Raw genomic sequence first — 230686 nt, 5'->3', positions numbered from 1 at the left:
CGCGCCCGGTCCCGGAGCGCCCGTTCCCGAGCCCCCAACACCCGCAGCGCCACCCGCCGGCCGATCAGGACGTCGACGAGCCGGCCCAGCGGCCCGAACCGCGTCGTCCACGACACCTCGTCGGTGACGAGGACCCCGGCCCCGGTGGGAGCGAGGGTGACCTGGTGCTCGAGCCGCTCGAAGAACGGCCCGGGCCGCGAGCGGGAGCGGAAGCCGCTCGCACCCACCTCGGTGAGGACCGTGCGCAGCGGGATCCACACCCCGGGCAGCACCCGGACGTGGAAGGAGATCGACTCGTCCGCTCCCAGCAGCCCGGGGCCGTCGACGGCCCGCATCCGCACCCCGGCGGCCGGGTCGTCCACGAACTGCCGGCGGTCGCGGAGGGCGGCGGCCACGGTCTCGGGTTCGGCGTCCACCAACGCGGTGGTTCTCAACACGGGCATCCGTCGATGGTGCCGGTGCCTGGGAGGACGCGGACGGCGGGTCGGGCTCTCCGGGTGGTCGCGGACGCTGGGACGCGGCCTCACGGCGCCCGCTCCGGCCTGGCCGGCCGGGCTACCGGTTCCGAGTCGAAGCGGTAGGAGCCGGAACGGCCTTCATGCTCGTGGGCCCCGCGCCTCCGCAGGTGCGGACGACGCGGATGCGGCGGTCCTCCTCCCACCGGCGCTCCCCCACCGGCACCCCAGGTCGGTCACTTCTCGGTCGGGTGCGCCGGCCACACCACCTCGAACCGCGCACCGCCCTCCGGGGACACCCCGGCCCGCACCCAGCCGCCCCGTCTGGCCACCAGCTCCGCGACCAGGGCGAGACCGAGCCCGGTGCCGCCCTCCTGCCTGGCCCGGCCGGTGTCGACCCGGTAGAAGCGGTCGAACACCCGGGCCCGGTGCTCCTCGGGGATGCCGGGGCCGTCGTCGTCGACGACCAACCTGACGTGCCGCCCGGCTGGCAGCACCGTGACCCGGACCAGGACACGGGTGTGCCGCACGGCGTTCGACACCAGGTTCGTGAGCACCCGGTCCACCTCGACCGGGTCGGCGGCCGCCAGCGCTGGCACCGGCGCGTAGCAGAGCACCACCCGGGGTGGGCGGGGACGTGCCGCCCCCCGTCCCCCGCCCCGGTCCGGCTGTCCCGCGACGACCGCCTCGCCGGTACCGTCGTCGACCCCGCCGGCGGCGGATCGCTCGTCCACTCCAGCAGCGGGCCACTCGTCGAGTTCGGCGAGGAGCCGGAACGACTCCTCGGCCTCGTGCGGAGCGGCTGGAGGTCCCCCCGCGAGCTCGACGGCACCGGCGGCCGGGCCGTCGCCGGCGTGGTGGGACGCGGCGCCCGAGTCGGTCCGAGGGGGAGCCGGCGATCCGGGGGCGGGGACATGCGGTTCGCCGCCGGGCCGGGACGCGGAGGCGTCGGCGGGCCCGCCCGCACCGGGCTCGGGCCGGGCCGCCGGCCCCTGCTGGTCGAGCCGGTGCCGCCGCGCCACCTGCCGGGCGAGTTCGGCGACGTCGACGGGCACCGGCTCCCGGTACTCGCCAGCGTCGGACCTCGCCAACGACAGCATGTCCTCCAACAGGGCGGTGAGCCGGTTGGACTCCGTGACGACCTCGGCCAACACCTCCTGAGCGTCGTCGGGGTCGGGGTAGGCGAGCGCGACCTCCGCCTGCGCGCGGATCGAGGTCACCGGGGACCGCAGCTCGTGGGCGGCGTCGCCGGTGAACCGGCGCAACCGCGCCACCGCCTCGTCGCGGCGGGCCAGCAGCCCGTTGAACTCCTCGGCGAGGGTCCGCAGTTCGTCCCTGGCCTCGGGCACCGGGAGGCGACCGCCCGGTGCCAACCCGAGCGCGGCACGGCGGACCCGGTCGACCGAGCGGAGGGAGCCGCGCACGGCGCCCCAGGTCACCAGCCCCACCACCAGCACCCCGACCCCGGAGCACAGCAGCAGCACGAGCAGGCCGACCCGGCGCATCTCGCCGTAGCCGGCGAGTTCGACCTCCGCCACCACCAGCCGTTGGGACCCGTCCGGCTGGCTGGTGACCATGCCGACGGCCCGGGACACCGTGCCGTACCCGCCCCGGGTGACGAACCGCCCGGTGCGCAGCGCCTCCAGTTCCGGCTCGGACAACCCCAGCACGGGTTGACCGTCCCGGGGGGCGCCCGCCGTGTCGAGCACGCGCACGGCGGGTCGGTTCAGGGCCGGCGGCACCGGAGGGGGCGGTTGCCCCTCGGAGACGGCGCTGACCGCGCTCACCAGGGAGCGGCGCAACTCGTCGTCGGCGGAACCCGTCACCATCCGGTCGGCCAGGGCGATGACCACGGTGGACAACGCCGCCATCAACACCAGGGTGGCGGCCGCGGTGACCAGGGAGATCCTCGCCCACAGGGACCGGCGCGACCACCAGCCACCGACCGGCCCCCTCACCGGCGGCCCGGCTCCCCGCCCGGCGCCGCCGGGGCCAGCGAGGTGTCGGCCAGCTCGGGGCCGCTGATCAGGTAACCGTGCCCGCGCACCGTGCGCAGCAGGTGCCCGGCGCCGACCGCCCGCAACTTCCGGCGCACGTAGCCCAGGTACACCTCGACGACGTTGCGGGTGGCGGCGGCCTCGTCGCCCCACACCTCGGCCAGCAGCTCGTCCTTCCCGACGACCGCCCCGGCCCGGCCCATCAGGACCCGCAGCACCGCGTACTCCCGTGGGCTGAGCCCCACCTCGGCGCCCCGCCACGTGACGCCGCGCGCGGCGGTGTCCAACACAAGTTCGTCGAGCCGGTACACCACGCCCTCCCGCGCGCCCAGCGACTCGGCCCGCCGCAGCACGGCACGCAGCTGGGCCAGCAACACCACGAACGAGAACGGCTTGACCAGGTATCCGTCGGCCCCCAGGTCGAGCCCGTCCGCCTGGTCCACCTCCCCGTCCTTCGCGGACACCAGCAGCACCGGGGTGGTGATCCCCCTGCGCCGCAGCTCGGCGAGCACCCGGTAACCGGAGAGGCCGGGCATCATGATGTCGAGCAGGATCGCGTCGAACGCCCCCGTCAGCGCCAGGCGCAACGCGTCCGGTCCCGCCTGGGCGAGCACCACGTCCATGCCCTCCGCGCTGAGGCCCCGGTTCAGGGCCCGCCGCACTCCGGCCTCGTCATCGGCCACCAACACCCTGGGTTTCACGCGTCCAGCATGCCGGTTCCCCCCAGCGGCACCGCCCCTGCTCTCAGCGGGCTCTCAGCAAGGCCGGTGACCAGCGCCGACGGCGGGCTCAGGCGCCGGTGCCCGCCGCCACCGGCCGCGGTTCTCAGCGGGGTCTCAGCCAGCGTCGCCCATCGTGGGAGCAGCGGAACCCGAGGCTGGTTCCCTGGGAGGAGACTGAACGACATGGAGAAGCGGAAGCTGACGGTGGCCGGCGCGGTCGCCGGCACCGTCCTGGGCGCCGGCGGGCTGGTGTGGCTGGGCGTCCCGGCGGGCGCGAGCCAGTCGCCGGCGCTGCCGGAGGTGAGCGCGGAGGACCTGATCGAGTCCGTCCTGACGGTCCAGCCGCAGGCGCTCGGGGGAACGGTCCAGGTCGAGAACGACCTGGGGCTCCCGTCCATCCCCGGGCTCGAACTCCCGGCCGGGGTCGGCGCGGGGACGAGCAGGGCGCAGGTGTGGTCGGACGGCGGGGAACGCTTCCGGCTGGCGGTGCGCCACAGGGGTGGTGAGGACGTCCTCGTCGGCGACGGGCGGAACATCTGGTCCTGGAACTCGGAGGAACGCACCGCCACCCGAGACGACATCGGCGGCGCCGACCGCGCCACCGAGGGCCACCCGGAGCTGGCGGAGAGCGACCCGGCGTCGGTGGCGGCCGAACTCACCGCCCTGCTGCGGGAGGACAGCGGCGTCGCGGTGGACGGTACCGCCGAGGTCGCCGGTCGCGCCGCGTACGAACTGGTCCTCGCCCCGTCCCCGGAACAACGCAGCCTGGTGCGGGAGGTGCGGATCGCCGTCGACGGCGACACCCGCATGCCGCTGCGGGTGTCGGTGCTGGCCAACGGCACGGAGACCCCCGCGTTCCAGGTGGGGTTCACCGAACTCGACCTGGGTGAGCAGGACGAGTCCCTGTTCGAGTTCGACCCGCCGGCCGGCTCGCTCGTCGAGGAGCGGGACGCGGAGGCGCCGGCGGAGGACGCCCCGCACGCGCTGCCGGAGGGTGTGGACCCGGCGGAGGTGACGCCCACCCTGCACGGCGCCGGCTGGGAGAGCGTCGTCATCGCCCAGTCCCCGGTCGGGCTGTCCCCCGATGACCTCCGGGACACCCTCGACGGGATCGACACCGACGAGTGGGACGAGGACGAGCTGGCGGGGATGGACCCCGCCGACCTGCTGGACCAGGTCGGTGAGCGGGTGACCGGCGAGTGGGGCGAGGGCTACCTCGTCGAGACCAGCCTGCTGACCGTGCTGCTCGTCGAGGACGGACGGGTCGCCGCCGGCGCGGTGCCCGCCCAGGTCCTGACCGAGGCGTTGGCGGCCCAGCGGTGAGGACGCGTGACGCGGTGGTGGCGGAGGGATCCGCCACCACCCCCTCCCAGGACGCGCCCGGTGCGCCGGTCGAGTACGCGGCCCGCACCCGGGGACTGCGCAAGGTCTACGGCGGAACGGTGGCGGTGGACGGTGTCGACCTCGACGTGCCCGCCGGATCGGTGCTCGGCATGTTGGGCCCGAACGGTTCGGGCAAGACCACCACCATCCGCATGCTGCTCGGGTTGACGACACCCACCTCGGGTTCCGTCGAGCTCCTCGGCCGGCCGCTGCCCGAACGGGCTGGTGACGTGTTGCCCGCCGTGGGGGCGATGGTCGAGGGCCCGGGCTTCTACCCGTTCCTGTCCGGTCGGGACAACCTGCTGCGCTTCGCCGCGATGGAACCGCTGCTCCCGAGCGGCTCCGTGCGGGTCGCCGTCACCGACGCCCTGGAGCGGGTGGGGCTGGCCGACGCCGCCCGGCGGCGGTACCGCGGCTACTCGCTGGGCATGAAGCAACGGTTGGGGCTGGCCGCCGCGCTCCTCGTGCCCCGCAGGCTGGTGGTGCTGGACGAGCCCACCAACGGCCTGGACCCGGCCGGGACCCGGGAGATCCGCCGGATGATCGGTGAGCTGCGGGGGTCGGGGACCACGGTCATCGTCTCCTCCCACCTGCTCGCCGAGATCGAGGCGGTGTGCACCCACGTGGCGGTGCTCAGCCGGGGGAGCCTGCTGGCCCAGGGTGACCTGGCCACGTTGCTGGAGGCGGGCGGGCCGTCCCTGCTCGTCACCACCCCGGACCGCGACGCCGCCGTGACGGCCCTGCTCGCCGAGGGCGTGTCGGCACGGCGCTCGTCCGAAGGGGTCCGCGTCGAACTCACCGGCACCTCCGCGCCGCGCGTGGTCGCCGCGCTCGTCAGGTCCGACGTCGAGGTGCACGAGGTCCGCCGCGAACGTGCCGGCCTGGAGGACTTCTTCACCCAGCTCACCGAGGGCGTGAGCGCGACAACCGAGGGAGAGGGCCCGTGACCGCGCTGGACACCGACCCGGAACGCACCACCACCGGCTTCGCCCCCGACCCGGCTCTGGGAGGCGCATCGTCCGGGCGGACCGCCGCCCCCCTGCTCCGGGTGCTGTGGTCGGAGATCACCTGGGTGCTGCGCCGCCCCCGCACCCTGGTCGTGATCGGGTTGATCGCCCTCATCCCGGTGCTGGTCGGGGTGGGCATCGCGTTGTCGGGCGACGGCATGAGCGGCGGCATCACCGCCCTGCTGTCCGGCAACGGCCTCCTCCTCCCGGTGGCGTCGATGGGGATGCTGCTGATGATGGCGCTACCCGTCGCCGCCTCCTTCACCGCCGCGGACGCCTTCGCCGGGGAGTCCGCGCACGGCACCCTGCGGGCGCTGCTGCTCGCCCCGATCAGCCGGCCCCGGCTGATCCTGGTGAAGTCCCTCGGCGTCCTGTCCGCGATCACCGCCACGATCGTGGTGACGACGCTGGTGGCGATCGTCGCCGGGCTGCTGCTGCTCGGCGGGAGCGGTTTCCTGACGGTGTCCGGTACGACGCTGCCGTTCGGCGTCGGCCTGGGCAGGGTGGCGCTCATCGCCGGGTACGTGGTGCTCCAGCTGGCCGCGTTCGCCTCCCTGGCGCTGGCGCTGTCGGCGTGCACGGAACACCCGTTGCTGTCCCTGGTGGGCGCGATGGGGGCGCTGATCACCTTCCAGATCGTCGGCCTGATCCCCGCGCTGGACTTCCTCACCCCCTACCTGCTCACCACCGGGTGGCAGGAGGCGCTCATCGAACCGCTGCGGGACCCGATGGCACTGGACGTGATGGCCGAGTCGTCGGCGCGGGCCCTGTGCTACCTGCTGATCGGCCTCTCGCTGACCACGCTGCGGGTGGTCACGAAGGACTCGTGACCACCGGACCGGACCAGGGGCCGCCCTGGCACGCCGGGGCGGGGGGAGGACGCGATCGGTCCAGCCGCGCGGGCGGGGAGGGCGCCCCGGCCCGCCCCTCGGCACCGGTTCCGCGCGCGACGGCGCCTCAACCGGCCAGCACGGCCACCGCGTCCGGGTCGAGGGTGAGCCGGACCCGCTCCCCCACCTCCGGCACCCCGGCGAAGGGCGTGCTGGCCTGCACCTCTCCCACGTCGGCGACCCGCACCAGGAGGCGGACGTGGTCACGCTGGTGCACCCGCCGCAGGACCTCGCCGCTGGCCTCCACGTCGGTCCCGCCGCCCCGGTCGGCTCGGGTGACCCGCACCGCCGAGGCCCGCAGTCCCAGCCGGACCGCGCCGTCGGGCACGTCACCGGGCACCCTGACCCGACCGAGGACCGACTCGGCCCAGCCGTCGCGCACCGTGGCCGACACCAGTCGGGAACAGCCGAGGAACCGGGCCACCCGCTCGTCCGCCGGGCGCCGCCACACCCGCTCCGGACCGTCGACCTGGCGGATCTGGCCCTCGGACATCACCGCCACCTGGTCGGCGAGGGTGAACGCCTCGTCGTGGTCGTGCGTCACGACCAGCGCGGTGGTCCCGGTCTCGGTGAGCACCCTGGCCAGGTCGACCGCCAGCTGGTCCCGCAGCTCGCGGTCCAGCGCGGACAGCGGTTCGTCCAGCAGCAACAAGCGGGGGCGGGGCGCGAGCGCCCTGGCCAGGGCCACCCGCTGCTGCTCACCCCCGGACAACTGGGTCACCCGCCGCCGCTCGTAGCCGGCCAGGCCCACCAGCTCCAGCAGCTCGGCGACCCGCGCGTCCCGGACCGCCCGGTCGGCGCCGGCCATCCGGAGACCGAACGCGACGTTGCCGGCGACGGTCCGGTGGGGGAAGAGCTGGCCGTCCTGGAACACCAACCCGAAGGCACGGCGGTGCACCGGCGTCCCGGCCAGGTCCACGCCGTCCCAGCACACCCGCCCCCGCGCCACCGCCTCCAACCCGGCCACCGCGCGGAGCAGGGTCGACTTGCCGCAGCCGGACGGCCCCAGCAACGCCAGGACCCCGCCGTCCGGCACCGACAGGTCGACCGACCGGACCGCCAGCACCTCGCCGTAGCGGACCGTGAGACCGCGAACCGTGAGCGTCACGACACCCCACCTTCCTCCCGTCCACGGGACCCAGCCCCCGCCAGCGGCGACGACGCGGCCCCACCGGCCCCGCCCACCACCAGGGGTCCCATCAGAACTCCCCGACCGTGTCGGAGCGGACCCTGATGCGTTCCACCACCGCCACCACCAGCGCGGTCACCACCAGCAGCATCGTGCAGGCCGCGTAGGCGGCGACCGCGTTCAGCTCGCCGGGCCGCGAGATCAGGCGGCTGATCGCCACCGGAAGCGTCATGGTCTCCGGCCGCACCAGGAAACTCGTCGCCCCGAACTCGCCAAGGGCGATGACGAAACCGAAGCCCGCCGCCGTGACCAGCGAACGAGCCGACATGGGCAGGTCCACCGCCAACCAGACCCGCACCGGACCGGCCCCGAGCGTCGCCGCCGCCTGCCGGAGCCGGTCGTCCACCGACCGCAACACCGGCAGCACGATCCTGATCACCAACGGGGTGATCACCAGCGCCTGGACGAACGGGACCAGGACCGGCGAGTCCCGCAACCCGCTGGGCAGGGCCGACAGGGTCACCAGGTACCCGAAGCCGACGGTGACGGCCGACACGCCCAGGGGCAGCATCATCAGCGTGTCCAGCAACTGGGTGGCCCCGGCCCGCCTCGTCCTGGCCAGCACCACCGCCGCCAAGCCGCCCAGGACCATCGCCAGCACCGTCGCGTCGGCCGCCGCGCGCACCGAGTTCAGGGCGGCCTCGACGACGGAGATCCGGAGCACCCCGCCCCCGCCGCCTCCCGTGAGCGCGCGGTAGCCGTCCAACCCGAAGCCGGACGAGGTGGTCAGCGACCGCAGGGCCACGGCGACCAGCGGGACGAGCAGCCCCACCAGCACGGCACCGGCGGCGGCCAACACCACCCAGTCCCCGCCGGTGGGGGGCCGGGTCGTCTCCGCGCTCGACCGCAACGCCAACGCGCCCTCCCGACGGCGACGCGCCGCCGCCCCCACCGCGAGGGCCGCGACGACGGCCGCCAGCTGGAGCAGGGACAGCGCGGCGGCCCCGGGGAGGTCCAGCAGGTTCACGGTGCGCAGGTAGATCTCGGTTTCCAGGGTGCGGTACCTGGCCCCACCGATGACGAGGACCACTCCGAAGCTGGTGGCGCAGAACAGGAACACGACGGCGGCGGCCGAACCCAGGGCCGGGCGCAACGCCGGCAGGGTCACCGAGGTGAACGCGCGCCACCGGGAGGCGCCCAACGCCCTGGCCGCGTCCTCGGCCCGGCGGTCCAGGTGTGACCACAGCCCACCCACCGTGCGGACCACCACGGCCACGTTGAAGAACGCGTTCGCCAACACGATCGCGGCCAGGCTGCCGTCCCCGAACAACGCGCGGAACGCCAACCCCACCACCACGGTGGGGAGGACGAAGGGCACCGTCACCAGGACACGCAGCAGGCCCCTGCCCGGCACCGCCAGTCGAGCCGTGACGTAGGCCAGGGGCAGGCCGGCGAGGACCGCCAACGCGGTGGCCGCGGCGGCCTGCCCCAGGGTGAACCCGACGAGCTGCCAGGTCCGCGCCCTGGCGAGCATGTCGGACACACCGCCCTCGCCGAACCCCCGGGCGATGATCGCGAGCACCGGCCACGCGAAGAAGAGGACCAGGAACGCCAGCGGCACGACCGCCAGCACCACCAACCCGACCCGCCGCCGGGTCGACGCCGACACGCTCGTGCCCGTCGGGCGGCGCTCCCGGGAGACGCGGCTCATCCCAGGACCAGGTCCCGCCACTCCGAGACCCACTCGTCCCGGTTGCCCTCGACCTCGTCCGCCGGGAGGGTCACCGACTCCTCGGGCAGCGGCGCGGCCTCCCGCCAGGCCTCGGGCAGCTCGACGTCCGCGCGCACCGGGTAGACGTACATGTACTCGGCCAGCTGCGCCTGGAACGGCTCGGACAGCAGGAAGTCCACGACCGCGCGGGCGTCCTCCGGCCTGTCGGTCCCCGCGAGCACGCCCGCGTACTCGACCTGCTGGTAGCAGGTGTCCAGCAGCGCCTCCGTCCTCGGCGTCCCGTCCGCACCGATCTCGGCGGCCGGCGAGGACGCGTAGGACACCACGATCGGCCTGGGGCCGTTCCCGGACGATCCGGAGAAGTCCTGGGTGTAGGCCTCGGTCCACCCCCCGGTGACCCGCACCCCGTTGTCCCGGAGGCCGGTCCAGTAGTCCCGCCAGCCGTCCTCCCCGGCGTGGGCGATGGTGGCCAGCAGGAACGCCAGCCCCGGCGAGGACGTCGCCGGGTCCTGCACGACCAGGAGGTCGCGGTAGGCGGGGTCCAGCAGGTCGTCGAGACCGGTGGGAGCCGGTACGTCGGACTCGGCGAACCACTCCCGGTCGATGTTCAGGCACACGTCGCCGACGTCGATCGCGGTCAACGCGTCCGAGTCGGCCACCCGGTAGTCGTCGGCGCCACGCTCGGCGCGCGGGCTCCGGTAGTCCTCGAACACGCCCTCGGCCAGTGCCCGCCCGGCGAAGGTGGAGTCCACGCCGAAGGCGACGTCGCCGATCGGGTTGTCCCTGCTCAGCACCAGCGAGTTCGTCAGTTCACCGGCGTCGCCGCTCTGCCGGATGTCGAGGTCGATGCCGGACTCGCGTTCGAAGGCGGCGACGACCTCCTCGTCGTAGGAGAAGGAGTCGTGGGTCACCAGCACGACCGACCGGGAGTCGTCGGACCCGTCGTCGGAGCCGCCCCCCACGACGCTGCACCCGGCGGTGAGGCCCACGGCGGTCACCAGACCGACCGCCAGGCCGCGCTGGCGGAACCGATCGGCGCGCGTGGAGAACGCACCCGCTGGACTGGTGACTCCGGACATTCGACCCTCCCGTGACGTGGGCCGGGCGTGGGCCGCCGTCCACCCGTCACGCGGGGCCTCCCTGCGCCGGCATGATCCGGATCAGGTGGCGGGGGAACCGGGTCCTCCCGCTGGACGGTCGAGGGCTTCGTCGTGGTCCGCTGGCGGACCACGCCCTCCTCTCAGCCCGGCGCACCGGACTCCCGTGGCGGCATTCACCCTACGCCGACGCCGGAGGGGACCCGGGCACCCGGTCCGGGTAACGGCCCTTCGTCCGGTGGGCGGCCGGCCGCCGCGTCCGTTCGGCGCGGCCGGGGGCGTGGCCGCGCCGTCCCACCAGGAGATGCCCCACCTCGTTCCCGGTCCCCGGTGTCCGGCTCCCAGTCGCACGGCGGTGCACCCGGCCGAGCCAGCCCTCCGGGCCCCGTTCCGATCGACCGCCGATGCCGGTCGCCCCGACCTGGTCCCCGGGTCAGCACACGCCGCCGCACACCGACGCGTGCCACGCCGAGGGCGATGCCCGATCCGGGTCCGGCCGCACCGAGTCCGCCGGCGCACCCCGCCCGATCCCACCATGTTGGACGGGCACCCGCGCCCCTGCCCGCGACGCCACCGACGAACTAGCCTGACCGCCGGATCGGGCCCCGAACCGGGAGGACGTCGTCGTCCGGCCCGAGACCCCGCGCCCCGCCGGGGTGGGCACCGGCCCGCCCCGGCCGACGACGAGGCGGGCGTCCCGGCACGCCGCCCACACCGACACCCGTCGCCGTGGCCCGACGAACCCGCACCTCCGCGATGGAGACACCGACATGAGCGCGACACCAGCCGACACCGGGGAACCCGAGACCGGCGCCGGGCACCCGCCAGCCCACCGCCTCGGGGGTCCGCTCGTCGCCCCGACCTCGCACATCCGACCGGCGCCCCCCGAAGCTCCCCCGGTCCGCACCGCTCCCCTGGTGGTCGCCGGCCTCCTCGCGCTCGCCCTGAGCTGGCGCGTCTGGCTCGCGCACGGCGCCCAGCAGGCCACGCTCCTCGTCATCGGCCTGGGGCTCGGCGTCACCCTGTTCCACTCCCGGTTCGGTTTCACCTCCGCGTGGCGGCAGCTCGTCTCGGTCGGCAACGGTTCCGGCCTCCGGGCGCACGCCCTGCTCATCGGCACCACCGCGACCCTGGTGACCCTGCTCATCGGCACCGGGACCGGCCTGTTCGGCACCACCCCCTCCGCCGCCGCCGGGGACATCGGTCTGCCCCTGTTCCTCGGGGCGTTCCTGTTCGGGCTGGGCATGCAGCTGGGTGGCGCCTGCGCCTCCGGCACCCTCTTCGCCGTCGGCTCCGGGCAGTCGACCATCGTCCTCACCCTGGGCGGGTTCGTGGCCGGCTCGGTCCTCTACACCTGGCAGTACGGCTGGTTCGACTCGCTGCCCACCGTGCCCGGCGTGCTGCTGTCCGACCACGTCGGCTGGTTCGGTTCCTGGCTGGTCACCCTGACCGCGCTCGGGCTGGTCGTCCTCGTCAGCGTCGCGGTGCAACGCCGCCGCGACCCGCCCCCGGTAGGTGCCGTTCCCACCGCGCGCGGCGCCGCCCGCGTCCTGCGCGGCTCCTGGCCGATGCTCGTCGGAGCCGTCGTCCTCGCGGTCCTCGCGGCGGCGGTCCTGCTCGTCTCCGGCGGCACCTGGGGCGTGACCAACGCCTTCGGGTTGTGGGGCGCGAAGCTGCTCCAGGTGCTGGGCGCGCAGCCCGAGCAGTGGGCGTTCTGGCAGGAGCCCGGCAACGCGGAGATGCTGGCCGCCCCCGTCCTGGCCCACAAGAACAGCCTGACCAACATCGGCATCATGGTCGGCGCGGCCATCGCCGCCGGCGCCGCCGGGGCGTGGCGCCTCCACCGCCACATCCCGTGGCGCACGGCGCTGGCGGCGGTGCTGGGCGGTGTGATCATGGGTGTCGGGGCCCGCCTCGCGAGTGGCTGCAACATCGGCGCCTACCTCGGTGGGATCTCCACCGGGAGCGTCTCCGGCTGGCTGTGGGCGGTCGCCGCGCTCGTGGGCACCTGGGTGGGGCTGCGACTGCGGCCCCTGTTCGGCCTGGCCAACCCCCGGCCGAGCGACGGGGCGTGCTGAGCAGCGGCGACCGGGCACGACCCGACCCCGCGCCCCGGGACGGCCTCCCCGCTCGGACGCCTCCCGCCTCCGAGCGGGCAGCGCGGGGGGAACGGCCGGGTGCGCCCGACGCCGAGAACCCCCACCATGGACGCATGACCGATCTGCTGACCTCGGACCAGATCGCCACCGCCCTTGGCACGCTCCCCGACTGGCGCCGGGAGGGCAGCGCACTGGTCCGCACCGTCGAACTGGCCGGCTTCCCCTCGGCGATCGCCGTCGTGAACCGGGTCGCGGAGATCGCGGAGAACGACAACCACCACCCGGACATCGACATCCGGTACGCCACGCTCACCTTCCGGTTGTCCACCCACGTGGCCGGCGGGATCACCGCCTCGGACGTCACCCTCGCCGAGGAGATCGACGAGGTGCTGAGGGTGATGGCCGGCTGACCGCCCGAGCACGACCCCGGGCGCCGGGCGCGGCCCGTCAGCCCTCCGCGTTCTCCACGCTCGCGGACTCGGCCCGCCCACTCCGCCGGCCCAGCCGGTTCTGCGGCTTCAGCACCGAACTCACCCGGCCCCGCAGCACCCGGGTCCGCAACCAGATGTCGTTGGCCTGCCCGGACCCGGGCGGGAGGGGCGGGACGGGTGGCACCTTGGGGGCCGCCCGGGCCCCGGCCGCCACCGCCAGCAGGGTGAGCAGCGCCGCCACCGGGTAGGCCCAGCCGAGAGCGGCCAGCGGCCACGGCCGGGAGAAGTCGACCTTCCCGGGTTCCAGGGCCTGCAACTGGTGGACGAGGTAGGACGTCATCAGCAAGGTCCACAACACCGTCGTCGAGGCCAGGAGCGGGCGGGCGCGCATCGGGTGGCACACCAGCCACACCAACGCCGGCACCACCCACACCCATTCGTGGCTCCACGCCGCCGGGGCGATCAACAGCCCGAGGAGCTGGACCGTCACCACCGCGCCCAGCACGTCACCCTTGCGGATCGTCGCGTACAACGCCCGACCGGCCAGGACCGCGGTCACCACGGCCGCGAGCAGCCAGGGCCAGGAAGTCCCGACGTCGTAGCCGAGCGTCCGCGACAAGGCACCCCGCAGCGACTGGTTGTCGACCGAAGCGACCGGGTCGATCCGCTCCCCCCTGCCGGCGATCGTCGTCCAGAACTGGCTGGACTGCTGCGCCGACACGAAGAACCCGATACCGATGGTGGCGAGGAAGGCGCCGAACGCCCACGCCGCCGCCGTGAACCGCCGCGTCGCCAGGAAGTACATCCCCGCGACGGCGGCCCCGAGCTTGATACCGGCGGCCAACCCGACGCCGACCCCCCCGAGCACCCGGCGCCCCGTGGTGACCGCCGTGACGAGCACCGCGGCCAACGGCAGGCTGAGGTGTCCCTCCACCAGGCTCGTCCGCACCGGTTCCAACCACAGCACGAGCGCGGTGGCGACCAGGGCCCGTCGACGCCACGTCAGCCACGCCGACGCCCCGATCACGCCACCGGGAGCGCGGGACATCGCGAAGACACGCATGGCCCGCGACACGATCCACCACAGGCAGACGAGGGACACGCCCTGCCAGACGAGCCGGAGCACCCCCCACGGGACGACCGCGAGCGGCAACAGGAGCACGGCGGCGAACGGGGGCGCCGTGAACGGGGTGGTGAACGCGGCGATGTCCGGGTTCCACGAGGTGAACTCGTAGAGATCCCCACTGATCAACTGCGGAGCGTTGCCCCGCAGGCTTTGCAGGCTCGGCAACTGGGTCTGGTCGAGCAGCAGGCTGGCGGCGACGTGCAGGACCAGGGAGACCAGGAGGAACAGGGGCGCGTACCGCAGCAACCTGGACTCAACCGCGCGAAGATCCACCGTTCCCTCTCCACCACGACCGCTGCGCGCGGTCACGTCACCGGCTCAACCTGTCGTCGCCGCGCGACACAGTGTAAGAGCCGGGAGCAAGGCCCGTTGCCACCACGGGCACCCGTTGTCAGCCACTGCACAGGGAAGCAACCCGGGGCGCCCCACCACGTCGCCCCGCCCGCACGAGGACGTCCGAGACGGAGCGCGCCGGCCCGGCTCCGGCCCCCACCCGGTCACCGCGAGGACCATCCGGTCCAGCGCCGCGCGAGACACCCGCCAGGACGCCGTCCGTGGTGTCCCCACGAGAACCCGCCCCAGGCGTCGGCCCCTCCTACGATCCACGGGTGCGGATCGGACTGAGCGACGAGCAACTCACCCTGGTGTCCACCTGGTTCCCCGGCTTCGAGGTGGTCACCGACCACAGCTGGGGTCTCGTCGACACCACCGTCCTCCACCTGCGCGCCGACTCCGGCGACGTCGTGGTCAAGGCCGCCGGCCCGGCCAACCACCACATCGCCAGGGAGATCGTCGCGCACCGGCGCTGGACCGGCCCGTGGCTGGCCACCGCCAGCGTCAACCGCCTCCTGCACGCGGACGCGGAGCTGAACGTGCTGGCCCTGAGCCACCTGCCGGGTGGGCTCGTCCTCGACGACCCCCATGCCGTCGCCGACCCCGACACCTACCGGCAGGCTGGCGCGCTGCTCGCCGCGTTCCACCACCAACACCGCGTCGTCTCCGAGACCCACGAGGCGGAAGCGGACGCCAAGGCGCTGGCCTGGCTGGACCGCGAACACCGCGTCGACCCGGCGACCGTCGTGGCACTCCGCGCCGCCATCGCCACCCACGAGCACCAGCCGGTCGAACTGGTCCCGACGCACGGCGACTGGCACCCCCGCAACTGGCTGCTGCACGAAGGAGTGGTCCGCGTCATCGACCTCGGTCGCGCCGCGCCGCGACCCGCGTGGACCGACCTCGCCCGGCTGGCCCGCCAGGAGTGGCAGGGCGCCGAGCACCTCGAACGCGCCTTCCTGGCCGGGTACGGCGACGACCCGCGCGAGCCCGCGCCGTGGCGGGCGACCCTGTTGCGGGAGGCGGTCGGTACGGCCGTCTGGGCCTACCAGGTGGGGGACGAGCAGTTCGAACGGCAGGGGCACCGGATGATCCGCCAGGCACTCGACCTGTACTGATCTTCCCCGGCGAGCAGCGTTCCGGGCACCGCCGGAACCCACGGGCGGCGGGGGCCGTGCGCGGCAGCAACCGGTGAGGCACGCGAGTCGGAGTTCGCGAAGCTCGCGACGGAGAACCCCACGCTCCTGGACCTGACGAATACGAGGAAGCACCAGCCGGAGAACCCAACGTCACGCACTCGGCTGGGAAAGCCTTCGAACCCCTTGGTTGATCTGATTCACGAGGGCCAGGACAGGCGCGTGCTCCGGACAAACCCCCGGAGTGGAGATCGGGATCACCCCCCACGCCACGTCAACGGGCGCGCCACCCCCGGTCGCCACCGGGCTGCCGGACACCGATCGCCCGGGCGAGCTGACCGACGCGGCGGTGTACCAGTTCCTCAGGGGGAACCGCGCCAGAGGACCATGGCGTGCGGCGCGGTGCCCGGATCACGGGCCAGGAGAGCCCGCCCCGGCTCGCGTCCTCCCTGGGATCGCCGCCCCAGGTGTCACACCTCGACGACGCCGCCCAAGGCTGCCTGGACACATCTCCCCCAGTCACGCAGCGCGGTCCCCACCATCCGTGGCTGTTCGAGATGAACGTTGTGGCCGGCGCCATCGAGCGCGAGGTACGTCGCACGCGGGTAGTGGGTGAGAAGCGCGAACTGGTCCTCATACCCGACTACGTGGTCCTGGCGACCTGTGAGGATCAAGGTCGGTCCCTGGAACGTGCCCGCGGTGTCCGGCGACGCCCTGAGGAAGTAGCGCTGCGAGAGCCTGCCCATCGCATCAGGGTCAGCGGCGCGGATGCCGGGGAGTGCGTGGACGCGGAACGCGTCCCAGGACTCCTGCGTCTGCCGGGCCGCGACGCTCGTGAACTCCTCGGCGTCGGCGGGCGGCAACGACCGCAGAAGGTCCTGATCGCGGATGACGAGGGACCGCTCCGGTCGAACGCGCCGCGATGGGGCTGGGTCGACCACTGGAGCGATGAGCGCGAGACCCAGGACCTGGTCGGGGAACCCGGTGACGACATGACGAGCGAGAAGGCCGCCCAGCGAACTGCCCAGCAGGGCGAACGGCTCGTCGCCGACGAGTTCGTGGACCGTCTCCACCAGCCAGTCCGCGAGTTCTGGGAGACCGCCCGCCGCATCCAGCGGCGGTGTCAGACCGAACCCCGGAAGATCGAGGTAGATGCGCTCCCAGGAGCCCGAGGCGGCCAGGTCGTCGTCGAGCGGGAGCAGCAGCCGGTGGTCGACGCCGTTGCCGTGAACGGCAACGAGGGGGAGTCCCTGCCCCTTGCGTACGACGTTCGGCTGGACCCTCACTTCTTGCCGCCGCCGGAGGTGTTCCCGTGACGGAACTCGACGACGTCGCCGTCGGCCATCACGTAGTCCTTGCCCTCCATCCGGACCTTGCCGGCGGAACGGGCGGTGGCCATCGAGCCGGCCTCGACGAGGTCGTCGAAGGAGACGACCTCGGCCTTGATGAAGCTGCGCTCGAAGTCGGTGTGGATGACGCCGGCCGCCTGGGGAGCGGTCGCTCCCCGTCGGATGGTCCAGGCCCTGGCCTCCTTCGGGCCGGCGGTCAGGTAGGTCTGGAGTCCGAGCGTGTGGAACCCGGCACGGGCCAGGGCGTGCAGGCCCGGCTCGTGCTGGCCGATGGTCTCCAGCAGCTCCCGCGCCGACTCCTCGTCCAGCTCGATCAGTTCGGACTCGACCTTGGCGTCGAGGAACACCGCGTCGGCGGGCGCGACCAGCTCCCGCAGCTCGGCCATCCGGTCCTCGCTGGTCAGCACGCCCTCGTCGGCGTTGAAGACGTAGAGGAACGGCTTCAACGTGAGCAGGTTCAGCTCACGCAGCTCGTCGGTGTCCAGCTCGGCCCGCGCGGAGAACAACGTCCGCCCGGAGTCGAGGATCTCCTTGGCCGCCTCGGCGGCGGCCAGGGCCGGGCGACGGTCCTTGTGGGTCCGCGCCTCCTTCTCCAGCCGGGGCAGCGCGCGCTCCATCGTCTGGAGGTCCGCGAGGATCAGTTCCGTGTTGATCGTCTCGATGTCGCTGCCTGGGTCGACGCGGTCGTCGACGTGCACCACGTCCGGGTCGTCGAACACGCGGATGACCTGGCAGATCGCGTTGGCCTCCCGGATGTTGGCGAGGAACTGGTTTCCCAGGCCCGCCCCTTCGGAGGCGCCCTTGACGATGCCGGCGATGTCGACGAACGACACCGTGGCCGGCACGGTGCGCTGCGAGGAGAAGATCTCCGCGAGCTTGTCCAACCTGGTGTCGGGCAACGGCACCACACCCACGTTCGGCTCGATGGTGGCGAACGGGTAGTTCGCCGCGAGCACCTCGTTGCGGGTCAGCGCGTTGAACAGGGTGGATTTACCGACGTTCGGCAGGCCGACGATGCCAAGGGTGAGACTCACGACGGGCCAGTGTACGGACCACGGGTGGCGTGGCCGCGCGGGGCGGCGGGAGGGGCCGTTCCCCCCGGTGAGCGCCCACGCCGGCCTGCCTCCTGACCCCGGTTGGACCGGCGATGTCGTGGGCACCGGGGCGAGCGGCGCGTTCGACGCGGGCCGCACCGCGACCGGGCGTCGGACGGGTCGCGGGTCAGCAGCCCTCCGGTTCGAGCGACGAACCCTCCCTGCCCCGGCGCACCCGGATCCGGCTGGGGATGCGCTGCCGGAGTTCCTCGACGTGGGAGACGAGGCCGACGACCCGGCCGTCGGCGCGGAGGTCGTCGAGGGTGTTCATCACGAGGTCCAGCGTCTCGGCGTCGAGGGTGCCGAAGCCCTCGTCGATGAACAGCGTGTCGAGCAGCGCTCCGCCCGTCTCGGCGGCCACCACGTCAGCGAGCCCGAGCGCCAGGGCCAGCGAGGCCAGGAAGGACTCGCCGCCGGACAGCGTCTTCGCCGAGCGCACCTGCCCCGAGTAGTCGTCCAGCACGTCGAGCCACAGACCGCCTCGGGTCCCCCTGCTGCCACCCGCGTCGGAGTGGACGAAGGAGAACCGGCCCTGGCTCATCCGGGAGAGCCGTCCGGTGGCCGCGATCGCCACCTCCTCCAGGCGAGCGGCGAGCACGTAGGACCGCAGGGACATGCGGCGGCTGTTCTGCCCCTGCCCGTTCACCACGTCGGTCAGGGCGTCGAGTTCGTCGAAGGCCGCCCGGACGGGGGCGAGAGCGGCGTCCGCCCTCGCCCACTCCGCGCCCAGCTCGGCCAGTTCCCGACCGATACGGGCGGCGTCCCTGGTGCCGGCGACCGCGTCGTCGGCGGCGCGCTGGTGGTGTTCCGCCTCCTCGCGGGCGGCGGTGAGGTCGGGAGCCTCGTCGGGGAGCTCGGCGGCCTGGACGTCCGCCAACCCAGCCCGGACACCCGCCTCCCGCCGGTCGAAGTCCTCGATCGCCGACTCGAGGGCGGCGAACTCCGCGTCGTCGAGGGCCGCGTCCAGCGCGGCCGGCACCGAGGGGAAACCAGCCCCGGCGGCGGCCAGCTCCACCGCGGAGGTGGCCTCGGATGCCCGGTCCGTCGCGCTGGCCCGTTCGGCGGCGGCGTCGGCGAGCGTGGAGAGGGAGCCCGCGAGCCCGAGCAGGTGAGCCCGGCGTTCGTCAACGCCGGCGAACCCGGCCCGGGCGGCGAGCAGGCGCTCGTCGCGGTCACGCACCACCTCGCGCAGGGCGTCGTGCTCGGCTCTCGTGGCGGCCAGCGCCGCCTCCAGGAGGGTGCGGCGGCCGTGCAGCGCGGCCTGTTCCGCCTCCAACCGGTCCGCCAGGCGTTCCCGGTCCGCCTGTTCCGAGACGACGGACTCCGCCTTGTTCTCCTCGGACTCCACCCCCGCCAGCGCCTCGGCGAGGGCGGGCTCCGTCCACTCCCCGAGGCGCTCCCGCAACCGCCGCACCTCGGCGTCGGCGTCCCGGACGGCGGCGATGGCGACCTGCCGCGCGGCGCCGGTGCGCTCCTCCTGGCTGGTGGCCCGTAGCTCCTCGTCCTCGGTGACCGGATCGGCCCGCGCCTCGGCGGGGGCGGGGTGGTCGGTGCTGCCGCAGACGGCGCACGGCTCACCTCCGACGAGGCCGGTGGCGAGTTCCGCCGCCATCCCCGCGAGCCGGCGGTGGCGGACGTCCAGCAGGTCCTGACGGGCCGCCTGGTGGGCGTCGACCCGCTGCCGGAGGAGGTCCTCGGCGGCACGGAGCGCGTCGTCCGCCCCGGGGAGCCCCCGGGCGTCGGCGAGGAGCCCGGCGAGTTCCCGTCGGCGCAGGCGGAGGCCGTCGAGCCGGGCCGAGGCCGATCGTGCTTCCTCGACGCCGACGCGGGCCTCGGCGAGTTCCGCCGGGAGGAGCGCGGACCGGTCGGCGAGCTCGGCCAGCTGGTCCTCCTCGACCCTGACCTTTCCCGCGAGCTCGGCCAGGCGCCGGGTGTCGGAGAGCTGCCTCGCCTCCTCGGACACGAGGGGGGCGAGTGTGCCGGCCTCCTCCCTGGCCCGGTCGGCGGCGGTGCGCGGATCGTCGCCACCCTCGGGCGACCACCCGTGGGGCACCGCCTCGGCCAGTGCGGCCGCCTCGTCCCGCCTCGCCAGGTCCAGGGCCGCTTCGAGCCGAACCCGGTGTTGTTCGACGGAGGACACGGGGGCCGCCGCGCGGGCGGCGGCACGGCGGCGGTGCCAGTCGTCGCGGTCGCCCCGACCCTCCTCCAGGGACCGCCAGCTCGCCTGGAGCTCGTCCCGCCGCTGGCAGGCCTCCGCGAGGGCACGTGCCCGCGCGAGGGCCTCGGTCGCCTCGTCCCGCAGGACGACCGCCCGCCGCTCGGACTCCCGCGCCTCGCTCTCGCGGGCGCGCGCATCCCTCCGGAGCGCGGCGAGCCACTCGGACACCGGCCGTTCTCCGGGCGGGTCGGCGGCCGCGGTCTGGCGGATCCTGGTGACCACCTCGTGCACCTGGCCGGCGGCCTCGTCCAGGTGCTGGCGGGCGACCCTGCGGCGTTCCCGGAACCAGCGCTCGACGTCCGCGAACCGTTCGGTGCCGAACAGCCTTTCCAGCAGCTTCTCCCGGTCGGCGGTGTCGGCTCTGAGGAACCGGGCGAACTCGCCCTGCGGCAGGAGGACGACCTGGAAGAACTGCTGGTGGGTCATGCCGAGCAGCCGCTGGACGGTCCGCCCGACCTCGTCCGCCCGGGTCAACCCCTCGGGAACCCCCTGGCCTCCGGGGTGGTCGAGCCAGGTCAGGGACACCGATCCCCGCTGGAGCGTCGTGCCCGCGCCGCGTCGTTTGCGGCGGGTGTACTCCGGGGTGCGCACGAGCCGGAGGCGGTGGCCCTGCACGGTGAGTTCCAGCCGGACCTCGGTCGTGGTGGTGGCCGGGCTGGTGTCGCAGCGGAGGCGTTTCGCCTCGCCCCGCGCCCCGGGCACCGTGCCGAAGAGCGCGAAGGCCACCGCGTCGAGCAACGTGGTCTTGCCCGCGCCGGTGTCGCCGTAGAGCAGGAACAGACCGTCGGCCCCGACGGCGTCGAAGTCGACGTCGACCCGACCCGGATAGGGGCCGAAGGCGGTGATGGCCAGTCGGTGCAGCCTCATGCGGACTCCCGTGCTCCCGCCGTCTCGGTCAGGGCCTCGTCGATCAGCGCCGCCTCGGAGGCGGATGGCGCGGAGCCCCGGCAGTGCTCGACGAACGACGCGGTGATCTCGCGGTCGTCACGGCCCCGGACGGCCGAGGAGTAGTTCAGCCGGCTCCGTGCCAGGCCGCCCTCCGGCCGCCACTCGAGGTGCACGGCGTGGGGGAAGCGGCGCTGGAGGCGGCGCATCGCGTCGAGCGGCCGGACCCGGTCGGTGAGCGTGACGGAGAGGTAGTGCTCCTCCAGGTCGTGGAGCCCCGGGTCGGCGAGCAGGTCCTCGATCCCCCCGGAGATCGTGGCCAAGGCTCGGGGCACCGGCAGCGCGTACGACCGCACCCCGGCCAGCCCGTCGGCGTCGAGGTCGACGATCCAGACGGACTTGCGGTGCGCGGTCTCGGAGAAGGAGTAGGCGAGCGGGCTGCCCGAGTAGCGCAGGTGGTCGGCGAGGACCTGAGGCCCGTGGAGGTGGCCCAGCGCGACGTAGTCGACGCCGTCGAAGACGGAGCCGGGGACCTGTTCGACGCCGCCGACGCTGATCGGCCGCTCGGACTCGCTGGCCTGCCCGCCCGTGACGAAGGCGTGGGCGAGGACCACCGTCCGGGTGCTCGGTGGCAGCCGCGCGACAGCGCCCCGGACGCGGTCCATCGCCTCGCTCAGCACGGCGGTGTGTCCTCGGTGGCCGGTGCCGGCCAGGCCGAGGTGGTGCCGAGCCGGGTCCGGGTCGAGGTAGGGGATGCCGAAGCAGGCGACGGGACCGTGGGCGTCGGTGAGCACCACGGGCTCGTGGAGCCGCGAGATCCTCGCGAGGACGTGCAGCCCGCCGACCGCCGCGAAGTCGGCGAATGCGCCGAGCCGTGACGCGGAGTCGTGGTTGCCGGGGATCACCACGAGGGTCGCGCCGGCGGCCCGCAGGGCGGCGAGGACCCGGTGGCACACCTCGACTGCCTCCCCGGAGGGAACGGCGCGGTCGTAGAGGTCACCGGCGACGACCACCACGTCGACGCCCTCGTCGGCCACCAGCTCGGCGAGACCCGTGAGCACGCGCTCCTGCTCGGGCAGCCTGTCCCGGCCGTGGAAGGTACGGCCAATGTGCCAGTCCGAGGTGTGCAGGAGGCGCATGGCACCACGCTAGGACCTCGGGGGCCATCGGTGTCACGCGACCACCCGAAAGCACTCGAACGTGTGTTCGAGTGCGGAATGGGAGGACTCCGGGCAGGAGCTGCGCCATGATCGGAGTCGGGGCACGGCCGTCCACGGGGGACACGGCGAGCGGACGCCCACCCGTCCGAGGTGGACGCACGGCCCCACCGAGCACGAACACCCGCGACCCCCGGTACACGCACTCAGGACGGGAGCACCCGTGACATCGGTCGTCATCACCACCGCCGCGGTCGTGGTCGCCGCCCTCCTGGTCGGCGCGCTCATCCTCGGCTGGCGGCTCTACGCGGACGCCGTGCGCAGGACGGACGCCGCGCTGGCCATGGTGGAGGCCGAGCGCGACCGGGCAGCCGAACACCAGGCCGCGCTGCGCCGCTATGAGGTGACCTTCGCCTCCACCAGCGGGCGAGGCGAACTGGGCGAGAGCGTCCTCATCGAGACGGCGAGATCGCTCGGCCTCCGGGAGGGTCCGCACTTCTCACTGCAGACCGACCTCGCGGGGGGTGGGGCGGCACGCCCCGACATGGTGCTGGCGGTGGGTGACGACCGCCGCGTCCCGGTCGACTCCAAGGCCAGCCTCGCGAGCTGGATCGAGGCCGTCGAGGCGGACGACCCCACCCGGCGGGCGGACGCCCTGCGGGTGCACGCGCGCAACATCCGAGCGAGGGCACTGGAGCTCGCGGGGAAGGAGTACCAGCGGTGGGCGGACGCCATCTACGGCGTGGTGATGTTCGTCCCCTCCGACGCGGCGGTGGTCGCGGCACTCGACACCGACCCCCACCTGCTCAGGTGGTTGCTGGAACGGCGGGTCTTCCTGTGCGGGCCGACCGGGTTCGGGGTGGTGGCCTCGGCGGCCCTGTTCGCCTCCACCCAACGCACGCTGGCGGCCGACATGGAACAGGTCCGCCGCCAGTCGGCCGCCGCGTACCGGGCGGCCAGCGGTGCCGTCGACGCCGTCAACCTCTCCAGCACGCACCTCCAGCGCTTCCTGTCGGCGCGGCGGCGTGAACTCGACGCGTTGGAGGGATTCCGGAACGCCGTGGAACCACTGCGGGAAACGGCGGCCAGCCCGAGTTCGATCGCGGAGGTCAGGAGGGACGAGAACGGCGTCGCGATGCCGGGTTCGACGGACCAACCTGCCCTGGCCGAGGCGCACGACGCGCGGACGGACCGCTATTCGACGGTGGTCAACCCGGACTCATCGACCATTGCGGGCAGCGAGGCCAGGTGAGCGGGATGTGAGTTCACGATGGCTGACTAACAAGCAGCCGGTGACCGATTACGGTGGACGGGTGACAGCCGCCCGTGACCGCGAACGCGCGCGCGACTCAGAGCCCGAAGTCGCTGCCGTGCCATGGGATGAACGCGCCGCCTTCGGAACCACTCGCGGGCTTCCGTGGTGGGCGGCCCTGCTGCTCGCAGCGGGCCTGACCGGTATCGGGCTCTTCCTCGACATCGAAGTGATGTCGGGAGGTCCCGGTGTCCTGCTGTGGGCCGGATACATCCTCGGCTGCCTACTGGCGGTCGCTCTGGTGCGTCGCAGAAACCTGTTCGGTCCCACCGTGCAGCCGCCGCTCATCCTGGCGGTGGTCATGCCCCTGGTGATTTGGCTCACGGGTGGGACGGGCGGCGCCGGCCTCGCCGCGATGGCCTTCTCGCTGGGGTGGCCCCTCATCAACGGCTTCCCACTGATGGCGGTGACCTCGGCCCTGACGGTGGGAGCGGGATTCGCCCGGTACTTCCTGCTCCAGCGGCGGCCGCCGAAGACGGACCCGGACGCGGAGGCGCCGGGGACCACGAAGAAGGCACGGCCCGATTCCACGGCCCGCAAGTCCACGAAGGACGAGGCCACGAGCTCCGAACGACCCGCACGCGCCGCTCGGGGCAAGGCGGGTAGGCCCGCGGGCCGGGAGGGCACGTCCGCCGGCCGGGGCCGCGAGAAGGGCGGAACGCCCAGGAGCGGAGGAGGACGGTCCGGGGCGGCGGGGAAGACCGCCGGCTCGTCCCGCCGGTCCGGACGCGACGCCGACTCGGCCGATCGACCCCGCCCCCGGCCGAGGAAGGGGGCGGAGGGGCGGAGCTCGGAGGGGCGACGCCGGCCGCCCCGGCCCCGGGACGAGGACCTGGACTGAGCGTGCGCGGCCGCCGCGCCTGAGCACGAGCGTCCCACCGTCGCGAACGGTCGGTGGGGTCGGAAGTGCCCCTCCCGCGAGCAGGGCTGCGCGGCTCCACGCCTTCCCCCGTCGGGGTCGGTGACCCGGCTCCGCGCCGCGTGCGCGGGAGCCGTGGAGCCGCCGCCACCCCACGAGGCGGCGCCAGCGGCGGCGATGCGGCGGGTGACCCAGCGCGGAGGAGAACCCTGTCCAGGGCGGACCACGACGGGCTCGGACGACGGGCACGGCCCCGGACAACCGCGGCCGCGGAGGGCGCTCCGATGGCAGTGGATTCGGCAACGGCGGCGGGGACTCCGTTCGGGGAGAGCGGCCGCGCCAACGCCACGGGCTGGGGAGTCCGGACGTGAACGAGGACGCCGCTTGGTCGGGTCGTCACCGCCACCCAGTCCGGTTCAGGGCCGTCCCCATCGCTCCTCCTGGCAGGATCCGGAGGGTGCGCCTCCGCGTTCCAGGTGGCGTCCCGAGCTGGTGCTCCCTTCCCGGCGTCGCTGCCCTCCTGGGCCTGGGCCGGCCCCCGGGACTGCCGGTTCGACGGGGCCGGGCGACGGGGCCGGGCGGGTGGCCGGGCGGCGGGGTGGGTCCGCTTCCGGTGTGATCCGGGTGTTCGTCGTGGGTATCGGGCGAGTCCGGTACCACACACCCGTCGCGACGCGTCCGAGGTCGAGGCGTCCTCTCGGGTGTGAGGCGTCCTCTCGGGTGTGAGGCGTCCTCTCGGGTGTGAGGCGTCCTCTCGGGGGTGAGGCGTCCGTGCCGGCCAAGTGGTGGCGACGAGCGTCGCGCGTGTACGACGAGGTCTGGGGTGCGGCTCTCCCGGTTCCGGCTGGCGGGCGTGGAGCGGGCGTCCCCACGCGGCGAACGGGTCCGGTGCCGGCGCTCAGGAGTCGCGCGGGGGGCTCGCGGACCGGGTCGGGGCGTCCACGTCCGCCGCCGGCGGCACGCCCGTGCTGCCGCCCGCGAGGTGAGCGGCACGCGCGCGGCCGCATCCGGCCGGGCCGGCGCGGTCCGGCACCGGGCTCGAGCCGCGCCCCCGGGTGACGGTCCCGGACCACCTCGGCCCACCGTCCTCCGGCCTGCCCCTGGCGCGCGGCGAGCCCCAGGCGGCGCGGTCCGCGCCGTCCCGGCGAGGCGGCACCGGCAGCCGCTCAGCTCCCCGCGAGGCCGCGACCCCCTGTCCGCCGCCCCGGTCGAGCTGGAACGGAGTTCACCACGGTGCTGAGGGTGTGGTCAGCGGACGTCGGACATCGCCTTTCGCAGCTCCCGGGGCAGCGCGAACGCGACCTTCTCGTTCGCGGTGGTGACCTCGTCGACCTGCTCCCAGCCCCGGTCCGCCAGGTACCGCAGGACCTCCATGACGAGGATGTCCGGCACGGAGGCGCCACTGGTGACGCCGACGGTCTCGACTCCCTCCAACCAGGACGGGTCGATCTCGTCGGCGAAGTCGATCAGGTGGGAGTCCTTCGCCCCGGCTCCGAGGGCGACCTCGACCAACCGCTTGGAGTTCGAGGAGTTCTGGGATCCGACGACGAGCACCAGGTCGCACTCGGGAGCCATCGCCTTGACCGCGACCTGCCGGTTCTGGGTGGCGTAGCAGATGTCGTCGGAAGGCGGGTCCTGGAGCTGCGGGAACCGGTCCTTGAGCTGCTCGACGCGTTCCATCGTCTCGTCGACGCTGAGCGTCGTCTGCGAGAGCCAGATCACCTTGTTCGGGTCCCGTACCTCGACCTTGTCGACGTCCTCGGCCCGGTCGACCAGCTGCACGTGCTCGGGCGCCTCACCCGCCGTGCCCTCGACCTCCTCGTGCCCCTCGTGCCCGATCAGCAGGATGTCGTAGTCGTCCCGGGCGAACCGGCGGGCCTCCTGGTGGACCTTGGTCACCAGTGGGCAGGTGGCGTCGATGGTGCGGAGCTGGCGTTCCCGGGCGCTCTCGTGCACGGCGGGCGACACACCGTGCGCGGAGAACACCACGAGGGCACCCTCGGGCACCTCGTCGGTCTCGTCGACGAAGATGGCTCCCCGCTTCTCCAGCGTCCGCACCACGTACTTGTTGTGCACGATCTCCTTGCGGACGTAGACGGGGGCGCCATAGGTTTCCAGCGCCTTCTCCACCGTGACCACCGCCCGGTCCACTCCCGCGCAGTATCCGCGCGGGTTGGCGAGCAGCACACGCTTGCGGGGGGCGTCGCTGGCCGGGGTCGCCTCGTCCTGGGGGGCGGCGTTCTCGTCGGCCGGGAGCTGGGCACTCATGCCTCCCACCCTACGGCCGTCGGGCGGCGGGTGTTCCGCCCTGGGGGCACCACCCCACTCCCGGCCGGCCGCCGCGGGGGTCGTGCCGCCGCGCTCGGCTCCCCACCGACCCGGCACCTGCCGTGGAACCACCCGCGTTCGGCCGACCGACGCCGGGGGCCCGCCGCCGTGTTCCTGGGCGGGGACCGGCACTGGCGGAGAGGGGTGGGCGCTCCCCGGATCCGGGGCGCGACCGGTCCCGAAACGGCTGGTCCCCGCGAGGAGAAGTGCGGGCCGGCGGTGCCCTCCGGCAGGCTAGGGGTATGAAACCGCTGCCGTTGCCCCTGCGGATCGCCGCCGGAGTGGCCGTCACCGCCGCCGAACAGGCCCGCAAACTCCCCGAGCACCTCGTCGGTCTGCCCATCACCGTCGCGAGCCAGGCGCTCCAGCTCTCGATGCGGGTCCAGCAGGGCATCACCGAGCTGGCGGTCAGGGGCGACCAGGCCCTGGCCGGGCTGCGCGACAGTCCGGCGCAGGCCGAGTGGGCCACGTTCGACGAGGACGAGGTCGGTAGCGCGGACGGCCCGGGTGACGAGCGCGGGACCGGCGAACGGGGCGACGCGGCCGTCCCCTCGACCGGCCGAGCCGGGGCCGCCGGGGCCGCCACTACCGGGGGAACGATGGCCGACCGGACGAGTGAGGCGCGGACCGGGGGCGAGGGGGCGCGAACCGGGACCGGACGGCGGCGGCCGTCGCGGTCCGGTGGTGCGGGGGACGAGGAGCGTCACACCCGCTCGTCCCGCCCGGCCGACGACGGTCCGACCGCGCACCGCCCGCCACGTTCGCGACGCCAGGAGGCCGGCACCGGCCGTTCCGCGACAGGCGGTCGAGGATCGGCCGGCTCCGCTGGCGGCGGGTCCGGCACCCACGCCGAGGCCCCGAAGGCGTTGCCCGAGTACCCGGACCTCAGCCTGCCGCAGCTGCGCGGCCACCTGCGCGGCCTCTCCGCCGCCGATCTGAGCGCGCTGCTGGAGTACGAGCAGGGCCAGTCCGCCCGACCGGAGTACGTCCGGATGCTGGCCAACCGCCTCAGGACGGTGACCGGCGAGTGAGTTCCGCAGCCCGCCCGGTCGGCCGGCGGCCGACCTCCCGGCCCGGCCCCAGCCACCGCACTGGCCCCCGACCACTCACCCCCACCTCGTGCCCCGTCGACGATCGGGGCGGTTCCCGGACTGGGGGCGCGACGTGAGCGGCGCCACCACTCCGGAGGAGCCGTGGCCGGTGCGCACCGTCGCCCGGAAGATCGCCGAGTGGATCAACCGCCTCGGTTCGGTGTGGGTGGAGGGCCAGGTGACCCAGCTGTCGGCCCGGCCCGGCACCGGGACCGCGTTCATCACCCTCCGGGATCCCTCGGCCGAGGTGTCGCTGAGCCTGACCTGCCCGATGGGTGTCCTCCGGTCCGTCGACCCGCCGCTGACCGACGGTGCCCGGGTGGTGGTGCACGGCAAACCGTCCGTCTACCTGGCTCGTGGGTCGTTGAGCCTGCGGGTGGACGAGATCCGGGCGGTGGGGATCGGGGAGCTGCTGGCGAGGATCGAGCGGCTGCGCCGCCTGCTGGCCGCGGAGGGGTTGTTCTCCTCCGCGCGCAAGCGGAGGCCGCCGTTCCTGCCGAACCGGGTCGGGCTGATCACCGGCCGCGGTTCGGCCGCCGAGCACGACGTGCTGACCAACGCCTCGGCCCGCTGGCCGGCGGTGCGCTTCCGGGTGGAGAACGTCGCGGTGCAGGGAGCGCAGGCGGTGCCGGGCATCCTCGGCGCCCTGCGCGCCCTGGACGCCGACCCGGAGGTGGACGTGATCGTGCTGGCGCGGGGTGGCGGCAGCGTCGAGGACCTGCTGCCGTTCTCCGACGAGGCGCTGTGCCGGGCGGTGGCCGCCTGCGGCACGCCGGTGGTGAGCGCGATCGGTCACGAGCCCGACACACCGCTGGTCGACCACGTGGCGGACGTCCGGTGCTCCACGCCCACGGCCGCCGGGCGGCACCTGGTGCCGGATGTCACGGAGGAGACGCGGAAGGTCCTCGTATTGCGGGACCGGGCGCGGCGTGCCCTGCACGGCTGGGTCGACCGGGAACGGCGCCTGTTGGACTCGGTCCGGACCCGTCCGGCGCTGGCTGACCCGCACCAGTGGCTGGCATATCGAGGCCAGGAAGTGGCAACATTACGCGAGCGTGGCCTGCGTGCGGTTGTCACGGAGTTGAACACGGAGGAAACCGGTCTGCGATCGGTACGGTCCCGGTTGACGACTCTCGGACCCGCCGCGACGCTGGCCCGTGGGTACGCGGTTGTGCAGCACGTCGACGAGGACGGGACCCCACGGGTGCTCACCTCCGTCACCGACGCCCAGCCGGGCACGCGACTCCGCGTCCGGGTGGCCGACGGTGCGGTGCGCGCTGTCGTATCCGACCAGACCCCTCGTGGTGACCGGAGGTAGTGGTGCCCTTCCCGGCGCGCGAACCCACCTTTCTCCCGCTCACCGTAGCCGCGGCGAGAACGGCTGCGGACAGTCTGAACGAACCTCCGACCAGGTCGAGCGCCAGGGTGGTGTGGCGGCGGGCCGAGGAGGCGAACCTGGCCGCGGCGGACTGCTGGGCGAGCCTGCTCGCGGGATGCCACTCGCCGGCGCGGCGCGGTCTGGCGCCGAGGTTGCTGGCGTTGTCCGAGGCCACCTCGACCTACGCGGGTCGCCAGTGGTGGATGTCCACGGGCTCGGTCCACCGCCGGCGGGTGACCGACGCCGAGCTCCGCATCGTCGACGCCGTCCGCGAGGGAGACGGAGCGGAGTTCGCCGAGGCGTTCGTCGGCTACGACCAGGCGGTGGCGACGGTCGTCGTCGCCGTCAAGACACGACTGGGAAGTCCGACCGGGTGAGTGACGAACTGAGCGCGGCACGCGAACCGCTGCACCGACCGTCCGGAGAGCCGGGGAGCCCCCCGGAGGGCGACCCGAGCCTGGAACCGGGCGAGGACCTGGCCGTTCTCGGCTACGAGGAGGCGCGGGACGAGCTCACGACGGTGGTCCGCGCCCTGGAGGCCGGTGGGCTGTCGCTGGAGCGGTCGCTGGAGTTGTGGGAGCGCGGGGAGGCGCTGGCCAGGGTCTGCGAACGTCATCTGGAGGGCGCGCGGGAGCGGGTCGACCGGGCGCTCGCCTCGGTCGAGGACACCGACCCGCCACGCTGACCGGTGCGGCGGGTCGGGGCAGGTGCGTCCCGGCCTGGTTCGGCTGGTCGTTGCGAGTCCCCCGCCGCGCGGGGGTCCGCCAGCCGTGGCCCCGTGGCTCGCCGTGGCTCCCGACCAGGACCCCGGGTCGCCGGGCTGGGGACGGCTGGGGCGACCGGTGGAACCGTGGCTCGGGCCCCGAGCCGCTGACGTGACGATCTCCCGAGGTGGGGGTGTCGCGGCGGGAGCGGGCCTGGGATGTCCGCGCGCCTCGCACCTGGGTCGTCGGTGCGGTTCTCCGGCTGGTGACCCAGGCCGGTGCTCCTTCCGGGGGTGGGGCCGAGGAGGAAGCCGGCCGGTGCCGGTCGATGGTGGCACCGCTCGTCCCCGCTGCCCGAGGGGCGCCCGCTCCGCGACCACCCGTCGGCTGGCCGGAGGTCCACCTGGGGCACGGGTCGCGTTCTGGTGGCCGCGTGCCCGGCCCCCCGGTGGGAGGCCTGACCCGCCGGTCTCCCTCCCCGTGTGCCCACGGGCGGTTCCCGCGATCCGGCGGGCCGTCCTGGCCCCGATCGGCGGGGAGTCGCGGTGGTTCCGGCGCGCGGCGAGGTACGGCCGTGGCGGGAACGGTCGGCCGCCGGTGGTGGTGCCGCTCAGCCGCCGTCGGTGGCGGTTCCGGCGCCCGGTTCCACCAGGTCACCCGCCACGGTCGCCTCGGCGAGTTCCCGGAACTCCGGTTCGTCGGCACTGCCGGTGAGCAGCACGCGCTGGCCGTCGAGTTCGGTGGTCCAGGCCTCCTCGTCGCGCTGGGCGGCGTAGCGGACCCAGGTGAGTCCCGCGGCCTCCACGGTGCCGAGCCCCGCCGGGTCCACCCCGGTCTCGAAGGCGACGAGCTCCGCCTCCTCGGCGTCGGACTGTGACAGCCGGAGGTAGCGGCCGTCCGGGGTCAGGTAGCCGACGCGGAGGGCGGTGGCCACCGTTCCCCGGTCGCCCAGCTGGCTGACCCGCACGTTGTTCACCCGCCAGTCCTCGCTCAGGTCGGGTTCGCGCACGGCGAGGTCGACCGAGCCGACCGCCCGCCGGAGGTCGCCGTCCGGGTCCGACCGGGCACCGACGTCCGGGTCGACGCTCGGCCCACCGGGGCTGAAGCTGCACATGCCGACCAGGCCCGTCAGGGCCAACAGGACCAGCAGCAGGGGCAGCATCGAGAGCAGCAGGTCACGGGTGGACTGCTGTGCCCTGCTCTTGGGGGCCGGCGGGCCCGTTCTGGGGTCGGTGGAGTTCTCGGCCACCCGGCCATCCTCGCAAGCCGTGCCGGAGTGGCGGACAGCCCGGGGGCCGAGCGGCGGCGGTGGGCCCTGGTCACCGCAGGTGACCGGGACCGGACACGGCCCCACCACGGCACGACCTGGCGGAGGGCCGTCCACCGCGCGACCACCCACACCCTGTGGAGTTCCATCATCAGAGTGAGGTTTCGGGCCTCTGCGTGGAAGCCCGCTTTCGCGGTCCACTCGTCAAGCAGCTACTTTCACTCAATAGAGTCGAATAGCGAGACAGGGTTCCTCACTATTCGTGGCAGGCGCGTGGGACGTACCGAACGCGCTCTTCGCCGTCATCAGCCTGAGATCGGGAAGGACTCTTCGTTGAGTGCAACCACGCCCTCGGAGGCAGCCCCCTTAGCCAAGCCGGCGGCTCCGACCGGCAAGGACGGGCGTCGGCGGAACTACAGCATCGACTTCATGCGGGTCGTTCTGTTCTCCTGCGTCGTCATGGTGCACGCGGTGGGCACCATCAACTACGGCCCAGACATCGACCGGCAGATGGCCGGGCTCTCGATGCTGATGCACTACACCCGCTACGGGTTCGTGTTCATCACCGTCTTCGTCCTGTTCCTCGGCTACTACCACCGGGACACGAAGGCCACCACCTTCTGGCGGCGCCGCTTCGGACTCGTGGTGCTGCCCTACCTGCTGTGGTCGATCATCTACTCCGTCTGGGAACCCCTCGTCCGCAGCGCGGACCCCTGGCCGGGCTGGCAGGCGGTCGCCTACGACACCGTCCTGCAGATCGTCAAGGGCGACGCGAAGTACCACCTGTACTTCCTGTTGATCTCCATGCAGATCTACCTGCTGTTCCCCGCGCTCCGCTGGCTGGTGAGGAAGACCACCGGCCACCACGGCAAGCTGCTGTGCGGGGCGATCGCCATCCAGCTCGCCGCGATGTTGTGGGTCACGGTGCTCCCCGGCCCGCAGCACCCGGCGCTGGTGCTGCTGCACCAGCACGTGTGGAAGCTGTTCCCGATGTACGTGCTGTTCGCGGCGATGGGGGCGCTGGCCGCCGTGCACTTCGACCGGGCGCACTCCTGGGTGACGCGGAACTGGGTGCTGATGCTGCCGGTGATCCTGCTCGGGTTCGGGATCAGCACCGGCGTGTACCTCTACCGGAGCGGGCAGGGCGTCGCCCCGCACCTCGCCGCGTCCGCGCAGCACCCCTCCATGCTGGCCTGGGCGGTCGTCTCCATCATCGCGCTCTACCTGGTGGCCTCCGCCTGGAACGAGCGCAGGGGAGACGGGCGCGGGCTGGTCGGACGGGCCGTCGACCTGGGGGCGATCCGGGCGTTCGGCGTGTACGCCGCGCACCCGATCCTCATCGACGTGCTGCACCGCGTCGGGTTCGGCAGCTGGCTGTTCGAGACGTTCCCGAACTCCACGCTGGTCCGGAGTTCCCTGCTGGTGCTGGCCACCTTCGCCATCACCCTCGTGGTGGTCGAGGTCCTGCTGCGGAGCCCGCTGAGCAAGCTGCTGGTCGCCCGTCCTCGGCAGCCGATCAGGAAACGCCAGGAACCCGAGCCCGCGCGGGGCTGATCCGGCGGTCGGCGTGCCCGGCGGCGACCACCGGACCATCCTGGTTGTGGTCGCCGCCACCTTGTTCGATCAACCGCCGACTCGTCGATGCCGGGCCCGGCTGGTTCTGCCACCATCGACCACGCTGGGTATGCGCGCCTACCGGCGCCGATCGTCAGGAGACGCCATGAGCACACCGCCAGCCGCCACACCGGGCACGGAGAGTGCCAAGGACCAGACCCGGTCCGGAGAAACACCCGATCGCAACCTCGCGATGGAACTCGTTCGTGTGACGGAGGCGGCGGCGATGGCCAGCGGTCGCTGGGTCGGCCGAGGCGACAAGAACGGCGGCGACCAGGCGGCCGTGGACGCCATGCGCACCCTGATCGGCACCGTCTCGATGCGGGGCGTCGTCGTGATCGGGGAGGGCGAGAAGGACGAGGCCCCGATGCTCTACAACGGGGAGCACGTCGGGAACGGGGACGGCCCGCACTGCGACGTGGCCGTCGACCCGATCGACGGCACCACCCTGATGAGCAAGGGAATGCCCAACGCCCTGGCCGTTCTCGCGGTCGCCGAGCGCGGCGCGATGTTCGACCCGTCCGCCGTCTTCTACATGGAGAAGCTCGCGGTCGGCCCCGAGGCCGCCGCCGTGGTGGACATCACCGCCCCCGTGGCGGAGAACATCCGCCGGGTGGCCCGCGCGAAGCAGATCCATGTCTCGGATGTGACGGTCTGCGTGCTCGACCGCCCACGGCACCAGAAGATCGTGGAGGAGGTCCGCGCGGCGGGCGCCCGGGTCTACTTCATCTCCGACGGTGACGTGGCCGGCGCCATCGCCGCCGCCCGTCCCGACACCGGCATCGACATGCTGCTCGGCATCGGGGGAACCCCGGAGGGCATCATCGCCGCCTGCGCGCTCAAGTGCCTGGGCGGGGCGATCCAGGGCAGGTTGTGGCCCAGGGACGACGCCGAACGGGAACGGGCCACCGGCGCCGGGCACGACCTCTCCCGTGTCCTGGAGACCGAGGACCTGGTGGCGGGCGACAACGCCTTCTTCTGCGCCACCGGCGTCACCGACGGCGATCTGCTGCGCGGCGTCCGGTACCGGGCGGGCGGGTGCACCACCCAGTCGATCGTGATGCGTTCCAAGTCGGGCACGGTGCGGATGATCGAGGGTTACCACCGGCTCGCGAAGCTGCGCGCGTTCTCCTCGGTCGACTTCGACAGCGGCGTCGCCGAACTGCTCCCCCCGCCCCCGTTGCCCTGAGCACCCCCGTCACCCACGTCACCCCGGTGACGCAGCCGGACGGCGCCGGCCGTACCGACGTCGGAACGGCGCAGTCCGGTTGCGGGGTTCGGCCCCTTACCGCGTGCCGGCGCCCTGCCTAGCGTCAGGTTGTTCCCTCCTTCCCTGCCGGAAAGGACTTAGAAGATAAGGACAACGCATGACGCTGCGCGGAGCGCTCGCCGCGGTGATCGCCGCCGCCGCGGCCTTCCTCGGGTCGACCGCCGTCGCCACGGCGAGCACCGAGCCCGAGGACTCGACCGTGCGCCCGCTGATCGTCGGCGGTGAGGACGCCACCCAGACCTACCCGTTCATGGTCTCCCTCCAGCGCGCGAACGGAAGCCACTTCTGCGGTGGCTCGCTGATCCGCGAGGACTGGGTGGTGACCGCCGCCCACTGCGTGACGGGCAGCGCGCCCTCGGGTGTGCGCGCCCGGGTCGGCAGCGTCGACCGGACCTCCGGGGGCACCCTGGTCGGCACGAGCCAGATCGTCATCCACCCGAGTTACGGCCAGCGGCTCGGCTACGACATCGCGCTCGTACGGCTCGCCAGCCCGGTGGGCCAGGAACCGATCCCGATCGCGACGAGCGACGGCGGCCCCGGGACCCCGACCAGGCTGCTCGGCTGGGGCGACGCGTGCCCGGCCGGGCAGTGCGGGCCACCGGTCACCCTGCAACAGCTGGACACCCGGATCGTGCCGGCGACCTCCTGCTGGGGCATCAACGCGGCCACCGAACTGTGCACCGACAACCCAGGTGGGAACGCCGGCGCCTGCTACGGCGACTCCGGCGGGCCGCAGCTCAGGTCCACCGGCTCCGACTGGGAGCTGGTCGGCGCCACCAGCCGCTCCGGTAACAACAGCCCGGTGTGCGCGACCGGGCCGTCCATCTACGGGAACGTGACCGCCCTCGCCGGGTGGATCGACGGCCACGTCGGCTGACCGACGACGACCGGCGCTCCGCGCGCCGGCGTCCCCCTCCGACGGCGGCTGGCGACGTCAGCCGCCGTCGCTGGAGTGCCCGGGGAAGAGGTGCGCCTCGGGGTCCAGCAGCACCGCGATGTTGTTCACCGCCGTGGCCGCCTCACCGAAGCCGGTGGCGATCAACTTGACCTTCCCCCGGTAGCCGGCGATGTCCCCGGCCGCGTACACCCGGTCCCGACTGGTCCGCATGGTGCTGTCCACCCCGATCATCCGCTTGTCCAGCCGCAGCCCCCACTCGGCGACGGGCCCGAGGTCGGCGAGGAAACCCAACGCGGCGACCACCGTGTCGACGGGCAGCTCCCGCGTGGAGCCGTCGGAGGAGCGGAGCTCGGCGGCGCGGAGCTCCCCGCCGTCACCCTCGACGAGCCCGGCCACCTCCACCTCGGTGAGCACCGGGATTCCCAGGTCACGCACCCGGGTCACGCTCGCCGGGTGCGCCCGGAACCGCGATCGCCGGTGGGCCAGGGTGACCTCGGCGGCGAAGGGGTGCAGGGCGGCGGCCCAGTCGAAGGCCGAGTCGCCGCCGCCCACCACCAGCACCCGTTCACCGGTGTGCGCCGCGAGGCGCGGGACGAAGTGCACCACCCCGCGTCCGAGCCAGCCCTCGCCCGCCGGCAACGGGCGGGGACGGAACTCCCCCATCCCGGCCGTGACGAGCACCGCCGACGCCCGGACCACGGCGCCGTCGCCGAGGCCGACGTCGACCCGGCCGTCCTCCCGGTCGGTCACCGTCCTGGCCTGCCGACCCAGCAGGTAGGTCGGGTTCCACCGGTTGGCCTGCGCGACCAGTGCCTCCACCAGGTCGCGCCCCCGGACCTCGGGGAAGCCGGCCACGTCGTAGATGAGCTTCTCGGGGTACATGGCGGTGACCTGCCCGCCTGGCTCCGGGAGGGAGTCGACCACCGCGACCGTCAGCTCCCGGAAACCGGCGTAGTAGGCGGCGTACAGGCCGACCGGCCCCGCGCCCACCACCACCAGATCGACGTCCTCAGTGGTGTCAGGCGCCATGTCGGGCGCCGGCTCGTGAGTCCACGCGGTTCGCCTCCGTCACGGGTTGGGTCCGGGCACGGGGTTCTCCACCCGATCTTACCCCCCGTCAGGTGATCCTCGCCGTCCGTGATCGCGCGCGGCGGCGTCGCCCCCGGCGGCGAGGGCATGTGGCGAAGGGCACCGGTGATGTGTTCGAGGTCGCGGTGCCCCCGCCCCTGGCGAACCGGTACAAACAGGAGCCATGACAGAGCAGCAGAGTGGCGCTCCGGCAGCGGACGGCGAATACCGCATCGAACACGACACCATGGGCGAGGTCCGGGTGCCGGCGAACGCGCTGTGGCGCGCGCAGACCCAGCGCGCCGTGGAGAACTTCCCCATCTCCGGGCGTGGGCTGGAGCGGTCGCAGATCCGGGCTCTCGGGCTGCTCAAGGCCGCCACCGCCCGGGTGAACGCCCGGCTCGGTGTGCTGGACGCCGACCTCGCCGCGGCGATCGCCTCGGCCGCCGACGAGGTCGCGGAGGGACGTCACGACGACCACTTCCCCATCGACGTCTTCCAGACCGGCTCCGGCACCTCGTCGAACATGAACGCCAACGAGGTGATCGCGACCCTGGCCACCCGTTCCCTCGGGCGGGACGTGCACCCCAACGACCACGTCAACGCCTCCCAGTCCTCCAACGACACCTTCCCGACCACCATCCGGGTGGCCGCCACCGAGGCCGTGGTGACCGACGTCATCCCGGCGCTGGAGCACCTCGCCGCCGTGCTCGGCAAGCGCGCCGAGGAGTGGGCCGAGGTCGTCAAGTCCGGCCGCACGCACCTGATGGACGCCGTACCGGTGACCCTGGGGCAGGAGGCCGCGGCCTGGGCCAGCCAGGTCAACTACGGCGTGGAGCGGCTGCGCGCCAGCCTGCCCCGGCTGGGCGAGCTCCCCATCGGCGGCACCGCCGTGGGCAGCGGGCTGAACGCTCCCACCGGGTTCGGCGCGGCGGTCTCCTCGGAGCTGGCGAAGGTGACCGGCCTGCCGCTGGTGGAGGCGCGGGACCACTTCGAGGCGCAGGCGACGCAGGACGGCGTGGTGGAGACCTCCGGGCAGCTGCGGACCGTCGCGGTGTCGCTGTTCAAGATCGCCAACGACCTGCGGTGGCTCGGTTCCGGACCCCGTACCGGGTTGGCCGAACTCCAGTTGCCCGACCTCCAGCCGGGCTCCTCGATCATGCCGGGCAAGGTCAACCCGGTGATCTCCGAGGCCACGATGATGGTGGTGGCCCAGGTGATCGGCAACGACGCGGCGGTGGCCTTCGCCGGCTCGCAGGGCAACTTCCAGCTCAACGTGATGCTGCCGGTGATCGCGCGCAACGTGCTGGAGTCCTCGCGGCTGCTGGCGGCCGTCGCCCGGCTGCTCGCCGACAAGGTCGTCGCCGGCGCCGTGGCCGACGGCGAGCGGGCGCGGGAGTACGCGGAGTCCTCGCCCTCGGTGGTGACCCCGTTGAACCGCTACATCGGCTACGAGGAGGCCGCCTCGATCGCGAAGCAGTCGCTGAAGGAGCGCAGGACGATCAAGGACGTGGTGCTGGAACGCGGTCACGTGGCCTCGGGCAAGCTGACCGCCGAGCAGCTGGACGACGCGCTGGACGTGCTGCGGATGGCGCGCGGCGGCGAACGCTGAGGAGTGGGCGGGGGCGGGCGGTGACCGGGAGGGCCGGACCGCCGCCCACCCCCGCCTGACGGGTGTTCGGGGTCAGTCCCGGCAGACCAGTCCCTCGGGCGGCGGCTCGAGGTCGATCAGGTAGCGGGCCTCGTGCTCCCTGGCGCAACCGGAGTTCAGCGCGGCGGTGTGGCCATCGCCGTCGAAGGTGAGCAGCCGGGCGTCCTCGAACTGGGCCGCGAGGGCCTCGGCCCAGTGGGCCGGCGTGGCCGGGTCGTGGGCACTGGTCGCGACCAGCACGGTGGGCGTCCCGCTCACCTGGTGCTCCCTCGGCGGGTTCGCCGGCTCCACCGGCCAGCCCGCGCACCCACTGGCGAAGTCCGAGAACTCGGTGTACCGCCACATGACGGGGGCGAGCTCGCGGAGCGCCCGCCGCTGTTCCCGCATCGCGGCGTAGGTCGGGGTGCCGGCGGTGAAGTCGTGACAGCCGACGATGCGGTAGGCGGGGTATCCGGGGCTGACGAACATGGTGGCCGAGACCAGGGACGCGGCGTCGGGTCCTCCGGGGTCCAGGGCCTCGGCCACCGCCTCGGCGAGCGCCGGCCACATGTCGCGCAGGTTCAGGTAGCCGTAGATCCCCGCTGTCACCTCCGTCGCGGTGGCGGACCGGCCGGCGTCGGAGTTCCACACCCCGGACTCCTCCGCGGTGTCGAGGAGTCGCCGGACCTCCTCCACGACCTCGCGGTCCCGGAGCACGCAGTCCGAGGAGCCCGCGCACCAGTCCGCGAAGCGGCCCAGCGCGGCCTCGGTGGCCACCGCCTCGTCCCTGGCGGCGGTGAACGGGTCGAGGCTGTGGTCGACGGCCCCGTCCAGCACCATCGCGCGCACCCGCTCGGGGTACAGCTCCGCGTACAGCAGCCCGATCTCCGTTCCGTAGGAGAGACCGAGCCAGGAGATCTGCTCCTCACCCAGTGCCGCCCGGATCGCGTCGACGTCCCTGGCGACGCTGCCGGTGTCCATGTGGTCGACGAGACGCCCGGACTCGGCGCGGCAGCCCAGGCCGACCTCCCTGTTGTGCCGGAGCAGCTGGACGTACTCGGGGAGACTGGCGGGCTGGTGGCTGACGGTGTGGTCGTGCGGCGAGCGGGCGCAGGTGGCGGGTGTGCTCTCGCCGACCCCCCTCGGGTCGAAACCGACGAGGTCGAAGTGCTCGCGCAGCGGCAGGAACTCCGGCATTCCCAGCCCCATGCCGCCGTACTGGACGGTCTGCACGCCGGAGCCACCGGGACCGCCGGGGTTCACCAGGAGCGCCCCGACCCGCTCGTCCTCCTCCCTCGCGGGCAGTCGGTTGAGCGCGAGGTCGATGGTCCCGGCGTCCGGGGCCGCCCAGTCGAGGGGGACGGAGAGGGTCGCACACTCCAGGTCCGGCGGGGTGTGCTCGGTCGCGCAGGAGGACCACGCGACGGGTTCGGGGTCGGGACCGGTGGTCGGGTCGGCGGCCGCCGCGGCGGGCAGGAGCGCCGTGAAGAGTGCGGCGAGGGCCAGTGCCGGCGGAGTCGCGTGTCGGCGCAGGCCTCGGGACGGTGCGCCGTCACGCCGTTCGTGGTGCGGATGTCGTGTCACGCGGAGACCCTCCCGCCCCACTCGCCCCACCGCATCCGGACCCTCCCGGGTCTCCTCCCTGACCGCGACCCCGGCGCGCTCGGGGCAGGCCCACCCCCGGGGCGGCGTGGTGGCCGCCCGCTCGACCTCGGCCCGGGCGAACGGGTCCGGTCCGCGAGCACCTGCTTTTTCCCGCGTCGTCCCCGTACGCTTCGACAGTGCGGTTTCTCGACGGACAACACCCCAGTCACGACCTGACCTACGACGACGTCTTCCTGGTGCCCAACCGGTCCGACGTGGAGTCCCGGTTCGACGTGGACCTGTCCACCGGCGACGGCACCGGCACCACACTGCCCCTCGTCGTGGCCAACATGACGGCCGTGGCCGGTCGGCGGATGGCGGAGACCGTCGCCCGCCGCGGCGGCCTCGTGGTCCTGCCCCAGGACGTGGCCCCGGAGGCGGTCAGCGAGATCGTCAGCTGGGTCAAGCGGCGGGACCCGGTGTGGGACACCCCGCTGGTGCTCCGGGCCGGGGACGCCGTCGCGGACGCGATCAACCTGCTCCCCAAGCGGGCCCACGGCCTGGTGGTCGTCGTGGACGAGGAGAACCGCCCCATCGGGACGGTGGACGAGGCGGCCTGCGCCGAGGTCGACCGGTTCACCCGGGTGGGCCAGGTGGCCGACGACGAGATCGTGGTCGTCCCGATCGACACCCCTCCTCGGGAGGTCTTCCACCGACTGCACGGCAGGACCGCCGAGGCCGCGTTGGCCGTGGACGCCGACGGGAGGCTCGCCGGGGTCCTGACGGCGAAGGCCGCGCTGCGCTCGGAGATCTACCGGCCGGCGCTGGACGGCCAGGGCCGGTTGCGGGTCGCGGCGGCCGTGGGTGTGAACGGGGACGTCGCCGCGAAGGCCTCCGCGCTGGTGGAGTCGGGGGTGGACGCGCTCGTCGTGGACACCGCCCACGGTCACCAGGAGAAGATGATCAACGCCCTGCGCGCGGTTCGCTCGCTGGACCCGCCGGTGCCGGTGGTCGGCGGGAACGTGGTGACGGCCGCTGGCGTCCGTGATCTCGCCGAGGCTGGCGCGGACATCATCAAGGTCGGGGTCGGCCCTGGGGCGATGTGCACGACCCGGATGATGACCGGCGTCGGCCGGCCGCAGTTCTCCGCCGTGGCGGAGTGCGTGGCGGCGGCGACCGAACTCGGCCGGCACGTCTGGGCCGACGGGGGCGTGCGCCACCCCCGGGACGTCGCCCTCGCCTTGGCCGCCGGGGCGTCCTCGGTGATGGTGGGCTCCTGGTTCGCAGGGACCTACGAGTCGCCGGGTGACCTGCGCTACGACGAGACAGGACGTGCCTACAAGGAGTCGTTCGGCATGGCCTCCAAGCGGGCCGTCACCGCTCGCACCCGGAGCGACGACGCCTTCGAACGTGCCAGGAAGGGTCTGTTCGAGGAGGGCATCTCCAGCTCGCGGATGCTGCTGCAACCCCGCCGGGAGAGCGTCGAGGACCTGCTCGACGCCATCAGTTCCGGGGTCCGCTCCGCCTGCACCTACGCGGGCGCGCGCACGCTGCCCGAGTTCCACGAACGAGCCCTGCTGGGGGTGCAGTCGGCCGCCGGTTTCGCGGAGGGACGCCCGCTGCCCGCCGGCTGGTGAGCGGACGCGGCCGCCCGGTGCGCTCCTCCCCTCCTCGATACGGCGATCACCGAGGAGGGGAGGGCGCCGTGCCCTGGCGGGATGGGCAGCGGGGTCGAAGGCGCTTGACCGGGGAATGCGGTACTCGAGACTCGGCGACAACCCAGTCCCGGGCGCGGCGGAACGACTTCGCCGTCGGCCTCAGCTGGCGGAGGCGTGTTACTCACCGCGCGTGAGAGCGAGCCGCCAGCTGGCATAGTCGCGTGCGAGGCGCGCTCGACCGTGTGCTCCCGAGATGTCCCCGGTCACCGCCCAGTAGCCCCACAGCCCGGCGATGTGCGTGGCGAACGCGGTCAGGCGCTCGTCGTCGACGAAATGCGACAGATGGGTGCGTGCCCACGTCTCGGCCTCGTGCGGGGTGTGCCCGGCCTCGACGAGCCGGAGCACCAGGAACGCGGGATCCACCCAGGCCGCACCGCACCCCGGATAACCCCAGTCCACCACTCGCACGACACTCGCCTCGATCAGGAACTGTTCACCGTGTAGGTCGGTGTGCGCGAGGCGATCCCCCTCCGCTCCCCCGGGGAACCGGGAGGCCCATCGCACAGCCTCGTCCGTGTCCCACCCGACCACCGCATCGGGTGCTTCCGCTGCCAGTCGGTACCACCAGTCCGTGACACCCCACCGAACGCGCAGCGGCTTCAGCCCCGAACCCGGCCGCTGGCCGATGCGGTTGACCACCTCAGCCACCAAAGGCAGGTCCGGGGACCCGGGGAGAGATTCGCGGCACGTCCGGGCACATGCTCGAACACCACCACCAACCACTCCCCAACGTCCTCGGCCACCAGCACGGCGGGGGCCAGACCGCCCGTCAGAGGCGCGGCCGTGATCTCATTGCGAAGCCACCGCATCCGCTTCGACACCCCGCGCACGGCCTTGAGGAACACGTCGGGCCCGGCCGCCGTGCCAAGTACGCTGGCGACGTCGGCGGACTGCCCCGCACGAACCGGGTGTGCGGCCACCACGGGCCCGAGGTGCGTTCGCACCACGTCCCGCACGTGCTCCGGTAGGTGATGCCAGCTCACGTAGCTCCCTCCTCCTGCTATCGGTTGCCCTGGTTCTCGTTGCTCCTGCCCACATCGACGACGCGCGTGACCGCGTGCGCCGGTCCATCGCCCGCTGTTCGCCAACCCAGGCCCGCGCACGCGCGTTCTCCCTGGGGAAGCTCGCCATCCTCGAACTCAACGTTGGCGACGCGAGTCAAGGACTCATCCACGGTGAGCGAGCGCTGAGCGCGGAGGCACCCCTGAAATCGCGGCGGGCGAAGGACGACCTGGCCGAAATCCGCAGGGCGTTGGGCAGGCGCGCGGACGTCACCGGTGCCGCCGAGTCGCGCTCGCGCCTTACCCAGGTGTTGAAGTCCGCGTGACCCGCCTCCCCTGCCGAAGCACCCGGCGGGGCCGTCAACCGGGCGCGTGGCGGGCCACCGCAACCGCGTTCGTAACGGATCTCCGTAGGTCAACGTCCGTCCCGTCCTCGAACTCCCCCAGCCGGTTTCGCGGAGGGTCGCCCGCTGCCCGCCGGCTGGTGAACAGGGCCGGCCGCAGCGGTCGCCGAGCACCGGGCACCGTCCTACCCTGGCGGGATGGGCAACGCTGTCGAGGTCGTTGACCTGGTCAAACAGTACCGTCGACGGCCCACCAGGGCCGTGGACGGACTGGGGTTCACCGTCGAACACGGTGAGGTGTTCGGCCTGCTCGGCCCCAACGGAGCGGGCAAGACCACCACCGTCGGCGTCCTGACCACCCGGGTGCTACCGACCTCCGGCCGCGCCGAGGTCGAGGGGGTGGACGTGGTCCGCTCCCCCGAACGAGCGAGACAACTGTTCGCGGTGGTCCCCCAGCGGATCAACCTCGACCGTTCCCTCAACGTCCGGCAGAACCTGCTGTTCCACGCCACCTACCACGGGGTCCCCCGCGCCAGGAGGAACCGACTGGCCGACGAGCTGCTGGAACGGATGGGCCTGGCCGACCACCGCCGAGGTCTGGTCGACAAGCTCTCCGGCGGGCAGTCCCAGCGGCTGATGATCGCCCGCGCCCTGATGCACGAGCCACGGGTGATGTTCCTCGACGAACCGTCCACCGGGCTGGACCCCCAGGCGCGCCTGTTCGTGCACGACAGGGTGCTGAGCCTGCGGGGGCAGGGCGTGACGGTCGTGCTCACCACCCACGACATGGCCGAGGCCGCCAAGCTGTGCGACCGGGTGGGGATCGTGGACCACGGCCGCCTGCTGGCCCTGGACACACCGGCCGGCCTGACCTCCTCGCTGCCCGGCAGCAACACCCTGACCTTGGTGGTGGAACCGGGGCGAGCCGACCCCCGTGGCCTGGTGGACGCGGTGTCCAGGGTGCCGTCGGTGCTGCGGGTCGAGCACGTCGACCGGGCGCGGGACGAGGCGGGGGATGCGGCGGGGCTGGGGGACGCCCCCGAGTCGCCCGGGCGGGAGGCGCCCGAGGCTGGGCCGGGCGAGGGCATCGCGCCGGCGGCCCCCGGTCGGGCGGGGGACCGGACGTGCGCGCTGCGCGTCTACCTCGACGCCAACCCGACGGGCGTGCTCCCCACCGTGCTGGGCGCGGTGGCCGCGACCGGGGGCACGGTGTCGGACGTGTCGATCGGTCGGGGCACGTTGGAGGACGTGTTCATCCAGCTCACCGGTCGGGAGCTGCGGTGAGCGGCTCGGCGGGCGGGGCGGTGGCGGCGCCTGGGCCAGCGGGTCGGCACCGGGTCGCGGCGCGGACCTTCCTGGCAGTGCTCTGGCGGGACGTCTTCGTCACGGGACGTGAGCTGCCCTCCTTCCTCGCCCAGGTGCTCATCCAGCCCTTCTTCCTGCTGTTCATCTTCGGCAAGGTGCTCGCCGACCTCGGTTACGTGCAGGGTGACTACGTCCAGGTCCTGTTGCCCGGCATCGTCGCGCTCAACGGTTTCCTCGGCGCGTTCCAGAACACGGCGCTGCCACTGGTGCTCGACTTCAGCTTCTCCAAGGAGATCGAGGACAGGTTGCTCGCGCCGATGCCCGTCGCGCTCGTCGCCGTGGAGAAGATCGTGTTCGGGGCGCTGCGCGGTCTGGTGGCGGCCCTGCTGATGATCCCGGTCGGGGCGCTGGTGCTGGGCGGGATCTCGTGGCGGACGAGCGGGCTGCCGGTGGCGGTCGTCGTGCTGGTGCTCGGCGCGCTCGCCGGTGCCTCACTCGGTCTCGTCATGGGCACCGCGGTGCCGCCGAGGCGGATCAACGTGCTGTTCGCGGTGGTGTTGACCCCGCTGATCTTCACCGGTGCGACGCAGTTCCCGTGGCCCTCCCTGGAGCGGCTGCCGTGGTTCCAGTGGATCTGCGTGCTGAACCCCCTGACCTACGCGAGCGAGGGGATGCGGGCGGAGCTGGCCCCGGAGGTCCCGCACATGCCGCTCGCCGTCTGCCTTCCGGTGCTCGTGCTGTCCTGCCTGCTCTTCGGGGCGTTGGGCGTCGCCGGGTTCCGGCGGCGGGCGCTGGACTGAGCGCCCGCCGCCGTCCCGTCAGGCGACATCGACCTCCAGCATCTCGGTCACCAGCGCCGCGATGGGCGACCGCTCGGAACGGGTGAGGGTGATGTGCGCGAAGAGCGGGTGCCCCTTCAGCTTCTCGATGACGGCGGCGACCCCGTCGTGGCGGCCCACCCGGAGGTTGTCCCGTTGGGCGACGTCGTGGGTCAGCACGACACGGGAACCGCTGCCCAACCGGGACAGGACCGTGAGCAGGACGTTCCGCTCCAGCGACTGCGCCTCGTCCACGATCACGAAGCAGTCGTGGAGTGAGCGCCCTCGGATGTGGGTGAGCGGCAGGACCTCCAGCATCCCCCGGTCGGTGACCTCGTCGATCACGTCGCGGCTCACCAGGGCGCCGAGGGTGTCGTACACCGCCTGCCCCCAGGGGGACATCTTCTCGTTCTCGGTGCCGGGCAGGTAGCCGAGGTCCTGACCGCCCACGGCGTACACCGGCCGGAACACCACGACCTTGCGGTGCCGTCGGCGCTCCATCACCGACTCCAGCCCCGCGCAGAGCGCGAGCGCGGACTTGCCGGTTCCGGCCCGGCCCCCGAGGGAGACGATCCCGATGTCGGGGTCGAGCAGCAGGTCGAGGGCGATGCGCTGCTCGGAGGAACGCCCGTGCAGTCCGAACGCCTCCCGGTCACCTCTGACCAGTCTCACCTGCTTGTCCGGGGTGACCCGGCCCAGCGCGCTCGCCGTGCCGGCGAGCAGCCGGAGCCCGGTGTTGCAGGGCAGCTCGCGTGCCTGTTCCAGGTCGGCGCTCCCGGCCCGGAACAGTTCGTCGACCTCCTCGGCGCTCACCTCGAGGTCGACCGTGCCGGTCCACCCTGACGGGGTGACGTTCTGCGCCCGGTACTCGTCGGCGGGCAGTCCGACGGCGGCGGCCTTCACCCGGAGCGGCATGTCCTTGGTGACGAGGGTGACGCGGCGTCCCTCCGCCGCGAGGTTCAGGGCGCAGGCCAGGATCCTGGTGTCGTTCGAGTCGGTGCGGAAACCCGGCGGGAGCACCTGGGGGTCGGAGTGGTTCAGCTCCACGTGCAGCGTCCCGCCGTCGTCCCCCACGGGGACGGGCTGGTCGAGACGACCGTGCCGTGACCGGAGGTCGTCCAGGAGCCGCAGGGCCTCTCTCGCGAACCACCCGAGGTCGGGGTGGTGCCGTTTCGCCTCCAGCTCGCTGATGACCACGAGGGGCAGCACCACCGCGTGCTCGGCGAAGCGGGTGGCGGCCCACGGGTCGGACAACAGGACGGAGGTGTCGAGCACGAAGGCCGTTCCCGTCCCGGTCCTGGTCGTGCTGGTCCTTCGGCGGCCGGTGGCGCGGCTCGGCTGGGACCGGGTGGACCGGGTGCTGGCTGGACCCGCCTCCGGCGCGTCGGCGCCGGGGGTGGTGGAACGGCTGGAGGATCGCCTCGAAGTACGGGGTGCGGTCACGGCAACTCCCTCACGGCCACGCGGACGCGGCCGCACGTCGCTGGGCCGGGCCCGCCCAGAGGTGGCCGTCGGTGACGCCGTCGGGCGAACGCCGCCGCGAGCCGACCGGGCCGGCTGCCGGCCCCGCGCTCGTGACGAACGGTTCCACCGCCGTACCGATCACTGCCACGACTAGGGCCTCCCGGGGCAGGCCGCCTCCGACACGACCCACCGCTTCCGGACGCTACCTAAGCGCACAGCTTTGTGACAGGCAGCCAGGCAGGTGATTCAGTGAACGGAAACCCGCACGCTACGTGCGGTCCCACCACGCGCCCCTCGCCCGTTGTCCAGGGCCGAACAGGTGAAACACCCGCGGCAGCGGGTGCGCTTGTCGGCGGTCGACTCGCCTCGGGCGGATCAACCACCGCCGCCGGAACCACTCGGTAAGGCGATCCGGGGTCTCGGGCGGACCGCCCGAGGACCGCTCCGGAGTGGAGCGCGAGTCCTCAGCGGCACGCCCTGCCCCGAGGCCGAACCACGGTAGCGACTCGTCACATGCGCCGGAGGCGGTGCGCCGCCGCCGAGCGGGCGCGGGTCACGACCGAGGGTGCCGTCGGCGGGTCTCTTAGCAGATGGAGACCCTCCCATCAGGACCCGTCCCCCCACGTCCTACCTGTGGCGACCACACGGAGTGATCACCGCACGAGGCCGTGAGCTGGAATTTTGCTTATCCGAGTGAACCTCGATATTCCCCCTATTTTCACCCTTCAGGATGACCATCGACGAGGTGAACCCGAATAACATGAAACTGTTTCTCACTCAATGGTGTGATCCGGTTTTCGATTCGCGGGACCCCCTGTTAGTTTTCCCTCCGAAAGGCGTCCGACGCCCCACCAGACCCGAATTCCGGTTCGGGCCACAGTGCACCACGGCGTGTTCCGGAAGGCGGAGGAGAAGGAGTCGGGATGTCCTTGTCGAAGCTGGTCGCCGGGAGTGGCTCGGAGACCGTAAACGCCCGCGGAGGAGCTGTCGGAACAACCTGCAGGTCAGTTCCGACGAGGCGGGAACCCCAGGCACGACGCCGGGCGCGTCCAGCACGGGGACCGTCGTCCCGCAAGGGATGACTGCTCGCGCAGCGCTCAGCTGTGGGCCGCGAGCAACAGCGCACCGGGACTCCCGAAACACACGACCCTGAGGAGAACATCGTGATGAAGAAGGCAGGTGCTGTGGCTGGCGCCGCAGCCGGTCTGATGATGCTGGCCCCCGTCGCGAGCGCCGACAGCTACGACAACGACGGCATCAACATTCTGAACGACAACAACCTGAGCGTGCTGCCGATCCAGCTCTGCGGCAACAACGTCGCGGTCCTCGGCGTGATCATTCCGGTTGCCTCGCCGCAGATCAACGACTGCACCAACGCCCCGATCCTGGACCACAACAAGGTCGAGATCGAAGCGGGCAAGTGAGGTAACGCCTCGGCGTTGCCCCCGGAGGGCGTCCGGAGCGATCCGGGCGCCCTTCGCCTGTCCGGGGGTTGGGCGTCACCGATCCCGCGCCGAACTCGGGCGAACGGGTCACCGGCACCCCGGGCGGGCCGGCTCCCCCCAGCCGCACCGGCCGCGCCCCGCGCGGGTTCAGGAACCGAAGCGGCGGTGGCGGTTGGCGTAGTCGCGCAGCGCGCGCAGGAAGTCCACCCTCCGGAACTCCGGCCAGTGCACCTCACTGAACCAGAACTCCGAGTAGACCGACTGCCAGAGCAGGAACCCGGAGAGCCGTTGCTCGCCCGACGTCCGGATCACCAGGTCCGGGTCGGGTTGCCCCGAGGTGTAGAGGTGCCGGGTGATGTGGTCGGCGCTGAGCTCGTCCGCCAGTTCCTCCAGTGAGCCCCCCTGGTCCGCGCGGTCGTGCAGCAGTTTGCGCACCGCGTCGGCGATCTCCTGCCGCCCCCCGTAGCCGACGGCGATGTTGACCGCGACCCCGTCGCGGTCCCTCGTCCTGGTCTCCGCCGCCGAGAAGCGCGCCGCGGTGTCGGCGGGCAGCAGGTCCAGCGCGCCGACGATCCTGATCCGCCACGGGTTCGTCGGCTCGGCGAGTTGGTCCACGACGTCGGCGATCACGTCGAGCAACGGCTGGAGCTGCTCCCTGGGGCGGTTCGCGTTGTCACTGGAGAGCATGAAGAGCGTGACCAGCTCGACCCGCGCCTCCGCGCACCAGTCGAGGAGCTCGGCGATCTTCCGGCCCCCGGCCCGGTAGCCGTCGCTGATATCGGCGAAGCCCGCCTCCAGCGCCCACCGCCGGTTGCCGTCCAGGATCACCCCGACGTGGCGGGGAGCGGGCAGACCGGCGAGGTGTTTCCTCAGCCGCCACTCGTAGACCCCGTAGACCACGTCCCGTGTCCGAGTCAGCACACCCACGGGACGAGCCTACCGACCGGCCCCGGCCGGTGAACACGTGCCGGACGTGCTGCACCGCTCGCCAGCCGAGGACCCGGTGGCCCCGACGTCCCCGCCACGGGGAACTCGCTACTGACGCGTAACCTACGGTGCCGTAACCTCGGGAGCGTGACCGCTACGAACGGCATCGCCCCGCCACCGGTACCGCCGAAGCCGCGTGCTCGCGGCTGGATCCACTTCTGGTCGTTCCTGGTCTCGATCGGCGCCGGCGTGACGCTGATCGTGCTGGCGGCGACCACGGTCAGCGCCCGGGCGGCCCTCTCCACCACCGTCTACACGATCACCGTGCTCGGCCTGTTCGGCGTCAGCGCCCTGTACCACCGCCGGAACTGGGTCAGCGCGAGCGCCCGGCTGTGGATGAAGCGGCTGGACCACTCGATGATCTTCCTGTTCATCGCCGGCACCTACACCCCGTTCACCCTCCTCGCCCTGCCTCCGGACACCGGGCGCCTGGTGCTCGCCGTGGTGTGGGGCGGGGCGGTCGGGGGCGTCGTGCTCAAACTCGCCTGGCCGCGCGCGCCTCGGTGGCTCGGGGTGCCGATCTACGTCGCACTCGGTTGGGTGGCCGTCTTCGTCATCCCCGACCTCGCCGAGGTCGGGGGCGTCGCCGCCGTGGCCCTGCTACTGGTCGGCGGCCTGCTCTACACGTTCGGCGCGGTGTTCTACGGCACGCGGTGGCCCAACCCCTGGCCGGAGACCTTCGGGTACCACGAGTTCTTCCACGCCGCCACGGCCCTCGCGGCGCTCTCCCACTACGTCGCGATCTGGCTCGTCCTCTACGCCTGAGGGGCCGCGCGGGGGCGCGACGAGCCCCCGCGGCCCCACCGCACCCCCACCGCCCCGAGCGGTCACAACACGCCGCTGCGGTGCGCGAAGTCGAGCAACAACAGCGCGCCGAGGCCGACGCTCCCCCGGCGCACGAGGAGCAGGAGCGCGTACCTCAGGGTGGTGCCCCACCCCGAGGTCGCCGCATCGAGTGCGGGGTCATCGGGACGGCGGTCCGGGACGACATCGTTCTTGCGGGGGTGGGCATCCTCCATCGCGGGACGGGAAACCAGTCGCTTTCGCCTCAACCACGACCTCCAGGGGCACGAGTCACCGCCCCCGGAAAGCGGGTGCGCGCGGGTCGTACGTCGTGGCTCCTCCCGGCAACGGGAGGTTCCTCCACTCGACACCCAGCGCGTCGCGGACACCACACGCGACCACCTCACGCTAGCAAGGGAAGCCCCCTCCTGTGAAGATCAGCGAACAGCTCCGACCGTCCGCCGCTACCCCCACGCTGGACGGGACGCGGCCCTCCGTGGTCACCGTGCTCGGTGGTCTGTCCCGGCGGGTACGCGCGACGCGGCCGTGAACGTGCCCGCCACCCAGCGAGGCACGGTCCGCTACCGGCGGGGACACGGTCCTGGGCCCGAGGCGTCGCGCGCCACCCAGTGGCCGCTCCCGGCTGTTCCGACGTCACGCCAACCGATTGGCGCTGCCACTCCGGCGCACGACCCGTCTCAGTGTTCCCGGGCGGAGAGCAGCAGGTCCCGCAGTTCACTGGCCCCCGTCACCGGCCGGTCGCAGACGTAGCCCCGGCAGACGTAGGCGGCGGACTGGCCGCCGACGAGCCCACGGCCCGCGAGCAGCGGGCTGGTCCCGTCGTGACCGGCCACCGCCGCCACCACGGGCGCCCCACCCGGTGCGTGGCGGCGGGCCACCGCGAGGAGCTCGCGGCCGCGCGGGTCATCCGGCGCGAGTACCAGGCCGATCTGCACCGGTCCGGCCGCGACCGCCTCGGCCACCGACAGCCAGTGCCCGGCGAACCGGGGGGCGCGTTCGGCCAGCATCCCGTGGCGGGTCAGGGCCTGGTCGACCACCTCCCGGTAACGCCCGGCGGCCTCGGGGCCGGCCAGGGCTGAGGCGGTGAGCAGGGCGCCGGTCAGCGAGGACGCGCCTGACGGGGTGGCGTTGTCACCGGGGTCGGAGGGACGGCGCACGAGGGCCTCGGCGTCGTCGCCGGTGTCGTGGAACCGGCCGGGCGCCTCCTCGTCCTGGAACAGCGCGAGCGCGGCGTCCAGCAGTCCCAGCGCCTCGGTCAGCCATCGCCGGGTACCGGTGGCCTGGTGGAGGGCGAGCAGTCCGTCGGCCAGGCAGCCGTGGTCCTCCAGCACACCCAGGGCCGCCCCGGCGACACCGTCCCGGGAGCCGCGCAGCAGCCGCCCGTCGGCGAGGTGCAGGTCCAGCAGGAGCCCTGCGGCCTCCTCGGCGGCTGCCACCCAGGACGGTTCGTCCAGCGCCGCGCCCGCCTCGGCCAGCGCGGCGATCGCCATCCCGTTCCACCCGGTGATCACCTTGTCGTCCCGGTCCGGTTGCGGGCGGCCGTTCCGGGCCGCCCACAGCCGGGCTCGCACCCGCTCGAAGCGGTCGCGGTCCTCCGGGTCACGGGGTAGCCGGAGCGTGGACGCGCCACCCTCGACGTTGCCCTCCTCGGTGACCGCGAGGACGGAGGCCGCGTATTCCGCGTCCTCCCCCAGCTCGGCCCGCAGCTGTTCGGGGGTCCAGACGTAGGTCAGCCCCTCGACGCCGTCGGTGTCGGCGTCCAACGAGGAGGCGAACCCTCCCTCGGGGGTGCGCAGCTCGCGGAGCAGGAAGGACGCTGTCTCCTCGGTCACGCGCCTCGCGAGCGGGGAGTCGGTCAACCGGTGCAGGTGGGCGTAGGCCCGGAGCAGCAGCGCGTTGTCGTAGAGCATCTTCTCGAAGTGGGGCACCTCCCACCGCGCGTCGACGCTGTACCGGGCGAAGCCGCCGGCGAGCTGGTCGTAGATACCGCCCCTTGCCATCGCCTCGGCGGTGGAGAGCGCGACGGCCAGGGCTCCCTCGTCGCCGGCCCGTTCGGCGTGGCGCAGCAGGAACTCCAGGACCATGGACGGCGGGAACTTCGGGGCGCCGCCGAACCCGCCGTGGCGGGTGTCGACGTCGGCGATCACGGCGGTGCGGGCCCGGGCCAACACCTCCTCGTTCACCGGGGCCTCGGGCAGCGGCCCGCCGTACTCGGCGAGCTTGGCCACGATGTCGGCAGCGGCCGTCCTGACTCGCGCCGAGTCCTCCGCCCACGCCTCCCCCACGGCGCGGAGCAGCTGCGGGAAGGAGGGCAGTCCCGGCCGGGGTGTCGGCGGGTAGTAGGTACCGCAGTGGAAGGGCTCACCCTCGGGGGTGAGGAAACAGGTCATCGGCCAACCACCGTGACCCGTCATCGCCTGGGTGGCCTCCATGTACACCGCGTCCACGTCGGGGCGTTCCTCGCGGTCCACCTTGATGTTGACGAAGAGCCGGTTCATCAGCTCCGCGACCTCGGGGTCGGCGAAGGACTCGTGGGCCATCACGTGGCACCAGTGGCAGGCGGCGTAGCCGACCGACAGCAGCACCGGGACGTCCCGGCGTCGTGCCTCCTCGAACGCCTCGGGCCCCCACTGCCACCAGTCGACCGGGTTGTCGGCGTGCTGCCGCAGGTAGGGGCTCGTCGCGTTCGCCAGCCGGTCAGCCATACCGCCACCCTCTCAGGTTCCGTGGTGTCCGCGATCACCCGGTGGCTGGAGGCGGCGGACCGGGACCTCGCGGCCCGTCCCCTCCGAATGCCCCGCCCGGGCCCACTCCCCGCCGACGCTACTGCGTCGACCGCCTCGCCGTCGCCCGGCGGGCCAGGGCCGGGAGCCGGGCCGGGAGCCGGGGCCGGGAGGCGGGACCAGCTCCGCTCGTGGCCGCGAGTGGTCTTGGGCGGCCTCGGCGTCGGCCGGGGCGTCCCGGCACACTGGGGCGGTGAGAGCACGTGGGTCGGCGACGGAACGAGGCAGGCAACGCTGGGGCGGGGCCTCGGAGAGCCGGGAGGTCGACCAGGGAGTGGCCGAGCTGCGACCGGACCGCGACCGCTCCTCGGGATGGACGCTGCTGGTGAACGGCACCCCCCAGTCGCACGTCGACCTGGCCGACCCGGAGTACCTGGAGTTCGAGTACATGCGGCGGTTGGCCCACGTGGTCGACCTGGCGGCCCCGCCGGGCGCTCCGGTGGACGTCGTCCACCTGGGAGGCGGCGCGTTGTCCTTGGCCCGCTACGTGGGGGCCCGCCGTCCCCGGTCCCGGCAGCGGGCCGTGGAACCGGACGGCAGGCTGACCGAGTTCGTCCGGGAACGCCTCCCGCTGGATGCCCGCACGCGGGTCCGGGTCAGCGCCGCCGATGCCAGGGAGTGGCTCACCGGGCACCGCCAGGACAGCACCGACCTGCTGCTGGTCGACGTCTTCTCGGGTGCGAGGACGCCCGCGCACCTCACCACGGTGGAGTTCGCGGAGCAGGCGAGCCGGGTGCTGCGCTCTGGCGGTGTCTACGGGGCGAACGTCGGCGACGGACCACCGCTGGCCTTCGCCAGGGGGCAGGTGGCGACCCTCCGCGCGGTGTTCCCCGAGGTGCTGCTGATCGCCGAGCCCGGGGTGCTGCGGGGTCGTCGTTTCGGCAACCTGGTGCTCGTGGCGTCGCACGCGCCGCTGCCGGTGGCGGCGCTCACCCGCCTGGTCTCAGGCGATCCGGCACCGGCCCGGCTGGTCGAGGGGAGCGACCTGGATGCCTTCGCCGGCACCTCCGCACCCGTCCGGGATGGTTCGGCCAAACCGTCCCCGGCGCCACCCTCGGGGTTCTTCTGAGCACCCCGAGGGGCGGGGCGGGGACGGTGCGCGGCGGCCTCCCGCCCCGGTGCCGCCGGGGCTCAGCGCCCGGTGTGGCCGCTGGTCGCCGAGGATTCGCCTGCGGTCGCCGACGGGGCGTCCGGGTCGGAGGAGTCGGCGCCGCGCACGTCGCCGGCGGGCCCGCCCCGCTCCTCCCCCTGGGCCGAGCCCGGCTCGTCGAAGCTGGTGGGCAGCCGCCGCAGGTGCTTGGTCATCGACCGGACGAGGAAACCCACGGCGACGAAGAACAGGATCAGTACCACCAGAGCGACCGGTGAGGACTTGCCGAAGTCCTCACCCTGCCCTCCCGGGTTGTCGACTCCGAAAGCCACCATCGTCCCGGCGATCGCTCCAGCGGACCACATCACACGGACACCCTCTCACGCACTCCCGCGAACAGGTCGTCCTCCGGCAACGTGGTGTCCACCAGCGAACGGACCAGCTCGTATTCCTCGGTCGGCCAGACCTCCCGCTGGATGTCGACCGGCACGGCGAACCAGCGGCTGTTCGGGTCGATCTGGGTGGCGTGGGCCAACAGCGCCGCGTCCCTCGTCTCGAAGTGGTCCGCGCACTCGACCCGCGTCGTCACCCGTTCCATGACGTCCGGGCGGGTCGGATCCCAGCTCTCCAGCCATTCGGCATAGGGTGATTCCACACCACGGCTCGTGAGCGTGTCGTGGAAGGTCTGCATCCTCGCCCTGGAGAAACCGTGGCAGTAGTACAGCTTCAACGGCTGCCAGGGGTCCCCCGCGCCCGGGAACCGGTCGGGGTCCGGCGCCGCGTCGAACGCCGCGACGGACACCTCGTGGCAGCGGATGTGGTCGGGGTGGGGGTACCCGCCGTTCTCGTCGTAGGTGATGACGACGTGCGGGCGGAACTCCCGGATGACCCGGACCAGCGCCTCGGTGGACACCTCCAGGTCGGTGAGGGCGAAGCAGCCCTCCGGCAGCGGCGGGAGCGGGTCACCCTCGGGGAGACCCGAGTCGACGAAGCCCAGCCAGCGGTGGTGGACGCCGAGGATCGCCGCGGCCTTCGCCATCTCCTCCCGGCGGATCTCGGTGATGTTCTCCAGCACGTCCGGTCGGTCCATGGCCGGGTTCAGGATGCTGCCCGCCTCACCACCGGTACAGGTGACCACCATCACCTCGTGACCGTCCGCAACATACTTGGCGAGCGTCGCCGCTCCCTTGCTCGACTCGTCGTCTGGGTGAGCGTGCACCGTCATCAGACGCAGCTTTTCGGCCATCTCGGAACCGACGTCCCTCCTGCTACACGTAACCGCACCCGCCGGGACGTCGCGGAGGACCGTCCGGGGATACTGCTCAGACGACTACAGCTAACGTCGTCCCGAGGACCATTGTTCCCGGCAGCCATGACAACCTCGCGCGGAGGTCGAGGTAGACCGTGACCAGCAACGGAGCACCAGGCCGGCCCGCCGGACGTTACCGTCGCGCCCCCGCGCGCCGGTTCCCCCGCTGGGTGGGCGCCCTGACCGGGGTCGCGGTGCTGATGGTGGGCCTGTGGGCCTCCGTCACGGCCTACCAGAACTGGGGCAGCCCGCCGGTCTCGGCGGACCACACCTCGTTCGACGCACCGGACGACCACTCGTTGCGCATCTCCTTCGACGTGATGCGGGACGACCCGAGCCGCAGCGCGGTGTGCGTCCTGCGGGCGCGGTCGGCGGACGGCGACGAGTCGGGCCGGCGGGAGGTGCTGATCCCGCCGGGCGAGTCCCCGGCGAGGCACACCAGCACCGTGTTGACCTCGAAACCTCCCATCATGGGTGAGGTCTTCGGGTGCTCCCATGACGTGCCCGAATACCTCACCAGAGGCTCGTCCGTCGAGCCGGATTCGGAGGTGCCGCCAAGCGGGTGAACCGCAGCTCACGCACCGGTCCGGCGCTCAGAAATCGGCGACGGGCCGGGTGTCGTCGTGCTAACCTGCCCTCACGGCACGGTCCCCAGTGGGCCGTGTTTTTCCGTATCCGGCGGGAAGCCCGGATAGCTGCGGGCGCGTACCCGTGCCCGGGACAGACGAGGAGTGGTGACCGTGAGCGAGACCCAGGTGACCTGGCTGACCCAGGATTCCTTCGACCGGCTCAAGCACGAGTTGGACGAGTTGATCGCGAGCCGCCCCGTCATTTCCGAGAAGATCAACGCCGCCCGCGAGGAGGGCGACCTCAAGGAGAACGGCGGGTACCACGCGGCGCGCGAGGAGCAGGGTCAGCTGGAAGCCAGGATCCGGCAGCTCCAGGAGCTGCTGCGGGTGGCGAAGGTCGGCGAGGCCCCGACCGAGTCCGGCATCGCGCAGCCCGGCATGGTGCTCACGGTCCGCTACGACGGTGACGACGAGACCGAGACCTTCCTGCTCGCCACCCGGGAGGAGGGCTTCCAGGGTGACCTGGAGGTGTACTCCCCCAACTCCCCGCTCGGCGAGGCACTGCTGGACGCCAAGGAGGGCGAGGACCGCGAGTACGAGCTGCCCAGCGGCGGCCGGATGAAGGTCACCCTGGTCAAGGCGGTGCCCTACTCCGCCTGACCCCCACTGCCCGACCGGGGCCCGACCCACGCTGGGTCGGGCCCCGGTTCGCGTCCTGGTGGTGGGTCGTCGTGGGAGGCGGTTGGCTCGGCCACCAGTTCCAGCAGCGGGCGGACCCGGGGCGCCACCGGGGTGGACAGCGCGATCGAGGTCGAGGTGCGTTGCACTCCCTCCGCGCAGACCACCTCGTCGATGACGCGTTGCAGGTCGTCGTTCGAGCGGGCCACCAGTCGCACCAGGAGGTCGCCCTCACCGGTGGTCGCGTGCACCTCGCAGACCTCCTCGATGCGCCGCAGGTGGCACACCACCTCGTCCCGACGGCCCTGGGCGATCTCCAGGACCACGAACGCCGTCAGCCCGTAGCCGAGCGCCGGCAGGCTGATCTGCGGTGGGAAGCCGGTCAGCGCCCCGAGCCGCACCAGGCGGTCCAACCGGGCCTGCACCGTGCCCCGGGCCACCTTCAGCCTCCGCGAGCACTCCAGGACCCCGAGCCTCGGGTGGTCGGTCAACAACAACAGCAGGCGCGCGTCGAGCCGGTCGAGCATGGGCCGTTCCCGCGACGTCACGTCATCTCCCTGTGCACCCTGCCCATCCTGCCCCGGTGTCAGGACCCGTGACTACGCAATCTGCGCAACACGAAGTGATCGCGTTGCGCAGCGTGCCGGCGGCTGCTCATGCTGGCGCCACCGAACCAGCGCCATCCCAGCGTTCGAGGGCAGTGGAGGAACCCATGACCGAGACCGTGCCGGCACCAGGTATCGACGATGTCAGCTTCGACCAGATGAGGCAGCTCGTCGGGCTGGTCGACTACGACGAGTCGCGCGACCCGTTCCCCGTGAAGGGGATGGACGCCGTCGTGTTCGTCTGCGGGAACGCGACCCAGAGCGCGCTCTACTACCAGCACGCCTTCGGCATGGAACTCGTCGCCTACTCGGGGCCGGAGACCGGCAACGCCGACCACCGGGCCTTCGTCCTGAAGGCCGGTTCCGCGCGGTTCGTGCTCACCGGCGGGGTGCGGCCGGAGAGCCCTCTGCTGGACCACCACCGCCGCCACGGCGACGGGGTGGTGGACCTCGCCCTGGAGACGACGGACGTCGACCGGTGCGTGGCCCACGCCAGGGAACAGGGCGCCCAGGTCCTGGAGGAACCGCACGACGTGTCCGACGAGCACGGCACGGTCCGCAGAGCGGCGATCGCGACCTACGGGGAGACGCGGCACACGCTGGTGGACCGCTCCCGTTACCAGGGCCCCTACCTGCCCGGGTACGTCGCCAGGGCCGGCACGATCCAGCGGCCCGAGGGATCGCCGAAGCGGTTGTTCCAGGCCGTGGACCACTGCGTCGGCAACGTGGAGCTGGGGCGGATGGACGAGTGGGTGTCCTTCTACAACCGGGTGCTCGGCTTCGTGAACATGGCGGAGTTCGTCGGGGACGACATCGCCACCGAGTACTCGGCGCTGATGAGCAAGGTGGTCGCCAACGGCAACCACCGGGTGAAGTTCCCGCTGAACGAGCCCGCGCTCGGCAAGAAGAAATCGCAGATCGACGAGTACCTGGAGTACTACACGGGGGCCGGGTGCCAGCACATCGCCCTCGCGACCAACGACATCCTCGCGAGCGTGGACGAGATGACGGCGAGGGGCGTGGAGTTCCTCGTCACCCCGGACTCGTACTACGAGGACCCGGAACTGCGCGCCCGCATCGGGAAGGTCCGGGTGCCCATCGACGAGTTGCAGCGACGCGGCATCCTGGTCGACCGCGACGAGGACGGCTACCTGCTCCAGATCTTCACCAAACCCGTCGGGGACCGGCCGACCGTCTTCTACGAGCTGATCGAACGCCACGGGTCGCTGGGCTTCGGGAAGGGGAACTTCAAGGCGCTGTTCGAGGCGATCGAACGGGAGCAGGAGCGGCGCGGCAACCTCTGAGCGCGGCGCGCGAACGCCTGGCGGGGCCGGCCACGGGGTCGGCCCCGCCCTGTGTCGCGGGGTCGGTCACCTCAGAACTGGGGGGTGACGACGTGCCCCGCCTGGGTGAGCCCGGCCACCACCTCGTGGCGGTGGCTCGGCCCCCTGGTCTCCAGGCTCAGGGCGACGTCGACGTCGCCGAGCGCGAGCGCCCCGGAGATCCGGGAGTGCTCGACGTCGATCACGTTCGCTCCCAGCTCGCCGACCTCGGCGAGCAGGGCGGCGAGGGAACCCGGCCGGTCGGAGATCCGCACCCGCACGGCGAGGTAGCGGCCCCCGGCGGTCATGCCGTGCTGGATGACGTGCGACAGCAGGAGCGGGTCGATGTTGCCGCCGGAGAGGATGACGGCGATGGGGCCGGGGAAGCGGCCGGGGTGGTCGAGCACGGCGGCGACCGCCGCGGCCGCGGCCGGCTCCACCAGCAGCTTCGCCCGTTCGAGGCAGAGCAGCAACGCTCGGGACAGGGCCTCCTCGCTGACGGTGAGGATCTCGTCGACGAGGGTGGAGACGTGGTGGAAGGTGACCGGCCCCGGCTCCTTCACCGCGATGCCGTCGGCCATCGTGCGCAACTCAGGTGCCGGCACCGGCGCGCCGGCGGCCAGGGATGCCGGCCAGGCGGCGGCGCTCTCGGCCTGGGCTCCGATCACCCTGACGTCCGGGCGGCGCGCCTTCACCGCCGCCGCGACGCCCCCCAGCAGCCCACCACCCCCGGTGGCCACCACCACGGTGGCCAACTCGGGGAGCTGGTCGAGCAGCTCCAACCCGATGGTGCCCTGACCGGCCAGGATGTCCGGGTGGTCGAAGGGGTGGATGAACTCGGCTCCCGTCTCGGCCGCGTACTCGCGGGCGGCGACCAGGCTCTCCTGGAGCCCGGCGCCCCACAGGTGCACCTCCGCGCCGTAGGAGCGGGTGGCGGCGAGCTTGGGCAGCGGCGCGCCCTCCGGCATGAAGACGGTCGCGCGGGTGTCGAGCAGGGAGGCGGCGTAGGCCACTCCCTGGGCGTGGTTGCCCGCCGACGCGGCCACCACCCCCCTGGCCCGCTGCTCGGGGGTCAGTCCGTGCAGCCTCGTGTAGGCGCCCCGGATCTTGAAGGAACCGGTGCGCTGGAGGTTCTCGCACTTGAGGTGAACCTGCCCCCCGCAGCGCTCGCTGAGAACCCGGGAGTGCATGATTGGCGTCTGACGGATCACTCCGGCCAACAGTTCACGGGCGGCCATGATCCGATCAACGCTGACCAGTCGCATGAGGCATATCCTGCCAGCGGTTGCGCCGAGTGGGGGACGGTGGTCGGCGCCGGCGGCGGGGGAGCGCCACCGGTTCGGCGAACGGCCGGCGACGGTCGACCGAACAGCTCAGGGGTGGATATTTCTCGAACTGGTAACGAAAAAGGCTAGTACCCTTGGCAGACAGCGAGTCTGTCCGACCAGCCCCGAATTGCGCAGGGAGGTAAGGCCGTGCAGGTGACCCGAAATCCGGGGTTGCTGTCGCTGGTGTCGAGCGTTGCCGCGGCCACTGCGTTGGCCGCCGTGGCGGTGATCACCGTCACACGGGCCGACTGCGCGGAGACTCCGTACTACGAGCAGCGCGACGGCGCCGTGGAACTCGTCCACAGTTGTCTCGACGCCGGCCAGCTGCCCGACACCAACCATCCCGGCTCCGACGCGGTCCTGCGTTGGCAGCCATGACCAGGCCCGCGACGCCGAGCCTGGTCTGACGACGGTCCCGATGACGGCCCGTCCCGTCGAGCTCCCGAGGGAGCTCGGCCCGGGGCGGGCCGTCCGTCGTGTGAGGCGTGGGCGCCACGGCTCGGCGCGGATCAGCCGAGCGCGGTGAGCAGGTCGTCCAGCAGGTCGTCGACGTCCTCGATCCCCACCGAGAGCCGCACCAGCTCCGCCGGGACCTGGAGCTGCGAACCGGCGGTGCTCGCGTGCGTCATCCGACCGGGGTGCTCGATCAGCGACTCCACGCCGCCCAGCGACTCGGCCAGGGTGAACAGCCTCGTCCGGGAGCACACCTCCAGCGCCGCCTCCTCGCTGTCGACGAGGAAGGAGATCATGCCGCCGCCGCGACGCATCTGCTTCACCGCGACCTCGTGCCCGGGATGGGTGGGCAGACCGGGGTAGTAGACGGCGCGGACGCGGGGGTGCTCGCCGAGCGCCACCGCGATGCGCTCGGCGTTGTCGCAGTGCCGATCCATCCGCACGGCGAGGGTCTTCAGCCCGCGCAGGGTCAGCCAGGCGTCGAAGGGGCCGGGGACGGCGCCGGCGCCGTTCTGGAGGAAGGCCAGCTTCTCGTCGAGTTCGGGGTCCGAGGTGACCGCGGCGCCGCCCACGACGTCGGAGTGGCCGCCGAGGTACTTGGTGGTGGAGTGCACGACCACGTCGGCGCCCAGCGCGAGCGGGGTCTGGAGGTAGGGCGAGGCGAAGGTGTTGTCCACGACCAGCCGCGCGTCAACGTCGGCCGCGATCCCAGCCAGGCCGGCGATGTCCGCGACGGTGAGCAGCGGGTTGGTGGGCGTCTCGCACCAGAGCAGGCGGGTGGTGGGCCGGACGGCGGCGCGCACCGCGTCCAGGTCGGACAGCGGGACGGGCGTGTACTCGATGCCCCACTGCGTGAGGATCTTGTCGACGAGCCGGAAGGTGCCGCCGTAGGCGTCGTTGGGGATGAGGATGTGGTCCCCCGGCCGGCACACCGCGCGGAGCACGGCGTCGGTCGCGGCCATCCCGGACCCGAAGGCGCGGGCGAAGCGACCGGATTCCAGGGCGGCCAGGCACTCCTCCAGCGCCGTCCGCGTGGGGTTCCCGGTCCTGGAGTACTCGTAGCCGCCGCGGAGGCCGCCCACGCCGTCCTGCGCGTAGGTCGAGGTGGCGTGGATGGGCACGATCACCGAACCCGTGGTGGGGTCGGGTTCCTGCCCGGCGTGGATGGCGTTGGTCGCGAATCCGAACCGCTCGCCGGAGGAGGTCTGACTCATGCGGCCCAGGGTAGAGCAGGGGCCACTCCGCTTGGAGCAGCCCGAGGGCGGCCGACGGCCGGCCCGAACGGGCGGAGGCCCGGCGACGAGGTCCCGCGCAGAGCGGGTCCGTGGCCGCCGGGCTCCCCCGTTCGCCGTTCGCTGATCAGTACCCGGGCGGGGGTGGCATCTGCTGCGGCTGCTGGGCGAATCCCGCACCGCGCTTGGCCTTCATCGCGCGCGTGGTGCCCGGCAGCCACCAGACCGCGAGGATGCCACCCCAGATGAGGAGGGTGACGACCGCGATGATGAGGAAGATCCCGCCGAGCATGGAAGCGGTCGTCAGGGCCATGATCCCGCCGAGGACACCGAGCGCCGCGAGGACCGTGATGACGATCCGGCCCCACTCCTGGCCCTGCTGCCCGGCGAAGAACGCGCAGGCGCCCACACCGGCCGCCAGGACGATCCCGACGAGGGAGCTGGTCATCGCGAACTGCCCGAAGGTGACCATGTTGATGACCTGCATGACAGCGCTCAGGCCCATCAGCCCCATGGTGAGGAACATGGCGAGCTTGAGGAACTTCTCGTCGGCGCCACCGGCCGGCGCCCCGTACCCCTGCTGCTGGGGGTAGCCGGGCTGCTGGCCGAACTGCGGCGGCTGCCCGTACCCAGGCTGCTGCGGGTAACCCGGCTGCTGGGGGAACCCACCCGGCGGCTGGCCGAACTGCGGCGGCTGCCCCGGCTGCCCGTACCCGGGCTGCTGCCCCGGCTGCGGCTGGCCGTACCCCGGCTGCTGCGGGTAGGCGCCGGGAGCGCCGTACCCGGGCTGCTGCGGATACCCACCGGACTGCTGGGGGTAGCCGGGCTGCTGGCCGAACTGCGGCGGCTGCCCGTACCCAGGCTGCTGGGGGAACCCACCCGGCGGCTGGCCGAACTGCGGCGGCTGCCCCGGCTGCCCGTACCCGGGCTGCTGCCCCGGCTGCGGCTGGCCGTACGCGGGCTGCGCCGGTGCCTGGCCCGGGGCGACGACCTGGGTGGCGTCCGGGTTGGACGGCGCGGCGGCCGCGGCCGGTGCCTGCTGTCCGGGGCGCACCACCTGGGTCGCGTCCGGGTTGGCGTCCTGGGCGGACGGGGCGCTCACCACGCTGGTCCGCTGCTCCAAGGGCCGGTCGGCACCGGCCCCGGACACGACCTGCGTGGAGTCGGTCCCGCTCGGCGCACCGCCAGCGGCCGGCGGCGGCGAGGCCAGGGCCGGCTCGGCGGCGGGCGCCGCCGCTTCCGCCGAAGGGGGCTGTTGGTCGGCCGACTCGCCCCCGCCAGCCGGCGGCGTCGTTCCCTCGGGCACGGCGGGCGGAGTCACCGCCGACGGCTCCGGGAGCTTGGCGGTGCCGCCCTCCGCGTTCTCGGACTGTGCTGGTTGCTCGCCCTGCGGCGGCTGTGGGGCGCTCATCGGGTGGTAACCCCCTAGAGGTGGATCAGTTCCGCATTACGTTCGGGTCACCGTATCGGATGCCGTGCCCGCGTTATGCCAGTACGGGACAGGTTCGACCGACGACGACGCCCGTCGTCCACCCGGCGAGCACCCCACGCCCGGTGCTCAGCGCCCGGCGAGGAAGCCGAGGACATCCTGTCGGGTGACCACGCCGGCCGGGCGGCCGTCCATCAGCACCAACGCGCCGTCCGCGTTCGCCAGCGCCCGCATCGCGGCGCTGACCGACTCCCCGGCGCCGATGGTGGGCAACGGCTCCGACATGTGCTCCTCCACCCGGTCGGAGAGCTTGGCGCGGCCGGCGAACAGGTCGTCGAGCAGCCGTCGCTCGTTGACGGCGCCCGCCACCTCGGCGGCCATGATCGGTGGTTCCGCGTTGACCACGGGCATCTGGGACACGCCGAACTCGCGGAGCACAGCCACCGCCTCGGCCACCGTCTCGTTCGGGTGGGCGTGCACCAGGTCGGGCAGGGTGCCGTCCTTGCGGCGGAGCACCTCGCCGACGCTCGCTCCGCTGTGGTCGGGGGACAGGAACCCGTAGGAGGCCATCCAGTCGTCGTCGAAGACCTTGCCGAGGTAGCCGCGGCCGCCGTCGGGGAGCAGGACGACGATGACGTCCTCGGGGCCGCAGCGCTCGGCGAGCCGGAGGGCGGCGGCGACGGCCATCCCGCAGGATCCGCCGACGAGCAGGCCCTCCTCCCGGGCCAGCCGGCGGGTGATGGCGAAGGAGTCGCCGTCGGACACCTCGATGATCTCGTCGCAGATGTCCTGGTCGTAGGTGGTGGGCCAGAAGTCCTCGCCGACCCCCTCTACCAGGTAGGGCCGTCCGGTGCCGCCCGAGTACACGGAGCCGTGCGGGTCGGCGCCCACGATCTTCACGGCGCCCCCGGACACCTCCCTGAGGTACCTGCCGGTTCCCGAGATCGTCCCGCCGGTGCCGATACCGGCGACGAAGTGGGTGATGCGGCCGTCGGTCTGCCGCCACACCTCGGGGCCGGTGGCCGCGTAGTGCGATGCGGGGTTGTTCTCGTTGGCGTACTGGTTGGGCTTCCAGGCGCCCGGGATCTCCGAGACGAGGCGGTCTGAGACGTTGTAGTAGGAGTCCGGGTGTTCGGGGGCCACCGCCGTCGGGCAGACGACGACCTCCGCCCCGTAGGCCTTGAGGACGTTGCGCTTGTCCTCACTGACCTTGTCCGGGCAGACGAACACGCACTGGTACCCCTTGCGCTGGGCCACCATCGCCAGCCCGATCCCGGTGTTCCCCGAGGTCGGCTCGACGATGGTCCCGCCAGGGCGCAGCTCCCCCGACCTCTCGGCCGCCTCCACCATGCGCAGCGCGATGCGGTCCTTGACGCTGCCGCCCGGGTTGAAGTACTCGACCTTGGCCAGCACGAGCGGGCTGAGCCCCTCGGCGACCGCGTTCAGGCGCACCAGCGGTGTGTTGCCCACCAGGTCCATCACATGCTCGGCGTAGTCCACCGCGTGCCACTCCCACTCGTCTGCCGGCTCGGTTGGTGTCGGATTCGGAGCTTATCCCCGGAGCTGGCGGGAGGTTTCCCACCGCCCCAGCCGCATACTGCCGCCCCCTTCCGCCGGAGCGGCACGCCTCGCCCCGGAATTGGGTAGATGATTCAGGGAGAACGAGCGTCGGGACCGGGTGGTGTCCAGGGGTCCGGTCCGGCGGAAGGAGGATCTGCAGTGCTGGGTTCGCGCGCGATCCGGGTGGCCGCGTTCGCGGCGGGAGCGGTCACCGGGCTCACCGGGGCGGCCTACGGGCTCCTGTCAGGACAGTCCCGGGCGGCCAGGAAGGTGATCGGCATCCCGGATCGGGAGCCGGTCCGGGCCGACGGCGTCTACCTGCCGGACGGGACGGGGCCGCATCGGGCCGAGGAGCTGCCGGACTCGCCGGCACCGCTGACCTTCGCGGTCCTGGGTGACTCCTCCGCGGCTGGCCTGGGGGTGGATGACGCCAGCCAGCTGCCCGCCGTGCTGCTCGCCGGTGGGCTCGCCGAGGAGGCGGAACGTCCGGTGTGGCTGACGACCCTGGCGGTGAGCGGTTCGACGACGGAGGACCTGGCCGAACAGGTCGACCGGGCGGTGGCCCTGCGTCCGGACGTCGCGCTGGTGATCATCGGTGCGAACGACGTCACGACCAAGCTGCCGCTGCGCACCTCGGCCGCGCTGTTGGGCGCCGGGGTCCGGCGGCTCCGGGAGGCCGAGGTGGGCGTGGTGGTGGGGACCTGCCCCGACCTCGGGGCGATCCGCCCCATTCCGCAGCCCCTCCGGTCGATCGCGCGCAGCTGGAGCCTGGCGCTGGGGCGGGCGCAGCGGCGGGTGGCGGAGCGGGAGGGCGCCTACCCGGTCCCGCTGGCGGACCTGCTCTCACCGGAGTTCCTGGTCCGGCCCGGTGAGCTGTTCAGCGCGGACCGGTTCCACCCGAGCGCGGCCGGCTACGCGACGGCCGTCTCGATCCTGCTCCCCCCGCTGTGCAGCGTGGCCGGGGTGTGGGAGGGCGGTCCGCTGCCCCAGCACCCGACGAGGTCCCGGCTGGCGGAGGCCCGCCGGCCGACGCACCGGATCATCGCGAAGCTCAACCAACGGCTGCGGCGGGCCCGGTGACGCGGGGTGGACCGGCGGCCTCCCGCCAGACGGCCGCCGCCCCGGGCCTCCGGGTGGACCCCGAGGAGGCGGGAACGCGGGGTGACGGAGCCGGTTCGACCACCGGAGCGACTCGCCCCGGCGCGGTCCGCCCGGAGCGACCGGGCACCGGGGGTCGCGGGGTGCTGGTGCCGCGCTGGTGTCCGGCTGGAACGGTGAGGCTCCGCCAGAGCGGGCGCCAGCTCCGCCGGGTCCACCTTCCGCCACCACCTACTCTCCAGTAACTTCACGGTGAGGAGACTGTTTCCCGAACCAAGCCAAGGAGGGCTTCGATGCCGGAAGCCGTCATAGTCGCCGCCGCCCGGTCCCCGATCGGGCGAGCGAACAAGGGCTCGTTGGTCGGGCTGCGCCCGGACGACCTGACCGCGCAGGTGGTCCGCGCCGCCCTCGACCAGGTGCCGGAGCTCGATCCCGCCACCATCGACGACCTCATGCTCGGTTGCGGGCTCCCCGGCGGGGAGCAGGGGTTCAACATGGCCAGGGTGGTCTCGGTGCTCCTCGGCCGCGACGACCTGCCCGGCACGACCGTCAACCGGTACTGCGCCTCCAGTCTCCAGACCACGAGGATGGCGATGCACGCGATCCGGGCCGGGGAGGGCGACGTCTTCCTCAGCGCCGGGGTGGAGACCGTGTCCCGCTACGCGAAGGGCAACTCGGACAGCCTGCCCGACACCAGGAACCCGCTGTTCGACGCGGCGGCGGAACGCGGCCAGGTCGCCGCCGAGAACGGTGCCGAGGAGTGGCGGGACCCCCGTCTCGACGGGGAGCTGCCCGACGTCTACCTGGCGATGGGGCAGACCGCCGAGAACCTGGCACTGGCCAACGCGGTGAGCCGCCAGGAGATGGACGAGTTCGGCGTGCGGTCGCAGAACCTCGCCGAGGACGCCATCGCCAGTGGCTTCTTCGCCCGGGAGATCAGCCCGGTCACCCTGCCCGACGGGCGGGTCGTCGAGGCGGACGACGGTCCGCGCGCGGGCACCACCTACGAGGGGGTCGCCCAGCTGAAGCCGGTGTTCCGGCCGAACGGCAGGGTCACCGCGGGCAACTGCTGCCCGCTGAACGACGGCGCGGCGGCGCTGGTGGTGATGAGCGACCGGCGGGCGGCGGAGCTGGGGATCACCCCGCTCGCCAGGATCGTGTCCACCGGGGTGTCCGCGCTGTCCCCCGAGATCATGGGACTCGGCCCGGTCGAGGCGTCCCGGCAGGCGCTGGCCCGGGCTGGGATGACCGTCGACGACGTCGACCTCTTCGAGATCAACGAGGCCTTCGCGGCGCAGGTGATCCCGTCGTACCAGGAACTCGGCATCCCCCTGGAGAAGCTGAACGTCAACGGGGGCGCGATCGCCCTCGGGCACCCGTTCGGCATGACCGGGGCCCGGATCACCTGCACCCTGCTGAACTCCTTGCGCACCCACGACCGGCGGATCGGCCTGGAGACGATGTGCGTCGGCGGGGGCCAGGGCATGGCGATGATCGTCGAACGCCTCTCCTGATCCCGCACCTCGGGGCTGGCGCACGCGTTCCCGCCACCGGTCAGGGAACCCCAGGAACGAGGAGAGGCCCCGGCGATGTCGCCGGGGCCTCTCCCGTGTGTTCGGGTCCGCTGGACGCGGTGCGCGTCACTCGCCCTGGAGGTAGGTGAGCAGGCGCAGGATCTCGATGTACAGCCAGACCAGCGTCATGGTCAGGCCGAAGGCGATCTGCCAGCCGTACTTGGCGGGCGCACCGGCCTGGATCAGGTCGTCGGCGGCCTTGAAGTCCAGCAGGAAGACGAAGGCGGCGATGCCGATGCAGACCAGGCTGAAGATGATCGCCAGCGTGCCACCGGAGCGGAGTCCCATGTCGGCGCCGAAGAGGTTGCCGACGAGGTTGGCCAGCATCAGGACGCCGACGCCGATCAGCGCGCCCGTCACCCAGCGGGTGAGCTTCGGGGTGACGCGGATCGCACCGGTCTTGTAGACGACCAGCATGCCGGCGAACACACCGATGGTGCCGATGACCGCCTGGGTGACGATGCCGTAACCAGCCGGAGCGAAGTTGGCCACCACCGCGCTGAGGCCACCGAGGAACAGGCCCTCGAAGCCGGCGTAGGCGAGGACCAGCACCTTGCTGGGCTCCCGCTTGAAGGCGTTGACGAGGCCGAGGATCAGACCACCGATGAGACCGACGAAGGTCAGCGCGGGGATGCCGCTCATCGCGGAGAACACGGCGGCCACCGCGAGCACGCCCAGGGTGATACCGGTCTTGATCACCACGTCGTCGACGGTGATCGGACGGTCGTCGGCGCTCTGCGTGGTCTGCTGACCCGCATAGCCCGGCTGGCCGAAGCCGGCGCTGTCGAAGTTCGCGTAACCGCCGCTTGCCGGCAGGTTGCGGAACGCGGGATTACTGCTTGTGCGCACCTGTGCCCTCCTGGAACGTGCTCACGCCGTTACCGAGTCAACGGTGACGCGTGTCGTAGGGTTCCCCAACTCGAGTAAAGGCGACTTTACCGACACCCGAGCGTTCTTCCGATGCCCCTGGCCCCGATCCTCCCTCCGACCGCGCGGACTTCACCGGGTTGTGACCAAGGTCGTGATTCAGTTGTTGTACGTGACCCCGATCTGGCGCAGCGTGACCGCCGCTGCCCGGGGTAGTCGATCAACGGTGTCGGTGACGCCCATGATCGTGACGCACTGGACAGGATCTCTGACAGGCAGCTAACTTCTCCCTGTCGTCACATCCTCCGAGTGGCGGCTTGTGGCATGACGCGCGACCAGACCAGCATCACGGGAGCGAAACCTCGACGCGTGGCCACACGTTACGCGCGACCCGGCGGCAGGTCACGGCTCCTGGCCGGCGCTCCGTCGGGGGCACTCGCTCCGTGATGTCGGACCGCGCCCTTGGACACCAACTCTGGACACCGAGGAGCATTCATGCTCAGAAGAGTGGCCGCGGGACTGGCCAGTGCGTCCCTGCTGGCCGGCGCGGCGCTGGTCGCGTTGCCGGGCACGGCGGCCGCGGCCGTGCAGGAGGGACTGGGGCACCGGACCGCGCCGCAGCCCTACCAGGGGAAACCCAACGACTACGACTGGGTCGGCTCCTACGTCTGGCAGGGCGAGCAGGTCTGGTGCGTGCAGTACTCCTACCGCGCGCCGGACACCGAGGAGGAGTACGTCGACGGCGACCAGCTGCTGACGAAGTGGGGCGACCCGCTGTCCCCGGAGATCTCCTCCAACATCTCCTACCTGCTGCTCCGCTACAGCGGGACGGAGTCCGACCACGAGGCGTCCGCGCTGGCGCACCTGCTGCACAGCTGGACCGCCGCCCCCCGCACGCCCGCCGACCTGGACCCGTCCAACGGGTTCCGGGAGATCGCCTACGACGTCGAGTTCCACTTCGACGAGCTGCCGCCGGAGACCCAGGAGGCGGTGGAGGCGATGAAGGCCGACGCCGAGGTCAACCGGGGCCCCTGGGAGGTGTCGTTGACGGCTCCCGAAGGGGAGCAGGTCATCGGTCAGCCGGACTCCTGGCGGGTGGACCTGCTCAACACCGCGGGCAACGGCGTGCCCGACATCCCCGTCGAGGTCACCCTGACCGACGCGGAACTGGCCGACCCCGAGGTGGCCGAACCGGCGCGGCAGATCCTCATGCAGGACCTGAGCGTCAACGACGAACTGGCCGCCGACCTGGCCGCGGAGGAAGCCACCGAGGAGGCGGCGGAGGGCGTTCCGGCCGACGGTGCCGCCGACCAGCAGACCCAGCCCCTGAGCACCACGACCCCCCAGCCCACCGCTCCCGTCGAGACCCCCGAGGGCGAGGACGGAGCCGAGGAGGACGACAGCGGCGAGCCCGAGCCCCAGGTGCGCTACCTGCGGACCCCGGAGGACGGCGGCCCGCTGCTGTTCGACGTCGTGCCGACCGGTGAGAACCCCTCGGTCCACGTCAGCGTGCAGACCCCGGCCGACCAGCCGAGGATCAAGGTCCCGCAGGACGGTTCCGACGTGCAGCGCATCGTCACCACCGGTGGCGAGGACACGGTGACGGCCGAGGCCGCGGTGACCGCCCGCACCGCCCCCGGTGCCGTCGAGATCGCCAAGGTGGACGCCTCGACCGGTCTCCCGGTGGCCGACGTCCAGCTGCGGATCACCTCCGCCGACAAGAGCAGCCCCGCCCTGCGGCAGGACGACTCCGAACTCGTGGGTCCCGACGGCGAACCGCTCGTGGTGACCACGGACGAGGAGGGCTACGCGCGGCTGGAGGACCTCAGAACCCCGCAGGAGATCTGCGTGGTCGAAGTCGGGGTTCCCGCCGGGTACGAGGAGGAGTTCGACCCGGCCAACCCACCGACGGCCTGCGGGCTGGTGGAGGCGGGGGACACCCTGACCCTCACCATCGCCAACAAGCCCAACCCGCCGACCGTGCCGAGCACGATCCCGGCGGGTGAGGCCGACCTGGTCACCGCCTCCTCGGAGACGGTCAACCGGATCAGCCCGGTCACCCTGACCAGCCTGGGTCTCCTGGTGCTGCTCGCGGCCGGAGCGACCGGACTGGTGTGGCGACGTCGGATGACCTCCGGGGACCAGCGCTAGCCGGTCGTCGGACCACATCGCCGCCCCCTCGGCCGGGAGGTCGGCAGAGAGGGCCAACCAGGTGGATGAGACGCGAGGGGCGGAGCGGGCCGACGGCGACGTCGACCCGCCCGCCGAGAACGACCGCCGCACCTACGCCCTCGACGTGGGTGAGTGGGAGGTCGCGGACCCCGAACGGTCGAGGTCGGCCCGCCAGCGGACCTCGGCCGTCGTCGGGATCGGAGTGCTGAGCCTCGGCATCCTCGGGGGCCTGTACTGGCCACCCACGGTGCAGGTCACCGGCAGCGCCGTCCCGGTCGACGCCGTCGTGCGGGCCGGGGACGACGTGCTCGGCAACAGCATGGCCGCCGTCGGTGACCAGCCCAAACCGCTCGGCGTGCCCGACGGCTCCCCGACGGGGGCACCGGAGCAGGACGAGGGGCCGGCCGGGACCGGGCGGGAGGAGGCCGAGGACCGCGACCCGGGCACGTCCACCGGACCCGCCGTCCCTCCCCCGGCGCGGGAGTCCGGGCCAGGTCCCCGCCCCCCGTCGGGGGACCGACCGGTCGCCGCCCAGCGACCGGGGACCATCCGGCTCCCCGAGGGCGGCACGGCCGCCCTGGTCCGACGCGAGGTCGGACCGGACCGGGTGCTGCCCGTTCCGGAGAACCTGGAGGAGGCGACCTGGTGGGGCATGGGTCTCGGCGCGCCGTCCGGGGCCTCCGTCTTCGCGGGCCACGTGAACTTCCGGGGTCAGCGGGGCCCGTTCGCCGAACTCTGGGGCACCACGCTCGGTGACGTGTTCACGGTGGTCGACCAGCGGGGGGAGGAGTGGCGTTACCGGGTGAGCGCGATCCACACGTTGCACAAGAACGAGCTGCCCGCCAACGCGGAGGCGCTCTTCGGCCAGGAGGGCGCGCACCGGGTGGTGCTCGTCACCTGCGGTGGGCGGTGGCACGGCGGGGACCTGGGTTACGAGGACAACCGCATCGTCGTCGCGCTGCCCGCCTGACCGTTCGGGCGCCGGCCCCCGGATGGCGCGGAACCCTCGGCCAGGTCCGGGCTGGGGGCAGCGCCAGGGCTGAGGACACCCTTCCCCGCAGCAGGTGGTCTGCCGCGGGGAAGGGGGCCAGGAGTCCGCGCCGTCAGCCCAGCCGCAGGATGCGGTCGGAGCCTGGCGCGGCGCCACCGAGCTGGTCGGTGTTGCTCGTGCCGAACCACAACGATCCGTCCGGGGCGGCGGCCGCCGCCCGCAGTCGTCCGAACTCGTGGGCGTGCAGGGCACGCCGGTCGGTGACCTCACCGCCGTCGGACAGCGGCAGTTCCCACAACCGTTGGCCCCGCAGCGTCGTCACGTAGAGGGTTCCCCGGACGTGGGCGAGCCCGGCGGGCGTGCCCTCCTCGGGAGTCCAGTGCACCACGGGATCGGTGTACCGGCCGTCGGAGCAGGGTCCCTCGCAGACCGGCCACCCGTAGTTCGCGCCGGCCCGAACCCTGTTGAGCTCGTCGGCGCCGTGGTCACCGGTCTCCACGGCGAACATCCGGCCCCCGTCGTCCCAGGCCAGCCCCAGCACGTTGCGGTGACCGTAGGAGTAGACGTGGGTCCCGAACGGGTTCCCCGGCGCGGGCCGCCCGTCGGGACGAAGCCGGACGATCTTGCCCCGCAGCGAGTTCAGGTCCTGCGCCTCGTCGTACCCGCCGTTCGGGTCGTGCGGGTACCGGGCCGGGACACCCGCGTAGAGGTATCCGTCCGGGCCGAAGGCGAGCGCCCCTCCGTTGACGTAGACGGCCCGGGGCAGGCCCGTGAGGATCGGCTCCGGCTGCTCCCCGAGCCGGAACCGCGCGATCCTGCTGTCCTGGGCCGTGGCGTAGTAGACGTAGACGAATCCGTCCGTCTCGTAGTCGGGTGAGACGGCGATGCCCTGGACCCCGTCCTGGATGCCGTCGGTCGCCGCGTCGAGGATGCGTTGTTCCTCGACCACGGAACCGTCGACCACGCGCATGACACGCGCGTTGTTGCGTTCGGTGACCAGTGGTGAGCCGTCCGGGAGGAAGGCGATGTCCCACGGCACGGTCAGTCCCGTCGTCACCTGCTCCGGTTGTGCTTGCCGCTCGCCGGAATCCGGCGGGTCCTGCTGTGCTGACACCGTTCCGGTGGCCGCGACGACCATCAGCAGCGTGGTGGCGACACCGCCCAGAGTTCCTCGTCGAAACCGCATTCACGCCTCCTTGTCAGAGGTTCACGGGTGGCGGCCACTCGTCCTCACCCGCCCTGTTCGACGTGGACCGGACGTGCCCCGCCACCCGAATCGGAAGCTAGGACGGCGCCGGACTTCCCGCCATGCGAGTCGTCACTTCCCGAACTCCCGTTTCCCCCTGTGCCCGAACGAGGTCCCCGCACGGCCGCCGAGGAAAGGAGGAACCGGACCTTTCGCACCGAACCGACGGCGCGGCCGCCGTGAATAGCGGGGGCACCCGTCGTCACGCACCATGAAGCAGCCGCCGACCGGCGGGCAGTCACCTCCAGACGAGGAGCGTGGATCATGCGCCTTCCGACCGTTGTGACACGACACGACCGCGCGACCGACCTCCGACCGGTGTCCGCCGGCCGACCTCCGGCCCCGCGACGTTCCTGGGTCCGTCCGGACTTCCGGGCGGTCGCCACGCCGATGGAGGTCACCAGCTACGTGGCCCGCGGATGACGGGCGCGCCGACGGAGGTGCTGGGCCGGGAGGAGTTCCGATCGCGGTTGGAATCCCTCTCGGCCCGGTACTGGGACGACCACCCCTTCCACCGCGCCCTGCACGAGGGAGCCCTGCGGAAGGAGGACCTCCAGCTGTGGGCGGCGAACCGCTGGTACTACCAGCGGATGTTGCCGCGGAAGGACGCCGCGATCCTGTCGAACTGCCCGGACCGCGAGGTCCGACGGCAGTGGATCAGCCGGGTGACCCACCACGACGGCCAGCCGGGCCAGGAGGGCGGCATGGACCGGTGGCTGCGCCTGGCCGAGGCGACCGGGCTCGACGAGGAGACCGTGCGCTCGGAGCGCCTGCTGTTGCCGGGGGTCCGCTTCGCGGTGGACGCCTACGTCGAGTTCGCCCGCCGCCGTCCCTGGCAGGAGGCGGTGGCCTCCGGGCTGACGGAGATGTTCGCCCCCGGCCTGATGCGGCGACGGGTGCTCGCCATGCGGGAGCACTACCCCTGGCTGGACGGCGGGGCGCTCGACTACTTCCTGACCAGGATCGAGGTCACCGGGCCGGAGGGAGCCGCGACGCTGGACCTCGTGTTGACCCACTGCCGCGACCGGGGGTCCCAGGACGCGGCGGTGGCCGCGTTGGCCTTCAAGTGCGAGGTGCTGAACGCGATGCTGGACGCGATCGACCACGCCGCGCGGCGGCCGGCGGTGACCTCGTGACGGCGGGCATCGACCCGGCGGCCCGTCCCCGGCTGGGGCGGGGCGTCAAGCTCATGCGGGACGAGAGCCGGGACAGCCACGTCCTGCTCTACCCGGAGGGGGTGCTGCTGCCCAACGAGACGGGCGAGGCGGTGCTGCTGCGGTGCGACGGGCACAGCCCTGTCGGGGAGATCGTGCGTGCGCTGGAGGGGCAGTTCGACGGCGTGCTGCCGGAGCAGATCCTCGAACTGCTCGACACCCTGCGCGGCATGGGGCTGATCAGGATCGACCATGACGGCGCCTGATGGGGCCGCCGCCCCCGACGGGACCGGAGCCGGGGTCGCCGCCCCGTGGGGGATGCTGGCCGAGCTGACCCACCGGTGCCCCCTGCACTGCCCCTACTGCTCCAACCCGCTGGAGCTGGTGCGCCGCGAGTCCGAGCTGACCACCGACCAGTGGATCGCCGTGCTCGACCAGGCGCGACGGCTCGGCGTGCTCCAGACGCACCTCTCCGGTGGCGAACCGTTGGCTCGCCGGGACCTCGCGGAGCTGGTGGGCCACGCCTCCGGGCTCGGGTGCTACGTCAGCCTGGTCACCAGCGGGCTCGGGCTGACCCCGGCCCGCGCCGAGGAGCTGGCAGCGCGCGGCCTCGACCACGTGCAGCTGAGCTTGCAGGACTCCGACGCCACCACCGGGGACCGGGTGGCCGACACGCGGGCGCACCACCACAAGATCGCGGCGGCGGCCGTGGTCCGCCGGCTGGACCTCCCGCTCACGGTCAACGTGGTGCTGCACCGGGGCAACCTGGACCGGATCGCCGAGATCATCCTGCTCGCCGAGGATCTGGGGGCGGACCGGCTGGAGTTGGCGAACACGCAGTACTACGGCTGGGGTCTGCGCAACCGACGGCTGCTGATGCCCACCCGGCGCCAGCTCGCCAACGCCCGCCGAGTCGTGGCGGCGGAGACCCGTCGGTTGGCGGGCGGCATGGAAGTCGTCTACGTCCTCTCCGACTACTACGGCGAGTACCCCAAACCCTGCATGCACGGTTGGGGCAGCAGGCAGTTCACCGTGTCCCCGGCCGGGCGGGTCCTGCCCTGCCCGACGGCGGACGTGATCACCGGGCTCCCGGCGGAGTTCGTCCAGGACCGTCCGCTGGCCGAGATCTGGTACGAGTCGGCGGTGTTCAACGCCTTCCGGGGCACCGACTGGATGCGGGACCCGTGCCGGAGTTGCGACCGACGGGAGATCGACTTCGGCGGCTGCCGCTGCCAGGCCTTCCAGCTCACCGGCGACGCGCGGGCCACCGACCCCGTCTGCCGGTTCTCCCCGGATCGGCACCTGGTGGCCGCCGCCCTGCTCGCCGACGCCCCGGAGGACTCCGGCGTGGCCGACCCGGCGGCCGGGCGACCGCTGTGGCGTGGGATCCCGACCGGCCGGGTTCCCCGGGTTCCGAGTGCGGGCGGTGGACCGGCGGTGGTGGACCCGTGCGGCTGATCCTGCTGGGCACGGCGGCTGGCGGCGGTTTCCCGCAGTGGAACTGCGCCTGCGGCCGGTGCTCCCGTTCCAGGGCGGGGACCGAGGCGATGCGCCGTGGCCAGGACGGCGCGGCGGTGTCGGTGGACGGCGAGAACTGGTGGCTGCTCAACGCGAGCCCCGACCTCCCCACCCAGCTCGTGGCGACGCCGGAGCTGTGGCCGGGGCCGGGGCGGCGGCAGATCCCGCTGCGCGGTGTCCTGCTGACGGACGCCGAACTGGACCACACGCTCGGGCTGTTCTCGTTGCGCGAGTGCGGGGGGCTGCCGGTGCACGCTCCGGCCGCGGTGCTGGCGTCGCTGGACCGACCCACGCCGTCCGCCGGAGCCCTCGGCCTGCGACCGGTGCTCGCCGCCTACGGGGACTGGCGGTGGAACGAGGCGGCCGAGGGCGTGGCGTCGGAGCTGGGCCAGGGCCTGACGGCGACGCCGGTGGCGATCAGCGAGAAACGCCCCCGGTACCGGACCGGGGTGCGGGATGCCGGGCCGTCGGTGGTCGCCTACCGGCTGCGGGACCGGTCGGCGGGGCGGGAACTGCTGTACGCGCCGTGCCTGTCGCGTTGGCCGGACCGGCTGGACGAGGCGGTGGCGGCGGCCGACTGCGCGGTGCTGGACGGCACCTTCTACTCCGGGGACGAGTTGGGGCATGCCACCGGACTGCCCGGGGGCGGTGGGCAGTCCGGCATGGGCCATCTCCCGGTGGGTGGGGAGGACGGGACCCTCGACCGGTTGCGCTGCCACCCGGGGACACGGCGGATGTACACCCACCTGAACAACACCAACCCGCTGGTGGACCCGGCGTCGGCGGAGTTCGCGGCGGTGGTGGCGAGCGGGGTGGAGGTGCCCTCGGACGGTGACCGCATCGACCTGTGACGGCGTCGGGCCGTACCGGGGGCGAACGGCGGCGGGCGGGTCGCGCGGACGCGCTCGGGCACCGGTCCCGTGGTGGCGCAGGGGACCGAGGGCGCCGCGACCGCGGGTGGTGGTCGGGGCACGCCGGTCGTGGGGCCTGGGATTCCGGAGGCGGGACGCGAACCCGCTCCCCGGCCACGCCGAGGCGTCGACGAGGCGCCTGCCGATCTCCGACCCGCCGCCCGGGGCGGAACGGCGAGTGCGCCTCCCGCCGAGCGCGCGCTCGGACGGTCGCTCGTGCTCGCCGGCCGCCGGCCCCTGGGAGGGGGCGCCACGCTGGACCGGTCGGGCTCGCGGGGCCGGCTCGGCGGCTGCCCGCCCCGGCCCCGCCAGGTGCCGGACGGGAGCGGGCAACGCCCGTGGGAGGACCGGGCGCGCGTCCCCCACGCCGACGCCGGGGTGGGAGAAGCCCGTCGCCGCCGCGCCACTCCTCGCCGGATAACACCCTTACGGGTGAGAAATTCGCGGACTGGGATCAACCACGGGTCACTTCCTGCCGAAAGACTGACAGGAGGAACCGCGCCGGGGAGGGACGGACACCGACGCTCGATAACGCCGCCACCGACGTCACGACCGACATCGCGACGCGGACCACCGGGGCCGCCGTCGGTCGCCGACTCGCGGTCTGGATCAGGGTTGTGCCCCCGGTCGGACTCGAACCGACACTGGGACCCTTTTAAGGGGCCTGCCTCTGCCTATTGGGCTACGGGGGCAGCGCGCAGCCTAGAACCTGGACGGCTCGCGTGGGGGCCACTTCGACGGAAGTCGCCCGCCCGGACCAACCACCCGGTCTGGTTCTGCGCGTCGTACGGAACTCCACCGGATCTTGCCATCCGGGCCGCTCCACGGGGAGTGGGACAACACCTCTCATTCTCACCTGTGCTCATGATCTCAAATCGGCGGCGGCGGCGTCGCCCGGCCAGCCCAGGGCGGTGAGCCCCAGCACGATCTCCCGGTCCCGGTCGAGGCCGAGCACGGACTCGAAGGACTCGTCGCGCAGCGCGGCGGTGAACGCGACGCCCAGGCTCATCGCCGTCGCCACCAGGTAGGCGGTCTGCGAGAGATGGCCCATGTCCATCTGCACCATCCGATATGCCCGCGCGGTGTCGTACTTCCACCAGGTCCGCTCGAGCGTCGCGACATGGCAGAGCTGGATCGCCGCCTCCCCCACCCATTCCTGGCCGCCACTGGCCTCGGCCACCTCCCCCGCCGACCACGGTGGCCCGAGGGGTTCGAGCACGTGATCCGCGGCGTCGTAGTGGTACCACCCCGGTTCGAGCCCGGCCACGCTCCGGACGTGCGGGTACACCTCGATCGGATGACGAGCCCCGGCCGAGGGCGAGGACTTGAAGAGGTTGCCGTCCTGGTCCGGACCCGGCCGGCCCGGGGCCGGACCGGCGAGCACGGCGAGCAGGTCGCCCAACCGCGCGGCCTCGACCGGCCGGGGGCGGAACCGCCGGGTCGTGCGCCGTGCCAGCAGCACGTCCCGCAGGGGCCGCTCACCCCAGCGCGCGCCGGACGCGTCCGCCAGCGTGGCGGCGGGCCGATCGCCGGTCCACTGGGCGCTGACCGGCGGGAGGGGGACCCCGGCCGCCCTCCCGTCCCGCCGGCGGAGGAGCGGGGACGGCGGGGGGTCGGTGACCGCCCTCTCCGCGAGTGCGCGGTCCTGTTCGTCGGCGTCGGCGTAGGGCGTGTCCCGGAGGGTGCGGGTCGCGTAGTGGAACTGGCGCGCCGAGGGTCCTCCGTCGCGCCAGGCGGCGAGCAACCGCTGCTCCGCGCGGTGCTCCGGAGTGCCCTCGACGACCAGGAGCCCCGCGTCGAGGAGAGCTGTGAGCACCGGCCACACGGCAGCCCGTTCCTCGGTGTCCAGTTCGGCGAGCACCTCGTCGGTGTCGGCGAAGGACCGGAACTCCCAGCAGAGCCGAGCGAGGGGGGCGGTCAGCTCGAACTGCCGGTGGCGCAGGTAGTCGTCGAGCACGACCCGGCCCTCCGCGAGGTGCGCGCTCGTGTGCTCAGCGACCTTCAGACGCACCGCGCAGCTCCTGGAACCTCGACGCGACCCACTCGTGGGTGGCCCTCGACACCCTGGTGTCCTCGGCCCGGTACTCGAACCACCGCCAGTCGCAGTTGACGTTGACCTCCAGGAACACCGGTTCGCCTTCCACCACGAGCAGGTCGAACGCCGCGATGTCGAGCCGCCAGTGCCGGACCAGCGCGAGCAGGGTCGCGGCGAGCGGCCGGGGGGTCTCGACGGCCTCGACGGTGACGGCGTCCGGGTCCTGCCACAGCTGGGCGGGGTCCAACTTGCGCACGCGGTAGGCGATCAGCTCGCCTCCGACGACGAAGACCCGCAGTTCCTCCTCCGCGTCGAGGTGCTGTTGCACGATGACAGGAGCCGGTTCCACGACGTCACGGGACCGGCTGGGGTCGAGCGGACGCGGGAACAACCCGTGGAGCGCCCCGGGCCTGGGTTCGAGCAGGTGGCGACCGGCGGTCTTGACCAGGCAGCGGCCGCCGCCGGGGCGATTGCGGGCTGGGCGGGTGGTCACGGCGGTGCGCGGGACCCGGAGCCCGAAGGAGGCGGCGTCGTCCAGCTGGCTGAGCCGGTCGAGGTTGCGGGTGTGCCGGGGGCTGTTGACGTGGCACCAGTCGCGCCGGACGGACAGCCAGTCGCTCACGGCGGTCCACTGTTCGATGGCGTAGGCACCGCGCAGCGAGCGCCCGTCGGCGGGGACGGCGGCGATGTCGAAGTGGCGGCGCCAGACCAGCAGGGGGCGCAGGAGCCGGTTGCCGAGTTCGACGAGCGGCGCGTCCGGGTAGACGGTGAGCGGTAGGTCGAGGCAGCGGTCGGCGTCGATGCGGACGAGCCGGATGTCCCGCTCCGCCAGGGCCAGGGAGAGCTCGTTCATCTCCATGTCGGCGGCGCGGGCGAGCACGAGGACGCAGGGTTGCGGGTCGACGGTGGTGTCGCCGGAGCCCTCGTCGACGAGCTCGGCCGCGTACATGCGCTCCTGGAAGTCGAGGCAGGTGCTCGGGGCGCGGAAGAAGTAGTCCTGGCCCTGGAGCAACAGCGGAGCCGTCAGCACCTCGCCCAGGGCGCTCGAGGGGGGTGGGGGAACGGGATCGGCCTGACCGGGCGGAGGCGCTACCGCGTCCCCGCCGGCGGAGATCACGTCAGTCGTCCTTCTTCCGGAAGATCTTCTGCTCCCTGGCGTACTCCGCCGCGTACTCGGCGAGCGCCCCGTCCTCCGCTTGACCCGAACGGAGCAGCGCTGCCAGCTCTTTCAGCGACATGGAGGATCACCTCTTTCCGACGCGCGAAACCACACCTTGGAGTGGATCACCGGGCAGTAGTTTCGGGTTCGGCTTACTCACTGTCAAGTTGAGCCGGAAACATTATCGCTCGACTGGACCATCTGAGCGAGAGTTGAATGGAAAACTACTACATGAAGTGGCGAAGGGGTCCGGGCGAACGGAGCAGCGCGCTCAACCGAACGGCGCACCCGGGCGGGAACCACGCTGTTTCCGCCTCGGTGGCACAACTCACTTGGCGGTGGCCCTGGCGAACTCGGCCTTGGGGTCCTGGATCTGCCCCATCGAGATGACCTCGCGGCGCAGCAGCAGGGCGAGCGTCCAGTCGATGACGATGCGGACCTTGCGGTTGAAGGTGGGCATCCGGCTCATGTGGTACGTGCGGTGCATGAACCACGCGGGGAAGCCCTTCAGCTTGATCCCGTACACGTCGGCGACACCCTTGTAGAGACCCAGGCCGGCGACCGAACCCACGTGGGCGTGCTTGTACTGGCGGGTCGGCCTGCCCCGCAGCGAGGCGATCAGGTTGTCCGCGAGCTGACGGGCCTGCCGGACCGCGTGCTGGGCGGACGGGCTGCACGTCGCGTTGGGGTCCGTCTCGGCCTTGGACAGGTCGGGAACGGCCGAGCAGTCCCCCGCCGACCACACGTCGGAGGTCCCCTCGACCTGGAGGGCGGCGGTGCAGCGCACCCGGCCCCGCTCGTCGAGGGGCAGGTCGGTGTCCCGGAGCATCGGGTTGGCCTTCACCCCCGCCGTCCAGACGATGGTGTCCGCGTCGAACTCGGTGCCGTCGGAGAGGACGACGCGACCGTCGACCATGCTCTCCACCCGGGTCTCGAGGTAGCAGCGGATCCCGCGCTCCTCCAGCCGGCGAACCGTGTACACACCCATCTTCGGGCTGACCTCGGGCATGACCCTGTTCGCGGCCTCGACGAGGACCCACTGGACCTCGGACTGCTTGATCGAGGGGTAGTAGCGGACGGCGTAGCGCGCCATGTCCTCCAGCTCGGCGAGCGCCTCGATCCCCGCGAAGCCGCCGCCGATCACCACGAAGGTCAGCAGCTTCCTGCGCACCTCCGGGTCCTGCGTCGAGGCGGCCTGGTCCAGCCGGGACAGCACGTGGTTGCGGAGGTAGATGGCCTCACCGACCGTCCGGAAGGCGATCCCCTGTTCCGGGAGCCCGGGGATCGGGAGCGTCCTGGCCACCGAACCGGGCGAGACGACCAGCTGGTCGTACTCGATCTCCTCGACCACACCGTCCTGGTTCTCGACGGTCACCGCGTTGCGGGCGTGCTCGATCCGCGTGACCCGCCCGGTCACCACGTGGCACCGGCGCAGCGTGCGCCGGAGCGGGACCACCACATGCCGGGGCTCGATCGACCCGGCCGCCGCTTCGGGGAGAAACGGCTGGTAGGTCATGTGGGGCTGCGGGTCGATGACCGTGACAGAGGCCTCCCGCCCGCGCAACTTTGACTGTAGGCGCAGGGCCGTATACATTCCGACGTATCCACCGCCGACGATCACAATGCGCGTCGGTCCGGACTTCACACCAGCCATGCCTCCATGGTTGCACCGGCGACGTCACCCGAACCGTTCAGTGGTGGCTCATTGTGACCCGGCTCGCTCTCCACTCCCTGCGCAAACACCATCCGTATCGGGGAACCGGACAAATCGCCGCCCTGGAAGGGCTACCACGAACGGGCTAACCGGCCCTCGTCCCCCTGGCTCAGCGTGAGGCAGTTCATTCCGCGATGTCGGCCACCCGCGCCGCCGCGCGGAGCCGGTCCTCCACCATCCCGGGGCTGAGGCGGCCGGTCGAGGTGTTGCGTTGGCTCACGTGGTAGCAGCCCAGCAGGTGCAGTGGACCGCCCTCCGACGCGGAGGGCAGCACCACGTGGGCGTCGTGCGCGAAGGCGGGGCGGGGCCGGGGGACGCGCCAGCCCGCGGCGGCGAGCACCGGCAGCACCGCCTGCCAGCCGAACCCGCCCAGCACCAGCACCGCCCGCAGGGTGGGTGCCAGCAGTTCGAACTCCCGGGCCAGCCAGGGGCGGCAGGTGTCCCGCTCACCGGGTGTCGGCCTGTTGTCCGGGGGCGCGCAGTGCACGGGTGAGGTCACTCGCGTGGACCTCAATGTCAGGCCGTCCCCGGGCCGGACCGAGTCCGGCCGGGACGCCAACCCAGCGCGGTACATCGCCGCGTACAGCACCTCGCCGGACCGGTCCCCCGTGAACATGCGGCCCGTGCGGTTCCCGCCGTGCGCGGCCGGCGCCAGGCCGACGACGGCCAGCGCCGCGTCCGTCGGCCCGAACCCGGGCACCGGCCGCCCCCAGTACTCCTCGTCGCGGAAGGCTGCCCGCTTCACCCGCGCGACCTCCTCCCGCCACGCCACCAGCCGGGGGCAGGCCCGACAGGTGGGCAGGACCTCGTCCAGCTCGTCGATCCCCGTCAGCGTGGGCGCGACGGCGGCGGGCCAGGGTGTCTCCTCCATACCTCCACCCTGCCCACCGGAGCCGTTCGTCATGTCCGGAGCCACCAGGGTGAGCACCCCCGATGTCCGGGCACCGCGTCCCGGCGGCAGCACGTGACCGGAAGGTTCTCGCGCTCGTGAGCGTCCGCTCCGTAGGCTGCGGCGCATGGCGAACACCGAGGGCGCGAGCGCGCCGAGCGAGCGGGAGGACCACGCCGCCGACGCGACGGCCACCCGCACGGCGGAGACCCCGACCGACGACCTGGTCACCACCCAGCACAGCCTGACCGTGGGTGAACGGACCCTCCCCTACACAGCGACGACCGGTCGCGTCGTCTTACGGGAGGAGGTGCACACCGACGGGGTGTTCGACGGGCACCGCCCGAAGGCGGAGATCTTCGTGACCAGCTACACGCTGGACGGCGCCGACCCGGGCACGAGGCCGGTGACCTTCGCCTTCAACGGTGGCCCCGGCTCGTCCAGCGTCTGGTTGCACCTCGGGGTGCTCGGCCCCCGCCGCGTGGTGATGGGCGACGCCGGCGACCTGCTCCCCCCTCCCTACGGACTGGCCGACAACCACGAGACCCTCCTCGCGCACAGCGACCTGGTGTTCATCGACCCGGTCTCCACGGGCTACTCACGGGCGGCCGAAGGCGAGAAACCCGATCAGTTCCACGGTTTCCGGGGCGACCTGGACTCCATCGGCGAGGTCATCCGGCTGTGGACCAGCCGCAACGGTCGGTGGATGTCACCGAAGTTCCTCGCTGGCGAGTCCTACGGAACCCTCCGGGCCGCCGGTCTGGCCAACCACCTCCAGTCCCGCTACGGGATGTACCTCAACGGCCTGCTGCTGATCTCCAGCGTGCTGGACATGGGGACCATCCGCTTCACCAAGGGCAACGACCTGCCCTACTCGCTGTTCCTGCCCACCTACGCGGCGATCGCGCACTACCACGGCCTGCACGGCGACCGGCCGCTGCGCGAGGTGCTGGACGAGGCCGAGGCCTACGCGGCCAGGGACTACCCGTGGGCGCTGGCGAGGGGAGCCCGGCTCACCAGCGAGGAACGCGCCGACGCGGTGGCCACCCTCGCGCGGCTCACCGGGCTGTCGGAGAAGTACGTCGACCAGGTGGACCTGCGGATCGAGCACATCCGCTTCTTCACCGAGCTGCTGCGCGAGCGCGGCGAGGTCGTGGGGCGGCTGGACGGCCGGTTCCGGGGCTGGGAGGCCGACGGCGCGTTCGAGCGCTTCACCGCCGACCCGAGCATGAACGCGATCACCGGCCCCTACAGCGCCGCGCTCAACCACTACCTGCGCTCCGAGCTGGGTTACCACAACGACCTGCCCTACGAGGTCCTGTCCCGTCGGGTGCAGCCGTGGTCCTACGCCGAGTTCGAGGGCTCGCACGTCCAGTCCACGGACGACCTGGCGACGGCGATGCGCGCCAACCCGCACCTGCGGGTGCACGTCGCCTGCGGCTACCACGACGGCGCGACGCCGCACTTCGCCGCCGAGCACGTGTTCGCGCACCTGCCGATCCCCGCCGCGCTCCAGGACAACGTCGAGTTCCGCTACTACGAGGCGGGGCACATGATGTACGTCCACGAGGAGTCCCGGGTCCAGCAGTCCGCCGACCTCGCCGAGTTCATCGAGAACACCCTGAACGGCTAGGACGTCCCCGACGGACAGCACACCGCGCGCCCGCCCCGCTCGCCCTCCCGGGAGGGGCGGGCGCGTCCTCGTCGGGCGTCCGGGTGGGAGGCGCGCGAGACGCCAGCACCCGAGCGAGAGCGAGGTGGGCGCGGTTCGGGACCGGGTGCGCCCCCTGACCTCCCGTCGATCGAGGCCCTCCCCGGTTGAGCGGAGGGAGCCCTCCTCGTGGCGGCGCCGGCGACCATCCGCCCTGGCCGCACACCGAGGGTGGCCGCTTCCCCAGCAGGCGGGGCTGGTGCTTGAGCCGTGGACGGCCACCCGGACCACGGCGAACACCGTCCGACACGTCGTGATCACTCGTGGTAAGAATCCGAGATGGACGTGATGCCCACCCTCGTGGCGGCCCCCTGGCCGCCCGGTCGTTCCCCGCGGGCGCGCACCCGACGCCCGGCGAACCCCGGCCCAGTGGACAGCCCCTCGTGCCGTGCGGTCGAGCGAGCCTCCGTCCGGTGCTTCCGCGAGCCGCGTGACCAGGTCAACCGGCGCTCCGACCCGGCAGCTCACCACCTCCGAGGAGAGGAAAGCCGCGTTCCCCCTGTCGCGGGCGCTCGCCGACGAACTCCTCGGAGTGAACCCATGACCCCGACCACGCACCACAGCGCCCCGCTGCGTCGACAGCTGACCGACAAGCTCACCGCCGACGGATTCCTGCGCGGCTCCCGGTGGGAAGAAGCATTCCTGGCCGTGCCACGCGAGGCCTTCGTCAGCCGGTTCGTCCTGCACCACCCGTCCGGCGAGCTGGCTGAACACGACCTGGCCACGGACGGCGCCGCCCTGGAGGCCATCTACACGAACGCCTCGTTGATCACCCGCCACGATGCCGGTGGCACACCCACCAGTTCCTCCACGTCCCCGTCGCTGATGGCGCTCATGCTCGAACGCCTCGACGCCCACCCTGGACATCGCGTGCTGGAGATCGGCACCGGAACCGGCTACAACTGCGCGCTCCTCACCCACGTCCTGGGGGACGATGCCGTCACCACGATCGATCTGGAGGCGGATCTCGTCACCACGGCCCGGTCCGCCCTCGACCGGCTGGGCTACCACCCCCCGGCTGGTCGTGGGCGACGGCGGGAACGGGGTTCCCGAACACGGCCCCTACGACAGGCTGATCGCGACGTGCGGGCTCGCACGGCTCCCTGCCACGTGGTTGGGGCAGGTCCGCGCCGGCGGGGTCATCCTCGCGAACCTCGGGTACGCGCTCGCCCGCCTCACCATCACTGAGGACGGCGGTGCCAGCGGCCCGTTCACCGACTACGCCGCGTTCATGCGCATGCGATCGGACCCGCACCACACCAGTGCGACCGGGCGGGACATCATCGAGATGGCCAGTGGGCGGGGAACCTCGGCCACACACCCCTTCCCGGACTTCCTGGACGAACGCCCGTTGGAATGCCTTCGGGTGCTCACGGACCCGGATGTCGTCAAGGTGGTGCGACACCACGACCACGGTGTCGTGCACGTGCTGGGGGACCCGGCGAGCCGTTCCTGGGCGCGCGCACGGCGCACCAGCCCGGGGCACGCCACCGTCGTCCACTCCGGCCCTCGGAACCTCTGGGCCGAATACGTGCGACTCGCGGAGTTCTGGGACGACCACGGTCGTCCCCCTCCGACGAGGCTCGGGCTGACGGTGCGGCCGGACGGGCAGCACGTGCTGTGGCTGGACCGCCCGGAGCGACCGATCGCCGAGCTCCCCTGACCACCCGCGACCACCTCGCACCACCCCGAACCCGACTCGGCCAGCGCCCCCGGCCACCGGCATGACGCGGGGCGGCGTCCCGCGCGGAACGCCGCCCCGTCACCGGCTCATCCGGCCGCCGGGTTGGCGGACCACCCGGCCCACCAACCCCCACCCGTCTTCAGGCCACGACCTTCGGCTTCTCCTCCGGGAAGTGGCACGCACTCGGGTGCGACGCGCCCTCGTCACCACCCGGCCAGGTGGCGCCCTCCACCGGGGACGTCCCCGATTAACCGCAGGGCTCCCGCTGACCGCGCACCGACAGATCCGGCACTGCTAGCCGTCCGACCAGAAGACATGCTTTCCCCCTTGCCAGGCCACCTGGTTCGCACGGTGTGGAACGGACGGCTAAGCCAAATGACCTCCGTTACCAGCGGCCAGCGCGTGGTGAACGCGGTGAGTGAGGTGGACTGTTCCAGGTTCGCTTCTCCAAACATGAAGGCGGCGGATGAGGTCTCGGGCGTAACCAGTGGCGCGAACTGAGGCAACACGGGAGAGGATGTCGACGGCTCGATGACCGTACCCAAGTGCGGCGTCCAGATCTGGAGCCGGGCCTTGCAAGTAGGTAGAGGCGAGCACGGTTAGTCGTAGACCGTGGGATCGGGCGAAGGTGTCGGTCGGCGTGCCAGCGTCAGCGTTCCAGCGCCAGGCCGGCCCGGGGAGCCCCAGATCCCGATGCAGTTCTACGGCATCGGCGGAGAGCCGCGAGTAAGCGTAGAAGTCGATCCAGTCGGGATCACCCCCGCGATGCTGGTCAGCTCTGCTTAGTAGGGTCTCTGAGGCTAGGAGGGCTGCAGCCGCAGCGCGTTTGTCATGAGTCCGGGCGTGGGCACGAGCTTCGATCAACTTGTAGAAGGCCAGTACACGAGGTGTGGCAGTACGCTTCGCACGTTCATACGCACCTTGACACATGTCGATGGCGTCGTCATGAAAACGTTAAGCGCTGCTTGCAGCGCGGCGCACACCAGCACGTATCCACCCAAAGGGACGTCGCCAGCAGCCCGGGCCAACCGCAGCGCCTGAACGTAGTGCCGTTGCGCGACGGCGTGCTGGCCTGCGTCGAATGCTGTCCAGCCGGCCAGTCTGGCGAGTTGTGCGGTGGCAGAGAACAGCTGTCGGCCAACGCGGTCCGTGTAGCGCCCATGCAATAGGGGAGCTGCCCGCTCACGTAGGCAGGTGAGGACAGCCGAAGATCGCCAGCTTCCACCGCCATAGCGTGAGTCCCAGCGTCGCGAGTCCTCGGCGACCGCGCGCAGTTCGGCGATGTCGGCCGCGCCTACCGTAAGCGAGCCGGCCGGATGGTCCGGCCTGCCTTCGATCGGCTTGATCAGCCAGCGCCGAAGCGGGTTCGTCCATCCGGACATGGCTAGCCCCCCGTGGGCTGAAGAGCCCAGGCTGTCCACCAATCTCCAGTACTGGGTCGCGTTGATAATCGCCTGCGGTAGTTCGCGAGGAAAGTCCAGGCCCACGGTTCCCAGGTCTGCATCGTCAGCCTGAAACCCGATGGAAGCCAGCGGCACCGGTCTGCCGAGCCTCTCCGCGAGTGCTTGAGCTATCAATGGTCTGATCGCAGGTTCGGGTGTGATCCCACGCCGTGTCCAGTTGGCAAGACTGGTGTGCGTGTAGGCGGTGTGCCGCCCGTTACGCGCGGCTAGTTGATTGATACGTAGCGCGAGACTTTTGTGACTGGCCCCAGACTCGACGATCAGACCTTCGAGCAGTGGGTTGTACTTGCTGTTGCCCTTGAAACTCTCCGGACCGGAACGAGGCATCCTCCACCCCCACTTGCACCTCCGCCGAACAGAAACGCCAGGAGTAGCCGTCAAGACTCCCATCCTAACCATGCCATGTGATCCGTGAGCCCCCTTCATGAGTCTCCCAACGAACCGTGCCCAGCATGTTTCCTGGCCATGTGGTCCCGGCCCCAGCGGAGGCAGGGCCGGTTCGAGAATCGAATGAGGAGCGGAAAAGATGTCGAACAACAGCCCAGTTCCTTACAGCGTGGGCGCCGACGTGCCCACCCCGCCCCCAGTCGCCGGATACGACGCTCCGATCGCGATCGACGCAGGTAGCGCCGTAGACGTGGTCCAGGCGTGGGGTTCCGACACCGATGCCGACGGCAAGTGCAGCTACTACCACTGACCAGGAATCGCGATGCGCTGGTTCGGTACCCTTCTTGGCCAGGGTCCTGACGTCGCGCCTCCCGTGAGCGGGGCGAGCTGGAGAAGTGTCACGGCAGGCCGACTGCGGCTGTGGCACTCCACACCGGCACCCGCTCATGGGGTGCGTCAGGTCGAGGCGGACGGCTGCACAATGCTGGTGCTGGGGTGCTGCACCAGCAGCGGCCCCCAACTCCTTTCCGTCGCCCGCCGGGTGGGGCGAGGTCACACGGAGGCGTTGGCGGAGGTCGACGGAAGCCGGGTCGTCATCGCGGCGCGCGCCGACAGCGTTGTCCTGCTCGGCGATCTAGCTGGGCAGCGCCTTGTGTTCTACACACAAACCCCGGCTGGTGGCCTTGTAATAGGTTCCGACTCTCGTACCGTCGCGGCAGCGGCGGGGGCACCCATTCTCGCCCGCGAGTGGGTAGCAACCCACCTGTTGATGACCACTGCCCCGAATGTGTGGTGGACCGGGACGCCATGGGTTGGTGTGCGAACTCTACGGCCTGGCTGGTTGCTGCACACTAGACCGAACCGGCTGCCGCTTGCTCGGCCAGGCCCCTCACTCCCAAAGCCCGAATGCGGCTTCCTGGAGGCTTCGGTGTCATTGCGGGAGGCGCTGGGACGCGCGGTGCACACACGCATGGTGGCCGCGAGCCGTCCCACGACGGACCTCAGCGGTGGCATGGACTCCTCCACGATTACCGCGCTGGCCGCACGCACTAGCGCACCGCTCTCAGCGTTCACGCTCAACGCGTCCGGTAGTGACGATATCCAGACGGCTAAGGTAGTCGCTGCTTCGTGCCCGTCGATCGAACACATCACGCTCGGTCTCCCGGACTCGGTCGCATCAGCCTACTCGGATCTTGACGAGTTCCCAGTAGGCGACGAACCTGCTGTACACCTGGCCTCGGCTCACTCCCGTGCCCAGTGGTGGTTGCGGCAACTGGTTGACCACGGCTCGGATCTCCACCTGAGTGGCGAGGGTGGCGACAACGTCTTGCAAGCTTCGCCGGCATATCTGGCAGATCTCGCCACGCCGAAACGCATGCCCCTGTTGTGGCGACACGCCGTAGGTTGGGCACGGTTGCGCCACCAGTCCCCGCTCACCCTGGTAATGGCAGCACTGCGGTTGCACCGAGTGAACTACCGGGAGGCGTTGATCGATGCCGCGCGGGCACTGCGTGGTTCCCAATCACAGTCTCCAGGATGGTACGGGTTGGTAAGCTGGTTCGGTCGTCCGCGAGCGGAAGCTTGGGCCACGTCCGACGCTCGTCGTCTCGTAGCTGCCGTAGTGGACCGGGCCGCGGACGAGAACCCAACGCCGCTCGTGCCTTCCCAGGGGTTCGGAGTCGGCGACACGGCAGCCCTGTTAACGCTGCACTGGGCTGCTCGTGCGGAACGCCAGTACACCTGGGCTGCCCAGCAGTGCGGCGTGAACTACCACTCTCCATACCTCGACGACGGTGTTGTCCGAGCTTGTTGGTCACTTCCAGCCTGGCAGCGCACCGATCCCCGAATACTCAAACCCCTGCTGCGCGGCGCATTCAGCGGAGACATACCGTCACCAGCTTTGCACCGTCATACCAAGGGCAACGTGACCACCCTCATTTATCAAGGGATTCAGCTCAATGCCCCTGTTCTGCAGGATCTGTTCACCCAATCTCGGTTGGCGGAGCTGGGGCTCGTCCATGAAGATGAAGTTCGTAAGGAGATTCGCCGTGGCGCAGACCTTCTACCAGTCAGGATCGCTGCACTGGACGCCGTCGTGAGCGCTGAACTTTGGCTGCGTGGGGTGACCCGGTGATCGGCGCCGCAGTCCTACCGAGCGGACATGTCCTAGTTCTGGCCAGTAACGGGCGAATTTACCAGTTCAACTCTGCCGCCGTTTCCGCGTGTGCGGACCTGGACCGACACTGCGGAGATTTTTGGAAGACGGCCGAAAATATCGCCGAACGATACTCCATGGCGCCCGCCCTTATAGCCCACGACCTGCACGGGTTGATCGCAAGCTTGCAAGCTGCGCAGTTGTCACCCGCAGCCCTGATCGCCATCACCCACCACAAGCCGAAGGAACAGCCAGCGTTTCCCTACACTGCTGCGAGCAACAGTCCAATGGTGCTTACATCAACCCCAGTCACGAGCACTCACAACGTTCTCGGCGCATCCGTTCTCGCTGCCGCCATCCGATGCGTCCTGCTGATCATGCCGTTCAGGTGGGTGATCTGGGGTCTACGCGAACTGGCCTGGACCGCGACTCGTACAGCGAACAGGGCAGAGGTCGACGCCGCCTTGGCCGCAGTGGATGCCGCCGCTCGCTGGCTGCCGTGCAGGATGGCGTGCCTGGAAAGATCAATAACAGCGTTCGTGCTGCTCGCGGTGCGCCGTCGAGGAGTGACCTGGCACATCGGAGCGAGATCATCTCCGCTGGCCCTACACGCGTGGCTCGCAGACGCCGATGGTCCCATTGGTGAACCCGCTTCCGCCGGTTCCCACCAGCCCCTGACCACGATCGGAGGAGCACGTGACCGGCATCGTCGACCACGACGGCTGGACGATGACTGAACAGGGTCGGCGCCTGCCGCAGACCAGCAGTCCCGCCGTCATCCGCGCCATGCTCGATCTGCTGGACGTGCGGCCGGGACTGCGGGTGCTGGAGATCGGCACCGGCTCCGGGTACTCCTCGGCGCTGCTGTCCCACGCGGTTGGCCCGTCGGGTCATGTCGTCACTCTCGACATCGACGACGCGCTCATCGCCCGGGCGCACGACCTGCACCGGCGCGCGGGCACCACCAACGTCGACCCGCGCGTCGGCGACGGGTACCAGGGGTGGGCCGCCGGTGGCCCCTACGACCGGATCATCGCCTGGGCCACCCCGCACGTCCTGCCGCGACCGTGGATGGAGCAGGTGACACCGGGTGCGGTCGTCGTCACCTCCGTCAAGGTCGCCGAGGTCGCCCTGGCCAACGCCGTACTGCGCTGCCACGTCACGGGAGGACAACCGTGGCTGCTCAGCCCGCACCCAGGCAGCATGATCGAGATGCACGCGAGGGTCCTCACCGAGTTCCGGCTCCCGATCCGCTACGTGGACGCGGCACGACACACACCCCAGGGACCGTGCTGGATCAGCGGGGCCGCGCTGCACGCCCATCCCTCCGCTGCCGCCGAACTCCTGCGCGACCTCACCCCCACGATGACCCCGCTGCCGTCGGCCCCGGAGAACCGCGACGGCTTCAAGGCATGGGTGTTGGCCACCCACCCCGACCAGGCCGCCACCGCTGGCGACCCCGAAGGGTGGGGGATCGGCCTCGCCGGCCATGACAGCGCGGCAGTGGTACGGCCGGACGGCACGATCCACCACGCCGGGTCCGATCGCCTGCTCCACCAGCTCAGGCGATCGGTGCGGGCCTGGAACGACGCCGGCCAACCCGGTTTCGAGGCCCTGACCGCCCACGCCCACCCCACAGCCGAGGGCTGGGCGGTACGCGTGTCCCGGCGGCAGCAGGGGCTCACCGATCCGTGAACCGTGGGACGGGCAGCACGTGTTGTGGCTGGACCGCCCGGAGCGACCGATCGCCGAGCTCCCCTGACCACCCGTGAGCACCTCGCACCACGCCGAACCCGACTCGGCCAGCGCCCCCGGCCACCGGCATGACGCGGGGCGGCGTCCCGCGCGGAACGCCGCCCCGTCACCGGCTCATCCGGCCGCCGGGTTGGCGGACCACCCGGCCCACCAACCCCCACCCGTCTTCAGGCCACGACCTTCGGCTTCTCCTCCGGGAAGTGGCACGCACTCGGGTGCGACGCGCCCTCGTCACCACCCGGCCAGGTGGCGCCCTCCACCGGGGACGTCCCCGGGTCCACCAGCGGCGGCGTCTCGGTGGCGCACAGGTCCCGCGCCTTCCAACACCGGGTGCGGAACCGGCACCCGGAGGGCGGGGACACCGGGCTGGGCACGTCCCCGGTCAACCGGATGATCTCCCGCTGGCCGCGCAGCGACGGGTCCGGCACCGGCACCGAGGACAGCAACGCCTGGGTGTACGGGTGGGTGGGGTGCTCGTAGATCTGCTCCTCGGTCCCCATCTCCACCATGCGGCCCAGGTACATGACGCCCACCCGGTCGGAGAGGTGCCGCACCACGGACAGGTCGTGCGCGATGAACACGTACGACAGGGAGAACTCGCGGCGCAGCTCCGCGAGCAGGTTCATCACCTGCGCCTGGATCGACACGTCCAGCGCCGACACCGGTTCGTCGCAGATGATCACCTTCGGCCGCAGCGCCAGCGCCCTCGCGATGCCGATCCGCTGCCGCTGACCGCCCGAGAACTGGTGCGGGTAGCGGTTGACGTGCTCGGGGCTGAGCCCGACCACGTCGAGCAGTTCCCGCACCTTCGCCTTGCGGTCACCCTTCGGGGCCACCTCGGGGTGGATCTCGAAGGGCTCGCCGATGATGTCCCCGACCGTCATCCTCGGGTTCAGCGAGGTGTACGGGTCCTGGAGGACGATCTGGATGTCCCGGCGCAGCCGTCGCAGCGCCGACCCGTTCAGCGAGAAGATGTCCTGGCCCTCGAACAGCGCCGTACCCGAGGTCGCCGGTTCCAGGCGCATCAGCACCTGGGCCAGGGTGGACTTGCCGCACCCCGACTCACCGACCACGCCCAACGTCTCGCCCTTGTTGAGGTCGAACGAGACGCCGTCGACGGCCTTGACCTGTCCGATGGTGCGCCGGAACAGCACCCCGCGCTTGACGGGGAAGTGCTTGACCAGGTCGCGCACCTGGAGGATCGGCTCACTCATCGCGCATCAACTCATCACTACGGTGGCAGGCGCTGACGCGCCCCTCGGCGATCGGCAGCAGCTCGGGGTCCTTCTCCCGGCAGAGGTCGATCGCCATCGGGCACCGGGGGTGGAACGGGCAGCCCTTCGGGATGGCGGTCAGGCTCGGCGGGAGGCCCTTGATCGTGTTCAGTTCCTGACCGCGCTGGTCCAGCCTCGGCATGGAGTCCATCAGCGCGCGGGTGTACGGGTGGCCGGGTCGGCGGTAGATCGAGTGGACGTCCGCCTCCTCGACGATCCGCCCCGCGTACATGACGGCGATCCGGTCCGCGACCTCGGCGACCACGCCGAGGTCGTGGGTGATGAGGACCATCCCCATGTTCCGCTCGCGCTGGATCTCCGCGAGCAGGTCCATGATCTGCGCCTGCACGGTGACGTCCAGCGCGGTGGTCGGCTCGTCCGCGATCAGCACCTCGGGATCCAGGGCGAGCGACATCGCGATCATCGCCCGTTGCCGCATCCCGCCGGAGAACTCGTGCGGGAACTGCCGCACCCGGCCCTTGGCGTTGGGGATGCGCACCAGGTCGAGCAGTTCGATCGCCCGCTTCCTGGCGTCCCTCCTGCTCATGCCGCGGCGCTGCCGGAGCTGCTCCTCGATCTGGAACCCGACGGTGAACACCGGGTTCAGCGCGGAGAGCGCGTCCTGGAAGATCATGGCGATGCCCTCGCCTCGGACCTCCCGCCGCCGGCTGGCGGTGGCGGTGAGCAGGTCCTCGCCCCGGAACCGGATCTCTCCGGCCGTGATCGCGGCTGGCGGCATCTCCAGGATGCCCATCACGGTGTTGGCGGTGACGCTCTTGCCGGAGCCGGACTCGCCCAGCACCGCCAGCGTCTCACCGGCGTCGACGTGGTAGCGGACCCCGTTGAGGACCCTGGCCACGCCTTCCCGCGTGCGGAACTCCACGTGCAGGCCAGAGACCGCCAGCAGCGGTTCCGCACCCTGCTGGACGACGGCCGGCGCCGCCGGGTCCTGAAGCGGAGACTCGTTCGGCGGTTCCGCCGGATGTCCCTCCGTTGACACGTTCGGCACCTCCTTATCGCATCTTCGGGTCGAGGGCGTCGCGCACCGCGTCGCCGAGCATGACGAAGGCCAGCACGGTGACGGCCAGCGCGCCAGCCGGGAACAGCAGCATGTGGGGGGCGATCCTGAGCAGTTCCTTCGCGTCACTGATCATCACGCCCCAGGACACCACCGGCGTCCGCAGACCGACGCCCAGGAAGGACAGCGTCGCCTCCAGGGCGATGTAGGTGCCCAGGGCGATGCTGCCGTAGACCAGCACCGGGGCCAGGGTGTTCGGCAGCAGGTGCCGGAAGATGATCCTGGTCGGGCTCGCCCCCAGTGCCCGAGCCGCCTTCACGTAGTCCTGCTGCTTCGCGGTGAGCGCGGCGGACCGCATGATCCGCATCGTCACCGGCCAGGACAGCACGACGATCGAGAAGATGACCTGGAAGATGATCCGGACCGGCCCGTAGGGCGTGCCGGGAGGGTTGAACGTCGACAGGATGACGATCGCGCCGAGCACGAAGGGCAGCCCGAAGAAGACGTCCGCGAACCGGGACAGGATCGCGTCAAGCCAGCCGCCGTAGAAGCCGGCGAACAGGCCGACGAGGCTGCCGAGCAGCACGGTGCCCAGGGTGGCGAGCACCCCGACCACCAGCGAGGCCCGAACCCCGTGGATCACCCGGGCGTAGATGTCCCTGCCCTGCTGGTCGTAACCGAACCACGCGTCGGCGGAGGGCGTCTGCCTGGCGAGGGAGAGATCGGCCTTGGTCGGGTCCACCGAGGTGAACAGACCGGGGAAGAGCGCCATCACCGTGAGGAACAGGATGATGACCGCCGAGATGATGAAGATCGGCCTGCGGCGCAGGCTCACCCACGCGTCGCCCCACAGGCTCCGCTGCTTGCCGTCGTCGGCTCCGCCGCCTGGCCGGGCGCCGTGCCCCTCTGCGGTGATCTCCTCCTGTGCGCGGGTCTCCATCTTGCCCGCGCTGGCCGCGGCCGTCGGGTCAGTCATAGCGAATCCTCGGGTCAAGTACCGCGTAGAGCAGGTCCACGAGCAGGTTCATCACCAGGTAGACGATCACCAGCAGCACGACGACCCCGGTGACCGTGGTGCCCTCCTGCCGGGCGATCGAGCGGAAGACCAGGCCTCCGATGCCGTTGATGTTGAAGATGCCCTCGGTGACGATGGCGCCGCCCATGAGGGCGCCGAGGTCGGTGCCGAGGAAGGTGACCACCGGGATGGCCGAGTTGCGGAGCAGGTGCACTCCCACCACCCGGTGCTGCGGCTGCCCCTTGGCGACGGCGGTGCGCACGAAGTCGGCGCGCTTGTTCTCGGCGATGCTGGTCCTGGTGAGCCGCGCCACGTAGGCCATCGACACGCTGGCCAGCACGAATCCAGGTGCCAGGAGCTCCCCCCAACTCGCGTTCCCCGACACCGTCGGCGCGATCCAGCCGAGCTGGAGCCCGAACACGGTCTGCACCAGGTAACCGGTGACGAAGGTGGGGATGGCGATCAGGAACAGGGTGGAGACGAGGACGAGGTTGTCCATGAAGCCCCGACCGCGCAGGCCGGTGAGGATGCCGGCGATGACACCGATCAGCGCCTCGAAGAGGAGGGCGATCAGCGCGAGCCGGATGGTGACCGGGTAGGCGTTGCTGATCAGCGTGCCCACCGAGGTGCCGGAGAAGGTCTCCCCGAAGTCCCCCTGGAGCAGGTTGAGCAGGTACTTGCCGTACTGGATGAACAGCGGGTCATCCATGTTGAACTTCTCACGCATGACTGCCACGAACGACTCGGGGCAGGGGCGTTCGCCGCACTTGCCGGCGAAGGGGTCTCCGGGCAGCGCCCAGACCAGCAGGTAGATCAGGAACGTCGTGCCGATGAAGACCGGTATCAGCTGTAGCAGTCGTCTGGCCACATAGCGGCCCATGGGTCCTCCTGAACCCCGTTCCGTTCGTGGTGGGTGGGGCCCGGACGGCGGAAGGGCCGGGACCGTGCCATCTGGGCCACGGTACCCGGCCTGTTCACCTGTCCGAGCCCGTCCGTCCGGTGACGGTGGCGGGCGAGGTCGGTGCGGGGGGTGTGTTCGATCCCTCACGCCGACGGGCCGAACCGCACGTGCGATCCGACCCGTCGGTGCCGGTCAGTCGGCTCAGGCGAGGGACAGCGAGAGCACGTCCAGCGTACGGAGCGGGTTCAGGTGCACGTTCTCGACACGGGTCGAGTGGCCGGCCTGGCCCTTGTCGTCGAAGACCGGGATGGAGGGCATGTCCTCGTTGATCATCCGCTCGGCCTCCATGTACAGCTCGGTGGCCTCCTCGACCGACGAGGCCTGGTCGGCCTCGTCGAGCTTGGCGTCGACCTCCGGGTTGCTGTAGTCACCGTCGTTCGAGGAGGCACCCGTGCGCAGCAGCGGGGTCAGGAAGTTCTCGATCGACGGGTAGTCGGCCTTCCAGCCGGTCCGGTACATGGTGGTGAACTCGCGCGCGTTGGCGATCTCGCGCTGCACGTTGAAGGTCTGCACCGGCTCCGGGTTGCAGCCGATCTCCAGCGTGTTCGCGATGCTGTTGCAGGCGGCCTCGACCCACTGCTGGTGGTCACCGTCGGAGTTGTAGGTGATGCCCACGTCGCCGGTGTAGCCGGACTCGGCGAGCAGCTGCTTGGCCCGCTCGGGGTCGTAGTCGCAGTACTCGCACTGGCCCTCGGGGTCGTCGAGCAGGACGGCGGGCACGCGGCTCTGCGCGGGCAGGCGGTTGCCGAAGAAGATCTGCTCCGCCATCTCCTCGCGGTTGATCGCCAGGGAGAGCGCGCGGCGGAGGTTGACGTCCTCGTAGACCTCGTCGTAGAGCGGGAAGCTCAGGGTGTAGCTCAGGAGCAGGTCGACCTCCAGCGTGCGGCCTTCGAGGTCGGTCTGCCAGGCGTCGCCGGCCAGCGCCGACACCGGGATCTGGTCGAGCACGTCGAGGTCGTTGGAGACGACGGCGGTGTAGGCGGCGTCGAGGCTCTGGTAGACCTTGTAGGTCAGGTTCTCGATCTGCGGCTGCTGCTCACCCGCGTAGTCCTCGAACCGGGCCAGCTTGATCTCCTGGTCGGGGATGCGGGAGACGAACTGGAACGGGCCGTTGCCGATCGGCTCGGCCTCCCAGGCCTCCTGGTCCTCGAAGAACGCCTCGGGCAGCGGCGCGTAGGCGCTGTAGCCGAGGGTCTCGGGGAAGATCGCGAAGGGGGCCGAGAGCGTCACCTGGAAGGTGGTCTCGTCGATGACCTCGAGCCCGGACATGGTCTCGGAGGCGGGCTCCGCGCCCTCGTCCTCGGGGTGGACGTCCTCGTAGCCCTCGATCTTCTCGAAGAAGCTGGCGTTCAGCGCGCCGTTGGGGGCGTAGGCCACCCAGTTCCAGGCGTCGACGAAGCTCTGGGCGGTGACGTCGGTGCCGTCGTGGAACTTCCAGTCGTCCTTGATCGTGATCGTGAAGACCCGACCGTCCTCGTCCGCCTCGATGGACTCGGCGACCTCGTTGACCGACGAGGCGTCCTCGTTGTCGTACCGCACGAGCATGCTGAAGATGGTGTCGACCACACGGCCGCCGCCAGTCTCGTTGGTGCCGCCCGGGATCAGCGGGTTCTCCGGCTCCGTGGTGAACACGGTCACCTCGGAGTTCGGGTCGGCGGCACTGTCACCACCGTTGTCGCCTCCACCACACGCCGTCAACAGCAGCGCGGCCGCCGTTGGGAGTGCGACGAAGGCGGTCCTTCGCCCTGCTCGCATGGAACGTCCTCCAGCTCGTGCCACGGCGGTCGCCGTGGCAGGTGGGGTCGGCCAGGTGCGGCCGACCCGTTTGACGGGTTTCGATGTAGCGACCGTAGTCACTATCCGCAGCCAAGCAAGAGGTCACGGATTACGAAGTCGCCACAGGATCACCCGAAAATCAGATCGCATTGAAACACCCAGAGCAACCGTAGGCACGAAGCGTTACAGAAGGCTGAGCGCATATCCGCCGGACAGCGGACAGGTTAAGCCCCCGATAGGGGCAACCTGACGGTGGGTACCCGTCAGCCGGCCACGGACAGGGCGATGCCGTCGAGGATGTCGTGCTCGCTGACCACCAGCTCGTCGATACCGGCGGTGGCCCGGACCCGGTCGGCGAGTTCGGCGACGACGACCGCTCCCCCGGTGATGACGTCCACCCTGCCGGGGTGGATCACCTTCTCCTCCGCCCGTCGCGCGTGGGGCGAGGTGACCAGCCAGTCGGTGACCGAGGCGATGCGCTCGTGGCTCAGCCGGGACAGGTGGATGGCGGCCGGGTCGTACGCCGCCAGCCCCTGGGCCAGCCCGGACAGTGTGGTCACCGTTCCGGCGACCCCCACCCAGGTGGTGGCCTCGGCCACCGGCACCTCGGAGAAGGCCGTGGCGGTGATGTCGCGGACCACGGCGCGCGCGGCCGCGACCTGCTCGGCGGTGGGCGGGTCGTCCCGCAGGCAGCGCTCGGTGAGCCGGACGCACCCGACGTCGACCGAGCGGGCGGCTCGGACCCGCGCCCGGACACCGTCCCAGTCGCCCAGCACGAACTCCGTGGACCCCCCGCCCACGTCCACCACGAGGAAGGGGCCGTCCGAGGGGTCGAGGTCGGCGACCGCTCCGGCGAAGGACAACCGGGCCTCCTCGTCACCGCTGATGACCTCGGCCTCGGTTCCCAGCGTGCCGCGAACCATCGAGAAGAAGTCCTCCCGGTTGCGCGCGTCCCTGGTCGCCGAGGTGGCGACCATCCGCACGCGGTCGACGGAGGACCTCTCGATGATGTCGACGTACTCGGCGAGCGCGACCCGGGTCCGCTCGACCGCCTCCGGCGCGAGTTGGCCGGTGGCGTCCACCCCCTGCCCCAGGCGGACGATCCGCATCTCCCGGCGCACGTCGGTCAGGGTCGTTCCCCCGCTCTCCCGCGCGCTCACGTCGGCGATCAGCAGGCGGATGGAGTTGGTACCGCAGTCGATCGCGGCCGTTCTGGGCATACCTGGCTCCTCAGCAGCGGGGACGGAGGTCCAGTCTGCAACGGCGGTGGTCCATCGGTGTCAGGGGTCGCGGCACCGGCGTGGTCACGGACTCGGCCACTCGCCGTTCCCGGTCCGACGGCGCGGGAGGGACACGACGGCGGGGCGGCTGAGCACGGCGGCCGGGGCGGCGAGTCCCCCCTGCGCCGGGGTCCCGCCGTCCTCCCCGTCGGCCCCGGGCCGACGCTCGTCCTCGGCGGTCGCGCCCTCGACGGCGTCCTCGTCGCGGTCCCCGTCCTCCGGATCCTCGATCGGGACGCAACCGTCGTCGTCCCCGGGGGGCTCGCTGCCCTCGGGCGGTTGGCTCCCGCCCGGTACGGAGGGGGTGCCGGTCGGCGCAGGGGTCGCCGTGGTGCTGGGGTCCGGGGTGGGGCTGGTGCTTTCGTCCGCGTCGTCCTCCGGCGGGCGCGTGCTGCCCGGCGGGCACTGCTCCGGCGGTTCCGAGGACTCCGGCGGCGTCGTCGGAGGCGAAGTGGTCGGAGGCGGAGTGGTCGGGGGTGTCGTCGTCGGAGGCGGAGTGGTGGTCGGCGGAGCCGTCGTCGGCGGCCTGCTCGGCTCGCTGGACGGCGGCGCGGGATCGGTCGGAGGCGGGTTCGTGGGCCGTCCGCCTCCGTCACCGGGCGGGGTGCCCGGCCGCTGGCCGCCTCCCGGTTCGCCGGGCGTGCCCGGACCGCCGGGGGGACTGGCCGGCGGTGCCACCGGGTCGCGGTTGCGGTCCGGTGGCACCGCCGGCACGTCCTCGCCCGGCAGCGGGGTGACCCCGTTCCGGTAGGCGTTGGCCCAGTGGAGGACATCCCGGACGTAGGCGTCGGAGCGGTTGTAGCGGAACACCGCCGCCGCGAGCTGGTCCGGCACCCGGAGGTCCAGGCCACCCGAGCAGAGGTACCGGCCGGCGGCGAGGGCCGCGTCGTAGACGTTGTGCGGGCTGGCCACCCCGTCCCCGTTGCCGTCGGCCGCGTAGGCGGCCCAGGTGGTCGGGATGAACTGCATCGGCCCGACGGCGCGGTCCCAGACGGTGTCCCCGTCGAGCAGGCCACCATCGGTGTCCGGGATCGCGGCGATCCCCGGTCCGCCGTTGAGCTGCGGGCCGAGGATCGGGCTGAGGGTGGTGCCCCCCGAGTCGACGTTGCCGCCCCGGGCGTGGCCTGACTCGATCCGCCCGACGCCCGCCAACAGCGACCAGTGCAGTCCGCAGCCGGGTTGGGTCTCGCCGAGGCCGCGCTCCGCCCTCCGGTACGCGTCGAGCACGATCGCCGGGATGCCGAGCGGGCCGTCCGGCAGGTCGTTGAAGGGGTCTCCCGGCGAACCGGGGACACCGCCCCGGTTCCGCAGCTCCTCGAGCAGCTCCGGGCTGACCTGGTCACCGGCGGGCAGTCGGCCGCCGGCCCCGTACAACTCGCCGTCCTGGGGGTCGCGCAGCAGGTCCAGCACGCCGCCCGGGCCCGGCAGGGCGATGTCCGCCGACTCCTGCGCCAGGGCTGGCGCGACGTTGAGCGTCGCCGTGCCCAGCGCCGCGGAGGGCATCAACAGCGCCGCGAAGGCGGTGACGACGACGGGGAGCTTCGGGCGTCCGTTCGGACCGAACAGCCACCTCGGCCGCGAACCAGTCGCCCCCTCAGGAGCCCGTCCACTCAGGTCGGTCACCGGTGCCCCTCCTCCGCCAACTCCACCTGCCGGAGCCAGTCTGCCTCAGCTCACAGCAGTAGTGAACCGGCTTCCTCGTGGTCCTCGTGTGAGACGGGAGCCAGGACCACTCGTGTGGGCCGGCCCCACAAGGGTGGTCGCCGCACGTCGGCCACCCCGGTGGCCCGAGGCCCGGCACCGCCCCTGACCAGCGGCGGGCACGGGCTCCGCGTGGTCCCCCGAACCGGTGATCGCCGCCCGGGCGGCGGTGGACCCGGCCATCCCGGAGCCGGGGCCGGCGCGAACCGGTCAGCCAGCCTTCACCTGTCCGCAACCGGACCGTCGCCAGGACCGTGCCCTGCGGACGCACGGGCACCCGGCCCAGGAGGGCCACCGGCCACACCGCCGGTCGCGGGAAGCCACCTGGAGGTCAGCCGCCCCGTTGGACGGGCAGGTGGGCGGCGCGGACGAGCACCGGGGGCGGGCGGTGGCCCGGGGACGGCGGCGACCAGCGGACGGCCGAGGGACCGGAGTGCCGCGCCAGCCGGACCTGGGTGCGGCCGGCCCCGGCGGAGGTGGCCCGTCACGTCGTCAGCCGACGACGCGGGTGGCGGTCCCGCGGATGGCTTCGCGGCACCCGGCCGGCCGGGAGCGGCCCGGGGAACTCAGGACGCGTCGCGGGTGGCGCCGGTCAGGCGGCGCACTCGCCGGTCGGCCACTCGGCCGCGAGCAGGCCCAGGGCCTCGTCCCCGAAGGGGTTCACCCCGGGGCCCTTCGCCAACGCGTGGGCGACGTGCACGTGCAGGCACTTCACCCGCCCCGGCATCCCGCCGGCCGTGACCTGGATGCCGAGGGACTCGATCGCGTCCCGTTCCGCCAGGTAGGACTCGTGCGCCCGCAGGTAGTGCGCGGCCAGCTCCTCGTCGTGGGAGAGCCGTTCCGTCATCTCCCGCATCAGGCCGGACGCCTCCAGCCGGCCGATCGAGGAGGACAACCGGGGGCAGGTCAGGTAGTACAACGTGGGGAAGGGAGTGCCGTCCTCCAGCCGGGGGCTCGTCCGCACCACGGCGGGGTGGCCGCTCGGGCACCGCGCGACCACCGCCCGCAGCCCTCGTGGTGTCCGACCGAGCTGTTCGGCCACCGCCGCCCGGTCCTCGTCGGTGGCCGGCACCGGCTCGGTCACCCTGGGCTGCTCGGCCCTGCTCATCTCAGCCATCTCCCGTGATCGAGTTCCAGAGCCTGCTGTACCAGGCCTGGTCCTGGTCGTCCTCCTCGTCCTCCTGCTCACTCGGCTCCTGGCCGGGCGGCAGCTGGACGATGTACGGCGTCTCGCCGGGGCGGACGTAACCCAACCGGCGGCGGGCCTCGGCCTCCACCTGCTGGTCGTCCGCCAACTCGTCCAGTCTGGCAGCCAGCTCGTCCCGCTCGGTCCGCAGCTCCTCCAGGCGCCGCTCCGCCTCGGCGACGTCGGAGCGCTGGGACAGGTAGGTGCGCAGCGGCACCGCGACGCTCAACGCCAGGGCGCACACCACCATCGCCAACACCGCCGCCCGCCGGGTGGAGGACAGCCCGAACGCCCCGCCCGTCCGCGGTCCGCCCCGGGTGCGGCGCGCGCGGACCCCGACCCGGCGCAGCGAGCTGACCAGGGTGATCTTCCCGCTGCTCCGCTGGGTCCGCCGCGAGCGCTCGCTGGGCCGGGCCGGCGAGGACGTGCCCCGCCGACCCGGCCGCTCCCGCTCACGTCGGGCCACCGCCTACGCCTCCGGGGTGTACCGGGGGAAGGCCAGCTCGCCGGCGTAGCGCGCCGCGTCGCCGAGGGTCTCCTCGATGCGCAGCAGCTGGTTGTACTTCGCGACGCGCTCGCTCCGCGCCGGCGCGCCCGCCTTGATCTGACCGCTGGCGGTCGCCACGACCAGGTCGGCGATGGTGGTGTCCTCCGTCTCACCGGAGCGGTGGCTCATCATCGTCTTGAAGCCGTGCGAGTGGGCCAGGGACACCGCGTCGAGGGTCTCGGACAGCGTGCCGATCTGGTTGACCTTGACCAGCAGGGCGTTCGCCGCCCGCCGGCTGATGCCCTCCTCCAACCGCTCCGGGTTCGTGACGAACAGGTCGTCACCGAGGAGCTGCACGTTGGCACCCAACTTCTCGGTGAGGTGCACCCAGCCGTCCCAGTCGTTCTCCGCCAGCGGGTCCTCGATCGAGACCAGCGGGTAGGCGGCCACCAGCTCCGCGTAGTACTCCGCCAGCTGCTCGGCCGTCTTCGGGGAGCCCTCGAAGGTGTAGGTGCCGTTCTCGTACAGCTCGGTGGCGGCGACGTCCAGGCCCAGGACGATGTCCCGACCCAGGCGGTAGCCGGCCTTCTCCACGGCGAGCGCGATGAGGTCGAGGGCCTCCCGGTTGCTGGCCAGGTTCGGCGCGAAGCCGCCCTCGTCGCCGAGGCCGGTGCTCAGGCCACGGCCCTTGAGCACCGACTTGAGCGTGTGGTAGACCTCCGCGCCCCAGCGCAGGGCCTCCCGGAAGGAGCCGGCGCCGATCGGGGCGATCATGAACTCCTGCACGTCCACGTCGTTGTCCGCGTGGGCGCCGCCGTTGAGGATGTTGAACAGCGGGACGGGCAACACGTGGGCGTTGGGGCCGCCGACGTAGCGGAACAGCTCCAGACCGCTGGAGTCGGCCGCGGCCTTCGCCACGGCCAGCGAGGTGCCGAGGATCGCGTTGGCGCCCAGCCGGGACTTGTCCGGCGTCCCGTCCAGGTCCAGCAGCTTCTGGTCGACCACCCGCTGCTCGATGGCCTCCACCCCGACCAGCTCGGGGCCGATCTCGTCCAGCACGCCCGTCACCGCGCGCTCGACGCCCTTGCCGCCGTAGCGGGCGGCGTCGCCGTCGCGCAGCTCGACGGCTTCGTGTTCGCCGGTCGACGCGCCGGAGGGCACCGCCGCGCGCGCCAGGGTCCCGTCGTCCAGCGCCACCTCCACCTCGACGGTGGGGTTGCCCCGGGAATCCAAGATCTCGCGGGCGCCGACCTGCTCGATGACTGCCACCTGTGCTCCTCACCATCCTCGGTACGGACTCCGGTCGAGCCTAGTCCGCCGCCAGTTTCGCTCTGTGGAGGCACGCACATCCAGGTGACGGGGTACCGGGTCGTCCACTACCGAGCGGGGGAGGAACCGCCGGATGGCCCGCTCGCCCCCCACCGATCACTCCAACGGGGAGCGTCCGATCGGCGGTACCCCGCGTCACGGGCCCCTGGGTCGCGCGCCCCGCCGGTCGCCGGGCACCCTCGGTGACCTCACCGCCTCGGGTGGAGCCAGCCGGACGGCGGTCGAACACGCCTGGTTCCGGGCGTAGCGTGGGAACAGTATGACGGCTGAGAACAGCTACGAGGCATTCCGCCGAGCGGAGGCGCTGCTGGAGCAGCGGCGGCCCGCCGAGGCGTTGCGGGTGCTGGACCGCGTGCTCGCCGAGAACCCGGACAAACCCAGCGTGCAGGTGCTGGCCGGCCGGGCCTACTACTACACGGCGCAGCTCCGCCGCGCGGAGGCGGCCTTCGCCGCGGCGGTGGAGATGGACCCGACCGACCACTACGCGCGGTTGGCCCTGGGCAGGACCCTGCAACGCCAGGGGCGGCTGGAGGAGGCACGGACCCAGCTCCGGCTGGCGGCGTCGATGAACCCCACTCCCGAGTACCAGGAAGCGCTCGGCGAGGTGCGGGCGCGGATCTCGTTGTTCGAGAGGTGACGTCCGGCCGGTTCCGGCCGTTCGACGCGGTGTCCAGCCCGGCGGTGGCGCGAGGTGGTGCGGGACCGCCGTCAGGGGGCGGGCACCTCGATGGTGGCGTACCGCTCGGCGAGGCCGAAGATGCGTTGGCCGTAGTCCACCGAGTTGTTGTAGGCGAACACCGCGTCCCACCAGTCGGTGGCGTCGTCCAGGTTGGCCCCGGCCGAGCAGAGGTAGCGGGCGGTGCCCAGGGCCGCGTCGTCGATGTGCTGTGGGTCGGCGACCCCGTCGCCGTTCCCGTCCGCACCCCAGATGTCCCAGGTGGACGGCAGGAACTGCATCGGGCCCTCGGCACGCACGTAGACCGTTTCCCCGGCCTCGGCGCTGGCGTCCTCGTCGATCATCTCCCGGATGCCGGGCCGACCGTCCAGCGGGACCCCGTAGATCGGTTCCGAGGACAGGCCGTCCTCCTCCAGCGTCCGCCCGCCGATCTGCCCGTGGTCGGACTCGATGCGCCCGATCGCCGCGACGGTGCTCCACCGCACTCCGCACGCCGGCATGTCGGCGCGCATGCGGACCTCCGCGGCCGCGTAGGCGCGCAGCGCCCTGGCCGGGACGTCCAGCACGGTCGACATCCGGTCCGCCCACTCCTCGACCGTCACCGGAGGTGGTGGTGGCGCGGCGCTCTCCGACGGATCGGACCGCTCCGCGACCTCGGGTGGCGCGGCCGGCGGCGCGGCCTCCTCCCCGGGGCCCGGTGGAACGGCGACCGGGCCGGCGGGGACGGCGCTGCGGGGTTCCACGTCGGCCGGGTCGATGGGGATGCGGGTGGACACCGGCGCGCCCCGGGACGGTGTGAAGGAGTCCACGAAGTCGAGGACCCGGAACGCGACCCACGCCGAACCGGCGAGCAACGCCAGGACGAGGAGCCAACGGAGGAAGGACGCTGGCCCCCGCCGACGGCGCCGGGGACGCGTCGAGGGCGAGGGCAGCGGCAAAGTGGTGGCCACGCCGTCAGATTACTGGTCGATAACGAACGAGTAGCCCGAAACATCCCGTTCCTCGGGGACCGGAGCGCCAGCCGGGGCTTGGACCGGGGCGGTCGAAGCCGCGCCCGAGGGTGGTGTGGAGCGCAGGCGCCCCGGGGAGCGCGGCCTCACCTCAGGACGTCGCGGCTGAGTTGTCCGTACCGTTCGGCTCGTTCGAGGATGTCGGTGGCGTAGGCGCGGCTCTCGTTGTAGGTGAGCACCGCCCGCCACCACCCCTCCGACTCGGTCAGGTCGCCACCGGAGTCGCAGAGGTAGTTGCCCGCCGCCAACGCCGCGTCGTCGATGTCCTGCGGGTCGGCCACCCCGTCGCCGTCGGCGTCGACCCCCCACTCCGCCCAGGTCTGGGGGAGGAACTGCATGGGACCGACGGCGCGGTCATAGACGTCGTCCCCGTCGAGTTCACCGCCGTCGGTGTCGCGGATCTCCTTGACCCCCGGTCGCCCGTCGAGCGGGATGCCGATGATGGGCTCGCTGGGACGTCCCGTCCGATCCAGGGTCGCGCCACCGTGCCGGCCGTGGTTGGACTCGGAGGACCCGATCGCCGCCAACGTCGTCCACGTCAGCCCGCAGGACGGGTTCTCCGCCTGCACCGTCGCGGCGGCGTACCCGTAGGCCTGGAGAGCGGCCCTGGGGATGTTCAAGGGGTCGGCGAGGGCCTCCGACCACCCGGTGAGCTGGTCCTGGGGACGCGAACCCAGCCGGGTCGGTCCGTCGACGCTGACCACGGACACCGGGGGGAGGCTGGCTCCCCGGTCAGGTGGCGCCACGGCCGGCATCTCCTCCGCGAGGGCCTGGAGGTAGTTGCCGTCGGCGGGGTCGTCCCTGGCCACGAAGGCCACCAGGGCCGAGGACGCCAGCGCCAGGGTGGCGCCCCCGATGACCAACCGGGCCCATCGTCGTCGCCCGGGGGCGGGTGACATGTTCGACACCGCTCCGTCCTCCTCACTCGCGCCGACCCGGGCCCCGTGGAGCCCGCGCGGTCGCGTCCGGATGAGCCACGCAGTGATGGCCTCCGGGACGGTAGCGCATGGAGGACCGCGACCGGCACCCCTCGCCCCGTGCGCGCCGGATCCGGGGCGGAGCCGGGGAACCGGGGTCCCGGACGCCACCGTCCGAAGGGGATTCCCGGCCCCGAGCAGCCGCCGGACGGGTGTCCGCCGGGCCACCCGCGCCGTCCGGTGTCGTCGCGGGCGGAGGACACCGCGCCACGACGACACCGGTGGCACGAGCACGGGCGCGCCGCGTCCACCCCGGGGCTCCTCGCGTCAGCCGCCCTGACGGGGGCTGGGCCACGGCGGCGGCGCGGTCGCCGGCCGTTCGGCGAGCCGCTCCAGGGCGACCCGGATCGCGGTGTCCAACTGCGGATCGCGGCCGGCCGCCCAGTCCTGGGGCCGGCACACCACCTCGATGTCGGGTTCGACACCGTGGTTCTCCATGCCCCACTCCCGACCCCGCATCCAGGTCGCGTAGCCGGGCTGGGTGACCAGGGTGCCGTCGACCAGCCGGAACCGGGAGTCGATGCCGATGGTCCCGCCCCAGGTGCGGACCCCGATCACCGTGCCCACGCCCAACGCCTTGATGGCCCCGGTGACGATGTCGCCGTCGGAGCCGGACAGCTCGTCGGCCAACGCCACCACCGGTCCGCGCGGTGCGTCACTGGGATAGCTGGCGTGGCCGCGGCCGTCCCGGTCGAACTGGTAACCGATGATCTGGCGGGCGAGCTTCTCCACGACGAGCTGCGAGAGGTGTCCGCCGCCGTTCTCCCGGAGATCGACGACGAGGGCGTCGTACTGGGTCTCCAACCGCAGGTCCCGGTGCAGCTGGGCCCAGCCCACGGCCATCATGTCGGGCACGTGCAGGTAGCCGAGGCGGCCATCGGACCGCTCCCGGACGTAGGAGCGGCGGTCGGCCACCCACTCCTGGTAGCGCAGGGCCTCCTCCCCCGCCAACGGGACGACCACGGCCCGGCGGACCGCGCCGCCCGCACCGGGGCGGATGGTGAGCTCGACCTCCTTCCCGGCGCTCCCGACGAGCTGGGGCGCCGGGCCGGTCACCGGGTCGACCGGCTGGCCGTCGACCGCGACGAGCACGTCGCCGGGCTGCACCGCGACGCCGGGGGCCAGCAGCGGGGACCTGGCCGCCGGGTCCGAGGTCTCGCCGGGGAGCACACGGCCGATCCGCCAGTTCCCCTCCTCGTCCCTGACCAGGTCGGCGCCGAGCTTGCCCTGCCGCCGCTGCTGGTCGCCGCCGCCGGGCGCGACCGCGTAGGCGTGGGAGGTGCCGAGCTCGGCCTGGGTCTCCCACAGCAGGTCGATCAGGTCGTCGTGGCTGCCGAGGCGGTCGGTCAGCGGCCGGTACCGGTCGAGGACACCGGCCCAGTCCACGCCGTCCATGTCGGACCGCCAGAACCGGTCCCGCATCAGGCGGCCCGCCTCGTCGAAGGCCTGCCGCCACTCCCGACCCCGGTCGAGGGTGAACCGGACCCTGGACAGGTCGATCTCCACCGGACCGCCTGGCCCGTTCGACTCGGCCTTGCGGTCGGCGGGGACGAGGCGCAGCGCGCCCCCGTCGGTCAACAGCAGCCTCGTGCCGTCGCCGCTGACCGCGACCCGGTCGACGTCCTCGACGAGGACCTCCAGCCGGTTCTCCTTCAGGTCGTAGCGCTCCAGCGTGGCCTGCTCGGCCTTGGCGTCCTGGCTGGGCCTGGCGTCGCCGAGGACACCGCTGGCCTGCTCACGCAGCCACACGACACCGCCCTTGACGGGGAGCAGCGAGTGGTAGTTCCCGGCCGCGACGGGGAAGGGCACGGCGCGTTGGGCGATGCCCTCCACGCTGAGGACGGTGGCCTCCTGCCTGCTCTCGCCGCTGTCGGTGGACTCGCCGTCCTCCCCCGTCTCCCCAGGCGCGGGGCGGCCCTGCGTGGTCGGCCCGAAGGGCGAGGGGGTGAGGGCCGCCAGCGGCACGAGGTGCGGGCGGCAGGCGTTCGGGAAGGACATGTCGAACACGTGCGCGTCGTACACGGGGTCGAAGGTCCGTTCGGACAGGAAGGCGAGGTACTTGCCGTCCTGGGTGAAGACCGGCTCGGTGTCGACGAACCTCAGCTCGGTGACGTCGACGATGGAGGAGGCGGGCAGCTCGTCGGCGTCACCGACCGCCGCGGCCAGGTTGACCGCGCGGATGTGCCGCAACGGGTCCGGGCCGGGGTGGGACCAGGCGAGCCACTTGGAGTCCGGGGAGAAGGCCAGGTCCCCCGGGTCGCTCGACTCGGCGCGGGTGACGACCCGGATGCGGCCGCTGACCAGGTCGACGGCGAGGAGCTTGTTGTCGTGGTTGGTGACCGCCGCCGTCAGGCCGTCGGGGGAGACCTCCAGCGCGAGCACCCGACCCAGCTGGCCGGCGCCGATCCTGCGGGGCTCGGCACCCGGCTCCACGCCGGTGACCGGCACGATCTCCAGCGCGTCCTCACCCTCGGCGTCGGTGACGAAGACGACCGAGGCCGGGGCGTTCTCGGCGGCCTGCCGCTCGGACACGAACCGGGGCATCCTGGCCCGCACCCCGGGGGTGGCCGACAGCGCGCGCACCGGGCCGTCCCGGTGGCTCACCCAGTGCACGGTGCCCCTCGCGAGGACCGCGCTCGCCCGGCCGGTGTGGTCCGGCACCGCCGCGGCGAGGTGGTCGCTGGCGGTGGCGGTGGTCGGGCGCCGGTTCGCGCCAGCCCCGGTCAGGGCGACGTCGATCCGCCGAGGAGTGTCGTCGAGGTCCTCCAGCAACCACACCTCACCGGCGTGCTGGTAGACGACCCGCTGACCGTCCGTGCTGGCGAACCGCGCGTAGAACCGGTCGTGGTCGCTGTGCCGGCGCAGGTCGGAACCGTCGGGTTCCGAGGAGTACAGGTTGGCGACGCCCTCGTGGTCGGAGAGGAAGACGATCCGACCGTTCACCCACAGCGGGCTGGCGAGGTTGCCGTCGAGTTCCGAGTGGACGCGCTCGAACTCCCCGGCCCCGTCGAGGTCCCGCCAGATCTTGCCGGTGGTTCCTCCTCGGTATCGCTTCCAGTGCCCGGGGTCCCGCATGGTGTAACTGCCGAGCACCACCTGGCCGTCGGGTCCGAAGGACACGTCGTTGAGCGGCCCGTACGGCAGCTTGGTGGCCGGCCCGCCGTCGAGGGGAACCGAGTAGGCCCACGAACGGGCGCCGTGGGACTCCACGGTGGAGGCCGCGACGACGGAGAGCGCGCCGGAGTCGTCCGACCGCCAGCCGAGCACCCGGCTGCGCCCGGCTCCCCAGTGGGTGAGCCGACGGGAGGTCCCGCCTTCCAGGCCGATGACCTGGACCTCGGCTCGGCCACCGTCGAGCGTGCTGGTCCAGGCGACCTGGCCGCCGTCGGGGGAGAACCGGGGGTTGGTCACCGGCACACGGTCGGCGGTGAGCCGCCATGCGCGCCCGCCGTCGAGCGGTGCGAGCCAGACATCGTCTTCGGCGACGAAGGTGAGGAGATCCGCGTGGAGATGAGGGAAGCGGAGGTATCCGGCGATGTTCACCTCCGCCACCCTAACGACGAGGCACCCCCACCAACAGGATGATTGCCGTTCCCCACCCGGGAAACGCCGTCGGGCGACTCGGTGGCGGTCCGTGGCCACCCCGGCGCGGTGCGCTCGGCATCTGGCCGACGGTCGCCAAGGGGTCACCGGAGGGGCGCTCGGCGCTCGTGGTGGGGAGGTGGGGTGGGGGCGGGACGCCCGCCTCAGCGTCCGGTGCCGATGCGGCCCTCCTTGAGGGCGGTGAGGAACGCGCCGAACACGGCGGGTTCCACGTAGAGGGTCCCGGCCCCCCGGTTCTTGGTGTCCCGGATGCCCACCACGGCGGGGCCGGAGCCGATCTCGACGCAGTTCGTCTGCGAGGTGCTGCGGCGCGACTTGCGCCAGCCAGCCACGGGAACGTGCGACATTCGGGTACTCCGCTCTGGTAACGCAACGAGTGGTGTTCCGCCGCCTCGCCGTTGAGCGCGACCGAGAGCAGAGTAGAGCGAGGCCGGTTTCCCGTTCGGGCGTCCCGCCGCCATGACGATCACGGCGGTGTGGACCGCTGGTCAGGAGCGGTGTCCGGTGTTGGCGCCGGCTGGCCGGAGGTCGAGGCGGCTCACGTGGCGCCGGTCCTCCCGGCCCTTGGCGGTCCAGGCCGGCTCCGGCGGGCGCCCCACTGGCGGCCCGGCCCGACGGCCCCAGGGGGCGCGACCGGTCGTCGTCCGCCACCGCGACGGCCACCCGCTCGGGAGAGTCGGGGCGGCACGGGCGGCCGGCCGGGGACGAACGTTCCCGGGTGGGCGAAGCCGAATCCGACCGGGCACGACGGCCTGTCCGGTGGTCGGCCAGGCGGGCGTCCGTTCACGGGGACCACGAGCCGGCCCGGGCACGGAAGGGGAGGCGGCGTCAGCCGCGTGCGGGGGCGGTGCGCTCCCTCACTCCGACGGCCAGAACCTCGCCCAGTCGGCGGGCCCCAGCCGGTGCGGGTCGAGTCCGACGGAGCGCGCGGCCCGCTCGGCGGCGCGGATCCGCCCGGCGAAGGCTCGGGCCACGGCCCGGAGTTCGCCCTCGGGCTCACCCCCCGCGCGCCGTTCCTCGGCGGCCACGGCGAACAGCCGCTCCCCCGCGCCGGGACCCGAGGGGAAGAACTCCGCCGGCACCCCGGCCTTGGTCGCGCGCGCGGCGATCTTCGCCGCCAGCGCCACGGCGGGCTGCCCGAAGGCCACCCCGTCGACGGCGGACTCCCGCTGCTTCTCGACCTGTTTCAGCTCCTCCCACCGCGCCTGCTGCGCGAGGGCGTCCGACGGGGACGCGGAAGGGTCAGCGGACTCGGCGCCGAAGACGTGCGGATGGCGCCCGACGAGCTTGGTGACCAGGGCGGCGGCCACCGCGTCGATGTCGAAGGGGGCCTCCGGGTGCTCGGCGGCGATCCTGGCGTGGAACAGCACCTGCAACAGGACGTCGCCGAGCTCCTCGCGCAGCGCGCCCCGGTCACGGTCCTCGATGGCCTCCAGCAGCTCGTAGGTCTCCTCGACGAGGTACTGGCGCAGCGTCTCGTGGGTCTGCTCCGCGTCCCACGGGCACCCCCCGGGCGAGCGCAGCCGGTCCATCACCGCGACCGCCTCCAGCAGGGCCGCTCCCGGCCCGGCGGCGCCGCCGCTCCAGGCCGGGGAGGCATCCGGCGAGACGTCCTCCCCCGGTCCCCGCACCTCGGCGGCACCGGCCTCCAGCAACGCCGAGGCGCCCGGGCTGGTCGCGTCGACCACCACGAGCAGGACGGGTTCTCGGGTGGCCAGGGCCAACAGCTCCGCCGGCTTGGGGGTGGGCTCGCCGCCCAGCGCCCTGGCCAACCAGGCCGGGACGTCCGGGTCGAGGAGGACGTGCCGGGCGGCCCGCACCAGGGGCAGGGCCGCGACCGGGACACCCGGTTCGGGCCGGTCCTCCACCACCAGCACGGCACTGCCCTCGACCAGCGTCGGAGCAGCCCGCCTGTCCCTGTTCTCCTCGGACACCTCGTCGCCCCCTCCGGGTGGTGGTCTTCCGGCCTCCCGGCCGTGCGGTCACGCCGTCGACCGGCCCGGTGGCGCGGGGGACCCCCGCTGCCCCCGGCCGCCGCTGACTCACTGGTTGGCGGTCGCGGTCCCCTGACGTGGGGGGATCTGGATGCCGGCGACCTCGTCGGCGTTCGGGGCCACCCCCAGGCTCACCGGGTCCCACACGCCGTACCGCGGGTTCACCCTGATGTCGAGTTCGTCGGCGACCGGGGCCATCAGCCGGGAGCCGAAGTACTGCAACGTCTGCGGGTCGACCGAGTCGGCCAGGCCGGGCTCACCGGTCGCGGCGTCGAGGTTGCGTTCCTTGACCACGGCGACCATCCACTGCCCGCCCTGGTTGTCGAAGGGGAACGCCACCACGGTGCCCGGGGCCGCCCCGAACAGCGGTTGACCGGCCAGCTGCGGCTGCTCGGCCGCGGTCGTGCGCTGGTCGAGCTGTCCGGGGAGCCCGCTCGCCGCGTCCTCGGCGACCATCTCCTCGATGCTGGCGGGGTCGGCGGCCAGCCGCTCCGCCTTCTCCAGGGCGTCCTCCCGGGTGACGGCCTGCGTGTAGTCGAAGACCACCTCGATGCCGTCGAAGTACTTGCGCCCGAGCTCCAGCATGAGCAGTTGGTCGGCGACCCGCTCCCGGAAGTTCGACGCGTCGTAGACGGTGCCCTCGGAGGCCGCCTCGGCGCCGCCCCGCTGGTCGATGAGCTCGTCGACCTCGGCCTGGTCGACGGTCAGCCCCTCCCGCCTGGCGACCTCGTTGATCAGCTCGTGCTGCACGGAGAGGGTGACGATGTTCCTGCCGACCTCGCCGATCTGGCCGGTGGAGGCCAACTGGCGCCGGACCTCGGGGTCCCGCTCGAAGATCGAGTCCAGCCGGTCCTGCACGTGCTCGAGTGAGATGACCGTGTCGCCGACGATCGCGGCGGCCCGGACCTGGCTGGGGTCCGAACCGCAGCCCGCGAGGAGCACCCCGGCGGAGGCCAGCACGGCGACGGTCGGACGAAGGGAACGGCGCGTAGTCCTCACGGGCGACACCTTCTCACGAACGGTCGGCATCCGGTTAGCCAGCTGATCGTAGTTCCTCGTCTCGTTCCGTCACCACGCCGCTTCCCGGGGTGAGAGGACCGACCACCACCGGCCGGCCCCGCACCCGGCGGGCGGGTGTCAGGACGTGCCGGTGGTGGAGGCGGCGGTGCGCGGTTCCGTCATCGAGATCAGGAACTGCTCGCACCAGGCCAGCAGCGGGAGGTCGCGAAGCGGCGGCGCGCCCATCCTGCCCCCGGCCGGCCCCTCGGTGGGTCGGGGCACCGACACGGTGCGCACCGCCGCCTTGTGGGTCGCCTTCGGGTGCAGCCGCCGCAGCCGGACGAGCTGCGAGTCCCGCAGCTCCATTGGCGCGAACCGGACGGAGCTGCCCTGGAGCGTCACCTCGGAGACCCCTCGGTCGCGGCACAGCTGGCGGAACGCCGCCACCGCCATCAGGTGCTCCACCTCGACCGGTGGTCGCCCGTACCGGTCGACCAGTTCGGCGCGCACCGCGTCCAGGGCCTCGGCGTCGGCCGCCTCGGCGATCTTGCGGTAGGCCTCCAGGCGCAACCGTTCACCGGGCACGTAGTCGTGCGGCAGGTGCGCGGTCACCGGCAGGTCGATCCGCACCTCGGGCAGTTCCGGCTCCTCCTCCCCGACGCCGTCGATGCCCGAGCCGCGCCGGAACGCGGCCACCGCCTCGCCCACCAGCCGTACGTACAGGTCGAAGCCGACGCCGGCGATGTGCCCGGACTGCTCCGCGCCCAGGATGTTCCCCGCGCCCCGGATCTCCAGGTCCTTGGTCGCCACCGCCATCCCGGACCCCAGCTCCGAGTTCTGGGCGATGGTCGCGAGCCGGTCGTGGGCGGTCTCGGTGAGCGCCTGCTCGGGCGGGTAGAGGAAGTAGGCGTAGCCGCGTTCCCGGCCCCGACCGACCCGGCCGCGCAACTGGTGCAGTTGGGACAGGCCGAGCAGGTCCCCCCGCTCCACCAGCAGGGTGTTGGCGTTCGAGATGTCGAGCCCGGTCTCGACGATCGTGGTGCAGACCAGGACGTCGTACTCGCGTTCCCAGAAACCGTTGATGATCTTCTCGAGGCGGTCCTCGCCCATCTGCCCGTGCGCGGTCACCACCCGTGCCTCGGGCACCAGTTCCCTGATGCGCCGGGCGGCCTTCTCGATGGTGGACACCCGGTTGTGGACGTAGAAGACCTGCCCCTCCCGCAGCAGCTCCCGGCGGATCGCCGCCCCGACCTGCTTGTCGTCGTAGTGGCCCACGTAGGTGAGCACCGGGTGCCGCTCCTCCGGCGGGGTCAGGATGGTCGACATCTCCCGGATACCGGCCAGGCTCATCTCCAGGGTCCTCGGGATGGGCGTGGCGGACATGGTGAGGACGTCGACGTGGGTCCGCAGCGCCTTGATGTGCTCCTTGTGCTCGACGCCGAACCGCTGCTCCTCGTCGACGATGACCAGACCGAGGTCCCGGTAGCGGATACCGGTCTGGAGGAGCCGGTGGGTACCGATGACGATGTCCACCGAACCGTCGGCGAGACCGGCGATGACCTGCTCGGAGTCCAGCGCGTCCGTGAACCGGGACAGCCCCTTGATGGTCACCGGGAAGGACCGCATCCGTTCCACGAAGGTGTTCAGGTGCTGCTGGGCGAGCAGTGTCGTGGGCACCAGCACCACGACCTGTTTGCCGTCCTGCACGGCCTTGAAGGCGGCGCGCACGGCGATCTCGGTCTTGCCGTAGCCGACGTCCCCGCAGATCACCCGGTCCATCGGCACCGCGCGACGCATGTCCTGCTTCACCTCGTCGATGGCGGCGAGCTGGTCGGGCGTCTCGGTGTAGGGGAAGGCGTCCTCCAGCTCCCGTTGCCACGGGGTGTCCTCGTTGAAGGCGTGCCCGGGGGCGGACTGCCTGGCGGCGTAGAGCTGGACGAGTTCGGCGGCGATCTCCCGGACGGCCTTGCGGGCCCGGCTCTTGGTCTTGGCCCAGTCGGAGCCGCCCAGCTTGTTCAGGGTCGGCAACTCGCCACCGACGTAGCGGGAGACCTCGTCGAGCTGGTCGGTGGGCACGAAGAGCCGGTCGCCGGGTTGGCCGCGTTTGCTGGACGCGTACTCCAGCACCAGGTACTCGCGGGTCGCGCCGGCCACGGTGCGCTGGGACATCTGGACGTAGCGACCGATGCCGTGCTTCTCGTGGACCACGTGGTCGCCGGGTTTGAGCGCCAGCGGGTCGACGGCGTTGCGGCGCCGGGAGGGCATCCGGCGCATGTCGCGGGTGGAGGTACCGCCTCGGCCCCCGGTGAGGTCGGCTTCGGTGAGCAGCACCAGGCCGTTCTCGCCGGTGACGAACCCGTCCTCGAACGACGCCCTGGTCACGGTCACGACGCCGGGGGCGGGCGGTTCGGGCAGCCCGTCCACGGCCAACCGCACGGGGACCTCCGCCTCCCGCAGCTGGGCGGCCGCCCGCTGCGCGGTGCCGGTGCCGGGGAAGGTCAGGACGGCGGCGCCGCCCGCGCTGGCGTGCGCCCGCAGGTCGGCGAACGCGCGGTCCAGCTCACCCCGGTAGGAGTCGACGGGGCGGACGTCGAGGCGGAGGGGACGGCCCTCCTCGACCGGGTCGGCGCCCCGGTAGTCGCTCTCCAGTTCCTCGTCGACCCGGAGCTGGGACAGCGTCCACCAGGGGCGGCCGGACTCGCGGGTGTGCTCGGCGATCTCGTTGAGGTCCCGGTAGGCGGAGGCGCCGAGGTCGATGGGGGCGCTACCGCCCGCGCCGGCCGCGTTCCAGGAGGCCTCCAGGAACTCCTGCCCGGTACGCACCAGGTCGGCGGCACGGGACCGGATCTTCTCCGGGTCGGCCAGCACGACGTGGGTGTCCGGGGGGAACAGGTCCGGCAGCAGCTGGAGCTCGCCCTCGCACAGCGCGGGGATGAGGGCTTCCATGCCCTCGCAGGGCACCCCGCCGGAGATCTTCTCCAACATCTCGGCGAGGTCGGCGTCACCCCGGTGTTCCTCGGCCAGCGCGGCGGCCCGCTGGCGCACCGACTCGGTGATCAGCAGCTCCCGGCAGGGCGGGGCGGTGAGCTCGGGGCGCTGTTCTGGCAGCGAGCGCTGGTCCGCGACGGAGAACGGGCGGATCTCGCTGACCTCGTCGCCCCAGAACTCGACGCGCAGCGGGTGTTCCTCGGTGGGTGGGAACACGTCGAGGATGCCGCCCCGCACGGCGAACTCGCCGCGCTTCTCGACCATGTCGACCCGGCTGTAGGCGAGGCCCGCCAGGGAGACCAGCTGTTCCTCGAAGTCGTGGTCCTCCCCGACCCGGAGGCGGACTGGGCGCAGTTCACCGAGGTTGGGCGCCAACGGCTGGATGAGGCTGCGGATGGTCGCCACCACCACCCTCGGCGCGCCGGCCGTGGACTCCTCGGGGTGGGCGAGCCTGCGGAGGATCGCCAACCGGGCCCCGACGGTGTCGGCCCGGGGGGACAGCCGTTCGTGCGGCAGGGTCTCCCAGGACGGCAGGTGCGCCACGGACTCGGCCCCGAGCAGGTCGGAGAGCACCGCGGTGCTCTCCTCGGCCTCCCGGCCCGTGGTGGTGACCAGCAGGACCGGCCGCTTGGCGCCGTCGTCGGCGGCCAGCGCTCCCGCGACCAGCGGTCGCAGGGCAGCCGGCCCCTGGAGGCGCAACGCCGGTGTGCCGGCGGACTGGACGACGTCCCGGAACCCGGCGTCGGCCAGGATGGTGGTGAGCAGACCAGCGAGTGGACCGGGCACGGCGCACATCCCCTCGGCAACGCAGGACACACCCCTGCCCGGGACGAGTCACGCCCGGGAGGGGTCTCCTGGACAGCGTACGACCGGTGCGCGTGGCCGGCGACGGGCGGGGCGTCCGTCACCGTGCGGTCCTCCTCACCCCACGGAACCGCGCCGGTGGCGGTCGCGTTCGTTCGATCTTCCGGGTGAAGAACCGCCCGGTCGGGGTTTACCGGGGGGCGCGGTGTGCGCAGTCTGGGGCGATGGGGATCTTCGCGAGGAACGTCCGGGTCGGCGTCGGGGTGTTGGGAGCCGGGACGCTCCTGGTGGTCACCGCCTGCGGCGGTGAGGACGCCACGGGCCACCGGCCCGACGGTTCACCGCCGCCGAGCGGGCCGCCGCCGGCCGGCCTGGAGGTGCGGGAGGTCGCGGGCGGGCTGGAACACGGGTGGGGAGTGGGTTTCCTCCCCGAGGGCGGCCTGCTCGTCACCGAACGCCCCGGCCGGTTGACCCTGGTGTCCGGTACCGAACCGGGCGCGACGACCACCGAGGTGGACGCCGACCTCTCCGACGTGTTCGTCGAGGGCGAGGGCGGGCTGATGGACCTGGTGGTGCACGAGGACTTCGCCGAGACGCGGCGCTTCACCACCTGCCAGACCCACCAGGACGCCGACGGCACGCCGGTGGACGTGCGCCTGGTGACCTGGCGGCTCGACGATGACGGTGGCAGCGCCGACCGGGTGGCCGACCCGCTGCTCCACGGCCTGCCGATCAGCGACAGCGGCCGGCACTCGGGGTGCCGGCTCGCGCTGGACGGCACCGGCGCGCTGCTGGTCGGGACGGGCGACGCCGCACGTCCCGACACCTCCCAGGACCTGACCAGCCTCGGGGGCAAGGTGCTCCGCCTCGACCTGGCGACCGGGGGGCCCGCCGAGGGCAACCCCTTCGCCGACGCCGACGACGCCGCGCGACGCCTCGTCCTCACCTACGGGCACCGCAACGTGCAGGGGGTGGCTCCGAGGCCGGGCGGGGACCAGGTCCTCGTCGCCGAGCACGGTCCGGACGTCGACGACGAGGTGAACCTCCTCGAACCGGGTGCGAACTACGGGTGGGACCCCTCGCGGGGCGGAGCGAGGGAGGACTACGACGAGAGCGTCCCCATGACCGACCGGGAACGCTTCCCGGACGCGGTACCCGCCGCGTGGAGCAGCGGGCCGACGACGGAGGCGCTGTGCGACGCGGTGTTCCTCCACGGGGAGCAGTGGGGTCCCTTCGACGGCATGGTCGCGGTGACCGCCCTGCGGGGCAGCAAGCTGCTGCTGTTCGAGCTGGACGAGGCCGGGGCCGTGACCGGGATGACCGTTCCCCCGGAGCTGGACGGCACCCACGGCCGGCTGCGCGCGGCCGACCTCGGCCCGGACGGAGCGCTCTACCTGACCACCTCCAACGGGGAGGACGACCACGTGTTGCGGGTCAGCCCGGCCTGAGCCCGGGGGCGGAGCCGCCGGACACGGGCAGGTGTCCGTCATCGGCGCGTCGGCGACGTCCCCGCCCGGCGCCACCCCCAGGAGCGGCGGAGAAGGGGGCAGACGGGAGCGGCACGACGGCGGCCACGCGGAGCGGGAGTGAGGGGCGGGGGTGAGGGGCGGGGGTCGGGCGGGTGCCAGGAGACCGGCGTCCCACCCGCCCGGCCGACCCCGGGGCCGACGCGGGGCGCTGGCACGGCCGCCCCGCGCCGGGTTCCCGGTTCGCCCGGCCAGCGCGAGCCTCTCGGCACCGCGAGCCGCCCGGCACCGTGGGAAATCCTGGACGACGCGTCCGGTCGGCCGAGACGGGGACCCGCCCGCCGAACCCGTCGGGCTCAGCGCTCGGCCGGGGCCCGGTCGTCGGCGGTGCGCATCGAGGGGTGCAGTTCCAGGTGGGACAGCCCGTTCCACGCCAGGTTGACCAGGTGCGCGGCCACCTCCTCCTTGGGAGGCCGCTGCACCTCCAACCACCACTGACCGGTCAACGCGACCATGCCGACCAGGGCCTGGCTGTACAGGGCGGCCAGCGCCGGGTCGTACCCGCGCGCGGCGAACTGCTGGCCGAAGATGTTCTCGACCTGGCTGGCGATGTCGTTGAGCAGGCTGGAGAAGGTGCCGGTGGCGCTCGCGACCGGGGAGTCCCGGACCAGGATGCGGAACCCGTCCGTCGAGTCCTCGATGTAGTCCAGGAGCGCCCGCGCGGCCTGTTCGAGGAGTTCCCGGGGATGACCGGCGGACAACGCGGAGATGATCCGGTCGAGCAGGACCTCCATCTCGCGGTCGACGACGACCGCGTAGATGCCTTCCTTGCCGCCGAAGTGCTCGTACACCACCGGCTTGCTCACCCCGGCGCGGTGCGCGATCTCCTCGATCGAGGCCGCGTCGAAGCCGCGTTCGGCGAACAACGCGCGGCCGATGTCGAGCAGTTGCCGCCGCCGTTCCTTGCCCGTCATCCGAACCCGTTTGGAGACCTTCCGAGTTCTGGCGTCCGTCACGGCCTGCCCCCGCTCTCGCCGTCGCACCGCCACCCCCGGAGCCTAGGGCCGATCACCCGCCCCGAGAAGCGGGGGCTCCGCGCCGAGCTTCGACGCGGAGCCTTTGACCGATTCGCCGTGTTCCCCTGCCTCGTGTCCGCCGAGGACCCGGATGTCACTCCTCGTTCGCGCTGATCCTGGCGAGCCGCCCCGGCGTGGGCCAGCGCACCTTCGTCGCCCAGCCCACCTTCTCGAAGAACCAGATGACCCGGGCGGAGATGTCGATCTGACCCCGCTTGACGCCGTGGCGGGCGCACGTGGGATCGGCGTGGTGCAGGTTGTGCCACGACTCCCCGAAGGACAGGATCGCCAGCGGCCAGAAGTTCGCGGACTTGTCGCGGGCCTTGAACGGGCGCTCGCCGATCATGTGGCAGATCGAGTTCACCGACCACGTGACGTGGTGCAGGAAGGCCACCCGGACCAGACCGGCCCAGAAGAAGGCGGTCACCCCGCCCCACCAGGACCAGGTGATCAGCGCGCCCAGCACTGCGGGCAGCAGGAAGCTGATGATGGTCCAGAGCCAGAAGAGCTTCTGCACCCGCACGATGCGCCGTTCGGCGACCAGGTCCGGGGCGAAGCGGTCGGCGTTGGTGACCCCCGACTCGAACAGCCACCCCATGTGGGCGTGCCAGAAGCCCTTGGCGAGGGCGGCCGGGGAGGAGCCGAACAGCCAGGGCGAGTGCGGGTCGCCCTCCTTGTCGGAGTACGCGTGGTGCCGGCGGTGGTCCGCGACCCAGGTGATGACCGGGCCCTGGACGGCCATGCTGCCGGCGATGGCGAGACCGACCCGCAGCGGGCCGTTCGCCTTGAAGGAGCCGTGGGTGAAGTGCCGGTGGTACCCGACCGTGATGCCGAGTCCGGTGATCACGTAGAAGACGGCGGCCAGGCCGATGTCGACCCAGCTCAGCCCCCACCCCCACGCGAGGGGGACCGCCGCGATCAGCGCGGCGAACGGGACGAGGACGAACAGGTACACCGAGAACTGGGCCGCGGCGGAGCGCTCCCCCTGGAGCAGGGGCTTCGGTCCACGGTTCTCACCGGGCGGAGAGGCGGGTTCGAGGGTCGCTGTCATCGGCGGCACACCCCTGTGGTCGCGAGCGGAGCTCGGGCGGACGGACCTACGGCTACGGAACCGTAACCTACGCCAGCGTAGGTTACGGGGGGACGTGAGGCCAGTGGGGGTGCGGCTGCCCGGAACCGGTAGGCGATCGGGGCCAGGGGGTGCATGATGCTGCGATGCCAGAGGATGCGTCGCGCGCACAGCGCGCTTCGGACGGGAACGACATCCCCGCCCGGCCCCCCGCCGAACGACTCGGCGCCGGAACGTCCGAAGCTCCCGCCGCCCCGGCGACCACCTCCCCACGTCCTCCCGACGGGGAGCACGCGCATCCCACCGGGACCCGGAGCCGGGGTGCGCGCCGCGCGCGGAGCGGGCGGCGGCGCCGGGTGCTGTTCGTGTCGCTGGGCGCCGTGGTGGTGCTCGGCGTGACCGGCCTGCTCGGGGTGGGGTGGTACTACACGGAGGAGTTACTCACCCCCGTCCGCTACTCCGAGACCTACCCCGAGGTGGTGCGCGGCGCGGACGAGGGCAGCGTGCTGTTGGCGGACTCGCCGGCGGCCAGGTCGCCGGGAACCACGGGACTGTTCTGGTCGGAGGGCACCGCCCTGCTCGGCGACCCCACCCCCGCCGGTGACGGCCTGGTCGCACGGGAACTCGTCGCCGGCACGCCACCGGCGGCCGGGACCCCGGCACGTCTCGACCGGGAGGGCTGGCGGGACCCGGGCGGACTCGGCCTGGACTACCGGGAGGTCGCCGTGACCACCGAGGTCGGGGAGGCCCCGGCCTGGCTGGTGCCCGCCGAGGACGCGGCCAGCACCTGGGCCGTCCTGGTGCACGGCCGGGGAGCGGACCGGGCGGAGGGGCTCCGCGTGCTGCCCACGCTCCAGGAGCTGGGCATCCCCGGGCTGCTCATCAGCTACCGCAACGACGAGATCGCCCCGGCCTCGGAGGACGGGCTCTACCACCTGGGCCATTCCGAGTGGCGGGACGTCGTCTCGGCGATGGAGTTCGCCGTGGACGAGGGTGCGGAACGGATCGTGCTGGTCGGCTTCTCCATGGGCGGGGCCCTGGTGGGTCAGACCTTGGGGAACTCGGAGCTGGCCGAGCGGGTGGACGCGGTCGTGCTGGACGCCCCGGTCCTGAACTGGTCCACCACCCTGGACCTGGAGGCGGACAACCGGGGCATGCCGAAGGTCTTCGGCCGCGTCGCCGAACTCGTGGCCGGGTGGCGGACGGGCCTGTCGTTCGCGGACCTGGACCTCCTCACCAACCCGCCGGAGCGGCGGCCGGCCACGCTGCTGCTGCACGGCGACGAGGACCTGACCGTGCCAGTGGGCGACTCGCGTGCGCTCGCGGCCGCTGCCGACTCCCTCGACTGGCCCGTGGAGTACCACGAGTTCCCCGGCGCCGAGCACGTCGCGTCGTGGAACCAGGACCGGAACAGGTACGAGGAGGTCGTGCGGGAGTTCCTGACCAGGACGACCGGGCGGTGACACCCGGGCGGTGGGACGACATCCTCCCGGCGGGGTGGACGCGGGGGAAATCCCGCGCACGGCGGGGGAACGGGCCGGTGACCCCCACGCGACCCCGCCCGCACGGGTAGGGTCGCACCCTCGACAACGATGGTGGTGGTGGCCACCATCACCCGTGATGTCGGGACGTGTCACCATGTCCTGGCACGACGGTCACGGCTGTCGGGCGATCCGCCGTGGTGTAAAGGCAGCACCTCGGATTTTGGTTCCGATGGTCCAGGTTCGAATCCTGGCGGCGGAGCGGTGAGGCCAGTGCCCTGCCGAGCGGGTTCGGGGTCGACGTTCGGACGAGCGGCCGCAGGGGCCGTGGGGGGTGTGCACAGCTGCACGAGGAGACCGCCGGTCAGCAGGAGGCACCCGTACTCGGGGAGCTCTCTGACGCGTGGCTGGTCGCCAGGGCGCACGAACTGATCGCCACCTCCCAGATCAGCGAACGCAACGTCCGGCTGGACGTCGCCGACGAGGTCGAGGACCTCCTCGCCGAGGCACAGCGCCGGGGCGAGCCCAGCCTGATCGCGCAGATGCTGCGCGCGGCCTCCGTCGTGCGGCTCGTGACGAAGGGCCACGAGGACCGCGCCGTCCCCCTGCTGGACGAACTCGTCGCCCACACCCGCCGCCACGGGCTGCTCGCCCTGGAGGCCGACGCCCACGCGCTGCGGGGCCGCGCCTCACTCGCCTTCGGTGAGGAGGACGCCGCGTTGACCGAGGCGGCCGTAGCCATGGCGATGCTCGACGAGAAGCTGAGCCCCGATCCGCTGATGGACCGCCGCACGTGGCAGCGGCTGCTGTCGACCGCGCTGTCCGACGTCGCCCTCGTGCTCACCCAACTCGGCGTGTACGAGCTCGCCGACGAGGTGATGGCCAGGGCCCACGAGCACATCCGCAGCAGCGGCGGACCGCACCACATCTCCGTGCACCTGATCAACCGGACCAGGATGCTGCTGGGCTGGGGCCTGCGGCTGGAACGGGCCAACCGGTACGAGGAGGCCACCGACCGCTACGCCCTGGCCTCGGCGATCGCGGTGTCCGTCGAGGGGCCGTGGCGGGACTCGTTGCACCCGCGCGCCCGGGAGCGACCGGCCGCGGAACAGGTACCGGTGGTCGGTGCCGCGCACGCCCTCGCCCGCCCCTCCCCCGACCACGTCGAACCCCTCCGCCTCCTGCACGAACGCTGCCGCTACCCCCGCGAACTGATCATCGTCTCCCTCGCCCTCTGCCGCTGCCTTGAGGCCGACGGCCGGGAGGCGGAGGCGTTGGAGGTGCTGGCCCAGGCCCGGGAGGAGGTCAGCAGCGACCCGAACGAACCACCACTGTGGCTCTCGCTGGCCCGCGAGTTCGCGCGCCTCTGCGGCCCGGAGGACGGGGAGGCGGCCACCCTCGCGCTCGAGCAGTACAACGCGGCGTTGGAGGACGAGCTGTGGACGCTGCGGGAGACCCGGCTCGGCACCCTCCAGACCCGCCGGGAACACGAGAGGCTGACCCGCAAGCACGGCGCGATGGCGCGGCAGGCGCTCCAGGACCCCCTGACCGGGCTGGCGAACAGGAGGGCGCTGGACGAGGAACTGGACTCCCTCATCCGCACTCCCCAGGCCTACCCGCTGGCGGTGGCGCTGTGCGACCTCGACGGCTTCAAGGGGGTCAACGACCGGTGTTCGCACGCCGAGGGGGACGACGTGCTGCGCGTGGTGGCCAGCACGCTGCGCGACGCGTTGCGGGCCGACGACACCGTCGCCCGCTACGGCGGCGACGAGTTCGTGGTCCTGCTGCCCGGTTCCACCCTGGAGGAGGCGGAGATCGCGCTCAACCGCGCCGTGCGCGCCGTCGCCGCGCTGCCCCACGACCTCTCGCGGGGGGTGACGCTGTCCATCGGCGTCGTCGCCACCGGGGACCAGGAGAGCGGCGGGCAGGTCCTGGCCAGGGCCGACTCGGCCATGTACCAGGCCAAGCGCGGTGGTGGCAGCCAGGTGTTCACCGCCGGGCCCACCGGTGAGTCGGTGAGCGAGCTGACCACCGAACTGTGGGAACCCCCGAGCGGATGAGACGAGGTCGTCCCCGCGCGCGGCGGCTGGTCGCCCCGCGTCCGGACCCACCAACAGCGGAGATCAACTCCGTGGGCCGTCGCGCGGCCCGGCCGGCGACCACCCCTTAGGATCAGGCACCCTGAAGGGCGAACGACCGTGGGTCCGCCGCGTCCCGGCCACCCCGGAGCCGCCGCCCGACCTCACGGAGAACCGCGGAGGGAGATCCTCGATGCGTCACGGTGCTAGCGCCGGTCCCGTTGCCGACGAGGCCGGAACGGGCCCCGTCAGCACGATCATCCTCGCGGCCGGCGAAGGCACCAGGATGCGGTCGTCCACCCCCAAGGTGCTGCACGCGATCGCCGGGCGGTCCCTGGTGGAGCACGCCGTGCGGGCCGCCGCCGAGCTGGGGCCGGACGAGCTGGCCGTGGTCATCGGCCACGGCCGCGACCGGGTCGGCGCGCACCTCGACGCCGTGGGCGACCGGATGGGCCGCGAGATCCGGCTCGCCGTGCAGGAGGAGCAGCTGGGCACCGGGCACGCGGTGGCCTGCGGGCTCGCCGCCCTGGACGGCGCGGCCGACGCGGGCACCGTCCTCGTCAGCTACGGCGACGTCCCGCTGCTGGACGGGGCCACCCTGTCCGCCCTGCTCGCCGAGCACCGGTCCGCCGGCAACGCGGTCACCGTCCTGACCTCGGTCGTGGCCGACCCCACCGGGTACGGGCGGGTGACCCGCGACGACGACGGCGCGGTGACCGCCATCGTGGAGCACAAGGACGCCACCCCCGAGCAGCTCGCGATCACCGAGATCAACTCCGGTGTCTACGCCTTCGACGCGGCGGTCCTCTCCGACGCGCTGGGGCGGCTCGGGACGGCGAACGCGCAGGGCGAGCGCTACCTGACCGACGTCCTCGGGATCGCCGTGGGCGACGGCCGCCGCGCCGGAGCGCTGGTGTGCGGCGATCCGTGGCTGGTCGAGGGTGTCAACGACCGGGTCCAGCTGGCCCGGCTCGGCGCGGAGCTCAACCGGCGGCTGGTGGAGCGGTGGATGCGCGCCGGGGTCACCGTGGTCGACCCCGACTCGGTGTGGGTGGACGTCGACGTCCAGCTGGAGCGGGACGTGCTGGTCGAACCCGGCGTGCAGCTGCGCGGGACGACCACGGTGGGCGCGGGGGCCACGGTCGGCCCGGACAGCACCCTGGTGGACTGCGAGATCGGTCCGGACGCGGTGGTGGTCCGCACCCACGGCACGGGGGCGGTGGTCGGAGCGGGTGCGACCGTCGGCCCCTTCGCGTACCTGCGCCCCGGCGCGGAGCTCGGGGAGAAGGGCAAGATCGGCACCTTCGTCGAGGTGAAGAACTCCCAGATCGGCGCGGGCAGCAAGGTCCCGCACCTCAGCTACGTCGGTGACGCCACGATCGGCGAGTGCAGCAACATCGGCGCGGCGAGCGTGTTCGTCAACTACGACGGGGTCGAGAAGCACCGCACGGTCGTCGGGTCCCACGTCCGCACCGGCTCGGACAACATGTTCGTCGCTCCGGTCACGGTCGGGGACGGCGCCTACAGCGGGGCCGGGACGGTCCTGCGCCGCGACGTCCCCCCGGGCGCGCTGGCCGTCTCCGGCGGCCCGCAGCGGAACCTGGAGGGCTGGGTGGAACGCCGTCGTCCGGGCACCGCGGCCGCCGAGGCCGCGGCCCGCGCCCGCCGCGCCGCCGAGGGGGAGCACCCGGAGGCCTGAGACACGCCGTTCCGGGCACGGCCCGCCGAGGTCGTCCGCCCCGGAACCCGCCGGGCTCGGTCGGCGGGCGGCGCCCGGTTCGCGGCCGACTGGCGCTCGGCTGGGCCGGTGGTGTCGTCCCGGTCCCGCGCCGGGCGGTGGCGGGTCGTCCGCTCGCCGGTGGCCGGGCGCGGTCCCCGCTCCGGATGGGACGGAGCCGCCCACCTCCGAGACGCCGTCCGTCCGGCGGGCCCGGCTGACCAGGGCGCGCGACCGGTGTCCCCGCCGTCGACCGGCGCCGGGCCGGGCCGGGACGGCACCGCCATCCGGGGGTTCACCGGCGCGGCCGATGGGAGCAGCCCGTTGGCCGATGTGTGACGTGGTCGGCCCGTCATGTGGTCGCAGCGCCAACGCCCGGACAGGTACCGTTCGTGGGGCCGTGAAGGTCGCGGCACCGAGCCGTAACGTCTTGAGAGGTAAACAGCGGTGTTGATCTTGCTCAGGTACGACTGCTTCGGAGGGACCGGCGCGTGAGCCCGATGGCTGGCACTCCCAAGAAGAACCTGATGTTGTTCTCCGGCCGGGCCCACCCGGAACTGGCCGAAGAGGTCGCCAAGTACCTCAACGTCGGCATCACCGCGCAGTCCGCCTACGAGTTCGCCAACGGCGAGCTGTTCGTCCGGTTCGAGGAATCGGTCCGGGGCTGCGACGCCTTCGTACTCCAGAGCCACTGCGCTCCCATCAACACCTGGCTGATGGAGCAGTTGATCATGGTGGACGCGCTGAAGAGAGCCAGCGCGAAGCGCATCACCGTGATCATGCCCTTCTACCCCTACGCCCGACAGGACAAGAAGCACCGGGGCCGCGAGCCCATCTCGGCACGGCTCGTCGCCGACATGTTCAAGACGGCCGGCGCCGACCGGATCATGTCCGTTGACCTGCACACCGCCCAGGTGCAGGGCTTCTTCGACGGCCCGGTCGACCACCTGCTCGCCCAGACGCTGCTGGCCGGCCACGTGGCGAAGACCTACCAGAACCGCGAGATCACCGTCGTCTCCCCGGACTCCGGCCGGGTGCGCCTCGCCGAGAAGTGGGCCGACACCCTCGGGCAACGTCCACTGGCGTTCATCCACAAGACCAGGGACCCGTTCAAGCCGAACGAGGCCATGGTGAACCGCGTCGTGGGTGACGTCCGCGACCGGGTGTGCGTGCTGATCGACGACATCATCGACACCGGCGGCACCATCGTGAAGGCCGCCGAGGCGTTGAAGGAGGCGGGTGCGGCCGAGGTGGTCATCGCCGCCACCCACGGCGTCCTCTCCGACCCGGCCACCGAACGGTTGGCCAACTGCGGGGCCAGCGAGGTCATCTTCACGAACACGCTGCCGATCCCCGAGGAGAAGCACTTCCCCGGTCTGACGGTGCTCTCGATCGCACCGCTGCTGGCCAGGGCGATCCAGCAGGTCTTCGAGGACGGCTCGGTCACCAGCCTCTTCGACGGCGACGCCTGACCGGCACGAGGTGACGGGCCCGACCGGTCCTCCGGTCGGGCCCGTCGTCCGTCGACACCCTCCGCTGGCGGGCCGGCGGCACGCGTGCCACCGCGCCCGCGCGTCCCGCCAGCCGAGGGCCGCGTGGCCGGTGGGCGCTCCTCCCGACGACCGGCCGGACCCCGCCACCAGCCAGCCCCTCCTCAGAACAGGTTGACGACCTCGATCGCGGCGAGGACGGCGAACAGCGCCACGCACACCCCCAGCAGACCGTTGGACACCCAACGCGACCGGTACGGGCGCGGGGTGCGCCGCGAGTTGAGCAACAGCACCAGGGTCAGCGCCAGGAACGGCATGAACAGGGCGCCGAGCACGCCGTAGGCGACGATCAGTTGGAACGGCCGGTCGAGGAAGAGCAGCGCCATCGGGGGGAAGGTCAACCACAGCAGGTAACCCCGGTAGGCGGTGCTGCGCTCCCCGGCCCTCCGGTCGTAGTCGTGCTGGTCCGCCTGGCCGCTGGGCGGGGCCGGCAAGGCCACCTCCCCGGCGGCGGCCGCCTCCTCCACCCGCCGCGTCGGCTCCGGCCGGTCGGCGGGAGCGGCCTCGGCACCGGCGTCCGCCGGTGCCGCCGGCGGCGCCTCGCGGTGGCGGAACACCCGCCACCAGTCGGCGAACAGCAGGCTGACCCCGTTCCACACCCCGATGAGGGAGCTGAAGGACACGGCGAAGAAGCCCACCAGGAACGGGATCCGGGCCCACTCGCCGTAGTTGGCGTCCAGGGTGTCGGCGAGGGTCAGCAGCCCACGGTCGCCGGAGAGCACGTCCTGCCCCAGCAGCATCTCCGAGCCGACGATGAGCATGGCGACGACGAACACCCCGGTGGTGACGTACCCGACCGTGTTGTCCAGCCGCATCATCGCCAGCCAGCGGGGGGAACGCCAGCCCTTGGCGTGGGTCCAGTAGCCGTAGGCCGCCATCGTGATCGTGCCCCCGACGCCGCCGGCCAGGCCGAGGACGAACACGAGCGACCCGGGCGGCAGGTCGGGCACCAGACCACCGGCCATCGCGGTGAGGTTCGGGACGACCAGGACCGCGGTGCCCACCACGGTCACGAACATGACGCCGACCAGCGCCGTCATGAGCTTCTCGATGAGCGCGTAACGGCCGAACCAGACGATGCCGAGCCCGGCGAGGCCGCACAGAATCCCCCACTCCCGCACGGAGAGCACGGGGAAGAGCGCGTTGAGCGGCAACGCGGACGCCGACATCGCCGTCGCCCCGTAGACGAAACCCCAGACGACGGCGTAGGCGCCGAAGTAGATCAGCGTCCAGCTACCCAACTGGCGCCACCCGCTGAGCATGGTCTGCCCGGACGTGAGGTGCCAGCGGCCGACCGCCTCCGCCAACGCGATCTTGAGCACGGTGCCGAGCAGCACCGCCCACAGCAGCGTGTACCCGTACCGCGAACCGGCCACCAGGGTGGCGACGAGATCCCCCGCGCCCACCCCGGTGGCCGCAGCCATGATCCCGGGGCCGAGTTGGCGCAGCCTGGCCCGCACGGGTGGCCCGTCGTCCGCCACCCGCCCCGATCCCGCACCGACCGTGTCAGACATGGCACCGAACGTAGTACCCCGTCTGCCCGAACGGAAGAATCCCGACGCCGGGACACCGGGGCACGACGTGTTCGCGGGGCTCACCGTGATCCAGCCGGGACGCGATCCCGGCCACCCCGGCCCAGCGGGCGGAATTCAGGGAATATCGAGTCGGAAATTCACCAACTCGCCTTCGCGGAGCATTCCACTACCCCGATCGTCGGCACGCGGAGAACGTTGTGCGCCTACCGGAGAGCTCTTCGCACGCGCCTCCGCGCGCACGGGACCAGCATCCGCTCCGGAAATCCCACGGGCTCGACGAGCGCAGCAGGGGAACGCGGCGACCTCCGCCCACCGGAGAGCAGGGGGAGTCCTCCCACCACGACCGTACGGTGGTCGCCGACCCTCCTGACCTGTGATGCCCTGGCCCGCGCCGCCATCCGGAGCCTGACACGCCAGCGTGGATTCCGGCGCACCGCGATGCGCCCGGGAACAGGGCCGGCCATCGCGGGACGCACTCCGGTTCGAGTAGCCCGCGGCGGAGCGAGATTTCCGAAATCCCACTACCCGCCCTTCCACGATCAGGAATTTCCCACCGGGTCGGCGCCATGAGTAGCCTTGTCGGTCCGACCCAGCGGAGCGATCATCCGGTATCCAGCAGCGGGATGTCCTCCGAGGCCCATTGGGAGAACCTTCTTGCTGCGAGCAGTGGACATTCGGAAGTCGTACCGATCCGGGACCGTATCGGTGCCCGCGCTGCGGGGAGTCAGCCTGGACGTGGCGGCCGGCTCCCTCACGGCCGTCATGGGACCGAGCGGCTGCGGGAAATCCACCCTCCTCACCGTCGCCGGGTGCGGGCACTGCTCACCGCCGACGTCGGGCAGCACTACGGCCTCGGCGTGGAGCGGGGCCCGGAAGCGCAGCGGGTCCTCGCCACGAGCACGGTGGTCGCGGCGGTGGCCCTCGCGGTGCTCGGCGGCACGTTGGCGCTGGTCGTCACCGCGCTGTCGGTCAGCGAGACCCGGCGGGAGCTGGCGACCCTGGCGGCGGTCGGGGCGAGCCGCCGGTTCCGGGGGGCGGCCGTCGCCGCGCACGCCTCGGCGGTGACCGCCACCAGCGTCGGGCTCGGTCTCCTCGTGGTCGTCGCGCTCGCTCCGGCCGTCGTGCTCGCCCTGGAGGGCGGCTGGTCAGTGCTCCCGTGGTGGGGGCTGCTCGGGGCCGCGCTCAGCTGCTGGTGCGTGGCCACCCTCACCGCCTACCTCGGATCCCGCTGGTCGGTGCGGGGCTACCGCACCGCGTGCTGGGCCGGCGAGGCCGGCGGACTACCTGGAACCCGCTCGATGCCGGCACGCCCGGCTGGTGCCGGCCCGTCCCGTTCGGCTGGGCCTCCCCCAACAGGTGGGCGGCGACGGGCCGTGACCGGGCGACGACCCCCGGCCGCCCACCGGGCCGTGGGCGTGGGCCGTGCGGACCAGGAGTTACCCCCGGTTCCCGCTGCTCCGCGCCCCGGCCTACACTTGTCGGGTTGCCTCGGCGAGGCCAGTACACGCTCTGGTGTGATCGACGCGGCGGCTGCTCTGGCCGCGCTCTGTCACGACGAGCGCGCCGCGCCGCCGCGACCACGACGCTGATCGACCGTCCGCCGCCATCCCCAGCAAGGAGTGCATCGCCGTGTCCCAGGTACGTCTTGCCGCTGAGCCGCGCACCGAGTTCGGCAAGGGTGCCGCCCGCCGCACCCGCCGCGCCGGGAAGATCCCCGCCGTCCTCTACGGCCACGACTCCGACCCGAAGCACCTGTCGCTGCCGGCGTTGGAGTTCGCCAGGGTCGTCCGGGAGCAGGGCTTCAACGCCGTCCTGTCCCTCGACATCGCCAACGGTGGGTCGGAGCTGGCCCTGACCAAGACGGTCACCACCCACCCGCTGAAGAACTACATCGAGCACGTGGACCTGCTGCTGGTCAAGCGCGGCGAGAAGGTCACCGTCGACGTGCCCGTCACCGTCGCCGGTGAGCCCGGCCCCGGCACCCTGGTGGACCAGGAGCTCACCGAGATCCAGGTCGAGGCCGACGCGCTGAACATCCCGGAGTCCTTCGAGGTCTCCGTCGCCGGCGCCCGTGAGGGCTTCCAGGTGACGGCCGCCGACGTGCCGCTGCCCTCCGGCGTCACCCTGGTCAGTGAGCCCACCACCCTGCTGGTCAAGGTGGAGGCCTCTCCGACGGCCGCCCAGATGGACACCGGCGAGGAGACCGCTCCGGCCGAGGGCGAGTCCGAGGAGAGCTGATCCGAGCGCCCGACCTCCTGGTCGGGCCGCGTTCGGACCAGCGACGAGACACCGAGCACGCGCGGCGCACCCCGGATTCGGGGTGCGCCGCTCGCCGTCAGACAGGATGTGACACCCGCACCATGGGTTTGACCGCCGCCGACGTGAGCAACGTGGTCATCCGGAAGTCGCCCAGGTTGCTCCGTTCCCGGGGCTACGACGTGGACGAGGTCGACTCGTTCCTCCGCCTCGTGGTGGAGGCGCTGGACGGGCACTCCCGGTTGACGGCGCGGGACGTGCGTCGGGTCGCGTTCCGCGGCCCGCCGACCGGCCGGCGGGGCTACCACCGGGACGATGTCGACGGCCTGCTCGACCTGGTGGAGATGGCCCTGCGGGAACGCGGCCGCTGACCGGTTCCCTGCCCCCGACCGGGTCAGGCCACCGGCCGGCCGTGCTGTCCGGTTCCGGGATCGACGGGCCAGGGGTGCGACCCCGCCGTCCCGGGGCACGGCACCGGTAGGGTCGGTCCGCTCGCGGGCCTCGACTGGAAAGGGTTGGCCGTGACAACCGAGGACACCCCGTTTCTGCTGGTGGGACTGGGCAATCCCGGGCCCCGCTACGCCGGGAACCGGCACAACGTCGGCTTCATGGTGCTGGACCTGCTGGCCGGCCGGCTCGGCGCCCGCTACAAGGGCCACCGCAGCGGTTGCGACGTCGCCGAGGGACGGCTGGGCGGCGTTCGGGTGGTCCTGGCGAAACCCCGTTCCTACATGAACGTCTCGGGTGGCCCCGTCGTCGGCGCCGCCCGCTTCTACAAGATCCCGCCGGCCAGGACGGTCGTGGTGCACGACGAACTGGACCTGCCCTACGGGGCGATCCGGTTGAAGTCGGGCGGCGGCGAGGGCGGCCACAACGGGCTGCGGTCCATCACGTCCTCGACCGGTACCCGCGACTACCTCCGGGTCCGGTTCGGGGTGGGTCGACCGCCCGGTCGGATGGACCCGGCCGCCTACGTCCTCAAGGACTTCTCCGGGGCCGAACGCAAGGAGTTGGAGTTCTTCGTCGACCGGGCGGCCGACGCGGCGGAGGCGGTGGTCACCACCGGCCTGGAGGCCGCGCAGAACACCTTCCACGCGCTCTAGGTCCCGACGTCGCCGGAAGCGTTCCACGCCTCAGCCGTCGTCCCGGCGCCCGCCGGCCCGCGCCGCACCCGAGCCCGGGGGTCGACACGCGGTGACACCCCGAGCCGGGGTCCGGTCCCGGTCAGCTTCCGCCGGACTACCGGTGACGGGTGCGGAACGGGGCAACCCCCGGGGCCGGGACCGCGCTTCGCGGGCTACCGGGCGGAGCGGCGGATCGTCCGGATCCCGACCGCCAGCCCACCCGCGCAGGTCAGTGCCGCCGCCACCGCGCCCCACAGGACGGTGGACGAGGCGAAGGTGCCCATGAACAGCTCTCGTTCGGCGTCGACGATGTAGGTGAGCGGGTTGAACCGTGCCACGGTCCGCATCCAGTCCGGGCCGGTCTCCAACGGGAGCATCATCCCGGACAGCAGGAGCAGGGGGAAGGTCAGTGACTGCTGCACCGTCCAGAACATCCATTCCTTCCCGCGCGTGGCGATCGCGAGGGCGTAGGACAGCGCGCCGAGGCCGATGCCGAACACTCCCAGGAGGAGGATCCCGACGAGCACGTGCGCGAGATGCGGCGTGACGCCGAGCGGTACGGCTACCAGCGTGATCACCAGTGCCTGGACGACCAGGGGCGCGAACTCCTTGAGCGCGCGCCCGGTGAGGATGGACGCGCGGGACAGCGGAGAGGCGAGGATGCGCTCGTAGGACCCGGTCTGCATCTCGTACTGGAGGTTCGACCCGGTCATGCCCGTGCCGAAGACGCAGATCATCACGATCACTCCGGGCAGGAACCACTCCAGGGCGCTCGCGTCGCCGATCCCGTCACCGCCGACCATGCCTCCCAGCAGTGGCGCGAACAGGGCCAGGAACACCAACGGCTGGAGCAGGGAGAAGACCAACGAGAACGGGTCGCGCAGCACGACCACGATCTCGCGGGTGAAGACAGCTCGCGTGTCGCTCAGGAAGCGACCGATGCGGCCGCCCGTGCCGTCCTCGTCGGCGGCGTGCACGTGTTCGATCGTCTGGGCGTTCATGCGGCATCCGCTCCGTCCGTGGTGTTCGCGGTCCTGGCCGCCGCCGAGCCGTCCTCCGCCGCGTCGGGGGTGTCGTCCTCGCGCAGGCTGCGGCCGGTGAGGTTGAGGAAGACGTCGTCGAGCGTGGCCTCTCGGATCGCCGCCGCCTCCGGGCGGGCTCCCGCCGCCTCCAGCAGGTGGAGGATGCCCGGCAGCTGCCGTGCGCCGTGGTCCGTCGCGAGGACGACCGCCTCCCCGGCCCGCTCCTCGAAGCGGTCGGCGTAGCGCTGGTCCGCCCGCAACGCCCGCTTCGCCACGTCGGCCTCGTCCACGGCGCCGAAGGTCAGGGTGATCACGTCGTCGGCGTGGTCGAGCTTGAGCCTGCCCGGCGAGTCGTCGGCGATGACCGTGCCGTGGTCGATCACGATGACGCGCTCGGCCATGTCGTCGGCCTCCTCCAGGTAGTGCGTGGTGAGCACGAGCGTCATGCCGAGGTCATCGCGCATCCGGATGATGTGTTCCCACAGGTTCGCCCTCCCCTGCGGGTCCATGCCGGTGGAGGGCTCGTCGAGGAACAGCAGCGGCGGGTGGTTCATCAGACCCATCGCGACGTCGAGGCGACGACGTTGCCCGCCGGAGAGGCTCATGACGGGGCGCTTCTCGAGCCCGTTCAGCTGTAGCGCGCGCAGGAGCTCCGCCGCGCGCTCGCGGGACACGGCCGGCGCGAGCCGGTGGAACGAGCCCTGGGCGCGCAGCTCGTCGATGACCCGGTAGTTGTGCCCGGCGCCGTTGCCCTGGCCGATGTAGCCGATGCGGCGGCGGACGAGGGCTGGTTGGGTGCGCACGTCCGCCCCGGCCACCCTCGCACTACCGGAACTCGGGCTGAGCAGGGTGGTGAGCATCCGCAGGGTGGTCGACTTGCCCGCTCCGTTCGGCCCCAGGAAGGCGACGAGCTCGCCCGGCGCGACGTCGAGGTCGACCCCCTTCACCGCGTGGACGAGCTGCTTCCCCCGCTGGAAGGTCTTGGTCAGACCCTCAGTGTGGATCATGGGAACCTTCATTCGCGTACGGTGTACCGAAAATGACGAGCGACATTAACATACGATGTACGGGAATTGCCACGAGGATTGTGCGATCCGGGCACGACGTCTGGGAGGCTGGTCGCGTGACTGACAGGAGACCGACGTCCGCTCCGACGGGGCAGGGAACATCGGAGCCCGCGAGCGCCTGCCCGCCGCCCGAGGCGGTGCCGAGGTCCACGGCGGAGGTCGCCCGCCGACTCGCCCTGCTGTGGGACCGCCCCACGCCGTCCCCGCTCGGGCGCCGGGCGCGGCTGAGCCTCACCGCGGTCGTGGACGCGGCCATCGGCCTCGTCCAGGAGTCCGGACTCGAGGCGCTCTCGATGCGCGGGGTGGCCGCGCGGCTCGGCGTGGGCGCCATGTCCCTGTACACCTACGTGCCCGGCCGCACCGAACTCGTCGACCTCATGATCGACCGCGCGTACGAGGCTTTCGAGCTCCCCGACCCGGAGGCCGACTGGCGTCCCGCCCTGGAGCAGTACGCGAGGCAGCTGCACGCGCTGCTCGGACGACATCCGTGGATGCTCACGCTCAACCGGACCCGGCTTCCGCTCGCACCGCACGTGCTCGACGCCGACGAGGCCGGGCTCCGCACGTTGATCGACACCGGACTGCCGGAACATCGGGTGGTCGAGGTGGTCGAACTCGTCAACGGGCTCGTCTGGGGCCTCGCCTCCACCGCCGCGCGCGAGGCCGCGGAGAGCAGTGAGACCGGCCAGGGGTACGGCGAGTACTGGCAGGAGTGGAGCGGTTTCTGGGTGACCTACTTCGACGTCGAGCGCTACCCGACGATGACGCGGGTCTACCAGGCTGGCGCGTTCGACGACGGCGTCGACTTCGACCGCGTCCTCGGTCGCCTGCTCGACAGCGTGGAGAACACGATCGACCAGTACTCCACCGGGGCGTCCCCGGCGTCTCGGCACGACTGAACGGAGCCAGCGCGGGGGCGAGTTCGCCGTGAGGGGTCAGCGTCCCCGACGTGCTGGGCGGTCTTCGACGGCGCACTCGCTGGGAGTCATCTCGATCGACGGGCCTGGCCGCGCCGGACGCCACCGGCGGCTGCTCACCCGGGCGCCGAGAGGTGCCCGGGGATGGCGGGGGCGGACGCGGGCCGGCCGGCCAACGGTCGACGCCGTGGGGACGTCGAGCGGACCGGCCGCCCTCGCCCCGGGGACCGCTGCCGCGGAATGGGCGCCCCACCACGGCATGCCATGCCAGCTGGATCGCGCCGGCACTCCGTCGGAGACCGGACCGGCGGCACGGCTCCGCCCCTGGCCAGGGACGCGACCGAGCACGGAGCCCCGAGGAGGGGACTCCGGACCACGTGGGCGGGCGCGCACCACGCGCCCCTCATGCTCCCGGCGCCCGGCTCAGCCCTCCGCCAGTTCGGCGGCGGCCAACCACTCCAGCTCGACCTCCTCCTTCTCCGCGACGACCTTGCGGAGTTCGGTGTCGAGCTCGGTCAGGCGGTGCGGGTCGCTGCCGGCCTCGGCGATGGAGTCGTTGATCCGCTCCTCCTTCGCCGTCAGCGTGTCGAGCCGACGCTCCAGCTTGGCGAGCTGCTTGCGGGCGGCGCGCTGTTCGGCGGCCGTCGCCTTCGCGGCGGCGCTCTTCCCGCCGCCGGCCGGGGAGACCGAGGAGGTCGTCCCGCCACCGCCCCGGCCCGAGTCCAGGTCCTCCTGGCGTCGACGCAGGTACTCCTCGATGCCCCCGGGCAGGCCGGTGATCACTCCGTCGCCGAAGAGGGCCACCACCTGGTCGCAGACCCGTTCCACGAGGTAGCGGTCGTGGGAGACGACCACGAGGGTTCCCGGCCACGAGTCGAGCAGGTCCTCCAGCTGCTGGAGCGTGTCGATGTCGAGGTCGTTGGTCGGCTCGTCGAGCAGCAGGACGTTCGGTTCCGCCATCAGCAGCCGGGCCAGTTGCAGCCGACGGCGTTCACCGCCGGAGAGGTCCGAGACCGGGGTCCACTGCCGCCCCTTGGGGAACCCGAGCCGTTCGGCGAGCTGGGACGCCGCGAGCTCCAGCTTGCCCAGCACGATCCGCTGGGCGATCTCCTCGATGGCTTCGAGGACCCGCAGGTCACCGGGCAGGTCGTCCAGTTCCTGCCGCAGGTGGGCCAGCCGGACCGTCTGCCCCCGCAGGCGGCGGCCACCGTCGGGTTCCCGCTCCCCCGCCAGCAGCCGCAGCAGGGTCGTCTTGCCGGACCCGTTCACCCCGACCAGGCCGATGCGGTCCCCCGGACCGATCCGCCAGGTGACCCGCGACAGCAGGGACCGCTCCCCGACGCGCAGGTCGGCGTCCTCGATCTCCAGGACGGTCCGCCCGAGCCGCCGCTTCGCGAAGCTCAGCAGTTGCACCGAGTTCCTGGGTTCCGGCACGTCGGAGATCAGCGCCTCGGCGGCCTCGATGCGGAACCGGGGCTTCGAGGTCCGGGCGGGCGCGCCACGCCGCAGCCAGGCGAGTTCCTTGCGGGCGAGGTTGCGCCGCCGGTCCTCGGCGGCCTGGGCCTGCCGCCCGCGCTCCGCCCTGGCGAAGATCCAGTCCGCGTAGCCGCCCTCGTACTGTTCGACGCGGCCGTCGACGACCTCCCAGGTCCGGGTGCAGACGGTGTCGAGGAACCAGCGGTCGTGGGTGACGACGATGAGCGCGCACCGGCGCGCGGTGAGGTGTTCGGCCAGCCAACGGACACCCTCGACGTCGAGGTGGTTGGTGGGCTCGTCCAGCACCACCAGGTCGAGCTCCTGGACGAGCGCGGCGGCCAGCGCCACTCGGCGTCGTTCACCACCGGAGAGCGTGCCGATGCGCGTGTCCAACCCCCGGTCGGTGATGCCCAGCCCGCCGAGCACGGAGCGCACCCTGGGGTCGGCCGCCCACTCGTGCTCGGCGGCGAATCCCAGGGGTTCCAGCACGGCCTGCCGGATGGTCGACGCCTCGGCCAGTTCGGTGCGCTGCGTCACCACGGCCATCCGCAGGTCGGACACGTGGCTCACCCGGCCCGAGTCGGGGGGCTCACTGCCGGCCAACACCTCGAGCAACGTGGTCTTGCCACCACCGTTGAGGCCGACCACGCCGACGCGTTCGCCGCGGGAGACACCGAGCGAGACGTGGTCCAGCAGGGTCCGCACCCCGTGCGACTTGGACACGTCCTCCAGGTTGACGAGGTTCACCATGCGTTGAGCCGCTCCGTGCTTCCGGCCGCCCGGCCCACCTCCCCGTGCGGGGGAGGACGCCGACGGCGGCCACGTTCCGTGCCGTCACTCCCTCCGAGACTACGCAAGGGAGGGTCGCGTCCGGCCCCGGACCTTCGAGGGCTGGCGGCCGGGCCCCTCGGCCGGGGCGGTCGGCGACCCCGGGCGGGGGAGGGGCCCACCGCCCCTCCCCCGGTCCGCTCGGACGCCGGCCGGTCACCGCCCCTCGCGGAGCGCCGTGATCGCCTCCCCGAGCTTCTGGGCGAACCTCCGGTGGTCGGCGCCGAAGAAGTTCGCCACCCGCCCGTTCGGGGACTCCGAGACCTGGTTGACGATCCGCCCGTCCTCGGTGTCCGACCACTGGATCAGGGGTGCCTTGGTCGTGCGCCCCAGCCGGTCCCGGACGGTGATCCCGATCTGGCCGGTACGGAGCCGGGGCTTCTCGAAGACCCGTTCCAGGGTCCGCACGGCCGAGCTCTGCGCTCCCGCCGCCCGGGGGCGGTCCTGCTCCAGGAAGCTGTGGTCCTCGTCGATCTCGTCGTCCCGGCGGTGCCGGCCCGTCGGCGCCGGGCGCGGCTCGGCGGCGGGCATCGGCAGGGTGACCGAGGGGATCGACGCCGCCGGCGCCTCGGGCAACAGGGCCAACGCCGAGTAGACGAGGCTGCTGGCCCTGATCTCCTCGACGCGGATGCCACCCCCGAGTTCCCCCCGGACCCGATACCCGACCTCACCGTTCCCGGCGACCAGCAGGGCCTGGTGCCCGCCCTGTTCCTTCAGGTCGGTCATCCAGATCATGTCGACGGCCAACGGTGGCCGGGCCATCATCAGCAGGGCGTCCTCGACCTCCGTGTTGGCGCGAATCCCGTCCCCGAGGCCGGAGGCGGCGAGCTGGTTGTAGACACGGCGGCGGATCTCCGCGCGCTCGTCCATGGTCTCGCCGTGGGACCTGACCCGTAAGGGGTAGGGGTGGCGGCCGAGGCCACCGTCCTCCCAGAGGATGTCGTACTGCTGCGCGGTGAGTCGGAACGAGAAGGACATGGTCAGCCGTTTCGGTTGGTCTGGTCGCGGTGGCTCGGTGGGCGGGCCGAGACCTGGAGGAGGGCCCACCGGGCCGGGAGCGGGCAGCGCGTGGCCGGTCCCCTTCGCACGGATCCCCTTGTCCACGCCGAACACCACCCGGCGGGGCTCCTCCCCCTCCGGGTCCGGTGCCCGCCGGCGTCGGCGACCCGCCCCCTGTTCACAGCAGCCAAACAGATTGGGTGCCCGCCGCGCAGTGAACTTCGATCAATTGCGACGTTCAGGTGATATCGACGTGAGGTGACGGTGGTCGACGCTCCCGCGCCCCCTCCGGGGGATGGGCGGAGGACCACTCCGGCACGCCGCCCTGGCGTGCCCGAGCCCGGGAGCGGGATCTCGCCACCGCTGACCGGTCGGATCAGGCGTGCACCTGGGGTGGGGTAGGGCGCGGGCTGTCCTCGCTGCTGACCACCCTGGCGCCCGGGACAGGACCGTGCGCGACCCGCACGGTGCGGCAGACCCCGACCCCGGAGAGCTCGGCGGCGACCCGGACGGCGGAGTCGCCGTCGGTGCACAGGAAGGCGCAACTGGGGCCGGAGCCGGAGATCATGCCGGCCACGGCTCCCGCGTTGACCCCGGCCCGCAACGTGCGGCGCAGGGCGGGACGGAGGGAGACCGCCGCCGCCTGGAGATCGTTGCCCAGGAGCAGCGCGAGTTGGAGCGGATCACCGGAGGACAGGGCCTCCAGCACCGGTTCCACGCCACCAACCCGGGGCGGCGAGCCCTCCCGGCGCAGCCTGTCCAGCTCTGCGAAGACGTCGGGGGTGGACAGACCCCGACTGGCGAGGGCGATGACCCAGTGGAAGGTGTGCCGGGACAACACCGGCACCAGCCGTTCACCCCGCCCCGTGCCCAGTGCGTAGCCGCCGTGCAGGGAGAAGGGGATGTCGCTGCCCAGGGTCGCGGCGACACCGGACAGCTCGTCCCGCCCCATCTCCAACCGCCACAGGTTGACCAACCCGACGAGGGTGGCCGCCGCGTCGGCACTGCCGCCGGCCATGCCGCCCGCCACCGGGATGGACTTGCGGATGTCGATCCTGACCTTCAGGTGGTCCGGGTCGCGGCCGACGTGCTCGGCGAGCGCCCGGGCGGCCCGCCACGCCAGGTTCGAGGAGTCGAGGGGGACGGTGTCCGCTCCCTCGCCCGTCACGTCGAGCCCGGGTTCGTCGGCGACGGAGACGGTGACCTCGTCGGTCAGCGACAGGGCCTGGAAGATCGTCGCCAACTCGTGGTAGCCGTCGTCCCGCGCGTCACCGACGGCGAGGTGGAGGTTCACCTTGGCCGGGGCTCGAACGGTCACCGGGGGCGGTACTACTGCCAGCACCCTTGCAGCCTACGGGCGTTTGGCCGATCTTCCGCCCCCGAACCGGTGAGGATCACTCTCCGTAGAGCGGAACCGCGCTGCCTCGCCGCGCCGACCGCTCGGTTCGGGTAGCCCGAACGGGCAGGTGGCCACGATCGGCCAACGATCGCGCCGGGCGTCCGGGCGTCCTCCGAACGGTGTTCCTCGTGCTCGTCCCCTGCGCTGGGCCGTCAGGGCGGCGGCCGGCCGCCCTGACGAGGTGTCCACCGAACCGACGGCGTCGAGATCCACCCGAACAGCGGCCGACGCGGAACCGGGGCAGGAGCCGCCCGGCCGACCCGGGGGCGGTGAGTCGAATCACAGCGACGGTGGGACATTCCCAGGCACGCGCGGCCCGACGAGCGGCCTCGACCGCGTCCGGCGGCTGGCTCCCCCGCCCTTCGGGGGCTCGTCGTCCATCCCCTCCCCCGAGAGGGATGGACGACTCGTCACCAGCCCTGGACGTGAACCAGCAGGGCCACGACCAGGAAAGGGTATCCGGCGGACGCGGGCCGGCATCGCGCCTCGGCTCCCGAGGGGGCTCCGGTCACGGCCGCACGGACGTCATGACCGCTCCCGACGGGAGGGCTGGCCTCAGAAGGCCGGGACGACGCTGCCGTCCTGGTAGGTCCCCTCGATGAACTCGCGGACCTCCTCGGAACGCAGCAGCTCGGTGAGCTGCTGGATGCGCTCGTCGTCCACCAGCTCGGGCAGCGTGACCAGGCCGTTCGCGTACGGGCTTTCCTCGCCGTCCTCCAGGAGGATGGCGTCCTCGGTCGGGTTGAGGCCGGCGTCGATGGCGTAGTTGCCGTTGATCACCGACGCGTCGGTGTCCGCGAGGCTCCTCGGCAGCTGGGCCGCCTCCAGCGGCTGGAAGCGCAGGTTCTTCGGGTTGTCCTCGACGTCCAGCTCGGTGGCGTTGTCCTCGGTGCCCTCGGCGAGCGTGATCAGACCGCTGTCGGCGAGCAGCCGCAGGCCGCGGGTCAGGTTGGCCGGGTCGTTGGCCAGCCCGATGACCGCCTCGTCCGGCAGGTCGTCGACGTCGTCGACCGACTCCGAGTAGAGCCCGAGCGGCTCGATGTGCACGCCCTCGACCCACTCGTAGTCGCCACCGTGGTCCAGCGTGAACTGCTCCAGGTAGGGGATCGTCTGGAAGTAGTTGGCCTCCAGCGACCCGTCCCGCAGCGCCGTGTTCGGCTGCACGTAGTCGGTGAACTCGACGACCTCGATCTCCAGGCCGGCGTCGGCGGCCAACTCCTCCTGGACGAAGTTCAGGATCTCCGCGTGCGGGGTGACGGACGCGCCGACGCGCAGCGGACCGTCGGCGGTGACCGGGGCCTGGGTGTCGGTGTCACCGCCCCCGTCGGACGCGGTCTCGCTGTTCCCGCAGGCGGCGAGCGTGGTGACGGCGGCGGCCGCGATGGCGACGGCGGTCAGGGAACGGTGTCGCACTCCCGGTTTCCTCTCTCCTGGCGCCGGCCCGTGGGCAGGCGCGTCTGCCGCGCCCGGGCATGGTCGTCCCCGGCACGGGTGTACTTGCTGGTGTGCCGCTCCCCGGTGGCGGGGGCGGCGCGGGTGTCACACCCGCAGCGCCGACCGTCGACGGTCGATGGTGCGTGCGATGAAGTCCGAGGTCAGCTGGGTGAGCCAGGCGAGCCCGCCGAGCACCAGCACGGACGCCAGCAGGATCCGCTCGTCGTTGCGCTGGTAGCCGTGCCGGATCGCGAGGTCACCGAGCCCGCCACCGCCGATCACCCCGGCCATCGCCGAGTAGCCGATCAGGGTGACCGCCGTGACTCCGATCGCCGCGACCAGGGCGGGCCCCGCCTCGCGGAGCAGCACGCTCCGGACGAGGCGGAGCCTGCTGGCCCCGGTGGTGATGGCCGCCTCCACGACGGCCACGTTGACCTCCCGCAACGCCGACTCCACGAGCCGGGCCACGAAGGGCACCGCCCCCACCGTGAGCGGCACGATGACCGCGGTGGGGCCGATGGTCGTCTGCACGAGCGCCCTGGTGAACGCGCTGAGCACCACCAGGAGCACCACGAACGGGAGCGAGCGGCCGACGTCGACCACCACTCCCAGCACGCGGTGCGTGATCCGCCGAGGGGACAGCCCTGTCGGCGAGGTCATGTGCAGCACGATGCCGAGGGGGATCCCGCCGAGGGCGGCGAGCAGGGTGGCGATGCCGACCATGTAGACGGTGTCCCCGGTGGCACTGATCACCAGGTCGAAGACCCGGTCCCACGGGGTGGGTTCCCTCACGCGGCAAGTCCTCCGATATCGCGTGGCGCGCGGCGGATGACGGCGTCCCGTTCCGCGAGCCAGCTCAGCGCCCGTTCCGAGCGCTCGCCGTTGATTCCGATCTTGAAGCGGGCGACGGGTGTCTCACCGAGCCTGGTGAGCCCACCGCCCAGGATGGCCAGCTCCACGTCGTGGCGGTGCGCCGCCTCGGGGAGCAGGGCTCCCACGGCGGCGAACCCGACGAGGACCACCTCGGCGACCACGTCGTACTGGCCGATCTCGCGAGGCGTGGTGCCGGCCTGGTCGACCTCGGGGAGCAGGGAGGCCGTGATCCGGCTGCCTGGCTGGGTGAGCAGGTCCAGCACCTTGCCGTGCTCGACGACCCGCCCTCCCTCCAGGACCGCGACATCGTCGCAGATGCGGCGGACGACGGCCATGTCGTGGGTCACCACGAGCACCGTCACCCCGAGCTCGGAGCGCACCCGGTCGAGCACCGCGAGCACCGAGCCGGTCGTCTCCGGGTCGAGGGCCGAGGTGGGTTCGTCGGCGAGCAGCACCGAGGGGCTGGCCGCCAGCGCCCTGGCGACCGCGACGCGCTGCCGCTGGCCACCGGAGAGCTGGTCGGGGTAGCTGCCGGCCTTGTTGGTGAGGCCGACCAGGTCGAGCAGTTCGGCGACCCTGGCGCGCCGGGCCGGCGCGGCCACCCCGGCGCTCTCCAGGGGGAGGGCGACGTTGCCGGCGGCGGTGCGCTGCCGCAGCAGGGAGTCACCCTGGGGGACGACGCCGATCCGGCGACGCGCGTCCCGCAGCTCACGGCCGCGCAGGGCCACCAGGTCGACGCCCTCGACGCGGATCGATCCCCGGTCGGGGCGTTCCAGCAGGGCGACGCAACGGGCGAGGGTGGACTTGCCGGCGCCGCTCGGGCCGACGACGCCGCAGACCGTTCCGGCCGGGACGCTGAGGGAGACACCGTCCAGGGCGAGCACGTGCTCGCCCTTACCGGGGAAGCTCTTGGTGAGGTTCTCGACAGTGATCATTGTTCGCTCCACACGACGGCAGCCAGCCACACGCGACCGCGCGCGAGGGCGCGGCGGTACGGGTGGGATGGTCAGGAAGAAGACGAGGACCAGGGGTGTTCCGCGGGACCGGTGACGTCCTTCAGCTGCCCATGAGTGGACAGCCGGACGTGGTCCGGCGGCCGTGGTCGACCACGCGTCGTCGGGTCAGGGCGGTGGCGATCAACATGCTCGCTCCATCGATCCTGGCGTTAGCACCTGCCCGCGAACGGGTGGTTGCTGCGGCGTCAACGAGCCAGGTCTCTCGGCCGCTCCGGATGGGCTGTCGCGATGAGTAAACCGAACGGAAACGTCCGCCCGCAAGTAGTTGGGGGTAGATCTGTGCCACACTGCCCGACCGGCCTAACGAGCACCGAGGGTGATCACCGCCCTCCGGCAGGGGTGCCCCCACCCGCGAAGGGGGACGGACGGGGCGGTGGGCCTCCTGGTCGGCCGGTGCTCCGCCGGCCGGATGCCCCGCCGGCACCGGGCGACCGCCCCCACCCGCCGAGGCCGGTCGGTTCGGGGGTTCGGCGGAAGGCGGCCGGTGGTCGGAGCCGGGCGCCGGGCGGCCGGTCCTCGCGGACCGACCGCGCGCCGGTCACCCGGGTCGCGACCGGCTGGGGTCAGCCCCGACCGCTGAGAACCGCGGCCACCACGTCGGGGAGGGTGTCGGCGGGGTCCCGGGGTGCCGTCGGGCAGCGCCAGGCGATCACGTGGTCGGGGCGCACCAGCAGCGCTCCGGTGCCGGTGATGCCCACGCTCGCGGCCCAGGCCGGGTCGTCCACCCGGCGGTGCTCGACCCCGGGCGTGGCGGACGCGGCCCGCTCCCACGTGTCGCTGGCGCCGAGCAGGGTCAGTCCCCTGCCGACGAGGTCCAGGGCCGACCGGTCCGGGCCGAGCCTGTGGTGCGGGAGTCGCGATCCCGGCTGCCCGGTGAGCCCCAACCGGTCGAGCGGCGCGAGGGAGCCGTCGGGGACGAAGGCGCCGGCCGGGTACTGGTAGCCCATGAGGAGGGCCACGGGGTCGTGCGACGGGGTGCCGTCCCCTGACTCCACGCCCAGTTGGCGCAGGTTCGCCGTCTGCGCGCTGGCCTGGTCGGCGGTGAGCCACCCCAACCAGTGGCGCTCGACCTGGTAGCTGTCCAACAGGGATCGGGGAGCCGTACCGGAGACCACCCGGGCGAGCTTCCAGGCGAGGTTGTGGACGTCCTGGATGCCGGTGTTGGCACCGGCGGCGAGGTAGGGGGGCATGACGTGGGCGGCGTCGCCGGCGAGGAAGATCCGCCCGGCCGAGAAGCGGTCCGCGACGAACATCCCGGGTTCCCAGTCGAGGGCGCTGAGGATGCGCACGTCCAGGTCGGGCACTCCGGTCGCGGTGCGCACCGCCCGCGCCCAACCCGCGTGGTCCCGGCCGGGGGCCGGGTCGGCCATGAGCAGCCAGCGCCGGACCCCGTCGACGGTGAGCAGCATGCTCGGCACCTCGGGGTGCTCGATCTGGCACAGGTTGAACTCCCGGCCGCGCACCTGCGCGGAGAGGTCGGCCTCGAAGTAGACGTTGGTGGACCTCCCCAGGGTCCCTCGCCCGCTCCTGGCGATGCCCAACCGTTCCCTGATCGGGCTGTGCGCGCCGTCCGCCGCGATGAGGTACCGCGCCCGGATGGCACCGACGCGGCCGTCGGGGTCGCGGACGGTGGAGGTGACGGAGGTGCCGTCGTCCACCACCTCCAGCACGCGGTGTCCGAACCGCAGGTCGGCCCCGCGTTCGGTCGCCAGGGCGCGCAGCACGGGTTCCAGGGTGTCCTGGGCGCAGAGGCAGGAGTCGGACGGTGAGATCTCCGGTGCCGGGTCGTCCTCGCCGTGCCCCCAGGAGAGCGGTTCCGCCTCCACGAGCGTCCGGCCGGCCGCCATCCCCTCGAAGTCCGCGAGTGCCGCCGCGGCGGCCATCACGTCGGCCTCGGCGTCGACCTGGCGGAACAGTTCCATCGTCCGGAGATTGATCCGGCGGGCCTTGGGTTGCGGCGACGTGGTGTCCCGCTTCTCCACCAGCACGGCGGGGACACCGTGCCACTCGAGGAAGAGGGCGGCGGACAGCCCGACCAGACCGCCGCCCACGATCAGGACCTCAGTTTCGTGTACGTCGTACATCACATGTACTTAGTACACCAATGGTTAGATGCGCGCGAAGGAGGTGTCCCTTGAGCAACGCGGTACCCGGACAGCCCGGAGCGCTCGTATGGACCCTGCCGGAGCCGCCGGGCCGGACGACGACCACGCTGAGCAGGGCCGCGATCGTGCGGGCCGCGGTCGCGGTCGCGGACGCCGAGGGCGCCGCCGCCGTCACCATGCGCCGGGTCAGCTCCGAGCTGGGCTCGTCCACCCCCATGTCGCTCTACCGGTACGTGGGCAGCAAGGACGGCCTCGTCGACCTGATGATCGACGCCGTCTACGGGGAGATCCCCGTGCCGGACGAACCGGTCGGCGACTGGCGGTCGGAGCTGGAACCGCTCTGCCACCGGGCCTGGTCGGTGATCCGGCGGCACCTCTGGTTCGGCGAACTCGTGCACCTGCGGCCACCCTTCGGCCCGAACGCCCTGCGCTACCTGGACTTCCGGCTGGCGGCGCTGGAACCCCTCGGCCTCCCGGCACGGGAACTCACCCGCATCACCGCGGCCCTCGACGGCCACCTGATCGGCTCGGCGCTCCAGCTCGCCGAGGAGACCCGGATGCGCCGGTCCAGCGGGCTGGCCGACGAGGCCGAACTCCGGGACTCGGTGCGGCCCTACCTGTCGTCCGTCACGGCCGGTGGCCGCTACCCGGCCTTCTCCCGGTGGGTCGGCGCGACCACCGACAACGACCTGGACGACCACGTCGAGTGGACGTTGCGCTGCCTGCTGGACGGCATCCAGGCGAGCCTGCGCCGCGACTGACCGGGGTTCGGGGAGCCTCGAGCGCCGAGCCGCTCCCGGCGGCCACGGCGGGCACCGGGACCGCCGGTCGAACCGGGGCCGGGGTGGCACGTGCCACCCGGGCCCGCCACCCGGGACCACGGGCGAGTGGACCGGCCGAGCAGCGGGCGCCCGGTCCGGTGGGCGTGGCGCTCAGCCGACCTCCGTGGCGAGCAGGATGCGTTCGGCGCGGGCGATGCGGACGAAGCCGTCCACCGGCAGCTGCTCGCCCCGGGTGGCCGGCGGCACGTCGGCGGCGAGCAGGATGCGTTCGGCGCGGGCGGCGGAGCCGGCCCAGCCCGCCAGGGCGGCGCGGAGGGTCTTGCGGCGTTGCGCGAAGGCGGCGTCGACCACGCGGAACACCGCGTCGCGGTCGACGCCGGTCGGGGAGTCCCGGCGGTGGAGGGCGACCAACCCGGAGTCCACGTTGGGCACCGGCCAGAAGACACCCCGGGGGATCGTGCCGGCCCGCCGGACGTCGGCGTACCAGGCGGCCTTGACGCTGGGCACCCCGTAGACGCGGCTGCCGGGGCCGGCGGCGAGGCGTTCGGCGACCTCGGCCTGCACCATGACCAGGGCGGTGCGCAGGGTGGGGACCTCCGCGAGCAGGTGCAGCACCACCGGGACGGCCACGTTGTAGGGGAGGTTGGCGACCAACGCGGTGGCCCCGGCGAGCTGGTCGCCGGTGACGCGCAGGGCGTCCTCGTGGAGCACGGTGAGCCGGTCCCGCAGCTCGGGGGCGCGGTCGGCCACGGTGCGCGGCAGCCGGTCGGCGAGCACCGGGTCGATCTCGACGGCCAGCACCCGCTGGCAGGCGGGCAGCAGGGCGAGCGTGAGCGAGCCGAGCCCCGGGCCGACCTCGACCACGACGTCGTCGGGACGCAGGTCGGCGGCGCCGACGATGCGGCGCACCGTGTTGGCGTCGTGCACGAAGTTCTGGCCCAACTTCTTGGTGGGCCGGACGCCCAGCTGCTCTGCCATCCGACGGACGTCGGCCGGGCCGAGCAGCGCGCTCGACCCGGCCGGGGTTCCGCCGCGCGGATCGTCGTTCACTCCGCGAGACACTACGTCATCACGTGGGCAGCCCCAGCTTGGCGGCGCAGCCCGGCCACGAGCCGTAGCTGCCGCCGTTCGCGTCGCGGAGCCGGGTGGCGACCGCGATCTGCTGTTCTCGGGACGCCTCGTTGGGGTAGTTGGCGTACTGCTGGCCGCCGTAGGCGTCCCAGGTGGGCTTGCTGAACTGGAGGCCGCCGTAGTAGAGCCCGTTGGCGCTGACGATCTGCCAGTTGCCGGTGGACTCGCAGTGGGCGAGGCGGTCCCAGACCCCTCCGTCCTGCACCGGGGGCGCATCCGCTGCCGGCGGCTGCTTGGTGCCGACCCGCACGACCCTGTTCTCGGCCTCGCGGATCACCTCGTCGCGGATCTGCTCCCGTTCCGTCTCCTCGCCGTTGACGAGGGTCACCAGGTAGGTCAGTTCGCGCAGCCCGGGGCGGCCCTCCTCCTCGACCTCCTCCTCACCCTTCTCCATCTCCGGGTCGTCGATCCGCTCCTCGTCGGGAGTGATCTCGACCTCCTCGGTGCGTTCCTCGGAGCGGATCCGGGTGACCTCGATGGTGAGGTCGTTGACGAGTTTCGTGTCGGCGGGGGGCGTGACCTCGTCGTCGCCCTCCAGCGCGACCCCCTGGTCCGCCAGCAGTTCCCCGACGGTGGCCGAGGTGGTGGCCACCTGGCGGGGGTCCTCCGCGCCGTCGAGGAGCGTGACGAGCTTGGAGGTCTTCAGGTCGACCGTCATCCCGTCGAGGGGGATGCGCTGGTGCCGGTCGACGGAGAGTTCGGCGTCGTTGGTGGGCATGCCGAGTTCGTTGAGGGCGTCGTCCAGGGTCAGCGCGTGGGTCCAGACCTCGCGCTCCTCGCCGTCCACTCGGAGGGTGAGCAGTCGGCCGCGCTTGAGGACCACCTGGCTTCCGTCGACGACGGTCGCCTGCGCCGCGGGGGCGAGTGCGTCCTGTTCGCCGGCCTCGAAGCCCGCGGTGGCCAGGACGCCGGCCACGGTCGATGCGAAGGTGCGGACGATCCGCTGTTCGTCGTCCACCGTGAGCGTGATGGACTTGTCCATCGCGATCGCGGTACCGGAACCACCGATCAGGACGGTCAGGACAGCGACGATCACCGCGCGCAGAAACGTGCGTTTGTTCACCTGTCGTCCAGCCTTCGTGCCTCCGGGCAGGGGCGGCTCAAGGTGTTTCTGGGGTCGTTGCGGTTCGTCCCTCAACCCCGACGCGTGGCCGTCGGCCACGCCAGAACCACGACTGGACCGGTTGTCCCGCGACGCGGCGGAGCGCCGTCCGCCCGCCCGCCACGGGTGTCGCGCGAGGCGGGGCGGTCGGTGACGCCTGGTAGGCGTGCACCGCGCACGTCGGCGGAGCCACCTCGGTGTCCCCATCCCGGCTTACGATCTCGGGACCGTAACGGCATTCGGCGTGGGGGCCAAGAGATCAACCTGGGCTGTGCTCGCGATCACCCAAAAATTCACTCGTTCGCACTAGTGGACGTCGGTTCCGTGACCGATTTCAACCCGAAGATCCGGTCCGCCGTCCGGTTCGCGGCCGCCGCGACCGCCAGTTCGGTCACACCACGTAGTCGTGCCAGCTCCCGCACGGTGTAGGCGGCACAGTAGGGCTCGTTCGGCCGTCCCCGGAACGGGTGAGGCGTGAGGAACGGCGCGTCGGTCTCCACCAACAGCTGGTCCTCGGGCACCAGCGCCGCGGCGGCGTGCAGGTCGCGCGCGTTGCGGAAGGAGACGGTGCCGGCGAAGGACAACACGTAGCCGGCGTCGACGCACCGCCGCGCGAAGTCCTCGTCCCCCGAGAAGCAGTGGAAGACGACGTGCTCCGGCGGCCCCTCCTCCTCCAGGACCCGCAGGATGTCCTCGTGGGCTTCCCGGTCGTGGATCATCAGCGGCTTGCCGACGCTCTTGGCCAGCGCCACGTGCCAGCGGAACGCCGCCAGCTGCGCGGCGGGTGGCGAGTAGTCCCAGTAGTAGTCCAACCCGGTCTCCCCCACCGCGACGACCCTCGGGTCGGCCGCCAGCGCGGCCAGTTCCTCGCGGACCGGCTCCGGGAACTCGGCGGTGCGGGTGGGGTGCAGGGCCACGGCCGCGAACACCCGGGGGTCCCAGTGCGCGGCCCGCACCGCCCACCGGGCCGAGCCGAGGTCGTCGGCGACCGTGATCACCCGGGTGACGCCGGCGGAGGCGGCCCGGTCGACCATCGCGGCCACCTCGGAGGCGGTCCGCGCCCCACAGGCGTCCAGGTGCGTGTGCGCGTCGACGGTGTCCGCCGCGAGGCGTTCCGGGACAGGCGGTGGCTGGCGACGGTCACTCACGGCGTGGTCCTTTCCACGGGACGGATGCGGCGGCGGGCCGGCGGTGGGCACGGCGGAGGCGGGACGGTGCCGTGGCCGCCGTCCCGCCTCGTCGTACGTCGCGCCTGGTCGCCCTAGGAGATCGGAGCCCACTCCGGGCCGGTCTCGCCCAGCTCCGGGTCGAGCTTGGAGAACAGCGGGCTCGGCTTGCTCAACGGGGTTCCCGGCTGGATCTCCCGGGACTCCCAACTGGCCTGCTCCGCCGCGTAGTCGCCGGTCAGGATCGGGTACTCCCTGCCGGGCACGTCGAGGTCCTCGACATCCCGCAGTTCGGGCTGCGCCGCCCACACACCGCTCCCGCCGAGGAGCTCGTGCACCCGCTGCGCGGAGTGCGGCAGGAACGGCGTCAGCATGGTGTTGGCGTCCGAGACCACCTGGAGCGCGGTGTGCAGGATGGTGTCCCTGCGCTCCGGGTCGTCCTTGCGCTTCCACGGCTCCTGGTCGGAGAGGTACTTGTTGGCCGCGCTGACCACCCGCATCGCCTCGGTGGCCGCCGCCCGGAAGCGGGACCGGGCGAGGTGGCCGCCGACGACGTCGAACGCCCCCCTGGCCAGGGACTTGAGCTGTTCGTCCTCGGCGGTGGGGGCCACCGGTGCGGGAACGGCACCCACGTTCTTCGCCGCCATCGCCACGGAACGGTTGACCAGGTTCCCCCACTCGTTGGCCAGCTCGAAGTTGGTCCGCCGGACGAACTCCTCCCAGGTGAAGTCGGTGTCCTGGGTCTCAGGGCCGGCGACGGAGATGAAGTAGCGGAGGGTGTCCGGGCCGAACTCCCGCAGGAAGTCGTTGACGTAGATGACGGTGCCGCGCGAGGTGGAGAACTTCGAGCCGCTCATGGTGAGGAACTCGCTGGAGACGATGTCGTCCGGCAGGTTCAGTTCACCGAAGGCACCGGGGTTGCCCCCCTTGTCCCCCGTCCCGTTGTGCCCCAGCAGCAGGGCCGGCCAGATCTGGGCGTGGAAGGTGATGTTGTCCTTACCCATGAAGTAGTGGCCCTGGGCCTTCGGGTCGGTCCACCAGGCCTTCCACGCGTCCGGGTCCCCGGATCGACGGGCCCACTCGACGCTCGCCGAGAAGTAGCCGATGACCGCGTCGAACCACACGTAGAACCGCTTCAGGGGCTGGTCCCGCCAGCCGTCCAGCGGCACCGGCACTCCCCAGTCGAGGTCGCGGGTGATCGGCCGGGGTCGCATGTCGTCGACCAGGTTCCTGGTGAAGTTCAGGACGTTGGGCCGCCAGTCGGTCCTGGTGGTCAACCACTTCCCGAGGGTCTCGGTGAAGGCGGGCAGGTCGAGGAAGAGGTGTTCGGTCTCGACGAACTCGGGCTTCTCCCCGTTGATCCTGGACCGGGGGTTGATCAGTTCGGCCGCGTCCAGCTGGTTGCCGCAGTTGTCGCACTGGTCGCCGCGCGCACCGTCGTACCCGCAGATCGGGCAGGTGCCCTCGATGTAGCGGTCGGGCAGCGTCCGTCCCGTGGAGGGGCTGACCGCGCCGGTGGTGGTGCGCGCGGTCACGTAACCGTTGCGGTGCAGCGCCAGGAAGATCTCCTGCACCACCTGGTAGTGGTTGCCGGTGGTCGTGCGGGTGAACAGGTCGTAGGACATGCCCAGACCGCGCAGGTCCTCGGCGATCATCCGGCTGTACTTGTCAGCGGTCTGCCTGGGCGTCAGACCCTCCTTGTCCGCCTGGACCAGGATCGGCGTGCCGTGTTCGTCCGTGCCGGAGACCATGAGCACCCGGTTCCCGGCCATTCGCTGGTAGCGGGAGAAGACGTCGGAGGGGACACCGAAGCCGGAGACGTGACCGATGTGGCGGGGGCCGTTGGCGTAGGGCCAGGCCACCGCGGTCAGAACGGGGGCACTCATGCGTTCAGCCTACGGACGCGTGACGCCCCGGCCCCCACGGGTGCCGGGGCGGACGTCGTGACGACACCGCCCCGCCGGCGGCGCGGGCCGGACGCGCCGCCCGGGTCGGCGGATCGGCCCGGCGGAACCGGAACGGCCGGGGCTCACCCCTCCCCGGGCCGTCGCGCCGGTCACCCCCGCTTGGTTTCGGTGGGCGCGCCGGGTTGGATGGGCCGTCGTGCGAACGGTGGCGTGGCGCTGGGACGTGCCGGGCGGAACGACGCCCGGTGAGGTGCTCGACGCGCTCGGCGCGCGGGCCGCGAGGAGCGGGACGCCGGGGCCCGCCGCCCTGAGCGGCGACTGGTTCGGGTCGGCGGCGGTGATCGCCCCGTCGGTGCGGCTGGAGCCGGTGCCGCCGGCCGAGGCGTTCCACCGGCCGGTCACCTGGCCGGTGACCGAGGACCCGGGGCTGCCCGCCGGGGTGGTGGGCGGTGGCTGGTTCGGCTACCTGGGCTACGGCCTCACCGACCCGGGGGTCTGGGACCGGGCCCGCCGGATGCCGGCGGCGGTGTGGGGGTACGCGGACCACGTGCTGCGCCTCGACCAGGACGGGAACTGGTGGTTCGAGGCACTGGTCCCGGCGGGCGGGGAGGAGCCGGTGGCGCTGGCCGCCGAGCTGGCCGAGGTGGCCCGGGCCGACGGGTGCCCGGTGCGGGGCGACGGCGACGATCCGGGGATGGCCGGTCCACCGGCGAGGAGCCCGGTCCGGTTACCGGGAGCGGAACGGCACGAGGGGGCGGTCCTCGGCGCCTTGGCCGCCATCGGCGCGGGTGAGGTCTTCCAGGCCAACGTGTGCACCGAGATCAGGGCTGGTTTCCAGGGCGACCCGTTGGAGCTGTTCGTCCGGGGGGTGTCGACCCTGGCGCCGGCGCGGGCCGCCTACCTGTCCGGTGGTTGGGGCGCGGTGGTGTCGTTGTCCCCCGAGCTGTTCCTGGCCCGCCGGGGCCGCACGGTGCGCACCAGTCCGATCAAGGGCACGCTGCCCCGCCGGGGCCCCGCCGACGACGGGAACGCGGGCCGGCTGCGGGCCTCGGTCAAGGACGTCGCGGAGAACGTGATGATCGTCGACATGGCCCGCAACGACCTGGGCCGGGTGTGCCAGCCGGGCAGTGTCACCGTTCCCTCCCTGTTGGGCGTCGAACCCCACCCGGGGGTGTGGCACCTGGTGTCCACCGTGGTGGGCGAGCTCCGCCGGGGCGTGTCCGACGCCGAGCTGTTGGCCGCCACCTTCCCGCCGGCCTCGGTCACCGGAGCGCCCAAGGTCCGGGCACTGGAGCTGATCGCCGAACTGGAGGCGACGCCGCGTGAGGTCTACTGCGGGGCGGTCGGCCTGGTGTCGCCGGTGGCCGGGATGGAACTGAACGTCGCGATCCGCACCCTGGAGTACGCGCCCACCCCGGGTGGCGCCGAGCTGGCGCTGGGGGTGGGCGGCGGGATCACCGCCGACTCCGTCCCGGCGGTGGAGTGGGCGGAGTGCCGCACCAAGGCCGCACCGCTGCTGGCGCTGTTGGCGGACCAGGAGCGGTCCGAGGTCCGGGGGTGAGGTCAGGCCGGAGCGCGACCCGCCCCTCGCCGCCCCCGGCGGTGGTTCGCCCGCCGCCGGCCCGCCCGCCCTCCCGAGGGTCGGCGGATCCGGCCGCGTGCGCCGGGGTCGCCGTCACCCGCTCACGGGAATCCGGCCGGGGTGTCCGTTTCGTTCACGACACGCCACCCGGGCACGCCTAGCCTCGCTGTCGCCCCGCACGGAGGGCGACAGCGCGGAAGGAACGGAACGTCATGGCACAGCAGCACCTCACCGTGGTCACGCTCGGCGTCAGCGACCTGGACAGGGCGCGCCGCTTCTACCGGGACGGCCTGGGTTGGGAGGTGGTCGCCGACATCCAGGACACGGTGTTCGTCCAGGTCGGGCACGGCCTGCTGCTCAGCCTGTGGGGCGTCGCCGAACTCGCCGAGGACCTGGGCGGCGCGCCCCTGGAGCAGGAGGGCCCCGGTCGGTTCACCCTCGGGTGCAACGTGGGGAGCGAGGCGGAGGTGGACGCGGTCGTCGAGCGGTTCGTCGCCGCCGGCGGCTCGCTGGTCCGCCCCGCCGAGCACGCCTTCTGGGGTGGCTACCAGGCCTACGTCGCCGACCCGGAGGGTTTCCGGTGGGACGTCGTGCACAACCCGGGCCTGGCCTTCACCGAGGACGGCCGGGCTGTCCTCCGCGACCTCTCCTGAGGAAGGGCCGGCCCCGCGTCCTCCCGCTCGGCCCCTCCGGGCGCGCTCCCGGCCGAGATCGCCTCGGCCCCAGGGCTCCGGGCGGTGCTCCCCTCCTGGCCCCGCTCCGACCCGGCCGGTCGGAACGGCGGTTCCTGATCGCCGCCCCGCCTCGGGGTGGCCGCGCGCCTGGCCGCCGTCGGGCCGCCGGACGGGTACCCGCCCCGCTGCCCCCGGCCTGGCCTCGCGGGCGCACCACGGCGTTCCCCGCCGAGGTGCCGGCACCGGGTCGGTCGTCCTCGCGCCGGCTGGCCCTGGCCCTGCCTCGCCCGGCTCCGGTCTCCCGACCGGCTCGCGCCGCGGCCGGCGCGGGCCGGACGTCGGGTCGACCGCGGTTCGGGAGGGTCGGGGAGGACCACCCGGAGCCGGCGCGGTCCGTGCGGAGATCGGCCGGCCGCCCACGGCATGCGGGCTCGGTCGTCGTGTCCGCACCGCCGACCAGGCCGGACGAGCCGACCGGGCCGAGTGGGCCGAGTGGGCCGACCGGGCCGAGTGGGCCGACCGGCTAGGGCCCGGGCCGGGCGAGCGGGCCGGGAGTCGCCGGCGTCGAGGACGACGGATCCACGAGGGGTGCGGTGGACCGACACCGGCCCTCGTCATCGCGTCCACCCTCGGGGCCGGGAGCTCGGATGGGGACACCAGATCGCCCGGCGCCGGCGGGATCAGCCGCGTCGGGAGCGCAGCACGGCGTCGTAGAGTTCCTTCTTCCCCACCCCGGTGGCGGACGCGACGGCGGCGGCCGCGTCCTTCAGCCGCTCGCCGTCCGCCACCCGTTCCTCGACCGCGCCCACGAGGCTGGCCGGATCGGGAACGCCGGTGTCCTCGGCGCCGCCGAGGACGACGGTGATCTCGCCCCGCACTCCCGCCTCCGCCCACGCCGCGAGTTCCCCGAGACCGCCCCGCCGCACCTCCTCGTGCGTCTTCGTCAGCTCGCGGCAGACGACGGCCGGACGTTGCGCGCCGAGGAGCTCCGCCGCCTGCGCCAGGGTGTCGGCCAGGCGGTGCGGGGACTCGAAGAACACGGTGGTGCGGGGTTCCTCGCGCAGGGCGGACAGCCACCGGCCGCGTTCCCCGGTCTTCCTCGGTGGGAACCCCTCGAAGCAGAACCGGTCGCAGGGCAGGGCGGACACCGCGAGGGCGGTGGTCACCGCGGAGGGCCCCGGCAGGCAGGTCACCGGCAACCCGGCCTCGGCGCAGGCACTGGCCAGGCGGAACCCCGGATCGGAGACGCTGGGCATGCCGGCGTCGGTGACCACGAGAACGGTGCCGCCGTCCCGGACGGTCTCGACCAGGCCCGGCGTGCGGGCGGCCTCGACGGAGTCGTAGTAGCTGACGATCCGCCCCGTCGGGACGACGTCGAGGGTGCTGGCGAGGGCGCGCAGCCGCCGCGTGTCCTCGGCCGCCACCACGTCCGAGGTTCGCAGCGCGGCGACGAGTCGCGGGGAGGCGTCGCCGGCGTCGCCCAGCGGGGTAGCGGCGAGAACGAGTCGACCGGTTCCGGATATGTTGCCCACTTGGTCAAGCCTACGATCGGCGCCGTGAGCGTCCCCGCACCGCACACCACGGCCACCCCGTCGCCCGCCGGTGAGGGGGTGGTGGGCGTGGGTGAGATCCCGCCGGTGGAACCGCCCGACGGTGGTCGTGAGACGGCGCTCGCCAGGCTCAACCGGCCGATGCCCGCCGACCGCCTGCGCGGTTGGGTCGTGGCGCTCACCCTCACCCTGGTCGGCGGGGTGATCCGCTTCTGGAACCTCGGCCACCCGACGGACCAGGGCACGCCGATCTTCGACGAGAAGCACTACGTGCCGCACGCCTGGCAGGTGCTGCGCAACGGCGGGGTGGAGGACAACCCCGGCTACCGGCTCATCGTGCACCCCCCGTTGGGCAAGCACCTCATCGCGGTCGGGGAGTGGCTGTTCGGGTACACGGCCTGGGGTTGGCGGTTCAGCGCCGCCGTCGCCGGGACCGTGTCGATCCTGCTGATCGTCCGGATCGGTCGCCGGCTCACCCGCTCGACGTTCCTCGGTGGGATCGCGGGGGTGCTGCTGATCGCCGACGGGGTCAGCCACGTGCAGTCGCGGGTGGGGATGCTGGACATCTTCCTCGCGGTCCTCGTCCTCGCCGCGTTCGGTTGCCTGCTCGTGGACCGCGACCAGGTCCGTGATCGCCTGGCGGTCGTCGTGCGGGAGGGGCGGACCGGGGACAGCGTCTGGGGCCCCCGGCTCGGTGTGCGGTGGTGGCGGCTCGGCGCGGGTGTGCTGCTCGGCCTGGCCTGCGGGGTCAAGTGGTCCGGCGGGTACTTCCTGGCCGCGTTCGCGGTGCTCTGCGTGTTCTGGGACTACACGGCCCGACGGGCCGCCGGGGTGGACCGGCCCTTCCTCGGGGCGGCGCGTCGGGATCTCGGACCCGGGCTGTGGGCGTTCGTGGCGGTGCCGATCGCCACCTACCTGGCCACCTGGTGGGCCTGGTTCGGGTCGGAGACGGCCTTCGACCGGCACGCGGTCGGCGACGGGGTCGGCACCTCGTCCGCCTTCTGGTTCGTCCCCGACGCGTTGCGGGCGTTGTGGTTCAACAGCGGCAGCGTGCTGGACTTCCACAACGGCCTGGTCACCGACCCGGACGACCCGCACGCCTGGGAGTCGAAGCCGTGGACGTGGCCGATGGGGCTGCGGGCGATGCTCTACTACTACGACGGTTCGGTGACCGGCTGCGGGCAGGACGAGTGCGTGGGCGCGCTGATGCTGATCGGCACGCCGGCGATGTACTGGCTGGTGTTCCCGATGCTGGCCTGGGCGTTGTGGCGGGCGGTCACCCGCTACGACTGGCGGTACACGGCGGTGTTGGTCGGTTACCTGGCGGGCTGGCTCCCGTGGTTCTCGAACCTGGACCGCCAGATGTACTTCTTCTACATCACCCCGGTCGCGCCGTTCCTGGTGCTCGGTCTGACCCTGGTGCTCGGCCAGATCCTCGGCCCGGCGCGCCGGGGAACGGAACGGCGTGGCACGGGCCTGCTGGTGGTGGCGCTCTACGTCGGACTGGTGGTGGCCAACTTCGTGTGGTTGTGGCCGGTGCTGGTGGGTGAGCCGATCACGCCGTGGCGGTGGAACGCGGAGCTGTGGCTGCCCTCGTGGCGGTAGCCGGCCCGCCGGGCCAGGGGGTGCTGGTGGCGGTGGGTGCGCGGGACGGCCCGGGGTCGGGTTCGGCCGGGCCGCCCGGCTCCCCGGGTGGCCGTGCCCGGTCACGGGGTGGACAGGATCCCGCGCAGCACCAGCTCCACCGCTTCCTCGACGTCCAGCGGGGGTTCGGGGCGGACCAGCCGCTCGGTGATGATCCCGTCGATCATGGCCAGCAACAACCGGGCGCGGCGCTCCGGGTCCGGCGCGCCGAGCCCGCGCAGCCACCGGCCGCCCAGCTCCCAGAAGAACCGGGTGCGTTCGGTGATCTCCCGTCTCACCTCGGGGCGGACCCCGGCCTCGGCGAACAGCGCCCGACGGGCGAGGGTGAGGTCACGTCCGACGCCGAGCATCTGGTCGAGGAACCCGACCAGGTAGGCGACGAGCTGGTCGGGGGTGGCCGGGGCCTGGGCTCCGGCGGCCCCCGCCACGAGTGCCTCCTCCTCGGCGAGGATGTGGTCGAGCACCCCGGCGACGAGAGCGTCGCGGGTGCGGAACAGGTTCGAGGTCGAACCGGCGGGCAGACCGGCCGCCTCGTCCACCGCGCGGTGGGTCAGCGCCCGGGGACCGCCCCCGGCCAGCAGCCGGACCGCCCCTGCCAACACCTGGTCCCGCCGGGTGGACGAGGGATCCGCCCGTCGGTGCGGCGGGGGAGGCGCCCCCCGTGCCCCGCCGTCGGGGTTCCCTGGTCGGACCGCCCTGGCCTCCGCCACCTCGCTCCTCACTCCTCCCGTGGCCTCTCGTGACGAGCCAGCGTCGCAGGCGGAGCGGGCCGCCACCGCTCCGGGTGGCCGCCACCCCGCTCGGGAAGCGGGACGTCCACGCCCGCGAGCCGCTGCGGTGTCGGTGGCCACCGGACGATGACCGCCGCTTCCCGGATCCCCGCGCACCACTGCTCACTACAGGTGTAGTTTACGGGCATGGGAAGACGAGCTGTCGTCGTGGGAGGCGGCATCGCGGGCCTTGCCTGCGCCGCCGCGCTGGGACATCGCGGGTGGGACGTGTCGGTGTGGGAACGCGACCACGCCCACCGCCCCGAGGGCACCGCACTGGGCATGTGGCCCGCCGCGCAGCGGGCCCTGGAACGGCTGGGGGTGGTGGACGAGCTGCGGCGGGTCGCGGTCCGGCAGGGTTCGTTCGTCCTCCGTTCCTCGACCGGCAGGGTCCTGGGAGGCACCGACGCCGAACGCATGGAACGACGCGCGGGCCTGCCGACCGTGCTGGTCGCCAGGCCGACGTTGCTGGCCACCCTCAACGCGGCGGTCCCCGAGGGCATCGTCCGGTTCGGGGCCGAGATCGACGACCCGAGCGCGCTGCTCGCCGACTGCGACCTGCTCGTCGGCGCGGACGGCATCCGCGGCGTCGTCCGGCCGGCCTTCTTCGGCGACCGCACCGAGGTGCGGTACGCCGGGGGGGTCGCGTGGCGGGGCGTGGCACCCATCGAGGTCGAGGGGCACGGTGAGATCTGGGGGCGGCGGTCGCTGTTCGGCCTGACGGGCATCTCCCCGGGCAGGACGAACTGGTACGCCACCATTCGCGGCCCCGAGGACGCGCCGCCCCCGCCCGACGACCTGGCCCACGTCCGCCAGTTCTTCGGGGACTGGCCGGACCCGGTCCCCCAACTGCTGGCGGCGATGGACGGCGAGACCATCCTGCGCAACCGGCTCTACGAGCTGCGCCCACCGCTCCGGTCCTTCGTCGCCGGCCGGGTGGCGCTGGTGGGGGACGCCGCGCACGCGATGCCCCCCAACCTGGGGCAGGGCGCCTGCCAGGCCCTGGTGGACGCCGTCACGCTGGCCGACAGCGTGGGCGACGGATCGGATGTCCCGGCCGGGCTCCGCGCCTACGACCGGGCGCGCCGCCGGCCCGCGCAACGGGTGGCCGCCGGCGCGCACCTGCTGTCCCGGGTCGCCCAGGCGGACCGGCTGGCGACGCCGAGGAACGCCCTGGCACGCCTGCTCCTCCCCCGGCCACGCTGACCCCGCGGTCGGGCGCGGGATCGGGATCGGGGCCGGGGGAGGCGGGCCGGACCCGGCGCGCCCACGGCGACGCCACGGCTGGTTCCGGCCCCCGACCACCCCGGAACCAGCCGCCCGCCCACCGGATCAGGCCCAGCGGAAGAACCGGGCGGCCACCACGCTCCCGAGGACCGTCCACCCGATGAGCACCCCCACGTGCAGCGGGCTCGGCCACTCGCCCACCACCGTGGCGTCGAGGGCCTGGACCAGGGCGCCGAGCGGGACGAAGTCGCTGATGGCCCGCACCAGGTCGGGCATCGCCGGCCCGGGGGTCCAGGTCCCGGCGAAGAACGCCATCGGGAAGAACAGGGCGTTGCCCACGCCCGAGGCGACGCGGCCGTTCGAGCACAGCGCGGCCGACACCAGGCCCAGCGACATCAGGCAGCCGATTCCCAGGACGAGGACGAGGAGGTAACCGACGAGGGTCCCTGGGGCGCTCAGCCCGAACGCGAGGCCGCCGACGAGGTGGACGAGGATGATCGACACGGCCGCCGCCCCGCAGTTGACGGCGGCCTGCGCCGCCAGCACGACCGACGGCCGGGCCGGCGTCGCCGACAGCCGGCGGAGCACCCCCTGCTCCCGGTAGGTGGCCATGAAGGTGGGCAGGCTGACCAGCGCGGTCATCGCGACGCCCATGCTGATCGCGATCGGCGCGTAGATGTCGATGAGCGCGCGTCCCCCGAAGTCCTCGTCCCCCAACGGGATCAGACCGATCAGGACCATCAGCAGCGCGGGGAAGATCGGGGCGAACCCGGCCGCGACGGGATCGCGGAGGAAGAGGCGGACTTCGGTGGTGACGGTGGTCCGGACAGCGGACATGGTGGTCCCCCAGGAGAACGTGAGCGGTGGTGGCGCGGTGATCGCGCCGGACGGACGTTGGGACGAGCCGGCGGCCCGACCGAGGGCGGCGGGCGGCTGAGCGGCCGTTCGGCGGACGACCAGGATGTCGAGGCGGGAGCGGGCGACCCGCCGTTCGCCGGGGCCGGGGCCGGTGCGCCTACCGGTCGGGTTTCCGACAGCGGGGCGGGAGGAGTTCCCGGGGGTCGGTGCTGACGACCACGGGCCGGGAGCGGGCCGGAGCGTTGGTGGCGGGAGGTGCGGAGCGGGTGGTTCGTCAGGCGGCGGCGCGGTCGGCGCCGGTCAGTTCCACGAAGGCGTCGTCGAGACCGGGTTGGTTGACCCGCAGGTCGGTCACCCGGACTCCCCTGAGGTGCAGGGCCTCGTAGATCTCGGTCAGGCTGTCCTCGCCGCCGACGACGACCAGGTGCTCACCGCGCCGCTCCACCCCGCTGACCGTCGGCAGCTGGGCGACGAGGTCCTCCACCCGCTCCCCCACCGCCCGGAACCGGATGCGGTGCGGGAGCCCGGACCGGCGGACCAACCCCGCGGCGGTGTCGATGGCCACCGTCTGGCCGGCGTCGATCACGGCGAGCCGGTCGCAGAGCCGCTCGGCCTCGTCCATGAAGTGCGTGACGATCAGCAGGGTCACCCCGGAGTCCCGGATGCTCTCGATCAGCCCCCACGTGTCCCGGCGGGCCTGCGGGTCGAGCCCGGTGGTCAACTCGTCGAGAACCGCGACCTTGGGCCGACCGACGAGGGCCAGCGCCACCGAGAGGCGCTGCTTCTGGCCACCGGAGAGCTTCCCGAAGCGGGAGTTCACCTTGTCCCCGAGGCCGAGCCGGTCCACCAGGTCCCGCCAGTCGACGGGATTCGGGTAGAAGGAGCTGTAGAGGCGCATCGCCTCGGCGACGGTGATCTTGTCCGGCAACCGGCTCTCCTGGAGCTGCACGCCAACCCGCTCCCGCACGGCCTGCCGGTCCCGAGCCGGGTCGAGACCGAGGACCTTCACCGCGCCACCGTCCCGCTCGCGCAGCCCGGTCAGGCACTCCACGCTCGTGCTCTTCCCCGCCCCGTTCGGGCCGAGGATGCCGAAGATCTCCCCCTCCTCCACGCTGAACTCGACGTCGTGGACGACCGCCCGCCCGCCGTAGCTCTTGCGGAGACCCCTGATGTCGATCACCGTCATGGTTCACCCTCTCGTCTCTGTGGTTCCGGTTGGTGTCAGGAGGTCGGCCGGCGCAGCGGCATGTCCCGCATCAGCCGGTGGTTGAGCAGGAGCATCACGGCGACCGCGGCGATCCCCAGCGGAACGCTGGCCGCCGTGGGGAGTGGTTCGATGCCCAGCGCGTCGTAGGCCTGGCCGACCCAGCCGACGCCGAGCAACGCCTCGGGCAGCAGCCCGAGCAGCAGGCAGGGCAGCAGGAGTCCCAGCCCGCCCCAACCGCCGTACCTGCCGAAGACGGAGCCGATCAACCAACCCAGGACCATGAAGGCGGCCAGGGCGATGAAGTGCTCCAGGAAGACCGTGCCCACCTGGGTCGAGCCGTCGAACAGGTGCGGGGTGCGGTAGGTGATCGGGATGCCCGTCCCGTCGAGGACGAACCACTCGACGAGGAACAGGCCGGCGATCACCGCCGCGGCGACGGCAGCGCCACCGAGGGCCAGGGTGGTTCCCGCCCAGAAGAGCTGGCGGCGGGTCACTCCCATCGGCAGGTAGTGCGCGAGCAGGGTGCTGGTGACGATGAGCGCGAGCGAGCCGAGGAAGAAGCGGGGGGAGCTGTTGGCCAGGAGCTCCGCGTGGCTGGTGGATTCGTCGGTCCGCTCGCCGAGGCCCAGCTCCACGTAGGCGATGACCGTGAAGACGGCGATGGCGATCGCGAGGTAGAGGGCGCTGATCCACAGCATCGTGGGAGCGACCAGGCGGGTGACCGTGAGCGCGGGGCTACGTCGGGTCGTGGTGGTCATCGCCGGTCCTTCCGGGTGAGGTGGACGAACAGGTCCTGGAGGCGCACCGGTCCGGCCTCGACGCCGGCCGCCCTGGCACGGGAGAGGGCGTCCTCGTCGAGGTCCCCGTAGACGGTGATCGACTTGGTACCGCCGAGGACCTGCTCGTTGAGGACGGTGAGGCCGTGGCGCAGGTCGTCGACGGCCTGGGCCGGCCCGGTCAGGCTGACTCCCCGGCTCCGGAGGTCGTCGGTGTCCTCGTGCACGAGCAGTCGCCCCTCGTCGAGGATGAGGACCTCCTCGAACAACGAGTCCACCTCCTCCACGAGGTGGGAGGACATGATCACCGTGCGGGGATGGGCCATGTAGTCGGCGAGCACCTCGTCGTAGAAGGCGTAGCGGGAGGGCGCGTCCAGCCCGACGTAGGCCTCGTCGAAGATCGTGACCGGCGCCCGGGACGCCAGCCCGACGATGATGTTGAGCGCCGACCTCTTCCCCAGCGAGAGCGAGGAGATCCGCTTCCGCTGCGGGAGTTCGAAGAGGTCGACGAGGCGGTCCGCGTACTCCTGGTCCCAGCGGGGGCGCAGCGCGGCGGCGGTCCGGAGGAAGCTCCCGACCTTCCATATCTCGTCACCGGAGTCCTTGATCCGGTCCTGGACCAGGCAGACGTCCGGCATGATCCTCGGGTTCTCGAACGGGTCCTCCCCGTCCACGAGCAGGGTGCCGGCCGTGGGCTTCGCGAGGGAGGCGACCAGCGATAAGAGCGAGGTCTTCCCGGAGCCGTTGCGTCCGATGAGGCCGTAGATCCCACCTCCGGCGAGGCGGAAGTCGATCCCGCGCAGCGCGGGGGATCCCCGGTAGTCCAGCCGCAGGTCCCGGGCTTCGATCGAGTAGGTCACTTCTGGGTCCCCCTTCCGGTCTCGATGTGCCGCACCACGTCGTCGAGCGAGATGCCGAGGACCCGTGCCTCGGCCAGCATCACGTCGACGACCTCCCGGAAGAAGCGCTCCCGGCGCTGGGCCAACAGCACCGGCCTGGCCTCCCCGCTGACGAACATCCCTATTCCCCGCCTCTTGTAGAGCACGCCCTCGTCGATCAGCTGGCGGAAGGCCTTGGCCGCCGTCGCCGGGTTGATCCGGTAGAAGGCCGCGTACTGGTTGGTCGACATGACCTGCGTGTCCGCCGAGAGCTCTCCGGAGAGCACGTCGTTTTTGATCTTGTCCGCGATCTGTTGGTAGATCGGACTCCGGTCATCGAACACGTACGTCCTCCGGCGTCCTTGGGTTCGTTACTCATGTAGTGAACCACATGAGGAGTAGACACGACAAGGACGATTCCCGGCGTGCGACCGACGAAAGGGGCTCCACCACCAGGAGAAGGCCGCTGACCTGCGACGGAAGCGCGCGCACTGACCGCGAGAACCCCCGGGGCCACCATGCCGACAGGAGCCCGGACCCTCCGGGTGGGCGAGAGGTTCCCGCCACGACCGACGAACCCCCCACCGCCACGGGGGACCCAGGCGAGAACCGCCCCACGGGGACAGGGGGCGGGCCGACGCCGTCCCGGGAACCCGCGGTCGAGGGCCCCGTCGGGAACGGGCGCCCCCCGCCAGCCCAGCCGGAGGAACGCACCACGTGCCGGGCGGAGCCGCGCCGGAGCCCGACCCCGGTCACGCGGACACGCGGGACCCCCCGGCGGGCGCGACCGGGTCACCGAGGTCGACGAGGCGGGTCAGACCTCCTGGTCGGAGCCGCGGCGTGTCGCGCGGACGCGCGCCTCGACACCATCGAGGATCCGGGCCAACCCGTAGTCGATGGCGCTCCCGGTGTCCTCGGGGCGCCCCTCATCACCGCCCTCGAAGACCCCGGCCGACATGAGGCGCACCAGGTTGGGGTACCGCTGGGGGTCGACGACAGCGCCCAGCGTGGCGGCGTAGTTCTGGATGTGGGCGGCGGACTCACCGGAGGGGTCGCCCGCACGGGCACTGCCCAGGTCGAGGCTGATCCGGGAGAGGTCGCGCAACGCGCCAGTCAGGAACAGCGCGGTGAGCAGGGTCTCCTCCTCGCTCAGGCCGCTGCCGCCCAGTGCGCGCAACAGCTCCTCCATCCACGCGAGCTGGTTGGGACCCATCGGCGGCGTGTTCAGCTGGGCCCGGACCAGCCACGGGTGCCGGCCGTAGAGGTCGACCAGGCCCCGGGAGACGATCTCCACCTCCTCCCGCCAGCCGCCGGGCGCGCCCGCCCCACTGGGAGGGCCGGCAGTCGCGGCGTCGACCATGAGGTCGATCAGCTGCTCCTTGCCGGAGAGGTACCGGTACAGCGACATCGTGCTGTAGCCGAGTTCGGCCGCGACCCGCTGCATCGACAGCTCGTCGAGCCCTTCGGCGTCCGCCACCGCGATGGCGGCGGTGACGATCTTCGTCAGGCTCAGCCTCGGTTTCGGCCCCCGGGACGGTCGTGCCATCTGGTCCCGCCAGAGCAGTTCCAGGCTGCTTGGCCGTGCGTCCTCGCCGTCCGCTGTCATCGCCCACCCATCACGTCGGTTGACGACGATCCTAAAACTGTGTATGAAATACACACAACAGTGTGCGACATACACAGTTTCTCTCCGGCGGGTCGCCCGCCTCCCTACACCTCACGGGGACACCACATGACCACCACCGCCTTTCCGATCCAGGCGAGCGGCCTGCGCCGCTCCCTCGGGTCGACCCAGGTGCTCGACGGCGTCGACCTCCGCGTGCCACGCGGAACGCTGCTGGCCCTGCTCGGCCCCAACGGCGCCGGGAAGACCACCACCGTCCGCATCCTCAGCACCCTGCTCCAGCCCGACTCGGGCACCGCCACCGTCAACGGCCACGACGTCGTGACGGAGGGGGCCGCCGTCCGCAGATCCATCGGCCTGACCGGTCAGTACGCGACCCTCGACGACCTGCTGACCGGGCGGGAGAACCTGGTGATGATGGGTCGCCTGCGGCACCTCGACCGTCGCGCCGCCCGCCGGGACGCCCAGAACCTGCTCGAACGCTTCGACCTGACCGAGGCAGCCGACCGACCCGTCCGCACCTACTCCGGTGGGATGCGGCGACGCCTCGACCTGGCCGCCAGCCTGCTGGGCGGTCCGCCGGTGCTCTTCCTCGACGAACCGACGACCGGGCTCGACCCGAGGAGCAGGGTGAGCCTCTGGGACACCGTCCGCGAACTGCTGGCTTCCGGGGTCACGATCCTGCTCACCACCCAGTACCTGGAGGAGGCCGACCAACTGGCGGACCGGGTCGCCCTCATCAACGGCGGGCGGATCGCAGCCGAGGGCACGTCCGACCAGCTCAAGAGGCGGATCGGCACCGCGCGTCTCGACCTGTCCTTCGCCACCGAGGCCGAACGGCACCACGCGGCGCGGCTCCTGCTCCCATCCGAGGCAGCACGGGACACCGGGGAAACCAGGCTGAGCGTCCCGGTCGACGGGGTCGACGAACTCGGCCACCTGATCGGCCGGCTGGGACACGCCGGCGTGCGAGTGGCCGACTTCGAGGTCAGCAAACCCACCCTCGACGACGTGTTCCTCTCCCTGACCGAGGACCGCGCGTCCACCGGCCCGGCCCCCGTGGAGGCACGGCGATGAGCGTTCAGACGATGCCGTGGCTCACCCCGGCCCCGCCGCTGCCCTCCCCGGTCCGCCGAGCCACCTCGGCGAGCGCCGTCCTCGTCGGGCGGGGGTTGCGGCACCTGAGGCGCAGTCCGGAACAGGTGGTCCTCGCGGTCGCCGTGCCCACCAGCATCCTGCTGATCTTCCGGTACCTCTTCGGCGGTGCGATCGACACCGGAGGCGCCTACGTCGACTACCTGATCTCCGGGGTCATCGCCATCGGCGTCGGCATCAGCGCGATGTCCACCACCAGCTCGGTCAGCCAGGACATGACGAACGGGATCGTGGACCGGTTCCGGTCGCTGCCGATGCCCGCCTCGGCGGTCCTCGTCGGCCACGTCGTGGCCACGGTGGCCCGTGCGCTGATCTCGTTGACCACCCTCATCCTGGTCGGGCTCCTGGTCGGGTTCCGCCCGTCCGCCGGCGTGCTGGAATGGCTGCTCGCGATCGGCCTGCTGGTCCTCTTCGCGCTCGGCTTCGCCTGGTTGGCGGCCCTGCTGGGGCTGCTGGCCAGCAGCGTGGACGCGGCCAGCGGCTACGGGACGATCCTGCTCTTCCTGCCCCAGGCCAGCAGCGCCTTCGTCCCCCCGGAGACCATGCCGACCGCCCTGCGGGTCTTCGTGGAGAACCAGCCGATCAGCCTCGTCATCGACGCCGTCCGGGGACTGCTGTTGGGAGTGCCCGCCGACGGGGCCGGCGTGGCCGCCGTCATCTGGTGGACCGCGATCACCGCGGTGGCCGTACCGCTGGCGGCCGTGCTCTACCGGCGACGAGCGGTCGGCTGACCGACCACCAGGCCGGACAGGACGGCGGCGGGCGAGCCCGCGCCGCGTCGTTCGTCACAGATGACTTCTCGACCCGCGAGTAACAGTGTTGTGTGACTCGCCGCGCGAGTTCGGCGCGAGCGGCCACTGACGGCAGGACGCCTCCGACACCCGGCCCAACCCGGCCGGGCCCGGCGGAAGCGGACCCGCTCTGGGGGTGTGGCCGCTCGCGCCGGACCCCGCCCCCGGGCGCCCGGGTGGCGGAACGCCGTGGGTGGGCGCGGACCCCGGTCCTCGCCCACGACCACGAACCCCGCCAGGCGGGACCTCCCCGACGGCGCGGACCGGACGACCCCTCGGATCCGGGTCAGCGGTCACGCGGTCCGCGTTCCGGGCTGAACCCCGGGGTGCGGGGGATCAGGTCACCGTTGTACTCCGACCACCGCGTGACCAGGTCCGTCGTGGCCCCCGGTCGCTAGCCTTCGAGAGTGCACGCACGTGACGTCGCCCCACCCCAGCCGATCGACTGGTCCACCCTGGTCCACGCCCACGGGCCGGCTGAGGACACCCCCGGACTGATCGAACGGCTCCGGGACGACGACTGGGAGGAGGCCGCGACCGAGCTGTTCGGCTCGATCCTGCGCCAGGGCGGCGTCTACCCGGCCACGATCGCCGCGCTCCCCCTGCTCGTCCACGTGGCCCTCTCCCCCGACGCCCCCGGCCGGGTCGGCTCGCTGCGGCTGCTGCGCGCCTACACCGAGGCCGTCGCCACCGGGGCCGGCCGTGACTCGACCCATCTCCCGGCGGGCACGGACCTCGAGCTGTTCGACCAGCGCGCCCGGTCCGCGGCGCGGGACGCGGTCCGCGCGCTGGTCCCGATCCTGGACGACCCCGACGCCCGGATCCGGGAGGCGGCCTACGGGTGCGTGGTCCACGTCGACGACCGCGAACTGGTCGCCGAGATCGTCGGGCCGCTGCGGAGCCGGCTCGGCCACGAACGGGACGTCGGCGCGGCCAGCGCGCTGGTGGAGCCCCTGATCCGGCTGGGCGCGTTCGACGCCGAGGACTTCCGGGTGGTGGTGGCGGCCGGCGCGGACGGCGTCATCTTCGCCGCCGCGTGGTGCGCGGTGGCCACCGGCACCGATCTCCCCGGCGCCGTCGAGCACCTGGTGCGGCTGTGGCCGGGTGAGGCCGACCGGTACCCGGGAGGCGGTGCGGGACGGTCGCTCGACGCCCTGGTGCGGGCCGCCGGCCCGTCGGCCGTACCCGCGCTGCGGTCGCTCCGGGACACGGGTTCGGTCCCGGTCGCCGACCTCGCGACGGCCTGGGTCGGGGTGGCCGAGTCCTCCCGGTCGACCGCCGGAACGGCGCTGGACGCGCTGCTGGGGCTCGTCGACGAGGCCCCGCCCACCGGAGCGGCGATCGTCCTCGCCGGTGCCCTGGGCGAGCTCCGCCACGGGGCGCGGGGACGAACGCCGGAGGTCTGCGACGGCGTCGCCAGGCTCGTCGGCGCGGTCCCCGCCCCGGGCGCGGTGCCCGACCCGGACCGGGCGAGGGTGTTGGCCACCGGGGCCGCCGTCCTGTTCGGGGCACGGGACCCGAGGTGGACCACCTTCGCCGAGGCCGTGCTCCGAGCTCCCGAGGAACCCCACGTCGAGGACGGCACGACCCGGGTCCCCTTCTCCCTCGTGTTCGGTGGCGCCTCCGGCCGCCGCGACCCGGCCTGGGCCCACCGGGAACTCGTGTCGCTCGCCGGCCGCGCCATCACCGCCTGGCCGGGGGCCGCGCCCCGCTGGCTGGACCTGGTGGCCGGTCTTCCCCAGTCCGACGACACGGTGCGCATCGCGCTCGCGTCGGTGGCGCTGGCGCCCTCGGGGGCCTGCCGCGTGCTGGCCAAGGCGGCCGCGCACCACTCCGCGCTGTTCACGATCGGCCTCCGCCGCCGCACGGCCAGGGCGCTGCGGTCGGTCCGGCCGGACTCCGACTTGGCCGAGGCGTGGCTCCTCACCACCTGGGCGGTACTCGACCCGCACGAACACGAGTTGACCTTCGAGGAGGCGTGGGAACTCGTCGGGGGTGACGGCAGGGCCGACGCCGAACTGCTCGCCGTCTGGGTCACGCGGTACTCGCCGGCCGTCCGGGCGGCCTGCCTCCGGCTGCTCGACGGTTCCGCGCGCACCTCCCACCAGGCCCGGGAATGCCAGCTCGTCGCGGCTCGCGCGGTGGCGGAACACGAGGACGTGGAGCGGATGTGGCCCACCCTGCTGGCGGTGGCGGACGCGGCGGGGCGCCCGTTCGCGGAGGCCGTCGCGCTCGGCAACGAGCTGGTGGGAGGGCACACCCGGTCGCGGACCGGCTGGGTGGACCTGCTCCGGGACGTCGCCGGGAACGGCCGCCCCTCGTGGTCCGGCCCTGACCACCACGCCACCGCCGTCGCGGTGCGGGCGCTGTGGGCGCTGGGAGCGATCTCCCCGGAGGACACCGTGGACTGGGGCCTCTCGGCCCTGACCGCCTCGATCTCCTCCGGCCACGGCGTGCGGGTGGCGGAGGAGATCTCCGAGCCGGTGCGGGAGGCGTCCGCCCCCCGGCCCGCGTTGCGGGCCCGGGTCGCAGCCGCCCTCGCACCGGTCCTCGAGTCCGACGCGCGGGTGCCCGGGCCAGGCGGCGGCCTCGCCGACGACGTCCGGCTGCGGGCGGCCCTGCGGGAGATCACGGGCACGCGGACCGTCCTCGACTAGGAGGGGTGCCCTCGGCGGCCGCCCGGTCAGCAGCGGCCGCCTCCCCGCTCAGCGACGTCTGAGGTGCCACCCGCTCGTCCCGACCACGACCAGGCGGGCATCGCCCGGCCCCGCGGTTCGACCTCCTGGTCGAGCGGGACGACCACCGGGGCGCGCGGGAAGTCCCGGGCGAGGCCGGCGGCCACCCGCTCGCACGCGCGGACGACCGTGTCGAGGAACCTCCGGTGCACCGCGTGCCACCGGTCCAGGCCGCCCTGGACCGCCTCCGCCGTCACCCGCTCGCCCCACCGCAGCCAGGACCCCGGCTCCCGCCAGTCGTCGAAGCGTTGCCACGGCCAGTCGGCCGCGCTCCAGCGCAGCTCCTCCCGGGCCTCGGGGGCCTGCCGGTCCAGCCATTCCTCGCCGGCCGCGGCGAAGACGGGCAGGGAGATCGCCCCGCCCGGCTCGGCGTGGAAGCGGTGCACCGCGACGGCGTACACCCGCTCGCCGCCCGCCGAGTCCAGCGTGGCCCTGGCGAAGTCGTCCAGCTCGTCGGTGAGGCTCGCCGCGAGGGCACCCCAGTCGAGGGGACCGCCGTCGACCGGGGGTCGTGGCGGCACGTCGTCGACCTCCTCACCGGAGACCCATCCGCTCCTCACCGGCCGTTCTCCCTCGTCGCCCGTGCCCCGGCTCCCCGGCCCCCGCGCCCGCCGTCAGCCCCGCCCCCGGCCGGCCCGCATCCGCCACAGCAACCACAGGAAGTACGGGGTGCCGACGACCGCGGTCGTCAGGCCGGCCGGCAACTGCGCGGGTGCGAGCGCGGTCCGGCCGACGACGTCCGCGATCACCACCAGGGCCGCGCCGAGCAGGACGGTGAGGGGGAGCTGGTGCAGGTGGCGCTTGCCCACGAGGATCCGGGCCGCGTGCGGGGCCACCAGGCCCACGAAGGCGATCGGGCCGATCGTCGAGGTGGCCGCCCCGGTCAGGAGCACGGCGAGACCCACGTGCGTGACGCGGCTCGCGTCGAGCCGGACGCCCAGCACCCTCGGGGTGGTGTCGTCGATCTGGACGATGTCGAGATCCCGGTGCGAACGCGCGACCACCACGGCCGCCACCAGCAGCGCCACGACCATCGGCAGCAGCTCGACCGGTCTCGCGCCGAACGTCGAGCCACCCAGCCAGGTCAGGGCCTTGTTCTGGTTCCACGGGTCGGTGCGGACGAGCAGCAGGGTCGTCACCGCCGACGTGCCCGCCCAGATGGCGATGCCGACCAGCACCATCCGCCCCTGGTTGATCCCTCCCCGGGAGGACAACGCGAAGATCAGCAGACCGGCGAGCGCGCACCCGGCGAGGGAGCCGCCGAGGACGAGGACGAAGGCGGGCGCGCCCGCCGCGACGATCACGATGACGGCGCCCAGGCTGCCGGCGCTGGACACACCCAGGATCCCCGGGTCGGCGAGCGGGTTGCGGGTGACCGTCTGCACGAGGGCACCGGCGAGCCCGAGGCAGGCACCGGCGAGGAGCGCGGCCAGCACTCGCGGCACCCGGCTGTCCAGGACGATCTCCAGGATCAGCGCGGCGCGCCCGGTGGCCCAGTTCCACAGGTCGCCGAGCAGGACGGTGCTGTCGCCCAGCAGGACGCCAGCCACGACGGACCCGACCAGCACCGCACCCGCGACGGCCAGCACCGCTCCGGGGTGCCGGCGCCCGAACCCGGTGCCGCCACGCATGGTGATCAGCGTGTCGGGTTCCAGGGTGGACCTGGTCCTCGTCGCGAGGAGGATGAGCGCGACGGCGCCGATCACGCTGGTGACCACCCCGGTGGGCACGGTCACGCCGCTGACCGAACCGAAGGTGGCGCGCAGCGCGATGTCCGCGGTGAGGACCAGCGCGGTGCCGGCGAGGGCCGCCAGCGGCAACAACGTGCGGTGCCGGCGCAGGCCCGGAACCCGGGACGCGACCAGGCGCACCAGCAGCGGCGCGCAGAGACCGACGAAACCGATCGGGCCGGTCACCGTGACCACGCTCGTCGCCAGCAACACGGCGAGGACCACGATCACGGCACGGGTGCGGCCCACGTGCACGCCCAGGGACCTGGCCGCGTCGTCCCCCAGCTGGAGCAGGTCGAGGCGCCGGGCCATGAGGATGAGCGCGACGGCCACCGGGAGCGCGAACAGCAGGACACCCCGAACCGCGCCCACCCCGTTCTGCCCGAGGGAACCAGCCCCCCAGGCGAACAGCCCCTGGGTCTCCCAGGGGAACAACAGCAGCACGGCGGAGGTGATCGAGGACAGGCCCAACGTGATCGCCGAGCCCGCGAGCACCAGCCGCACCGGGGACGCCGCCCCACCACCGGACAGCCCCATCACCACGGCGGCGGCCGCGAGCCCCCCGCAGAAGGCGACGGCGATGCTGGGGACGGCCCCCAGCTGGGCGCCGAGCACCGCGGCGAGGGTGACGGCCAGGTGGGCGCCGGCGTTGACGCCCGTGGTGTCGGGCGCGGCCAGCGGGTTGCGCGCCACCGCCTGCATGCTCGCGCCGGCGATGCCCAGCGCGCAGCCGACCAGCACGGCGGCCAGCAGGCGCGGGACGCGGGAAGCCGTGACGACCGCCGCGGCCGTGTCCAGCGACTCGCCTCCGGTGAGCACGGCCCACAGGTCCGCCACGCTCAGCGCCGCCGTGCCCTGGGTGAGGTGCACGGCGGCCGCCACGGACAGCCAGGCCAGGAGCACGAGGGTGACCAGCAGCGGGAGCCAGGGGCGACGGCGAGTGCCCTCCGCGGGTTCGGCGCTGGTCGGATCGGCTCGCCGGGCCGTCTCCGGTGGAGCGGTCGTCACGACGTGAACTCCTACTGGGTGACGAGCTGGGCGACGAGGTCGTCGCTCCAGGCGGACAGCGACTCGGGGCCGCCGTACGCCCAGACCCCCACGGCCGCGCGGTGGACGTTCCCGTCCTGGACGAAGGGCAGGTTCTCCCACACCGGGTTGCCCGCCATCGCCGTCTCGACCACGTCGTCCTCGTCGTCGTTGCCCCAGTACAGCAGCCTGGTGTCGTCCGGGAGCGCCGTCAGGCCCTCCATGTCGATGTTCGACAGGCCGAAGGCGTCGTCACCCTCGTCCTCCCAGGCCGAGGCCAGCCCCATGCGCTCGGCCACCGCCTGGACGGCGGTGCGCGGGCCGTGCATGCGGATCGTGAGGTTCGCGCCCTCCGCGTACGGGGAGGCCAGGACGACCGGGGTACCGGCGAGACCGGCCTCCTCGATCGCGGCCGCGTTCGCCTCGATCGTCTCGTCCATCTCCGCGATGACCTGCTCGGCGACGTCCTCCTTCCCGAGGAGGGTGGCCACGCTCTGGAAGTCCTCGAGGATGGAGCCGATGGGATCGGAGGCGTTCGACCCGCCGAGGAAGGCGATGGGAGCGATGCGTTCCATCTGCTCCATCGCCCCGTCGGGGATCCCGCCCTCCGGCGCGAGGATCAGGTCCGGCTCCAGCTCGGCGATGGCCTCGACGCTCGGTTCCCGTCGGACGCCCACATCGACGGGGTCACCGGTCAGGGGGACGCTGGCACCCACCCAGCTCTCGTACCCGGCGACGTCGCTGACCCCGACCGGGTCGACGCCGAGGCTGGTGACGACCTCGGTGTGCATCCACTCCAGGGTGACGACCCGGGTCGCCGGCGCCGGGAGCTCCACGGTCTCACCGAGGGCGTCGACGATGCTGACGGCCTGGTCGGACGCTCCCTCGGACGGGTCGGTCGTCGTCGTGGCCGCCTCGTGGGTGGTGCCGCACGCCGCGGTCAGCACGGCGACCGCGGTCAGGGCGAACAGGCTGGGTACTGCTCGTGAGGTTCTCATGGTTCCCTTCGCGCGCGGCGGGGTCTCGCCCCGTCAGCACGGTACGGAGGTGGTGTGGGATCGGGTCAGGACGCGACGGTCCGGCGGACCCGTTGCCGAGGGGAGCGGATGTCCAGCTCGTCGGTCACGGGGTTGACCGACGTGGTGATCTCGATCTCGTAGACCTCGCTGAGCTGGTCGCCGGTCAGCGCCTCGTGGGGTGGTCCGTCCGCGACGACGGAGCCCCGGGACATGACGACGACGCGGTCGGCGACGGCCGCGGCCTGGTTCAGGTCGTGCAGGACCACCCCGACGGCCACCCCGTGCTCGTCGGCGAGTTCGCGCACCAGTTCGAGGACCTCGATCTGGTACCGCAGGTCGAGGTGGTTGGTGGGTTCGTCCAACAACAGCACCCCGGTGTCCTGGGCGAGGGCGCTGGCGAACCACACCCGCTGGACCTGGCCGCCCGAGAGCATGTCGACGTCGGTGTCGGCGAGGTCGGCGATGCCGGTGAGTTCCAGGGCCCGCGCGACAGCGGCCGGCCCCCCGACATCGTTGCCCCGCCAGCCCCGGCGGTGCGGGTGCCGCCCGTACTCGACGGCCTCCCGCACCGTCACCGCCGCCGGGGTCGGCCGGCTCTGCGCCAGCAGGGTGACCCGGCGGGCGAAGTCCCGCGCGGACAGGGCGGCGGCGTCACTGCCGTCCCCGAGCCGCACGTCCCCCGCGCTCAGGGCCTGGAGCCGGGCGAGACCACGCAGGACGGTCGACTTGCCGGACCCGTTGGGACCGACGAGCGCGGTGACCCGTCCGGCGGCGAGCTCGATCGACGCGCCCGACACCACCGGCGAGCCGCCGTAGCCGATCACGAGGGACCGACCGGTCATCGCATCCCGCTGCGCCATCATCACCCGCGCAGCTTAGACAAGGCTTACCTAAGGGAACAAGGGGCTCGGAAGTGACGTCCGCGTCAGCCGTCGACCGGTCGGCGCTCGATGTCAGCGCTCGACCAGGGCGCGTTCGAGGACCGCGCGCACGTGCTCCGGGTCCGCCCGGCCCTCGTCGAGGAGGATCGCGGCGCACAGACCTTCGGCGATCGCCACGAACACCTCCACCGCGCGGGGATCGGAGGTCCGGAGCCGCGCCAGGTCGGCGACACGCTCGCGCCAGCGGCGCGCCACCGGCCGGAGAGCGGGTCGGCGCGCCGCCAGCGTGGACAGTTCGCGTTCCGCGAGGGCCCGCTCACGCCCCTCCCCGGCCGATGCGGCGACCAGCGCGGCGAAGTCCCGCACCGGGTCGTCGCTGGTGTCCATGATCCGGCGGATGTGATCGGTGTAGGTGTCGGCGACCTCCGTGAGCGCCGCCACCAGCAGGTCGTCGAGAGTGGCGAAGTAGTAGGTGGTGAGGCTCGTCGTGATGCCGGCCTCCTTCGCCACGGCTCGGTGGGTCACACCGGCCGCGCCGTCCCGGCGGACGACGGTCAGGGTCGCCTCGATGATCTGGGCTCGCCGGCGCTGCCCTCGGACCCGCCGCCCGTCCGTGGTCGTGCCCTCGTCACCCACGCCCTACTCCCGACATTCCCGTGGGCGGGTCGTCAGTGCTCCGAACCGCCCGAGGGGCCGATGTGCCGGAGGGCGGTGACGCACAGGACGGTGACCGCCGCGATGGCCACACCCGCAACGATAGCCGCCAGGTTGAGCCCGTCGGTGAAGGCGATCCTCGCCTGCTCGACCACCCGCGTCGTCGTCCCGTCCGCCACGGCCAGCGCTCCGGCCAGGCTGTCACCCACCGCGTCCGCGACCGGCCGGTCCAGCTCGGCGGGCGGGTTGATCCGAGCCCGGTAGACGGCGGTGGCGAGACTCCCGAGGACGGCGACACCCAGTCCGACCCCGAGTTCCTGGACGGTCTCGGACATGGCCGCCGCCGACCCAGACCTGGTGGGGGGCACCGCGCCGACGACGATGTCGGTCCCCAGGGCCGCCATGGCACCCAGTCCGAGGTAGACGAGGGCGAACCCGACCACGACGACCAGCCGCTCCCCGGTCCCGGCCAGGGCGAGGCACAGGTAGCCGACCAGGGACATCGCCAGCGTGGCGGCCATGATCAGGCCCGGCCGGAAGCGCCTGGCCAGCAGCGGGGCACCGATCGCCGCGACGAGCATCGCCAGGGCCGGCGGCCCCATCCAGAGCCCGGCGGCGGCGGGGGAGAGGCCCTCGACGAGCTGGAGGTACTGGGTGACGAGGAACATGACGCCGCCGACGCCGACGAGCCCCACCAGCAGGACGGTCAGCGCGGCGGAGAAGGCCCGGTTGGAGAACAGCGACACGTCGAGCAGCGGGGAGGGCAGCCGCAGCTGCCGGCGGACGAACACGACGGCGGAGACGCCACCGACCAGCACCGCGACGAGGGTCGCGGCGTCGACCCCGTAGGCGGCCCCGTGCTTGATCGCGTAGACGATCGGCAGCATCGCGAGCAGGGACAGCGCGACGCTGGGCAGGTCGAACGCGCCTTCGCGGGGGGCCCGGTACTCGGGCAGCAGCGGCGGAGCCGCGACCAGGACGACCACGGCGATCGGAACGGCGACCAGGAAGGCGGCCCCCCACCAGAAGGTGGCCACCAGGGCTCCGCCGAGCACCGGCCCGGCGGCCATCCCGAGGGCGAACATGGTGGCCCACACCCCGATCGCCACCGCGCGCTGCCTCGGGTCGACGAAGAGGTTGCTGATCAGGGACAGGGTCGAGGGCATGAGGGTCGCGCCCGCCACCCCGAGCAGGGCACGCGCCACGATCAGCGCCTCGGCGGTCGGCGCGAACGCGGCGAACACCGAGACCACCCCGAACGCCGCGATGCCGATCATCAGCAGTCGGCGCCGCCCGATCCGGTCGCCCAGCGTCCCCATCGTGATCAGGAAGCCGGCGATGAGGAAACCGTAGGCGTCCATGATCCACAGGGTCTGGGTGGCGCTCGGCTCGAGTTCCACGGCCAGCCCGGGCAGCACCAGGTACAGGACGGTCACGTCGAGCCCGAGCAGCAGGGTGGGCAACGCCAACAGGGCGAGGCCCCACCACTCCCGAGCGCCGGCCCGGGGCGGGGCGAGTCGGTCCGAGATCCCAGTCATGCGTCCCCCAAGTATTTGGACATAAAGACAACTAGAACCATCGTACAATTACTTCGGCCGCTGTCCACCCCGGCCGCTGTCCACCCCGGCCGCTGTCCACCCCGGGCGCTGTCCACTCCGGGCGGTCCGACCCCGCGCCCCCTCGGACCAGCCACCCCACGACCCCGCAACGCCAGCTTCCGACCACGCGACCCGGAAACAGTCCGACTGGACTACATTCGGTCCATGCGTACGGAAAAACGTCCCGCCCCGCCCGCCAGGCCCGTCCCACCCGCCCCGCCGACGCCACGGACCACACCCGGACCGCACGAGGCCAGGAGCGGCTCGTGACAGCCCTGCTCTGGGCCGGCGCGGGAGCGGCGGTGGCCTTCGTCGTGGTGTTCCTGCTGGACGGCCTGACCAGACCGGGCTACCGCCCTGTCCGACACCCCGTCAGCGCCCTCGCGCTCGGCGACCGGGGCTGGCTCCAGACCACCAACTTCATCGTCTGCGGCCTGCTGATCACCGCCGCCGCGCCCGCCCTCCCCGCGCAGGTGGGCAGCGTCCCCCTCGCCGTCGTGGTCGGCTTCTTCGGTCTCGCCCTGGTGGCCTCCGGCGTGTTCCCGATGGATCCGATGCGCGGTTATCCCCCTGGCACCCCGGAGGGAACGCCCACCGAGGTCAGCCGCCGCCACCAGCTGCACGACCACGCCGGCGCCGCCGTGTTCACCGCGCTGCCCGTCGCCTCCCTCGTCGCCACCTTCGCACTGCCCGGTCCACTCTGGACCTGGTTCTCGGGGGCCGTCACGGTCGCGTTGTTCGGTGGTTTCCACGCCTTCGGCCAGGCCTGGGAGAACGACTCCGCCCGCCTGGGACTCATCCAGAAGCTGGTGATCACCCTGGGCTGGTCCTGGCTGGCCCTGCTGTTCGTCCACGCCGCGACATGAGCGCCGGGGACGCGCGGAGCCGGAAACGGGCTCCCGGCGCGGCCTACGATCCGCGCATGGCAGAACGCCCCGATCCGAACGACCACCCGCCACGCCGTTCCTTCATCGAACGAGCTCGCCGCGCCCAGATCGTCGAGGCGGCCACCCAGGTCGTCGCCGAACTCGGCTACGCCGGCACCTCCCTCGCCCGGATCGCGGAGAAGGCCGAGATCAGCAAGAGCGTCATCACCTACCACTTCGAGAACAAGGACGAGATCCTCCGGCTGGTGGTGTCCCAGTTCTTCGAACGGGGCTGGGAGCGCATGAGCGGCCACGTCGAGGCGGAGAGCACCGCGTCGGGCCAGGTCAGGGCCTGGATCGGCTCACAGCTGGAGTTCTACGCCGAACACCGCGCCGAGTTCCTGGCCATGAGCCAGATCATGGCCAACCACCGCACCCCCGAGGGTTCGCCCGCCTTCGCCGGCGAGCTCACCGAGGAGGTCGACGCGCTCACCGAGATCCTCCAACGAGGACAACGGGACGGCGAGTTCCGCGACTTCGACGCGCGCGGCGTCGCGACCATCATCCTGCGGTGCGCCGACGGCGTGCTCGGTTCGTGGGCGGTCGACGACTCCACCCGCCTGGTGGACCAGATCCCCGCGCTGCTCGACTTCGTCGACCACGCCATCCGGCGGTAGCGCACCGGAGGTCGCCCCGAGTCACGGGGAGCCGCCCAGCCAGCAGGTCGAGCCCCGGGGGCGGGGCAGAGCCACGGCAGGTTCGTGCCTCACCGTGGCCCGCCGCCGGGCACGCGTGCCCGAACACGACATCACCCACCGCGCCGATGGGCCGAGTGCGCAGCGGTGTCGGGACTCCCACCGAGATCACCGCGCGGTGGGAGTCCCCCTCAAGCCGGCCGTCCCCGAGCCTCCAGCAGACCGCGCGGAGTCAGCGGCCCGTGCCCGCCAGGTCGTCGAACTCGCCCGCCTTGCAGCCCTTGATCCAGGCATCCATCTCGGCAGGGGTGAACAACACCGCCCCCGCTTCCGGATGCTTGCTGTTCCGTACGGCGATCCGGCCATCGCGCAGTGGAGCGACCTCGACGCAGTTGCCTCCCGCGTCGCTGAAGCTCGACTTGCGCCAGGCGGCCGTGGGCAGATCACGCATGTGCGGCGCCTTTCCGTTGCTGCTGGTTCAGTTCTCGCGGGTGGCGGCCTCCGCCACCAGGTCGAGGCGGTCGGTTTCGAGGCCGATCACCGATCGCTACATTCCGCGCTGGGTCAACTCCGGACCGCATACAGGCTAGGCGTCTTGCCTTGGGACGACGAACGCTGAGAAGGAGGGTTACTCAGTGACGAACCACGAGGTGCTGCCGCTGCTCGGCCAGGTCGCCGACAGCGTGTCCCAGGCGATCGCCCATGCCCGCCCAGAGCTGGCCGGAGCCGATCCACTCGTCCGGCGATCCGAGCACGCCGACTTCCAGTCGAACGCAGCCCTCGCCCTGGCCAAGCGCGCCCGCACCAGGCCCACCGAACTCGCCGAGGCGCTCATCGCGGCCGTGGCTGGCGACCGAGGGCCGATCACACGTGTCGACATGTCCGGCCCGGGGTTCCTCAACATCACGGTGCCCGACCAGCTCATCTGGAACCAGCTCGCCGCTCGCCTGGTCAGCCTTCGTCTCGGCGTCGGCACCCCCAATGAGGGCCAGCGGACCGTGATCGACTACTCGGCACCCAACATCGCCAAGGAAATGCACGTCGGGCACCTGCGCACCACGATCATCGGCGACAGCCTCGCGCGTGTCCTCGGCTTCCTCGGAGCGGAAGTCATCCGTCAAAACCATCTCGGCGACTGGGGCACCCAGTTCGGGATGCTCATCCAGTACCTCGACGAGCACCCGGAAGCCACCTGGCACCACGACGAGCTGGAGCCGGGCACCTCCGCCGCCTCCGCGCTCGACGATCTGTACCGCACCGCCCGCGCTCTGTTCGACGCCAACCCGGAATTCGCCGACCGGTCTCGCCGCCGTGTGGTCGCGCTACAGTCCGGCGACCACGACACCGTCACACGCTGGAGGGAGATCGTCGCCGAGTCCGAGAGGGCCTTCCGCGACATCTACGACCGGCTCGGCGTGTTGCTCACGCCCGACGACTCGGTTGGGGAATCGTTCTACAACCACCTGCTCGCCGATGTGGTGACCGAACTGACTGAGGCGGGAATCGCCGTGGGGAGCGAAGGCGCTCTCGTGATCTTCTCCGAGGAGGTCACTGGCCCGGACGGCAACCCCATCCCCCTGATGGTGCGCAAACGCGATGGTGGCTACGGCTACGACACCACGGACCTCGCCACGATCCGCTACCGCATCCACGACCTGAAATCCAACCGCCTGCTCTACGTCACGGACTCCCGGCAGGCCCTGCACTTCCAGCTGATCTTCGAGGCGGCTCGCCGCGCGGGGTGGCTCACCGACAGCGTCGAGGCGGCACACGTGCCCTACGGCACCGTCCTCGGCCCCGATGGCCGCCCGTTCAAGACCCGCGCCGGCGGCACGGTCCGCCTGATGGATCTGCTCGACGACGCCGTGTCGCGTGCGCGCGCCGTGGTCCACGAGAAGGACCCCGACCTCCCCGCTGAGGAACTGGACCAGATCGCCGAACAGGCGGGCATCGGAGCGGTCAAGTACGCCGATCTGTCCAATTCGCGGATCAGGGACTACACCTTCGACGTTGACCGCATGGTCTCGTTCAACGGCAACACCGGCGTCTACCTCCAGTACGCGCACACCCGCATCCGTTCGATCCTGCGCAAAGCTGGAGACCCTCACGTCGTGATCGACCCGACCATCGAGCTCCAGCCCGCTGAACGGGCGCTGGCTCTCCAACTCGACGCCTACGACACAGCCCTCACCGAGGTCGGCGAGACCTTGGAGCCGCACAAGCTCTGCGGATACCTCTACGACCTCGCCCGCGCCTTCACCAGCTTCTACGAAGCCTGCCACGTCCTCAACGCGGAAGAACCTGTTCGCGGCAACCGACTCGCCCTCTGCCAGCTCACGGCACGCACCCTGCGACACGGGCTCAACCTGCTCGGCATCAGTGCCCCGGACCGCATGTGACACCGGCCCGGACGAGGCACCAGCAACTCGCCACCACCGCTGCGAACGGGCCAGTCATGGCACCGCCCAAGGGCGTTCACGCTCCCGGGCCTCCTCCCCCGGGCGGCTCCGCTGCCGGTCCGTAACGCCCGACGAGTTCCGCGCCGATCCTGGCCAACTCGTCCCGGACCGACGCCGGCTCGACCACCTCCACGACGGCACCCCACCCCGCGAGCTGTTCGGCCACCGACACCGCCCGGTGCGCCGAGACCCGCACCCGCACCCGGCCGTCCCCACCCTCGCCCGCCACCTCGCAGTGCCGGCCCCACTGCGCTCGGAACGCGGACAGGTACCGCGCCACGACGAGCACCGTCGCCACGACACCGGACCGCCGCCCTTCCACGTCACGAACCACCTCCCCCCACACCTCCGACAGGTCGAACCCCGGCGGCCGGTGCGCCGCCTCGTCGGTGAGGAGCACGTCGACCACCCGGTCCACCCGGAAGGCGCGTCGCCCCCGCTCCGTCCCGCCAACCAGGTACCAGGTGCCGTCCTTGTCGACGAGCCCCCACGGATCGACCAGCCTCGTCGACTCCGTCCGGCCCGAGTAGGTCAGCCGAACCCGTCGCCCGCGCACCACCGCGTCCCGCAGCGCCCCGAGCAGCGGGGGCCGCACCCGTCCGGCCCCGCCCCACGCCACGGGATCGACCAGCAGGGCACCCGAGGCGGCCTCCGCGTCGCCCCGGAAGGTCCGGGGCAGCGCGGCCAACAGCTTCCGCATGGCGGAGCGGAGCTCGCTGGTCATCGGAACCCCCGGCCCGGCGAGGAGGAACAACGCGGTCGCCTCACCCGCCGTCAACCCGCTCAGATCGGTGCGCGCCCCGCCCACCAGCGACCAGCCCCCGTGCCGGCCGGGACTGGGGTACACCGGGACGCCGGCCGAGGACAACGCCTCCAGGTCACGGCGGGCGGTGGACACCGAGACCTCGAGTTCGGCGGCGAGTTCGGCCGCGGTCACCCGGGCCCTGGTCCGCATCAGCATGAGGATCGCGACGAGGCGGTCGGCACGCATCCGCCGAGTCTGCCGGGAAAAGTGGCCAGGAGGTGAGCACTTCTCCTCCTACGGTCGTCCCCGCGATCATCGGAAACGGAAGGCGAACCCATGCTGCGAGGACTGACCACCACCACCTTCTTCGCCGACGACGTCGGCGCCGCGGCGGCCTGGTACGCCAAGCTGTTCGGCATCGATCCCTACTTCGTGCGGCCGGAAGAGGGGCCGCCCGCGTACATCGAGTTCCGCATCGGCGACTACCAGCACGAATTCGGCCTGCTCGCTTGCCACTGGGCTCCACACGCCGCGACCGAACGGCCGGCGGGGGCGGTCGTCTACTGGGCGGTCGACGACCTGCCCGCCGTGCACGACACCCTGCTCGCCATGGGCGCCACCTCCCACGAGGCACCGACCCCGCGTGAGGCGGGGTTCGTCACCGCCTCGGTGGTCGACCCGTTCGGCAACATCCTCGGGATCATGACGAACCCGCACTACCTGGAGGTCCTCGCCAGGAGACCGGAGAGGACGGTGTAACGCGGACCGGTCGGTGGCACGGGGCCGGAGGTGCCGGGACAACGCTCCTCCGCCGCCCCGTCCCCACCGGGACTGGTGTCCCACGCGTCGTCCTCAGCGGACGACGGCGGATGCGCCGCACGCTCGGGACGAGGGGACGGGTGCCAACCGGCGCCGGTCGCGCCGCACGGAGCCGGTGCGTGGAGGGGCGACCGCATGACGATCGAACCGGCCCGCCTGCCGAAGGCCGCCGGCGATCCGGACGGGCTGGCGTCGTCACCGGCTGGGTCACGCTGGGGCTGGCGAAGGACGGCTCCCGAGGCTGGGGCGGTCCGGCACTGTGCGCCCTGTGGTCGTCCCGGTCGGCTTCGTCGCCCGGGTGCACCGCCCTCGGTGCCCGCTCACCAGGACACGCCGGCACCCGAGGCCGCCACCACCGCGGGCTGAGCACCGCCCACCCCGGACCACCCGCCCTCCACCGACTGGTGGAGGGCCACCCCCACCGGACGGACACCGAGCCCTGCCCGCGTGACCGGTCCCGTCGCACCAGGGCACGCGTCAGGCTTCGACCATGACCATCATCGAGGTGGACAACCTCGTCAAACGCTACGGCGACCACGTGGCGGTGAACGGCGTGAGCTTCACCGTCGACCAGGGCGAGATCTTCGGCATCCTCGGCCCCAACGGCGCCGGCAAGACCACGACCGTCGAGTGCGTCGAGGGCCTGCGCACCCCGGACGGCGGGTCCGTGCGCGTCCACGGCATCGACCCACACGGGGGCACCGGCGAACTGCCGCACCTGCTGGGCGCGCAGCTCCAGACCAGTGAACTGCCCGACAAGCTCAGGGTCGGCGAGGCGATGGAGCTGTACGCCTCCTTCTACCGCCATCCCACCGACTGGCGGACGTTGATCGACACCCTGAACCTCACGGACAAGATCGACACCCAGTTCCGGCGGTTGTCCGGCGGGCAGAAGCAGCGGCTGTCCGTCGCGCTGGCGCTGGTCGGCAACCCCAGGGTCGCGGTCCTCGACGAGCTCACCACCGGCCTGGACCCCGTGGCCCGCCGCGACACCTGGGACCTCGTCGAGACCATCCGCGACCAGGGCGTGACCATCCTGATGGTCACCCACTTCATGGAGGAGGCCGAACGGCTCTGTGACCGGCTGGCCATCATCGACCGGGGCCGAGTCGTCGCGATCGACACTCCGGCCGGACTCGTCGCCAGGGTGGACGACCGCAAACGGGTCCGGTTCCGACCGTCCGCGCCGGTGGACCGGGCCGTCCTCGCCGCCATCCCCGGCGTCACGGCCGTGGAGCGGGCCGGCGGCCAGCTCGTCGTGACCGGAACGGGAAACCTGCTGCTCGCCCTGACCAGCACGCTCGCCCGACAGCGGATCGTCGCGGAGGACCTCCGAGTGGAGCAGACCTCGCTCGACGACGCCTACGTCGCGCTCACCGGCCGCCCCACCAGCTCCTGAGGAGATCCCTTGTCCGCCCTGTACCGGCTCACCGCCACCGAGACCCGGCTGTTCTTCCGGGAACCGATGAGCGTGTTGTTCGCCCTCGCGGTTCCCCCGGCCCTGCTGGTCATCCTCGGCGCGGTCCCCTCGTTCCGCGAACCCGTCCCGGACCTCGGAGGGCTGCGGGTCATCGACCTGTACGTGCCCATCATCGTCGCGCTGGGCGTCGCCCTCTTCGCGTTGACCGGCCTGCCCCAACAGTTCGCCTCCTACCGGGAGAAGGGCGTCCTCCGACGGATGCGGACCACGCCCGTGCGCCCCCTCACCATGCTCGGCGCGCAACTGCTGATGTCCGCCGCCCTGTCCGTCGCCACCGTCCTCGTCGTGCTGGCCACCGCCCGCCTCGTGTTCGACGTCGGGCTGCCCCGCCACCTCGCCGCCCACCTCGCCGCGTACCTGCTGACCATCTCCGCGATGTTCGCCGTCGGGCTGCTCGTCGCGTCGCTGGCGCCGAGCGGCAGGAGCGCGGGGGCGATCGGCACGGTGCTGCTGTTCCCGAACATGTTCTTCGCCGGCCTGTGGATTCCCCGCGACTCGATGAACGACGTCCTGCGGACCATCAGCGACCTCACCCCGCTGGGGGCGGCCGTGCAATCATTGCAGGACGCCACCGCCGGCCACTGGCCCCAGGCGACGCACGTGGCGGTGCTGCTGGGGTGGACGCTCGTGGCCGGTGGTCTGGCCGCGCGGTACTTCCGCTGGGAGTGAGTCGTGAGCATCGGGACCGAGCCGCACGGGGACTGGGACCACCGGGTCGGCACCGCGTTCGCCGTCCTCCCCTACGTCCTGCTGGCCGTGAGCACCTCGGCCGCGCTGGCGCAACGGGACACCCCCGTCCAGATCCCGGGCGTGCTCGGTGTCACGCTCGCCGCCGCGCTCTGGCTGGCCTGTTTCGACGCCAACCCGCGCTGGTGGGAGAACCCCACCCCGGCCAGGGTGCACTACGCGGGGCTGACCGTGTTGGCGGCGGTCCTGGTGGTGCTCGCGCCCTGGTACGGCATCTTCGCCTTCATCGGCTACGTCCACGCGTTCGAACGGTTGGACCGCCACTGGCGGTACCTCGGCGCCGCCACCACGTCGATGATCATGTCCGTCTCGTACCAGGGAGGTGCGCACAACGTCCTGACCGGCGACTGGTGGGAGTGGGCGGTCACCTCCCTGGTCTCGGTGGTCCTGGCCGGGTCCTGTTACTCCCTGTTGGACACGGCCGAAAGACGCGGACGCGAGCGGACACGGGCGCTGGTCGAATCGCACGAGGCCAACGCGCGCCTGGAGGCGGCCCTGGAGGAGAACGCGGACCTGCACGCCCAACTGCTGGCGCGGGCCCGCGAGGCGGGCGTGCTGGACGAGCGGCAGCGGATGGCCCGGGAGATCCACGACACCCTGGCGCAGGGTCTGGCCGGTATCGTCACCCAGCTCCAGGCCGCGGAGCAGACCCTCGACCAGCCCTCGACGGCCGGACGGCACCTGACGAAGGCGATGAGCCTGGCCCGTGAGAGCCTCACCGAGGCCCGCCGGACGGTGCACGCGATGGAACCGGAACTGCTCGCCGACGCCCGGTTACCGGAGGCGATCGCGGCCGTGGTGCACCGGTGGTGCGAGACGCACGACGTCGACGCGGTGCTGACCACCACCGGCGACGCCCGCCCCATGCACACCGACGTCGAGGTCGCGCTGGTGCGGACCGCGCAGGAGGCGTTGGCGAACGTGGCCAAGCACGCGGGGGCGAGTCGGGTCGGACTGACCCTGTCGTACCTCCCGGACCGGGTGCTGTTGGACGTGCGGGACGACGGGGTGGGATTCGACGTGACCTCCCCGCGCGCCAACGGTTCCCCAGGTGGCGGGTTCGGCCTCGCCGGCATGCGGCAGCGGGTGCGGAGGTTGGCGGGACGCCTCGACATCGAGGCGGAGCCCGGGGGTGGCACCGCCATCTCCGCATCCGTTCCCGCGATCCCGGCGACCGGGGGAACCCGGTGATCTCCCTGCTGATCGTCGATGATCATCCCGTGGTGCGGGACGGCCTGCGCGGCATGTTCACCCCCGACCCCCGCTTCGAGGTCCTCGGGGAGGCCGGCGACGGAGCGGAAGCGATCGTCCTGGGCGAACGGCTGCGCCCCGACGTCATCCTCATGGACCTGCGGATGCCGAGGACGGACGGCGTCACGGCCATCACCGAACTCGCCCGGCGGGAGGTTCCCTCCCGAGTTCTCGTGCTCACCACCTACGACAGGGACAGCGACGTGCTGCCCGCGATTCACGCCGGCGCCTCGGGCTACCTGCTCAAGGACGCGCCGAGGGAGGAGTTGTTCCGCGCCGTGGAGGCGGCGGCGCGGGGCGAGGCGGTGCTGGCGCCCAGCGTCGCGACCCGGCTCCTGCGGGAGGTACGCCAACCCGTCCCCGAACCGTTGTCCCCGCGCGAGCTGGAGGTGCTGGAGCTGATCGCCCGGGGCTCGAGCAACCGGGAGGCGGCGAAGCACCTGTTCATCAGCGAGTCGACGGTGAAGACGTACCTCGTCCAGGTGTACGCGAAGCTCGGCGTGCACGACCGGGCCGCGGCGGTGGCCGTGGCCTTCTCCCGCGGCTACCTGTCGCCTCCTCCCTGACCGGGCGGCCACCAGGCCACGGAGGGCCAGGGCGCGCCCTGGCTCGTTCCTCGCCACTCAGGTGGGGGCTCCTGACTGGGGTTACTGGCTCGCCGGGCGGCCTCGGCTGGTGGTCCGGACCGCCCCCCGCGTCTTGGAAGCCGGGACGTCCGGCGACGGGACCGGGACCCGCGCGGAGTCGTCGGCCTGGTCCCGGGCGATCCACCACGGGAGTGCGCCCGTGCGGGTCACCATTCGCGCACCGGGTGCCGCCGGTCCCCGTGTTCCGTCGACAGCGCGGGCGGTGATCGGAGGCGCTCGCTCGCCGGTCCCCGTTCCCGGCGGGAACGGAGCACCCGCGACCGGCCTCTCCCCCGCCGGGGCTAGGCGTGACCGGATCGCACCCGGCGGGAACTCCATCCCAGCTCCACCGCCGGGCCCTGAGCACGGGCCTGCCAGCGAGCCCGAGACCTGCCGGGAGGCCACGCTCGACCCGGCTCAGGCCTCCGCCTCCGTCCGGGGCACGCCTTCGAGCCGCCGCCGGGGAAAGGTGACCCCGGTCAGCTCCTCGGACACCGCCCACAGGCGGCGGGCCAGCTCGGTGTCCCGCGCCCGCGCCGAACGACCGACCAGCTTGGGAGCACCGCGTCCCTCCAGGAAACCGCTCGGGCCGGCGTAGGCGCCGCCAGGGACGTCCGCCACGGCCGCGTACAACGTGGGCAGCGCGCCGTCCTCGACGCTCTGCGTGACCAGGTCCGTCACCGCGCGCAGCGCTCGGTCGAGGACCCGCCGCTGGCCGTTGTTCCGGAGCAGGCTGGTCGCGGCGAGACCGGGGTGCGCGGCGGTGGCGAGCACCGGCGATCCGACCTCGGTGAGTCGCCGCTGGAGCTCCGAGGTGAACAGCAGGTTGGCGAGTTTCGACCGTGCGTACGCGGCCATCGCCCGGTAGGGCCTCCGCTCCCAGTTCAGGTCGCCGAAGTCGATCGACCCCACCCGGTGCGCGTTGGAGGAGATCGTGACGACGCGTCCTCTGACTCGCGGCAACAGCAGGTTCGTGAGGGCGAAGTGCCCGAGGTGGTTGACCCCGATCTGGGACTCGAAGCCGTCGGCCGTGCGGGTCATTGGCGGCATCATGATGCCGGCGTTGTTGACGAGGATGTCGACGGGCTCGGTGACCCCGTCCGCGAACGCGCGGACCGAGGCGAGATCGGCGAGGTCGAGCCGGCGGACCTCGACGGTGCCGCTCATCGCGGCGGCGGCCTCCCGGCCCCTGCCCTCGTCGCGGACGGCGAGCACGACCCGGGCGCCGCTGGCGGCGAACACCTGGGCCGCCGCCCGGCCGATCCCGCTGTTCGCCCCCGTGACGACCACGGTCCGGCCGGCCATGGGAGGAACGTCCGACGCACTGAATGTTGTCATGAGCTACAAAGTAGCCACTGGAAACAATGTCGTCAACGGAAACACGGTTCGCTACCCTCGGGGCGTGCCAGCCACGACCCCCGAACGCCCCTACCACCACGGGAACCTCCGCGCCGCCCTGCTCGACGCGGCCGAGCGCTCCCTGGCCGAGCACGGCTCCGACCAGCTGTCCCTCCGTGACCTGGCCAGGGAGGTCGGCGTCAGCCACGCCGCACCCCGCCGGCACTTCCCCGACCGCCAGGCGCTGCTGGACGCGCTCGCCGAAGCGGGGTTCGCCCGCCTCGACGCCGTCCTGCGCACCGCCCTCGCGGCAGCCGGCGACGGCTTCCCGGCACGTCTGCGCGCCGCGGCGACGGCCTACACGCGCTTCGCCACCGAGAACGCCGCACTGCTCGAACTCATGTACACCAGCAAGCACCGACCGGGCGCGCGACGGGTCGTCGACGCGGCGGCCGCACCGTTCACACTGCTCAACAGCCTGATCGTCCAGGGGCAGGACCAGGGCGCGCTGGAGGCGGGAGACCCCGAACGCATCGGCATCGTCCTACTCGCCACCCTCCAGGGACTCGCGACCTTCGCCAACGGCGACATCGTCGAACCGGAACTGCTCGACGACCTCGTGGAAGCCGCCGTCGACCGCTTCCTCCGAGGAACGCGCCCCACTGGGTGAGCCGGGCGTCCCGGCGGCGGCGCATCAGGTCGCGGTGGGCCCGGCGGGAACGTCAGAGACACATGCACCCCCGACCAGGTCGAGACGTGCCCGCCACCGCCCGGTTTCACCACCACCCGGACCGAGGAAGCGCGTTGCTCCGACGGTGCGAGGTCGGAGCGCGGGAACACCGCCCGACCTGCGTGGCGTGTGCGCGGGTGCCGATCCTGCTCGTCGGATCACGAGGGTGGCTCGGTCGCCTCGGCCGGGGTGGGGAGCCCGTCGCGAACCGCGCGGATGAAGGCGCTGGCGGCGGCGGAACGGTCTCCGTCCGTGACCAGCAGGGTTTCGCGCCGTCGCACGAACGCGGTATCGCGAACACGCACCCACGTCACTCCCCGGGGCACGGTGCCAGCCGCCAGACCGGGCAGGACGGATATGCCGAGGCCGGCGGCGACGAGACCCAGGCGTGTCTGCCAGCTTGGCGTCCCGTAGCCGATGGTGGGATGGGCAAGCGTCGGCCACGCGCCGAACTGCGGTTCGTCCTCCTTGCTCGTACCGACGATCCACACCTGGTCAGCGAGGTCGTGGGTGTCCACCTCGTCCCGCTCGGCGAACGGATGATCGATGCTGACCGCGACGCCGAGTCCGCTGCCGGTGCGGACCGCCTCGGTGCGCAGGCCGGTGAAGTCGTAGTCGGGCAGCCCGTCCCCGACGGCCACCACCGCGACCTCGATGCGCCTCGCCCGTAGCCTGCGCATCTGAGTGGGGCTGCCGGATTCCCAGAGCCGCACCGTCAACGCCGGGTGAGCCGCGCGTAAGCGTGCGATGGCCTGGGGCAGGAGCGCGGCGGCGGCCGTCGGATAGGCCCCCACGACCAGCCGGCCCGCGATCCGGTCCCGCAGGCCGGCCACCTCCAGTTCGGCCGCCTCCAGGTGCGCGAGGACCTTCCTGGCGTGCCGTAGGAGGATCTCACCGGCCGCGGTGGGTTGGACACCGCGCGCCCGCCGCTCGAACAAAGGGCTTCCCACCGCGCGTTCCGCCGCGCTGACCTGCCGTGACACGGCGGACTGCGTGTAACCCAACGCCTCGGCGGCCGAGGTGAAGGATCCTCGTCGAGCGACTTCCACCACCACGCGCAAGCCAACGAGCGTCACCTCGGACATGTCAGCGAGTATCCGCACCAGTGGCGGCGGATTCCGCTCATCACCGGGTGCGTTCCTCGTCCGCCGCACGGGAGGAGTCCCGCTGGCTCTCCAACGAAGCGAGTCGTCGCCGCACGGTGGAGGTGACGGCGTCGTAGGCATCCGAGTTCAGCAGCAGCCGCAGGGGCGGGTTACCGGACGTCACGGCCTCGATGATCGCGTGTGCGACGCCCGACTGGCTGCCGACCATGCCGTCGACCTTCGGTGTGGGAAAGTCCGCGGGCCCGCCGCGATAGGGCTCACTGACCGGGACCCGTTCGGCCGCGTCGTAGAAACCCGTCCGGACCATGCCCGGCTCGACGAGGACGGTCCTGATCCCGAACGGCTCGATCTCCTGGGCGAGTGCCTCGAAGTAGCCTTCGACTCCCCACTTGCTGGCATGGTAGATCGCGAATCCTGGAAAGGTGATGTGCCCGCCCATACTCGAAAGCTGGACGAGCACCCCGCCACCCTGGTCACGCAGCAACGGGACGCCTCGGCGCGCGACTTGGATCGAGCCGGTGAGATTGGTGGCGATCACGCGCTCGACCTGTGCGTCGGTGAGATCCTCGCCAGCACCGAAGACGCCGTAACCAGCGTTGGACACGATGACGTCGATACGCTCGTGGTCGGCGAACGCCTCCCCGAGTACCTTCTCGATCCGTGCGGTGTCAGTGACGTCCATCTGCCTCCGCCACAGCCGATCACCATGTTCCTCGACGAGGCCGTCGAGCCGCTCGGGCTCCCGAAGCGTCGCGGCGACCCTGTCTCCGCGCTCCAGGACCTGTTCGGCGAGCTCGCGACCGAGACCGCGAGAAGCCCCCGTGATCAACCACGTGGTCATGCTGGTTCCCTGTTCTCTACTCCGCTTTGTGGTGTCGAGTGGAATCCGGCGCGCGATCGCACCGCGTCCACGCCGCGACGGACTCGCCCGACCTTCCTGACCACCACTCCGGTCAACGAGATCAGCGACCCCACTCCCGACCCGCTCTTCGCTTCGTTCACGGTGCCCGTATCCCCTACCTGGTGGTCACCACAACCCTGCGGGAGAACAGGAATGACGACAAGCGATACCTTCGCACTGCTGCCATGCGCGGCTCGCATACCGACATTCGGCGGTGGACCCGGGACCGACATGCCCTGACCCACCGACGTCGTCACCGCCCCAGCGCGAACATCATCTCAGCAGCCACGCCGAAACGCCTTGGTGTTCCCACACCGGATACCCGGCTCATAGTCGCCCGCGCACCGGTGACGACGACGCGGCAGCCTGACCAGCACACCGACCTGGTCAGCCAGCACGAGCATCGACCGAGGGCGAATCGTCTCCAGGTAGGACGCGACACTGTCACGATCACCACCATCCATCGGGAGATTCCCGAAGGGGAGGAATGATTCTTCGCGCGCTCATTCCTGAAAGACGACCGGGAATCAGGACACCCTGCCGACGAGGCGCGTTTCACCAAGGGGAACATTCGCCGCGCCCCCAAACCGAGCCTCGTGCGAACCCTCGTCCACGCGCACAGGGAGCGGTACGGCCGCCGCCCTCGCCCAACATCCAGCTGAGCAGAGGGCGATCCCTGAGCCGGCCCCACATGCCGCGTCGTCGCTACCCACCCGGCTGCGCGACCTGCTCGGGCGACGGAAGCACGGGCCGCCACGATCGTCTGATCGACGAGGACCTCGCATCGCAGAGCACGAACGCGCGGCGCCCGCGGTGCTCACCACCACGCCGTCCAGCCCGACACCCAGGACACCAGTAGGCCCGTCTCCACCGGAGACGGGCCTGCTTCGATAAGCGGAGTCGAGGCGCCAGTAGGCCCTCTATGGTGGAGCTGAGGGGAATCGAACCCCTGACCTTCTCGATGCGAACGAGACGCGCTACCAACTGCGCTACAGCCCCATGTTCCGTTGTGCGTCGAAAGCATAGCAGCGCCCGGACGAGGGGGGTGTACCCACCCCCACCCAGCCGGGCGCCGCGCTCACTCCCCGACCGCTCGGCGGTAGTAGGGGTGGTGCGGTACGTCTAACTCGTCGAAGGCGGGGTCGTCGTCGTCCAACTCGACGGCGAAGGCGCCGTGGTGGTTGGGACGCTGCGTGGCGCCGGGGACGTAGCCGGCGACGGAACCACCCGTCCGCTGTCCGCCCGCGCCCTGGCTCACGCCGCCGACCGGCCGCACGTGGCTGTGGCCCTCGGCGGCACGCCGCTCGGCCTCGGCGATGCGGGCCGCCCGCCGCTGGCGCACGGCCTCCTCGATCCGCACCTGCCTGCGCAGGTAGACGAGGTAGCCGAGCAGCCCGAGGTCGACCGCGCCGTGCGCCCACCAGAGCATGGGCATCGCCGCGAAACCGGCCACCAGGGCGAGCACGACCGCCAGGGTGATCAGCGCCAGCACCACTCGCTGGCGGAACGCGTACTTCGCCTTGGCGACCCTGGCCGCCGCCTCCGGGTCGAAACCCCCCCGGCCCGGTCGGTACCGCCGGCCGGCGCGGACGTCGTCGCCGTTGAGCGACCGCCACTGATCCTCGTCGTTCCCGGGCTCCCCGCCGCCCTCGTCGTCGAGATCGGTGTCCTCGTCCCGCTCCTTCTCCGGCACGCTGAGTTCCTCCTCGAACTCATTCCTGGCGGCGGGCACGGCATCGGCGCTCCGGCCTCGCCGCACCACCCTGGCCGCCAGCTCCGAATCAGCGGTACGCGAGACCTCCCGACGACGTCGCGCGATCATGGGCACGAGCACGACGAGCCACGCAACCGCCAGCCCAACGAATATCAGAGAACTCAACGTGCCTCGCCACCTCCCCCTAGCCACGAACAGCACGCTCCTGCGTTCGTCACGCTAGCCACACCAGTCACACCTACGTCGGAGGCGCGCCGGAATCTCCACGTTCCGCAAGTGTGGGGTTGATCGCCCTGGAGATCATCCACCAGGATCGACAGCAATCGTCGGTGCGCCTTGTCGCTCAGTGACCCATCGAGTGGGTTCCTGCCGCCTCCCGGCGGGGCCTGACTCTGTTGTGGCTGGTCACCGAACCCCTCGCACCGCGCCGCTCGCATCCCGGACTTCTGCCGCGTCGCGTTCGACGACTACCGAGCGCGACCACTCAGCCACGTAATGATCATCGATGGGTGGCGTCTCCGTCAACGGTGAACGTCTTTCGGGTCTGCGGGCGGCGCACCCGGAACGTAGCCAAGATCACGCCAGCCTGGCGCGTCCCTGGGTGACCAGCGCGTGCACCGCGCCCCGGGGCAGGTCCTCGACCGTCACCGCCAGGCACAGGTGGTCGTGCCAACCGCCCTCGACGTTGAGGTACCGGCGGTACAGGCCCTCCCTGCGGAAGCCGACCTTCTCCAGCACGCGGAGGCTGGGCCCGTTGTCCGGGCGAACGGTCGCCTCCAGCCGGTGCAGCCCGGCGGCGTGGAAGGCGTGGTCGACGGCCAGGGCCACCGCGGCACTCGCCACTCCACCACCCACCCGGGTGCTCGCCACCCAGTAGCCCACCCACGCCGAGCACAGCGCCCCTCGGATCACGTTGCCGATGGTCAACTGGCCGACGAACTCGCCGTTCACCGCGATCACGAAGGGCAGCGCGGTGCCCTGCCGCCCCATCCGCCGCAGCGCCCCGTACTGGCTGGGCCAGGCGAGGACCCCGTTGCGCTCCTCCCAGCGTTCGGGGGAACTGGGTTCCCACCGTTCCAGGTGGCCTCGGTCACGAAGCCGGATCGAGCTCCACGCCCCGCCGTCCCGGAGCCGGGGCGGGCGCAGTTCCACCGCCCCGGCGGGCACGATCACCGGGCCGAGCCTCTCCGGCCAGCCCGGGTGCCTGCTGAACTGGGTCGCGCTCAGCGGAGCCCTCCTGGCCTCCGTGCCACCACGCCGGTCACCACCGGGTCCTCCCTCAGCCGCGCTGGGCCAGGAAGCTGACGTGCACGTCCTGGTCCACGCCCAGTTCGGTCACGTCCTCGTCGACGAGGATGAGGCAGTTGGCCTCGGCCAGCGAGGCCAACAGGTGTGATCCACCGGCCCCCAGGGGTTGCACCAGGTACTCCTGGCTGGTGCCGTCCCGGAGCAGCTGCCCTCGGAGGAAGCCGCGCCGGCCCTTGGTGGAGGCGATCGGCGCGAGCAGCCGGGCCGTCACCACCCGGCGGTGCGGGTTGTTCTTGCCCAGGGCCGTCCGGATCAACGGGCGGACGAAGATCTCGAAGACGACGAGCGCGCTGACCGGGTTCCCCGGCAGGAGGAAGGTCGGGACCTTGTCGGGACCGAGCCGCCCGAACCCCTGGGTGGAGCCGGGGTGCATGGTGACCCTGGACTCGTCGATCTCCCCGAGGTCGGCGAGGGCGGCCCGCACCTGGTGCCCGGTGTTCCCGCCGACGCCCCCGGCGATGACGACCAGCTCGGAGAGCAGCAGCCGTCCCTCGACGACCTCGTGCAACCGTCTGGGGTCGGTGCTGACGATGCCCACCCTCGTCACCTCGGCACCGGCGTCCCTGGCCGCGGCGGCGAGGGCGTAGGAGTTGACGTCGTAGACCTGGCCGCCGCCGGGGTTCCGGTCGATGTCGACCAGTTCCTCACCGACGGAGATGATCGACACCCGGGGACGGGGGTGCACCAGCACCTTGCCGCGTCCCACCGCCGCCAGCAGGCCCACCTGGGCGGCCCCGATGACCGCCCCGCGACGGACCGCGACGTCACCGGCCTGGACGTCCTCCCCGGCCCGGCGGACGAAGGCACCCGAGGGCACCGGTTGCCGCACGGTCACCTTCGCCGGGTTCTCGTCGGTGTAGCCCACGGGCACCACCGCGTCGGCCAGGGTGGGCAGGGGAGCTCCGGTGCCGACGCGGACCGTCTGCCCCGGTTGCAGGCGGCGCGGCTGCCGCGACCCGGCGTCGATCTCGCCGATCACCGGCATCAACAGGGACTCCTCCGCGGCGGCCTGCACGTCGACGCTGCGCACCGCGTAGCCGTCCACCGCCGCCTGGTCGAAGCCGGGCAACGCCCGCTCGGCCACGACGTCCTCCGCGCACAGCAGCCCCTGGGCCTCGGAGATCGCCACCCGCACCGGGGAGGGTCGGACCGCGGCGGCGAGTACCTTCGCAAGCTGCTCGTCTACCGACCTCATCGCCACGAACTCACCGCCACCGTCGTTCAAACGTGACGCGGTCAGTTGGACCGCGTTCCCCCTTCGATCGTGCCCGCGGGATCGGCCACCACGTGACGGAGCCATTCCCGCAGCTCGGGGCCATACTCCGGGTTGGAGAGCGCGAAGTCCACCGCGGCACGCAGGAACCCGCCAGGATTTCCCAGGTCATGGCGTCCGCCACGGTGCACGACGACATGGACCGGATGGCCCTCCGAGATCAACAACGCTACCGCGTCGGTCAGCTGCAGCTCGCCACCGGCACCGGGGGTGATGCGGTCGAGCGCGTCGAAGATGGCCCGGTCGAGCAGGTAGCGCCCGGCTGCCGCGTAGGTCGACGGCGCGTCCTCGGGGGCGGGCTTCTCGACCATCCCGTGCACCCGCAGCACATCCTCCACACCGGTGTCCTCGACCTCGAACACCCCGTAGGCGGAGATCTGCTCCCGGGGGATGTCGAAGGCGCAGAGCACGCTCCCGCCGAAGCGCTCGCGCACCTCGGCCATCCGGGACAGGACCCCGGTCGGCAGGACGAGGTCGTCGGGCAGCAGCACCGCCACGGCCTCGTCCGAGTCGTTCAGGTTGGGCCTGGCGCAGGCGACGGCGTGCCCGAGCCCGAGGGCCTGCTCCTGGATGGCGACCTCCGCCCTGATCAGCTGGGGCGCCCGGCGCACCTTCTCCACCAGGGCGGTCTTGCCCCGTTCCTCCAGCGTCCGCTCCAGCTCGGGGCGTGGCTCGAAGTGGCGCGCCACCGACGACTTCTCGGGCGAGGTCACGATCACGAGCCGTTCCGCGCCCGCCTCCGCGGCCTCGCCCGCGACGAGTTCGATGGCGGGGGTGTCCACCACCGGCAACAGCTCTTTCGGCACGGACTTGGTCGTCGGCAGGAAACGGGTACCCAGTCCGGCGGCAGGGACGATGGCAGTCTGGAACGCGCTCGTCGGGCTCATACCCGGAGAGCCTAGCCATCCGAGGCGCGCCTCGACTGCGCACGTAACGTGACGCACTGTGACCCGGGCGGATGATGTGCCACCTGAAGGAACCAGTTCGGCCAAGCGGACCTGGCGACGACGGCTACTGGCCGCCCGGCGGGCGGTCCCGCCGGAGCAACGACGGGCGGAGGCGGAGAGGATCACGGCCGTCATCAGTGAGGTGGCCCGCGACAGGGCGGGGACCACGGTCGCGGCCCACGTGCCCTTCGGCACCGAGCCGGGGTCGCTCCACCTGGTGGACGCCCTGCGCGAGGGCGGCTGCCGGGTGCTGCTGCCGGTGGTGGTCGAACCGGACGGTCCGATGCGGTGGGCCGAGTACGGTGGGGAGGCGATGCTGCGCCCGGGCAACCTCGGCGTGCTGGAACCCTCGGGGCCGCTCCTGGCCCCGGAGGCGCTGTCCGAGGCCACGGCGATCCTGGTGCCGGCACTGGGGGTGGACCGGGCCGGGGTGCGGCTGGGGCGCGGCGGCGGTTGTTACGACCGCTCACTCCCGTTGGCCGCTCCGTCGGCGTTGACGGCGGCCGTGGTCCGGGACGCCGAACTCGTGGACCAGCTGCCCCACGGCCCGCACGACGCCCTGCTGACCAGCGTCATCACTCCCGGACGCGGGTTGCTCCACCTCCCCCGGTGACCAGCCGAGGGCCGGGGGGTGTTTGCGCGGAGGCACGACCTTGGCGCATTATCTGTATTGGCACTGTCCCCAGGCGAGTGCCAAATTGATGCTCACGGAGGATACGAACCGTGCCCACCTACCAGTACGCCTGCACCGCGTGTGACCACCGGTTCGAGCAGGTGCAGAGCTTCACCGACCAAGCACTGACGGCGTGCCCGGAGTGCCAGGGCAAGCTGCGCAAGCTCTTCTCCTCGGTGGGGGTCGTGTTCAAGGGGAGCGGTTTCTACCGCACCGACAGCAGGAGCTCCGGCGGCGGGACCGCCGCGAAGAGTTCCTCCTCGTCGAGTGAGGGTGCGACGAAGTCGGGCGACTCCGGTTCCTCCTCGAACTCCTCGTCCTCCTCGAACTCGTCCTCGTCGGACTCCGGCAAGAGCACGGCGTCGAGCGGGTCCAGCAAGGCCGCCAGCACGTCCTGACGGGCACCGGGCTCGGGGACGCTCACCGGCGGTTGTCCCCACCCCGCAGGTTGTCCACAGCTGGCTCCGCTGTCTCCGCCCCCATCGACGCCTTCCTCGTAATCTCGGCCGCGACCAGCGGGTACGAGCGAGAGGAACAGTGACATGCGCGGCGGGACGGGACGTGGGGCCAGCTCTCTCTCCTCCTCGGTCTGGCGACGCTGCCGGGCCGCGCTCCCGCCGTGGTCCGGCCCGCCACGCGCCGTCACCCTGCTCCGGCTCGCCGTGGCCGCCGCGCTGGCCGTGGTGGGCCTCGTGCTCCTCCCCGGGCACGACGTGCCGCATCGCGAGGGGCGAGCCGACACCGTGACCACGCTCGTGGCGGCGACGGACCTCGCTCCTGGCACGCCCGTCGACGTGAGCGCCGTGCGCGGCGCCCAGTTGCCGCCCGAGGCGGTCCCGGCCGCCGCGTTGACCGCGCCGGACCAGGCGGCCGGCCGGTTTCCCCTCGTCCCCGTCCAGGCGGGAGAGGTCCTCACCGAGGCGCGGTTCACGGTGGCCGGGCGTCCCGGCCACATCGCGGTACCCGTCCGCCCGCACGACCCGGCGGTGGTGGACCTCGTCCGCCCCGGAGCCCGGGTGGATCTGGTCTCACTGGATCCGGGTGGGGCTGGACATGTCCTGGCCACGGATGTCACGGTCGTCTCGGTCGTCGACGCCGACGGCGCGGCCACCCAGGGCTCGTTCGTCGTGGTGGCCCTTCCCGAGACGCTCGGCCACCAGGTCGCGGCGGCGACGCTCAGGACGCAGATTACGATCACGCTGCGCTGATCATCCGCTCCCCTGCGTGGTCAAGGGTTGACCCCGTTCGGTGCGCGGGCGATGTTCCCGCCGCGCGCCAGTTGGGCGCGGGATCGGCCTCCCGTCGTGAGCCACCGGACACGACGACACCACCAGAACGAAGGAGGGCCCGTGCTCAAGGGCTTCAAGGACTTCCTGATGCGCGGCAACGTCGTGGAACTCGCGGTCGCCGTGGTCATCGGCTCCGCCTTCACGGCGATCGTGACGGCCGTCACCGAGAACCTGATCCAGCCGATCCTCGACGCGGTCGGCCCGGCGGACGTGGGGAATCTCGGGATCAGGATCGGCACCTCGCCGGACGGCACGCCCATCACCGTCGACTTCGGCGGGGTGATCACGGCCGGCATCAACTTCCTCATGGTCGCGGCCGTCGTCTACTTCATCTTCGTGCTGCCGATGAACAAGCTCCAGGAACGCCGGCAACGCGGCGAGGAGCCGGCCGCGGCGACCCCGACCGAGCTGGAACTGCTGACCGAGATCCGGGACCTGCTGCGCGAGCAGCGGCGCACCGCCGAGGAGGGCGCGGTCCTCGAACGGGACCGGGGCTGACACCGACGCGACCGGGGCCGGTGCGCACGGCGGGAGTCCGTGGACGGCACGCCAGCTCGGAGCGGCACGGCGGGTGTCCCCGCCGGTGCGGGGGTCGCGTGTCACCCGCCGTCGTGGTGGGGTGGCCGGTTCTCCCGGTACCAGTCCTCCGCCGACCGCTCCTGCCAGTAGCGCTCCTGGTCGTCCCGTTCGTCGGACGTCGTGTCGGGGAGGAGTTCTCCGACGACGTCCGCCGGCCTGGTCACCCGCCGCCGACCACGTTCGGGCCTGTCCCGCTCTGCCATGCACGCAGTATCCGTCGGGGCCGCCCCGGTGGGGAAACGACCCCGGGAGCACATGCCCACGGCGGTCCGCTCCGTAGCCGCCGACCGGCGGCACGCTCGGCCATCCCCCGGTTGCCGCGCCGGGCGGTCCTCGCACCGCGTCCGGCGTTCCCGTCCGGGCGCCCTCACCCGCTCGAGCGGCTCACGCGGATCAGCGCTCGGTTGCGGGATGATGAGTGGGTGGGCCGCGCCGCCGCGCGCGTCCCGTCATCTGAGTGTGAGAGGGAGTCATCGATGAACGGTTTCCTGGACAAGGCCAAGGAACTGGCTCAGCAGGCCAGGGAGAAGGCCGCCCAGGGAGTGGACGCCGCCGCGTCCAAGGTCGACGAGATGACCGGGGGGAAGTACACGGAGCACATCGAGAACGTGAGCAACAAGGTCGAGAACGCGCTCGACCCCAACGCGGGCGACGAGGGCCAGAACAAGGACGGGCGAGCCTGACCCGACCTCAGCGCCACGACGCGCGCGGGCCCGCAACGGGCCTCCGCGGTGATGGTGACCCGTGCCCGGCCGGGCGGGGACGGTGATCGTTCCACCGCTGATCGGCGCGCGAGGCCGGGAGCGGGAAGGTCCCGACGTCTGACCGATTCGACACCGCGCCCACCGCCCGGTCAGGTGCGGACGGGCGCGGGAAGCGGGGAGGGGCCGGCCCCGTCAGCGGCCGGCCCCTCCCTCCTCGTTCCGGTCCCCTCGGTCCCTCGTCCTCGTTCCCGTCGAACCGCGTCAGGGCTGGGACGCCCCCGTCGTGATCACGGGGTGTCGAGGCTGGACAGCTCCTCGATCACGTGGGTGACCAGTGGCGTCAACGTGGCCATCCCGTCCCGCACGGCGGCCCGCGAACCGGCCAGGTTCACCACCAGCGTGCTCCCCGAGACACCGACCAGGCCCCGGGAGATGCCGGCGTCCACCGCGCCGGCGGCCAGCCCGGAGGCGCGCAGGGCCTCCGCGATGCCCGGGATCGGCCGGTCGAGGACCCCGAGGGTGGCGTCCGGGGTGACGTCACGGGGGGACACCCCGGTCCCTCCCACCGTCACGACGACGTCCACCCCACCGATCACCGCCGTGTTCAGCGCGTTGCGGATGTCCACGACCTCACCGGCCACGGCCACCGTGCCGTCCACGATGAAACCGGCCTCCTCCAGGAGTTCGGTGACCAACGGGCCGATGGAGTCCCCGTGCTCCCCCTGTGCCACCCGGTCGTCGACGATCACGACGAGGGCTCGTCCCAAGCGCTGCGGGCTACGTTCCATGCGAGTCACCGTAGTGGGCGTGACCGGATCGAAGACCCTGGTGTCCACGATGTCGGTCGCCCAGATCTGGTCGTTCACCATCAACTACCACTCTCCGTAACCCAACGTGGGCAAGTCGCCCGAATCTCCGTCAACCCTCCCCCGAGAGTGAACAGATCTTCCCCGTGGCCCGGCCACGGGCACCGCTCTCACCCCACGGTCTCACTGCCCAGGGTGACCTGGATCTCCCGCTCGTCGCCGCCGCCCTGGTTCCGAACGGTCAGGGTCACCGTCGCACCCGGCTCCTCCGAGCGGACGGCCGCGATCAACGCGTCGCTGCTCTGGATCACCCGGTCGTTCAGCTTGGTGACCACGTCACCCTCCTCGACGCCGGCCTCGGCGGCGGCGCCGCCGGGGATGACCTGCGCCACGTCCGCCCCGTTCTGCCGGGAATCGACCGCCAGTTGCACCCCGAGGACTGCCCGGGTCGCCACGCCGTTCTCCCGGAGCTCGTCGGCGATCCGCCGGGCCTGGTCGATCGGGATCGCGAAGCCCAGTCCCACCGATCCCGCCTGACCGGTGCCCGCGCCGGGGCTGTAGATGGCGGAGTTGATGCCGATGACCCGTCCCTCCATGTCAACCAGGGGCCCACCCGAGTTCCCCGGGTTGATGGCCGCGTCGGTCTGGATGGCGTCGAGGACGGTGGCCTCCGTGCCCTGCTCGCCGCCCGCCCGCACCGGGCGGTCGAGGGAACTGATGATGCCGCTGGTCACCGTGCCGGTGAGCCCGAACGGGGAACCGATCGCGACGGCGTCCTGCCCGACGGAGAGGTCGTCGGAACGGCCGAGTTCGGCGGGGGTCAGGTCGGAGACGCCGCTGGCCTTGACGACGGCCAGGTCGGACGAGGGGTCGCGGCCGATGATCTCGGCTGGCGCCGTGGTGCCGTCCGCGAACGCCACGACGATCTGCCCGCCCTGGACCGCCGGTTCGACCACGTGGTTGTTGGTGAGGATCAGGCCGTCGGAACTCAGGACCACGCCGGATCCCTCACCCGCTCCGCTCTGTCCCCGCACCTGGAGTTGGGTGACGCTGGGCAGCACCTTCTCCGCCACCTGCTGCACGGACCCCTCCGGGGCGTTGCTGGCGTTGCGGGCGGGCGGCTGCTGGTCGAGCGCGCTCACCGAGGAGCCCCCGCCGGCCCGTTCGCTGACGATCCACCCGGTCACGCCGCCACCGACGGCGCCGGCCAGCAGGGCCAGCGCGGCGACCCCCGCCACCAGCCGCCCGGTTCCCTTCCCGCGCCCGGCGGCCGCCGGGCGGTGGTGTTCCGGGTTGTGCCCGAAGCCGTGCTCCGGCACGGGCTGGAACGGACCGGGCTGGCCGCTGCCGCCGTGCGCACCGGAGCCCGCCCCGTACTGGCTGCCCGGGTACTGGTACTGGCCGCCGTGGTGCTGGGCCGAGGACGAGTAGGGCAGCCCGTAGGGCGTGTAGCGCTGGGGGGTCGGTGACTCCTGCTGGCCGCCCGGCCGTTGGTGGCCGTGTCCGGAGGTGTCCTCCCCGTGACGCGGTGGGGCGGGCTCCCAACCGTGCTGTCGAGATCCCCCGTTCGTCCCGCTCTCGGCGGCCGGCGGACCGCCCAGGCCAGCGGTTCCTGGCGCTGACGCCTGCTCGTCCGGACGGTCGTCCGGGCCTCGACCCGAGGGCTGGTGCCCCGCGGCGTCCTCGCTCGGGCTGGGCCGCGACGTGCGATCTGCCTCTCCCCCAGATCCCGCACCCGACGCGGGGTCCGGGGAACGGTCGGGATCGTTCTCCGGCTTCGAGGTCTCATCGCTCATGGGACAACTGTGCACCGTCCGGCTGAGAGGGGCCTGAGATCCTCCTTGGTTTCCGCACAGAGCGTGTCGGGACCGTGGCGGCACCCACCCGCGTCGAGGCGTGACCGGCGGTCCCAGCCCGGGCCGGGGAGGGCCGGGCGCCCGCGTCGGAGAACCTCAGCCGAGCTCACGCAGCCGCTGGGCCACCCGCTCCGGCAGCACGTCACCGATCCACACCGCCATCCCGGACTCCGACCCCGCCAGGTACTTGAGCCGGTCCGGGCCGCGCAGCACGGAGAAGACCTCCAACCTCAACCAGGACCGTTCCCGGTCGGCCCGCACGGGGGCCTGGTGCCAGCCCGCCACGTACGGCAACGGCTGGTCGTGCAACCGGTCGAGGCGTCCGAGCAGGTCGAGGTAGAGCGGAACGAAGGCGTCCCGCTCGTCCGAGGTGAGCGCCGGCAGGTCGGCCACCTGCCGGCGGGGCACCAGCTGGACCTCGACCGGCCACCGTGCCGCCGCGGGGACGAACGCCGTCCAGTGCTCGTTCTCGGCGACGACCCGCGTTCCGGCGGCCCGTTCCGCGTCGAGCACGTCGCCCAGCAGCGGACGGCCGTGGGACGCGTGGTGCCGTTCCGCCTGGGCCTGGAGGCGGGCGGTCCTGGGGGTGACGAAGGGGTACCCGTAGATCTGACCGTGCGGGTGGTGGAGGGTCACCCCGATCTGCTCGCCCCGGTTCTCGAAGCAGAACACCTCCTCGACCCCGGGCGTCGCGGCCAGCGCCGCCGTCCGATCGGCCCAGGCGTCCACGACGGTGCGGGCACGGGCCGGGGTCAGCTGGGCGAAGGACGTGTCGTGGTCGGAGGTGAAGCAGACGACCTCGCAGCGGCCAACGGCTGGTCGGCTCGGCACCAGGGTGCCGCCGTCGACGCCGGCGAGCACGGTCACGGCCCGCTCGTCTCCCACGGGCACGGGAACGCCGGGGGGAGTCCCGAAGGACGGGAACCGGTTCTGGAAGACGACGACGTCGTAGTCCGCCTCCGGGATCTCCGTGGGGCGGTCGGCGGTGGAGGGGCACAGCGGGCAGAGATCCGCCGGCGGCTTGTAGGTGCGCGACTGGCGGTGGGCGGCGATCGCCACCCACTCGCCGCTGAGCGGATCGCGGCGCATCTCGGAGGCCGGCTGGTAGGGGGGCAGGTCACGGGTGTCGAACGCGCCACGCGTTGGCGCCGCCGGATCGGCGTCGAAGTAGATGATCTCCCGGCCGTCGGCCAGCTGGGCGACTGTTCGCCGCACTCCGGTTCCTCCCCCGTTCGCACACGACCATGAGCGGCCCCGATCCTATGGCCGGCCCATGCCGAACCAGCCGGAACTCGGGTCCGATAGTGGCCAGTCCCGCCGGTCCCACTGCCCCCACCGCCGCCCCACCGAGACGTCGCGGAGCGCTTCCGAGCCGCTCCCGAGGAGGAGGGGGAGACGACCAGGACGTCCCCCACGCAGCCCCCACCCTCTCCGGGGGAGCGGCCCCTGTGCCAGCCTACTCAGCTGTTCCGCGCTGTTTCCACTGGTCACGGTCGCGCTGTTGATAACCCGATCCTGTGAGCGGCGCGGACGGCACCCGGCTGGAGCAGCGCGGGCGACCTGAGCGACGCGGACGGCACCCGGCGCGGACGGCACCCGGCGCGGACGGCACCCGGCTGGAGCAGCGCGGGCGACCTGAGCGACGCGGACGGCACCCGGCGCGGACGGCACCCGGCGCGGACGGCACCCGGCGCGGACGGCACCCGGCTGGAGCAGCGCGGGTCGGGGCGGCACCCGGGTCGACGTCACACACCCGCCCGGCCGGGCAGCCGCAGCGTCAGCAGGGCGCCGCCCGTGTCGGCGCGCCCGGCGCGGACCGTCCCCCCGTGGCGCTCGGCGGCCTGGCTCACGATCGCCAGTCCGAGCCCGGACCCGGGAAGGGTCCTGGCCTCCGAGGACCGGTAGAACCGTTCGAAGACGTGGGGCAGGTCGGCGGGAGCGATGCCCGGTCCGGAGTCGGCGACCTCCACCCTGATGGTGGTGTCGTTCTCCGGGGTCATGGTCAGCAGCACGGTGCCCTCCGGGGGACTCCACTTCGCGGCGTTGTCCAGCAGGTTGAGCACCGCGCGTTCCAGGGCGTTGGCATCACCGAGCAGGGTCCACGGGTGCGGGCGTACCTCGAAGGCGATGCCGGGTGCCCGCCGTCTCGCCCGGTCGAGGGCGCGTTCGACGACGTCGACCAGCTCAACCGGCTCGTGCACCACCTGCGGCGCGTCCTCCCTCGCGAGTTCCACGAGGTCCCCCACCAGGTTGGACAGTTCGTTGATCTGCGCCCGGACGTCCTCGTAGATCTCCATCCTGTCCTGCGGGGACAGCTGGGGGGCGTCGGGCTTGCTGGAGGCGACCAGCAGTTCGAGGTTGGTGCGCAGCGAGGTCAGCGGTGTGCGCAGCTCGTGCCCGGCGTCGGCCACCAGGCGGCGTTGCCGCTCCTGGGACTCCGCGACCGCCCCGAGCATCGTGTTGAAGCTCATCGTCATCCGGGCCAACTCGTCGTCGCCGGACACCACGATGGGTCTGAGGTCACCTGTCGTCGCGACCCGTTCCGTGGCGGCGGTCAGCCGTTCCACCGGTTTCAGCGCCGCCCTGGCCACCGCCGTTCCCGCGATCGCCGCGACGACGATGCCCGCGCCGCCGACGACGGCCAGCACCACCGAGAGCAGCCCCAGGGTTCCTCGGATCGAGTCGAGCGGCTGGGCGACGACCAGGGCCGCCCCGGTGCCGATGGGCAGGGCGATGACCCTGGTGTCGGTGGCGGTGTCGGTGCGCAGCGAACGGGGGAGCTCTCCCCGGGCCACCGCCAGCTCGGCCCGACCCGTCGCCGGGGCCCGCGTACCGGCGGAGAGCACCTCGCCGCTGGCGTACACCAGCCCCAGTTGCACGTCGGAGGCCACCAGCACGACGGCCGGGGCGGACCGCAGCTGGGACGCCGCCATCGACTCGCCCACGGCCTGCGTCGCCCGCTGGGTCAGGCTCCGGTCGAGTTCGTCGTAGAGGCTCTTGTGCACGGCCAGGTAGGCGCCGAGGGAGACCAGCGCGACGGCCGCCCCGACGCAGATGGCCGCGAGCATGCTGACCCGCGTCCGGAGGGCCATCCGCTGGTGCCAGTCGTTCCAGCGTTCGATCCCCACGGTGCGCTGGGGTGGTCGGTGGGCGTCGGTCACGGAGGTGTCTCCCGCAGCACGTAGCCGACCCCCCGAACGGTGTGGATGAGGCGGGGTTCACCACCCGCCTCGGTCTTGCGCCGCAGGTAGCCCACGTACACCTCCAACGCGTTCCCGGAGGTCGGGAAGTCATAGCCCCACACCTCCTCGAGGATGCGCGTCCTGGTCAGCACGCGCCGGGGGTGGGCGATGAACAGTTCCAGCAACGCGAACTCGGTGCGGGTCAGGCTGATGCGCCGTTCGCCTCGCCGGACCTCCCGCGTACCGGTGTCGAGTTCGAGGTCCGCGAAGCTCAGCACGTCGACCTCGTCCTCGGCCGGGTTCGCCGGACCTCTTCTCCGCAGGAGGGCGCGCAGCCGCGCGAGGAGCTCCTCCAGGGCGAAGGGCTTGGGGAGGTAGTCGTCCGCGCCGGCGTCCAACCCCGCGACCCGGTCGGAGACGGCGTCCCGCGCCGTCAGCACCAGGATGGGCAGGTCGTCACCCACCCCGCGGAGGCGCCGGCACACCTCCAGCCCGTCCAACCTCGGCATCATCACGTCGAGGACCATCGCATCCGGGCGCGCGTCCGGGGCCAGCCCCATGACCGCGGCCAGCGCCTGCTGCCCGTCGGCGGCCAGTTCCACCTGGTAGCCGTTGAACCGCAACGACCTCCGCAACGACTCTCGTACGGCCCGGTCGTCGTCGACTACGAGGATGCGCATGAAGGCAGTGTTACCTTTCGCCCTGAGAGCGAGCTGAGAATCGTCGGTCGTGGCGACCGGACCACCGCCCGGCCGCGCCATCCCGCGGCGACGACGACGTCGAGCCGGGGGTACGGCAGGCCCCTACTCCCGGTCCCGGCGGGGCGCACGGACCGTAACAGCACGATTCGGGTACCCAGGCGGGGTCCGGCCGCCGCCGGGCACGCCCGAGCGGGAAATGGCGCTCGGGAAAAGTGGGGTCGTGGGCGGTGCGTCGATAATCGGCGGGCCGGAAACAGCGGTCGACGGCGGCAGTTCCGGAGCGGGACAAACAGTTACGCAGCGTTCCGACCAAGGGCCACCACTACGCAGCGTCGCTCAGGCAATAAGGCGCGCCATTCAGTTGCCCACTGGAGGCAACACCACCCTTCAGTGACGGAGCAGCGAGGCCGTATGCTGCGCGGACACTGGTATGGGTGAACTTGTGGGCGCCGGACCACAACATGCTGGCACCTGTTCTTGGGCTACGCGAGTAGCCTGTCGACAACACCTGTGGGTACGAGCGAAGCCGAGGTGGAAAGTCGGTCAGGAGATGTCTGTCGGTGAGTGAGCACGACTATTCGCCGTTGACGGAGCATATTCCGTCGCAGGACCGGAGGGTGCGGTTTCTCGTCGAGTCTGGGCAGACCGACGAAGCCAACACCCTGCTCGACGCGGTGCTCGAACGGCCTGACCCGCGCACGGGCTGGCACCGGGTGGCGATGTTGGTCAACCGGGCCATCGCGGCCTGGCGGTTGGACCGGCTCACGCTGGCCCTGGAGCTGGCCGCCGAGGGCTGGACGGAGCTGGACGCGGAACGCCCGGAGGGGCGCACCGCCGCGCACACCCTCGGCCTGCTCGGCCACCTCATCGACTCGATGGGGCATCGCAGGGCCGCGTTGGACATGCTGCGGCTCTCGGTCGAGGTCGCCCGGGGGACCGAGGACGACGCGACGTTGGCCGCCTGCCTCCAGCGGCTGGGCGGGACGTTGAACATGTTGGCGTCGCAGGAGGCCAGCGAGAACGCGGGGGCGGTGTTCGCCGAGTCCCGGAGCCTCCTCGCCGAGGGGCTGTCCCTGGTCGAGGGTGGTCGGGTGCACCGGAGCCTGCTGGTGGCGCATGCGCGGTCCCTGGTGGGCGTTGGCCGTCTCGCCGAGGCCGAGGAGGAGTGCTCCCGGGCGCTGCTGCTCGCCGAGGCGGCGGACGACGGGTGGGCGGCGGCCACGGCGCGGTGGGTACTGGCCTGCTCGGCGCGGGACCGCGACGACCTTGTCCCGGCGCGGGCGCTCGCCGCCGAGGCGCTGGACGGCGTGGAACGCACCGGGGACACCACCCTGATCCACCGGTTCGCCGAGGACCTCGCCGACATCTGCGCCGGGCTGGGCGACCACCGGGGGGAGGCCAACGCGCTCCGACGGGGCCTGGCGGCGAGCCGGAAGGTGACGGAGACGCTCAAGGAAGCGATGGGGCAGGCGCTGGAACAGCGCCGGCTGGCGGTGCAGGCGCACCGGGCGGCGGTGGCCGCCCGGGAGGCCGCGGCCCGCGATCCGCTGACCGGGTTGGTGAACCGCCTCGGCCTGGAGCGCAGCGCGCCCCGGCTCATCAAGCGCACGGCGTCCAAGGGACGCGTTCCGTGGCTGGTGCTGGTGGATGTCGACTGGTTCAAGGACGTCAACGACGATGCCGGTCACGCCGCGGGGGACGCGGCGCTGCGGGAGATCGCGCAGCTGCTGCGGCGGGAGTGCCGGGCGGACGACCTGGTCGCCCGGTGGGCTGGCGACGAGTTCGTCATCCTCCTCGTGGACGCCACGGAGAACAGGCTCGACGCGGGCCCGGTGGTGGCGGAACGGATCCGGGCGGCGGTCGACACCCACGACTGGCGCACGGTGTTGGGCAAGACGACCCGGCCCCCGACGGTGAGCATCGGGGTCGCCGCCGGCCCCTCACAGCTCGACCAGCTGTTCACGGCGGCGGACGTCGCCCTGTACCGGGCCAAACAGCAGGGCCGCAACCGGGTCGAGGTGCAGCCTCCCCCGGAGGACAAGGGCTTCACGCCACGGCAGAGCCTGAGTGGCAGCTGAGCGTGCCCCCAGCTGTGATCGCCGGGCAGTGGGCGGCCTCCGAGCCGACGTGCGGGCGGGCGGGAAGGGCCGTCGGGCGGGTGGGCCCGCCCGACGCGTCGGGGGTCGGCCGTTCTCCCGGAGTCCCGGCACGATAGGCTGTGCCCGTCATTCCGAGCATCTGACGTGATGTTCGGAATGACGGGTAGGGCCTCGTAGCTCAGGGGATAGAGCACCGCTCTCCTAAAGCGGGTGTCGCTGGTTCGAATCCAGCCGGGGCCACACAGGTCGTGGGCCGCCGCGTGCCGCGGCTTCGCCGACCAGCGCCACGATCCGCCCTGACGTCCCCCCGGGGCACCTCAAGACCGGAGAACCCCGTGCCGTGGACGGCGGGGTCAGCCCCAGCCGCCCTGGACCATCGTCTGGAAGTACCAGCGTCCCTCCCTCCGGATCAGCAGGTCGCCGTACCGCATCCGGTGCCGCACCCCGTCGTGGGTGTAGGTGGCGTCCGTGACGACGAACACCAGCGAACGGCTCAGGAAGTGCGGGGTCCGCACCGACTCCATCCGCGCGCCGTCGCCGACGATCTCGGTCATTTCCCGGACGTACTGCTCCCGGTCGCTCCAGGAAGCGCTCCCGTTGCCCTCCGCGTCGTCGGTGACCGAGTTCAACGGGAACATCGCCAGGTCCGCCATCCGCTCGACCTGGGCTGTCGCCGCGAGCTCGTCGTAGTCGTCGAACCACGCGAGCACGCTGGCGACGTCCTCGGGGCTGGGCTCGAATGCTGGTTCCTCGATGGGATCGTCCGCCATCGCCATCCTTTCGTACGCCGTACGGTACGGCGTACAGGCTACCAGTCGGTCTGGCCGGGAACGCGGACCCGCGACCGCCCGCGCCCGCGCGACCGCGGTCCCAGCCCAGCGCGGCCGGAGTAGCGGGACTGGTCCTGGGACGGGCGTGCGGAGGCCTCGACACCGGTACCGTTTCCCTCCCGGGGGCAGGGAGCCCGCCGGGATGAGGAGGTCCAGATGGGACAGATCACGGTGACGACCCAGCTGTCGCTCGACGGTGTCGTCCAGTCCCCTGGAGCGCCGGAGGAGGACCCCTCGGGCGGCTTCGACCGAGGCGGCTGGGTCGCACCCCACGTGGACGACGACATGCTGCGGATCATCGCCGAGGACTTCGGCCGGGCCGGCGCGTTCCTGCTCGGTCGCCGCACCTACGAGATCTTCGCGGCCCACTGGCCCCTGGTCACCGACCGGCAGGACCCCATCGCCACCGCGCTGAACACCCTGCCCAAGCACGTGGTGTCCGGCACCCTCGGCACGCCGGGTTGGGCCGGCACTGAGGTGGTCCGAGGCGACCTGGTGACCGAGGTGACCCGCCTCCGGGACACCACCGACGGTGAACTCCAGGTGCACGGCAGCATCACCCTGGTCCGGGCGTTGCTGGAGGCCGACCTGGTCGACGAGTACCGCCTCTGGACCTTCCCCGTGGTCGTGGGCGCGGGCCGGCGGCTCTTCGCGGAGGGACTGCCGTCCCGCACCGTCCGGCTGGTCGACACCGCGAGCACCGGTGCCGGGGCGATCCGTGCCCGCTACCAGCCGGTGGGGCCCGCCCGCTTCGGGAGTCTCGCGCTCGGCGGCTAGCGCCTGGCCCGGCCCTTCACCCCCACCCGGGCGCTGCGGTCGCGGACGCCGCACGGTGGAGCGACCATGCCTGGTGAAGGCCGGTGAAGGAGGCAACCGTGAGAGCTCTCGTCGCCACCGACTACGGCGCCCTCGACCAGGCGCTCGTCCTCGCGTCCGTCCCCGAGCCGGTACCGGCTCCCGGCCAGGTCCTCGTCCGGGTGCGGGCCGCCGCGCTCAACCCGCTTGACCTCGCCCTCATCCTCGGTTCGATGCGGGAGCAGATGCCGATCGCCCACCCCTTCACCGTCGGGATGGACGCGGCGGGGGTCGTAGTCGCGGTCGGTGACGGGGTTCGCGACCACGCTCCCGGCGACGAGGTCCTCGGGTACTCGGCCTTCGTGTCCGGCACGGTCGCGGAGTACACCCTGATCGAGTCCGGCCCCTACCTGGCCAGCCGCCCGGCCGGCCTGGACCCGGTGCGGGCCGCCGGCGTTCCCGAGTCGGGGTTGACCGCGACCCACCTGCTGCGCGCGGCCGGCCTGAGACCCGGCTCGTCCATGCTGGTGATCGGTGCGACCGGTGGCATCGGCCTCTACACCGTGCAACTGGCCACGGCGGCCGGCGTCGAGGTGCTCGCCACCGGGAAGCCCACCGACCGCGACTACGTGCGTTCGCTGGGCGCCGTGGAGATGGTCGACTACACGCGGGGGCAGGTGGTTCGGGACGCCCTCGCCCTCCGACCGGACGGGGTCGACGTGGTGCTGGACCTGGTGAACGCCGGGCCGGACATCGTGGCCAGCGCCGAGGCGGTGCGCCCCGGCGGGCGGGTGGTGTCACCTCTCGGAGGACCAACGGAGCTGGGGAGGGGTGTGACGGCCCACTACATCGGCCAGATGACCCCCCGCCCCGGCGATCTCGCCGAACTCGCCGCCCGGGCGGCCTCCGGGCGCCTCCGGGTCGAGGTCGGGGCCGTGTACCCGTTGGACGAGGCCAAGCAGGCCGTCACCGACTTCGCCAGCCGCCACATCCACGGCAAGGTGGTCGTCCGGATCTGAGGGTGCCGGGGGAGCCGGCTTCCCCCCGGCGGCTGGTCAGGTGGCGGTCCAGCCGCTCCAGCGCCGCACCCGGAGCAGGACCAGCGCGTCGAAGGGGTCGGCGTCCCGGTACTGCGGGTACTTGGTCCGCAACGCCCGCGCCGCGCTCTCGTCCGGTTCCTCCCGGACCTCGGCGATCCCGTCGGCGCGAACCCACCAGAGCGCCGACCAGTCCGCGTCATAGGAATCGACCAACGCGCTGAACCGCGGGTCGTCCCTGATGTTGTCCAGTCGTCGCAACCGGCGTCCGCTCTTCGGTTTCCGGTCGACCGCGCTGACGAGCACGTCCGGATCGTCCGGGAGTACGGCGAAGGTGAGGGGAACGAGGTGGGGTTGGCCACCGCCGCTCACGGTGGCCAACCTCGCGACCGGGCTGCCCGCGAACCGGGACCGGCACCGCTCCGACGTGAGGGTCGGCATCGTGCCTGATCAGCGCCCCGCGCCGAGCGGAGGCTCGGCCGCCTCCGAGTAGCGCTGCCGCACCCGCCGGTGGACGACGTACCCGACGGGCACGCCGACCGCCGCGCAGACCAGCAGCGGGATGATTGGAACGACCAGCACGAAGGAAATGCCGAGAATCGCGAGCGCCAGGATCATCGTCCTCATTCCGACCCTGGTGAGCATGGCGCCGACCGCGCCGCTGAAAACGACCACAAACGCCCCGATGAAAAGAACCGGGACGAGATGGGCCTCGATGAAGCCTCCCACCGATCTACTCCCTGATCGCCACTGTCACCGCACTGGTTCCCCCTCACCACCCTATCGCCGGGCGGTCGGTGAACGTTGCGCGCCGCCGCCGTCGGCCGCGTCCCCCCGGACGGAGCTGGAGCCGCGGGAGCCCGGACGGACGTGAGCCGTGCCACCGGGTGGCCCCGGGCGCGACGTGAACCGGAGCAATCCACCCGATCGGTACCGCTCGACAGGGCTGGTAGGCCCCGTCGCGGGTCTAGAATTGCCGCTGATGTCCGAACAGCTGGCCACCCACACCGTCGACTCCGAGGGCCCCTCGGGGAAGGCCTCGCCCGACTCGCGGGAGCCGGGCCAGACGGGGAGTGAGGACCTCCTCGGTGCCCCCTCCCCCACGCGGGGTCTCGGCTGGTTGCTGACCGTCGGTGGTTTCCTCGGCTTCCTCGCCTCGTTCGTGCTCATGGTCGAGCGGATCGAGCTGCTCAAGGACCCGCTGTACATCCCCTCGTGCAGCCTCGACGCCGTGCTGAGCTGCGGTTCGGTGATGACCACCCCCCAGGCGGCGCTCTTCGGTTTCCCGAACCCCCTGATCGGCGTGGCCGCCTTCCCGGTCGTGGTGACCGTGGGCGCGGCGGTGCTCGCCGGGGCCCGGCTGCCCCGGTGGTTCTGGCTGGGTCTCCAACTGGGAGCCACGCTGGGCACGGTGTTCGTGCACTGGCTGATGTTCCAGAGCTTCTTCAACATCTCGGCCCTCTGCCCCTACTGCATGGTGGTGTGGGCGGTGACCGTGCCAATCTTCTGGTACACGACCACCCACAACATCGAGCGGGGCCACCTGCGGCTCGGCGGGTTCGGCCGGGCGCTGGTGGCCTACCGGGGCCCGGTGCTGGCGGCGTGGGCGCTCTCCGTCGTCGGCCTCGTCGTGGCGGTGTTCTGGACCCACTGGAGCCAGTTGTTGTCCTGACCGCCCCCACCCGCCGGCCCCCGAGGGCCCGGGCGCCGGTCTGGCGGTCTCAGTCGTCGTAGGGGTCGTGGTCCTGCCCCCAGCCCACCGCCCGCGTCTGGTCGAGCAGGGCGACCCGCGCGCCGGCCGTGTCCCGGATGACCGCGACCCGACCGTACGAACCATCGAAGGGGTCGACCCTGACCTCGGCTCCCGCCGTGACGGCGCGGCGCAGCACCTCGTCGACGCCGTCCTCGGGCCGGACTCCCAGGTAGATCAGCCAGTGGGGTTTGGTGCGGACCACGTCGGGGACCATCCGCACCCTGGCCAGCACCGACTCGCCGCCCGAGTACCAGACGGCGAAGTCGGCGGTGGCCCCTCGGCCGTGCTGGTCGACGCGGAAGTCGAAGAGGTCCCCGTAGAACTCGTCAGCCGTCCTCGGGCCCGTCGTGATGAGCTCGCCCCACATCAGGGAACCGGGCACCCCGACGTGGAACTGCCAGCTCCGACTGGCCCGCAGGAATCCGAACTCCGCGAGGTGGGGGTCACGGGCGACGGCGCGCAGCCCGACACCCGGCACCTCCGCGCTGGGGCGGAGCAGCCTCCCGCCGGTCTCACGCACCCGTTCCGAGGTGCGTTCGACGTCGTCGGCCGCCAGGTAGAGGGTCCAGGCTGGGGCGCTGTCCTGGCTGGGGCAGAGACCGGCCACCGGGTAACCGTCGAGCAGGGCGAGCGTGTAGCCGTCCTCCTGGTGGTACTCCCACCCGAACAGCCGGTGGTAGAAGTCCTCCGCGGCCGGGAGGTCCGGGGTTCGCAGGTCGATCCAGCAGGGCAGCCCCGCGGGCAGGCTTCCGTAGAGCAGGTCGGTTCCGGTCTCGAGAACGGCCACGTCGCATCACCTCCGCGCACCGGTTTTCGGTCGATCCGAACGAGATGTCCCCGGCGCGCGTGGATCATTATCAACGGATCTGACGGTGGGTTGACCCGAACAACGATGTTTCACCGAGCTGGGGGCCACGAGCGTGACCAGGACGTGACCAGCGGGAGCGCGGGTCACAGCGGCCTCGACCGCCCACTCGTTCGGCGTAATGCCTGCGTGGGGCCCTGCGCGCCGTGACTGGACCCGAGGACCGGACGGCGGATCCATCGAGCCATCAGGGCAAAGTCTTGCCCAATCGACGAGTTCCGGACACGATACGTTCCTGGCCTGCCATCGACGGGAGGGCGGTGGACTCACCTTGAGACCGTGGGGCGGGCAGGCCCAGCCCAGCCGCTGACGTCGCGAGGAGTCCGCAGTGAGAGAGTTCAGCCTTCCGTCCCTGGCCGACGACGGGGTGTCGGGTGGCCTGGCCGAGATCGTCTACCAGAACGCCGAACGCGAGGGCGACCGCCCGGTGTACGCCAGGAAGGTCGGCACGGCGTGGCGGGATGTCACCGCCCGCCAGTTCCGCGACGAGGTCACCTCGGTGGCCAAGGGCCTGATCGCCGACGGGGTGCAACAGGGCGACCGGGTCGCCCTGTTGTCGAGGAGCCGCTACGAATGGGCGCTGCTCGACTTCGCGATCCTCGCCGTCGGCGCCGTGACCGTGCCCATCTACGCCACGTCGTCGGTCGAGCAGATCAGGTGGATCCTCTCCGACTCGGGGGCGACCACGCTGATCGTCGAGACGGCGGAGCTGGCGGCGACCGCCGAGTCGGTGCGTTCCGACCTGCCCACGTTGAAGCGTGTCTGGACCATTGACGACGGCGCCGTGGACGCGATCGGGGCGCTGGGAGCGGACAGTTCCGACGACGAGGTCACCGCCCGCCGATCCGCGACGCCCACCAGCGCGACCGCCACCATCATCTACACCTCCGGGACGACGGGGAACCCCAAGGGGTGCGTCCTGACGCACTCCAACTTCTACGCCGAGATCGACAACGGCATCGGCGTGCTCCCCCAGCTCTTCCGGGGGGAGAAGGGCGTGGAGCCCTCGACGCTGCTGTTCCTGCCCACCGCCCACGTGTTCGGCCGGATGGTGCACTTCGCCGTGGCGAGGGCCGCGGCGAGGACGGCATTCACGCCGGACATCGCGGAGGTGAGCGGGGACCTCCAGACGTTCCGCCCCACCTTCATCCTCTCCGTGCCGCACGTGCTGGAGAAGGTGTACAACCGGGCCCAGCAGAAGGCGGCCTCCGAGGGCAAGGGCCGCGTCTTCGCGATCGCCGCGAAGACCGCGGCGCAGTACAGCAAGTCCCTCGACGCGGGCCGCACCCCGCTGCCGTTGCGGGTCAAGCACGCGGTGTTCGACAAGCTGGTCTACGCGAAGCTGCGGGCCGCGCTCGGCGGACGGCTTCGCCACGTCATCTCCGGTGGTTCGGCGCTGGGAGAACGGTTGAGCCACTTCTACCGGGGGATCGGCGTCCAGATCTTCGAGGGGTACGGGCTGACCGAGACGACGGCGGCGGCGACGGTGAACTCCCCGGAGCGGGTGAAGCTCGGAACCGTTGGTCAGCCACTGCCGGGGCACTCGGTGCGGATCGCCGACGACGGCGAGATCCAGGTGCGCGGTCCCATCGTGTTCGGGGAGTACTGGAACGCGAAGGAGGCCACGTCGGAGGCGTTGCGGGACGGCTGGTTCAACACCGGTGACCTCGGTGAGCTGGACTCCGACGGTTACCTGCGTATCACCGGGCGCAAGAAGGAGATGCTGGTGACGATGGGGGGCAAGAACGTGGCTCCCGCGAACATCGAGGACCGGGTCAGGGCCCACCCGCTGATCAGCAACTGCCTGGTGGTCGGCGATGGTCGCCCCTTCATCGCCGCGCTGATCACCTTGGACCCCGAGGGCTTCGCCCAGTGGAAGACCGACCGCAAACGCCCGGCCGACACGGAGATCGCTGACCTGGTGGAGGACGCGGAACTGTTGGCGACCGTCCAGGAGGCCGTGGACCGGGGGAACCGGGCGGTGTCCCGGGCCGAGTCGGTGCGCAAGTTCCGGGTCCTGCCCACGGACTTCACGATCGCCGGCGGTCACGTCACGCCATCGTTGAAACTGCGGCGTGCCGCGATCAGCAAGGATTTCGCCGCCGAGATCGAGGCGCTTTACGCCAAGTAGGCCCGCGCATTCGAACGAAAGGCGCAGCGGCACCGGGGCCGCCCTTCACGTGGGGACATTCTCCACTGGGAGGGCGGCCCCGCTCCGTCACCACGGGTTCTTCCGCGCGCCCCGCCACCCGGATCTCCTATTGTCGCCGAATCGGGTCGGAAGTGATCCGACGCTCGGCTCAGCCGGCGTCGAGCGCTGGTGCTGTATCTTCGGCAACGGGTGTCATCCCGGTCAGTAGACTCGTCCGCGTGCGTTCTCCGGGAGGTACGTCGTGACCAATCACGGTGATTGGCCTTCGACGGTTGTCGACATCGGACCAGCGGACTCGGCCAGGACCGCCACCCGCCTCCCGTCCCCGCGCGTCGTGCGGGGCGCCGCCTCCGGGCCGCGCCGCGACCACACCTCGCCCGCCGTGCCACCGGGCACGCCCCGGTGGGTGGAGCGGAGCCGAACCGAGGTCCACACCGGACCGTTACTCGGGGCGGCGCACACTGGCGCCGCTGCCCACGCGCTCCGCACGCGTGGAGCGAAGGGTGACGTCATGGCTGGTCGGACCCGTGTTCGCCGGATGGTTCCTCGTGCGGCGACCTCTGGGTCGGCGGCAGGGGAAGGGCGTCCCGCCCCCCGGGGACCGTCGAACGGCCCGCTCGGCGGGGCGGCTACCGTAGCCGGTCGCCGGCTGCCGCCCCGGGCGGGAACCACGCGGTTCCCCCCGGCGAGCCACCTACCGACAGGCACCGGGAGGACCGAACGCTGGAGCCGTGTGACACCGTGACCGAGAACGTGAGCGACATGGACCCCGAACCAGACGGACCGGACACCGCGCGTGATGCGCCTTTCGCGGAACAGTGGGCGGACGGGATCTACCTGACCAGTTACGCGCCGCTGTCCCGGGACGAGACAATAGAGTTCCTCGCCGACCTGGCGGACGACCTGCGAAACGCGCTCCTGAACGGAGAATTGTCCACGCGCGCGGTGGAGGACGCCGGCCGCGCGCTGATCGGCAGGAATTTCACCAGTTCCGCGACACTGTCACGCAGTCTTACCCTGATCGGCCGCGAACTGCCGAGAATCCTGGAACTGCCAGATTCACCGGAGAACCGCGCGAGAATCGCCGCGGTCCAGGGGGCGTTGGCGGCGGGTTTCACGGAGGCGCTGCGCAAACACGTCTTCGACAGGCAGGAGGCGCTCAAGGCCGCGATGGTCAACGCCCGCGAGCAGGCGGAGGAGGCGTTGCGGGACAGCGAGCAACGGTTCCGGACCGTCTTCAACTCGGCTGCCAGCGGCGTGGCCACCATCAACCTCAACGGGCGGTTCAAGAGCACCAACCCCGCCATGCTCCAGCTGCTGCGGATGAGCGAGGACGAGCTGCTGGCCAGCGATCTCTTCGACCTGGTCCACGCCGAGGACGTCGACAAGATCCGCTCCAACATGTTGGAGCAGGCGGTGGGTCGGATCGATGACCGCTTCCGGCTGGTCGTGCGCTTCCTGCTCAACCAGGACGAGCCGATCTGGACGCGGGTCGCGGTCTCCCTGGTGCGCGACCACGACGGCTCCCCCGACTACCACGTCGTGCTGGTGGAGGATCTCAGCGACGTCTACCTGCTCCAGGAGCACCTGCGGTACCAGGTGTCGCACGACCAGTTGACGGGTCTGCGCAACCGGTCGGTGCTGCTGTCCACCCTGGAGCGCGTCCTCGCCGAGCTGCGCCCGGCCGGCCGGGTCGCGCTCTGCCAGTTCGGCATCGACGGGTTCGGGCTGCTCAACGAGGGGCTCGGGCACGAGGCCGGTGACGAGGTGCTGCGGACGGTGGCGCGGCGGCTGCGCGACCACTTCCGGGAGCACGGCGGCATGGTGGCACGGCTCGACGGTGACGAGTTCGCGGTGCTCATCGCGAACTCCCCCGGTGCCGCCGAGACGGCCGCGGTGGTCGAGCGGGCGTTGGGCGTGGTGAGCGAGCCGATCACCGTCCTCGGCGAGGAGATCGCCGTGTCCGCCAGCGCCGGCCTGGTGGAAAGGGTCGTGGGCGACCTCCAGCCGCTCCAGCTGCTCGGGGCGGCGGGGCAGACCCTGCGCCGGGCGAAACGGGACGGTCGCGCCCAGTGGACGCTGTACGACCAGTCGCTGGCCGCACGGGACCGCCAGCGCGCCGCCCTCGCGGCGACCATGCCCACCGCGTTGCGCCGCTACGAGTTCTACCTCGACTACGAACCCGTGGTGCGGTTGGCGGACGCGTCGTTGGCGGCGGTGCGGGCCGTCGCGCGGTGGGACCACCCGGAACACGGGATGCTCGGCGCCCGGGACTTCGTCGACGTCGCCACCGAGTGCGGGCAGATCATCCCGATCGGCCGGTGGATGCTGCGGCAGGCCTGTGAACAGCTCAGGAGGTGGCGGGACCGCTGCGGTTTGCGGGCGGTGATCAGCGTGCCCCTCAGCGACCGCCACACGGCCGACCCGGACCTGGTGGCGGACGTGCGGGACGCGCTGGAGACGAACGGCCTCACGCCCTCCGACCTCCAGGTGGAGTGCTGGGAACGGGCGATCCTGGACGAGGACGGTGACCTCCGGGACTCGCTGGTGGCGTTGACGGAGCTCGGGGTGCACCTCGTGCTCCGCCGGATGAGCGGCTACACCTGCTTCTCCCAGCTGGAGTCGATGCCGGTGGAGGCGTTGGTCGTGTCCGCGTGGGGCACCCGTACCACCGACCACGGGGAGGACAGCGTCGACAACGAGGTGCTGCGCACGGTGTTGCCGATGCTGCGGAAGCTCGACGTGACCCTGATCGCGGACGCGGTGAGGTCGGAGGAGGAGGTGCGCCGGCTGCACGACCTGGGCTGCGACCTGGCGTACGGGCCGTTGTTCGGCGCCCCCGGACCGCCCGAGGACATCGAGGACCTCGCGGTCCGGGGAGTGCCGGTGGCGCCCGTTCCCTGACCCGTGCCGGCCCCGGCCCGCTGGTCGCGCCCCCTGGCCCGGCGGCGGTGGCAGCGGGGACGAGCGCGGCCCCTCGCGGCGGCCCCACCGCGGCCCCTCGGGATCGGTGACCGCGTGCGGGTCCCGAGGACGCCGTGGGGTGGGTCCGGTCGGTCGGGGAGCGCGGTGGGTCCGCTGACGGTGGTCCGGGGGCGGAGCCGGCCCTCGGCGGGCCCGCTCCCGTCTGACCTGGTTACCCGGTGGCGCTGGCGGCGTGCCCGCCGGAGGAGACCGGCCCGGCGGCCGCTGCCCGGCTGGTCACCGATCCCCACCAGCCGGCGGAGGTCGCGCCGGCCCGGACCCCGCCGAAGGCGTCGCGGCGACGGGGGGACCGCTGCCGCGCGGTCCGTGGTGGCGTCCCGGGCGTGCCGGGGAGCGGCGACCCGCTGGTGCACCCACGCCGTTCCACGATGGACGGTGCTGCCCCGGAGGAGCCTCGTGCCACGCGGCGACCCGCTGCCCGGACCGCATGCGTGCGAGTCGGCCAGGGCGGGGCCGTCGGGCCACGGGTGCCGTGTTGAGTCGATGTTCACCGGTCCGTGGGGAGGGACCGCGCCGATGGCCCCGCGAGCGCGGCCGCTGGCCCCGGCTCGACACCACGTGTGTCCGACCGTGCCCCGGCAGTGGCCGGGTCGGTCACCGCCGTGGGCTCGCTCGCCCCGGACCGTGATCACCGCGCGCGGCCGGGTCCCCGGTGACCGTCCACCAACTCTGCGAGCGAGCCGTGGAAGGGCAACCATGTGGGCGTCTGCGCCGTCCTTCTCGTACAGGCACGGAACACTCGTCGCGTCGCGGCCCAGCAGACGACCGCGGCCGGGAGGTGATCTCCATGAGACCGTTCAGGAGCTCGCTCGTCAGGGTGGCACTCCCACTGGCCGCGGTGCTCGGCTTCGCCGCCGCCTGCGGAGGGGCGCCCACCGACGGCGAGAACGACCAGGCCCAACCTCCACCCACGACGACGACCACGTCGGATCCGACCCGGTCCGAGTCCCCGGGGCCCAGTTCCACCCAGAGCGAGGCGGCGCCGTCCGAATCGGACCTGCCCGGGGGGCCACCGCCCAGCCCGGAACGCTCGGACGCGACGGAGTCCTCGGTGGCCGAGGAGCGGTGCCACACCAGCGAGCTCAAGGGCGAGGTGCGACCGCTCAACGCCGCGGCGGGCAACCGCTACGCCGACCTCGTGCTGACCAACACGAGTGGTCGCACGTGCAGCGTCTACGGCTACGGCGGCCTGGAGTTGGTGGACGAGAACGGCCGGGCCATCGCCACGGACCTGCGCCGCACCAACGACCCCGGCCCCCAGCTGGTCCAGCTCGGGCCGAACGCGAGCGCCGCGAAGAAGCTGCACTGGACCGTCGTCCCGGGCGAGGGCGAGCCCGAGGAGGAACCGTGCGGTCCCGAGCCGGTGAGCATCAACGTCATCCCACCGGACGAGACCGATCCGCTCACCGCGTCCTGGACGCTGGGGCCGGTCTGTGACGGTGGCCGCATCGAGGGCAGCGCCTACTTCTCGATGTGAACCGGACCGCGCGTCGACGGCGCGGTGACCACCCAGGGGCGTCCGGCGGTGCCGTCGGGCGCCCCTTCCGCCGCCTGCCGCCGGACCGGCGGCGGCGGTTCCCCCAGGGGCCGCCCCGGCGGCGGGCGGGACCCCGGAGTCGGCAGGTGACAACACCTCGGTCGACGTGGTTGGGTGTCCACACCGGCCAGGTACCGAGGGTAGCCGCGCTCCGCCACCAGGGTGAGGGGCTGACCCCCGGTCCGCTCCGGTCGGTCCGGGTCCCGTTGCCGCGCGTACTAGTGGAGAATCCTGACTGCGATGGTGGAGGAGCAGCTTGAGTTACTCGTCACCGTGGTGGTCGCCGCTGGGAGCGACCGGCACGCGAGAGACGCCTGCGACGACCTGATCGCCCTCTCCGAGGGCGACGTGGTCGGCTCGTGGGACTGCTCGCACGAGGAGCCGGGGTGTTGGGCCCTGACGATCAGCCGCAAGATCCCCGTCCACGACGGGGAGGAGGCCGGCGCCACCCTCGGCAGGGCGGTGCGCCGCCTGCTCCGGGCCCTCGGCCCGGGTTTCGCCGCCTCCAGGCTGAGCTGTGAGCCCCCGACGGCGTGGACGGTGGTGGACGACCCCGAGCTGATCGGTTCCCTCGTCCCGGGTGGCGAGCGCATCCTCGTCGAGGCCTGGCTCGGGGAGAGCATGTTGCCGGCGCTCGACCTGCGGGAGCCGGAGACCTCCGACCCGGTGGAACCACCCGCTCCCGCCCAGACGTCCGAGGACGCTCCCGCTCCGGTGTCCGACGGCCCGCTGCTCGCCCTCCAGGTCGACGTGCTGGCGGAACGGTCCGCCGGTGCCCAGTGGCAGGCCAGGGCCATCGCCGGGCGGCTGACGAGCAACCCCCGCATCACCGACACCGCCTCGCTGACCACGACCCGGTACCGGGTCCGGTTGGATCTCGGGCCGGCCGAGGGTGGTGTCGAGGAAGCCGTCCTCGACGCCGTGCGCAGGCTCGGGAAGTCGGGTTGGTCCGAGGTGGCTCGCACCGGTTCGGTGGCGGTGATGAGCTGGAGCACCACCAGCACGCCGCGCAACGGGATCGTCGGGTTGGAGGTGTCCGCCCGGCAGCAGGAACCGGGGCGGGTCGAGGGGCAGGAGGACGTCGGCTGGCGCGCGCCGGCCCCCGGCACCGAGACGGCGCTCACCGGCTGGGTCCAGGAGCCGGAGTCGGCCACGGTCACCGACCCCGCGCCGTCCCGCGCCGAGGAGCTGCGCACGGCGCACCGCTCCGCGCTGCCCCGGGAGGAACAGCACTGGTCCTGGTGGGGGTGAGCCGGGCGGGCGGCCGTCAGCCGCCCGCCCGGTGCCCGCGTCTCGGAGCGCGGATCAGGCGGGGTCCAACCAGGCCGCGGTGAACGGTCCCCAGTTGCCCTCCGCGTCCCGAGCCCTGACGTGGACCAACTGGCGGTCGGCACCCAGCCCGGTCGTGGCGAAGGTGCCCGCCAGCTCCACGGTCGGGCCCGAACCCACCACGCGGAGGGGCAGCGGTGTGCCGCCCTCCCAGGGGAGGCCGCCGACGTAGGCCTCGGCGGCCACCACGTCCTGCGCGGCGGGCCGGCCGACTCCGTTGGTGCCGTAGGCGTCGTCGTCGGCGGTGCCGAACACCGAGGCCCAGGGCCCGTTGGCCCGGACGACGCTCAGGTCGGAGACCGTCGGGCCGAGCGCGAGCGCGTACGGTGCCCTGGCGCTCTTCGCGGCGTACAGGAGGGCGTCCGCGTTCTCGCCCCACAGCTGGTCCTGGCAGGCGTAGGCGGGGTGGAAGCCGTTGCAGGTCCTGGCCGACCCGAGCTCGTAGGTGAAGGACGCGACGCCGAGCCGGTCGTAGGAGTAGTCGTCGGTGGCTCCGGAGACCCCGTAGAGCACCTCGGGCGGCCGGCCGGTCTCGTAACCGTTGTAGTGGCTCATCCGGAAGCCCAGGGACCGCAGGCCCTGGTCGTTGGGCGCCGGGCCGTCGACGGCGTTGCCCCACGGGAACAACACGTAGTCGCCGTAGGTGTGCAGGGTGATGAGCACACCCCGCGCGTCCGGGGGCGCGGAGCCGTCGGGTTCGGTGCGCTGGGCCGGGAACAACCGGTCGAAGAGGTCGGCCAGCTGGTGGGTCTCGGGTTCGGAGTTGGGGCCGGAGCCGTGGTAGGTCTGCCCGCAGGGGTTGGAGCTGGAGCCGCTTTCCGCCCACCGGGTGTCCCAGTTGCGGTTCAGGTCGATCCCGGCGTGGTTGCCCGACCACGAACCGCCGGTGCCGCAGGGGACGGTGCTGTCGGTGTCGTTGGTGTTCTTGCGTTGCCAGGCGGGGCTGGTGCTTCCGAGTCCCTGTTCCTCGATGCCCCGTTCCACCAGGGCGGTGCCGTCCGGGTTGGCGTTGGGCACCACCCAGATCTCGGTGCCCTCCAGCACGGAGGTGATCTCGGGGTCCCGCCCGTACCCGTCCACCAGTGACGTCACGAACCGCCACGCGATCTCGCTCGTGGTGACCTCCCGCGCGTGGATCTGGGCCATCAGGAGGAACCGGGGTTTCTCCGAATCGGGCTCAGGCACGCATCCCGATTCGGCGTCGGCCGTCACGCACAGCACCGGCAACTCGTGGCCGGCGCCGGCGTCCCGCTCCCGCTCCCACGACTCCCCGTAGGTCAGGTGCCGCACCAGCTCCGGGTACGCCTCGGCGACGTCCTCCGCGAACTGGTAGTGCCCCTCCACCGTCCGGTATCCGCCGTAGAACGTGGGGTACTCCTCGCCGGCCAGGCGGGCCGGCAGCGGGGTCGCAGTCTCGGCCATCGGGACCACCGAGGACACCGCCGGCTCCCGGCCCACCACCCGGGCGCCGTCGGCGGCGAGCTCGTCCACCGTCGCCTGGTCCCCCAGGACCACCAGGTGGTCACCCTCGCGGCCGACGAGGTCGTACCCGGCTCCGGACAACCGCTCGGCGAGCGCCTGCCGGTCCTCACCCACGGCGCTGACACGCACCAACTCCACCGGGTCGGGCTCGGCCGGGTTCGGCTCAGCGGTGGCCGGCACCAGGCCGGCCGACATGAGGGCCGAGGCGACCGCCACGGCGAGAGCGAGGTGGAAGGGACGCGGATGTCGTGCCATGTGCACCGTCCTCCAGGACCTGTGGTGGCGTGCCCGCGCCCGCCCGGTCCGCTCCGACACGTTCGGCCCGCCGGGTCCGGGCACCACCGCGAGTGGGCGGTCGTGACCGGATCACGCCGGTGTTCCCCATCGGATTCCGGCGGAGTCCGGTGACCAGGACCTCGCATTGTCGACACATCGGTTCGGGGGCGACAAGCCGCCGATCCGGGCATCTGCCGGATCGGGGCCCGTTCGGGCGAGGGCCGTGCGCCGGACCGGAGCAGCCCGGTTCCCGCGTGGCGCCGCGGGGACTTCCCCTCAGGCGGTCACCGTCCGAACGGGCCGCGTCCCGCCGACCCGGCCGTTCGGGTGAGGTCGTTGGCCGGGTGACCGGACGGGACTCCGGGAGGTGGTCGTCGGGCCGCCGCTGTCTGGCCCCGAATTTTGATCACCTACTAACCTCTGTGTGACGCGGCGACGAATTCGAGCCGGCACACTGGATGGTGGGACCCGGCGGCTGGGAGGCATCGGTCGGATGGCAGGTGTGGAGGAGGTCCGCGCGGGTATCGCGCAGGCCAACCAGGAGATCAACGAGGCGCTGACGATGCTGCGGCAGATCCAGGAGCGGGTGGACCGGGCGCAGGCCACGCTGACGAACGCGATGCAGGGAAGCATGCAGCCGGAGGTGCAGCAGTCGCAGGTGATGTTGTCCCAGGGTGTCGAGCTGGTGAACCAGGCCTACGGCCAGCTCTCCGCGTGTGTGACCACGACGGACGGGTACGCGGCGAGGCTGTGATCCTCCCGAGCCAGGAGAGGTGTGATCCGAGGTGTCCGCCATCGAGGAGCTGCGCGCCGCGCTGCTGACCGTCGTCGACGACGTGCGGGGCGCGTCGGCCGGGCTGCTCGACGTCCGCCAGCGCACGGACCGGGCGCTGGCCCTGCTCGGCGAGCTCAGTTCCGACCACCACGAGTCCCTGGTGCCGCCGGAGGCCCAACGGGCCGCCGAGGCGCTGGAACAGCTGTCCCTCCTGGTCGTCCAGGTCGAGACCTCGATGCAGAGCGTGTTGGCCAGACTGTGATGCTCACCGACGCCCACCCGAGGTCCCCCCGCCCGTGCGCGGTTCCACAGCGGGCGGTGGCCGGACCGCCGGCCGCCGGCCGTCCCCGTCGGCCGTCGTCCTGCCGGGACGGGGTCGCCAGGTGACCAGGCGAGGTGACCGCCGCCGGCGGATCGAGGACTCCTTCGACAGGTTCCGGCGGGCGGTGGCGAACTTCCTCGGGGTGGCGGCCAACCGCCAGTCGGCGGCGTCGCTCGACCACGCGCGGCTGATGTTCGAGTTGTGGCTCCGGGAGACCGGGGTGGACCGGCTCCCGACCGACGAGACGCTCGCCCGCTGCCTGCCGAACCGTTCGTTGCGCCCGGTCCTCGACCGCGCCGTCGCCGAACGCGACGAGGTGTTCCGACCGTGGACGACCCGGGGTCCGGAACGGTTGGCCGACCTGGTGCGGCGGACCGCGCCCGGGGCGGCCGGCGACGCTCCCCGCGACTGGTTGGGGCGTCCCGGCACCAGCGACGGCACCCTGGAGGGGGGCGGCACCCCCCAGTTGTGGCGGGTGGGGACGGCGAGGGTGGACGCGGTCCCCGACTCGGCGCCGTTCCCGGTCGCCGTGCCGCTGCTGGACGGGGCGCACCTGCACATCAGTTCGACGCCGAAGTCGAGGATCACGGCCGAGACGATGGTGGAGAGCCTGCTGTTGCGGGTCTTCAGCCACTTCCAGCCCGGACTGGTGCACCTGCACGTGTGGGATGTCGGTCAGCTCACCGGTTCGCTGCCAGGGCTGTACCCGCTGGCCAGGGCGGGGCTGCTCACGGTGCACGACCCGGCCCGGCCGCACGACCTGCTCGACGAGCTGGCCGAGCACATCCGCCGGATCCACACCAGCGTGCTCGTGGACGGGCGTCCCTCGCTCGGCGCGTTGAGCGAGGAGACCGGGCGGCGGAAGGAACCGTGGCGGGTCGCGGTGCTGTTCGGGAACCGTTCGGCGTTGCGGGAGGAGCAGCAGCAGAAGCTCCAGCGCATCGCGAGGAACGGGTTGTCGTGCGGGGTGGTGCTGATCCTGGTCGACCTGCCCGTCACGGTGAACAGCGCGGTGGAGTCGCTGCGGCTCGGCGATGACCAGACGGCGCGGTGCACGATGACCGGCGCCCACGTCACCGTCACCCCGGACCCGCCGCTGCCCAGGGAACTGGTTCCCCGGGCCTGTGGCGCGATCGCGGACGAGATGGTCGACCGCCGCAGCCGGGTCTCCACCTTCGCGGACCTCCTGCCCGGGGAGCGGTGGAGCTACCGGTCCAGCTCCGGGGTGCAGGCCCCGGTTGGTCACCACGACGGTGAGCCGGTCTACGTCTCGCTCGGTGACACCGCTCCGCACGCCCTCATCGGCGGGCCCAGCGGCTCCGGCAAGACCAACTTCCTGTACGCCCTGTTGGGCGGGCTGACCGCCCGCTACTCCCCGGACGAGCTGGAGCTGTACCTGCTCGACTTCAAGGAGGGGGTGTCGTTCGCCCAGTTCGCGCCGGGGCGCAAGGACCCGAGCTGGTTGCCGCACGCGCGACTGGTCGGGGTGAACGTCAACCAGGACCGCGAGTTCGGGCTGGCGCTGCTGCGCTTCCTCGCCGAGGAGATGCGCCGGCGGGCGAACCGGGCGAAGCTGCACGAGGTCACCAAGTTGGAGGAACTGCGGGCGGAGGACCCGGAGGGCAGGTGGCCCAGGATCGTCGCCGTGATCGACGAGTTCCAGTACCTGTTCGCCGACCGGGACGAGGTGACCCACGAGGCGGCGGCCCTGCTGGAGGACGTGGCGCGGCGGGGCCGTTCGCAGGGCATCCACCTCGTGCTGTCCAGTCAGGACGTGTCGGGCATCGAGGCGTTCTGGGGGAAACCGGCGATCTTCGAGCAGTTCATCATGCGGATCGCCCTGCCCAAGGCGAGGCGCGTGCTCACGGAGACGAACCTGGCGGCGATGGAGATCCCGCGCTGGCACGCGGTCATCAACCACGACTCGGGTGTCCCGTACGGCAACGAGGTGGCACGGGTTCCCGACTCCACGAGCCGGGGCACCTTCGACCGCCTCCAGGTCGAGATGTGGCGGTCCCGGACCGACTCGCGGGAACCGACCCTCTTCGACGGCAGCCGGGTGCCCAGGCTCCGGGACCTGCCCGACTTCCAGTCGTTGGGCCCGGACGCGTCCGCTTCCGGACGTGGCCCGGTCGCGTTGCTCGGGCAGGTGATCGACGTGGCGGGCAGTGCGGCGCGGCTCCCGTTGGAGCGGACGCCGGGCCGGAACCTGGCGGTGCTCGGTTCGGCGCGCGAGGACGCCTGCCGGGTGCTGTCCGCCGCCGCCCGGTCGCTGTCCGAGCAGTGGGCGGAGCAGGCCCGGTTCACCGTGCTGTGCTTCGTGGATGACGCGGAGCGGCAGGCGTCGGAGCTGGCGCGGTTCCTGACCGACCGTCACGGACCGGCGGTTCCGGGCGGTGGGGAGCCGATCACCGACCCGTCCCGGCTCCCCGAGGTGTTGGCCGAGGTGGCGGCCGGGGTCACCGGGAACGACAAGACGCCCGGCCCCCACTACCTGCTGCTCTTCGGGGCGGACGCGGCGCTGCCGAAGCTGGAGGAGCGGGGCACCGGGATGCGGACGGGCCTGGACGACCTGAAGGCGGTGCTCCGGCACGGCCCCGAAAGGGGGACCCACGTGCTCAGCTGGTGGCGCGCCACGTCCCGGCTGCGGAACGCGCTGCTCATGGGGGGCGGGTTGGACGACATCGGCGCCTTCGTCGCGCTCGACGTGCACGGCCAGGAGCTGAGCAGTCTCGCCGCCAACCAGGTGATCTCCTGGTCTCCCCGCCCGCAGCGGGGCCTGTTCTTCGACCGGGCCGCCGCGACCGGTCCCCAGGTGCTGATCCCCTGCGAAGTGGACCTCGACCCGGCCGGGGGCGACGCGGCCGGGCCCGTCGGGGCACCGAAGGAGAACGCCGGGATGGGAGGGCTGGTCCCGTGACCGAGCCGAGTTCGGCCGCCGACGCCTACCGGGAGATCTGCGGCCTGGTCACCGACTCGGTGGAGCGGCTGCGCGAGCGGGACGAGCAGCGGGCCCAGGAGCTGCGCGGCGAGCTGGTGGCCGCCGAGCGGCGGCGCGAGGAGGCCGCCGAACGGGAGCACGTGACCCGGTGGACGGCCCGGTTGCGGTGGGAAGCAGCGGTGGAGGTGCTTTGGGACCAGCGGTGGCTCCGGATGACCCCGCTGCCCCGCCCGGACCGGTCGACCCCGTACACCGACCTGGAGGCCTGCGGTCACGAGGTCGACGCCGCCTTCGAGGAACTGAGGTCGACGCTGCAGCGGCGCGGCCTGTTCCGCCGGCGCCAGCAGCCCTGAGGAGCCGTGGCGTGCGCCTCCGCCCGGTCAGGCCGCTGGCGGTGAGGTGCGTCGCGGTGCCTGGCCACCACCGCCGCCCCGGCGGGATGATGCCGGTCGTGCGTCCACTCCTCACGCCCGGCGAGGTGGCCGAGGCGACCGACGACCCGCTGCTCCGCTGGGCGTCCCAGGTGCTGACCCCCTCCTACCCCCGTTCCGGCGGGTCCGCGTGGCGGCTCGGTGGGGTCGTCGCCGTGGTCGCCCCTGGCCTGTTCCGCCGCGACCGGCTCGTGCTCGGTGGGACCGACCTCGACACCGCCTCGGCTCGAACCCTGTTCCGCCAGCTCGGGCAACGGGCGGGTCCGGCGTTCCGGCTGACGGCGTCCGAGGGCCTCGCCGAACTCCTGTTGGCCGCCGACGACCACCGGGGCCGGTTGGTGTCCTGGGGGTGGATGGACATCGCGGCTCCCCAGCCGGGGGCACCGGGCGCGGGTTCGGTGCGGTGGCTGTCGGCCGGGGAGCTGCCCGAGGCGGCGGAACTGCTCCGCCGGGCCAACCCGGATTCCTGGCTGTGGCCGGGCGATCCGGCCGCGACCCGGTGGGCGGGCCGGTGGGACGCCGGGGGCCGGCTCGTGGCCGTGGGCGCGGACTCCTGGCCCGCGCCGGGCGTGTCCCTGATCGCCGGGGTGGCGACCTGCCCGACGGCCAGGGGCCGGGGCTTGGGCGGCGCGGTCACCGGTTTCCTGCGGGACGCCCTGCTGCGGGAGGGGACGGCCGCGCTGATGGTCGACTCGACTAACACCACCGCGATCCGGGTATACGAGAGGCTCGGCTTCCGCTACCGCCGCCTGGCCAGCATCGAGCCAGCCCCCGTGCCGGCCGGCCCGGCCGGGCGAACGGGGACGTCATCGTCAACGGGTTCGTCATGAAGGAGTGGTTCCGTGTCCGCCGAACAGCACACCGTCCCCGAGTCGGCCCGGGAGGTCCGGTTGGCGTCCCGCCCGTCGGGCTGGCCCACGCCGGAGAACTTCGACCTCGCTGAGGCCCCGGTCCCCCGGCCTGGGCCCGGCGAGCTGCTGGTCCGCAACGTGGTCATGAGCGTCGACCCCTACATGCGGGGGCGGATGAACGCCGGCAGGTCCTACGTCTCCCCCTTCGAGCTGGGGAAGCCACTGGAGGGCGGGGCGGTGGGCCGGGTGGTGGAGTCCCAGGCGGAGGGGGTGTCCCCCGGCGACCTGGTGTCACACCAGCTGGGCTGGCGGGAGTGGGCGGTGGTGCCGGCCGACCGGGCACTGCCCGTTCCGGGCGGTCCGGAGGACCCGGCGCCGGGGACGTTCCTGGGCGTGTTGGGCATGACCGGGCTGACCGCGTACGTCGGCCTCGCGGAGATCGCCCAGCAGCGGGCCGGTGACGTGGTCTTCGTCTCGGGCGCGGCCGGGGCGGTGGGCTCGGTGGCGGGCCAGATCGCGGCGCTGCGGGGGGCGGCGAGGGTGGTGGGCAGCGCGGGTTCCCCCGAGAAGGTCCGCTACCTGACCGAGGAGCTGGGTTTCGACGCGGCCTTCGACTACAAGGACGGCCCGGTGTCCGAGCAGCTCGCGGAGGCCGCGCCGGACGGCATCGACGTGTACTTCGACAACGTGGGCGGCGACCACCTGGAGGCGGCGATCGGGGCGATGCGCACCGGGGGGCGCATCGCGATGTGCGGGGCCATCTCCGCCTACAACGAGACGGAGCCCCCGCCCGGCCCCCGCAACCTGGGTCTCATGGTCGGACGGCGGATCACCGCGCGGGGCTTCATCGTCGGTGATCACATCGACGTGCGGGAACGGTTCCTGGGGGAGGTCGGTGAGTGGGTGCGGACCGGCCGGCTGCGGCACCGGGAGACGACCATGTCCGGGCTGGAGCGGGCGCCGGAGGCGTTCCTGGCGATGCTGCGCGGCGAGAACATCGGGAAGATGCTCGTGGAGCTCTGAGTTCGGCCCCGCCTCCCCGCCGCCGACCGGGGCGGGCGCCGGAGGCAGGCGGCCGGGACGCCCAGGCGTCCCGGCCGCGCGGGCGTCAGGGTCAGGGGCCGTTGGGCCCCGAAGCGGCGGACACCACCTCCCGGAACGGCCGGGGTGGGCGCCCGGTGAGGTCCCGGACGACGGTGGTCGTCCGGTCCTCCGCGCCGTCCGCGATCGCCGCGTCCATCGCGGCGAGGACGGTGGCGAACTCCGACGGGACGCCGGCGTCCGCGAGTCTCCCGGCCAGTTCGATGACGCTGACGCGGCGGTGGCGCACCGGACGCGAGGTGACCTCGCTGAGGGTCGCGGCCACGTCGTCGTAGCTGAGGCACTCCGGCCCGGTGATGACGTGGTCGGTGTTGTGGGGCGTGGGGTCCAGTAGGGCGCTGACCGCCACCTCGGCGATGTCCTCGGCGGCGACGAAGGCGACCCGACCGTCGCCGGTGGCGCTGACGATCTCCCCGTGGTCCCTGGCCGAACGCGCGTGGGGGTGGTGGCCGGTGAAGTTCTCCATGAACCAGGACGGCCGGAGCACCGCCCACTCGGCGAACAGCTCCCCCAGGCGGGCGTGCGCCGCGCCCAGGCCCGGCCCGCCCGCCGGGATGGCGGACGAGCTGAGCAGCACCACCCGTCGGACGCCGCCCCTGGCCGCGAGTTCGAGGAACGGCCCCATGACCGGCATCGGGTCGGGGTCGCCGACGGGCGCGACGAGGTACACCGCGTCGGCTCCGCTGAGGGCGTTCCGGTGGGTGGAGGCGTCGTACCAGTCGAAGCGGACCCGATCCCCGGTCCCGTTCCTGCTGGCCACGCGGTTCGGACACCCGCGTTCCCGCAGTTCCCTGGCGACCAGGCGGCCCGTGGTGCCGGTGCCACCGATGACGAGGACGGTCACCGCTCGCCCCCCTCCCCGCCTTCGAGCTGGAAGGCGAGGGGGTTCCAGTAGTCGCGGTGGTGCTGGATGCGCCCGTTCCGGGTGGAGAGAACGGTGACGTACCGCGCCTGGTACGGCCGGCCGGTGGGCACGACGAGGCCGTTGGCGGTGAACTCCACGATGATGGTGCCCGGGTCGTCCGTCCGGTGCGTGATGGTGTCGGTGATCTCCCGGACGTCGAGCCGGTTGGGGTAATCGCGCAGGTACTCGTGGATCGCGGCCCGCCCTTCGAGCCGGCGTGGCGCTCCGGGTGGCGCGAAGGGCAGCTCGAGGACGGCGTCGTCGGCGTAGAGGTCGACGAAGCCGGCCATGTCGCCGGCGAGCAGGGAAGCGACGCCCCGGTGGAGGAGGTCGGCGGGATCGTCTGGCACGGGTGGCCCCTTCGTGGTCGCGTTCCGGACCAGTACGATCCGGACTGACAGTCCACTACGTTATCGGACCGACGGTCCGGTTGTAAGGGGGCACCCGGTGCGTGCCGATGCCGAACGGAACCGAGAAGCCGTCCTCCGGGCCGCCGGGCGGCTCTTCGACGCGACCGACGACCCGGAGCGGGTGTCGATGGACGACATCGCGGCCGAGGCCCGGGTGGGCAAGGGCACGCTCTTCCGCCGGTTCGGCGACCGGGCGGGCCTGATCCGGGCGCTCTACGAGGAGCGCACGGAGCGGCTGCGCACATCCCTGGCGCCAGATCCCGCGCGGAGCCCGCTGGAGAACGTCACACTCCTCATGACCGCCACCCTCCGTTTCAAGTCCGAGAACCGCGCCCTGGCGCGGGCCCTCGAGAACCAGGGAGGCGGGAGCCCGTACACCAACGCCGGCTACGACCACTGGCACCGTCAACTCGCGGAGCTGATCGCCGAGGCGCGTGGCCCCGAGGCCGCCGACTTCCTCGCCCACGCCCTCCTCGCGGCGGTGCGCAGCGACCTCGTCGCCCACCTCGACGACTGGCCGGCCGAGCGGGTACGAGCCGGAGTCGCGACCCTGGCCGCCTCGGTGATGGGTCAGCCCACGGGAACGGGGCCGGCGGGCATGGCAGCCGCGCCCGAACGCCTCGCCGCGGCGGACGCGGGGACGAGCACCGCACCGCCCGAGATCGCCGGCCCGGACGCGACATGACGTCGAGAACGAGCGATCACGACCAGCCCGCGCCCCCGGACACCATCACCGCCAGACGAGTGAAACGAAGGAACGAAACCCGGGTCACCTCTCCACCGGATTACTACTCCGAGTAGCGACTCTGCCGATCAAGTTGTCATCCTGTTGGGTTTTTGCAACACTCCCACCCCATGAGCCCAGTGCGGCGAGGAGCCAGTCGGCCCATCCACAACCGACTGGCCGTGCTCCGGGCGGAACGCAGGATGAGCAGGACGGAACTGGCGAAGGCGGTGGAGGTGAACCCGCAGACGGTAGGCGCGCTGGAACGCGGCGACCACTACCCGAGCCTGGACCTCGCGATGCGGATCTGCGAGGTCTTCGACCTCCCCGTGGAGGCGGTCTTCAGCCGCCAGCCGTTCGCTCCGCTGTCTCAGGCGGTCTACCGCCCGGTGAGGAGTGAGCGGTGAGGGGCATCGCCGGCAGGGCACGGGAGTGGAGCGAGTACAGCGCCGAGGCGCAACACCGGTGGCGGGAACGCCAGTCGTCCTGGTTCCCCTCGTTGCGCCAGCGGCGGCGCCGCCGCGCCGCGGTGCTGTGCCACGCCCTGCTGGCCGCGTCCCTGGTGGTGACCACGGCGTCGGTCGACTCGCTCGGCGACGCGTTCCTCCTCGTCTACCTGCCCGTCTACCTGCTGTGCGTGCTCAGCTGGTTCCTGCTGCGAGTGCTCACCAACACCATCGCGGAGTCGATGACGACCACCCTGGACGAGTGGGAGCGGACGCTCCGGGACCGCCTGACCCACGTCTCCTTCCAGTTGGTGATCCCCGCGAACCTCTGCGTCGCGGCGTACCTGGTCGTCACCGCGGACTCGCCGCGCTCGGCGGTGAGCGGGGCCGCGGTGCTCGCGGCCGTGACGTTCCTGTTGGCCTGCCTGCCCACGGTCCTGCTCGCCTGGATGCTGCCCGACGAGGACGCCGACATCGTCGACGTCCCTCCGGTGCCGCCGGCCGACGCTGGCCCGTCCCGCCCCGCTGAGCCCACGCCGCCGGGGGAGGCGGACGGCTGCCAGGGCGCCACCACCAGCACGCGCGAGGGACAGCCCGTGGGAATGGGCAACTGAGGGCGGGCGGCCGTCGAGGCGCTCCGCGTCCGGCCGCGACCGCCACCCCGGCCCCGCCCACGCGGGTGGAGCCGGCACACGGACCCGCCGGTGAACACGACCGGCCTAGCTGGGGAGAGGAATTGGTGTGACCCCATCGATGTTGGAGTTCGACCGGCTGACCAAGAGGTACGGGGAGCGCACCGCGCTGCGGGAACTGAGCTTCTCCGTCGCCGCGGGCGAGCTCTTCGGCTTCGTCGGCAGCAACGGCGCCGGCAAGACCACCACGATGCGCATCGCGCTGGGTGTGCTGGCCAGCGACTCGGGCGAGGTGCGGTGGAAGGGCGGGGCGGTCGACCTCGCCGTGCGCGCCCGCATCGGCTACATGCCGGAGGAGCGCGGCCTCTACCCGAAGATGAAGGTGGGCGAGCAGCTGGTCTACCTGGCGCAGATCCACGGCATGGGCGGCCGCGCGGCGCAGTCCGCGATGGAGGCCTGGACCGAACGGCTCGGCGTGGCCGAGCGCCGTGGTGACGAGGTGCAGAAGCTGAGCCTGGGCAACCAGCAGCGGGTCCAGCTGGCCGCCGCCCTGGTGCACGACCCCGAGGTCCTGATCCTGGACGAACCGTTCTCCGGTCTCGACCCGGTGGCGGTCGAGGTCATGAGCGGGGTCCTGCGCGAGAAGGCGGCCGAGGGCTGCCCGGTGGTCTTCTCCAGCCACCAGCTCGACCTCGTCGAACGGCTGTGCGACCGGGTGGGCATCATCCGGGGCGGCGAGATGGTCGCCTGCGACACCGTGGAGGCGCTGCGCAGCCAGGGCAACCGCCGGGTGCTGGTGGTGGCGCCCCGGGCGGGTGCGACCTGGGCCGAGGGCGTTCCGGGGGTCACCACCCTGGAGGCGGACGGCGGCCGGTTCCTCGTCGAGCTCGACGACTCCGCCGACGACCAGGCGCTGCTCCACGCCGCGCTGGCCACCGGCCCGGTCCACGAGTTCGCCACCCAGCAGCAGACCCTCACCGACCTGTTCCGCAACGTCGTCACCCAGGAGGTCGCAGCATGAGCGCCCCCACCCAGCAGCGGCAGGTGGGCGCGGCCCAGGGCACCTGGTTGGTGGCCCGCCGCGAGATCACCACCCGCGTGCGGTCGAAGGCCTTCATCTTCGGGACGCTCGCGATCATCCTCGCCATCGGCGGTTACATCGCGCTCATCTCCTTCCTGGGCAACGGCGAGAGCACCAGCCGGGTCGGGGT

At 72.4% G+C, this 230686-nt stretch carries 198 protein-coding genes, 4 tRNA genes, 2 pseudogenes and 1 riboswitch (2 of these 205 only partly in view); of the genes and pseudogenes, 97 read left to right on the top strand and 107 right to left on the bottom strand.

What is annotated here, in order from left to right:
- The 3 genes from ACOJVX_RS03350 to ACOJVX_RS03340 all read right to left on the bottom strand — a co-directional run.
- A protein-coding gene (locus tag ACOJVX_RS03350; protein ID WP_103055740.1) for an NUDIX domain-containing protein crosses the window boundary here: on the bottom strand, positions 1-443 show its 5' portion. It extends 421 nt beyond the left edge of the window; only the first 443 of its 864 coding nucleotides appear in the window; the start codon lies at positions 441-443; its stop codon lies off the left edge, out of view.
- Positions 444-691: 248 nt separating this feature from the next.
- Positions 692-2413 (bottom strand): ATP-binding protein, encoded by a 1722-nt coding sequence (locus ACOJVX_RS03345; protein ID WP_418155414.1) that lies wholly within the window; start codon positions 2411-2413, stop codon positions 692-694.
- Entirely contained in the window at positions 2410-3153 is a 744-nt protein-coding gene (locus ACOJVX_RS03340) for a response regulator transcription factor (protein WP_422647240.1), read from the bottom strand. Before ACOJVX_RS03340 ends, ACOJVX_RS03345 begins: the two co-directional genes overlap by 4 nt.
- Before the next feature lie 204 nt (positions 3154-3357).
- Between ACOJVX_RS03340 and ACOJVX_RS03335 the strand changes: the two genes are divergently transcribed.
- The 3 genes from ACOJVX_RS03335 to ACOJVX_RS03325 are packed head-to-tail and all read left to right on the top strand — an operon-like array spanning position 3358 to position 6394.
- Positions 3358-4497 (top strand): LolA family protein, encoded by a 1140-nt coding sequence (locus tag ACOJVX_RS03335; protein ID WP_422647239.1) that lies wholly within the window; start codon positions 3358-3360, stop codon positions 4495-4497.
- On the top strand, positions 4494-5504 hold the full coding sequence (locus tag ACOJVX_RS03330) for an ABC transporter ATP-binding protein (RefSeq protein ID WP_422647238.1): 1011 nt from the start codon (positions 4494-4496) through the stop codon (positions 5502-5504). Before ACOJVX_RS03335 ends, ACOJVX_RS03330 begins: the two co-directional genes overlap by 4 nt.
- Positions 5501-6394, top strand: a complete 894-nt coding sequence (locus tag ACOJVX_RS03325) for an ABC transporter permease (protein ID WP_422647237.1) — start codon at positions 5501-5503, stop codon at positions 6392-6394. The genes ACOJVX_RS03330 and ACOJVX_RS03325 overlap by 4 nt, the downstream gene beginning before the upstream one ends.
- Before the next feature lie 127 nt (positions 6395-6521).
- Here the strand turns inward: ACOJVX_RS03325 and ACOJVX_RS03320 are convergent, their stop codons facing one another.
- The 3 genes from ACOJVX_RS03320 to ACOJVX_RS03310 form a co-directional block, all read right to left on the bottom strand.
- Positions 6522-7562, bottom strand: a complete 1041-nt coding sequence (locus ACOJVX_RS03320) for an ABC transporter ATP-binding protein (protein ID WP_026417329.1) — start codon at positions 7560-7562, stop codon at positions 6522-6524.
- A 91-nt stretch (positions 7563-7653) separates the two neighbouring features.
- Positions 7654-9294 carry an ABC transporter permease gene (locus ACOJVX_RS03315; protein ID WP_422647236.1) on the bottom strand — a complete coding sequence of 547 codons (1641 nt, stop codon included), beginning with the start codon at positions 9292-9294 and terminating at the stop codon, positions 7654-7656.
- A complete protein-coding gene (locus tag ACOJVX_RS03310; RefSeq protein ID WP_245588671.1) occupies positions 9291-10394 on the bottom strand; it encodes a thiamine ABC transporter substrate-binding protein in 1104 nt (367 codons plus the stop codon). The genes ACOJVX_RS03315 and ACOJVX_RS03310 overlap by 4 nt, the downstream gene beginning before the upstream one ends.
- Before the next feature lie 788 nt (positions 10395-11182).
- Between ACOJVX_RS03310 and ACOJVX_RS03305 the strand changes: the two genes are divergently transcribed.
- Together ACOJVX_RS03305 and ACOJVX_RS03300 are read left to right on the top strand one after the other, a co-directional pair.
- Positions 11183-12490 carry a YeeE/YedE family protein gene (locus ACOJVX_RS03305; RefSeq protein WP_422647235.1) on the top strand — a complete coding sequence of 436 codons (1308 nt, stop codon included), beginning with the start codon at positions 11183-11185 and terminating at the stop codon, positions 12488-12490.
- Positions 12491-12624: 134 nt separating this feature from the next.
- Positions 12625-12921, top strand: a complete 297-nt coding sequence (locus tag ACOJVX_RS03300) for a 4a-hydroxytetrahydrobiopterin dehydratase (protein ID WP_026417333.1) — start codon at positions 12625-12627, stop codon at positions 12919-12921.
- Positions 12922-12958: 37 nt separating this feature from the next.
- Here ACOJVX_RS03300 and ACOJVX_RS03295 read toward each other — a convergent pair whose 3' ends face one another.
- Positions 12959-14341 carry a glycosyltransferase 87 family protein gene (locus ACOJVX_RS03295; RefSeq protein ID WP_051313304.1) on the bottom strand — a complete coding sequence of 461 codons (1383 nt, stop codon included), beginning with the start codon at positions 14339-14341 and terminating at the stop codon, positions 12959-12961.
- A 335-nt stretch (positions 14342-14676) separates the two neighbouring features.
- Between ACOJVX_RS03295 and ACOJVX_RS03290 the strand changes: the two genes are divergently transcribed.
- Positions 14677-15519 carry a phosphotransferase family protein gene (locus ACOJVX_RS03290; RefSeq protein ID WP_418154040.1) on the top strand — a complete coding sequence of 281 codons (843 nt, stop codon included), beginning with the start codon at positions 14677-14679 and terminating at the stop codon, positions 15517-15519.
- A 488-nt stretch (positions 15520-16007) separates the two neighbouring features.
- Here the strand turns inward: ACOJVX_RS03290 and ACOJVX_RS03285 are convergent, their stop codons facing one another.
- The 4 genes from ACOJVX_RS03285 to ACOJVX_RS03270 form a co-directional block, all read right to left on the bottom strand.
- Positions 16008-16823 carry an alpha/beta fold hydrolase gene (locus tag ACOJVX_RS03285; RefSeq protein ID WP_422647234.1) on the bottom strand — a complete coding sequence of 272 codons (816 nt, stop codon included), beginning with the start codon at positions 16821-16823 and terminating at the stop codon, positions 16008-16010.
- Positions 16820-17920, bottom strand: coding sequence for a redox-regulated ATPase YchF (gene ychF / locus ACOJVX_RS03280; RefSeq protein ID WP_026417336.1), 1101 nt, complete (start codon positions 17918-17920; stop codon positions 16820-16822). The genes ACOJVX_RS03285 and ychF overlap by 4 nt, the downstream gene beginning before the upstream one ends.
- 187 nt (positions 17921-18107) lie before the next feature.
- Positions 18108-21065 carry an AAA family ATPase gene (locus ACOJVX_RS03275; protein WP_422647233.1) on the bottom strand — a complete coding sequence of 986 codons (2958 nt, stop codon included), beginning with the start codon at positions 21063-21065 and terminating at the stop codon, positions 18108-18110.
- Positions 21062-22222, bottom strand: a complete 1161-nt coding sequence (locus ACOJVX_RS03270) for an exonuclease SbcCD subunit D (protein ID WP_026417338.1) — start codon at positions 22220-22222, stop codon at positions 21062-21064. Before ACOJVX_RS03270 ends, ACOJVX_RS03275 begins: the two co-directional genes overlap by 4 nt.
- 241 nt (positions 22223-22463) lie before the next feature.
- Between ACOJVX_RS03270 and ACOJVX_RS03265 the strand changes: the two genes are divergently transcribed.
- Both ACOJVX_RS03265 and ACOJVX_RS03260 read left to right on the top strand, forming a co-directional pair.
- Positions 22464-23492 (top strand): DNA recombination protein RmuC, encoded by a 1029-nt coding sequence (locus ACOJVX_RS03265; protein ID WP_035273238.1) that lies wholly within the window; start codon positions 22464-22466, stop codon positions 23490-23492.
- Positions 23493-23610: 118 nt separating this feature from the next.
- On the top strand, positions 23611-24393 hold the full coding sequence (locus ACOJVX_RS03260) for a DUF6542 domain-containing protein (RefSeq protein WP_418154036.1): 783 nt from the start codon (positions 23611-23613) through the stop codon (positions 24391-24393).
- A 1266-nt stretch (positions 24394-25659) separates the two neighbouring features.
- Here the strand turns inward: ACOJVX_RS03260 and ACOJVX_RS03255 are convergent.
- Positions 25660-26679, bottom strand: coding sequence for a 4-hydroxy-3-methylbut-2-enyl diphosphate reductase (locus ACOJVX_RS03255; RefSeq protein WP_026417339.1), 1020 nt, complete (start codon positions 26677-26679; stop codon positions 25660-25662).
- 302 nt (positions 26680-26981) lie between these two features.
- On the opposite strand from ACOJVX_RS03255, the gene ACOJVX_RS03250 reads away from it, so the two are divergent.
- The 4 genes from ACOJVX_RS03250 (at position 26982) to ACOJVX_RS03235 (ending at position 29893) form a co-directional block, all read left to right on the top strand.
- The gene (locus tag ACOJVX_RS03250; protein ID WP_418154035.1) at positions 26982-27770 is read left to right on the top strand and encodes a lipid droplet-associated protein; all 789 of its coding nucleotides are present in this window, start codon (positions 26982-26984) and stop codon (positions 27768-27770) included.
- A 133-nt stretch (positions 27771-27903) separates the two neighbouring features.
- Positions 27904-29148: an exodeoxyribonuclease VII large subunit gene (gene xseA / locus ACOJVX_RS03245; RefSeq protein ID WP_026417341.1), complete on the top strand. Its 1245-nt coding sequence runs from the start codon at positions 27904-27906 to the stop codon at positions 29146-29148.
- A gap of 107 nt (positions 29149-29255) precedes the next feature.
- The gene (locus tag ACOJVX_RS03240) at positions 29256-29585 is read left to right on the top strand and encodes a sugar ABC transporter substrate-binding protein (protein ID WP_422647232.1); all 330 of its coding nucleotides are present in this window, start codon (positions 29256-29258) and stop codon (positions 29583-29585) included.
- Positions 29582-29893 carry an exodeoxyribonuclease VII small subunit gene (locus tag ACOJVX_RS03235; protein ID WP_211237453.1) on the top strand — a complete coding sequence of 104 codons (312 nt, stop codon included), beginning with the start codon at positions 29582-29584 and terminating at the stop codon, positions 29891-29893. Before ACOJVX_RS03240 ends, ACOJVX_RS03235 begins: the two co-directional genes overlap by 4 nt.
- A gap of 629 nt (positions 29894-30522) precedes the next feature.
- Here the strand turns inward: ACOJVX_RS03235 and ACOJVX_RS03230 are convergent.
- Positions 30523-31161 (bottom strand): DUF4245 family protein, encoded by a 639-nt coding sequence (locus tag ACOJVX_RS03230; RefSeq protein ID WP_051313308.1) that lies wholly within the window; start codon positions 31159-31161, stop codon positions 30523-30525.
- 351 nt (positions 31162-31512) lie between these two features.
- Here ACOJVX_RS03230 and ACOJVX_RS03225 point away from each other — a divergent pair, with 351 nt between their 5' ends.
- From ACOJVX_RS03225 to ACOJVX_RS03215, 3 genes are all read left to right on the top strand, one after another.
- Positions 31513-32733, top strand: a complete 1221-nt coding sequence (locus ACOJVX_RS03225; RefSeq protein WP_155886022.1) for an acyltransferase — start codon at positions 31513-31515, stop codon at positions 32731-32733.
- Positions 32734-32899: 166 nt separating this feature from the next.
- The gene (gene glpX / locus ACOJVX_RS03220) at positions 32900-33982 is read left to right on the top strand and encodes a class II fructose-bisphosphatase (RefSeq protein WP_422647231.1); all 1083 of its coding nucleotides are present in this window, start codon (positions 32900-32902) and stop codon (positions 33980-33982) included.
- A 178-nt stretch (positions 33983-34160) separates the two neighbouring features.
- Positions 34161-34940 carry a S1 family peptidase gene (locus tag ACOJVX_RS03215; protein WP_418154030.1) on the top strand — a complete coding sequence of 260 codons (780 nt, stop codon included), beginning with the start codon at positions 34161-34163 and terminating at the stop codon, positions 34938-34940.
- 57 nt (positions 34941-34997) lie between these two features.
- On the opposite strand, the gene ACOJVX_RS03210 is transcribed toward ACOJVX_RS03215, so the two are convergent.
- Positions 34998-35990 (bottom strand): NAD(P)/FAD-dependent oxidoreductase, encoded by a 993-nt coding sequence (locus ACOJVX_RS03210; RefSeq protein WP_422647230.1) that lies wholly within the window; start codon positions 35988-35990, stop codon positions 34998-35000.
- 223 nt (positions 35991-36213) lie between these two features.
- Here ACOJVX_RS03210 and ACOJVX_RS03205 point away from each other — a divergent pair, with 223 nt between their 5' ends.
- Positions 36214-37641: a class II fumarate hydratase gene (locus ACOJVX_RS03205; RefSeq protein WP_422647229.1), complete on the top strand. Its 1428-nt coding sequence runs from the start codon at positions 36214-36216 to the stop codon at positions 37639-37641.
- Positions 37642-37713: 72 nt separating this feature from the next.
- Here the strand turns inward: ACOJVX_RS03205 and ACOJVX_RS03200 are convergent, their stop codons facing one another.
- Positions 37714-39243: an alpha/beta hydrolase gene (locus ACOJVX_RS03200; RefSeq protein WP_422647228.1), complete on the bottom strand. Its 1530-nt coding sequence runs from the start codon at positions 39241-39243 to the stop codon at positions 37714-37716.
- A 197-nt stretch (positions 39244-39440) separates the two neighbouring features.
- Here ACOJVX_RS03200 and ACOJVX_RS03195 point away from each other — a divergent pair, with 197 nt between their 5' ends.
- Positions 39441-40880: a GuaB1 family IMP dehydrogenase-related protein gene (locus ACOJVX_RS03195; RefSeq protein ID WP_026417348.1), complete on the top strand. Its 1440-nt coding sequence runs from the start codon at positions 39441-39443 to the stop codon at positions 40878-40880.
- 198 nt (positions 40881-41078) lie between these two features.
- Here ACOJVX_RS03195 and ACOJVX_RS03190 read toward each other — a convergent pair whose 3' ends face one another.
- Positions 41079-41465, bottom strand: a complete 387-nt coding sequence (locus tag ACOJVX_RS03190) for a hypothetical protein (RefSeq protein WP_418154025.1) — start codon at positions 41463-41465, stop codon at positions 41079-41081.
- A gap of 95 nt (positions 41466-41560) precedes the next feature.
- The gene (locus ACOJVX_RS03185) at positions 41561-41944 is read right to left on the bottom strand and encodes a hypothetical protein (protein ID WP_418154024.1); all 384 of its coding nucleotides are present in this window, start codon (positions 41942-41944) and stop codon (positions 41561-41563) included.
- A gap of 74 nt (positions 41945-42018) precedes the next feature.
- Between ACOJVX_RS03185 and ACOJVX_RS03180 the strand changes: the two genes are divergently transcribed.
- The 3 genes from ACOJVX_RS03180 to ACOJVX_RS03170 all read left to right on the top strand — a co-directional run bounded on the left by ACOJVX_RS03180 (position 42019) and on the right by ACOJVX_RS03170 (position 44411).
- Positions 42019-42288 carry a hypothetical protein gene (locus tag ACOJVX_RS03180; protein ID WP_026417350.1) on the top strand — a complete coding sequence of 90 codons (270 nt, stop codon included), beginning with the start codon at positions 42019-42021 and terminating at the stop codon, positions 42286-42288.
- 216 nt (positions 42289-42504) lie between these two features.
- Entirely contained in the window at positions 42505-43590 is a 1086-nt protein-coding gene (locus ACOJVX_RS03175; RefSeq protein WP_026417351.1) for an ABC transporter ATP-binding protein, read from the top strand.
- Positions 43587-44411 carry an ABC transporter permease gene (locus tag ACOJVX_RS03170; protein ID WP_081715202.1) on the top strand — a complete coding sequence of 275 codons (825 nt, stop codon included), beginning with the start codon at positions 43587-43589 and terminating at the stop codon, positions 44409-44411. Before ACOJVX_RS03175 ends, ACOJVX_RS03170 begins: the two co-directional genes overlap by 4 nt.
- 18 nt (positions 44412-44429) lie before the next feature.
- On the opposite strand, the gene ACOJVX_RS03165 is transcribed toward ACOJVX_RS03170, so the two are convergent.
- Positions 44430-45872 (bottom strand): PhoH family protein, encoded by a 1443-nt coding sequence (locus ACOJVX_RS03165; RefSeq protein ID WP_081715203.1) that lies wholly within the window; start codon positions 45870-45872, stop codon positions 44430-44432.
- Between the two features lie 1187 nt (positions 45873-47059).
- Between ACOJVX_RS03165 and ACOJVX_RS03160 the strand changes: the two genes are divergently transcribed.
- The gene (locus ACOJVX_RS03160; RefSeq protein ID WP_030147009.1) at positions 47060-47317 is read left to right on the top strand and encodes a hypothetical protein; all 258 of its coding nucleotides are present in this window, start codon (positions 47060-47062) and stop codon (positions 47315-47317) included.
- Positions 47318-47485: 168 nt separating this feature from the next.
- Here ACOJVX_RS03160 and ACOJVX_RS03155 read toward each other — a convergent pair whose 3' ends face one another.
- The gene (locus ACOJVX_RS03155) at positions 47486-48265 is read right to left on the bottom strand and encodes an isoprenyl transferase (RefSeq protein WP_026417355.1); all 780 of its coding nucleotides are present in this window, start codon (positions 48263-48265) and stop codon (positions 47486-47488) included.
- Between the two features lie 147 nt (positions 48266-48412).
- Here ACOJVX_RS03155 and trhA point away from each other — a divergent pair, with 147 nt between their 5' ends.
- A complete protein-coding gene (gene trhA, locus ACOJVX_RS03150; RefSeq protein ID WP_103055748.1) occupies positions 48413-49090 on the top strand; it encodes a PAQR family membrane homeostasis protein TrhA in 678 nt (225 codons plus the stop codon).
- Between the two features lie 62 nt (positions 49091-49152).
- Here the strand turns inward: trhA and ACOJVX_RS03145 are convergent, their stop codons facing one another.
- A complete protein-coding gene (locus ACOJVX_RS03145; protein ID WP_418154021.1) occupies positions 49153-49344 on the bottom strand; it encodes a hypothetical protein in 192 nt (63 codons plus the stop codon).
- Between the two features lie 462 nt (positions 49345-49806).
- Entirely contained in the window at positions 49807-51834 is a 2028-nt protein-coding gene (locus ACOJVX_RS03140) for a thioredoxin domain-containing protein (protein ID WP_422647227.1), read from the bottom strand.
- A 271-nt stretch (positions 51835-52105) separates the two neighbouring features.
- Between ACOJVX_RS03140 and ACOJVX_RS03135 the strand changes: the two genes are divergently transcribed.
- The gene (locus tag ACOJVX_RS03135; protein ID WP_026417359.1) at positions 52106-52981 is read left to right on the top strand and encodes a spermidine synthase; all 876 of its coding nucleotides are present in this window, start codon (positions 52106-52108) and stop codon (positions 52979-52981) included.
- 62 nt (positions 52982-53043) lie between these two features.
- Here ACOJVX_RS03135 and ACOJVX_RS03130 read toward each other — a convergent pair whose 3' ends face one another.
- Positions 53044-53367: a hypothetical protein gene (locus ACOJVX_RS03130; RefSeq protein ID WP_035273416.1), complete on the bottom strand. Its 324-nt coding sequence runs from the start codon at positions 53365-53367 to the stop codon at positions 53044-53046.
- On the bottom strand, positions 53367-54248 hold the full coding sequence (gene mca, locus ACOJVX_RS03125; protein WP_026417361.1) for a mycothiol conjugate amidase Mca: 882 nt from the start codon (positions 54246-54248) through the stop codon (positions 53367-53369). Before mca ends, ACOJVX_RS03130 begins: the two co-directional genes overlap by 1 nt.
- Positions 54249-54406: 158 nt before the next feature.
- Here mca and ACOJVX_RS03120 point away from each other — a divergent pair, with 158 nt between their 5' ends.
- Together ACOJVX_RS03120 and greA are read left to right on the top strand one after the other, a co-directional pair.
- A complete protein-coding gene (locus ACOJVX_RS03120; protein ID WP_051313313.1) occupies positions 54407-54877 on the top strand; it encodes a DUF4307 domain-containing protein in 471 nt (156 codons plus the stop codon).
- 174 nt (positions 54878-55051) lie between these two features.
- Positions 55052-55540: a transcription elongation factor GreA gene (gene greA / locus ACOJVX_RS03115; RefSeq protein ID WP_081715240.1), complete on the top strand. Its 489-nt coding sequence runs from the start codon at positions 55052-55054 to the stop codon at positions 55538-55540.
- An 89-nt stretch (positions 55541-55629) separates the two neighbouring features.
- Here greA and ACOJVX_RS03110 read toward each other — a convergent pair.
- A pseudogene (locus ACOJVX_RS03110) lies at positions 55630-56085 on the bottom strand (Lrp/AsnC family transcriptional regulator); the annotation flags it as partial.
- Between the two features lie 185 nt (positions 56086-56270).
- Here ACOJVX_RS03110 and hppD point away from each other — a divergent pair.
- Positions 56271-57467, top strand: a complete 1197-nt coding sequence (hppD, locus tag ACOJVX_RS03105) for a 4-hydroxyphenylpyruvate dioxygenase (RefSeq protein WP_026417364.1) — start codon at positions 56271-56273, stop codon at positions 57465-57467.
- A 71-nt stretch (positions 57468-57538) separates the two neighbouring features.
- Here the strand turns inward: hppD and ilvA are convergent, their stop codons facing one another.
- On the bottom strand, positions 57539-58750 hold the full coding sequence (gene ilvA, locus ACOJVX_RS03100) for a threonine ammonia-lyase (protein ID WP_422647226.1): 1212 nt from the start codon (positions 58748-58750) through the stop codon (positions 57539-57541).
- A gap of 216 nt (positions 58751-58966) precedes the next feature.
- Between ilvA and ACOJVX_RS03095 the strand changes: the two genes are divergently transcribed.
- The gene (locus tag ACOJVX_RS03095; protein WP_162182518.1) at positions 58967-59191 is read left to right on the top strand and encodes a hypothetical protein; all 225 of its coding nucleotides are present in this window, start codon (positions 58967-58969) and stop codon (positions 59189-59191) included.
- Between the two features lie 131 nt (positions 59192-59322).
- Here the strand turns inward: ACOJVX_RS03095 and ACOJVX_RS03090 are convergent, their stop codons facing one another.
- The 3 genes from ACOJVX_RS03090 to ACOJVX_RS03080 all read right to left on the bottom strand — a co-directional run bounded on the left by ACOJVX_RS03090 (position 59323) and on the right by ACOJVX_RS03080 (position 63427).
- Positions 59323-60480: a cystathionine gamma-synthase gene (locus tag ACOJVX_RS03090; protein ID WP_418154016.1), complete on the bottom strand. Its 1158-nt coding sequence runs from the start codon at positions 60478-60480 to the stop codon at positions 59323-59325.
- Positions 60481-60625: 145 nt separating this feature from the next.
- On the bottom strand, positions 60626-61909 hold the full coding sequence (locus tag ACOJVX_RS03085) for a hypothetical protein (RefSeq protein ID WP_422647225.1): 1284 nt from the start codon (positions 61907-61909) through the stop codon (positions 60626-60628).
- Between the two features lie 147 nt (positions 61910-62056).
- Complete coding sequence (locus ACOJVX_RS03080; RefSeq protein ID WP_026417367.1) at positions 62057-63427, bottom strand: cystathionine beta-synthase; 1371 nt, start codon at positions 63425-63427, stop codon at positions 62057-62059.
- Between the two features lie 219 nt (positions 63428-63646).
- Here ACOJVX_RS03080 and ACOJVX_RS03075 point away from each other — a divergent pair, with 219 nt between their 5' ends.
- The gene (locus ACOJVX_RS03075; RefSeq protein WP_026417368.1) at positions 63647-64567 is read left to right on the top strand and encodes an SGNH/GDSL hydrolase family protein; all 921 of its coding nucleotides are present in this window, start codon (positions 63647-63649) and stop codon (positions 64565-64567) included.
- 311 nt (positions 64568-64878) lie between these two features.
- Positions 64879-66099 (top strand): acetyl-CoA C-acetyltransferase, encoded by a 1221-nt coding sequence (locus ACOJVX_RS03070; RefSeq protein WP_030104214.1) that lies wholly within the window; start codon positions 64879-64881, stop codon positions 66097-66099.
- Positions 66100-66225: 126 nt separating this feature from the next.
- Here the strand turns inward: ACOJVX_RS03070 and ACOJVX_RS03065 are convergent, their stop codons facing one another.
- Positions 66226-67008: a Bax inhibitor-1/YccA family protein gene (locus tag ACOJVX_RS03065; protein WP_103055751.1), complete on the bottom strand. Its 783-nt coding sequence runs from the start codon at positions 67006-67008 to the stop codon at positions 66226-66228.
- Positions 67009-67521: 513 nt separating this feature from the next.
- On the opposite strand from ACOJVX_RS03065, the gene ACOJVX_RS03060 reads away from it, so the two are divergent.
- Positions 67522-69177, top strand: coding sequence for an MSCRAMM family protein (locus ACOJVX_RS03060; RefSeq protein WP_026417371.1), 1656 nt, complete (start codon positions 67522-67524; stop codon positions 69175-69177).
- Positions 69178-69238: 61 nt separating this feature from the next.
- Complete coding sequence (locus ACOJVX_RS03055; RefSeq protein WP_418154010.1) at positions 69239-70168, top strand: class F sortase; 930 nt, start codon at positions 69239-69241, stop codon at positions 70166-70168.
- 133 nt (positions 70169-70301) lie between these two features.
- Here ACOJVX_RS03055 and ACOJVX_RS03050 read toward each other — a convergent pair whose 3' ends face one another.
- The gene (locus ACOJVX_RS03050; protein ID WP_026417373.1) at positions 70302-71375 is read right to left on the bottom strand and encodes a PQQ-dependent sugar dehydrogenase; all 1074 of its coding nucleotides are present in this window, start codon (positions 71373-71375) and stop codon (positions 70302-70304) included.
- A gap of 324 nt (positions 71376-71699) precedes the next feature.
- Between ACOJVX_RS03050 and pqqA the strand changes: the two genes are divergently transcribed.
- The 5 genes from pqqA to pqqB are packed head-to-tail and all read left to right on the top strand — an operon-like array spanning position 71700 to position 74958.
- Positions 71700-71858: a pyrroloquinoline quinone precursor peptide PqqA gene (gene pqqA / locus ACOJVX_RS03045; RefSeq protein ID WP_372492974.1), complete on the top strand. Its 159-nt coding sequence runs from the start codon at positions 71700-71702 to the stop codon at positions 71856-71858.
- Positions 71855-72571 carry a pyrroloquinoline-quinone synthase PqqC gene (gene pqqC, locus ACOJVX_RS03040; protein WP_418154008.1) on the top strand — a complete coding sequence of 239 codons (717 nt, stop codon included), beginning with the start codon at positions 71855-71857 and terminating at the stop codon, positions 72569-72571. The genes pqqA and pqqC overlap by 4 nt, the downstream gene beginning before the upstream one ends.
- Complete coding sequence (gene pqqD / locus ACOJVX_RS03035) at positions 72568-72855, top strand: pyrroloquinoline quinone biosynthesis peptide chaperone PqqD (protein WP_035273247.1); 288 nt, start codon at positions 72568-72570, stop codon at positions 72853-72855. The genes pqqC and pqqD overlap by 4 nt, the downstream gene beginning before the upstream one ends.
- Entirely contained in the window at positions 72842-74047 is a 1206-nt protein-coding gene (pqqE, locus tag ACOJVX_RS03030) for a pyrroloquinoline quinone biosynthesis protein PqqE (RefSeq protein ID WP_418154006.1), read from the top strand. The genes pqqD and pqqE overlap by 14 nt, the downstream gene beginning before the upstream one ends.
- Complete coding sequence (gene pqqB / locus ACOJVX_RS03025; RefSeq protein WP_422647224.1) at positions 74038-74958, top strand: pyrroloquinoline quinone biosynthesis protein PqqB; 921 nt, start codon at positions 74038-74040, stop codon at positions 74956-74958. The genes pqqE and pqqB overlap by 10 nt, the downstream gene beginning before the upstream one ends.
- Before the next feature lie 678 nt (positions 74959-75636).
- Here pqqB and ACOJVX_RS03020 read toward each other — a convergent pair.
- The 5 genes from ACOJVX_RS03020 to ACOJVX_RS03000 all read right to left on the bottom strand — a co-directional run bounded on the left by ACOJVX_RS03020 (position 75637) and on the right by ACOJVX_RS03000 (position 80797).
- Positions 75637-75710, bottom strand: a tRNA-Leu gene (locus ACOJVX_RS03020).
- Between the two features lie 170 nt (positions 75711-75880).
- Positions 75881-77029 (bottom strand): SagB family peptide dehydrogenase, encoded by a 1149-nt coding sequence (locus ACOJVX_RS03015; protein WP_422647223.1) that lies wholly within the window; start codon positions 77027-77029, stop codon positions 75881-75883.
- Positions 77010-78170: an ATP-grasp domain-containing protein gene (locus ACOJVX_RS03010; RefSeq protein WP_422647222.1), complete on the bottom strand. Its 1161-nt coding sequence runs from the start codon at positions 78168-78170 to the stop codon at positions 77010-77012. Before ACOJVX_RS03010 ends, ACOJVX_RS03015 begins: the two co-directional genes overlap by 20 nt.
- A 370-nt stretch (positions 78171-78540) precedes the next feature.
- Positions 78541-79866, bottom strand: coding sequence for an NAD(P)/FAD-dependent oxidoreductase (locus tag ACOJVX_RS03005; protein ID WP_026417377.1), 1326 nt, complete (start codon positions 79864-79866; stop codon positions 78541-78543).
- Positions 79867-80050: 184 nt separating this feature from the next.
- Positions 80051-80797 (bottom strand): uracil-DNA glycosylase, encoded by a 747-nt coding sequence (locus ACOJVX_RS03000; RefSeq protein ID WP_418154002.1) that lies wholly within the window; start codon positions 80795-80797, stop codon positions 80051-80053.
- A gap of 145 nt (positions 80798-80942) precedes the next feature.
- Between ACOJVX_RS03000 and ACOJVX_RS02995 the strand changes: the two genes are divergently transcribed.
- The 3 genes from ACOJVX_RS02995 to ACOJVX_RS02985 all read left to right on the top strand — a co-directional run bounded on the left by ACOJVX_RS02995 (position 80943) and on the right by ACOJVX_RS02985 (position 84189).
- Positions 80943-82448 carry a S10 family peptidase gene (locus ACOJVX_RS02995; protein ID WP_026417379.1) on the top strand — a complete coding sequence of 502 codons (1506 nt, stop codon included), beginning with the start codon at positions 80943-80945 and terminating at the stop codon, positions 82446-82448.
- A gap of 618 nt (positions 82449-83066) precedes the next feature.
- Positions 83067-83714, top strand: a complete 648-nt coding sequence (locus ACOJVX_RS02990) for a hypothetical protein (protein ID WP_422647221.1) — start codon at positions 83067-83069, stop codon at positions 83712-83714.
- Positions 83599-84189 carry a hypothetical protein gene (locus ACOJVX_RS02985; protein ID WP_422647566.1) on the top strand — a complete coding sequence of 197 codons (591 nt, stop codon included), beginning with the start codon at positions 83599-83601 and terminating at the stop codon, positions 84187-84189. The genes ACOJVX_RS02990 and ACOJVX_RS02985 overlap by 116 nt, the downstream gene beginning before the upstream one ends.
- A gap of 881 nt (positions 84190-85070) precedes the next feature.
- Here the strand turns inward: ACOJVX_RS02985 and ACOJVX_RS02980 are convergent.
- A complete protein-coding gene (locus ACOJVX_RS02980) occupies positions 85071-86000 on the bottom strand; it encodes a hypothetical protein (RefSeq protein WP_422647220.1) in 930 nt (309 codons plus the stop codon).
- A gap of 199 nt (positions 86001-86199) precedes the next feature.
- On the opposite strand from ACOJVX_RS02980, the gene ACOJVX_RS02975 reads away from it, so the two are divergent.
- The 4 genes from ACOJVX_RS02975 (at position 86200) to ACOJVX_RS02960 (ending at position 89910) form a co-directional block, all read left to right on the top strand.
- Positions 86200-86370: a hypothetical protein gene (locus ACOJVX_RS02975; protein WP_418154738.1), complete on the top strand. Its 171-nt coding sequence runs from the start codon at positions 86200-86202 to the stop codon at positions 86368-86370.
- 12 nt (positions 86371-86382) lie between these two features.
- Entirely contained in the window at positions 86383-88194 is a 1812-nt protein-coding gene (locus tag ACOJVX_RS02970) for an albusnodin/ikarugamycin family macrolactam cyclase (RefSeq protein ID WP_418154739.1), read from the top strand.
- Between the two features lie 158 nt (positions 88195-88352).
- Positions 88353-88952: a lasso peptide biosynthesis B2 protein gene (locus ACOJVX_RS02965; protein WP_422647565.1), complete on the top strand. Its 600-nt coding sequence runs from the start codon at positions 88353-88355 to the stop codon at positions 88950-88952.
- The gene (locus ACOJVX_RS02960) at positions 88912-89910 is read left to right on the top strand and encodes a protein-L-isoaspartate O-methyltransferase family protein (protein WP_418154740.1); all 999 of its coding nucleotides are present in this window, start codon (positions 88912-88914) and stop codon (positions 89908-89910) included. The genes ACOJVX_RS02965 and ACOJVX_RS02960 overlap by 41 nt, the downstream gene beginning before the upstream one ends.
- A 227-nt stretch (positions 89911-90137) precedes the next feature.
- Here the strand turns inward: ACOJVX_RS02960 and ACOJVX_RS02955 are convergent, their stop codons facing one another.
- The 10 genes from ACOJVX_RS02955 to eno form a co-directional block, all read right to left on the bottom strand.
- Complete coding sequence (locus ACOJVX_RS02955) at positions 90138-91184, bottom strand: ABC transporter ATP-binding protein (RefSeq protein WP_026417381.1); 1047 nt, start codon at positions 91182-91184, stop codon at positions 90138-90140.
- On the bottom strand, positions 91177-92151 hold the full coding sequence (locus tag ACOJVX_RS02950) for an ABC transporter ATP-binding protein (RefSeq protein WP_418154757.1): 975 nt from the start codon (positions 92149-92151) through the stop codon (positions 91177-91179). The genes ACOJVX_RS02955 and ACOJVX_RS02950 overlap by 8 nt, the downstream gene beginning before the upstream one ends.
- 106 nt (positions 92152-92257) lie before the next feature.
- Entirely contained in the window at positions 92258-93238 is a 981-nt protein-coding gene (locus ACOJVX_RS02945; RefSeq protein ID WP_026417383.1) for an ABC transporter permease, read from the bottom strand.
- Positions 93231-94157, bottom strand: coding sequence for an ABC transporter permease (locus ACOJVX_RS02940; protein ID WP_016700513.1), 927 nt, complete (start codon positions 94155-94157; stop codon positions 93231-93233). Before ACOJVX_RS02940 ends, ACOJVX_RS02945 begins: the two co-directional genes overlap by 8 nt.
- 222 nt (positions 94158-94379) lie before the next feature.
- A complete protein-coding gene (locus tag ACOJVX_RS02935) occupies positions 94380-95993 on the bottom strand; it encodes a peptide ABC transporter substrate-binding protein (RefSeq protein WP_026417384.1) in 1614 nt (537 codons plus the stop codon).
- 284 nt (positions 95994-96277) lie between these two features.
- Positions 96278-97234, bottom strand: a complete 957-nt coding sequence (locus ACOJVX_RS02930) for a Ppx/GppA phosphatase family protein (RefSeq protein WP_026417385.1) — start codon at positions 97232-97234, stop codon at positions 96278-96280.
- 84 nt (positions 97235-97318) lie between these two features.
- Positions 97319-98917 (bottom strand): lytic murein transglycosylase, encoded by a 1599-nt coding sequence (locus tag ACOJVX_RS02925; protein WP_422647219.1) that lies wholly within the window; start codon positions 98915-98917, stop codon positions 97319-97321.
- A 670-nt stretch (positions 98918-99587) separates the two neighbouring features.
- Positions 99588-100112, bottom strand: a complete 525-nt coding sequence (locus ACOJVX_RS02920) for a DUF501 domain-containing protein (protein WP_211237454.1) — start codon at positions 100110-100112, stop codon at positions 99588-99590.
- On the bottom strand, positions 100105-100647 hold the full coding sequence (locus ACOJVX_RS02915; RefSeq protein WP_026417387.1) for an FtsB family cell division protein: 543 nt from the start codon (positions 100645-100647) through the stop codon (positions 100105-100107). The genes ACOJVX_RS02920 and ACOJVX_RS02915 overlap by 8 nt, the downstream gene beginning before the upstream one ends.
- Positions 100648-100650: 3 nt before the next feature.
- Positions 100651-101937 (bottom strand): phosphopyruvate hydratase, encoded by a 1287-nt coding sequence (eno, locus tag ACOJVX_RS02910; protein WP_026417388.1) that lies wholly within the window; start codon positions 101935-101937, stop codon positions 100651-100653.
- A 319-nt stretch (positions 101938-102256) separates the two neighbouring features.
- On the opposite strand from eno, the gene ACOJVX_RS02905 reads away from it, so the two are divergent.
- On the top strand, positions 102257-102634 hold the full coding sequence (locus ACOJVX_RS02905; protein WP_026417390.1) for a tetratricopeptide repeat protein: 378 nt from the start codon (positions 102257-102259) through the stop codon (positions 102632-102634).
- Positions 102635-102705: 71 nt separating this feature from the next.
- On the opposite strand, the gene ACOJVX_RS02900 is transcribed toward ACOJVX_RS02905, so the two are convergent.
- The 7 genes from ACOJVX_RS02900 to mfd all read right to left on the bottom strand — a co-directional run bounded on the left by ACOJVX_RS02900 (position 102706) and on the right by mfd (position 115039).
- Complete coding sequence (locus ACOJVX_RS02900; RefSeq protein WP_026417391.1) at positions 102706-103623, bottom strand: lytic transglycosylase domain-containing protein; 918 nt, start codon at positions 103621-103623, stop codon at positions 102706-102708.
- Positions 103624-103769: 146 nt separating this feature from the next.
- A complete protein-coding gene (locus ACOJVX_RS02895; RefSeq protein WP_026417392.1) occupies positions 103770-104582 on the bottom strand; it encodes a lytic transglycosylase domain-containing protein in 813 nt (270 codons plus the stop codon).
- A gap of 345 nt (positions 104583-104927) precedes the next feature.
- Positions 104928-108203, bottom strand: a complete 3276-nt coding sequence (locus tag ACOJVX_RS02890) for a S41 family peptidase (protein WP_422647218.1) — start codon at positions 108201-108203, stop codon at positions 104928-104930.
- A gap of 203 nt (positions 108204-108406) precedes the next feature.
- Entirely contained in the window at positions 108407-108610 is a 204-nt protein-coding gene (locus tag ACOJVX_RS02885; protein ID WP_026417394.1) for a DUF397 domain-containing protein, read from the bottom strand.
- 510 nt (positions 108611-109120) lie between these two features.
- On the bottom strand, positions 109121-110197 hold the full coding sequence (locus tag ACOJVX_RS02880) for a MazG family protein (RefSeq protein ID WP_245588674.1): 1077 nt from the start codon (positions 110195-110197) through the stop codon (positions 109121-109123).
- A 108-nt stretch (positions 110198-110305) separates the two neighbouring features.
- A complete protein-coding gene (locus tag ACOJVX_RS02875; protein WP_026417396.1) occupies positions 110306-111256 on the bottom strand; it encodes a SurA N-terminal domain-containing protein in 951 nt (316 codons plus the stop codon).
- 138 nt (positions 111257-111394) lie between these two features.
- Positions 111395-115039 carry a transcription-repair coupling factor gene (mfd, locus tag ACOJVX_RS02870; RefSeq protein WP_422647564.1) on the bottom strand — a complete coding sequence of 1215 codons (3645 nt, stop codon included), beginning with the start codon at positions 115037-115039 and terminating at the stop codon, positions 111395-111397.
- A 233-nt stretch (positions 115040-115272) separates the two neighbouring features.
- On the opposite strand from mfd, the gene ACOJVX_RS02865 reads away from it, so the two are divergent.
- Positions 115273-116496, top strand: a complete 1224-nt coding sequence (locus ACOJVX_RS02865) for a PQQ-dependent sugar dehydrogenase (protein ID WP_026417398.1) — start codon at positions 115273-115275, stop codon at positions 116494-116496.
- A gap of 374 nt (positions 116497-116870) precedes the next feature.
- Here ACOJVX_RS02865 and ACOJVX_RS02860 read toward each other — a convergent pair whose 3' ends face one another.
- Both ACOJVX_RS02860 and ACOJVX_RS02855 read right to left on the bottom strand, forming a co-directional pair.
- Complete coding sequence (locus ACOJVX_RS02860) at positions 116871-117488, bottom strand: TetR/AcrR family transcriptional regulator (RefSeq protein ID WP_026417399.1); 618 nt, start codon at positions 117486-117488, stop codon at positions 116871-116873.
- Between the two features lie 196 nt (positions 117489-117684).
- Complete coding sequence (locus tag ACOJVX_RS02855) at positions 117685-118641, bottom strand: acyl-CoA desaturase (RefSeq protein ID WP_026417400.1); 957 nt, start codon at positions 118639-118641, stop codon at positions 117685-117687.
- Positions 118642-118805: 164 nt separating this feature from the next.
- Between ACOJVX_RS02855 and ACOJVX_RS02850 the strand changes: the two genes are divergently transcribed.
- The 5 genes from ACOJVX_RS02850 to ACOJVX_RS02830 all read left to right on the top strand — a co-directional run bounded on the left by ACOJVX_RS02850 (position 118806) and on the right by ACOJVX_RS02830 (position 125407).
- A complete protein-coding gene (locus ACOJVX_RS02850) occupies positions 118806-120122 on the top strand; it encodes an alpha/beta hydrolase family protein (RefSeq protein ID WP_418154749.1) in 1317 nt (438 codons plus the stop codon).
- A 209-nt stretch (positions 120123-120331) separates the two neighbouring features.
- Positions 120332-120402: transfer RNA gene (locus ACOJVX_RS02845), tRNA-Gln, on the top strand.
- A 280-nt stretch (positions 120403-120682) separates the two neighbouring features.
- Entirely contained in the window at positions 120683-122200 is a 1518-nt protein-coding gene (locus tag ACOJVX_RS02840; RefSeq protein WP_245588675.1) for a GGDEF domain-containing protein, read from the top strand.
- Between the two features lie 211 nt (positions 122201-122411).
- On the top strand, positions 122412-123917 hold the full coding sequence (gene glmU, locus ACOJVX_RS02835; protein WP_051313330.1) for a bifunctional UDP-N-acetylglucosamine diphosphorylase/glucosamine-1-phosphate N-acetyltransferase GlmU: 1506 nt from the start codon (positions 122412-122414) through the stop codon (positions 123915-123917).
- Positions 123918-124435: 518 nt separating this feature from the next.
- A complete protein-coding gene (locus ACOJVX_RS02830) occupies positions 124436-125407 on the top strand; it encodes a ribose-phosphate diphosphokinase (RefSeq protein WP_248783771.1) in 972 nt (323 codons plus the stop codon).
- 182 nt (positions 125408-125589) lie between these two features.
- Here ACOJVX_RS02830 and ACOJVX_RS02825 read toward each other — a convergent pair whose 3' ends face one another.
- The gene (locus ACOJVX_RS02825; RefSeq protein ID WP_026417404.1) at positions 125590-126999 is read right to left on the bottom strand and encodes an Nramp family divalent metal transporter; all 1410 of its coding nucleotides are present in this window, start codon (positions 126997-126999) and stop codon (positions 125590-125592) included.
- An 830-nt stretch (positions 127000-127829) separates the two neighbouring features.
- Here ACOJVX_RS02825 and ACOJVX_RS02820 point away from each other — a divergent pair.
- The 4 genes from ACOJVX_RS02820 (at position 127830) to pth (ending at position 130379) form a co-directional block, all read left to right on the top strand.
- Entirely contained in the window at positions 127830-128609 is a 780-nt protein-coding gene (locus ACOJVX_RS02820) for an FtsX-like permease family protein (RefSeq protein WP_418154753.1), read from the top strand.
- Between the two features lie 40 nt (positions 128610-128649).
- A complete protein-coding gene (locus tag ACOJVX_RS02815; protein WP_026417407.1) occupies positions 128650-129258 on the top strand; it encodes a 50S ribosomal protein L25/general stress protein Ctc in 609 nt (202 codons plus the stop codon).
- A 122-nt stretch (positions 129259-129380) separates the two neighbouring features.
- Positions 129381-129647, top strand: a complete 267-nt coding sequence (locus ACOJVX_RS02810) for a DivIVA domain-containing protein (RefSeq protein ID WP_026417408.1) — start codon at positions 129381-129383, stop codon at positions 129645-129647.
- Between the two features lie 150 nt (positions 129648-129797).
- Positions 129798-130379: an aminoacyl-tRNA hydrolase gene (gene pth, locus ACOJVX_RS02805; protein ID WP_026417409.1), complete on the top strand. Its 582-nt coding sequence runs from the start codon at positions 129798-129800 to the stop codon at positions 130377-130379.
- Between the two features lie 194 nt (positions 130380-130573).
- Here pth and ACOJVX_RS02800 read toward each other — a convergent pair whose 3' ends face one another.
- Positions 130574-131401 carry an ABC transporter permease gene (locus ACOJVX_RS02800; protein ID WP_081715205.1) on the bottom strand — a complete coding sequence of 276 codons (828 nt, stop codon included), beginning with the start codon at positions 131399-131401 and terminating at the stop codon, positions 130574-130576.
- Positions 131398-132429 (bottom strand): ABC transporter ATP-binding protein, encoded by a 1032-nt coding sequence (locus ACOJVX_RS02795; protein WP_051313334.1) that lies wholly within the window; start codon positions 132427-132429, stop codon positions 131398-131400. The genes ACOJVX_RS02800 and ACOJVX_RS02795 overlap by 4 nt, the downstream gene beginning before the upstream one ends.
- Before the next feature lie 116 nt (positions 132430-132545).
- Here ACOJVX_RS02795 and ACOJVX_RS02790 point away from each other — a divergent pair, with 116 nt between their 5' ends.
- Entirely contained in the window at positions 132546-133388 is an 843-nt protein-coding gene (locus ACOJVX_RS02790; protein ID WP_162147265.1) for a TetR/AcrR family transcriptional regulator, read from the top strand.
- Positions 133389-133829: 441 nt separating this feature from the next.
- On the opposite strand, the gene ACOJVX_RS02785 is transcribed toward ACOJVX_RS02790, so the two are convergent.
- The 7 genes from ACOJVX_RS02785 to ACOJVX_RS02755 form a co-directional block, all read right to left on the bottom strand.
- On the bottom strand, positions 133830-135632 hold the full coding sequence (locus ACOJVX_RS02785; RefSeq protein ID WP_422647217.1) for an ABC-F family ATP-binding cassette domain-containing protein: 1803 nt from the start codon (positions 135630-135632) through the stop codon (positions 133830-133832).
- A 234-nt stretch (positions 135633-135866) separates the two neighbouring features.
- Positions 135867-136814: an ESX secretion-associated protein EspG gene (locus ACOJVX_RS02780; protein WP_422647216.1), complete on the bottom strand. Its 948-nt coding sequence runs from the start codon at positions 136812-136814 to the stop codon at positions 135867-135869.
- Between the two features lie 271 nt (positions 136815-137085).
- A complete protein-coding gene (locus ACOJVX_RS02775; RefSeq protein ID WP_026417412.1) occupies positions 137086-138051 on the bottom strand; it encodes a 4-(cytidine 5'-diphospho)-2-C-methyl-D-erythritol kinase in 966 nt (321 codons plus the stop codon).
- Between the two features lie 612 nt (positions 138052-138663).
- A complete protein-coding gene (locus tag ACOJVX_RS02770; protein ID WP_026417413.1) occupies positions 138664-139521 on the bottom strand; it encodes a MetQ/NlpA family ABC transporter substrate-binding protein in 858 nt (285 codons plus the stop codon).
- A gap of 126 nt (positions 139522-139647) precedes the next feature.
- Complete coding sequence (locus ACOJVX_RS02765; RefSeq protein ID WP_103055761.1) at positions 139648-140334, bottom strand: methionine ABC transporter permease; 687 nt, start codon at positions 140332-140334, stop codon at positions 139648-139650.
- Entirely contained in the window at positions 140331-141350 is a 1020-nt protein-coding gene (locus tag ACOJVX_RS02760; protein ID WP_026417414.1) for a methionine ABC transporter ATP-binding protein, read from the bottom strand. The genes ACOJVX_RS02765 and ACOJVX_RS02760 overlap by 4 nt, the downstream gene beginning before the upstream one ends.
- A gap of 212 nt (positions 141351-141562) precedes the next feature.
- Positions 141563-141653, bottom strand: a riboswitch (SAM riboswitch).
- Positions 141654-141994: 341 nt separating this feature from the next.
- Entirely contained in the window at positions 141995-143515 is a 1521-nt protein-coding gene (locus ACOJVX_RS02755; protein WP_418155591.1) for an FAD-dependent monooxygenase, read from the bottom strand.
- Positions 143516-143565: 50 nt separating this feature from the next.
- Here ACOJVX_RS02755 and ACOJVX_RS02750 point away from each other — a divergent pair, with 50 nt between their 5' ends.
- Positions 143566-144297: a TetR/AcrR family transcriptional regulator C-terminal domain-containing protein gene (locus tag ACOJVX_RS02750; RefSeq protein WP_035273259.1), complete on the top strand. Its 732-nt coding sequence runs from the start codon at positions 143566-143568 to the stop codon at positions 144295-144297.
- 171 nt (positions 144298-144468) lie between these two features.
- Here ACOJVX_RS02750 and rsmA read toward each other — a convergent pair whose 3' ends face one another.
- The 4 genes from rsmA to metG form a co-directional block, all read right to left on the bottom strand.
- Positions 144469-145296, bottom strand: a complete 828-nt coding sequence (rsmA, locus tag ACOJVX_RS02745; protein ID WP_418155590.1) for a 16S rRNA (adenine(1518)-N(6)/adenine(1519)-N(6))-dimethyltransferase RsmA — start codon at positions 145294-145296, stop codon at positions 144469-144471.
- 91 nt (positions 145297-145387) lie between these two features.
- Positions 145388-146512, bottom strand: a complete 1125-nt coding sequence (locus ACOJVX_RS02740) for a resuscitation-promoting factor (RefSeq protein ID WP_162147266.1) — start codon at positions 146510-146512, stop codon at positions 145388-145390.
- A gap of 332 nt (positions 146513-146844) precedes the next feature.
- Positions 146845-147699: a TatD family hydrolase gene (locus ACOJVX_RS02735; RefSeq protein WP_026417417.1), complete on the bottom strand. Its 855-nt coding sequence runs from the start codon at positions 147697-147699 to the stop codon at positions 146845-146847.
- A 113-nt stretch (positions 147700-147812) separates the two neighbouring features.
- Complete coding sequence (gene metG, locus ACOJVX_RS02730) at positions 147813-149603, bottom strand: methionine--tRNA ligase (RefSeq protein ID WP_026417418.1); 1791 nt, start codon at positions 149601-149603, stop codon at positions 147813-147815.
- A gap of 217 nt (positions 149604-149820) precedes the next feature.
- On the opposite strand from metG, the gene ACOJVX_RS02725 reads away from it, so the two are divergent.
- Both ACOJVX_RS02725 and ACOJVX_RS02720 read left to right on the top strand, forming a co-directional pair.
- The gene (locus tag ACOJVX_RS02725; protein ID WP_425475824.1) at positions 149821-151185 is read left to right on the top strand and encodes an aminodeoxychorismate synthase component I; all 1365 of its coding nucleotides are present in this window, start codon (positions 149821-149823) and stop codon (positions 151183-151185) included.
- 233 nt (positions 151186-151418) lie between these two features.
- Complete coding sequence (locus tag ACOJVX_RS02720; protein WP_030104258.1) at positions 151419-151859, top strand: VOC family protein; 441 nt, start codon at positions 151419-151421, stop codon at positions 151857-151859.
- A gap of 701 nt (positions 151860-152560) precedes the next feature.
- Here the strand turns inward: ACOJVX_RS02720 and rsmI are convergent.
- Positions 152561-153412: a 16S rRNA (cytidine(1402)-2'-O)-methyltransferase gene (gene rsmI, locus ACOJVX_RS02715; protein ID WP_418155586.1), complete on the bottom strand. Its 852-nt coding sequence runs from the start codon at positions 153410-153412 to the stop codon at positions 152561-152563.
- Here rsmI and ACOJVX_RS02710 point away from each other — a divergent pair, their 5' ends adjacent.
- On the top strand, positions 153413-155035 hold the full coding sequence (locus tag ACOJVX_RS02710) for a dolichyl-phosphate-mannose--protein mannosyltransferase (RefSeq protein ID WP_103055766.1): 1623 nt from the start codon (positions 153413-153415) through the stop codon (positions 155033-155035).
- Positions 155036-155136: 101 nt separating this feature from the next.
- On the opposite strand, the gene ACOJVX_RS02705 is transcribed toward ACOJVX_RS02710, so the two are convergent.
- Positions 155137-155796 (bottom strand): TetR/AcrR family transcriptional regulator, encoded by a 660-nt coding sequence (locus ACOJVX_RS02705; RefSeq protein WP_245588676.1) that lies wholly within the window; start codon positions 155794-155796, stop codon positions 155137-155139.
- A 195-nt stretch (positions 155797-155991) separates the two neighbouring features.
- Between ACOJVX_RS02705 and ACOJVX_RS02700 the strand changes: the two genes are divergently transcribed.
- A complete protein-coding gene (locus tag ACOJVX_RS02700) occupies positions 155992-157050 on the top strand; it encodes an FAD-dependent monooxygenase (RefSeq protein WP_026417424.1) in 1059 nt (352 codons plus the stop codon).
- Positions 157051-157176: 126 nt separating this feature from the next.
- Here the strand turns inward: ACOJVX_RS02700 and ACOJVX_RS02695 are convergent, their stop codons facing one another.
- From ACOJVX_RS02695 to ACOJVX_RS02670, 6 genes are all read right to left on the bottom strand, one after another.
- Entirely contained in the window at positions 157177-157908 is a 732-nt protein-coding gene (locus ACOJVX_RS02695) for an ABC transporter permease (RefSeq protein WP_026417425.1), read from the bottom strand.
- Between the two features lie 295 nt (positions 157909-158203).
- A complete protein-coding gene (locus tag ACOJVX_RS02690) occupies positions 158204-159115 on the bottom strand; it encodes an ABC transporter ATP-binding protein (RefSeq protein ID WP_030104259.1) in 912 nt (303 codons plus the stop codon).
- A gap of 35 nt (positions 159116-159150) precedes the next feature.
- Positions 159151-159894 (bottom strand): hypothetical protein, encoded by a 744-nt coding sequence (locus tag ACOJVX_RS02685; RefSeq protein WP_026417427.1) that lies wholly within the window; start codon positions 159892-159894, stop codon positions 159151-159153.
- Positions 159891-160772: an ATP-binding cassette domain-containing protein gene (locus ACOJVX_RS02680; protein WP_422647215.1), complete on the bottom strand. Its 882-nt coding sequence runs from the start codon at positions 160770-160772 to the stop codon at positions 159891-159893. The genes ACOJVX_RS02685 and ACOJVX_RS02680 overlap by 4 nt, the downstream gene beginning before the upstream one ends.
- The gene (locus tag ACOJVX_RS02675) at positions 160769-161134 is read right to left on the bottom strand and encodes a GntR family transcriptional regulator (RefSeq protein ID WP_026417429.1); all 366 of its coding nucleotides are present in this window, start codon (positions 161132-161134) and stop codon (positions 160769-160771) included. Before ACOJVX_RS02675 ends, ACOJVX_RS02680 begins: the two co-directional genes overlap by 4 nt.
- A gap of 470 nt (positions 161135-161604) precedes the next feature.
- Positions 161605-162396 carry a TetR/AcrR family transcriptional regulator gene (locus ACOJVX_RS02670; protein WP_422647214.1) on the bottom strand — a complete coding sequence of 264 codons (792 nt, stop codon included), beginning with the start codon at positions 162394-162396 and terminating at the stop codon, positions 161605-161607.
- A 126-nt stretch (positions 162397-162522) separates the two neighbouring features.
- On the opposite strand from ACOJVX_RS02670, the gene ACOJVX_RS02665 reads away from it, so the two are divergent.
- From ACOJVX_RS02665 to ACOJVX_RS02655, 3 genes are all read left to right on the top strand, one after another.
- Positions 162523-163491 carry a daunorubicin resistance protein DrrA family ABC transporter ATP-binding protein gene (locus ACOJVX_RS02665; protein ID WP_035273264.1) on the top strand — a complete coding sequence of 323 codons (969 nt, stop codon included), beginning with the start codon at positions 162523-162525 and terminating at the stop codon, positions 163489-163491.
- Entirely contained in the window at positions 163488-164300 is an 813-nt protein-coding gene (locus ACOJVX_RS02660; protein WP_030104261.1) for an ABC transporter permease, read from the top strand. The genes ACOJVX_RS02665 and ACOJVX_RS02660 overlap by 4 nt, the downstream gene beginning before the upstream one ends.
- Before the next feature lie 467 nt (positions 164301-164767).
- The gene (locus ACOJVX_RS02655) at positions 164768-167017 is read left to right on the top strand and encodes a hypothetical protein (RefSeq protein WP_030104264.1); all 2250 of its coding nucleotides are present in this window, start codon (positions 164768-164770) and stop codon (positions 167015-167017) included.
- 26 nt (positions 167018-167043) lie between these two features.
- Here ACOJVX_RS02655 and ACOJVX_RS02650 read toward each other — a convergent pair whose 3' ends face one another.
- The 6 genes from ACOJVX_RS02650 to ACOJVX_RS02625 all read right to left on the bottom strand — a co-directional run bounded on the left by ACOJVX_RS02650 (position 167044) and on the right by ACOJVX_RS02625 (position 173943).
- Positions 167044-167655: a DUF4303 domain-containing protein gene (locus ACOJVX_RS02650; protein WP_418155564.1), complete on the bottom strand. Its 612-nt coding sequence runs from the start codon at positions 167653-167655 to the stop codon at positions 167044-167046.
- 54 nt (positions 167656-167709) lie between these two features.
- Complete coding sequence (locus ACOJVX_RS02645) at positions 167710-169833, bottom strand: iron ABC transporter permease (RefSeq protein WP_422647213.1); 2124 nt, start codon at positions 169831-169833, stop codon at positions 167710-167712.
- A gap of 11 nt (positions 169834-169844) precedes the next feature.
- Positions 169845-170849: an ABC transporter substrate-binding protein gene (locus ACOJVX_RS02640; RefSeq protein WP_026417436.1), complete on the bottom strand. Its 1005-nt coding sequence runs from the start codon at positions 170847-170849 to the stop codon at positions 169845-169847.
- 65 nt (positions 170850-170914) lie between these two features.
- On the bottom strand, positions 170915-171733 hold the full coding sequence (locus tag ACOJVX_RS02635; RefSeq protein ID WP_372493015.1) for an ABC transporter ATP-binding protein: 819 nt from the start codon (positions 171731-171733) through the stop codon (positions 170915-170917).
- Positions 171734-171823: 90 nt separating this feature from the next.
- A complete protein-coding gene (locus tag ACOJVX_RS02630) occupies positions 171824-172387 on the bottom strand; it encodes a TetR/AcrR family transcriptional regulator (protein WP_026417438.1) in 564 nt (187 codons plus the stop codon).
- 32 nt (positions 172388-172419) lie between these two features.
- Positions 172420-173943 (bottom strand): MFS transporter, encoded by a 1524-nt coding sequence (locus tag ACOJVX_RS02625; RefSeq protein WP_026417439.1) that lies wholly within the window; start codon positions 173941-173943, stop codon positions 172420-172422.
- A gap of 326 nt (positions 173944-174269) precedes the next feature.
- Between ACOJVX_RS02625 and ACOJVX_RS02620 the strand changes: the two genes are divergently transcribed.
- Together ACOJVX_RS02620 and ACOJVX_RS02615 are read left to right on the top strand one after the other, a co-directional pair.
- On the top strand, positions 174270-174869 hold the full coding sequence (locus ACOJVX_RS02620; protein WP_026417440.1) for a DUF998 domain-containing protein: 600 nt from the start codon (positions 174270-174272) through the stop codon (positions 174867-174869).
- 56 nt (positions 174870-174925) lie between these two features.
- The gene (locus ACOJVX_RS02615) at positions 174926-175546 is read left to right on the top strand and encodes a TetR/AcrR family transcriptional regulator (protein ID WP_035291303.1); all 621 of its coding nucleotides are present in this window, start codon (positions 174926-174928) and stop codon (positions 175544-175546) included.
- Between the two features lie 250 nt (positions 175547-175796).
- Here the strand turns inward: ACOJVX_RS02615 and ACOJVX_RS02610 are convergent, their stop codons facing one another.
- Complete coding sequence (locus ACOJVX_RS02610) at positions 175797-176015, bottom strand: DUF397 domain-containing protein (RefSeq protein ID WP_418155561.1); 219 nt, start codon at positions 176013-176015, stop codon at positions 175797-175799.
- A 184-nt stretch (positions 176016-176199) separates the two neighbouring features.
- Here ACOJVX_RS02610 and argS point away from each other — a divergent pair, with 184 nt between their 5' ends.
- On the top strand, positions 176200-177963 hold the full coding sequence (argS, locus tag ACOJVX_RS02605) for an arginine--tRNA ligase (RefSeq protein WP_418155560.1): 1764 nt from the start codon (positions 176200-176202) through the stop codon (positions 177961-177963).
- 76 nt (positions 177964-178039) lie between these two features.
- Here argS and ACOJVX_RS02600 read toward each other — a convergent pair whose 3' ends face one another.
- A complete protein-coding gene (locus ACOJVX_RS02600; protein ID WP_418155559.1) occupies positions 178040-179014 on the bottom strand; it encodes a helix-turn-helix transcriptional regulator in 975 nt (324 codons plus the stop codon).
- Positions 179015-179104: 90 nt separating this feature from the next.
- On the opposite strand from ACOJVX_RS02600, the gene ACOJVX_RS02595 reads away from it, so the two are divergent.
- From ACOJVX_RS02595 to ACOJVX_RS02575, 5 genes are all read left to right on the top strand, one after another.
- Positions 179105-179527, top strand: a complete 423-nt coding sequence (locus ACOJVX_RS02595; RefSeq protein WP_418155558.1) for a VOC family protein — start codon at positions 179105-179107, stop codon at positions 179525-179527.
- Positions 179528-180077: 550 nt separating this feature from the next.
- Entirely contained in the window at positions 180078-180986 is a 909-nt protein-coding gene (locus tag ACOJVX_RS02590) for an ABC transporter ATP-binding protein (protein WP_418155557.1), read from the top strand.
- A 9-nt stretch (positions 180987-180995) separates the two neighbouring features.
- Entirely contained in the window at positions 180996-181736 is a 741-nt protein-coding gene (locus ACOJVX_RS02585; protein WP_422647212.1) for an ABC transporter permease, read from the top strand.
- 3 nt (positions 181737-181739) lie between these two features.
- Positions 181740-183005, top strand: coding sequence for a sensor histidine kinase (locus tag ACOJVX_RS02580; RefSeq protein WP_418155555.1), 1266 nt, complete (start codon positions 181740-181742; stop codon positions 183003-183005).
- The gene (locus ACOJVX_RS02575) at positions 183002-183631 is read left to right on the top strand and encodes a response regulator (protein ID WP_016700525.1); all 630 of its coding nucleotides are present in this window, start codon (positions 183002-183004) and stop codon (positions 183629-183631) included. The genes ACOJVX_RS02580 and ACOJVX_RS02575 overlap by 4 nt, the downstream gene beginning before the upstream one ends.
- 477 nt (positions 183632-184108) lie before the next feature.
- Here ACOJVX_RS02575 and ACOJVX_RS02570 read toward each other — a convergent pair whose 3' ends face one another.
- A complete protein-coding gene (locus ACOJVX_RS02570) occupies positions 184109-185029 on the bottom strand; it encodes an oxidoreductase (protein ID WP_418155552.1) in 921 nt (306 codons plus the stop codon).
- A 64-nt stretch (positions 185030-185093) separates the two neighbouring features.
- Here ACOJVX_RS02570 and ACOJVX_RS02565 point away from each other — a divergent pair, with 64 nt between their 5' ends.
- The gene (locus ACOJVX_RS02565) at positions 185094-185699 is read left to right on the top strand and encodes a TetR/AcrR family transcriptional regulator (protein WP_016696952.1); all 606 of its coding nucleotides are present in this window, start codon (positions 185094-185096) and stop codon (positions 185697-185699) included.
- Between the two features lie 218 nt (positions 185700-185917).
- Here ACOJVX_RS02565 and ACOJVX_RS02560 read toward each other — a convergent pair whose 3' ends face one another.
- The 7 genes from ACOJVX_RS02560 to ACOJVX_RS02530 all read right to left on the bottom strand — a co-directional run bounded on the left by ACOJVX_RS02560 (position 185918) and on the right by ACOJVX_RS02530 (position 192948).
- The gene (locus ACOJVX_RS02560; protein WP_016696953.1) at positions 185918-186844 is read right to left on the bottom strand and encodes a LysR family transcriptional regulator; all 927 of its coding nucleotides are present in this window, start codon (positions 186842-186844) and stop codon (positions 185918-185920) included.
- 40 nt (positions 186845-186884) lie between these two features.
- Positions 186885-187706 (bottom strand): SDR family oxidoreductase, encoded by an 822-nt coding sequence (locus ACOJVX_RS02555; protein WP_016696954.1) that lies wholly within the window; start codon positions 187704-187706, stop codon positions 186885-186887.
- Positions 187707-188689: 983 nt separating this feature from the next.
- Positions 188690-188765 (bottom strand) — tRNA-Ala (locus tag ACOJVX_RS02550).
- 79 nt (positions 188766-188844) lie between these two features.
- A complete protein-coding gene (gene glpR / locus ACOJVX_RS02545; protein ID WP_030104282.1) occupies positions 188845-189645 on the bottom strand; it encodes a divisome protein SepX/GlpR in 801 nt (266 codons plus the stop codon).
- Between the two features lie 411 nt (positions 189646-190056).
- A complete protein-coding gene (locus ACOJVX_RS02540; RefSeq protein ID WP_245588677.1) occupies positions 190057-190653 on the bottom strand; it encodes a GNAT family N-acetyltransferase in 597 nt (198 codons plus the stop codon).
- 106 nt (positions 190654-190759) lie between these two features.
- Positions 190760-191983 (bottom strand): molybdotransferase-like divisome protein Glp, encoded by a 1224-nt coding sequence (glp, locus tag ACOJVX_RS02535; protein WP_026417453.1) that lies wholly within the window; start codon positions 191981-191983, stop codon positions 190760-190762.
- Between the two features lie 41 nt (positions 191984-192024).
- Positions 192025-192948, bottom strand: a complete 924-nt coding sequence (locus tag ACOJVX_RS02530; RefSeq protein WP_026417454.1) for a UTP--glucose-1-phosphate uridylyltransferase — start codon at positions 192946-192948, stop codon at positions 192025-192027.
- A 76-nt stretch (positions 192949-193024) separates the two neighbouring features.
- Between ACOJVX_RS02530 and ACOJVX_RS02525 the strand changes: the two genes are divergently transcribed.
- Together ACOJVX_RS02525 and ACOJVX_RS02520 are read left to right on the top strand one after the other, a co-directional pair.
- Entirely contained in the window at positions 193025-193621 is a 597-nt protein-coding gene (locus tag ACOJVX_RS02525; protein WP_418156034.1) for a 5-formyltetrahydrofolate cyclo-ligase, read from the top strand.
- A 110-nt stretch (positions 193622-193731) separates the two neighbouring features.
- Positions 193732-193824, top strand: a pseudogene (locus tag ACOJVX_RS02520) (FmdB family zinc ribbon protein); the annotation flags it as partial.
- A gap of 62 nt (positions 193825-193886) precedes the next feature.
- On the opposite strand, the gene ACOJVX_RS02515 reads toward ACOJVX_RS02520, so the two are convergent.
- Positions 193887-194105 (bottom strand): hypothetical protein, encoded by a 219-nt coding sequence (locus ACOJVX_RS02515; protein WP_026417456.1) that lies wholly within the window; start codon positions 194103-194105, stop codon positions 193887-193889.
- A gap of 118 nt (positions 194106-194223) precedes the next feature.
- Between ACOJVX_RS02515 and ACOJVX_RS02510 the strand changes: the two genes are divergently transcribed.
- Together ACOJVX_RS02510 and mscL are read left to right on the top strand one after the other, a co-directional pair.
- Positions 194224-194889 (top strand): SAF domain-containing protein, encoded by a 666-nt coding sequence (locus tag ACOJVX_RS02510; RefSeq protein ID WP_051313352.1) that lies wholly within the window; start codon positions 194224-194226, stop codon positions 194887-194889.
- 141 nt (positions 194890-195030) lie between these two features.
- Positions 195031-195468 carry a large-conductance mechanosensitive channel protein MscL gene (mscL, locus tag ACOJVX_RS02505; protein ID WP_026417458.1) on the top strand — a complete coding sequence of 146 codons (438 nt, stop codon included), beginning with the start codon at positions 195031-195033 and terminating at the stop codon, positions 195466-195468.
- Positions 195469-195569: 101 nt separating this feature from the next.
- Here mscL and ACOJVX_RS02500 read toward each other — a convergent pair whose 3' ends face one another.
- Positions 195570-195752 (bottom strand): hypothetical protein, encoded by a 183-nt coding sequence (locus tag ACOJVX_RS02500; protein ID WP_026417459.1) that lies wholly within the window; start codon positions 195750-195752, stop codon positions 195570-195572.
- A 273-nt stretch (positions 195753-196025) separates the two neighbouring features.
- On the opposite strand from ACOJVX_RS02500, the gene ACOJVX_RS02495 reads away from it, so the two are divergent.
- A complete protein-coding gene (locus ACOJVX_RS02495; protein ID WP_035273279.1) occupies positions 196026-196232 on the top strand; it encodes an antitoxin in 207 nt (68 codons plus the stop codon).
- A gap of 308 nt (positions 196233-196540) precedes the next feature.
- On the opposite strand, the gene ACOJVX_RS02490 is transcribed toward ACOJVX_RS02495, so the two are convergent.
- The 5 genes from ACOJVX_RS02490 to ACOJVX_RS02470 form a co-directional block, all read right to left on the bottom strand.
- Positions 196541-197041 carry a MogA/MoaB family molybdenum cofactor biosynthesis protein gene (locus ACOJVX_RS02490; protein WP_103057001.1) on the bottom strand — a complete coding sequence of 167 codons (501 nt, stop codon included), beginning with the start codon at positions 197039-197041 and terminating at the stop codon, positions 196541-196543.
- A gap of 188 nt (positions 197042-197229) precedes the next feature.
- Positions 197230-198855 carry a trypsin-like peptidase domain-containing protein gene (locus ACOJVX_RS02485; protein ID WP_422647211.1) on the bottom strand — a complete coding sequence of 542 codons (1626 nt, stop codon included), beginning with the start codon at positions 198853-198855 and terminating at the stop codon, positions 197230-197232.
- Positions 198856-199011: 156 nt separating this feature from the next.
- Complete coding sequence (gene galT / locus ACOJVX_RS02480; RefSeq protein WP_422647210.1) at positions 199012-200130, bottom strand: galactose-1-phosphate uridylyltransferase; 1119 nt, start codon at positions 200128-200130, stop codon at positions 199012-199014.
- Positions 200131-200660: 530 nt separating this feature from the next.
- Positions 200661-202076: a sensor histidine kinase gene (locus ACOJVX_RS02475; protein WP_422647209.1), complete on the bottom strand. Its 1416-nt coding sequence runs from the start codon at positions 202074-202076 to the stop codon at positions 200661-200663.
- Complete coding sequence (locus tag ACOJVX_RS02470) at positions 202073-202777, bottom strand: response regulator transcription factor (RefSeq protein WP_026417464.1); 705 nt, start codon at positions 202775-202777, stop codon at positions 202073-202075. Before ACOJVX_RS02470 ends, ACOJVX_RS02475 begins: the two co-directional genes overlap by 4 nt.
- A 638-nt stretch (positions 202778-203415) precedes the next feature.
- Here ACOJVX_RS02470 and ACOJVX_RS02465 point away from each other — a divergent pair.
- Positions 203416-204876, top strand: coding sequence for a GGDEF domain-containing protein (locus tag ACOJVX_RS02465; protein WP_081715212.1), 1461 nt, complete (start codon positions 203416-203418; stop codon positions 204874-204876).
- Between the two features lie 188 nt (positions 204877-205064).
- A tRNA-Arg gene (locus ACOJVX_RS02460) sits at positions 205065-205137 on the top strand.
- A 113-nt stretch (positions 205138-205250) separates the two neighbouring features.
- Here the strand turns inward: ACOJVX_RS02460 and ACOJVX_RS02455 are convergent.
- The gene (locus ACOJVX_RS02455) at positions 205251-205667 is read right to left on the bottom strand and encodes a hypothetical protein (RefSeq protein ID WP_026417465.1); all 417 of its coding nucleotides are present in this window, start codon (positions 205665-205667) and stop codon (positions 205251-205253) included.
- A gap of 216 nt (positions 205668-205883) precedes the next feature.
- On the opposite strand from ACOJVX_RS02455, the gene ACOJVX_RS02450 reads away from it, so the two are divergent.
- Both ACOJVX_RS02450 and ACOJVX_RS02445 read left to right on the top strand, forming a co-directional pair.
- Entirely contained in the window at positions 205884-206504 is a 621-nt protein-coding gene (locus tag ACOJVX_RS02450; protein WP_422647208.1) for a dihydrofolate reductase family protein, read from the top strand.
- Between the two features lie 98 nt (positions 206505-206602).
- On the top strand, positions 206603-207541 hold the full coding sequence (locus tag ACOJVX_RS02445; protein WP_026417467.1) for an NADP-dependent oxidoreductase: 939 nt from the start codon (positions 206603-206605) through the stop codon (positions 207539-207541).
- A gap of 36 nt (positions 207542-207577) precedes the next feature.
- Here the strand turns inward: ACOJVX_RS02445 and ACOJVX_RS02440 are convergent, their stop codons facing one another.
- Both ACOJVX_RS02440 and ACOJVX_RS02435 read right to left on the bottom strand, forming a co-directional pair.
- Positions 207578-208000: a TIGR03668 family PPOX class F420-dependent oxidoreductase gene (locus ACOJVX_RS02440; RefSeq protein ID WP_026417468.1), complete on the bottom strand. Its 423-nt coding sequence runs from the start codon at positions 207998-208000 to the stop codon at positions 207578-207580.
- Positions 208001-208009: 9 nt separating this feature from the next.
- Entirely contained in the window at positions 208010-208288 is a 279-nt protein-coding gene (locus tag ACOJVX_RS02435; protein WP_026417469.1) for a hypothetical protein, read from the bottom strand.
- A 253-nt stretch (positions 208289-208541) separates the two neighbouring features.
- On the opposite strand from ACOJVX_RS02435, the gene ACOJVX_RS02430 reads away from it, so the two are divergent.
- A complete protein-coding gene (locus ACOJVX_RS02430) occupies positions 208542-209231 on the top strand; it encodes a vitamin K epoxide reductase family protein (protein WP_422647207.1) in 690 nt (229 codons plus the stop codon).
- A gap of 49 nt (positions 209232-209280) precedes the next feature.
- Here ACOJVX_RS02430 and ACOJVX_RS02425 read toward each other — a convergent pair whose 3' ends face one another.
- Positions 209281-210099 (bottom strand): VOC family protein, encoded by an 819-nt coding sequence (locus ACOJVX_RS02425; RefSeq protein ID WP_051712668.1) that lies wholly within the window; start codon positions 210097-210099, stop codon positions 209281-209283.
- Positions 210100-210505: 406 nt separating this feature from the next.
- On the opposite strand from ACOJVX_RS02425, the gene ACOJVX_RS02420 reads away from it, so the two are divergent.
- The 4 genes from ACOJVX_RS02420 to ACOJVX_RS02405 all read left to right on the top strand — a co-directional run bounded on the left by ACOJVX_RS02420 (position 210506) and on the right by ACOJVX_RS02405 (position 218102).
- Complete coding sequence (locus ACOJVX_RS02420; protein WP_422647206.1) at positions 210506-212308, top strand: AMP-dependent synthetase/ligase; 1803 nt, start codon at positions 210506-210508, stop codon at positions 212306-212308.
- Positions 212309-213070: 762 nt separating this feature from the next.
- Positions 213071-215233, top strand: coding sequence for a putative bifunctional diguanylate cyclase/phosphodiesterase (locus ACOJVX_RS02415; RefSeq protein ID WP_418155843.1), 2163 nt, complete (start codon positions 213071-213073; stop codon positions 215231-215233).
- 868 nt (positions 215234-216101) lie between these two features.
- Positions 216102-216791: a DUF4232 domain-containing protein gene (locus ACOJVX_RS02410; protein WP_030104292.1), complete on the top strand. Its 690-nt coding sequence runs from the start codon at positions 216102-216104 to the stop codon at positions 216789-216791.
- Between the two features lie 300 nt (positions 216792-217091).
- Positions 217092-218102, top strand: coding sequence for a hypothetical protein (locus tag ACOJVX_RS02405; RefSeq protein WP_422647205.1), 1011 nt, complete (start codon positions 217092-217094; stop codon positions 218100-218102).
- Between the two features lie 54 nt (positions 218103-218156).
- Here the strand turns inward: ACOJVX_RS02405 and ACOJVX_RS02400 are convergent, their stop codons facing one another.
- Complete coding sequence (locus ACOJVX_RS02400) at positions 218157-219917, bottom strand: M14 family zinc carboxypeptidase (RefSeq protein WP_051313360.1); 1761 nt, start codon at positions 219915-219917, stop codon at positions 218157-218159.
- A gap of 514 nt (positions 219918-220431) precedes the next feature.
- On the opposite strand from ACOJVX_RS02400, the gene ACOJVX_RS02395 reads away from it, so the two are divergent.
- From ACOJVX_RS02395 to ACOJVX_RS02370, 6 genes are all read left to right on the top strand, one after another.
- The gene (locus ACOJVX_RS02395; protein WP_026066086.1) at positions 220432-220692 is read left to right on the top strand and encodes a hypothetical protein; all 261 of its coding nucleotides are present in this window, start codon (positions 220432-220434) and stop codon (positions 220690-220692) included.
- A gap of 31 nt (positions 220693-220723) precedes the next feature.
- Positions 220724-220975, top strand: coding sequence for a hypothetical protein (locus tag ACOJVX_RS02390; protein ID WP_030104295.1), 252 nt, complete (start codon positions 220724-220726; stop codon positions 220973-220975).
- 121 nt (positions 220976-221096) lie between these two features.
- Positions 221097-223955 (top strand): FtsK/SpoIIIE domain-containing protein, encoded by a 2859-nt coding sequence (locus tag ACOJVX_RS02385; RefSeq protein WP_418155438.1) that lies wholly within the window; start codon positions 221097-221099, stop codon positions 223953-223955.
- Entirely contained in the window at positions 223952-224329 is a 378-nt protein-coding gene (locus ACOJVX_RS02380; protein ID WP_035291309.1) for a hypothetical protein, read from the top strand. Before ACOJVX_RS02385 ends, ACOJVX_RS02380 begins: the two co-directional genes overlap by 4 nt.
- A 56-nt stretch (positions 224330-224385) precedes the next feature.
- Positions 224386-225237, top strand: coding sequence for a GNAT family N-acetyltransferase (locus ACOJVX_RS02375; RefSeq protein ID WP_155886024.1), 852 nt, complete (start codon positions 224386-224388; stop codon positions 225235-225237).
- Between the two features lie 12 nt (positions 225238-225249).
- Positions 225250-226281 (top strand): NADP-dependent oxidoreductase, encoded by a 1032-nt coding sequence (locus tag ACOJVX_RS02370; RefSeq protein WP_051313365.1) that lies wholly within the window; start codon positions 225250-225252, stop codon positions 226279-226281.
- 91 nt (positions 226282-226372) lie between these two features.
- Here ACOJVX_RS02370 and ACOJVX_RS02365 read toward each other — a convergent pair whose 3' ends face one another.
- Complete coding sequence (locus tag ACOJVX_RS02365) at positions 226373-227203, bottom strand: ergot alkaloid biosynthesis protein (RefSeq protein WP_030104299.1); 831 nt, start codon at positions 227201-227203, stop codon at positions 226373-226375.
- The gene (locus ACOJVX_RS02360) at positions 227200-227613 is read right to left on the bottom strand and encodes a nuclear transport factor 2 family protein (protein ID WP_081893352.1); all 414 of its coding nucleotides are present in this window, start codon (positions 227611-227613) and stop codon (positions 227200-227202) included. Before ACOJVX_RS02360 ends, ACOJVX_RS02365 begins: the two co-directional genes overlap by 4 nt.
- A gap of 97 nt (positions 227614-227710) precedes the next feature.
- Here ACOJVX_RS02360 and ACOJVX_RS02355 point away from each other — a divergent pair, with 97 nt between their 5' ends.
- The 5 genes from ACOJVX_RS02355 to ACOJVX_RS02335 all read left to right on the top strand — a co-directional run.
- Positions 227711-228358, top strand: a complete 648-nt coding sequence (locus ACOJVX_RS02355; RefSeq protein ID WP_418155434.1) for a TetR/AcrR family transcriptional regulator — start codon at positions 227711-227713, stop codon at positions 228356-228358.
- Positions 228359-228528: 170 nt separating this feature from the next.
- Entirely contained in the window at positions 228529-228804 is a 276-nt protein-coding gene (locus ACOJVX_RS02350) for a helix-turn-helix transcriptional regulator (RefSeq protein WP_026417480.1), read from the top strand.
- Positions 228801-229457, top strand: coding sequence for a hypothetical protein (locus ACOJVX_RS02345; RefSeq protein ID WP_030104302.1), 657 nt, complete (start codon positions 228801-228803; stop codon positions 229455-229457). The genes ACOJVX_RS02350 and ACOJVX_RS02345 overlap by 4 nt, the downstream gene beginning before the upstream one ends.
- Before the next feature lie 127 nt (positions 229458-229584).
- Positions 229585-230496, top strand: coding sequence for an ABC transporter ATP-binding protein (locus ACOJVX_RS02340; protein ID WP_103055789.1), 912 nt, complete (start codon positions 229585-229587; stop codon positions 230494-230496).
- Positions 230493-230686, top strand: the start of a protein-coding gene (locus ACOJVX_RS02335; protein WP_030104304.1) for an ABC transporter permease. 1015 nt of this gene lie beyond the right edge of the window; 194 of the gene's 1209 nt are visible here — the first part of the coding sequence; it begins with the start codon at positions 230493-230495; its stop codon lies beyond the right edge, outside the window. The genes ACOJVX_RS02340 and ACOJVX_RS02335 overlap by 4 nt, the downstream gene beginning before the upstream one ends.

Source organism: Actinoalloteichus caeruleus (genome assembly GCF_049311605.1).
Classification (GTDB): domain Bacteria; phylum Actinomycetota; class Actinomycetes; order Mycobacteriales; family Pseudonocardiaceae; genus Actinoalloteichus_B; species Actinoalloteichus_B caeruleus.
Note: the sequence above shows the minus strand (reverse complement) of the source record. Positions and strands in the feature narration are given on the sequence as shown.

What these genes read in the sequence shown, in the direction of transcription:
- ACOJVX_RS03335 (WP_422647239.1), top strand. Translation starts at nt 3,358, where the DNA reads ATGGAGAAGCGGAAGCTGACGGTGGCCGGCGCGGTCGCCGGCACCGTC.
- ACOJVX_RS03315 (WP_422647236.1), bottom strand. Translation starts at nt 9,294, where the DNA reads ATGAGCCGCGTCTCCCGGGAGCGCCGCCCGACGGGCACGAGCGTGTCG.
- ACOJVX_RS03310 (WP_245588671.1), bottom strand. Translation starts at nt 10,394, where the DNA reads ATGTCCGGAGTCACCAGTCCAGCGGGTGCGTTCTCCACGCGCGCCGAT.
- ACOJVX_RS03305 (WP_422647235.1), top strand. Translation starts at nt 11,183, where the DNA reads ATGAGCGCGACACCAGCCGACACCGGGGAACCCGAGACCGGCGCCGGG.
- ACOJVX_RS03300 (WP_026417333.1), top strand. Translation starts at nt 12,625, where the DNA reads ATGACCGATCTGCTGACCTCGGACCAGATCGCCACCGCCCTTGGCACG.
- ACOJVX_RS03275 (WP_422647233.1), bottom strand. Translation starts at nt 21,065, where the DNA reads ATGAGGCTGCACCGACTGGCCATCACCGCCTTCGGCCCCTATCCGGGT.
- ACOJVX_RS03270 (WP_026417338.1), bottom strand. Translation starts at nt 22,222, where the DNA reads ATGCGCCTCCTGCACACCTCGGACTGGCACATTGGCCGTACCTTCCAC.
- ACOJVX_RS03255 (WP_026417339.1), bottom strand. Translation starts at nt 26,679, where the DNA reads ATGAGTGCCCAGCTCCCGGCCGACGAGAACGCCGCCCCCCAGGACGAG.
- ACOJVX_RS03250 (WP_418154035.1), top strand. Translation starts at nt 26,982, where the DNA reads ATGAAACCGCTGCCGTTGCCCCTGCGGATCGCCGCCGGAGTGGCCGTC.
- glpX (WP_422647231.1), top strand. Translation starts at nt 32,900, where the DNA reads ATGAGCACACCGCCAGCCGCCACACCGGGCACGGAGAGTGCCAAGGAC.
- ACOJVX_RS03215 (WP_418154030.1), top strand. Translation starts at nt 34,161, where the DNA reads ATGACGCTGCGCGGAGCGCTCGCCGCGGTGATCGCCGCCGCCGCGGCC.
- ACOJVX_RS03210 (WP_422647230.1), bottom strand. Translation starts at nt 35,990, where the DNA reads ATGGCGCCTGACACCACTGAGGACGTCGATCTGGTGGTGGTGGGCGCG.
- ACOJVX_RS03205 (WP_422647229.1), top strand. Translation starts at nt 36,214, where the DNA reads ATGACAGAGCAGCAGAGTGGCGCTCCGGCAGCGGACGGCGAATACCGC.
- ACOJVX_RS03175 (WP_026417351.1), top strand. Translation starts at nt 42,505, where the DNA reads ATGGGCAACGCTGTCGAGGTCGTTGACCTGGTCAAACAGTACCGTCGA.
- ACOJVX_RS03160 (WP_030147009.1), top strand. Translation starts at nt 47,060, where the DNA reads ATGAAGAAGGCAGGTGCTGTGGCTGGCGCCGCAGCCGGTCTGATGATG.
- ACOJVX_RS03145 (WP_418154021.1), bottom strand. Translation starts at nt 49,344, where the DNA reads ATGGAGGATGCCCACCCCCGCAAGAACGATGTCGTCCCGGACCGCCGT.
- ACOJVX_RS03140 (WP_422647227.1), bottom strand. Translation starts at nt 51,834, where the DNA reads ATGGCTGACCGGCTGGCGAACGCGACGAGCCCCTACCTGCGGCAGCAC.
- ACOJVX_RS03130 (WP_035273416.1), bottom strand. Translation starts at nt 53,367, where the DNA reads ATGTGGTCCGCTGGAGCGATCGCCGGGACGATGGTGGCTTTCGGAGTC.
- mca (WP_026417361.1), bottom strand. Translation starts at nt 54,248, where the DNA reads ATGGCCGAAAAGCTGCGTCTGATGACGGTGCACGCTCACCCAGACGAC.
- hppD (WP_026417364.1), top strand. Translation starts at nt 56,271, where the DNA reads ATGACCGAGACCGTGCCGGCACCAGGTATCGACGATGTCAGCTTCGAC.
- ilvA (WP_422647226.1), bottom strand. Translation starts at nt 58,750, where the DNA reads ATGCGACTGGTCAGCGTTGATCGGATCATGGCCGCCCGTGAACTGTTG.
- ACOJVX_RS03090 (WP_418154016.1), bottom strand. Translation starts at nt 60,480, where the DNA reads ATGAGTCAGACCTCCTCCGGCGAGCGGTTCGGATTCGCGACCAACGCC.
- ACOJVX_RS03085 (WP_422647225.1), bottom strand. Translation starts at nt 61,909, where the DNA reads ATGAGCGCCCCACAGCCGCCGCAGGGCGAGCAACCAGCACAGTCCGAG.
- ACOJVX_RS03070 (WP_030104214.1), top strand. Translation starts at nt 64,879, where the DNA reads ATGCCGGAAGCCGTCATAGTCGCCGCCGCCCGGTCCCCGATCGGGCGA.
- ACOJVX_RS03060 (WP_026417371.1), top strand. Translation starts at nt 67,522, where the DNA reads ATGCTCAGAAGAGTGGCCGCGGGACTGGCCAGTGCGTCCCTGCTGGCC.
- ACOJVX_RS03050 (WP_026417373.1), bottom strand. Translation starts at nt 71,375, where the DNA reads ATGCGGTTTCGACGAGGAACTCTGGGCGGTGTCGCCACCACGCTGCTG.
- pqqA (WP_372492974.1), top strand. Translation starts at nt 71,700, where the DNA reads ATGCGCCTTCCGACCGTTGTGACACGACACGACCGCGCGACCGACCTC.
- pqqC (WP_418154008.1), top strand. Translation starts at nt 71,855, where the DNA reads ATGACGGGCGCGCCGACGGAGGTGCTGGGCCGGGAGGAGTTCCGATCG.
- pqqE (WP_418154006.1), top strand. Translation starts at nt 72,842, where the DNA reads ATGACGGCGCCTGATGGGGCCGCCGCCCCCGACGGGACCGGAGCCGGG.
- ACOJVX_RS03005 (WP_026417377.1), bottom strand. Translation starts at nt 79,866, where the DNA reads ATGGCTGGTGTGAAGTCCGGACCGACGCGCATTGTGATCGTCGGCGGT.
- ACOJVX_RS03000 (WP_418154002.1), bottom strand. Translation starts at nt 80,797, where the DNA reads ATGGAGGAGACACCCTGGCCCGCCGCCGTCGCGCCCACGCTGACGGGG.
- ACOJVX_RS02995 (WP_026417379.1), top strand. Translation starts at nt 80,943, where the DNA reads ATGGCGAACACCGAGGGCGCGAGCGCGCCGAGCGAGCGGGAGGACCAC.
- ACOJVX_RS02990 (WP_422647221.1), top strand. Translation starts at nt 83,067, where the DNA reads ATGACCCCGACCACGCACCACAGCGCCCCGCTGCGTCGACAGCTGACC.
- ACOJVX_RS02980 (WP_422647220.1), bottom strand. Translation starts at nt 86,000, where the DNA reads ATGCCTCGTTCCGGTCCGGAGAGTTTCAAGGGCAACAGCAAGTACAAC.
- ACOJVX_RS02975 (WP_418154738.1), top strand. Translation starts at nt 86,200, where the DNA reads ATGTCGAACAACAGCCCAGTTCCTTACAGCGTGGGCGCCGACGTGCCC.
- ACOJVX_RS02970 (WP_418154739.1), top strand. Translation starts at nt 86,383, where the DNA reads ATGCGCTGGTTCGGTACCCTTCTTGGCCAGGGTCCTGACGTCGCGCCT.
- ACOJVX_RS02965 (WP_422647565.1), top strand. Translation starts at nt 88,353, where the DNA reads ATGGCGCCCGCCCTTATAGCCCACGACCTGCACGGGTTGATCGCAAGC.
- ACOJVX_RS02955 (WP_026417381.1), bottom strand. Translation starts at nt 91,184, where the DNA reads ATGAGTGAGCCGATCCTCCAGGTGCGCGACCTGGTCAAGCACTTCCCC.
- ACOJVX_RS02945 (WP_026417383.1), bottom strand. Translation starts at nt 93,238, where the DNA reads ATGACTGACCCGACGGCCGCGGCCAGCGCGGGCAAGATGGAGACCCGC.
- ACOJVX_RS02940 (WP_016700513.1), bottom strand. Translation starts at nt 94,157, where the DNA reads ATGGGCCGCTATGTGGCCAGACGACTGCTACAGCTGATACCGGTCTTC.
- ACOJVX_RS02935 (WP_026417384.1), bottom strand. Translation starts at nt 95,993, where the DNA reads ATGCGAGCAGGGCGAAGGACCGCCTTCGTCGCACTCCCAACGGCGGCC.
- ACOJVX_RS02930 (WP_026417385.1), bottom strand. Translation starts at nt 97,234, where the DNA reads ATGCCCAGAACGGCCGCGATCGACTGCGGTACCAACTCCATCCGCCTG.
- ACOJVX_RS02920 (WP_211237454.1), bottom strand. Translation starts at nt 100,112, where the DNA reads ATGGCTGAGATGAGCAGGGCCGAGCAGCCCAGGGTGACCGAGCCGGTG.
- ACOJVX_RS02905 (WP_026417390.1), top strand. Translation starts at nt 102,257, where the DNA reads ATGACGGCTGAGAACAGCTACGAGGCATTCCGCCGAGCGGAGGCGCTG.
- ACOJVX_RS02895 (WP_026417392.1), bottom strand. Translation starts at nt 104,582, where the DNA reads ATGTCACCCGCCCCCGGGCGACGACGATGGGCCCGGTTGGTCATCGGG.
- ACOJVX_RS02885 (WP_026417394.1), bottom strand. Translation starts at nt 108,610, where the DNA reads ATGTCGCACGTTCCCGTGGCTGGCTGGCGCAAGTCGCGCCGCAGCACC.
- mfd (WP_422647564.1), bottom strand. Translation starts at nt 115,039, where the DNA reads ATGTGCGCCGTGCCCGGTCCACTCGCTGGTCTGCTCACCACCATCCTG.
- ACOJVX_RS02865 (WP_026417398.1), top strand. Translation starts at nt 115,273, where the DNA reads ATGGGGATCTTCGCGAGGAACGTCCGGGTCGGCGTCGGGGTGTTGGGA.
- ACOJVX_RS02860 (WP_026417399.1), bottom strand. Translation starts at nt 117,488, where the DNA reads ATGACGGGCAAGGAACGGCGGCGGCAACTGCTCGACATCGGCCGCGCG.
- ACOJVX_RS02855 (WP_026417400.1), bottom strand. Translation starts at nt 118,641, where the DNA reads ATGACAGCGACCCTCGAACCCGCCTCTCCGCCCGGTGAGAACCGTGGA.
- ACOJVX_RS02850 (WP_418154749.1), top strand. Translation starts at nt 118,806, where the DNA reads ATGCCAGAGGATGCGTCGCGCGCACAGCGCGCTTCGGACGGGAACGAC.
- ACOJVX_RS02840 (WP_245588675.1), top strand. Translation starts at nt 120,683, where the DNA reads ATGCTGCGCGCGGCCTCCGTCGTGCGGCTCGTGACGAAGGGCCACGAG.
- glmU (WP_051313330.1), top strand. Translation starts at nt 122,412, where the DNA reads ATGCGTCACGGTGCTAGCGCCGGTCCCGTTGCCGACGAGGCCGGAACG.
- ACOJVX_RS02830 (WP_248783771.1), top strand. Translation starts at nt 124,436, where the DNA reads ATGGCTGGCACTCCCAAGAAGAACCTGATGTTGTTCTCCGGCCGGGCC.
- ACOJVX_RS02825 (WP_026417404.1), bottom strand. Translation starts at nt 126,999, where the DNA reads ATGTCTGACACGGTCGGTGCGGGATCGGGGCGGGTGGCGGACGACGGG.
- ACOJVX_RS02810 (WP_026417408.1), top strand. Translation starts at nt 129,381, where the DNA reads ATGGGTTTGACCGCCGCCGACGTGAGCAACGTGGTCATCCGGAAGTCG.
- ACOJVX_RS02800 (WP_081715205.1), bottom strand. Translation starts at nt 131,401, where the DNA reads ATGAACGCCCAGACGATCGAACACGTGCACGCCGCCGACGAGGACGGC.
- ACOJVX_RS02795 (WP_051313334.1), bottom strand. Translation starts at nt 132,429, where the DNA reads ATGATCCACACTGAGGGTCTGACCAAGACCTTCCAGCGGGGGAAGCAG.
- ACOJVX_RS02785 (WP_422647217.1), bottom strand. Translation starts at nt 135,632, where the DNA reads ATGGTGAACCTCGTCAACCTGGAGGACGTGTCCAAGTCGCACGGGGTG.
- ACOJVX_RS02760 (WP_026417414.1), bottom strand. Translation starts at nt 141,350, where the DNA reads ATGATCACTGTCGAGAACCTCACCAAGAGCTTCCCCGGTAAGGGCGAG.
- ACOJVX_RS02755 (WP_418155591.1), bottom strand. Translation starts at nt 143,515, where the DNA reads ATGTACGACGTACACGAAACTGAGGTCCTGATCGTGGGCGGCGGTCTG.
- rsmA (WP_418155590.1), bottom strand. Translation starts at nt 145,296, where the DNA reads ATGGCAGAGCAGCTGGGCGTCCGGCCCACCAAGAAGTTGGGCCAGAAC.
- metG (WP_026417418.1), bottom strand. Translation starts at nt 149,603, where the DNA reads ATGAGTGCCCCCGTTCTGACCGCGGTGGCCTGGCCCTACGCCAACGGC.
- ACOJVX_RS02720 (WP_030104258.1), top strand. Translation starts at nt 151,419, where the DNA reads ATGGCACAGCAGCACCTCACCGTGGTCACGCTCGGCGTCAGCGACCTG.
- ACOJVX_RS02700 (WP_026417424.1), top strand. Translation starts at nt 155,992, where the DNA reads ATGGGAAGACGAGCTGTCGTCGTGGGAGGCGGCATCGCGGGCCTTGCC.
- ACOJVX_RS02695 (WP_026417425.1), bottom strand. Translation starts at nt 157,908, where the DNA reads ATGTCCGCTGTCCGGACCACCGTCACCACCGAAGTCCGCCTCTTCCTC.
- ACOJVX_RS02690 (WP_030104259.1), bottom strand. Translation starts at nt 159,115, where the DNA reads ATGACGGTGATCGACATCAGGGGTCTCCGCAAGAGCTACGGCGGGCGG.
- ACOJVX_RS02685 (WP_026417427.1), bottom strand. Translation starts at nt 159,894, where the DNA reads ATGACCACCACGACCCGACGTAGCCCCGCGCTCACGGTCACCCGCCTG.
- ACOJVX_RS02670 (WP_422647214.1), bottom strand. Translation starts at nt 162,396, where the DNA reads ATGACAGCGGACGGCGAGGACGCACGGCCAAGCAGCCTGGAACTGCTC.
- ACOJVX_RS02665 (WP_035273264.1), top strand. Translation starts at nt 162,523, where the DNA reads ATGACCACCACCGCCTTTCCGATCCAGGCGAGCGGCCTGCGCCGCTCC.
- ACOJVX_RS02660 (WP_030104261.1), top strand. Translation starts at nt 163,488, where the DNA reads ATGAGCGTTCAGACGATGCCGTGGCTCACCCCGGCCCCGCCGCTGCCC.
- ACOJVX_RS02640 (WP_026417436.1), bottom strand. Translation starts at nt 170,849, where the DNA reads ATGAGAACCTCACGAGCAGTACCCAGCCTGTTCGCCCTGACCGCGGTC.
- ACOJVX_RS02635 (WP_372493015.1), bottom strand. Translation starts at nt 171,733, where the DNA reads ATGATGGCGCAGCGGGATGCGATGACCGGTCGGTCCCTCGTGATCGGC.
- ACOJVX_RS02625 (WP_026417439.1), bottom strand. Translation starts at nt 173,943, where the DNA reads ATGACTGGGATCTCGGACCGACTCGCCCCGCCCCGGGCCGGCGCTCGG.
- ACOJVX_RS02615 (WP_035291303.1), top strand. Translation starts at nt 174,926, where the DNA reads ATGGCAGAACGCCCCGATCCGAACGACCACCCGCCACGCCGTTCCTTC.
- ACOJVX_RS02610 (WP_418155561.1), bottom strand. Translation starts at nt 176,015, where the DNA reads ATGCGTGATCTGCCCACGGCCGCCTGGCGCAAGTCGAGCTTCAGCGAC.
- ACOJVX_RS02600 (WP_418155559.1), bottom strand. Translation starts at nt 179,014, where the DNA reads ATGCGTGCCGACCGCCTCGTCGCGATCCTCATGCTGATGCGGACCAGG.
- ACOJVX_RS02595 (WP_418155558.1), top strand. Translation starts at nt 179,105, where the DNA reads ATGCTGCGAGGACTGACCACCACCACCTTCTTCGCCGACGACGTCGGC.
- ACOJVX_RS02590 (WP_418155557.1), top strand. Translation starts at nt 180,078, where the DNA reads ATGACCATCATCGAGGTGGACAACCTCGTCAAACGCTACGGCGACCAC.
- ACOJVX_RS02570 (WP_418155552.1), bottom strand. Translation starts at nt 185,029, where the DNA reads ATGACAACATTCAGTGCGTCGGACGTTCCTCCCATGGCCGGCCGGACC.
- ACOJVX_RS02560 (WP_016696953.1), bottom strand. Translation starts at nt 186,844, where the DNA reads ATGTCCGAGGTGACGCTCGTTGGCTTGCGCGTGGTGGTGGAAGTCGCT.
- ACOJVX_RS02555 (WP_016696954.1), bottom strand. Translation starts at nt 187,706, where the DNA reads ATGACCACGTGGTTGATCACGGGGGCTTCTCGCGGTCTCGGTCGCGAG.
- glp (WP_026417453.1), bottom strand. Translation starts at nt 191,983, where the DNA reads ATGAGGTCGGTAGACGAGCAGCTTGCGAAGGTACTCGCCGCCGCGGTC.
- ACOJVX_RS02530 (WP_026417454.1), bottom strand. Translation starts at nt 192,948, where the DNA reads ATGAGCCCGACGAGCGCGTTCCAGACTGCCATCGTCCCTGCCGCCGGA.
- ACOJVX_RS02510 (WP_051313352.1), top strand. Translation starts at nt 194,224, where the DNA reads ATGCGCGGCGGGACGGGACGTGGGGCCAGCTCTCTCTCCTCCTCGGTC.
- ACOJVX_RS02500 (WP_026417459.1), bottom strand. Translation starts at nt 195,752, where the DNA reads ATGGCAGAGCGGGACAGGCCCGAACGTGGTCGGCGGCGGGTGACCAGG.
- ACOJVX_RS02495 (WP_035273279.1), top strand. Translation starts at nt 196,026, where the DNA reads ATGAACGGTTTCCTGGACAAGGCCAAGGAACTGGCTCAGCAGGCCAGG.
- ACOJVX_RS02490 (WP_103057001.1), bottom strand. Translation starts at nt 197,041, where the DNA reads ATGGAACGTAGCCCGCAGCGCTTGGGACGAGCCCTCGTCGTGATCGTC.
- ACOJVX_RS02485 (WP_422647211.1), bottom strand. Translation starts at nt 198,855, where the DNA reads ATGAGCGATGAGACCTCGAAGCCGGAGAACGATCCCGACCGTTCCCCG.
- ACOJVX_RS02470 (WP_026417464.1), bottom strand. Translation starts at nt 202,777, where the DNA reads ATGCGCATCCTCGTAGTCGACGACGACCGGGCCGTACGAGAGTCGTTG.
- ACOJVX_RS02455 (WP_026417465.1), bottom strand. Translation starts at nt 205,667, where the DNA reads ATGGCGGACGATCCCATCGAGGAACCAGCATTCGAGCCCAGCCCCGAG.
- ACOJVX_RS02450 (WP_422647208.1), top strand. Translation starts at nt 205,884, where the DNA reads ATGGGACAGATCACGGTGACGACCCAGCTGTCGCTCGACGGTGTCGTC.
- ACOJVX_RS02440 (WP_026417468.1), bottom strand. Translation starts at nt 208,000, where the DNA reads ATGCCGACCCTCACGTCGGAGCGGTGCCGGTCCCGGTTCGCGGGCAGC.
- ACOJVX_RS02430 (WP_422647207.1), top strand. Translation starts at nt 208,542, where the DNA reads ATGTCCGAACAGCTGGCCACCCACACCGTCGACTCCGAGGGCCCCTCG.
- ACOJVX_RS02410 (WP_030104292.1), top strand. Translation starts at nt 216,102, where the DNA reads ATGAGACCGTTCAGGAGCTCGCTCGTCAGGGTGGCACTCCCACTGGCC.
- ACOJVX_RS02405 (WP_422647205.1), top strand. Translation starts at nt 217,092, where the DNA reads ATGGTGGAGGAGCAGCTTGAGTTACTCGTCACCGTGGTGGTCGCCGCT.
- ACOJVX_RS02400 (WP_051313360.1), bottom strand. Translation starts at nt 219,917, where the DNA reads ATGGCACGACATCCGCGTCCCTTCCACCTCGCTCTCGCCGTGGCGGTC.
- ACOJVX_RS02395 (WP_026066086.1), top strand. Translation starts at nt 220,432, where the DNA reads ATGGCAGGTGTGGAGGAGGTCCGCGCGGGTATCGCGCAGGCCAACCAG.
- ACOJVX_RS02350 (WP_026417480.1), top strand. Translation starts at nt 228,529, where the DNA reads ATGAGCCCAGTGCGGCGAGGAGCCAGTCGGCCCATCCACAACCGACTG.